The organism is Priestia sp. LL-8 (assembly GCF_036227845.1).
GTDB lineage: Bacteria > Bacillota > Bacilli > Bacillales > Bacillaceae_H > Priestia > Priestia zanthoxyli.
The window spans coordinates 4,027,806-4,258,491 of the sequence record NZ_JAZAQH010000001.1 but is presented as its reverse complement, the minus strand read 5'-3'; the positions used below and the strand labels follow the sequence as shown (position 1 = coordinate 4,258,491).

The 230,686-nt window shown below is 39.2% G+C and carries 236 protein-coding genes, 1 riboswitch and 1 other annotated feature (2 of these 238 only partly in view); of the genes, 211 read left to right on the top strand and 25 right to left on the bottom strand.

Annotated elements, in window-relative coordinates:
- From U9R83_RS22220 to spo0A, 7 genes are all read left to right on the top strand, one after another.
- Positions 1 to 385, top strand: partial view of a polyprenyl synthetase family protein gene (locus U9R83_RS22220; RefSeq protein WP_014458247.1) — the final stretch only. 512 nt of this gene lie to the left of the window's left edge; the window shows 385 of its 897 coding nt (coding positions 513–897); its start codon lies off the left edge, out of view; its stop codon occupies positions 383 to 385.
- A gap of 320 nt (positions 386 to 705) precedes the next feature.
- Positions 706 to 2,607 carry a 1-deoxy-D-xylulose-5-phosphate synthase gene (gene dxs / locus U9R83_RS22215; RefSeq protein WP_014458248.1) on the top strand — a complete coding sequence of 634 codons (1,902 nt, stop codon included), beginning with the start codon at positions 706 to 708 and terminating at the stop codon, positions 2,605 to 2,607.
- Positions 2,604 to 3,431 (top strand): TlyA family RNA methyltransferase, encoded by an 828-nt coding sequence (locus U9R83_RS22210; protein ID WP_014458249.1) that lies wholly within the window; start codon positions 2,604 to 2,606, stop codon positions 3,429 to 3,431. The genes dxs and U9R83_RS22210 overlap by 4 nt, the downstream gene beginning before the upstream one ends.
- A 161-nt stretch (positions 3,432 to 3,592) precedes the next feature.
- Positions 3,593 to 4,042, top strand: a complete 450-nt coding sequence (ahrC, locus tag U9R83_RS22205) for a transcriptional regulator AhrC/ArgR (protein ID WP_013059136.1) — start codon at positions 3,593 to 3,595, stop codon at positions 4,040 to 4,042.
- A gap of 16 nt (positions 4,043 to 4,058) precedes the next feature.
- Positions 4,059 to 5,786, top strand: coding sequence for a DNA repair protein RecN (gene recN / locus U9R83_RS22200; protein ID WP_014458250.1), 1,728 nt, complete (start codon positions 4,059 to 4,061; stop codon positions 5,784 to 5,786).
- A gap of 183 nt (positions 5,787 to 5,969) precedes the next feature.
- Positions 5,970 to 7,250: a SpoIVB peptidase gene (gene spoIVB, locus U9R83_RS22195; protein ID WP_028411587.1), complete on the top strand. Its 1,281-nt coding sequence runs from the start codon at positions 5,970 to 5,972 to the stop codon at positions 7,248 to 7,250.
- 227 nt (positions 7,251 to 7,477) lie between these two features.
- Entirely contained in the window at positions 7,478 to 8,266 is a 789-nt protein-coding gene (gene spo0A / locus U9R83_RS22190; protein WP_013084985.1) for a sporulation transcription factor Spo0A, read from the top strand.
- Positions 8,267 to 8,657: 391 nt separating this feature from the next.
- On the opposite strand, the gene U9R83_RS22185 is transcribed toward spo0A, so the two are convergent.
- Positions 8,658 to 9,989, bottom strand: a complete 1,332-nt coding sequence (locus U9R83_RS22185; protein ID WP_014458254.1) for a peptide MFS transporter — start codon at positions 9,987 to 9,989, stop codon at positions 8,658 to 8,660.
- A gap of 313 nt (positions 9,990 to 10,302) precedes the next feature.
- Positions 10,303 to 10,455: a YycC family protein gene (locus tag U9R83_RS22180; protein ID WP_080564743.1), complete on the bottom strand. Its 153-nt coding sequence runs from the start codon at positions 10,453 to 10,455 to the stop codon at positions 10,303 to 10,305.
- Positions 10,456 to 10,579: 124 nt separating this feature from the next.
- Between U9R83_RS22180 and U9R83_RS22175 the strand changes: the two genes are divergently transcribed.
- A complete protein-coding gene (locus U9R83_RS22175; protein ID WP_014458256.1) occupies positions 10,580 to 11,308 on the top strand; it encodes a glycerophosphodiester phosphodiesterase in 729 nt (242 codons plus the stop codon).
- Between the two features lie 12 nt (positions 11,309 to 11,320).
- Here U9R83_RS22175 and U9R83_RS22170 read toward each other — a convergent pair whose 3' ends face one another.
- The gene (locus U9R83_RS22170) at positions 11,321 to 11,572 is read right to left on the bottom strand and encodes a DUF2627 domain-containing protein (protein ID WP_013059128.1); all 252 of its coding nucleotides are present in this window, start codon (positions 11,570 to 11,572) and stop codon (positions 11,321 to 11,323) included.
- 176 nt (positions 11,573 to 11,748) lie between these two features.
- Here U9R83_RS22170 and U9R83_RS22165 point away from each other — a divergent pair, with 176 nt between their 5' ends.
- The 17 genes from U9R83_RS22165 to U9R83_RS22085 all read left to right on the top strand — a co-directional run bounded on the left by U9R83_RS22165 (position 11,749) and on the right by U9R83_RS22085 (position 32,210).
- Entirely contained in the window at positions 11,749 to 13,818 is a 2,070-nt protein-coding gene (locus U9R83_RS22165) for a sigma-54 interaction domain-containing protein (RefSeq protein ID WP_014458257.1), read from the top strand.
- A 166-nt stretch (positions 13,819 to 13,984) separates the two neighbouring features.
- Positions 13,985 to 14,968, top strand: coding sequence for a phosphate butyryltransferase (gene yqiS, locus U9R83_RS22160; RefSeq protein ID WP_226555545.1), 984 nt, complete (start codon positions 13,985 to 13,987; stop codon positions 14,966 to 14,968).
- A 12-nt stretch (positions 14,969 to 14,980) separates the two neighbouring features.
- Complete coding sequence (gene bcd / locus U9R83_RS22155) at positions 14,981 to 16,084, top strand: branched-chain amino acid dehydrogenase (protein ID WP_013059125.1); 1,104 nt, start codon at positions 14,981 to 14,983, stop codon at positions 16,082 to 16,084.
- Positions 16,085 to 16,180: 96 nt separating this feature from the next.
- Entirely contained in the window at positions 16,181 to 17,260 is a 1,080-nt protein-coding gene (gene buk, locus U9R83_RS22150; protein ID WP_014458259.1) for a butyrate kinase, read from the top strand.
- Between the two features lie 28 nt (positions 17,261 to 17,288).
- A complete protein-coding gene (lpdA, locus tag U9R83_RS22145) occupies positions 17,289 to 18,710 on the top strand; it encodes a dihydrolipoyl dehydrogenase (RefSeq protein ID WP_014458260.1) in 1,422 nt (473 codons plus the stop codon).
- A gap of 20 nt (positions 18,711 to 18,730) precedes the next feature.
- Positions 18,731 to 19,723, top strand: coding sequence for a thiamine pyrophosphate-dependent dehydrogenase E1 component subunit alpha (locus U9R83_RS22140; protein ID WP_014458261.1), 993 nt, complete (start codon positions 18,731 to 18,733; stop codon positions 19,721 to 19,723).
- Between the two features lie 12 nt (positions 19,724 to 19,735).
- On the top strand, positions 19,736 to 20,719 hold the full coding sequence (locus tag U9R83_RS22135; protein ID WP_013084975.1) for an alpha-ketoacid dehydrogenase subunit beta: 984 nt from the start codon (positions 19,736 to 19,738) through the stop codon (positions 20,717 to 20,719).
- Positions 20,720 to 20,734: 15 nt separating this feature from the next.
- Positions 20,735 to 22,006, top strand: coding sequence for a dihydrolipoamide acetyltransferase family protein (locus tag U9R83_RS22130; RefSeq protein WP_116742568.1), 1,272 nt, complete (start codon positions 20,735 to 20,737; stop codon positions 22,004 to 22,006).
- A 157-nt stretch (positions 22,007 to 22,163) separates the two neighbouring features.
- Positions 22,164 to 24,200 (top strand): methylmalonyl-CoA mutase family protein, encoded by a 2,037-nt coding sequence (locus tag U9R83_RS22125; RefSeq protein WP_014458264.1) that lies wholly within the window; start codon positions 22,164 to 22,166, stop codon positions 24,198 to 24,200.
- Entirely contained in the window at positions 24,193 to 26,343 is a 2,151-nt protein-coding gene (scpA, locus tag U9R83_RS22120; protein WP_014458265.1) for a methylmalonyl-CoA mutase, read from the top strand. Before U9R83_RS22125 ends, scpA begins: the two co-directional genes overlap by 8 nt.
- Positions 26,344 to 26,359: 16 nt before the next feature.
- Positions 26,360 to 27,355: a methylmalonyl Co-A mutase-associated GTPase MeaB gene (gene meaB, locus U9R83_RS22115; RefSeq protein WP_042991893.1), complete on the top strand. Its 996-nt coding sequence runs from the start codon at positions 26,360 to 26,362 to the stop codon at positions 27,353 to 27,355.
- A 192-nt stretch (positions 27,356 to 27,547) separates the two neighbouring features.
- On the top strand, positions 27,548 to 27,985 hold the full coding sequence (locus tag U9R83_RS22110) for a BrxA/BrxB family bacilliredoxin (RefSeq protein WP_013084970.1): 438 nt from the start codon (positions 27,548 to 27,550) through the stop codon (positions 27,983 to 27,985).
- 282 nt (positions 27,986 to 28,267) lie between these two features.
- A complete protein-coding gene (locus U9R83_RS22105; protein ID WP_371906159.1) occupies positions 28,268 to 29,071 on the top strand; it encodes a transporter substrate-binding domain-containing protein in 804 nt (267 codons plus the stop codon).
- A gap of 31 nt (positions 29,072 to 29,102) precedes the next feature.
- Positions 29,103 to 29,762: an amino acid ABC transporter permease gene (locus tag U9R83_RS22100; protein WP_013059114.1), complete on the top strand. Its 660-nt coding sequence runs from the start codon at positions 29,103 to 29,105 to the stop codon at positions 29,760 to 29,762.
- Positions 29,755 to 30,477, top strand: coding sequence for an amino acid ABC transporter ATP-binding protein (locus tag U9R83_RS22095; RefSeq protein ID WP_042991894.1), 723 nt, complete (start codon positions 29,755 to 29,757; stop codon positions 30,475 to 30,477). The genes U9R83_RS22100 and U9R83_RS22095 overlap by 8 nt, the downstream gene beginning before the upstream one ends.
- Before the next feature lie 159 nt (positions 30,478 to 30,636).
- Entirely contained in the window at positions 30,637 to 31,587 is a 951-nt protein-coding gene (locus tag U9R83_RS22090) for an aromatic acid exporter family protein (protein WP_014458268.1), read from the top strand.
- Positions 31,588 to 31,685: 98 nt separating this feature from the next.
- The gene (locus U9R83_RS22085; protein ID WP_328575419.1) at positions 31,686 to 32,210 is read left to right on the top strand and encodes a L,D-transpeptidase; all 525 of its coding nucleotides are present in this window, start codon (positions 31,686 to 31,688) and stop codon (positions 32,208 to 32,210) included.
- A gap of 74 nt (positions 32,211 to 32,284) precedes the next feature.
- On the opposite strand, the gene prli42 is transcribed toward U9R83_RS22085, so the two are convergent.
- Positions 32,285 to 32,380, bottom strand: coding sequence for a stressosome-associated protein Prli42 (gene prli42 / locus U9R83_RS22080; RefSeq protein WP_149917156.1), 96 nt, complete (start codon positions 32,378 to 32,380; stop codon positions 32,285 to 32,287).
- A gap of 148 nt (positions 32,381 to 32,528) precedes the next feature.
- Here prli42 and mce point away from each other — a divergent pair, with 148 nt between their 5' ends.
- The 12 genes from mce to rnz all read left to right on the top strand — a co-directional run bounded on the left by mce (position 32,529) and on the right by rnz (position 46,697).
- Positions 32,529 to 32,954: a methylmalonyl-CoA epimerase gene (gene mce, locus U9R83_RS22075; RefSeq protein WP_080564787.1), complete on the top strand. Its 426-nt coding sequence runs from the start codon at positions 32,529 to 32,531 to the stop codon at positions 32,952 to 32,954.
- Positions 32,947 to 34,497 (top strand): acyl-CoA carboxylase subunit beta, encoded by a 1,551-nt coding sequence (locus U9R83_RS22070; RefSeq protein ID WP_328575418.1) that lies wholly within the window; start codon positions 32,947 to 32,949, stop codon positions 34,495 to 34,497. Before mce ends, U9R83_RS22070 begins: the two co-directional genes overlap by 8 nt.
- Before the next feature lie 25 nt (positions 34,498 to 34,522).
- Positions 34,523 to 35,641 (top strand): tripeptidase T, encoded by a 1,119-nt coding sequence (locus U9R83_RS22065; RefSeq protein WP_013084962.1) that lies wholly within the window; start codon positions 34,523 to 34,525, stop codon positions 35,639 to 35,641.
- Positions 35,642 to 35,866: 225 nt separating this feature from the next.
- Positions 35,867 to 37,228, top strand: a complete 1,362-nt coding sequence (locus tag U9R83_RS22060) for an NAD(P)-dependent oxidoreductase (protein WP_014458273.1) — start codon at positions 35,867 to 35,869, stop codon at positions 37,226 to 37,228.
- Between the two features lie 21 nt (positions 37,229 to 37,249).
- The gene (gene preA, locus U9R83_RS22055; RefSeq protein ID WP_013084960.1) at positions 37,250 to 38,530 is read left to right on the top strand and encodes an NAD-dependent dihydropyrimidine dehydrogenase subunit PreA; all 1,281 of its coding nucleotides are present in this window, start codon (positions 37,250 to 37,252) and stop codon (positions 38,528 to 38,530) included.
- 18 nt (positions 38,531 to 38,548) lie between these two features.
- Complete coding sequence (gene hydA / locus U9R83_RS22050) at positions 38,549 to 39,967, top strand: dihydropyrimidinase (protein ID WP_042991896.1); 1,419 nt, start codon at positions 38,549 to 38,551, stop codon at positions 39,965 to 39,967.
- A 33-nt stretch (positions 39,968 to 40,000) separates the two neighbouring features.
- Positions 40,001 to 40,213, top strand: coding sequence for a hypothetical protein (locus U9R83_RS22045; protein ID WP_014458274.1), 213 nt, complete (start codon positions 40,001 to 40,003; stop codon positions 40,211 to 40,213).
- Positions 40,214 to 40,608: 395 nt separating this feature from the next.
- Positions 40,609 to 40,800 carry a hypothetical protein gene (locus U9R83_RS22040; RefSeq protein WP_013059103.1) on the top strand — a complete coding sequence of 64 codons (192 nt, stop codon included), beginning with the start codon at positions 40,609 to 40,611 and terminating at the stop codon, positions 40,798 to 40,800.
- Between the two features lie 139 nt (positions 40,801 to 40,939).
- Positions 40,940 to 42,571, top strand: a complete 1,632-nt coding sequence (locus U9R83_RS22035; protein WP_014458275.1) for a PucR family transcriptional regulator — start codon at positions 40,940 to 40,942, stop codon at positions 42,569 to 42,571.
- Positions 42,572 to 42,778: 207 nt separating this feature from the next.
- Positions 42,779 to 44,248, top strand: a complete 1,470-nt coding sequence (locus U9R83_RS22030) for a CoA-acylating methylmalonate-semialdehyde dehydrogenase (RefSeq protein ID WP_014458276.1) — start codon at positions 42,779 to 42,781, stop codon at positions 44,246 to 44,248.
- A 92-nt stretch (positions 44,249 to 44,340) separates the two neighbouring features.
- The gene (locus U9R83_RS22025; RefSeq protein WP_042991897.1) at positions 44,341 to 45,699 is read left to right on the top strand and encodes an aspartate aminotransferase family protein; all 1,359 of its coding nucleotides are present in this window, start codon (positions 44,341 to 44,343) and stop codon (positions 45,697 to 45,699) included.
- A 68-nt stretch (positions 45,700 to 45,767) separates the two neighbouring features.
- On the top strand, positions 45,768 to 46,697 hold the full coding sequence (gene rnz, locus U9R83_RS22020; protein ID WP_328575417.1) for a ribonuclease Z: 930 nt from the start codon (positions 45,768 to 45,770) through the stop codon (positions 46,695 to 46,697).
- Between the two features lie 28 nt (positions 46,698 to 46,725).
- Here rnz and namA read toward each other — a convergent pair whose 3' ends face one another.
- A complete protein-coding gene (gene namA / locus U9R83_RS22015; protein WP_328575416.1) occupies positions 46,726 to 47,742 on the bottom strand; it encodes an NADPH dehydrogenase NamA in 1,017 nt (338 codons plus the stop codon).
- Positions 47,743 to 47,879: 137 nt separating this feature from the next.
- A complete protein-coding gene (gene proI / locus U9R83_RS22010; RefSeq protein ID WP_182420440.1) occupies positions 47,880 to 48,728 on the bottom strand; it encodes a pyrroline-5-carboxylate reductase ProI in 849 nt (282 codons plus the stop codon).
- Positions 48,729 to 48,996: 268 nt separating this feature from the next.
- Between proI and U9R83_RS22005 the strand changes: the two genes are divergently transcribed.
- Both U9R83_RS22005 and U9R83_RS22000 read left to right on the top strand, forming a co-directional pair.
- A complete protein-coding gene (locus U9R83_RS22005; RefSeq protein WP_115654895.1) occupies positions 48,997 to 49,953 on the top strand; it encodes an MBL fold metallo-hydrolase in 957 nt (318 codons plus the stop codon).
- Between the two features lie 23 nt (positions 49,954 to 49,976).
- On the top strand, positions 49,977 to 50,771 hold the full coding sequence (locus tag U9R83_RS22000) for an SDR family NAD(P)-dependent oxidoreductase (protein ID WP_115654894.1): 795 nt from the start codon (positions 49,977 to 49,979) through the stop codon (positions 50,769 to 50,771).
- A 71-nt stretch (positions 50,772 to 50,842) separates the two neighbouring features.
- Here the strand turns inward: U9R83_RS22000 and U9R83_RS21995 are convergent, their stop codons facing one another.
- Positions 50,843 to 51,058 (bottom strand): CDGSH iron-sulfur domain-containing protein, encoded by a 216-nt coding sequence (locus U9R83_RS21995; RefSeq protein WP_013059094.1) that lies wholly within the window; start codon positions 51,056 to 51,058, stop codon positions 50,843 to 50,845.
- Between the two features lie 130 nt (positions 51,059 to 51,188).
- Between U9R83_RS21995 and U9R83_RS21990 the strand changes: the two genes are divergently transcribed.
- Positions 51,189 to 51,527, top strand: a complete 339-nt coding sequence (locus U9R83_RS21990) for an iron-sulfur cluster biosynthesis family protein (protein ID WP_115654893.1) — start codon at positions 51,189 to 51,191, stop codon at positions 51,525 to 51,527.
- Here the strand turns inward: U9R83_RS21990 and U9R83_RS21985 are convergent.
- A complete protein-coding gene (locus U9R83_RS21985; RefSeq protein WP_115654892.1) occupies positions 51,524 to 52,435 on the bottom strand; it encodes an alpha/beta hydrolase in 912 nt (303 codons plus the stop codon). The genes U9R83_RS21990 and U9R83_RS21985 overlap by 4 nt on opposite strands.
- Positions 52,436 to 52,503: 68 nt before the next feature.
- Entirely contained in the window at positions 52,504 to 53,400 is an 897-nt protein-coding gene (locus U9R83_RS21980; RefSeq protein ID WP_328575415.1) for a hydroxymethylglutaryl-CoA lyase, read from the bottom strand.
- A gap of 177 nt (positions 53,401 to 53,577) precedes the next feature.
- Here U9R83_RS21980 and U9R83_RS21975 point away from each other — a divergent pair, with 177 nt between their 5' ends.
- From U9R83_RS21975 to U9R83_RS21960, 4 genes are all read left to right on the top strand, one after another.
- Entirely contained in the window at positions 53,578 to 54,765 is a 1,188-nt protein-coding gene (locus tag U9R83_RS21975) for an acetyl-CoA C-acetyltransferase (RefSeq protein ID WP_043976310.1), read from the top strand.
- A gap of 235 nt (positions 54,766 to 55,000) precedes the next feature.
- A complete protein-coding gene (locus tag U9R83_RS21970) occupies positions 55,001 to 55,690 on the top strand; it encodes a CoA transferase subunit A (protein WP_025750456.1) in 690 nt (229 codons plus the stop codon).
- A gap of 20 nt (positions 55,691 to 55,710) precedes the next feature.
- Positions 55,711 to 56,379, top strand: a complete 669-nt coding sequence (locus U9R83_RS21965; RefSeq protein WP_014458288.1) for a CoA transferase subunit B — start codon at positions 55,711 to 55,713, stop codon at positions 56,377 to 56,379.
- Between the two features lie 64 nt (positions 56,380 to 56,443).
- Positions 56,444 to 56,692: a YqkE family protein gene (locus tag U9R83_RS21960; protein ID WP_033579729.1), complete on the top strand. Its 249-nt coding sequence runs from the start codon at positions 56,444 to 56,446 to the stop codon at positions 56,690 to 56,692.
- 27 nt (positions 56,693 to 56,719) lie between these two features.
- Here the strand turns inward: U9R83_RS21960 and U9R83_RS21955 are convergent, their stop codons facing one another.
- Positions 56,720 to 57,637, bottom strand: coding sequence for an aldo/keto reductase (locus U9R83_RS21955; protein WP_115654888.1), 918 nt, complete (start codon positions 57,635 to 57,637; stop codon positions 56,720 to 56,722).
- Positions 57,638 to 57,730: 93 nt separating this feature from the next.
- The gene (gene mciZ, locus U9R83_RS21950) at positions 57,731 to 57,895 is read right to left on the bottom strand and encodes a Z-ring formation inhibitor MciZ (RefSeq protein WP_014458291.1); all 165 of its coding nucleotides are present in this window, start codon (positions 57,893 to 57,895) and stop codon (positions 57,731 to 57,733) included.
- A 71-nt stretch (positions 57,896 to 57,966) separates the two neighbouring features.
- Here mciZ and U9R83_RS21945 point away from each other — a divergent pair, with 71 nt between their 5' ends.
- From U9R83_RS21945 to lysA, 19 genes are all read left to right on the top strand, one after another.
- The gene (locus tag U9R83_RS21945; RefSeq protein WP_014458292.1) at positions 57,967 to 58,518 is read left to right on the top strand and encodes an NUDIX hydrolase; all 552 of its coding nucleotides are present in this window, start codon (positions 57,967 to 57,969) and stop codon (positions 58,516 to 58,518) included.
- A gap of 366 nt (positions 58,519 to 58,884) precedes the next feature.
- On the top strand, positions 58,885 to 59,529 hold the full coding sequence (spoIIM, locus tag U9R83_RS21940; protein WP_014458293.1) for a stage II sporulation protein M: 645 nt from the start codon (positions 58,885 to 58,887) through the stop codon (positions 59,527 to 59,529).
- 112 nt (positions 59,530 to 59,641) lie between these two features.
- A complete protein-coding gene (fur, locus tag U9R83_RS21935) occupies positions 59,642 to 60,094 on the top strand; it encodes a ferric iron uptake transcriptional regulator (protein ID WP_013059082.1) in 453 nt (150 codons plus the stop codon).
- Between the two features lie 195 nt (positions 60,095 to 60,289).
- Entirely contained in the window at positions 60,290 to 60,517 is a 228-nt protein-coding gene (locus U9R83_RS21930) for a YqzK family protein (protein WP_013059081.1), read from the top strand.
- A 6-nt stretch (positions 60,518 to 60,523) separates the two neighbouring features.
- Positions 60,524 to 61,417, top strand: a complete 894-nt coding sequence (gene xerD, locus U9R83_RS21925) for a site-specific tyrosine recombinase XerD (protein WP_014458295.1) — start codon at positions 60,524 to 60,526, stop codon at positions 61,415 to 61,417.
- 197 nt (positions 61,418 to 61,614) lie between these two features.
- On the top strand, positions 61,615 to 62,796 hold the full coding sequence (deoB, locus tag U9R83_RS21920; protein WP_014458296.1) for a phosphopentomutase: 1,182 nt from the start codon (positions 61,615 to 61,617) through the stop codon (positions 62,794 to 62,796).
- A gap of 16 nt (positions 62,797 to 62,812) precedes the next feature.
- Positions 62,813 to 63,643 (top strand): purine-nucleoside phosphorylase, encoded by an 831-nt coding sequence (locus tag U9R83_RS21915; RefSeq protein WP_115654887.1) that lies wholly within the window; start codon positions 62,813 to 62,815, stop codon positions 63,641 to 63,643.
- 116 nt (positions 63,644 to 63,759) lie between these two features.
- Positions 63,760 to 64,926 carry a D-alanyl-D-alanine carboxypeptidase family protein gene (locus U9R83_RS21910; protein WP_042991899.1) on the top strand — a complete coding sequence of 389 codons (1,167 nt, stop codon included), beginning with the start codon at positions 63,760 to 63,762 and terminating at the stop codon, positions 64,924 to 64,926.
- A 102-nt stretch (positions 64,927 to 65,028) separates the two neighbouring features.
- Entirely contained in the window at positions 65,029 to 65,379 is a 351-nt protein-coding gene (gene spoIIAA, locus U9R83_RS21905; RefSeq protein ID WP_014458299.1) for an anti-sigma F factor antagonist, read from the top strand.
- Positions 65,379 to 65,822 (top strand): anti-sigma F factor, encoded by a 444-nt coding sequence (spoIIAB, locus tag U9R83_RS21900; RefSeq protein WP_013084935.1) that lies wholly within the window; start codon positions 65,379 to 65,381, stop codon positions 65,820 to 65,822. Before spoIIAA ends, spoIIAB begins: the two co-directional genes overlap by 1 nt.
- Before the next feature lie 12 nt (positions 65,823 to 65,834).
- Positions 65,835 to 66,596, top strand: a complete 762-nt coding sequence (gene sigF, locus U9R83_RS21895; protein WP_013059074.1) for an RNA polymerase sporulation sigma factor SigF — start codon at positions 65,835 to 65,837, stop codon at positions 66,594 to 66,596.
- A 161-nt stretch (positions 66,597 to 66,757) separates the two neighbouring features.
- On the top strand, positions 66,758 to 67,378 hold the full coding sequence (locus U9R83_RS21890; RefSeq protein WP_014458300.1) for a stage V sporulation protein AA: 621 nt from the start codon (positions 66,758 to 66,760) through the stop codon (positions 67,376 to 67,378).
- A complete protein-coding gene (locus U9R83_RS21885; protein ID WP_014458301.1) occupies positions 67,368 to 67,790 on the top strand; it encodes a stage V sporulation protein AB in 423 nt (140 codons plus the stop codon). The genes U9R83_RS21890 and U9R83_RS21885 overlap by 11 nt, the downstream gene beginning before the upstream one ends.
- A gap of 18 nt (positions 67,791 to 67,808) precedes the next feature.
- Positions 67,809 to 68,270: a stage V sporulation protein AC gene (gene spoVAC, locus U9R83_RS21880; RefSeq protein ID WP_014458302.1), complete on the top strand. Its 462-nt coding sequence runs from the start codon at positions 67,809 to 67,811 to the stop codon at positions 68,268 to 68,270.
- A 13-nt stretch (positions 68,271 to 68,283) separates the two neighbouring features.
- Entirely contained in the window at positions 68,284 to 69,315 is a 1,032-nt protein-coding gene (gene spoVAD, locus U9R83_RS21875) for a stage V sporulation protein AD (RefSeq protein ID WP_013084932.1), read from the top strand.
- Positions 69,303 to 69,653: a stage V sporulation protein AE gene (gene spoVAE, locus U9R83_RS21870; protein WP_013059069.1), complete on the top strand. Its 351-nt coding sequence runs from the start codon at positions 69,303 to 69,305 to the stop codon at positions 69,651 to 69,653. The genes spoVAD and spoVAE overlap by 13 nt, the downstream gene beginning before the upstream one ends.
- Before the next feature lie 6 nt (positions 69,654 to 69,659).
- The gene (locus U9R83_RS21865; RefSeq protein ID WP_014458304.1) at positions 69,660 to 70,226 is read left to right on the top strand and encodes a stage V sporulation protein AE; all 567 of its coding nucleotides are present in this window, start codon (positions 69,660 to 69,662) and stop codon (positions 70,224 to 70,226) included.
- Entirely contained in the window at positions 70,219 to 71,700 is a 1,482-nt protein-coding gene (locus U9R83_RS21860; RefSeq protein WP_014458305.1) for a spore germination protein, read from the top strand. The genes U9R83_RS21865 and U9R83_RS21860 overlap by 8 nt, the downstream gene beginning before the upstream one ends.
- Positions 71,701 to 71,838: 138 nt before the next feature.
- On the top strand, positions 71,839 to 73,158 hold the full coding sequence (gene lysA / locus U9R83_RS21855) for a diaminopimelate decarboxylase (RefSeq protein WP_243549927.1): 1,320 nt from the start codon (positions 71,839 to 71,841) through the stop codon (positions 73,156 to 73,158).
- Positions 73,159 to 73,209: 51 nt separating this feature from the next.
- Here lysA and U9R83_RS21850 read toward each other — a convergent pair whose 3' ends face one another.
- A complete protein-coding gene (locus tag U9R83_RS21850; RefSeq protein WP_014458307.1) occupies positions 73,210 to 74,085 on the bottom strand; it encodes a DUF1002 domain-containing protein in 876 nt (291 codons plus the stop codon).
- A gap of 389 nt (positions 74,086 to 74,474) precedes the next feature.
- Here U9R83_RS21850 and U9R83_RS21845 point away from each other — a divergent pair, with 389 nt between their 5' ends.
- Both U9R83_RS21845 and U9R83_RS21840 read left to right on the top strand, forming a co-directional pair.
- Positions 74,475 to 74,909, top strand: a complete 435-nt coding sequence (locus U9R83_RS21845; protein WP_013059064.1) for a peptidylprolyl isomerase — start codon at positions 74,475 to 74,477, stop codon at positions 74,907 to 74,909.
- Between the two features lie 244 nt (positions 74,910 to 75,153).
- Complete coding sequence (locus U9R83_RS21840; RefSeq protein WP_115654886.1) at positions 75,154 to 75,507, top strand: GNAT family N-acetyltransferase; 354 nt, start codon at positions 75,154 to 75,156, stop codon at positions 75,505 to 75,507.
- Between the two features lie 75 nt (positions 75,508 to 75,582).
- On the opposite strand, the gene U9R83_RS21835 is transcribed toward U9R83_RS21840, so the two are convergent.
- A complete protein-coding gene (locus U9R83_RS21835) occupies positions 75,583 to 76,104 on the bottom strand; it encodes a DUF309 domain-containing protein (RefSeq protein ID WP_014458309.1) in 522 nt (173 codons plus the stop codon).
- Between the two features lie 131 nt (positions 76,105 to 76,235).
- A complete protein-coding gene (locus U9R83_RS21830) occupies positions 76,236 to 76,334 on the bottom strand; it encodes a YjcZ family sporulation protein (RefSeq protein ID WP_170836726.1) in 99 nt (32 codons plus the stop codon).
- Positions 76,335 to 76,532: 198 nt separating this feature from the next.
- On the opposite strand from U9R83_RS21830, the gene U9R83_RS21825 reads away from it, so the two are divergent.
- From U9R83_RS21825 to U9R83_RS21765, 13 genes are all read left to right on the top strand, one after another.
- A complete protein-coding gene (locus U9R83_RS21825; protein WP_243549925.1) occupies positions 76,533 to 77,288 on the top strand; it encodes a segregation/condensation protein A in 756 nt (251 codons plus the stop codon).
- Positions 77,285 to 77,857, top strand: a complete 573-nt coding sequence (gene scpB / locus U9R83_RS21820; RefSeq protein WP_013059059.1) for an SMC-Scp complex subunit ScpB — start codon at positions 77,285 to 77,287, stop codon at positions 77,855 to 77,857. Before U9R83_RS21825 ends, scpB begins: the two co-directional genes overlap by 4 nt.
- A 118-nt stretch (positions 77,858 to 77,975) precedes the next feature.
- Complete coding sequence (locus tag U9R83_RS21815) at positions 77,976 to 79,124, top strand: D-alanyl-D-alanine carboxypeptidase family protein (RefSeq protein WP_115654883.1); 1,149 nt, start codon at positions 77,976 to 77,978, stop codon at positions 79,122 to 79,124.
- Positions 79,117 to 79,716, top strand: coding sequence for a nucleoside recognition domain-containing protein (locus U9R83_RS21810; protein WP_013059057.1), 600 nt, complete (start codon positions 79,117 to 79,119; stop codon positions 79,714 to 79,716). Before U9R83_RS21815 ends, U9R83_RS21810 begins: the two co-directional genes overlap by 8 nt.
- The gene (locus tag U9R83_RS21805) at positions 79,713 to 80,246 is read left to right on the top strand and encodes a spore maturation protein (protein WP_013084923.1); all 534 of its coding nucleotides are present in this window, start codon (positions 79,713 to 79,715) and stop codon (positions 80,244 to 80,246) included. The genes U9R83_RS21810 and U9R83_RS21805 overlap by 4 nt, the downstream gene beginning before the upstream one ends.
- Positions 80,247 to 80,332: 86 nt before the next feature.
- On the top strand, positions 80,333 to 81,058 hold the full coding sequence (locus U9R83_RS21800) for a pseudouridine synthase (RefSeq protein WP_013059055.1): 726 nt from the start codon (positions 80,333 to 80,335) through the stop codon (positions 81,056 to 81,058).
- A gap of 197 nt (positions 81,059 to 81,255) precedes the next feature.
- On the top strand, positions 81,256 to 81,777 hold the full coding sequence (gene resA / locus U9R83_RS21795) for a thiol-disulfide oxidoreductase ResA (RefSeq protein WP_014458314.1): 522 nt from the start codon (positions 81,256 to 81,258) through the stop codon (positions 81,775 to 81,777).
- A gap of 12 nt (positions 81,778 to 81,789) precedes the next feature.
- Positions 81,790 to 83,412: a cytochrome c biogenesis protein ResB gene (locus tag U9R83_RS21790; protein ID WP_243549923.1), complete on the top strand. Its 1,623-nt coding sequence runs from the start codon at positions 81,790 to 81,792 to the stop codon at positions 83,410 to 83,412.
- Between the two features lie 11 nt (positions 83,413 to 83,423).
- On the top strand, positions 83,424 to 84,602 hold the full coding sequence (gene ccsB, locus U9R83_RS21785; protein WP_140451724.1) for a c-type cytochrome biogenesis protein CcsB: 1,179 nt from the start codon (positions 83,424 to 83,426) through the stop codon (positions 84,600 to 84,602).
- 150 nt (positions 84,603 to 84,752) lie between these two features.
- The gene (locus U9R83_RS21780) at positions 84,753 to 84,890 is read left to right on the top strand and encodes a hypothetical protein (RefSeq protein WP_226554914.1); all 138 of its coding nucleotides are present in this window, start codon (positions 84,753 to 84,755) and stop codon (positions 84,888 to 84,890) included.
- Positions 84,891 to 85,081: 191 nt separating this feature from the next.
- Positions 85,082 to 85,798, top strand: coding sequence for a response regulator transcription factor (locus U9R83_RS21775; RefSeq protein WP_013059051.1), 717 nt, complete (start codon positions 85,082 to 85,084; stop codon positions 85,796 to 85,798).
- Positions 85,798 to 87,570 (top strand): ATP-binding protein, encoded by a 1,773-nt coding sequence (locus U9R83_RS21770; RefSeq protein WP_014458318.1) that lies wholly within the window; start codon positions 85,798 to 85,800, stop codon positions 87,568 to 87,570. Before U9R83_RS21775 ends, U9R83_RS21770 begins: the two co-directional genes overlap by 1 nt.
- Before the next feature lie 171 nt (positions 87,571 to 87,741).
- Positions 87,742 to 88,431 carry a peptidoglycan DD-metalloendopeptidase family protein gene (locus U9R83_RS21765; protein WP_115654880.1) on the top strand — a complete coding sequence of 230 codons (690 nt, stop codon included), beginning with the start codon at positions 87,742 to 87,744 and terminating at the stop codon, positions 88,429 to 88,431.
- 33 nt (positions 88,432 to 88,464) lie between these two features.
- On the opposite strand, the gene serA is transcribed toward U9R83_RS21765, so the two are convergent.
- On the bottom strand, positions 88,465 to 90,039 hold the full coding sequence (gene serA / locus U9R83_RS21760) for a phosphoglycerate dehydrogenase (RefSeq protein ID WP_014458320.1): 1,575 nt from the start codon (positions 90,037 to 90,039) through the stop codon (positions 88,465 to 88,467).
- Positions 90,040 to 90,337: 298 nt separating this feature from the next.
- A riboswitch (FMN riboswitch) is annotated at positions 90,338 to 90,480 on the top strand.
- A gap of 154 nt (positions 90,481 to 90,634) precedes the next feature.
- Here serA and U9R83_RS21755 point away from each other — a divergent pair.
- Complete coding sequence (locus U9R83_RS21755; protein WP_014458322.1) at positions 90,635 to 91,210, top strand: ECF transporter S component; 576 nt, start codon at positions 90,635 to 90,637, stop codon at positions 91,208 to 91,210.
- Between the two features lie 78 nt (positions 91,211 to 91,288).
- Here U9R83_RS21755 and U9R83_RS21750 read toward each other — a convergent pair whose 3' ends face one another.
- Positions 91,289 to 91,537 (bottom strand): ferredoxin, encoded by a 249-nt coding sequence (locus U9R83_RS21750; RefSeq protein ID WP_013059046.1) that lies wholly within the window; start codon positions 91,535 to 91,537, stop codon positions 91,289 to 91,291.
- A 257-nt stretch (positions 91,538 to 91,794) separates the two neighbouring features.
- Between U9R83_RS21750 and U9R83_RS21745 the strand changes: the two genes are divergently transcribed.
- The 10 genes from U9R83_RS21745 (at position 91,795) to U9R83_RS21700 (ending at position 101,219) form a co-directional block, all read left to right on the top strand.
- Positions 91,795 to 92,844 carry a helix-turn-helix domain-containing protein gene (locus U9R83_RS21745; protein ID WP_042991902.1) on the top strand — a complete coding sequence of 350 codons (1,050 nt, stop codon included), beginning with the start codon at positions 91,795 to 91,797 and terminating at the stop codon, positions 92,842 to 92,844.
- 23 nt (positions 92,845 to 92,867) lie between these two features.
- Positions 92,868 to 94,385: a RecQ family ATP-dependent DNA helicase gene (locus U9R83_RS21740; protein WP_115654879.1), complete on the top strand. Its 1,518-nt coding sequence runs from the start codon at positions 92,868 to 92,870 to the stop codon at positions 94,383 to 94,385.
- Positions 94,385 to 94,990: a CPBP family intramembrane glutamic endopeptidase gene (locus U9R83_RS21735; RefSeq protein WP_014458325.1), complete on the top strand. Its 606-nt coding sequence runs from the start codon at positions 94,385 to 94,387 to the stop codon at positions 94,988 to 94,990. Before U9R83_RS21740 ends, U9R83_RS21735 begins: the two co-directional genes overlap by 1 nt.
- 91 nt (positions 94,991 to 95,081) lie before the next feature.
- Positions 95,082 to 95,534: a DUF2663 family protein gene (locus U9R83_RS21730; RefSeq protein ID WP_243549920.1), complete on the top strand. Its 453-nt coding sequence runs from the start codon at positions 95,082 to 95,084 to the stop codon at positions 95,532 to 95,534.
- Between the two features lie 54 nt (positions 95,535 to 95,588).
- Complete coding sequence (locus U9R83_RS21725) at positions 95,589 to 95,963, top strand: hypothetical protein (protein ID WP_115654877.1); 375 nt, start codon at positions 95,589 to 95,591, stop codon at positions 95,961 to 95,963.
- Between the two features lie 20 nt (positions 95,964 to 95,983).
- Positions 95,984 to 96,751: a metallophosphoesterase gene (locus U9R83_RS21720; RefSeq protein WP_140451722.1), complete on the top strand. Its 768-nt coding sequence runs from the start codon at positions 95,984 to 95,986 to the stop codon at positions 96,749 to 96,751.
- A gap of 107 nt (positions 96,752 to 96,858) precedes the next feature.
- Entirely contained in the window at positions 96,859 to 97,770 is a 912-nt protein-coding gene (locus tag U9R83_RS21715) for a MerR family transcriptional regulator (RefSeq protein ID WP_060747016.1), read from the top strand.
- Positions 97,771 to 97,897: 127 nt separating this feature from the next.
- The gene (locus U9R83_RS21710; protein WP_013084906.1) at positions 97,898 to 98,500 is read left to right on the top strand and encodes a genetic competence negative regulator; all 603 of its coding nucleotides are present in this window, start codon (positions 97,898 to 97,900) and stop codon (positions 98,498 to 98,500) included.
- A 357-nt stretch (positions 98,501 to 98,857) separates the two neighbouring features.
- The gene (locus U9R83_RS21705) at positions 98,858 to 100,123 is read left to right on the top strand and encodes a Glu/Leu/Phe/Val family dehydrogenase (RefSeq protein ID WP_370506064.1); all 1,266 of its coding nucleotides are present in this window, start codon (positions 98,858 to 98,860) and stop codon (positions 100,121 to 100,123) included.
- Positions 100,124 to 100,247: 124 nt separating this feature from the next.
- The gene (locus U9R83_RS21700; protein ID WP_014458330.1) at positions 100,248 to 101,219 is read left to right on the top strand and encodes a YpdA family putative bacillithiol disulfide reductase; all 972 of its coding nucleotides are present in this window, start codon (positions 100,248 to 100,250) and stop codon (positions 101,217 to 101,219) included.
- Between the two features lie 19 nt (positions 101,220 to 101,238).
- Here U9R83_RS21700 and U9R83_RS21695 read toward each other — a convergent pair whose 3' ends face one another.
- Positions 101,239 to 102,210, bottom strand: a complete 972-nt coding sequence (locus tag U9R83_RS21695; RefSeq protein WP_115654875.1) for an asparaginase — start codon at positions 102,208 to 102,210, stop codon at positions 101,239 to 101,241.
- 198 nt (positions 102,211 to 102,408) lie between these two features.
- Between U9R83_RS21695 and prsW the strand changes: the two genes are divergently transcribed.
- From prsW to U9R83_RS21645, 10 genes are all read left to right on the top strand, one after another.
- Positions 102,409 to 103,059 carry a glutamic-type intramembrane protease PrsW gene (gene prsW / locus U9R83_RS21690; protein WP_013059034.1) on the top strand — a complete coding sequence of 217 codons (651 nt, stop codon included), beginning with the start codon at positions 102,409 to 102,411 and terminating at the stop codon, positions 103,057 to 103,059.
- Positions 103,060 to 103,205: 146 nt separating this feature from the next.
- Positions 103,206 to 104,138, top strand: coding sequence for a spore cortex-lytic enzyme (sleB, locus tag U9R83_RS21685; RefSeq protein WP_115654874.1), 933 nt, complete (start codon positions 103,206 to 103,208; stop codon positions 104,136 to 104,138).
- Positions 104,139 to 104,155: 17 nt separating this feature from the next.
- Positions 104,156 to 105,505, top strand: a complete 1,350-nt coding sequence (ypeB, locus tag U9R83_RS21680; RefSeq protein ID WP_328575414.1) for a germination protein YpeB — start codon at positions 104,156 to 104,158, stop codon at positions 105,503 to 105,505.
- Positions 105,506 to 105,660: 155 nt separating this feature from the next.
- Positions 105,661 to 106,326, top strand: coding sequence for a flagellar brake protein (locus U9R83_RS21675; RefSeq protein ID WP_209367814.1), 666 nt, complete (start codon positions 105,661 to 105,663; stop codon positions 106,324 to 106,326).
- A 69-nt stretch (positions 106,327 to 106,395) separates the two neighbouring features.
- A complete protein-coding gene (locus U9R83_RS21670; RefSeq protein WP_013059030.1) occupies positions 106,396 to 106,572 on the top strand; it encodes a YpfB family protein in 177 nt (58 codons plus the stop codon).
- Between the two features lie 162 nt (positions 106,573 to 106,734).
- Positions 106,735 to 107,409 (top strand): (d)CMP kinase, encoded by a 675-nt coding sequence (gene cmk, locus U9R83_RS21665; protein ID WP_243549918.1) that lies wholly within the window; start codon positions 106,735 to 106,737, stop codon positions 107,407 to 107,409.
- The gene (locus U9R83_RS21660; RefSeq protein ID WP_014458335.1) at positions 107,406 to 107,993 is read left to right on the top strand and encodes a lysophospholipid acyltransferase family protein; all 588 of its coding nucleotides are present in this window, start codon (positions 107,406 to 107,408) and stop codon (positions 107,991 to 107,993) included. The genes cmk and U9R83_RS21660 overlap by 4 nt, the downstream gene beginning before the upstream one ends.
- A gap of 162 nt (positions 107,994 to 108,155) precedes the next feature.
- Positions 108,156 to 109,292: a 30S ribosomal protein S1 gene (gene rpsA, locus U9R83_RS21655; protein ID WP_042991905.1), complete on the top strand. Its 1,137-nt coding sequence runs from the start codon at positions 108,156 to 108,158 to the stop codon at positions 109,290 to 109,292.
- 16 nt (positions 109,293 to 109,308) lie between these two features.
- Positions 109,309 to 110,361 carry a type 2 isopentenyl-diphosphate Delta-isomerase gene (gene fni / locus U9R83_RS21650; RefSeq protein ID WP_014458337.1) on the top strand — a complete coding sequence of 351 codons (1,053 nt, stop codon included), beginning with the start codon at positions 109,309 to 109,311 and terminating at the stop codon, positions 110,359 to 110,361.
- Positions 110,362 to 110,538: 177 nt separating this feature from the next.
- Positions 110,539 to 111,753: an MFS transporter gene (locus U9R83_RS21645; RefSeq protein WP_209367810.1), complete on the top strand. Its 1,215-nt coding sequence runs from the start codon at positions 110,539 to 110,541 to the stop codon at positions 111,751 to 111,753.
- A 30-nt stretch (positions 111,754 to 111,783) separates the two neighbouring features.
- Here the strand turns inward: U9R83_RS21645 and U9R83_RS21640 are convergent, their stop codons facing one another.
- Positions 111,784 to 111,921 carry a YpzI family protein gene (locus tag U9R83_RS21640; protein WP_013059024.1) on the bottom strand — a complete coding sequence of 46 codons (138 nt, stop codon included), beginning with the start codon at positions 111,919 to 111,921 and terminating at the stop codon, positions 111,784 to 111,786.
- 120 nt (positions 111,922 to 112,041) lie between these two features.
- Here U9R83_RS21640 and U9R83_RS21635 point away from each other — a divergent pair, with 120 nt between their 5' ends.
- From U9R83_RS21635 to U9R83_RS21460, 36 genes are all read left to right on the top strand, one after another.
- Positions 112,042 to 112,647, top strand: coding sequence for a YphA family membrane protein (locus U9R83_RS21635; RefSeq protein ID WP_226554920.1), 606 nt, complete (start codon positions 112,042 to 112,044; stop codon positions 112,645 to 112,647).
- Between the two features lie 297 nt (positions 112,648 to 112,944).
- The gene (gene der, locus U9R83_RS21630; RefSeq protein ID WP_014458340.1) at positions 112,945 to 114,255 is read left to right on the top strand and encodes a ribosome biogenesis GTPase Der; all 1,311 of its coding nucleotides are present in this window, start codon (positions 112,945 to 112,947) and stop codon (positions 114,253 to 114,255) included.
- A 17-nt stretch (positions 114,256 to 114,272) separates the two neighbouring features.
- A complete protein-coding gene (locus tag U9R83_RS21625; RefSeq protein ID WP_115654870.1) occupies positions 114,273 to 115,304 on the top strand; it encodes an NAD(P)H-dependent glycerol-3-phosphate dehydrogenase in 1,032 nt (343 codons plus the stop codon).
- A gap of 314 nt (positions 115,305 to 115,618) precedes the next feature.
- Positions 115,619 to 115,822, top strand: coding sequence for a DUF2768 domain-containing protein (locus tag U9R83_RS21620; RefSeq protein ID WP_195695946.1), 204 nt, complete (start codon positions 115,619 to 115,621; stop codon positions 115,820 to 115,822).
- Positions 115,823 to 115,846: 24 nt separating this feature from the next.
- A complete protein-coding gene (locus tag U9R83_RS21615; protein ID WP_057243145.1) occupies positions 115,847 to 116,569 on the top strand; it encodes a hypothetical protein in 723 nt (240 codons plus the stop codon).
- A gap of 229 nt (positions 116,570 to 116,798) precedes the next feature.
- Complete coding sequence (gene spoIVA, locus U9R83_RS21610; protein WP_013059017.1) at positions 116,799 to 118,277, top strand: stage IV sporulation protein A; 1,479 nt, start codon at positions 116,799 to 116,801, stop codon at positions 118,275 to 118,277.
- Positions 118,278 to 118,650: 373 nt separating this feature from the next.
- The gene (locus tag U9R83_RS21605) at positions 118,651 to 118,923 is read left to right on the top strand and encodes an HU family DNA-binding protein (protein ID WP_013059016.1); all 273 of its coding nucleotides are present in this window, start codon (positions 118,651 to 118,653) and stop codon (positions 118,921 to 118,923) included.
- Positions 118,924 to 119,071: 148 nt separating this feature from the next.
- Positions 119,072 to 119,638: a GTP cyclohydrolase I FolE gene (gene folE / locus U9R83_RS21600; RefSeq protein WP_014458344.1), complete on the top strand. Its 567-nt coding sequence runs from the start codon at positions 119,072 to 119,074 to the stop codon at positions 119,636 to 119,638.
- 25 nt (positions 119,639 to 119,663) lie between these two features.
- A complete protein-coding gene (gene mtrB / locus U9R83_RS21595; protein ID WP_028411509.1) occupies positions 119,664 to 119,894 on the top strand; it encodes a trp RNA-binding attenuation protein MtrB in 231 nt (76 codons plus the stop codon).
- Positions 119,895 to 120,172: 278 nt separating this feature from the next.
- On the top strand, positions 120,173 to 120,967 hold the full coding sequence (locus U9R83_RS21590) for a heptaprenyl diphosphate synthase component 1 (RefSeq protein WP_014458346.1): 795 nt from the start codon (positions 120,173 to 120,175) through the stop codon (positions 120,965 to 120,967).
- Positions 120,968 to 120,971: 4 nt separating this feature from the next.
- The gene (locus U9R83_RS21585; RefSeq protein WP_013059012.1) at positions 120,972 to 121,676 is read left to right on the top strand and encodes a demethylmenaquinone methyltransferase; all 705 of its coding nucleotides are present in this window, start codon (positions 120,972 to 120,974) and stop codon (positions 121,674 to 121,676) included.
- An 81-nt stretch (positions 121,677 to 121,757) separates the two neighbouring features.
- A complete protein-coding gene (hepT, locus tag U9R83_RS21580; protein WP_013084891.1) occupies positions 121,758 to 122,723 on the top strand; it encodes a heptaprenyl diphosphate synthase component II in 966 nt (321 codons plus the stop codon).
- A 116-nt stretch (positions 122,724 to 122,839) separates the two neighbouring features.
- A complete protein-coding gene (gene ndk / locus U9R83_RS21575; RefSeq protein ID WP_013059010.1) occupies positions 122,840 to 123,289 on the top strand; it encodes a nucleoside-diphosphate kinase in 450 nt (149 codons plus the stop codon).
- Between the two features lie 211 nt (positions 123,290 to 123,500).
- Complete coding sequence (locus U9R83_RS21570; protein WP_014458348.1) at positions 123,501 to 124,283, top strand: CheR family methyltransferase; 783 nt, start codon at positions 123,501 to 123,503, stop codon at positions 124,281 to 124,283.
- A 134-nt stretch (positions 124,284 to 124,417) separates the two neighbouring features.
- Positions 124,418 to 125,590 carry a chorismate synthase gene (gene aroC, locus U9R83_RS21565; RefSeq protein ID WP_013059008.1) on the top strand — a complete coding sequence of 391 codons (1,173 nt, stop codon included), beginning with the start codon at positions 124,418 to 124,420 and terminating at the stop codon, positions 125,588 to 125,590.
- Positions 125,590 to 126,672: a 3-dehydroquinate synthase gene (gene aroB, locus U9R83_RS21560; protein ID WP_014458349.1), complete on the top strand. Its 1,083-nt coding sequence runs from the start codon at positions 125,590 to 125,592 to the stop codon at positions 126,670 to 126,672. The genes aroC and aroB overlap by 1 nt, the downstream gene beginning before the upstream one ends.
- A 283-nt stretch (positions 126,673 to 126,955) precedes the next feature.
- Positions 126,956 to 128,470 (top strand): anthranilate synthase component I, encoded by a 1,515-nt coding sequence (trpE, locus tag U9R83_RS21555; RefSeq protein ID WP_115654869.1) that lies wholly within the window; start codon positions 126,956 to 126,958, stop codon positions 128,468 to 128,470.
- Positions 128,463 to 129,488: an anthranilate phosphoribosyltransferase gene (trpD, locus tag U9R83_RS21550; RefSeq protein WP_116742604.1), complete on the top strand. Its 1,026-nt coding sequence runs from the start codon at positions 128,463 to 128,465 to the stop codon at positions 129,486 to 129,488. Before trpE ends, trpD begins: the two co-directional genes overlap by 8 nt.
- Positions 129,478 to 130,245 (top strand): indole-3-glycerol phosphate synthase TrpC, encoded by a 768-nt coding sequence (trpC, locus tag U9R83_RS21545; RefSeq protein ID WP_243549916.1) that lies wholly within the window; start codon positions 129,478 to 129,480, stop codon positions 130,243 to 130,245. Before trpD ends, trpC begins: the two co-directional genes overlap by 11 nt.
- Complete coding sequence (locus tag U9R83_RS21540) at positions 130,235 to 130,861, top strand: phosphoribosylanthranilate isomerase (protein WP_014458353.1); 627 nt, start codon at positions 130,235 to 130,237, stop codon at positions 130,859 to 130,861. Before trpC ends, U9R83_RS21540 begins: the two co-directional genes overlap by 11 nt.
- Positions 130,858 to 132,072: a tryptophan synthase subunit beta gene (trpB, locus tag U9R83_RS21535; RefSeq protein WP_013059002.1), complete on the top strand. Its 1,215-nt coding sequence runs from the start codon at positions 130,858 to 130,860 to the stop codon at positions 132,070 to 132,072. The genes U9R83_RS21540 and trpB overlap by 4 nt, the downstream gene beginning before the upstream one ends.
- Entirely contained in the window at positions 132,059 to 132,874 is an 816-nt protein-coding gene (gene trpA, locus U9R83_RS21530; protein WP_042991910.1) for a tryptophan synthase subunit alpha, read from the top strand. The genes trpB and trpA overlap by 14 nt, the downstream gene beginning before the upstream one ends.
- A gap of 4 nt (positions 132,875 to 132,878) precedes the next feature.
- Entirely contained in the window at positions 132,879 to 133,982 is a 1,104-nt protein-coding gene (gene hisC, locus U9R83_RS21525) for a histidinol-phosphate transaminase (protein ID WP_243549914.1), read from the top strand.
- Between the two features lie 72 nt (positions 133,983 to 134,054).
- The gene (locus U9R83_RS21520; protein WP_014458355.1) at positions 134,055 to 135,155 is read left to right on the top strand and encodes a prephenate dehydrogenase; all 1,101 of its coding nucleotides are present in this window, start codon (positions 134,055 to 134,057) and stop codon (positions 135,153 to 135,155) included.
- Between the two features lie 21 nt (positions 135,156 to 135,176).
- Complete coding sequence (gene aroA, locus U9R83_RS21515; RefSeq protein ID WP_115654868.1) at positions 135,177 to 136,466, top strand: 3-phosphoshikimate 1-carboxyvinyltransferase; 1,290 nt, start codon at positions 135,177 to 135,179, stop codon at positions 136,464 to 136,466.
- A 297-nt stretch (positions 136,467 to 136,763) separates the two neighbouring features.
- Positions 136,764 to 138,026, top strand: coding sequence for a tetratricopeptide repeat protein (locus U9R83_RS21510; protein WP_153255001.1), 1,263 nt, complete (start codon positions 136,764 to 136,766; stop codon positions 138,024 to 138,026).
- Between the two features lie 97 nt (positions 138,027 to 138,123).
- On the top strand, positions 138,124 to 138,669 hold the full coding sequence (locus U9R83_RS21505) for a ReoY family proteolytic degradation factor (protein ID WP_013058996.1): 546 nt from the start codon (positions 138,124 to 138,126) through the stop codon (positions 138,667 to 138,669).
- Positions 138,670 to 138,786: 117 nt separating this feature from the next.
- Complete coding sequence (locus U9R83_RS21500; RefSeq protein WP_042991911.1) at positions 138,787 to 139,245, top strand: YpiF family protein; 459 nt, start codon at positions 138,787 to 138,789, stop codon at positions 139,243 to 139,245.
- Between the two features lie 204 nt (positions 139,246 to 139,449).
- On the top strand, positions 139,450 to 139,950 hold the full coding sequence (locus U9R83_RS21495) for a QcrA and Rieske domain-containing protein (RefSeq protein ID WP_013058993.1): 501 nt from the start codon (positions 139,450 to 139,452) through the stop codon (positions 139,948 to 139,950).
- 3 nt (positions 139,951 to 139,953) lie between these two features.
- The gene (gene qcrB, locus U9R83_RS21490; RefSeq protein ID WP_013058992.1) at positions 139,954 to 140,628 is read left to right on the top strand and encodes a menaquinol-cytochrome c reductase cytochrome b subunit; all 675 of its coding nucleotides are present in this window, start codon (positions 139,954 to 139,956) and stop codon (positions 140,626 to 140,628) included.
- Between the two features lie 110 nt (positions 140,629 to 140,738).
- Positions 140,739 to 141,506 (top strand): menaquinol-cytochrome c reductase cytochrome b/c subunit, encoded by a 768-nt coding sequence (locus U9R83_RS21485; protein ID WP_013058991.1) that lies wholly within the window; start codon positions 140,739 to 140,741, stop codon positions 141,504 to 141,506.
- A gap of 135 nt (positions 141,507 to 141,641) precedes the next feature.
- Positions 141,642 to 142,229 (top strand): DUF1405 domain-containing protein, encoded by a 588-nt coding sequence (locus tag U9R83_RS21480; protein ID WP_013084876.1) that lies wholly within the window; start codon positions 141,642 to 141,644, stop codon positions 142,227 to 142,229.
- Between the two features lie 82 nt (positions 142,230 to 142,311).
- The gene (locus tag U9R83_RS21475) at positions 142,312 to 142,722 is read left to right on the top strand and encodes a YlbD family protein (protein ID WP_013058989.1); all 411 of its coding nucleotides are present in this window, start codon (positions 142,312 to 142,314) and stop codon (positions 142,720 to 142,722) included.
- 5 nt (positions 142,723 to 142,727) lie between these two features.
- Positions 142,728 to 142,964 carry a YlbE-like family protein gene (locus tag U9R83_RS21470; protein ID WP_013058988.1) on the top strand — a complete coding sequence of 79 codons (237 nt, stop codon included), beginning with the start codon at positions 142,728 to 142,730 and terminating at the stop codon, positions 142,962 to 142,964.
- A 99-nt stretch (positions 142,965 to 143,063) separates the two neighbouring features.
- Positions 143,064 to 143,450 carry a hypothetical protein gene (locus U9R83_RS21465; RefSeq protein ID WP_014458359.1) on the top strand — a complete coding sequence of 129 codons (387 nt, stop codon included), beginning with the start codon at positions 143,064 to 143,066 and terminating at the stop codon, positions 143,448 to 143,450.
- Between the two features lie 100 nt (positions 143,451 to 143,550).
- A complete protein-coding gene (locus tag U9R83_RS21460; RefSeq protein WP_014458360.1) occupies positions 143,551 to 143,997 on the top strand; it encodes a YlbF family regulator in 447 nt (148 codons plus the stop codon).
- Positions 143,998 to 144,002: 5 nt separating this feature from the next.
- Here U9R83_RS21460 and U9R83_RS21455 read toward each other — a convergent pair whose 3' ends face one another.
- Positions 144,003 to 144,317 carry a hypothetical protein gene (locus U9R83_RS21455; RefSeq protein ID WP_115654867.1) on the bottom strand — a complete coding sequence of 105 codons (315 nt, stop codon included), beginning with the start codon at positions 144,315 to 144,317 and terminating at the stop codon, positions 144,003 to 144,005.
- Positions 144,318 to 144,394: 77 nt separating this feature from the next.
- Between U9R83_RS21455 and U9R83_RS21450 the strand changes: the two genes are divergently transcribed.
- A complete protein-coding gene (locus U9R83_RS21450; RefSeq protein WP_013058985.1) occupies positions 144,395 to 144,670 on the top strand; it encodes a YlbG family protein in 276 nt (91 codons plus the stop codon).
- A gap of 74 nt (positions 144,671 to 144,744) precedes the next feature.
- On the opposite strand, the gene U9R83_RS21445 is transcribed toward U9R83_RS21450, so the two are convergent.
- Positions 144,745 to 145,131 carry a DUF7147 family protein gene (locus U9R83_RS21445; RefSeq protein ID WP_014458362.1) on the bottom strand — a complete coding sequence of 129 codons (387 nt, stop codon included), beginning with the start codon at positions 145,129 to 145,131 and terminating at the stop codon, positions 144,745 to 144,747.
- A gap of 612 nt (positions 145,132 to 145,743) precedes the next feature.
- Between U9R83_RS21445 and rsmD the strand changes: the two genes are divergently transcribed.
- Together rsmD and coaD are read left to right on the top strand one after the other, a co-directional pair.
- Positions 145,744 to 146,313 carry a 16S rRNA (guanine(966)-N(2))-methyltransferase RsmD gene (rsmD, locus tag U9R83_RS21440; RefSeq protein WP_013084870.1) on the top strand — a complete coding sequence of 190 codons (570 nt, stop codon included), beginning with the start codon at positions 145,744 to 145,746 and terminating at the stop codon, positions 146,311 to 146,313.
- A gap of 35 nt (positions 146,314 to 146,348) precedes the next feature.
- A complete protein-coding gene (coaD, locus tag U9R83_RS21435) occupies positions 146,349 to 146,843 on the top strand; it encodes a pantetheine-phosphate adenylyltransferase (RefSeq protein ID WP_013058982.1) in 495 nt (164 codons plus the stop codon).
- Between the two features lie 58 nt (positions 146,844 to 146,901).
- Here coaD and ylbJ read toward each other — a convergent pair whose 3' ends face one another.
- Entirely contained in the window at positions 146,902 to 148,110 is a 1,209-nt protein-coding gene (gene ylbJ, locus U9R83_RS21430) for a sporulation integral membrane protein YlbJ (protein WP_014458363.1), read from the bottom strand.
- Positions 148,111 to 148,576: 466 nt separating this feature from the next.
- Between ylbJ and U9R83_RS21425 the strand changes: the two genes are divergently transcribed.
- A complete protein-coding gene (locus U9R83_RS21425) occupies positions 148,577 to 149,374 on the top strand; it encodes a patatin-like phospholipase family protein (protein WP_115654866.1) in 798 nt (265 codons plus the stop codon).
- Positions 149,364 to 150,380: a SepM family pheromone-processing serine protease gene (locus U9R83_RS21420; protein ID WP_279400967.1), complete on the top strand. Its 1,017-nt coding sequence runs from the start codon at positions 149,364 to 149,366 to the stop codon at positions 150,378 to 150,380. The genes U9R83_RS21425 and U9R83_RS21420 overlap by 11 nt, the downstream gene beginning before the upstream one ends.
- Positions 150,381 to 150,407: 27 nt before the next feature.
- Here the strand turns inward: U9R83_RS21420 and U9R83_RS21415 are convergent, their stop codons facing one another.
- Positions 150,408 to 151,607: a nucleotidyltransferase gene (locus tag U9R83_RS21415; protein ID WP_115654865.1), complete on the bottom strand. Its 1,200-nt coding sequence runs from the start codon at positions 151,605 to 151,607 to the stop codon at positions 150,408 to 150,410.
- A gap of 179 nt (positions 151,608 to 151,786) precedes the next feature.
- Here U9R83_RS21415 and U9R83_RS21410 point away from each other — a divergent pair, with 179 nt between their 5' ends.
- From U9R83_RS21410 to U9R83_RS21395, 4 genes are all read left to right on the top strand, one after another.
- On the top strand, positions 151,787 to 152,305 hold the full coding sequence (locus U9R83_RS21410) for a YceD family protein (protein WP_014458367.1): 519 nt from the start codon (positions 151,787 to 151,789) through the stop codon (positions 152,303 to 152,305).
- A 65-nt stretch (positions 152,306 to 152,370) separates the two neighbouring features.
- The gene (gene rpmF, locus U9R83_RS21405; protein ID WP_013058976.1) at positions 152,371 to 152,544 is read left to right on the top strand and encodes a 50S ribosomal protein L32; all 174 of its coding nucleotides are present in this window, start codon (positions 152,371 to 152,373) and stop codon (positions 152,542 to 152,544) included.
- Between the two features lie 169 nt (positions 152,545 to 152,713).
- Complete coding sequence (locus tag U9R83_RS21400) at positions 152,714 to 153,481, top strand: enoyl-CoA hydratase/isomerase family protein (RefSeq protein ID WP_115654864.1); 768 nt, start codon at positions 152,714 to 152,716, stop codon at positions 153,479 to 153,481.
- A gap of 178 nt (positions 153,482 to 153,659) precedes the next feature.
- Positions 153,660 to 154,262, top strand: coding sequence for an RsfA family transcriptional regulator (locus U9R83_RS21395; RefSeq protein ID WP_013058974.1), 603 nt, complete (start codon positions 153,660 to 153,662; stop codon positions 154,260 to 154,262).
- An 81-nt stretch (positions 154,263 to 154,343) separates the two neighbouring features.
- On the opposite strand, the gene U9R83_RS21390 is transcribed toward U9R83_RS21395, so the two are convergent.
- A complete protein-coding gene (locus U9R83_RS21390) occupies positions 154,344 to 154,814 on the bottom strand; it encodes an N-acetyltransferase (RefSeq protein ID WP_014458368.1) in 471 nt (156 codons plus the stop codon).
- A 313-nt stretch (positions 154,815 to 155,127) separates the two neighbouring features.
- Between U9R83_RS21390 and U9R83_RS21385 the strand changes: the two genes are divergently transcribed.
- The 42 genes from U9R83_RS21385 to pyrE all read left to right on the top strand — a co-directional run bounded on the left by U9R83_RS21385 (position 155,128) and on the right by pyrE (position 201,917).
- Positions 155,128 to 156,480, top strand: a complete 1,353-nt coding sequence (locus U9R83_RS21385) for an acetyl-CoA carboxylase biotin carboxylase subunit (protein WP_328575413.1) — start codon at positions 155,128 to 155,130, stop codon at positions 156,478 to 156,480.
- Entirely contained in the window at positions 156,477 to 156,689 is a 213-nt protein-coding gene (locus U9R83_RS21380; RefSeq protein ID WP_033579761.1) for a biotin/lipoyl-containing protein, read from the top strand. The genes U9R83_RS21385 and U9R83_RS21380 overlap by 4 nt, the downstream gene beginning before the upstream one ends.
- Before the next feature lie 19 nt (positions 156,690 to 156,708).
- Positions 156,709 to 158,250 carry an acyl-CoA carboxylase subunit beta gene (locus U9R83_RS21375; protein ID WP_049166164.1) on the top strand — a complete coding sequence of 514 codons (1,542 nt, stop codon included), beginning with the start codon at positions 156,709 to 156,711 and terminating at the stop codon, positions 158,248 to 158,250.
- A gap of 158 nt (positions 158,251 to 158,408) precedes the next feature.
- On the top strand, positions 158,409 to 159,290 hold the full coding sequence (locus tag U9R83_RS21370) for a 2-dehydropantoate 2-reductase (RefSeq protein WP_014458370.1): 882 nt from the start codon (positions 158,409 to 158,411) through the stop codon (positions 159,288 to 159,290).
- A gap of 1 nt (position 159,291) precedes the next feature.
- Positions 159,292 to 159,675, top strand: coding sequence for a DUF3397 domain-containing protein (locus U9R83_RS21365; protein ID WP_013058968.1), 384 nt, complete (start codon positions 159,292 to 159,294; stop codon positions 159,673 to 159,675).
- 90 nt (positions 159,676 to 159,765) lie between these two features.
- Positions 159,766 to 161,391 (top strand): bacillithiol biosynthesis cysteine-adding enzyme BshC, encoded by a 1,626-nt coding sequence (gene bshC / locus U9R83_RS21360; RefSeq protein ID WP_182420423.1) that lies wholly within the window; start codon positions 159,766 to 159,768, stop codon positions 161,389 to 161,391.
- A gap of 334 nt (positions 161,392 to 161,725) precedes the next feature.
- Positions 161,726 to 162,661 carry a 16S rRNA (cytosine(1402)-N(4))-methyltransferase RsmH gene (gene rsmH, locus U9R83_RS21355; protein WP_013058966.1) on the top strand — a complete coding sequence of 312 codons (936 nt, stop codon included), beginning with the start codon at positions 161,726 to 161,728 and terminating at the stop codon, positions 162,659 to 162,661.
- A gap of 33 nt (positions 162,662 to 162,694) precedes the next feature.
- Complete coding sequence (gene ftsL / locus U9R83_RS21350) at positions 162,695 to 163,054, top strand: cell division protein FtsL (RefSeq protein WP_013058965.1); 360 nt, start codon at positions 162,695 to 162,697, stop codon at positions 163,052 to 163,054.
- A gap of 5 nt (positions 163,055 to 163,059) precedes the next feature.
- On the top strand, positions 163,060 to 165,306 hold the full coding sequence (locus U9R83_RS21345) for a penicillin-binding protein (protein ID WP_140451719.1): 2,247 nt from the start codon (positions 163,060 to 163,062) through the stop codon (positions 165,304 to 165,306).
- Positions 165,307 to 165,375: 69 nt separating this feature from the next.
- Complete coding sequence (locus tag U9R83_RS21340) at positions 165,376 to 167,292, top strand: stage V sporulation protein D (RefSeq protein WP_013084856.1); 1,917 nt, start codon at positions 165,376 to 165,378, stop codon at positions 167,290 to 167,292.
- Positions 167,293 to 167,503: 211 nt separating this feature from the next.
- The gene (locus U9R83_RS21335) at positions 167,504 to 168,967 is read left to right on the top strand and encodes a UDP-N-acetylmuramoyl-L-alanyl-D-glutamate--2,6-diaminopimelate ligase (protein WP_243549911.1); all 1,464 of its coding nucleotides are present in this window, start codon (positions 167,504 to 167,506) and stop codon (positions 168,965 to 168,967) included.
- Positions 168,968 to 169,028: 61 nt separating this feature from the next.
- Entirely contained in the window at positions 169,029 to 170,003 is a 975-nt protein-coding gene (gene mraY / locus U9R83_RS21330) for a phospho-N-acetylmuramoyl-pentapeptide-transferase (RefSeq protein WP_013058961.1), read from the top strand.
- Complete coding sequence (gene murD / locus U9R83_RS21325; RefSeq protein WP_014458374.1) at positions 170,004 to 171,353, top strand: UDP-N-acetylmuramoyl-L-alanine--D-glutamate ligase; 1,350 nt, start codon at positions 170,004 to 170,006, stop codon at positions 171,351 to 171,353.
- A 61-nt stretch (positions 171,354 to 171,414) separates the two neighbouring features.
- Positions 171,415 to 172,515, top strand: coding sequence for a stage V sporulation protein E (gene spoVE / locus U9R83_RS21320; RefSeq protein ID WP_013058959.1), 1,101 nt, complete (start codon positions 171,415 to 171,417; stop codon positions 172,513 to 172,515).
- Positions 172,516 to 173,055: 540 nt separating this feature from the next.
- Positions 173,056 to 173,961: a UDP-N-acetylmuramate dehydrogenase gene (gene murB / locus U9R83_RS21315; protein ID WP_013058958.1), complete on the top strand. Its 906-nt coding sequence runs from the start codon at positions 173,056 to 173,058 to the stop codon at positions 173,959 to 173,961.
- A 153-nt stretch (positions 173,962 to 174,114) separates the two neighbouring features.
- On the top strand, positions 174,115 to 174,873 hold the full coding sequence (locus U9R83_RS21310) for a cell division protein FtsQ/DivIB (protein WP_016765445.1): 759 nt from the start codon (positions 174,115 to 174,117) through the stop codon (positions 174,871 to 174,873).
- A 425-nt stretch (positions 174,874 to 175,298) separates the two neighbouring features.
- Positions 175,299 to 176,594: a cell division protein FtsA gene (ftsA, locus tag U9R83_RS21305; RefSeq protein ID WP_013058956.1), complete on the top strand. Its 1,296-nt coding sequence runs from the start codon at positions 175,299 to 175,301 to the stop codon at positions 176,592 to 176,594.
- Between the two features lie 41 nt (positions 176,595 to 176,635).
- On the top strand, positions 176,636 to 177,793 hold the full coding sequence (ftsZ, locus tag U9R83_RS21300) for a cell division protein FtsZ (RefSeq protein ID WP_013058955.1): 1,158 nt from the start codon (positions 176,636 to 176,638) through the stop codon (positions 177,791 to 177,793).
- Between the two features lie 276 nt (positions 177,794 to 178,069).
- Positions 178,070 to 178,993, top strand: a complete 924-nt coding sequence (spoIIGA, locus tag U9R83_RS21295) for a sigma-E processing peptidase SpoIIGA (RefSeq protein ID WP_014458377.1) — start codon at positions 178,070 to 178,072, stop codon at positions 178,991 to 178,993.
- Positions 178,994 to 179,023: 30 nt separating this feature from the next.
- On the top strand, positions 179,024 to 179,743 hold the full coding sequence (gene sigE / locus U9R83_RS21290; protein ID WP_013058953.1) for an RNA polymerase sporulation sigma factor SigE: 720 nt from the start codon (positions 179,024 to 179,026) through the stop codon (positions 179,741 to 179,743).
- 148 nt (positions 179,744 to 179,891) lie between these two features.
- Positions 179,892 to 180,671 (top strand): RNA polymerase sporulation sigma factor SigG, encoded by a 780-nt coding sequence (sigG, locus tag U9R83_RS21285; RefSeq protein WP_013058952.1) that lies wholly within the window; start codon positions 179,892 to 179,894, stop codon positions 180,669 to 180,671.
- Positions 180,672 to 181,016: 345 nt separating this feature from the next.
- Positions 181,017 to 181,271, top strand: coding sequence for a YlmC/YmxH family sporulation protein (locus U9R83_RS21280; protein ID WP_013058951.1), 255 nt, complete (start codon positions 181,017 to 181,019; stop codon positions 181,269 to 181,271).
- Between the two features lie 74 nt (positions 181,272 to 181,345).
- Positions 181,346 to 182,167, top strand: a complete 822-nt coding sequence (gene pgeF / locus U9R83_RS21275) for a peptidoglycan editing factor PgeF (protein WP_208732900.1) — start codon at positions 181,346 to 181,348, stop codon at positions 182,165 to 182,167.
- Positions 182,168 to 182,174: 7 nt separating this feature from the next.
- On the top strand, positions 182,175 to 182,858 hold the full coding sequence (locus U9R83_RS21270) for a YggS family pyridoxal phosphate-dependent enzyme (RefSeq protein ID WP_014458380.1): 684 nt from the start codon (positions 182,175 to 182,177) through the stop codon (positions 182,856 to 182,858).
- 16 nt (positions 182,859 to 182,874) lie between these two features.
- Positions 182,875 to 183,342, top strand: coding sequence for a cell division protein SepF (locus tag U9R83_RS21265; RefSeq protein WP_014458381.1), 468 nt, complete (start codon positions 182,875 to 182,877; stop codon positions 183,340 to 183,342).
- A 3-nt stretch (positions 183,343 to 183,345) separates the two neighbouring features.
- On the top strand, positions 183,346 to 183,615 hold the full coding sequence (locus U9R83_RS21260; protein WP_014458382.1) for a YggT family protein: 270 nt from the start codon (positions 183,346 to 183,348) through the stop codon (positions 183,613 to 183,615).
- Between the two features lie 50 nt (positions 183,616 to 183,665).
- On the top strand, positions 183,666 to 184,439 hold the full coding sequence (locus U9R83_RS21255) for a YlmH family RNA-binding protein (protein ID WP_226554923.1): 774 nt from the start codon (positions 183,666 to 183,668) through the stop codon (positions 184,437 to 184,439).
- Between the two features lie 84 nt (positions 184,440 to 184,523).
- On the top strand, positions 184,524 to 185,018 hold the full coding sequence (locus U9R83_RS21250; RefSeq protein WP_013058945.1) for a DivIVA domain-containing protein: 495 nt from the start codon (positions 184,524 to 184,526) through the stop codon (positions 185,016 to 185,018).
- Between the two features lie 69 nt (positions 185,019 to 185,087).
- Positions 185,088 to 185,308, top strand: a binding site (T-box leader).
- Positions 185,309 to 185,378: 70 nt separating this feature from the next.
- Complete coding sequence (gene ileS, locus U9R83_RS21245; RefSeq protein WP_226554924.1) at positions 185,379 to 188,144, top strand: isoleucine--tRNA ligase; 2,766 nt, start codon at positions 185,379 to 185,381, stop codon at positions 188,142 to 188,144.
- Between the two features lie 170 nt (positions 188,145 to 188,314).
- Entirely contained in the window at positions 188,315 to 188,602 is a 288-nt protein-coding gene (locus U9R83_RS21240; protein WP_013058943.1) for a conjugal transfer protein TraR, read from the top strand.
- Between the two features lie 80 nt (positions 188,603 to 188,682).
- On the top strand, positions 188,683 to 189,150 hold the full coding sequence (lspA, locus tag U9R83_RS21235; RefSeq protein ID WP_013084844.1) for a signal peptidase II: 468 nt from the start codon (positions 188,683 to 188,685) through the stop codon (positions 189,148 to 189,150).
- Positions 189,147 to 190,061: an RluA family pseudouridine synthase gene (locus U9R83_RS21230; protein WP_014458386.1), complete on the top strand. Its 915-nt coding sequence runs from the start codon at positions 189,147 to 189,149 to the stop codon at positions 190,059 to 190,061. The genes lspA and U9R83_RS21230 overlap by 4 nt, the downstream gene beginning before the upstream one ends.
- Before the next feature lie 191 nt (positions 190,062 to 190,252).
- Complete coding sequence (gene pyrR, locus U9R83_RS21225) at positions 190,253 to 190,795, top strand: bifunctional pyr operon transcriptional regulator/uracil phosphoribosyltransferase PyrR (RefSeq protein WP_013058940.1); 543 nt, start codon at positions 190,253 to 190,255, stop codon at positions 190,793 to 190,795.
- A gap of 156 nt (positions 190,796 to 190,951) precedes the next feature.
- Positions 190,952 to 192,259, top strand: coding sequence for a uracil-xanthine permease family protein (locus U9R83_RS21220; protein WP_014458388.1), 1,308 nt, complete (start codon positions 190,952 to 190,954; stop codon positions 192,257 to 192,259).
- 148 nt (positions 192,260 to 192,407) lie between these two features.
- On the top strand, positions 192,408 to 193,346 hold the full coding sequence (locus U9R83_RS21215; RefSeq protein WP_243549908.1) for an aspartate carbamoyltransferase catalytic subunit: 939 nt from the start codon (positions 192,408 to 192,410) through the stop codon (positions 193,344 to 193,346).
- Positions 193,309 to 194,598 (top strand): dihydroorotase, encoded by a 1,290-nt coding sequence (locus tag U9R83_RS21210; RefSeq protein ID WP_014458389.1) that lies wholly within the window; start codon positions 193,309 to 193,311, stop codon positions 194,596 to 194,598. The genes U9R83_RS21215 and U9R83_RS21210 overlap by 38 nt, the downstream gene beginning before the upstream one ends.
- A complete protein-coding gene (locus tag U9R83_RS21205) occupies positions 194,583 to 195,668 on the top strand; it encodes a carbamoyl phosphate synthase small subunit (protein WP_013084840.1) in 1,086 nt (361 codons plus the stop codon). The genes U9R83_RS21210 and U9R83_RS21205 overlap by 16 nt, the downstream gene beginning before the upstream one ends.
- Positions 195,668 to 198,880 carry a carbamoyl-phosphate synthase large subunit gene (gene carB, locus U9R83_RS21200; RefSeq protein ID WP_014458390.1) on the top strand — a complete coding sequence of 1,071 codons (3,213 nt, stop codon included), beginning with the start codon at positions 195,668 to 195,670 and terminating at the stop codon, positions 198,878 to 198,880. Before U9R83_RS21205 ends, carB begins: the two co-directional genes overlap by 1 nt.
- On the top strand, positions 198,877 to 199,650 hold the full coding sequence (locus U9R83_RS21195) for a dihydroorotate dehydrogenase electron transfer subunit (RefSeq protein ID WP_014458391.1): 774 nt from the start codon (positions 198,877 to 198,879) through the stop codon (positions 199,648 to 199,650). The genes carB and U9R83_RS21195 overlap by 4 nt, the downstream gene beginning before the upstream one ends.
- Positions 199,647 to 200,588, top strand: coding sequence for a dihydroorotate dehydrogenase (locus U9R83_RS21190; protein WP_014458392.1), 942 nt, complete (start codon positions 199,647 to 199,649; stop codon positions 200,586 to 200,588). Before U9R83_RS21195 ends, U9R83_RS21190 begins: the two co-directional genes overlap by 4 nt.
- Positions 200,560 to 201,282: an orotidine-5'-phosphate decarboxylase gene (gene pyrF / locus U9R83_RS21185; protein WP_042991914.1), complete on the top strand. Its 723-nt coding sequence runs from the start codon at positions 200,560 to 200,562 to the stop codon at positions 201,280 to 201,282. Before U9R83_RS21190 ends, pyrF begins: the two co-directional genes overlap by 29 nt.
- Positions 201,279 to 201,917 carry an orotate phosphoribosyltransferase gene (pyrE, locus tag U9R83_RS21180; protein ID WP_013058931.1) on the top strand — a complete coding sequence of 213 codons (639 nt, stop codon included), beginning with the start codon at positions 201,279 to 201,281 and terminating at the stop codon, positions 201,915 to 201,917. Before pyrF ends, pyrE begins: the two co-directional genes overlap by 4 nt.
- Before the next feature lie 49 nt (positions 201,918 to 201,966).
- Here pyrE and U9R83_RS21175 read toward each other — a convergent pair whose 3' ends face one another.
- The gene (locus tag U9R83_RS21175; protein ID WP_226554931.1) at positions 201,967 to 203,679 is read right to left on the bottom strand and encodes an Rqc2 family fibronectin-binding protein; all 1,713 of its coding nucleotides are present in this window, start codon (positions 203,677 to 203,679) and stop codon (positions 201,967 to 201,969) included.
- Positions 203,680 to 203,820: 141 nt separating this feature from the next.
- On the opposite strand from U9R83_RS21175, the gene U9R83_RS21170 reads away from it, so the two are divergent.
- The 17 genes from U9R83_RS21170 (at position 203,821) to spoVM (ending at position 221,693) form a co-directional block, all read left to right on the top strand.
- Positions 203,821 to 206,499, top strand: coding sequence for a cation-translocating P-type ATPase (locus U9R83_RS21170; protein WP_116742391.1), 2,679 nt, complete (start codon positions 203,821 to 203,823; stop codon positions 206,497 to 206,499).
- Between the two features lie 153 nt (positions 206,500 to 206,652).
- A complete protein-coding gene (locus U9R83_RS21165; RefSeq protein ID WP_115654850.1) occupies positions 206,653 to 207,528 on the top strand; it encodes a YicC/YloC family endoribonuclease in 876 nt (291 codons plus the stop codon).
- A 46-nt stretch (positions 207,529 to 207,574) separates the two neighbouring features.
- Complete coding sequence (locus tag U9R83_RS21160) at positions 207,575 to 207,835, top strand: DUF370 domain-containing protein (protein ID WP_013084831.1); 261 nt, start codon at positions 207,575 to 207,577, stop codon at positions 207,833 to 207,835.
- 13 nt (positions 207,836 to 207,848) lie between these two features.
- A complete protein-coding gene (gene gmk / locus U9R83_RS21155) occupies positions 207,849 to 208,463 on the top strand; it encodes a guanylate kinase (protein ID WP_013058927.1) in 615 nt (204 codons plus the stop codon).
- A gap of 2 nt (positions 208,464 to 208,465) precedes the next feature.
- Positions 208,466 to 208,687, top strand: coding sequence for a DNA-directed RNA polymerase subunit omega (gene rpoZ / locus U9R83_RS21150; protein WP_013058926.1), 222 nt, complete (start codon positions 208,466 to 208,468; stop codon positions 208,685 to 208,687).
- 180 nt (positions 208,688 to 208,867) lie between these two features.
- Positions 208,868 to 210,085 carry a bifunctional phosphopantothenoylcysteine decarboxylase/phosphopantothenate--cysteine ligase CoaBC gene (gene coaBC / locus U9R83_RS21145; protein WP_115654849.1) on the top strand — a complete coding sequence of 406 codons (1,218 nt, stop codon included), beginning with the start codon at positions 208,868 to 208,870 and terminating at the stop codon, positions 210,083 to 210,085.
- On the top strand, positions 210,082 to 212,496 hold the full coding sequence (gene priA, locus U9R83_RS21140) for a primosomal protein N' (protein ID WP_221779319.1): 2,415 nt from the start codon (positions 210,082 to 210,084) through the stop codon (positions 212,494 to 212,496). The genes coaBC and priA overlap by 4 nt, the downstream gene beginning before the upstream one ends.
- Before the next feature lie 70 nt (positions 212,497 to 212,566).
- Positions 212,567 to 213,040, top strand: a complete 474-nt coding sequence (def, locus tag U9R83_RS21135) for a peptide deformylase (protein ID WP_013084828.1) — start codon at positions 212,567 to 212,569, stop codon at positions 213,038 to 213,040.
- 10 nt (positions 213,041 to 213,050) lie between these two features.
- Positions 213,051 to 213,989, top strand: a complete 939-nt coding sequence (gene fmt, locus U9R83_RS21130) for a methionyl-tRNA formyltransferase (protein WP_042991916.1) — start codon at positions 213,051 to 213,053, stop codon at positions 213,987 to 213,989.
- Positions 213,982 to 215,322, top strand: coding sequence for a 16S rRNA (cytosine(967)-C(5))-methyltransferase RsmB (rsmB, locus tag U9R83_RS21125; protein ID WP_115654846.1), 1,341 nt, complete (start codon positions 213,982 to 213,984; stop codon positions 215,320 to 215,322). Before fmt ends, rsmB begins: the two co-directional genes overlap by 8 nt.
- 2 nt (positions 215,323 to 215,324) lie before the next feature.
- Positions 215,325 to 216,416, top strand: a complete 1,092-nt coding sequence (rlmN, locus tag U9R83_RS21120) for a 23S rRNA (adenine(2503)-C(2))-methyltransferase RlmN (RefSeq protein WP_014458400.1) — start codon at positions 215,325 to 215,327, stop codon at positions 216,414 to 216,416.
- 4 nt (positions 216,417 to 216,420) lie between these two features.
- Positions 216,421 to 217,164 carry a Stp1/IreP family PP2C-type Ser/Thr phosphatase gene (locus tag U9R83_RS21115; RefSeq protein WP_328575412.1) on the top strand — a complete coding sequence of 248 codons (744 nt, stop codon included), beginning with the start codon at positions 216,421 to 216,423 and terminating at the stop codon, positions 217,162 to 217,164.
- Positions 217,165 to 217,169: 5 nt separating this feature from the next.
- On the top strand, positions 217,170 to 219,215 hold the full coding sequence (pknB, locus tag U9R83_RS21110) for a Stk1 family PASTA domain-containing Ser/Thr kinase (protein WP_328575460.1): 2,046 nt from the start codon (positions 217,170 to 217,172) through the stop codon (positions 219,213 to 219,215).
- Between the two features lie 13 nt (positions 219,216 to 219,228).
- Positions 219,229 to 220,110, top strand: coding sequence for a ribosome small subunit-dependent GTPase A (gene rsgA / locus U9R83_RS21105; RefSeq protein ID WP_013058917.1), 882 nt, complete (start codon positions 219,229 to 219,231; stop codon positions 220,108 to 220,110).
- A gap of 2 nt (positions 220,111 to 220,112) precedes the next feature.
- Positions 220,113 to 220,769: a ribulose-phosphate 3-epimerase gene (gene rpe, locus U9R83_RS21100; RefSeq protein ID WP_140451713.1), complete on the top strand. Its 657-nt coding sequence runs from the start codon at positions 220,113 to 220,115 to the stop codon at positions 220,767 to 220,769.
- A 116-nt stretch (positions 220,770 to 220,885) separates the two neighbouring features.
- On the top strand, positions 220,886 to 221,533 hold the full coding sequence (locus U9R83_RS21095) for a thiamine diphosphokinase (protein ID WP_098999581.1): 648 nt from the start codon (positions 220,886 to 220,888) through the stop codon (positions 221,531 to 221,533).
- 79 nt (positions 221,534 to 221,612) lie between these two features.
- The gene (gene spoVM, locus U9R83_RS21090; RefSeq protein ID WP_016765421.1) at positions 221,613 to 221,693 is read left to right on the top strand and encodes a stage V sporulation protein SpoVM; all 81 of its coding nucleotides are present in this window, start codon (positions 221,613 to 221,615) and stop codon (positions 221,691 to 221,693) included.
- Positions 221,694 to 221,750: 57 nt separating this feature from the next.
- On the opposite strand, the gene rpmB is transcribed toward spoVM, so the two are convergent.
- The gene (gene rpmB / locus U9R83_RS21085; RefSeq protein WP_013058914.1) at positions 221,751 to 221,939 is read right to left on the bottom strand and encodes a 50S ribosomal protein L28; all 189 of its coding nucleotides are present in this window, start codon (positions 221,937 to 221,939) and stop codon (positions 221,751 to 221,753) included.
- Between the two features lie 314 nt (positions 221,940 to 222,253).
- Here rpmB and U9R83_RS21080 point away from each other — a divergent pair, with 314 nt between their 5' ends.
- From U9R83_RS21080 to plsX, 8 genes are all read left to right on the top strand, one after another.
- A complete protein-coding gene (locus U9R83_RS21080; RefSeq protein WP_013058913.1) occupies positions 222,254 to 222,616 on the top strand; it encodes an Asp23/Gls24 family envelope stress response protein in 363 nt (120 codons plus the stop codon).
- Between the two features lie 16 nt (positions 222,617 to 222,632).
- Positions 222,633 to 224,300: a DAK2 domain-containing protein gene (locus U9R83_RS21075; protein ID WP_154973138.1), complete on the top strand. Its 1,668-nt coding sequence runs from the start codon at positions 222,633 to 222,635 to the stop codon at positions 224,298 to 224,300.
- Positions 224,301 to 224,496: 196 nt separating this feature from the next.
- Positions 224,497 to 225,525 (top strand): PTS sugar transporter subunit IIC, encoded by a 1,029-nt coding sequence (locus U9R83_RS21070; protein ID WP_016765419.1) that lies wholly within the window; start codon positions 224,497 to 224,499, stop codon positions 225,523 to 225,525.
- Positions 225,526 to 225,737: 212 nt separating this feature from the next.
- Complete coding sequence (gene sdaAB / locus U9R83_RS21065; protein ID WP_014458409.1) at positions 225,738 to 226,400, top strand: L-serine ammonia-lyase, iron-sulfur-dependent subunit beta; 663 nt, start codon at positions 225,738 to 225,740, stop codon at positions 226,398 to 226,400.
- Positions 226,401 to 226,498: 98 nt separating this feature from the next.
- A complete protein-coding gene (gene sdaAA / locus U9R83_RS21060) occupies positions 226,499 to 227,386 on the top strand; it encodes an L-serine ammonia-lyase, iron-sulfur-dependent, subunit alpha (RefSeq protein WP_014458410.1) in 888 nt (295 codons plus the stop codon).
- The gene (recG, locus tag U9R83_RS21055) at positions 227,379 to 229,427 is read left to right on the top strand and encodes an ATP-dependent DNA helicase RecG (RefSeq protein WP_014458411.1); all 2,049 of its coding nucleotides are present in this window, start codon (positions 227,379 to 227,381) and stop codon (positions 229,425 to 229,427) included. Before sdaAA ends, recG begins: the two co-directional genes overlap by 8 nt.
- Before the next feature lie 263 nt (positions 229,428 to 229,690).
- Positions 229,691 to 230,254, top strand: a complete 564-nt coding sequence (gene fapR / locus U9R83_RS21050; RefSeq protein WP_014458412.1) for a transcription factor FapR — start codon at positions 229,691 to 229,693, stop codon at positions 230,252 to 230,254.
- A 20-nt stretch (positions 230,255 to 230,274) separates the two neighbouring features.
- Positions 230,275 to 230,686: the 5' end (the start) of a phosphate acyltransferase PlsX gene (gene plsX / locus U9R83_RS21045; RefSeq protein ID WP_208732908.1), read on the top strand. 593 nt of this gene lie beyond the right edge of the window; the window shows 412 of its 1,005 coding nt (coding positions 1–412); the start codon lies at positions 230,275 to 230,277; the stop codon falls past the right edge of the window.

Below are 230,686 nucleotides of genomic sequence, written 5' to 3'. Positions count from 1 at the left end.
GCTCACGCTAGACGAGCTTGAATATATTCACCTTCATAAAACGGGGAAGCTGCTAGGGTTTTGTGTAAAAGCAGGAGCTATTCTTGCAAAAGCTACGCCTCTACAGCAAAAATTATTAGAAGAATTCAGTAAGCATGTAGGGTTAGCATTTCAAATTCAAGATGATATCTTGGATGTGGAAGGGTCTGAAGAAAAATTAGGAAAGCCAATTGGCAGTGATACAGAAAATGAAAAAACGACATATCCTTCTTTGTTAGGTATGGAAGCGGCCAAAGAAAAGTTACAGTATCATGTTGAACAAGCACTTCTCTCGTTACGTCAAGCTCAAATTAAGCACGGATTACTAGAAGAAATTTGTTTATATATAGCAAAGCGTGATAGTTAATGACGATTTCTGTCAGGTTTTTTGAGTGATACAGTAAAATAAGATTGAGTCCCAATAGGGGCTATGCTATAATGATTTTACTACTGTATAAAAGCGTAGTGCATAGGTTTGAAAGACATATACAATATCTTGGTGGCCGTTATCACATTTGTGTTAGCGGCTATTTTTTCACTATTTTCCTTTGAATATCACTGGTTTACTGATAGAATATCAAAGGTATTGTAAGTAATAAGGAAATACTAAAAATTGACTATACGTATAAAACAATAGACAATGTATTAAGGTAACTTTATAACAAGTACGAAAGTGAGTGATCCACCTTGGATCTTACAACGATAAAAAATCCTGAGTTTTTAAAGAAAATGTCAGTAACACAATTAGAAGAACTAAGTGAAGAGATTCGTCGTTTTTTAATTACAAAGCTTTCTGCAACTGGTGGTCATATAGGGCCAAATTTGGGGGTTGTTGAGTTAACGCTTGCACTCCATAAAGTGTTCGACAGCCCAAAAGATAAATTTTTATGGGACGTCGGGCATCAGTCGTATGTCCATAAAATTTTAACAGGACGAGCGGGAGAGTTTGATACAATCCGTCAATATAAAGGATTATGCGGTTTTCCAAAGCGAGATGAAAGTGAGCATGATGTATGGGAAACGGGACATAGTTCTACATCACTTTCAGCCGCAATGGGAATGGCTGCAGCAAGAGATTTGCAAAAAACAAAAGCTCACATTGTTCCTATCATTGGTGACGGAGCTTTAACAGGTGGTATGGCTCTTGAAGCGCTTAACCACATCGGGCACGAGCAAACGGATATGACCGTTATTTTAAATGACAATGAAATGTCTATCGCTCCTAACGTGGGGGCTGTACACAGCATTCTAGGGCGTTTGCGCACGGCAGGCAAATACAACTGGGTAAAAGATGAGCTTGAAGTCTTGCTGAAAAAAGTGCCTGCAGTAGGCGGTAAGCTTGCGGCAACGGCAGAACGGGTAAAAGATGGCCTAAAGTACATGGTTGTGTCAGGCATGTTCTTTGAAGATCTTGGCTTTACGTATTTAGGGCCGGTTGACGGCCATAGCTATGATGATTTATTGGAAACGTTACAATATGCAAAGAAAACAAAAGGACCGGTACTGATTCACGTGATTACGAAAAAAGGGAAAGGGTACTTGCCGGCAGAAAGCGATAAAAGCGGAGCGTGGCATGGTACAGGCCCTTACAAAATTGAGTCCGGTGACTTTATTAAAGACAAAAATGTTCCGATTGCTTGGAGTAAATTAGTAAGCGATACGGTATTGAAAATGGCTAGGGAAGATGAGCGTATCGTAGCCGTAACGCCAGCAATGCCTGTAGGCTCAAAACTTGAAGCGTTTCAAAAAGAGTTTCCGCATCGCATGTTTGATGTTGGGATTGCAGAGCAGCATGCAACAACAATGGCAGCGGGTCTTGCAACTCAAAATATGAAGCCCTTTTTAGCTATTTATTCTACGTTTTTACAGCGCGCATACGATCAAGTAGTTCATGATATTTGCCGTCAGAAGCTAAATGTATTTATTGGCATTGATCGCGCTGGACTAGTAGGTGCTGATGGTGAAACGCACCAAGGCGTATTTGATATTGCGTTCTTACGTCATTTGCCTAACCTTGTTATTATGATGCCAAAAGACGAGAATGAAGGTCAGCACATGGTTCATACTGCTTTGACTTATGAAGAAGGTCCGATTGCCATGCGCTATGCGAGAGGAAACGGATTAGGTGTTGAACTCGATTCAGAACTGAAAAACATTCCGATCGGTACATGGGACGTATTAAAAGAAGGTTCAGATACAACCATTTTAACGTTTGGTACAACGATTTCAATGGCGATGGATGCAGCAGCAGAACTTGAGAAGCAAGGAATCAGCGTAAAAGTGGTCAATGCTCGTTTTATTAAACCGCTGGATGAAAAAATGCTTCATGAGATTTTCCAAACTAGTAAGCCTGTGATTACGGTTGAAGAAGCGGTACTTCAAGGCGGTTTTGGAAGCGCGGTGTTAGAGTTTGCATCAGAGCATGGCTATTATGATACGCGCGTTGAACGTATGGGTATTCCTGATCGCTTTATCGAGCACGGCAGCGTAACAAAACTTTTAGAAGAAATTGGCTTAACCAAAGAAGAGATTATAAATCGAGTTAAAAAACTCGTAACACCAACACAAAAGAGGCTTGAAGTTAAGTGACAAAAAAAGAACGAGTAGATGTATTATTAGTAGAACGAGGTTTGATTGAAACAAGAGAAAAAGCAAAGCGTACAGTGATGGCAGGACTTGTTTATGCGAATGAAGTCCGTTTGGATAAGCCGGGAGAGAAAATTGAACGGGATACGCCGCTGACAATTAAAGGTGCAGTGATGCCTTATGTCAGCAGAGGCGGCTTTAAGCTTGAAAAAGCGATTAAAGAATTTAATGTCCATGTAGCGGATAAAATCATGATTGATATTGGTTCTTCTACTGGAGGCTTTACTGATTGTGCGCTTCAAAATGGAGCGAAGATGTCCTATGCGCTAGACGTAGGCTATAATCAGCTAGCTTGGAAGCTTCGTCAAGATGAGCGAGTAGAAGTAATGGAACGAACAAATTTCCGTTATGTGACACCGGCTGATTTATCAAGAGGCTTGCCTGAATTCGCTTCTATTGATGTATCATTTATTTCCTTAAGACTCATTCTTCCTGTGTTAAAAACACTTCTTGTTCCACACAGCGATGTTGTTGCGCTCGTTAAGCCACAATTTGAGGCTGGAAGAGAGCAAGTTGGGAAAAAAGGAATCGTGCGTGATTCAAAAGTGCATGAAGAAGTCCTCCAAGGCATGGTAGATTTCTCGCTTCGTCAAGGATACGATGTATATAACATGTCGTATTCACCGATAACAGGAGGAGATGGAAATATCGAATTTCTTCTCCACCTGCGCTGGAAAGGCGAGCGTGAACTTGGTGAAAATCAAGCTCCGCTTACTGTGCATGAAGTAGTCGAAGAAGCACATAAGACGTTAAAAGAGAAAAAGTAATAATGGCCAATGTTAAGTAAAGACTTAGCATTGGCGATTTGATTATGACTCTTTATACAAAAGGTGCATAATCAAGTTGAACACATTATGATACTTAATTAGTGAAAGACTTATAAACAACAAAACAAAAAGAAGATTACATATTAATGTGAGGTGCCAACATGAATAAAGGGCAAAGACATATTAAAATTCGTGATATTATCACGAATAATGATATTGAAACACAGGATGAATTAGTAGATATTTTAAAAAACCAAGGTTTTAATGTAACACAGGCAACAATCTCTCGTGATATTAAAGAACTGCACTTAGTCAAAGTGCCTTTGATGGACGGGCGATACAAATACAGCTTGCCTGCAGATCAGCGTTTTAATCCCTTACAAAAGTTAAAGCGCTCTCTTATGGACGCATTTGTAAAAATTGATTCAGCCGGACATATGCTGGTGATGAAAACATTGCCGGGAAACGCAAATGCGATTGGCGCATTAATTGATCATTTGGACTGGGATGAAATATTAGGAACAATTTGTGGAGACGATACATGTTTGATTATTTGCCGTACTCCTGAAGATACGCAAATTATATCAGACCGATTCTTAGAAATGTTATAAAGGTGAGTGAAGCAGGTTGTTAGCTGAATTATCCATTAAAAACTTTGCGATTATTGATGAACTTTCTGTTTCATTTGAAAAAGGCTTAACGGTATTAACAGGCGAAACAGGAGCGGGAAAATCGATTATTATTGATGCCATTTCATTGTTAGTAGGTGGAAGAGGCTCTTCGGAGTTTGTTCGCCATGGAACAGACAGAGCCGAAATTGAAGGGCTTTTCTTATTTGATGAAGAACAGCATCCGAGTCACGAAAAAGCCAAACAAGTCGGTTTGGAAGTGGAAGATGGAATGATTGTGCTTCGCCGAGATATCACTACAAATGGGAAAAGTATTTGCCGTATCAATGGGAAGCTCGTAACGTTAGCTATCCTACGTGAAGTCGGACAGACGTTAATTGATATACATGGACAGCACGAGCACCAAGATTTAATGAATCAAGATCGTCACTTAACTCTTCTTGATCAATATGGAGGAGAAAAAGTAGAAGAGGCTTTGACGGAGTATCGAGAGGTATTTTCTAGATATACATCATTAAAAAAGCAGTTGGATCAATTAACTGAAAATGAGCAGCAGATGGCACATCGCCTCGATCTTATTCAATTTCAATTAGATGAAATCAAAGCGGCAAATTTGCAACTCAATGAAGACGAGGAACTAAATGAAGAGCGTTTGAAGATTTCCAACTTTGAAAAGATCTATACGTCGCTAAACGATGCGTACAATGCGCTGCACGGTGAACATCAAGGTTTGGATTGGGTAGGCGTAGCAATGAATCATACGGAGGATATTTCGTCACTGGAAAAAAACTATGCCGAAATTTCGGAGATTATTTCATCGAGCTTCTATCAGTTAGAAGACGCATCTTATAAAATTCGTCAGCAGCTGGATTTATTAGAATTTGATCCGAAACGCTTAGATTTTATTGAAGCGCGTTTAAATGAAATTAATCATTTAAAGCGTAAATACGGTCAAAGTGTAGATGAAATTCTAGAATATGCAGCGCAAATTGAAGATGAAATTGATCGTATTGAAAATCGAGATACGCACGTGAGCAAAATCAAAGAACAGTTAAACAGCGTAGCACAGGATTTATTAGTAGAAGCTAACAACGTTTCAGCTATTCGAAAAAAACTTGCTCAGGAGTTAACGGACAGCATCCATCATGAACTTCAAGAGCTGTATATGGCCAAAACCGTATTTCAAATTAAATTTTCTGTTGTGAATGCAGGAAAAAATGATGTTGAAGTAAATGGAGAGAGAATCAAATTCACTAAAGATGGTATTGATAACGTAGCGTTTTATATTTCTACCAACCCTGGTGAACCGTTAAAGCCTCTTGCAAAAGTAGCATCGGGAGGAGAACTGTCAAGGATTATGCTGGCGTTAAAAAGCATCTTCTCTAAACATCAAGGTGTGACGTCCATTATCTTTGATGAAGTTGATACAGGCGTAAGTGGAAGAGTAGCTCAATCGATCGGTGAAAAAATACATGCCATTTCCGTTGATTCACAGGTTCTCTGTATATCTCATCTGCCGCAAGTAGCAGCTATGGCAGATACTCATCTCTTTATTGCTAAAGAGATAAAAGGTGATCGTACAACCACGTCTGTTCTTCCATTAACTCTTGATGAAAAAGTAAAAGAAATTGGTCGAATGATTGCAGGAGCTGAAATTACAAGCTTAACGAAAGAACATGCCAAAGAGCTTTTAGATTTAGCGGATAAGATGAAGCAGACCATTTAAAAAAAACACCTTTTAACACGTAACAGTATGTGTTAAAGGTGTTTTTTTATACAAAATGGAGGAACTGAAAATGTTTCCTTGCACTTCTTTTCATTTTTCTCTGAACTTCTGTTATAAATGCGCTCTAAGAAGGCTAAATTAAATGTGTAGCCATTTAGGCGAGGAAGCGAGGAGAGTGAAAACATGCAAAATCGATACAGACATATAATTGGTGCGATTCTCCTTGTTTCGTTCATTTTTGTAGGATTTATTCCAGTTGTGCAACAATATATACACATTCCAAAACAAATCGTCTTATTTGAACAGCAAAAAGAAAAAATTAATACGACACTACCGCTTAGCGTAGAAGCTTCATCACCTGTTTACGATGTAACAAGTAACAAGGCGAAGCTGACCGTAGCAGGCAAACAGGTAGGCAAAGAAGAGTTGATGCTTCATTTGGCCGGTATTCCTGTAAAGCGTGTAGACGTGCAGGTATTATCTGATTTTAAAGTCATTCCAGGTGGACAATCAATCGGTGTGAAATTAAATTCAAAAGGTGTTCTTGTTGTAGGCTATCATCAGGTAGATACAGCAAAAGGTAAAAAATCTCCTGGAGAAATTGCCGGTATTCAAGTTGGAGATATGATTACGAAGATTAATGGTAAAACCATTGAAAAAATGAGTGATATTACACCGTTTATTCAGCAGGCAGGAAAAACGGGTGAACCATTAAATCTGCATATTTTAAGAGAAAAAAAGCAGTTTGACACTAAGCTATATCCGTTAAAAGATAAGCAAGATTATGCTTACAGAATCGGTTTATACATTCGTGATTCAGCTGCAGGAATCGGTACAATGACTTTTTATGATCCGAAATCTAAAAAATACGGCGCTTTAGGCCATGTTATTTCAGATATGGATACAAAAAAGCCAATCGTAGTAGAAGATGGCCAAATTGTCCGTTCGACCGTCACATCGATCGAGAAAGGTTCTAACGGCGTTCCAGGCGAAAAGTTAGCAAGGTTTTCTGAAGATAGACAAATCATTGGAAATATTACACGAAATAGTCCTTTTGGTATTTTTGGAAAATTGTCTTCAACAATGGAAAACGGAATAATGGATAAAGCAATGCCAATTGCTCTATCTCATCAAGTAAAAGAAGGACCGGCTAAAATTCTAACGGTAGTAGATGATGATCAAGTGGAAGAATTTGATATTGAAATTATGAGTACTATACCTCAAAAGTTTCCAGCTACTAAAGGAATGGTTATTAAAATTACAGATCCTAAATTGCTAAAGAAAACAGGTGGAATTGTTCAAGGAATGAGCGGGAGTCCGATTATTCAAAACGGTAAAGTCGTTGGAGCGGTTACCCATGTTTTTGTAAATGATCCTACCTCGGGTTACGGTGTCCACATTGAATGGATGCTTAACGAAGCAGGAATCGATATTTATAAAAATAATCGAAAAAAAGCGAGCTAATGTTGTCATTAGTTCGCTTTTTTTGATAAAAATTATTGTCGTAAATGTACGAGAAAAACGTCGAAAAACAAAGAAAATAAGAGAAAATCGAATAAATTCCATTTAAAAGACTTTTTTCTAAAAAAATAAAGGAAATAATGTTGCATTGTCGAATTTGTCCTTTAGAATAAAGAATAGAGACACGTAGGAAACGACGTATAACATAAAGGACTGAGGAGGAAGCTGCATTGAAAAAAATTAAAGTATGCTTGGTTGATGATAATCGGGAACTAATTGGTTTGCTTGAAGATTATATTTCAGAGCAAGAAGACATGGAAGTAATCGGAGTAGCTTACAATGGACAAGAGTGTTTATCCATTTTAAAAGATAAAGATCCGGATGTTCTTGTATTAGACATTATTATGCCGCATCTAGATGGATTAGCAGTTTTAGGTCAGTTGAAAGAAATGAAAAAAGAAAATTATCCAAATGTCATTATGCTAACAGCATTTGGGCAAGAAGACGTAACGAAAAAAGCGGTCGATTTAGGAGCTGCTTATTTTATTCTAAAGCCGTTTGATATGGAAAACTTAGTGAATCATATTCGTCAAGTTAGCGGACAAACATCTTCATTTATGCAACGTTCATCTTCTTCTATGCGTTCACATCGCGACAGCAAACCAGCAAATTTAGATGCCAGCATTACGAGCATCATTCACGAAATTGGTGTGCCTGCTCATATTAAAGGCTATTTATATTTGAGAGAAGCCATTTCAATGGTATATAAGGATATTGAGCTGCTTGGGTCGATTACAAAAGTACTGTATCCTGATATTGCAAAAAAATATAATACAACAGCAAGCCGCGTTGAGCGCGCCATTCGTCATGCTATTGAAGTAGCATGGAGCCGAGGAAACATTGATTCCATTTCTTCATTATTCGGATATACTGTCAGCATGTCAAAAGCGAAGCCGACAAATAGTGAATTTATCGCCATGGTGGCGGATAAATTACGCCTTGAACATAAAGCGAGTTGAAAGGGATAGGACTGCTGGAATTACGGGGTTTTGAGTGAGCTGATACCTTTTGTAATACAGAGTACATGCCGATAAACTTTTGGAATTTACACTAGATAGTAAACTGAAAACCAATAAACTTTTTACTGCAGGGCCGATGAATTTTAAGAATTCATTGGTCCTTTTATTTTGTTTTAAGAGGTGAAAATATTGAGGTTAACGGAACGTGCATCTTGTTTTTCTTCATATCCATAGTGGTATATTTTATTGAAATAATTTATTTAATTGTTATGAGGGTTTTGTACTTGAAAGAAGATTTAGAAGATGCATTAAAAAATTTATCTGCGTATTTTAAATGTGATATGGATAAGTAAATGATAAAAAAAGCAGCCTTCAGAAAAGGCTGCTTTTTTTAATCCATTAATTTAGCAATCGGTTTTGAAAGGAACAGAACAATAATTCCAAGTACAATTGTCACAGCTCCGATTAAACTGAAAATGTCAAAATAACCTAACGACTGTGTATAAGATGCAAGAACACCCGCTAGCTTATTAGCAACAGCAGAGCTTGCCATCCATACGCCCATTAACAGAGAAGCAAGTTTTAATGGAGCCAGTCTACTTACCATAGACAACCCTACTGGTGAAATCATAAGCTCAGCTAGCGTGTGCAGGAAGTAAGTGAAAATCATAAACAGGATATTTACTTTTAAAGCTGGGTCATTACCAGTATACATAACGGCTGGAATTAAAATTAAGAATCCTAATCCGACTGTTACAAGTCCCATACCCATTTTTGTTGGTGTTTTAAAATCACCGCGTTTTGAATTTCCTAGCTTGTACCAAACAAGTGACATAATTGGTGCTAAAATCATGATAAACAGTGGATTCAATGATTGGAACCACTCTGTTGGAACCGTAAAACTACCGATTTGACGATCAATTTGATCTTGAGCATATAGCGTTAAAGAACTTCCAGCCTGTTCAAAAGCTGTCCAGAAAGCAATAACAACGAAAGCTAGAATAACGATAGCAACCGTTCTTTTCTTTTCTCGTGCTGTCAGCGGAGCAGTTGATGTTTGAGATGCTGCTGCATGAACTTTTCCTGTAGGCTCTTTCCCAATATCACCTAAATAGCGATTAGCCAGTAGGTTAAATAAAATTTGTCCAACAACCATTCCAATAGCTGCTGTTAAGAATCCGTATTTGTAACTCATTAATCCAACAACTAACGGTGCGAAAAATGCACCAAAGTTAATACCCATATAAAAAATAGTAAAAGCACCGTCACGACGAGGATCATTTTCTTCATACAGATCTCCGACTAATGTGGAGATATTTGGTTTGAAAAATCCGTTTCCGATAATTAGTAAAGCAAGTCCGATATACAAAGCGGCTACGCTTTGATGAATGAAGATGGAAAAATTCCCAAGTGCCATAATCACACCACCGATAGTGATGGCTAGTCTTCTTCCGAGGAAGCGGTCTGTTAAATATCCGCCAATCATCGGCGTAATGTAAACAGCACTAGTGAATGTTCCATATAAGCTCAGTGCAGTTGCTTTATCTACACCAAGACCACCTTGAGCAGCGGTAGCAGTTAAATAAAGAACCAGAATGGCTCTCATTCCATAATAACTAAATCTTTCCCATGCCTCAGTAGCGAATAATAAGTACAGTCCAGGAGGGTGTTTTTTCCTAGACTCATTTGGCTGCTGATTTTCGTGTTGTACAGCTGCTTGCATAATGAAGTCCCCCTAAAATTTTTCTCATACTATTTAATTCTTTTGTTTGAATTAATCAAAAAATCAGAATATAAGTACTGGAATAAATATAATGTATTTTTATTTTAGTAGAAAAACAATAATTTCGTCAATGAAATTATATGGAAAAATCAAAAAATAATTAAATATACACAAAAAAGTATTAAATTACTTATTTAAAAGCATTTCTAAAAATACATTTATATTATTAAATATTCTAATATATGTTATAGGGAATGAATCGAGAAGGTAATACTATTTTTGGAAATGAAAATTCGAAATAAAAAAGGATCTGTTATTCAGATCCTTTTTTATCTTCGTCCGCATTTAATTCAGCAAGTTTCTGCAGCAAAATATGCTGAGGCATATGCATTAATTGCTCGAGGGGGATATTTAATTGTTCCGCTAATTTTACGGCTGTATCCGGTGAAATTTGCAGTGGTCTCATACACAACGACCTCCTTTTGCATATAAAGTAATGAAAGTGAAAAAGTATAAACAGTAAATTCGTGCTTTCACTATTAAGTAATGCTAAAGTTAATAATAAGTGATAATAGAGGAGTTGAGCAAGTATGTTTGTAATAGGTCATCGCGGCGCAGCTGGAACGTTTCCTGAAAATACGATGATTTCCTTCAAAGAAGCAGCGAGAGTTGGCGCACACGGAATTGAGCTTGATGTGCATATGACAAAGGATGGGGAACTTGCTGTAATTCATGATGAAAAAGTAGATCGAACGACGAATGGAAAAGGGTATGTAAAAGATTTTACGTATCAAGATTTACAAAAATTAGATGCGAGCTATAAGTTCAAAAAAAAGTATGGGGTATGTAAAATCCCCATGTTAAATGAAGTAATGGAGTGGGCTTCAAGTGAAGGAATTAGTGTAAATATTGAGTTGAAAAACAATATATTTGACTATCCATACTTAGAAATGAAAGTTTTAGACTTAATTTATTTATACAAGATGAAGGATCGAACGATGATTTCATCTTTTAATCATAACAGCTTAGCCCGAATTGGTTCTTTGGATTCTACGATTGAAACAGCTATTTTATATTCTTATCCGATGTATGAGCCTTGGGTATATGCGCAGCATCTTGGCGCAAAAGCTCTTCACCCTAATCAGCGTACCGTGAATGAAGTAAATGTAGCCGCTTCGAAAGATTGTCAAATTCCAGTGCGACCTTACACAGTAAATGATGTAAAAGTAGCTGAGCAGCTTCGGAAATATGGATGTGAATCCATTATTACTGATTATCCTGAAAAAATGGTGAAGCAATTTGGGGGACGCTTTTCGTAAAAAAACATCGCATTAATGCGATGTTTTTTTATCTTTTTGAAATCTGTTTTGAACTTTGTTTCGCTTGCGGTCTCTGTGCAGAATAAAGCCAGCAACAAATCCAAGGCCGATTAAAAATAACAAAAGACCGACTGAAAATTGCAAAAATAAAGAAGGGAACGGGGATTGCAGGATGCCAAAAATCATATCTCTCATAAGTTTAATGCCATATCCAGCGAGTATACCAGGAATAAGTAAGATTAGCAGGGCAATAATTCGAACCATAGCTTCTCCTTTCGCTTCTCTTTTTTTAAAATGAATGCGTTTACATTGTGAAACCGTTATACTTGAATCATAAAAGAACTAAATAAATTGTCAAGAGGGTTTCTTTTTTTATATGATAGGTATATGCAATATTTTGCACGGAATATGTACATATTAAGTAGAAAAGGTGAAAAAATATGCAAAACGTGTTGATTGTTGGAGGAGGAAAAGGCGGATTAGCTATTCTGAAAATCTTGTTGGAAACCGAATTTATGAAAGTGATTGGTGTAGTAGACGTTCGAGCTAATGCGCCGGCTGTTTTGCATGCGCAAGAACAAGATATTTCAACCGGAATGAATTGGGAGCCTTATATGACAAAGCAGCTCGATGTCATTGTTGAAACAACAGGTAAACAAGGTGTCTTTCAACAATTGCAGAGAAGCAAACCTGCTGATGCACTGGTAGTGCCGGGATTGGTTGCTGAAATTATGGCCAATCTGATGGAGGAAAAAGAAGAGTTAATTCAGCGGTTAAAGCAAGAATCGTATAAATATGATCTTATTTTTAACGCGGCTCATGATGCGATGGTCGTGATTGATAGGAATGGATATATTACGCTATTTAATCAAAGTGCCGAGCGTTTGACGAACTTTTCATACAGAGATGTAATTGGTAAGCATCTTCATGAAGTCATTCCAAATAGTAAACTTGTCGATGTTCTTCATACAAAAACGATTGATCAAAATAGTGAATTTGTGTTAGATAGCGGACACAAGGTAATTACGACTAGAATACCAATACTCGACGAGAATGGAGAGCTGTTTGGGGCTTTTTCGATTTTTAAAGATATTACGGACGTTGTCGGATTGGCAGAAGAAGTTACGAACTTAAAAGAAGTACAAACGATGCTTCAAGCTATTATTCAATCTTCTGAAGAAGCTATTTCGGTTGTCGATGAAGAAGGAAGAGGGATTTTAATTAATCCTGCTTATACGAGAATTACGGGTTTAAAAAAGACGGATATTATTGGTCAGCCCGCGACTGCCGATATCTCTGAAGGAGACAGTATGCACATGAAGGTGCTGCAAACAAGGCGTCCTGTTCGAGGTGTAAGAATGAGGCTCGGTCCGAGTAAAAGAGACGTAGTTGTGAATGTTGCACCCGTTATTGTTGATGGAAAATTAAAAGGCAGCGTTGGCGTTATCCATGATATGTCTGAAATTCAAGAGCTTACAAATGAACTCAAAAGAGCGCGTCAAATTATCCGAACGCTTGAAGCTAAATATTCATTTGCTGATATCATTGGTCAATCTGAAGAGTTTCAGTTAGCAATTGAGCAGGCTAGACTTGCTGCTAAAACACCAGCCACTGTTTTGCTTAGAGGTGAATCTGGTACGGGTAAAGAGTTGTTTGCACATGCGATTCATAATGCGAGCAGCCGAAAGTTTAATAAATTCGTCCGGATTAACTGTGCTGCGCTTTCTGAGTCTTTGCTTGAAAGCGAACTTTTTGGGTATGAAGAAGGAGCTTTTTCCGGGGCAAAACGAGGCGGAAAACGAGGCGTTTTTGAAGAAGCCAATAACGGTAGCATCTTTTTAGATGAAATTGGGGAGCTTTCAGCTCATATGCAGGCTAAGCTGCTTCGGGTGCTTCAAGAAAAAGAGCTTATTCGCGTTGGAGGAACGACTCCTATTCCGGTGAATGTTCGCGTTATTGCAGCTACGAATGTGAATTTAGAAAAAGGAATGGCTGATGGAAGCATCAGACAGGACTTGTATTATCGGCTAAACAAAATTCCGATTCACATACCTCCTCTTCGGAAGAGAAAAGAGGATATTGGAGCGCTTGTTACACACTTAATTACAAAAATTAATCAAGATTACGGCCGGAACGTTGAAGGGGTAACAGAGGGGGCTTTACAATCATTAAGATCATACGACTGGCCAGGAAACGTCAGAGAGCTTGAAAACATATTAGGCCGAGCCATTATTTATATGCACTATACGGAAACAATGATTGATTCTGTTCATCTTCCTTCACTTGAAGGCAAGGGCAAAAAAGAAAAAAATCAGGTGAATGAAGAGGTAGTGTTCGAAGGGAAGACTTTAGCGCACATGATGGAAAATTATGAAGCGGAACTTATTCAAAAAGTGCTGCTTGCAAACGAGTATAACCGAACGAAAACAGCAAAACAGCTCAATATTTCCCTGCGTTCTCTGTATTATAAGTTGGAAAAATACAATCTTGCAAATAACAGCATGCAATAAAGTGCATGGTGTGCAATTTATTGCATATAAATAGAGAGGTATTCTTTTTTTCTGTTTGTCGTTAGAATCAATAAAAAAAATTTTTTGTGCGTAAGAACGGATATAAGCAGCTATATTATGTAATATATGCAGGGGATGGCACAAATCTTGCATGTATTTTAGGTGACTGTATAAATGCGCAGTATGCTCTTTAAAAAAGGACAAAAGAAAGAATGAAAAAGGAGAGGTCGAACATTCCATGACTCTTGCTACCATCTTATCTCGGGTTGCTAAGCAGTCTTCTTTGACTGTTGCTGTTGCTGCAGCTGAAGACTTAGAAACAATTGAGGCAGTGTATGAAGCTGTGTCAAGGGAAGTTTCTGAATTTATTTTGTTTGGCAACGAAACGACAATTAATGAATTATTCAGGCAGTACCGCCCATCCTTACTCAATCATAAGGCTGTGACGGTCGTACATACGGAGTCTGTTTTAGAAGCAGCTCAATTGGCTGTGCGTTCAGTTCAGCAAGGTCAAGCTCATATCGTAATGAAAGGGAATTTATCCACATCGCTTATTTTAAAAGCTGTGTTAAATAAAGAACATGGTTTGCGTACGGGAAATGTTTTATCACATGTAGCTGTGTTCGACGTTCCTCACTATGACAGTCCGATTCTTGTAACAGATGCAGCTATGAATATTACGCCATCTCTGGAAGAGAAAGTTCAAATCATTCAAAATGCGGTGAACGTTGCTCACTCGATTGGGATAGAGGTACCAAAGGTAGCTCCTATTGCGGCGGTTGAAGTTGTGAACCCTTTGATGCCTGCAACAGTAGAGGCTGCACTTCTTACCCAGATGAACCGCAGAGGACAAATTAAAGGCTGCGTTATTGATGGACCTTTAGCACTCGACAATGCCATTAACATAGAAGCAGCCAAGCAAAAAGGCATTCAAAGTGAAGTTGCCGGTCAAGCAGATATATTACTCGTTCCTGCAATTGAAACAGGGAACGTCCTATATAAATCCCTTATTTATTTTGCTAAAGCAAAAGTTGGAGCTGTTCTAGCGGGGGCTAAAGCTCCGGTCGTCTTAACATCAAGAGCAGATTCAGCAGAAAGCAAATTATACTCACTGGCGCTTGCTATTAGCGTCGCTCAACAGAATTCTTAGGAGGCACTAACAATGAAAATTTTTGACTATATGGAAACATACGATTATGAGCAGTTATTATTTTGCCAAGATAAAGATTCAGGCTTAAAAGCCATTATTGCGATTCACGATACAACAATTGGACCAGCTCTAGGTGGTACGAGAATGTGGACATATGAATCAGAAGAGGCTGCAATTGAAGATGCTCTTCGTCTATCACGCGGAATGACTTATAAAAATGCAGCAGCAGGCTTGAACTTAGGAGGAGGGAAAACGGTTATTATCGGAGATCCTCGCAAAGACAAAAATGAAGCGATGTTCCGTGCATTTGGCCGCTTTATTCAAGGGTTAAATGGTCGATATATTACAGCAGAAGATGTGGGCACAACGGTAGAGGATATGGATATTGTATATGAGGAAACGGATTATGTAACGGGTGTATCTCCTGCTTTTGGTTCATCAGGCAATCCATCACCAGTCACAGCTTACGGTGTATACCGAGGAATTAAAGCAGCAGCAAAAGAAGCATTTGGAACAGATATGCTTGAAGGAAAAGTAGTAGCTGTTCAAGGTGTAGGAAACGTAGCATACAATTTATGCCGCCACCTTCACGAAGAAGGAGCGAAACTTATTGTAACGGATATTAATAAAGAAGCTGTTCAGCGTGCGGTAGAAGAATTTGGTGCGCAAGCAGTAGACCCGAATGATATTTATGGTGTAGAATGTGATATCTATGCTCCTTGTGCACTCGGAGCAACGATTAACGATGAAACGATCCCTCAAATAAAAGCAAAAGTTATTGCAGGGGCAGCTAATAATCAATTGAAAGAAACGCGTCATGGTGATTTAATTCATGAATTAGGCATTGTATATGCACCGGACTATGTTATTAACGCAGGAGGCGTTATTAACGTAGCTGATGAGCTAGTTGGATATAACCGTGAGCGTGCGCTGAAAAAAGTTGAAGGTATTTATGATAATATTGAAAAGGTAGTTGAAATCTCGAAGAGAGATGGTATTCCAACCTATCTAGCAGCAGATCGCTTAGCTGAAGAAAGAATTGAAAAGCTGCGTCGTTCACGCAGTCAATTTTTACAAAATGGACAGCATATTTTAAGTAGACGTCATACGCGCTAATGTTTGAGCTGAAGGCTAGGCAAAAGGAATAAATGAAATCCTTTCGACCTAGCCTTCGTTTATGAGAATGATAAGGTAGGAGGACATGTGTTGGATATGCACGAATATCGAATGCTGATAATAAATCCGGGTTCAACGTCCACAAAAATTGGCGTGTTTCACAACGATAAACCAATTTTTGATCGAACAATCCGCTACGATTCACAGCAAATGAATCAGTTTGAGACGATATATGCACAGTATGAGTTCCGTAAAAACTCGATTTTAGAGGCACTTGATGAAGAAGGGATTAATTTATCTAAATTAAGTGCAGTATGTGGAAGAGGAGGGCTTTTACGCCCGATTGAAGGCGGCACATACGAAGTAAATCAAGCCATGCTCAAAGATTTAAAAGACGGTTATGCCGGCCATCATGCTTCAAATTTAGGCGGAATTTTAGCGTTTGAGATTGCGTCTGGACTAAATATTCCAGCGTACATTGTTGACCCAGTGGTGGTAGATGAGCTAAGTGACATCGCTCGTATCTCAGGAACGCCTTTTATGGAAAGGAAAAGCATCTTTCACGCGCTGAATCAAAAATCGGTTGCTCGAAAAGTAGCTAAAGAAATGAATAGCACATATGAACAAATGAACGTTATTGTTACCCATATGGGTGGAGGCATTACAGTTGGAGTTCACAAATGCGGAAAAGTAATTGATGTGAACAATGGCCTGCACGGCGACGGTCCTTTTAGTCCAGAGCGCGCTGGCGGTGTACCGGTTGGTGAATTAGTTCGTCTTTGCTTTTCAGGTCAGTATTACCGCGAGGAGATTATGAAAATGCTTGTCGGAAAAGGCGGGCTTGTCGGTTATTTGGGCACATCTGACGTGCAGAAAGTCGAAGCGCTAGTGAAAAATGGAAACGAAAAAGCGAAGCTTATCTACGAAGCAATGGCTTATCAAATTTCGAAGGAAATTGGAGCTGCCGGTACGGTATTGCATGGAAAAGTAGATGCCATTATTTTAACGGGAGGCATTGCTTATTCAAAAGCCTTTGTTGAGCTGATTATTAATCATGTAAAGTGGATTGCAGATGTCATTGTTTATCCTGGAGAAAATGAGCTTCAAGCGCTAGCTGAAGGGGCTCTCCGAGTGCTTACAGGTGAAGAAGAAGTGAAGGAATATAAAGGCGCTTAATAGCGTTTGCAGAAAGGTGTGAAGCAGTGTGGCAAAAGAATATGATTTGGTCATTCTCGGTGGTGGAACCGGAGGGTACGTAGCAGCTATTCGTGCCTCTCAGTTAGGTCTATCGGTAGCGGTTGTGGAAAAAAATAAGTTAGGCGGCACATGCCTGCACGCAGGGTGTATCCCAAGCAAAGCTTTACTAAGAAGTGCAGAAGTCTATCAAACGGCTAAGAAAAGCAGTGAATTTGGCGTAGAAACGTCCAATGTACTATTGAACTATGCACGTGTGCAAGAACGAAAGTCAGAAATTGTTTCACAGTTACATAATGGTGTCAAGCAGCTAATGAAAAAAGGTAAAATTGACGTATATGAAGGAATCGGCCGTATTTTAGGACCTTCTATTTTTTCTCCTATGCCAGGAACCATCTCCGTCGAATTAAAAAGCGGTGAAGAAAACGAAATGTTAATTCCAAAAAATGTAATTGTTGCAACGGGGTCTCGTCCTAGAACATTACCTGGTTTAACGATTGACGGAGAGAAAGTAATCACTTCAGATGAAGCATTAAAGATGGAAACACTTCCTGCTTCTATTATTATTGTGGGAGGCGGAGTCATTGGAATTGAATGGGCGTCAATGCTCACAGATTTTGATGTTGATGTAACGGTTATTGAATACAGCGATCGAATTTTACCAACAGAAGATCAGGATATCTCCCGTGAAATGACGAAGCTTTTAAAAGCAAAAGGAGTGACCATTGTTACTTCTGCTAAAGTAATGGCTGATACACTGTCTATTGGTGGTCAGGTGAAAATTTCGGCTCAAGTAGGAGACGATATGCAAGAATATAAAGCAGAAAAGCTGCTTGTATCTGTAGGGCGTCAAGCGAATGTCGAAGGAATTGGTCTCGAGAATACCGATATTGTAGTAGAAAACGGTGTGATTGCCACGAATGATTTTTATCAAACGAAAGAATCTCATATCTACGCAATTGGAGATGTGATTGGTGGACTGCAGCTTGCACATGTAGCTTCTCACGAAGGAATTGTAGCTGTTGAGCATTTACATGGTGAAAAGCCTTTGAAGATTGATTACACAACAATCTCTAAATGCGTATACAGCAGCCCGGAGGCAGCAAGTGTAGGATTAACAGAACAAGAAGCAAAACAGCAAGGATTTCAGCTGAAGGTTGGAAAGTTTCCGTTTAAGGCCGTTGGAAAAGCTCTTGTATATGGAGAGGCAGAGGGATTTGTTAAAATTATTGCCGATGCCGACACAAATGATGTTCTTGGTGTGCATATGATTGGACCTCACGTGACGGATATGATTTCTGAAGCGGGTCTTGCAAAGGTATTGGATGCTACACCATGGGAAATTGCTCATACCATTCATCCTCATCCTAGCCTTTCAGAAGCGATGGGAGAAGCTTCATTAGCTGTAGATGGAAAAGCGATTCATTTTTGATGATTAAAGGAGGTTTAAACATGACAAAAAACCGTCATGAATCATTAGGATTAACTGATGAACAAGTACTTGAAATGTACCGCACTATGCTGCTTGCACGAAAAATTGATGAGCGTATGTGGCTATTAAACCGTGCAGGGAAGGTGCCTTTTGTTATTTCATGTCAAGGTCAAGAAGCCGCTCAAGTTGGCGCAGCTTTTGCCTTAAACAGAGAGAATGATTACATATTACCTTATTACCGCGATCTGGGTGTTGTGCTGGCATTTGGAATGACCGCGCGCGATTTAATGCTTTCTGGGTTTGCTAAAGCAGAAGATCCAAACTCAGGAGGTCGTCAAATGCCAGGTCACTTTGGCCATAAAGAAAAGCGAATTGTAACAGGATCTTCTCCAGTTACAACACAGGTGCCTCATGCAGTAGGAATCGCTTTAGCAGGACGGTTGGAGAAAAAAGACTTAGTCACGTTTGTCACGTTTGGAGAAGGATCTTCTAACCAAGGAGATTTCCATGAAGGCGCGAACTTTGCAGGTGTTCATAAGCTTCCTGTTATCTTTATGTGTGAAAATAACAAGTATGCGATTTCTGTTCCGGTTGAAAAGCAGCTAGGATGCGCAAAAGTATCTGATCGTGCGATTGGATATGGTATGCCAGGCTACACAATTGATGGAAATGACGTCCTTGAAGTATACCGAGTGGTAAAAGAAGCAAGAGATCGTGCATCCAGAGGAGAAGGGCCTACTCTTATTGAAACTGTTTCAGAGCGTTTGACGGCCCATTCAAGTGATGACGATGATCGTGCATATCGCGGCGCAGAAGAATTGTCTGAAGCTAAAAAGAGTGATCCGCTTGCGTACTTTGCGGCTTATTTAAAAGAGGTTAACGTGTTAACCGATGAACGAGAAAAACAAATGCTTGATGATATTATGAACATCGTTAATGATGCAACAGATTATGCTGAAAACGCTCCTTATGCAGAAGCGGAATCGGCTTTAAAATACGTGTACGGTGAGTAAGGAGGAGAACATATGCCGGTTATTTCATATATTGATGCAGTAACAATGGCCATTCGTGAAGAAATGGAAAGAGATTCCCGCGTGTTTGTATTAGGAGAAGACGTAGGGAAAAAAGGCGGCGTATTTAAAGCAACCAACGGACTGTACGAACAGTTCGGAGAAGAAAGAGTTATTGACACACCTCTTGCAGAGTCCGCTATTGCAGGCGTAGGAATCGGAGCGGCAATGTACGGCATGCGTCCGATTGCTGAAATGCAGTTTGCTGATTTTATTATGCCTGCAGTCAATCAAATTGTGTCAGAAGCAGCAAAAATTCGCTATCGTTCTAATAATGATTGGAGTTGTCCAATTACAATTCGAGCTCCTTACGGCGGCGGAGTTCACGGTGCTCTTTATCATTCTCAATCTGTTGAAGCACTATTTGCCAATACGCCAGGGTTAAAGATTGTGATGCCTTCTACGCCTTATGATGTAAAAGGATTATTAAAAGCAGCTATTCGTGATGATGATCCAGTTCTTTTCTTTGAGCATAAGCGTGCGTACCGTTTGATTAAAGGAGAAGTCCCTGAAGATGATTATGTACTTCCGATTGGCAAAGCAGATGTAAAGAGAGAAGGAGACGACATCACGGTTATTACATATGGTCTTTGTGTACACTTTGCTCTTCAAGCTGCTGAAAAACTGGAAGCAGACGGTATTTCAGCACACATCTTAGATTTAAGAACGGTCTATCCGCTTGATAAAGAAGCTATCATTGAAGCAGCATCTAAAACAGGTAAGGTCCTGCTTTTAACGGAAGACAACAAAGAAGGCAGCATTATGAGCGAAGTAGCAGCTATTATTGCTGAACACTGCTTATTCGATTTAGATGCGCCAATTCAGCGCCTTGCTGGCCCTGATGTTCCAGCTATGCCGTATGCACCAACAATGGAAAAATATTTTATGGTGAATCCAGATAAAGTAGAAAAAGCAATGAGAGAATTAGCTCAATTTTAAAAGGAGTTGTATCAATTGGCTATTGAAAAAATTACGATGCCGCAGCTCGGTGAAAGTGTAACAGAGGGTACAATTAGCAAATGGCTCGTTTCTGTTGGAGATCACGTAAATAAGTACGACCCATTAGCTGAAGTCATGACGGATAAAGTAAATGCTGAAGTGCCTTCTTCTTTTAGCGGAACAATTAAAGAGTTAATTGCAGGTGAAGATGATACTTTGCCTGTAGGAGAAGTGATTTGTTTAATTGAAGTAGAAGGAACTGTACCTCAAAAAGAACAGAAAACGTCTGATAAGACTGTAGAAGAATCAGCGCCAAAAACAGCGGACAGTCAATCCAATAAAAGCCGATACTCTCCAGCTGTTATGCGTCTGTCACAAGAGCATAATATTAATTTAGATACCGTGGCAGGAACAGGTGCGGGCGGCCGCATTACAAGAAAAGATATTTTAGCAGTTATCGAAAAAGGTGGAGCTGCTGAAGCGAAAGAAACGCCTGCACCAACAGTTCAAACAGAGGCACCTGTAGCAGAATCTGCTCCAAAAGCTGTTTCAAAAGCGCAGCAGCCTGCGCCTGTTGTATCTGCAGCAGGAGATCAAGAAATTCCTGTTACAGGTGTGCGTAAAGCTATTGCGGCAAATATGCTTCGCAGCAAGCATGAAATTCCGCATGCATGGACAATGGTTGAAGTTGATGTAACGAACTTAGTTTCTTATCGTGATTCATTAAAGGCGGAGTTTAAACAAAAAGAAGGTTTTAACTTAACGTATTTTGCGTTCTTCGTAAAAGCAGTGGCTCAGGCTTTAAAAGAATTCCCTCAAATGAATTCAATGTGGGCAGGAGACCGTATTGTCCAGAAAAAAGATATTAATGTATCCATTGCTGTTGCAACAGACGATGCTTTATTTGTGCCGGTTATTAAACAAGCCGATGAAAAGACAATCAAAGGCATTGCGCGTGAAATTACAGAACTCGCGCAAAAAGTTCGTACGGGTTCATTGAAGTCTGAAGACATGCAGGGCGGAACGTTTACTGTTAACAATACAGGCTCATTTGGTTCCGTGCAATCAATGGGGATTATTAATTACCCGCAAGCGGCTATTTTACAAGTAGAATCTATTGTAAAACGTCCGGTTATTATTGATAACATGATTGCTGTTCGAGATATGGTTAACTTATGTTTATCACTTGATCACCGCGTGTTAGACGGCTTGGTGTGCGGCAGATTCTTGGCAAGAGTTAAAGAGATTTTAGAATCAACGTCTAAAGAGAATACGTCCGTCTATTAAAAAAAGCAAATGGAGCTTTCTCCATTTGCTTTTTTATTTTGAAGCAATGATTGAACAATTTGTAAAAGATGTATTAAAATAAAAGAAGAATCATCAAACTTCAAAGTGTAATCATCTAGGTCTAGCAGGCAGCTATTAACTGTAAAGGGGCATGGAAATGAAAACAAATACATTATCATTTCATGAATTTACACGTACACCTAAAGAAGATTGGGCACAGGAAGTTAGCAAAAACACCGCGCTCCGCTCAAAAGAAACGTTAGAAAACATCTTTTTGAAACCGCTTTATTTTGAAAGTGATACGGCACATTTAGACTACTTGCAGCAGAGTCCGGCGGGAATAGATTGTTTAAGAGGAGCCGGTAAAGAATCATACATACTAGGGGAATGGGAAATCACCCAAAAAATCGACTTACCTTCTATTAAAGAAAGCAATAAACTTCTTTTACACAGTTTGAGAAATGGACAAAATACGGCCGCTTTTACGTGCAGTGAAGCAATGAGGCAAGGAAAAGACGTTGATGAAGCAACTGAAGCTGAAGTAGCCTCAGGCGCTACAATTTCTACTTTAGAGGATGTTGCTCAGTTGTTTCAGCATGTAGCTCTTGAAGCTGTGCCTTTATTTTTAAATACGGGATGTACATCCGTTCCACTTCTTTCGTTTCTAAAAGCATACTGTGTTGATCATAACTTTGAGATTAGACAGCTAACAGGTACGGTTGGAATGGATCCACTCGGCACCCTTGCTGAATATGGAAGAGTTCCACTTTCTACTCGAGATTTATACGATCATTTAGCTTACGCAACGCGTTTGGCTCACAGCAATGTTCCAGAGCTTAAAACGATCATTGTATCGAGCATTCCTTACCATAACAGCGGTGCAAACGCTGTGCAAGAACTAGCTTACATGCTTGCTACAGGAGTGCAGTATATTGATGAATGCATGAAACGCGGTTTGTCCTTACATCAAGTTTTACCTCACATGACCTTTTCTTTTTCAGTTAGCTCACATTTATTTATGGAAATATCAAAACTTCGTGCTTTTCGCATGCTTTGGGCAAATGTGGTTCGTGCTTTTGATGACACGGCCGTTTCAGTGCCGTTTATCCATACGGAAACGTCACGTCTTACACAGTCTAAAGAAGACATGTATACAAATGCATTAAGGAGCACGGTTCAAGCATTTGCTTCTATTGTAGGAGGAGCGGATAGTCTGCATATTGAACCGTATGATTCCGTCACATCCTCATCTTCTCAGTTTGCTCATCGCCTTGCCCGTAACACTCACTTAATTTTGCAGCACGAAACACATATATCAAAAGTAATGGATCCTGCTGGAGGCTCTTGGTACGTTGAAGCTTACACACATGAATTAATGACAAAAGCTTGGGAGTTATTTGGCAACATTGAAGACTACGGAGGAATGGAAGAAGCTTTAAAACAAGGGCGAATTCAAGATGAAGTTGAACAAATGAAAGTAAAAAGACAAGAAGATATAGAGTGTCGAATTGAGCGCTTGATCGGAGTCACACATTATGCTCCTAAGCAACAGGATGTATCTCAAGAGATAAAAAGCACACCGTTTAAAAAAGAAGAAATAAAAACGGATAAATACAGTGATCAGAACGCTTCGGAATTTCTTTCAAATCTTTCGCTAGAGGACTATACAAAGCTAGCATCTAAAGGGGTAACAGCAGGGTGGATGCTAAAACAAATGGCGAAGCAGACACAGCCTGACAGCATTGTGCCGCTCACTAAGTGGAGAGCAGCAGAGAAGTTTGAAAAAATACGGGTTTATACAAAGGGGATGAGCATTGGCATTATGGAGCTCACCGATCCTAGCAGCCGTAAAAAAGCTGAGATCGCCCGGTCTTTATTTGAAAGCGGAGGCTTTACGTGTGAAACAATTAAAAACATAGATTCCTATGTCGAGATAGCAGATTGGATGAATGAACAAAAGCACGAAGCATATGTGCTCTGTGGAAGTGATGAACTCGTGGAAAAGCTCTTAACAAAAGCGATGACTTATTTTGAGGAAGATTCCGTTTATGTGTACGTAGTAGGAGAAGAACATGTATCACGCAAAACGCAGTGGCAGCAAAAAGGTGTAATGAGCGTCATACATCCTAAGACAAATGTTATTCAATGCGTTAAGAAGTTATTATGTGCTTTGGAGGTAGAAGTTCATGTATAAAAAGCCTTCTTTTTCTAATATTCCATTATCGTTTTCAAAGCAGCAAAGGGAAGATGACGTGATTCAAAGCTCCTTCACTTCTTTTCAAACAAATGAACAAATTGAATTAAAATCATTATATACAAAAAAAGACAGAGATGACCTCGACTTTATTCACTTTGCACCTGGTGTCCCACCGTTTGTGAGAGGACCGTATGCAACGATGTATGTGAATCGGCCTTGGACTATTAGACAGTATGCAGGATACTCAACGGCGGAGGAAAGCAATGCCTTTTACCGCCGAAACCTAGCTGCTGGACAGAAAGGGCTGTCTGTTGCTTTTGACCTCGCTACCCACCGCGGCTATGACTCTGATCATCCAAGAGTTGTTGGAGATGTAGGGAAAGCAGGCGTGGCAATTGATTCAATGATTGATATGAAGCAGCTGTTTGAAGGGATTCCGCTTGATCAAATGTCCGTGTCGATGACGATGAACGGGGCGGTGCTTCCTATTTTAGCTTTCTACATCGTAACAGCTGAAGAACAAGGCGTAAAAAAAGAAAAGCTGGCTGGAACGATTCAAAACGATATTTTAAAAGAATATATGGTGCGCAATACGTATATTTATCCTCCTGAAATGTCAATGCAAATCATTGCGGATATTTTTAAATATACAGCGGAGTACATGCCGAAATTTAACAGTATCAGTATATCAGGCTATCATATGCAAGAAGCAGGCGCTCCAGCAGACTTAGAGCTTGCTTATACGCTTGCAGACGGACTTGAATATGTACGAACCGGCTTGAAAGCGGGAATTACAATTGACGCATTTGCTCCGAGACTATCCTTTTTCTGGGCAATTGGAATGAACTACTTTATGGAAGTAGCGAAAATGAGAGCGGGGAGGCTGCTGTGGGCAAAACTAATGAAGCAGTTTGAGCCGGATAATCCTAAATCACTCGCTCTTAGAACGCATTCTCAAACGTCCGGATGGAGCTTAACAGAGCAGGATCCATTTAATAATGTTATTAGAACATGCGTCGAAGCTCTAGCTGCAGTATCAGGTCATACGCAGTCGCTTCATACAAACGCACTGGATGAAGCGATTGCTCTTCCGACTGATTTTTCAGCTAGAATTGCTCGAAATACGCAGCTTTATTTGCAAAACGAAACGGAGATTTGTTCCGTTATTGATCCTTGGGGAGGCTCTTATTATGTGGAATCATTAACGAATGAATTAATGATAAAAGCGTGGAAGCACCTTGAAGAAATAGAGAAGCTAGGCGGAATGACAAAAGCAATAGAAGCAGGCGTACCTAAAATGAAGATAGAAGAAGCTGCTGCCCGTAGACAAGCAAGAATAGACTCAGAGGCAGAAATTATTGTAGGGGTTAACCAGTTCCAGCCAGAGCAAGAAGAACCGCTTGATATTCTTGATATTGATAACACAGCAGTTCGAATGAAACAGCTGGAAAAGTTAAAGAAAATACGCAGTGAACGTAACGAACAAGCGGTAATCGAAGCGCTTAATCGGCTGACCACTTGTGCCAAAACAGGTGAAGGGAATCTCCTTGCTTTTGCGGTTGAGGCTGCCAGAGCAAGAGCTACACTAGGTGAAATTTCAGAAGCTATTGAGAAAGTGGCTGGAAGACATCAGGCTACTTCTAAGTCAGTCAGCGGGGTATACAGTGCGGAGTTTGCGCATCGAGATCAAATCGAAGAAGTTCGAAAGCTCACGGCTGAATTTTTAGAGGAAGAAGGAAGACGCCCAAGAATTTTAGTCGCGAAAATGGGGCAAGACGGTCATGACAGAGGATCGAAAGTGATTTCAACAGCCTTTGCTGACCTTGGATTTGATGTGGATATTGGTCCTTTATTTCAAACGCCTGAAGAGACAGCAAGGCAAGCTGTAGAAAACGACGTACATGTGATTGGCATAAGCTCTTTGGCAGCCGGGCATAAAACGTTACTGCCGCAGCTTGTTGATGAGTTAAAGAAATTAGAGCGCGACGATATCGTTGTTATTGTCGGAGGCGTTATTCCTAAACAAGACTACTCATTTCTTTTAGAGCACGGTGCTTCTGCTATCTTTGGACCTGGAACAGTAATCCCAAAAGCAGCCGTTTCCGTCTTACATGAAATAAAGAAACGGTTAGAAGAATAGTTGGTGAAGACAATTGGTGAAATTAAAAACGGTACAAGATTATAAACAAGGGCTGCTTGAAGGGAAAAGAACAGCGTTAGCTCAAGCCATTACTTTAATTGAAAGTAAAGCGCCGAAGCATAAAGTAATAGCACAACAGCTGATTAAAGAAATCTATCCTCATACGGGGCATTCAGTACGCATTGGTTTTACAGGCGTACCCGGAGCAGGAAAAAGTACGCTGATTGACAAATTTGGATCGTACCTATGCAAAAATGGCCATTCCGTTGCAGTTTTGGCCGTCGATCCAAGTAGTACCTTGTCTGGAGGAAGTATTTTAGGAGATAAAACAAGAATGGAGCTGCTTGCCAAACAAGAGAACGCTTTTGTCCGTCCTTCACCTTCTCAAGGAACGCTTGGAGGTGTTCATCTTAAAACGAGAGAAGCCATTTTTCTTTGTGAAGCGGCTGGATATAACATCATATTCGTCGAAACGATGGGTGTTGGCCAAGGCGAAATGATTGTAAAAGAGATGGTAGACTTCTTTGTTATGCTTGCTTTAACCGGAGCAGGAGATGATTTGCAAGGAATTAAAAAAGGACTGCTTGAATGGGTTAATTTGATTTGTGTAAATAAAGCAGACGGGGATAACCGGTTAAAAGCAGAAGTGACTGCAAAAGAATACAAAAGTGTCATTGGTTTTCTTCACGGTCATTCCGGAGGATGGAAACCACAGGTCATCACAACTTCTGCTTATGAAGAAGCGTCGTTTCAACATTTATGGAAGATAATTTGTGACTATAAGGAATGGATGAATAAAAATGATCTGTTTTATGCAGTAAGACAAAAGCAAATGAAGGCATGGTTACAGGCAAGTGTTAATGAATATTTACAAGAATCATTTTATGAACATCCTTTAGTTAAGCAAACATTAGGGGATGTTGAAAAACAAATGATGACCGGAGATGCCACAATGGCTGAAGCTCTCGAACACTTGATTAAAATCTATCAGCAGGCGATGAAAGAAATGTAAAAAGGATCCTGCATTTTATGCGGATCCTTCTACACTAGGGAGTTAAGAGTAAGGTTTTCTAGCTGTAAAAATAGTATCACCATTTCTTTTCTTATTTAATCTTGATTACCAAGAAAAAATGAGTCAAAGCAATCGCCTTTTTAGTTTTCGTTTGCTATGATAAAGAATAGATAGCAAAAGGGAGGTATGAAAATGAATATCGATTTTAACTTGTTTATGAACGACGTTGTTCGTCAAGCCCGTAAAGAAATTACAGCTGCTGGTTATACAGAATTAACGACGGCTGAAGCGGTAGATGAAACGTTTAAACAGCCTGGTACAACGCTTGTAATGGTGAATTCAGTTTGCGGTTGTGCAGGAGGTATTGCAAGACCTGCTGCAGCGCACGCTGTACATTATGATAAACGTCCAACAAACTTGGTTACAGTATTTGCTGGGCAAGATAAAGAAGCAACTGCGCGTGCACGCGAATACTTTGAAGGTTATCCACCTTCATCTCCATCTTTCGCTTTATTAAAAGACGGAAAAATTATCACAATGGTAGAGCGTCACGAAATTGAAGGCCACGAGCCAATGTCAGTTGTGATGAAGCTGCAAGAAGCATTCGAACAGCATTGTGAAGAAGTGTAAGAGAGAAGCCGTTTTGAACGGCTTCTTTTTTTTATACCTTTTTTTACCTATCTGTATGCAGGCTTTCTAACGAGTGGAAAATGTTGAGAAAAGGTATTTTCAAATAGTGAAACTTATATTTAAAAAAGATATTGCATATTTATAATGTTGTGTTAAAATACATTTATATGAATATATATTTAAATTTCGACATTTACTTGCAATAGTAAAAAACTTATTTCATAATATTATTAATTTTTAAAAAATAATGTAAGGAATAAACTAGGGGGAACGAAGATGAAATTGAAGAAGTGGTTATCGGTAACGGCAATTGGTCTCTTAACAGCAGGCGTTTTAGCTGCATGCGGAGCAGGAGAAGGAACGTCTAATGGCGGAGCAGGCAGCGACGACAAAGATAAAAAAGTACTAGTAATGGGAACATCAGCAGATTACCCACCATTTGAATATATTGATACGGCAAAAGGTGATAGTGAAGCAATTGGATTTGACGTAGATTTAGCAAAAGCAATCGGTAAAAAGTTAGGCTATGACGTACAGGTGAAGGATATGGAATTTGGCGGATTAATTCCAGCTTTACAATCTAATAAAGTCGATTTAGTTTTAGCTGGTATGACGCCAACTGAAAAGCGTAAAAAGAACGTGGACTTCTCAGACGTATACTATGAAGCAAAAAACATGATTGTATCGAAGAAAGATGCGCCAATTAAAAATGCGGAAGAACTAAAAGGAAAAACAGTCGGTGTACAAACTTCTTCTATTCAAGCAGACGAAGCAAAAGAAATTGCAAAAGAAGTTGACGGAGTAAATGTAACAACGCGTGACCGTATTCCAGAACTAATTCAAGAAATGAAATCAAATCGTATTGATGCGGCGATTATTGAAGATACAGTAGCTAAAGGATATGTGAACAAAGACAAAAGCTTGCAAATGTCTGATACAGGACGTCCCGATTCAAGTAAAGGATCAGCAATCGCATTTCCTAAAGACAGTAAGTTAACGGATGACTTTAACCGTGAATTAAAGAAAATGAAAGAAAACGGTGAATTAGATAAATTAATCGTTAAGTGGTTTGACGATCAAAAATAAGAATGATAGTTAGAGAGGAATGGAACTAGGCATGAATTTGGATTTTTCACAAATCGTGCCTTCTATGCCTTATATTTTAAAAGGTATAGGGGTAACGATACAGATAGTCCTAGCTTCAGCAATCTTAGGGTTTGTGCTGGGAGTTATTTTATCTTTATGTAAAATCAGCCGCAATAAACCTCTTCAATGGTTTGCGGATGCATATACGTCCGTGTTTCGCGGAACACCGCTTGTACTGCAATTATTATTAATATACTTTGGATTACCTCAGCTGCTCGGGTTTGATATTGCCCCGTTTCCAGCGGCTGTGGCTGCGTTTGGACTAAACTCCGCAGCATATATATCTGAAATTATTCGCGCTGGTATTTTAGCTGTTGATAAAGGACAGCGTGAAGCGGCATTAGCGTTAGGAATTCCTTATCGCCGCATGATGGGACAAATTATTTTGCCACAGGCACTTAAAAATATTTTACCTGCTTTAATGAATGAGTTCATTACATTAACAAAAGAATCAGCTATCGTTACAGTTATTGGAGCACTTGATATTATGCGCCGTGCTTACATTGTAGGTGGAGAAAAATTCGCCTACCTTGAACCGTTAATTTTTGCAGGGTTGATTTATTATGTAATGGTAATGGGCTTAACGCTCCTTGGTAAAGCAGTCGAGAGGAGAATGAGAAAAGGTGATTAACGTTGAAAATTTACACAAATCATTTGGTAAAAATGAAGTTTTAAAAGGTATTTCAACTACGATTAACGAAAAGGAAGTCGTGGCTGTTATTGGCCCTTCTGGTTCTGGTAAATCTACTTTTTTACGCTGTATGAACCTGCTTGAAGAACCGACGAGCGGATTAGTTTCCATTAATGGTCAAGTGATTACAGATAAAAAAACAAACATTATGCGTGTGCGTGAAAATGTAGGAATGGTATTTCAGCATTTTCATTTGTTTCCACATATGACCGTGCTTGAAAATTTGACGTATGCTCCGATGACGGTAAAAGGCGTGTCAAGAGAAACGGCTGTTGCTAAAGGCAAAGAATTACTCCAAAAAGTTGGACTTGCTCAAAAAGCCAACGAGTTTCCAAGTCGCTTATCGGGCGGTCAAAAGCAGCGTGTAGCTATTGCAAGAGCATTGGCAATGGAGCCGAAAGTGATGCTGTTTGACGAACCAACATCAGCATTGGATCCAGAGATGGTAAAAGAAGTACTAGATGTAATGAAGTCGCTAACAGAAACAGGAATGACGATGGTCATTGTAACGCATGAAATGGGATTTGCACGAGAAGTAGCAGATCGCGTGCTGTTTTTAGACGGCGGTGTGCTTGTTGAAGATGCGCCTCCGGCTGAATTTTTTTCAGCGCCTAAAAGCAAGCGTGCTAAAGATTTCTTAGAAAAGATTTTATAATAAAAAAGTGCAGGAAGAGTACGATCTTTTCTGCACTTTTTTTATTGAAATTTATACGGTACAACAAGATTTAAGGTTGTGTTATTTTTCTATTCGTGTTAATAAAGAATAGAGTATTTTATCACACTAAAAAGAAACCAACATGTAGGAGTCTAGAAAATGAAATTTAAAATTGGGTACCGGACAATTAAAACAGCCGTCGGTACATCACTGGCTATTATTATAGCTCAGTTCTTTCACCTCGAGTTTTTTGTATCAGCTGGAATTATCACCATTTTGTGCATTCAAAATTCAAAGAAAAAATCGTTGCGAAGTGCAAGCGATCGTTTTATTGCTTGTTCTTTATCCATTCTGTTTTCGTTTATATTCTTTGAAGGGATTGCTTATCATCCACTTGTTATAGGACTGATGCTGCTTTTGTTTATCCCGGTTACGGTTATATTCAAAGTTAATGCAGGCATTGTTACAAGCTCCGTTATTTTGCTTCATATTTACTCCAAAGGCAATATGACATGGGGAATCGTCTTTAATGAACTTGGCTTAATTGTAATTGGGATAGGTGTTGCCCTGCTTGTGAATTTATATATGCCAAGTTTAGATCAAGAGCTTCGCACGTATCAGCAAGAAATTGAAGAAAATTTCCGGTCGATGTTAAAGGAAATCGCCCTGTATCTCAGAACCAATGACAGCAGTTGGGACGGTAAGGAAATTGCAGATACGGTAAAAATTTTAGAAAAAGCAAAAAGCCTTGCGTTTCGTGATGTAGAAAATCATTTTGTTCGTGGGGAAAATTATTATTACCGCTATTTTAAAATTCGTGAAAAACAGCTTGAAATTATTGAACGCACGCTTCCTCTCATTACCGCTATTGATCTGGTAGTAGAACAGCGCTACATGATTGCCGATTTCATTGAAGAATTAAGTCTATCCATCCACCCTGGTAATACAGCAAAATTATTTTTAGCCAAACTTCAGCATCTACGAGAAGCGTTTGCAGAGATGCCGCTTCCTAAAACGCGGGAAGAGTTTGAAGCGCGTGCCGATTTACTGCACGTAGTCAAAGAAATTGAACAATATTTGATTATTAAACAAACCTTAAAAATAAGTTAAATAGCATGCATGTTGTTTATCTTGCTTACGAACACTAAATAAGACAAGAGATATCTCTCTTGTCTTTTACTTAGGACTAACGTAAGGTGGTGGATTACGTGCGTGTGTTTGCTTTTATCCTTTTACTACTATCTCCGGTTTGGCCATTAGGAGAAAATCCGTTGCCAAATGATCCTTATATTATTATTAATAAACAAAGCAATGAGCTTGCTTATATTCAAAATAAAGAAATTAAACAAATTATTAAAGTAGCAACGGGGAAAACAGTTAATCTGACGCCCGAAGGAGAGTTCACGGTAACAGTAAAAGCTGTTAATCCTTATTATCGGAGAAGTAACATTGAAGGAGGCGCTCCTCAAAATCCTCTAGGTGTAAGGTGGATTGGATTTGATGCAAGAGAGACTGACGGACGTATTTATGGCATTCATGGTACAAATCAGCCGGATTCCATCGGTAAATATGTATCGAATGGCTGTATTCGCGTAGAAAATCGTGAAGTAAGCCATCTATATGATCAAGTCCCGTTAGGTACAAAAGTATGGATTGTATCTACAGATCAATCTTTTGAAGAGTTAGCCGCCCAAAAAGGGATTGTGAATATACAGCAAAAGACTGGTGACTAGTCACCAGTCTTTTTATATGTTTGCATTGCACACAGAAACAGCAGTGCAGCTATGTTTTTCGTCATCAGTCCCGATTAAAACCACATGGCAAGTCCCGCTAAAAGCGTGGATATTAACATGACAAGAAGCATTAAAAACACAATGGTTTTTTGGATTTTCTTATTAGACATACAACCAAAGTCCTCCTACACGTTTTTTTCTTATTTTACATGTCTTCCGCTGCTTAGACAAGCAACTTTCTGTAGATACGCGAGCAGGAGATTTCTTTTGTTTTCAAGAATATGTGTAAATGAAAACGCTTTTTTAAGAGGTGAGAAAGTGATAAAAGGAATTGACCACATAGGAATAGCTGTAAAATCAATTGAAGGCAGCCTCCCATTTTATGAAAAGGTATTAGGACTGTCTCTATTAAAAGTAGAAGAAATAGAAGAACAAGGAGTAAAAGTTGCTTTTATTCAGTGCGGCAACGTAAAAATTGAATTATTAGAGCCACTCTTTGAAGACAGTGCGGTCGGCGCGTTTATCAAAAAGAGAGGTGAAGGTCTTCATCATGTTGCTTTAGGTGTGCGCACGATTGAAGAACGGATTAACGAGTTAAAGGAAAAGGGTGTACAAATGATTGACGATGTTCCGCGAAAAGGCGCAGGGGAAGCATCCATTGCTTTTTTGCATCCAAAATCAGCAAACGGTGTTCTTTATGAGCTCTGTGAAAAAACACTAGAGGAGGAGAAGAAACATGGTTGACATTTATGATAAATTAAATGAATTGTACGATAAGCGTCGGAAGATCGAGTTAGGCGGTGGAGACGAAAAAATTGAAAAACAGCACCATAAAGGAAAGCTAACGGCGCGCGAACGAATTGAAATTCTTTTGGACGAACATACATTTGTGGAATTAAATCCGTTTATTGAACATCGGTGTGCGGATTTCAGTATGAATAATCAAGTAGGACCAGGAGACGGGGTAGTAACAGGTTACGGCAAGATAAACGGTCGCTCAGTCTACTTGTTTTCGCAAGATTTTACAGTATTCGGAGGCGCGTTAGGTGAAATGCATGCTAAAAAAATTGCGCACGTAATGGACTTAGCGGCTAAAACAGGCGTGCCTTTTATTGGCTTAAATGATTCAGGCGGGGCTCGTATTCAAGAGGGCGTCATGTCTCTTGATGGATACGGTCATATTTTTTATCGAAATGCCATTTATTCGGGTGTCATGCCTCAAATATCTGTTATTATGGGTCCTTGTGCAGGCGGAGCCGTGTACTCACCGGCGATTACGGACTTTGTTTTTATGGTAGAAGAAACAAGTCAAATGTTCATTACAGGACCAAAAGTAATTGAAACGGTAACGGGAGAAAGCATTTCCTCTGAAAATCTTGGAGGAGCAGCTGTTCATAACGAAATTAGCGGTAATGCCCATTTTAGAGGTGCAACAGAACAAGAGGTGCTAGAACAAGTACGAACGCTCTTAAGCTATCTTCCTCAGTCTAGTCAAGAGCAGCCTCCTTTAGCCTCAAAAGCAGAGTCTGATGATTATCGTCCGGATTTATTAGACGTTGTCCCGTTTGATGCCGTGCGCCCTTACGATGTGCGTCAAGTTATTCAGCAAGTAGTGGACGAGCGCTCATTTTTTGAAGTGCAAAAAGACTTTGCAAGAAATATTGTCATTGGTTTTGCTCGCATAGATGGAAAAGTTGTCGGACTTGTGTGTAACCAGCCTAAAGTAATGGCAGGCAGTTTAGATATTAACTCCTCAGATAAAGCAGCAAGGTTTATTCGATTTTGCGATTCATTTAATATCCCACTTATTACATTTGAAGATGTTACAGGTTTTTTCCCAGGTATCAAGCAGGAACATGGCGGAATTATACGTCATGGTGCTAAAATTTTATATGCATACTCCGAAGCTACCGTTCCGAAAATCACAGTGATTTTGCGAAAGGCGTACGGAGGTGCATACGTAGCTTTAAATAGTAAATCGATTGGAGCGGACCTTGTGTATTCGTGGCCGAATGCAGAAATCGCTGTTATGGGTCCTCAAGGTGCTGCAAATATTATCTTTGCAAACGACATTCGAGGCAGTGAAAACCCAGATGAAACAAGACATGAAAAAATTGAACAGTATCGCAAGAAATTTGCTAATCCTTACGTAGCAGCAAGCGCTGGAATGGTGGATGATGTTATTGATCCTCGGGAAACACGAATAAAATTAATACAAGCGCTTGAAATGTTGCACAATAAAAAGGAAGAGCGTCCAGCAAAAAAACATGGTAACATACCATTGTAGGTTATTTTTGGAGGGATTACATATTATGATTAATGAACAACGAATCGTTGATTTATTTATTGAATTAGTACAAGTAGACTCAGAAACAAAGCATGAAGAAAAAATTGCTGTTGTACTAAAAGAAAAATTTACTGCATTAGGCGTCGAAGTAGTAGAAGATGATGCCAAAGAAAAAACCGGACACGGAGCCAACAACTTAATCTGCACACTGCCAGCTACAAAAGAAGGAGTAGACACAATCTACTTTACTTCTCATATGGATACAGTCGTACCTGGAAACGGTATTAAACCGTCTATTGAAGATGGCTATATTAAAAGTGACGGCACGACAATTCTTGGAGCGGATGATAAAGCAGGCTTAGCAGCAATGCTAGAAGCCATTACCGTATTAAAAGAAGAAAATATCGCGCACGGCAAAATTGAATTTATTATTACAGTAGGAGAAGAATCTGGCTTAGTGGGCGCTAAAGCTCTTGATTCTAGTCTCGTAACGGCAAAATTCGGCTATGCTTTAGATAGCGATGGCAAAGTGGGAGACATTATTGTTGCTGCGCCGACGCAAGCAAAAGTAAATGCAACAATTTATGGAAAAACAGCTCATGCAGGTGTAGCTCCTGAACGAGGCGTTTCTGCTATTACGATTGCTTCGAGAGCCATTTCTAAAATGCCGCTTGGACGTATTGATGAAGAGACTACAGCGAATATTGGACGTTTTGAAGGTGGAACGCAAACCAATATCGTGTGTGACCGCGTCGATATTTTAGCAGAAGCTCGTTCATTAATTCCAGAAAAAATGGAAGCACAAGTAGCGAAAATGAAAGAAGCGTTTGAAACAGCTGCACAAGAGATGGGCGGACGTGCAGAAGTTGATATTAAAGTGATGTATCCAGGCTTTAAATTTGGCGATGGAGATCATGTTGTCGAAGTTGCTAAAAAAGCTGTGGCTAATATCGATCGTCCTTCACGCCTGCTTCAAAGCGGAGGCGGAAGCGATGCAAATGTAATCGCAGGCTTTGATATCCCAACAGTAAATTTAGCAGTTGGTTATGAAGACATTCATACAACCAATGAAAAAATTCCGGTAGAAGAACTGGTGAAGACATCTGAACTAGTAGTGTCGATTATTAAAGAAGTAGCAAAATAATAGTTGCAGCCTTGCTTTTATATAAAAGCAAGGCTTTTTACATAGTGAATAGTAAATAGTCTGAATTTTTTAACATAATGTATAATGAAGAAAAGACGGTCGTTTTGTACAATAAAGTTAGTAATACATTTTACCAAAGTAGAAGTTGAAAATAACGTATATAAAAAATATGTAAGCGCTTTCAATTTTGGTTTTATCAACAGATATCCTTGGGAGGTTGATGCAATGAGATCACAGGAAAGTTTGCAGTCCATCATTCAAAACTTTAATGAAGTAGAAAAAGGGTTGTCAAATAGAGAAGCAGTCGAAGAATCTAATCGATGTTTGTACTGTTATGATGCACCCTGTATTCAGGCATGCCCTACAGGAATTGACATCCCGACGTTTATTAAAAAAATTGCATCGGGCAATTTAAAGGGGTCTGCCGAAACGATTATGTCTTCTAATCCCGTAGGAGCAAGCTGTTCGAGAGTTTGTCCAACCGATGAACTATGTGAAGGAGCGTGTGTGCTTAACCACTCAACCAAACCAATTATGATTGGAGATTTGCAGCGCTACGCAACGGATTGGGCTATTCAAAATGAACAGGTGCTGTTTGAGAAAGGAAGAGCAAACGGCAAAAAGGTAGCAATTGTTGGTGGAGGTCCGGCGGGTCTCTCTGCAGCAAGAGAACTGGCGCGATTTGGGTATGATGTAACCATTTTTGAAGCGGAAAAACAAGCAGGAGGGTTAAATACATATGGAATCGTGTCGTTTCGTCTTCCTCAAGCGATTTCATTTTGGGAAGTTGAACAAGTAAAAAGCTTGGATGTAAAAATTAAAACAAACGTAAGAATTGGAGAAGATGTTCTTCCAAGCGAATTGCTGCAGTCATATGACGCGGTTGTATTAGCTATTGGTATGAGCAAGGTGCCTTCTCTACATGTTGAAGGTGAAGAGCTAGACGGTGTGTATGATGCGATTGATTTTGTGAAAAAAACGAAGTCAGAAGCGCTATCAACAGAATTTGTGGGTAAGCGTGTAGCCGTCATTGGAGCGGGAAATACTGCGATTGATGGTGCTACGTGTTCCGTGCGCTTGGGAGCTGAAAATGTTCAAATTTTATACCGTCGTACACGAGAAGAAATGACGGCCTATGATTTTGAATTTGAATTTGCGAAACAAGATGGTGTTGAATTCCGCTGGTTAACGGCGCCTATACGAATTATTGGAGATGAAAATGGTAAGGTGAGCGGGATTGAATGCGTAAAAATGACGTTAACAGATCCAGATGCAGACGGCCGCAGAAAGCCTGTTCCTGTTGAAGGTTCAACATTTACGATTCCAGTCGATGCTGTTGTTAAAGCAATTGGTCAAGAACGGTACCTGTCTTTGATTCAACAATTCCAGCTGCATCATGAAGACGGAGTTGTCTTAATCAATCAAGAGACGTTCCAAACATCAAATCCAAAAGTATTTGCTTGTGGAGACGTTATTTTTGGTAAAGGGCAAGGAGAAGCAATGGTTGTGACCGCTGCTCAGCAAGGAAAACAAACGGCGTTAAATATTCATATGCAGTTAACAAAAGAAACAATGGAAACAGCTTAAAATCAGGAGGAGGAGAAATCTATGGCAGATTTAACAACAAATTTAGCAGGTATTCAATCACCAAATCCGTTTTGGCTGGCATCCGCACCGCCAACCAATTCAGGTTATCAAGTGCAGCGTGCATTTGAAGCAGGATGGGGAGGCGCAGTTTGGAAAACGCTTGGTGATCCGATTTTAAATGTTTCCTCTCGATTTGCTGCCGTTGGCTTCAACGGTCAGCGCGTAGCCGGCTTTAATAATATTGAGTTAATCACCGATCGTCCGCTTGAAGTTAATTTGAAGGAAATCTATGAAACGAAAAAGAAGTTTCCTAACCACGCAATTATTGCCTCCCTTATGGTAGAGCCTCAGCAAGAAAAATGGCATGAGATTGTCAAAAAAGTAGAAGACGTAGGAGTGGATGGACTAGAGCTGAACTTTGGCTGTCCGCATGGAATGGCAGAACGAGGGATGGGTGCTGCCTCTGGGCAAGTCCCTGATTTGGTTGAAAAACAAACGTATTGGGCTAAAGAAGTTGCTCAAACACCGGTCATTGTTAAATTAACCCCAAATATCACAGATATCACCGTTACAGCAGAAGCAGCGGTTCGAGGCGGTGCTGACGCTGTGAGTATGATTAACACTATTAATAGTTTAGCAGGAGTAGACATTCATTCATGGAATACGATTCCACACGTAGCAGGAAAAGGCGCTCACGGAGGTTATTGCGGCCCGGCTGTTAAGCCGATTGCATTAAACATGGTTGCTGAATGTGCAAGAAGTCCGTTTATTAACGTTCCAATATCAGGTATGGGAGGCGTTTCGAACTGGCAGGAAGCCGTCGAATTTATGCTCATGGGTGCGACAGGTGTGCAAGTATGTACAGCTGCTATGCATCACGGGTTCCGCATCGTAGAGGATATGATTCAAGGTCTCAATTATTATTTGGATGAAAGAGGAATCGAAAAAGTAAGTGATATTGTAGGGAAAGCCGTTTCAAAATATTCCGACTGGGGCAACTTAGATCTCAATTATAAAGTAGTGGCTCGCATTGACCCGGATACGTGTATTAACTGCAATAAGTGTCATATTTCTTGTGAAGATACTTCTCACCAATGTATTGATATGCTGAAAGACCCTTCAGGGAAATCTTATTTAAAAGTAAGAGAAGAAGATTGTGTAGGCTGTAATTTATGTTCGATTGTATGTCCAGTGGACGGAGCTATATCCATGGTTGAATTACCGAATGAACAGCCTCCAATGACGTGGAATGAACGCCAAGCTGCTTTACAAGCGACGGCTGCACAGCGATTAGATGTATAAAGAAAAGGGGATGAAGAAATGAAGAAAATCGTTAAAAATGGTGTGGTAGTCACAGCAACAGATACGTATAAAGCCGATATTTTAATTGAAAATGGAGTTATTTCGGCAATTGGCTCGGGATTTGAAGAGCAGGGCTGTGAAGTGATTGATGCAAAAGGCAACTATGTATTTCCAGGAGGCATCGATCCTCATACTCATTTAGATATGCCGTTTGGAGGCACCGTTACAAAAGATGACTTTGAAACAGGTACAAGAGCAGCAGCTTTTGGAGGTACGACAACTGTTATTGATTTTTGCTTAACCAATAAAGGCGAACCGCTGCAAAAAGCGATCGGCACATGGCATGAAAAATCAAAAGGAAAAGCGGCTATCGATTATAGCTTTCATCTAATGATTGGCGAAATCACGGAAGATGTATTAAATGAGCTTCCTACGATTATTGAAAAAGAAGGAATTACTTCATTTAAAGTGTTCATGGCCTATAAAAATGTTTTTCAAGCAGACGATGCTACCCTTTATCAAACGCTAGTGCAAGCTAAAAAACTAGGTGCGCTTGTGATGGTACATGCTGAAAATGGAGATGTTATTGAGTATTTAACGGCAAAAGCACTAGAACAAGGACAAACCGATCCTATCTATCATGCACTGACTCGCCCTCCAGAAATAGAAGGAGAAGCTACGGGAAGAGCCGCGGTGCTAACGGAGTTGGCTGACTCACAGCTCTATGTTGTTCACGTGTCGTGCGCTGAAGCGGTTAAAAAGATTGCTGAAGCAAGGGAAAAAGGCGTAAATATCTGGGGTGAAACGTGTCCGCAGTATTTGACGCTTGACCAAACCTATTTAGAGAAACCGAATTTTGAAGGAGCAAAATACGTATGGTCGCCGCCTTTACGTGAAAAATGGAACCAAGATGTTTTGTGGAATGCTTTGCGTAATGGCGACTTGCAAACGATTGGATCAGATCAGTGTTCGTTTGATTTTAACGGTCAAAAAGATCTGGGAAAAGGAGATTTTACGAAGATTCCAAACGGAGGCCCTATTATTGAAGATCGCATGAGTATTTTATTTTCAGAAGGAGTAGTGAAGAACCGAATTAATATAAATCAGTTTGTTGATATAACATCAACAAAAATTGCTAAGCTGTTCGGACTGTACCCGAAAAAAGGAACAATAGCGGTGGGCGCAGACGCGGATCTGCTTATATTTGACCCTTCTGTTGAACGTACGATTTCAGCAAACACGCATCATATGGCAGTCGATTATAGCGCATTCGAGGGAATGAAAGTCACAGGTGAGCCGGTTTCAGTGCTTTGCCGCGGGGAATTTGTCGTAAAAGATAAGCAGTTTGTCGGTCAAAAAGGCTACGGACAATTTACAAAAAGAGCAAAGTTTAATGAGTTAAACACGGCTAACGAAGCTGAAAAATTAATGTTATAAAAACAGATGAAGAAATAGATCGGGGGCAGGGAAATGTCAAGTTACCATGAATATATGGCAGAGCGAGAAAAGATTGATTTTTTGCTGCAAAAAGGATTCAAAATAACGGCCGTAACAGAGAATCTAAGCGGGGCGTTTGTGACGTTTGAACGCACCGAAAATAACCAAATCGAACAAGAAACGCTTCATATATTGACGGCGGATGCTAGAAAATATTTTTCATCCGTACTGATTCAACAAGTATAAAAACAGAGGCTGGGACAAAATTATTTTAGCTGAAGGAAGATCCGAACGATGAATCGTTCGGATTTTTTTATTGGTAGGGTGAACGTAGGTTTCATGTATGTAGATGCTTCTAGATGTTGACTGAAGTAATTTAGTTATGTCTCAATCTCTTTCTTTGTTTACTAAGACCTATAAGTTTTTTACTATATTGGCTGACAAAAGTGATCCGTTTTTGTGTTTTTTTCGTTTTGGATGTGAAGCAAAATAACTAGATATTATCCATTCACTGTATTACAGTTGTTACATTTCGTTTACATCGAAAGAGAAAAGGTTTAGTTATCTAGTAAATTGTAGTAAATATTATAGTAGAACGTTTTCAAAAGAAATCTATTAAATACGAAAAGGGTGTGACACGGATGGATCAAGCTACGCAGTGTATGACACAAGAAGAAACAAAAATTATTGATAAATTAAAAATGGAAATGTTAAATGCAGTGTCACTACAAGATTTGCGTTTTTATAAAAAAGAAATTCACCGAATTAAAGAACAAGCGGTTAAACGCCACGGTTTTTTTAATAAATTACAGCAAACAGCTCAGAAGCTGTAACGATCCATTATCGTTACAGCTTTTTTCGTTTCTTTCATTAAATATTTTATTTCTTCTAAATATTTAATATAATGTAAGAAGATATAGCTTTTGTTCTACACATATGCGAAATACGCGTTAATGATCCAGGAGACATGATGTGAAATTCGCTAGGGGCGGTGTTGACTTGAAATCATATTTAACAGTAACAGAGATTTTAACAAGGAAACATTTTGTAAACTGTGAAGTAATAGCTGGAGAGAAAGGGCTTACTAATTCTGTGAAGTGGGTGCACGTGATGGAAGTGACGCGCATTAATGAGCTGCTAAAAGGAAACGAGCTCATTTTATCAACAGGGGTAGGCTGGGGAGAAGATCCTCAATCTTGTTTATCATTTCTTCAGCAATTAATTTCTTGTAAGGCATCAGGACTGTGTATTGAACTTGGCACTTATACTTCTAAGATTCCGCAAATTGTCATTGATAAAGCGAACGAATGTGATTTCCCGATTATTTTATTTCACGAGGAAGTTCCGTTCGTTGAAATTACGCAAGATGTTCACTCGCTCTTAATTAATCAGCACTATCAAATGATTTCCGATTTAGAACAGTATTCTCATAGGCTAAATCAGCTGCTGTTAACAGTTAATGACCCGGCCATCATCTTACAGTGTTTATATGAATCTACGGGGCTTCTTGTCGGCCTTAAAGTTTCAAATGAATTACTTAACTTTGCTCCGGAGATGGACTTGCTCAAACAGCAGCTTCTACTTCATTATATAAGTAGGGAAAATGAAAGTCCGCATTTTACTGAGCAGCCTATTCATTTATTAGGACAAGATTATGCTCAGCTATATGTCGCTTCTATAAATGAAGCCTTAACAGAACTTGAAGTGCTCACCGTTGACCGAACGGCGACTGCACTTGCTCAGCATTTTTTGAAGGATCTGTATGTCGAAGAGAAAAAAAGAGTAGATGAAACCGAATGGATGACGAAATGGATGAACGGAGAGTTAACTCTTGAACAAATAAAAGACTCTATGCACGAAGTGTGTTCAGATTCGCCTATTCGCGGAGGTGTCGTTGTTTGCTGTAAGTGGCAAAGGCGGGAGAAGTTTGATCGAACGTATTTTAAGCTTATCTTGCGAAGCATTTTTGAACAAGAAGGCTTTCACTTATTAGTCTCCGAGCGAAATCGTGAAGTATTATTTATTCTTTTGAACAAACGAATGGTTAGCACGTGGAGAGAGAGATTAGAAAACAGCCTTCATCGCTGGATGAATCAATATGAATCGGATGAAAATTCAAAGAGGAACGCCATTAGCTTTATCGGAATTGGCCAATACTGTGAACAGCTTGACTGCATGCATAAAAGCTATGAAACGGCTAAAGAAACGATTTCGATTCAAGAAATGCTGCAAAAACAAACAATTATTCATTTTTATGATGATTTGCATATGTACCGAATTATTTCGCTTTTACATCAGCATGAAGACTTACAGGAAGTGGTGTTTGAATATCTGCAGCCCGTTATTACATATGATGAAACGTATAATGCAAAACTCATGGAAACATTAAAAATTTATTTAGCATGCAACGGATCTAAACAAGAGACGGCTAAGCGTTTATACATTGTCCGGCAAACGCTGTATCACCGTATTGAAAAACTAGAAAAGCTGCTGGGTGAAGACTTTATGGAGCCCGAAAAACGACTGGCCATTGAGTTTATGATTATGGCATATGAATATTTGTTTATGATGAAAAAGTCGCGTGCGGAATTTATAAACGGATAAGTAAGCAGCTGGAAACAGCTGTTTTTTTATGTTGAGGGTGATTTTACTATATGTTCATTTTAGTCCATGCTTTCTCCGAGTTCACTGCGCAAAATGTGAAACGAGAATCTAGAGTTGTTTCACATTTTGTCTAATGCAACCACTATTTATTTATTCAATAATAAAGGTAGATTTGTCATTTCTTATTTTTTGAGGAGGCCAAGCGATATGTCAGTTGTGAATAATGATACGCAAGTTTTAAAAAATTACGTGGGCGGAAAATGGGTTGATACGGCAGGAAAAAAATTTGGAGAGGTAATTAATCCATCGACGGGCGAAGTAATTGCAAAAGTACCGCTTTCTACAAAAGAAGACGTAGCCAGTGCGGTGGAAACAGCTCAAAAAACATTTGAAACATGGCGTAACGTTCCTGCTCCAAAACGAGCAAGATTAATGTTTGCGTTTCAGCATTTACTAGTTAAGCACCATGAAGAGTTAGCTAAATTAGTTGTACAAGAAAACGGCAAGGCTTTCAAAGAAGCTTACGGTGAAGTACAGCGCGGTATTGAATGCGTGGAGTTTGCCGCGGGTGCTCCTACTTTATTAATGGGGGAATCATTAAATAACATAGCGGAAGAAATTGATTCTGAAATGTTCCGTTTTCCACTGGGTGTCGTTGGCGGCATCACACCTTTTAACTTTCCGATGATGGTACCGCTTTGGATGTTCCCTCTTGCCATTGTATGTGGAAATGCGTTTGTATTAAAACCGTCTGAGCGAACGCCGCTTTTAGCAACGCGACTTGCTGAACTTTTTACAGAAGCAGGAGCACCGGATGGATTATTAAATATTGTGCACGGGGCACACGATGTCGTGAACGGATTAATAGAGCATGAAAAAGTTAAAGCGATTTCATTCGTCGGATCGCAGCCGGTAGCAAAATATGTTTATGAACAAGCCGCTGCTCAAGGGAAACGAGTTCAGGCTTTATCTGGAGCTAAAAATCATCATGTTGTGATGCCAGACTGCGATATGGATAAAGCGGTATCACATATTATCAGCTCGGCTTATGGAAGTGCCGGCCAGCGATGCATGGCTTGCAGCGCCGTGGTCGTGGTTGGTGAAAAAGGCGATGAATTCGTCGCAAAATTAAAGCAAAAAGCAGATGAATTAATTATGGGAAGCGGCTTTGATGATGAAGTGCTTCTAACGCCTGTGATTCGAAAAGAGCACCGTGATAAAGTGCTGGATTATATTGAACTTGGCATGAAAGAAGGGGCGGAACTCATTCGTGATGGACGTAAAGAAATGGATGAGCATACGGAAGGCAACTTCTTAGGGGCAACAATTTTTGACCGCGTAACTCCTGATATGACCATTGCTAAAGAAGAGATTTTTGCACCTGTACTAAGCTTGCTTCGTGCTGACACATTAGATGAAGCACTTCGTTATATGGAAAAATCTCGTTTTGGAAATGGAGCAACGATTTATACAAAAGATGCAAAAGCGGTGCGTCAATTTAGAGAAGAAGCAGATGCCGGTATGCTCGGTATCAACGTAGGAGTACCTGCTACAATGGCCTTCTTCCCATTCTCCGGTTGGAAAGACTCTTTCTACGGAGATTTGCATGTTAACGGCAAAGACGGTTTGAACTTCTTTACACGTAAAAAGATGGTTACATCACGCTTTGACTTTTAACATATAGATGAATATAGCAAGTGGCTTCGGCATTTTGTCGAAGTCTTTTCATACAGAAAAAATACCGCGCTAGCGATTTGGGAGTGGATAAGATGGTACAGGTCAGTCAAAATGAAAAAGATCTGCGTGCAAAAGATGAGCAGTATGTATGGCATGGAATGAAACCATACAGTCCGGATGCAACGATGGTAGCTACAAAAGCAAAAGGTGCTTGGGTTACAGATGAACAAGGAAATCGCTATTTAGACGCAATGGCAGGGCTTTGGTGTGTAAATACTGGGTATGGACGGGATGAGTTAGCGCTTGCAGCCTATGAGCAGCTAAAAGAACTGGCTTATTTTCCCCTCACTCAATCTCACGTACCTGCTATCAAACTGGCAGAGAAGCTAAATGAAATGCTAGGTGATGACTATGTTATCTTCTTTTCAAATAGCGGATCTGAAGCAAATGAAACGGCTTTTAAAATTGTACGTCAGTATCATCAGCAAAAAGGAGAGCACTCCCGCTACAAGTTTATTTCACGTTACCGAGGGTATCACGGAAATTCAATGGGCGCACTAGCAGCAACGGGCCAAGCTCAGCGTAAATATAAATATGAACCGCTTGCTCCTGGCTTTATTCACGTTGCCCCGCCTGATTCATACCGAGGGCAAGATGACTACGATGCACCGAAAGAGAAGCTTCAATCTGTAAAAGATATTGACAATGTCATGACGTGGGAACTAAGTGACACAATTGCCGCTGTTATTATGGAGCCAATTATTACAGGTGGAGGAATTCTTTTACCGCCTCAAAATTATATGAAAGGCGTAAAAGAAACGTGTGAAAAACACGGTGCACTGTTAATTGTAGATGAAGTTATTTGCGGCTTTGGACGTACAGGAGAAGCCTTTGGTTTTATGAACTACGATGTAAAACCAGATATCATTACCATGGCAAAAGGAATTACAAGCGCATATCTTCCGCTCTCTGCAACTGCTGTTAAAAAAGAAATTTATGAAGCGTTCAAAGATAGCGATCAGTACGAGTATTTTCGCCATGTTAATACATTTGGAGGAAGCCCGGCTGCGTGTGCACTGGCATTAAAGAATTTAGAAATTATGGAAAGAGAAAATCTTTTTGGCCGTTCTAAACAGCTCGGGGCTTACGTATTAAGTGAGCTAACGCCGCTTATTGATAGCCACCCATACGTGGGAGACGTAAGAGGTAAGGGGCTTTTAATTGGAATTGAACTAGTAGCTGATAAGCAAACGAAAGAACCGTTAGACGTTAATCTTGTAAATGAAGTGATTGCTAAATGCAAAAGCAAAGGAGTCATTATTGGGAAAAATGGAGCAACGGTGGCCGGCTATAATAATGTTCTCACGCTCTCGCCGCCGCTCAACATTGAGGAAAGTGATATTGAGCTGTTATTAGCTACTATTACGTATGCGCTTGACAGCATCAAATAGGTAAGTTTGCAAAAAGCCTGTATAATATACTTACAGGCTTTTTGTGCGTGTGAAGGAGGAAGTAGAAAATGGAATTGTTATTTTTAGGAACGGGTGCAGGAGTACCGGCGAAACAGCGGAATGTTTCATCTCTTGCGCTCGAACTTTTGCAAGAAAGAGGGGCGGTGTGGCTTTTTGATTGCGGAGAAGCAACGCAGCATCAAATTTTACATACAACCGTTAAACCGAGGCGAATTGAGAAGATTTTTATTACGCACCTTCACGGTGATCATATTTACGGATTGCCTGGATTCCTTGGAAGCCGTTCGTTTCAAGGCGGAGAATCGCTGCTTACTGTATACGGGCCAAAAGGAATTAAAGAATTTATTGAAGTCACGCTGGCTGTAAGTCAAACTCACCTGCAATATCCTCTAGAGATTGTTGAAATAGAAGAGGAAAGTGAAAGTGGAACGATTTTTGAAGATGAAACTTTTTTAGTCGAATTTGGCAAGCTTGAACATGGCATTTTATCTTATGGATATCGAGTTGTTGAAAAAGATTTGCCAGGGTCACTGGACGTTCAGCGTTTAAAAGAGATGAACATTCCCCCAGGGCCTCATTATCAGCAGTTAAAAGAAGGGAAAGAAGTAGTGTTAAAAGATGGGCGCATTATTAATGGACAAGAGTTTGTAGGAGAGCCTAAAAAAGGGAAGGTTATCACGGTTTTAGGGGATACAAGAAAGTGCATGCAAAGTGTTCAGCTTGCTATGCATGCGAATGTGTTAATCCATGAAGCTACTTTTGCAGCGGGAGATGAGGAGCTTGCTTACAACTATTTTCATTCTACTGCAAAAGAAGCCGCTGAAATTGCTAAAACCGCATCGGTCGAGCGTCTTATTTTATCTCATATTAGTTCGCGTTACCAAGGAGACGCAGTCAGCCGATTAGTAGAAGGAGCAAAAGAAATTTTTCCGAATACCGATATAGCAGAAGACTTGAAAAGGTTTACGATTTCATAAAAAAAGACGAGGAAATCCTCGTCTTTTTTTACCATCCGCGTTCGTACTGAACGGGTGCTGAAATTGTTTCATTTAGTTCTTTTGCCGCTGTGCGCGGGAAGTACGGGTCACGCAGAAGCTCGCGCGCAACAAAAATTAAATCAGCGCGTTCACTTTGCAAAATCTCTTCTGCTTGTCGTCCAGTTGTAATTAATCCAACTGCGCCTGTATCAATATTTGCCTGCTGCTTGATTTTATCTGCAAACGGCACTTGATAGCCAGGGTATACGTTGATTGGAGCGTGTACAAGAGCACCAGAACTAACGTCAATTAAGTCGACGTCTTGTTCTTTCATCCATTTTGCAAATGCAACGTGATCATCGACTGTTAATCCGCCTTCTGTATAGTCACAAGCAGAAACACGGACAAATAAAGGACCGTCCCACTCTGTTTTCACAGCTTCAATAATTTCCTTTAAGAAACGATAGCGATTTTCTGCGCTGCCGCCATATTCGTCGCTGCGTTTATTGCTTAGCGGTGATAAAAATTGATGTACTAAATAGCCATGTGCCGCATGAAGTTCGATAATATCAAACCCAGCTTCTTTTGAGCGTCGAGCGCTTTCTTTAAAGGCAGAAATCGTTTCATGAATTTGTTCTGTGGTCATTTCCACAGGTTTTTTACTTTTATCATCAAAAGCAATAGCAGAAGGAGCATAAATATCGCCTTCAACAGTTGCTTTACGTCCTGCGTGTGCAAGTTGAATAGCTGTTTTTGCACCGTTTTCTTTTAGCTGTGTCACAAGTTTTGTTAATCCATCTCGTTGCTCATCATTCCAAATTCCTAGGTCCTGAGCTGAAATACGACCTTGTGGGACGACAGCTGAGGCTTCAACCATAATGAGACCTACTTGTCCAACCGCGCGAGTTGTGTAGTGAACCATATGAAAGTCGGTTACTACGCCGTCTTCTTTTTCGCATGAATACATGCACATTGGTGACATTACAATTCGGTTTTTTAATGTTACATCTTTCACTGTATAAGGTGAAAATAGTTTTGTTGTCATTCGGTTTAACCTCCAATTATTTCGATACTCTAAACAAAAGTTATTATATCACCGCCTTGAATTTTCTTTCACATAATCTGCTTATCCATTTTTAATCATAAAAAAACCTCTTTCTTTTTTAAGAAAGAGGTGAACCTCTACGAACGTTTACTCGAGATTTTTTCGTCAATCGTATCTCCTAAGTATTTGGAGCGGATCGTAGCTTGTTCGATACACTGCATCATGGCTTCTTGGAAGTTATGAGAAATAAGCTGCTCAATTCCTGCTTCTGTTGTGCCGCCGGGACTCATCACTTCTTTTCGCAGTACGGCTGGCGTTTTAGGTGACTGTTTCAGCATTTCTGCAGCACCGATAAGAGTTTGAAGAATTAGTTCATTTGACACTGACGTATCCAAGCCTTGTTTTTCAGCTGCTTTTTCCATTGCTTCTACTAGATAGTAAACATATGCGGGGCCGCTTCCAGATAGTCCTGTTACAGCGTGAAGCTGCTCTTCCTCTACAGTTGTAACTGTACCAATCGTTTCAAATAAAGCAGTAGTAACGCTCATATGCTCTGCTGTAGCAAACTTGCCGGGTGCAATGGCTGTAGCCGATAATCCAATAGAAGCAGATGTATTTGGCATAGCTCTTACAACCGCTACTTCTTGGTCAAACAAGTTTACAATTGTGCCAGTCGATACACCTGCTAAAACAGAGAGAACGAGGTGGTGCGGACGAATATAGGACTTAATCGTATCGATGCTTTCCGCTACGTCTTTTGGTTTAATAGCAAGCACGACGATATCGCTTTTTTCGATTAACAAGGCATGATTACGCGTAATGTTAATTTCATAGGCGTTTCGAAGTTCGTGAAGTCTTTTATCGTTGCTATGGTTTGTTACGGTGATTTGATTGGGGCGAAGCTTTTTATCTGACAGCAGCCCTGAGATCATGGCTTCAGCCATTGATCCAGCTCCAATAAAGGCGATGTTTAGATCCGTTTTCATTAAAAGTTCCTCCAGTCATTTGCTATCCAATGAAAACAGATACTGAGATTTCAGTATCTGTTAAAGGTTTGTGTTTGTGTATCTCTTCTTTATAAAATGCATAGTTATCTAAACATATGAATAAAACTTCACTATATTTCTGTCATTATGCAATGAAAAAGAGAGGGATGTCAATGTAATTTTCAGAAAACGAATGCAATTGTATAAATAACAGGAAAAATCGTGTAAACTTAAAAGAAAATGCGATGGTAAAGGAGCAAAAATACAGATGAATGAGCAATTATATAAAATTGTGCTGCCTACTCCTTTTGCGGTAGGAGATGTGAATGTTTTTGTTATAAAAGGTCAGACCGTTACGCTAATCGATGCTGGTATTAAAACGGAGGCAGCGTGGTCTGTATTTAAAGAAAAGCTTAATGAAATAGGATTAAAACCAGATGATATTAAGCAAGTTGTCCTAACTCATCACCATCCTGATCACGTAGGAATGCTTGATTTTTTTGATAAAGATATCGCCATAGTCGGTCATGCGAAAAATCAGCCTTGGATCTCCCAAAATCCAGATTTTTTTGAGTGGTACGATGCGTTTTTTGAAGGTCACTTTATGAAAGCGGGCGTAGATGAAAGGTTTCGCCCTTATTTAAAACGTTTAAAAGCATCAATGAAGTATTCGTGTCAACGTTCTCTTACAACTTCTGTGCAGGAAGGAGATTACATTCCGGGGCTAGAGAGTTGGAAAGTACTTGAAGTACCCGGACATGCTCAAAGCCATATTGCATTATACAATGAAAAAACAGCAGTTATGATTGGAGGAGATTTGCTGTTAAAGCATATTTCATCTAATCCGCTTATTGAACCTCCTATGAAACCAAGCGGCGAGCGACCTAAAACGCTTCTTCAATATAATCATTCATTAAGACGTCTGCTTGACTTAGAGATAAATTGTATCTATACAGGGCATGGAGATGAAGTGTTACATGTTCGCGAACTTGTACAAGAGAGGTTACAAAAGCAGAGCGACCGAGCGGATAAAGTGCTTAGCATGATCAAAGAACGTCCTCAAACAGCTTTTGATATTTGCAAACAGCTATTTCCTACTATTTATGAAAAAGAACTAGGGCTAACACTTTCTGAAACAATCGGTCAGCTTGATTTTCTAGAAGATGCAAATAAAATCAGTACACATGAAAAAGGAAATACGCTTATTTATTCTGTGTGCTCTTAACTTATAAAAAAGGTGTGTTAGATTTGAAATCCTCGTTAAAGAACCAACATGTTGTGATTACAGGCGCTTCAGGAGGCCTTGGAGAACATTTAGCTTATGAAGTGGCCAAAAGAGGGGGCGTGCCCGTTTTACTTGCACGTACAGAAGAAAAGCTGCAGCGAGTAGCCGAGCAAATTAGTCAAAAGTATGGGATTACCTCTTACATATATAAAGCCGACGTAGCGAACGTAGAGGAAGTCAAAAGAGTCGTTCAGAAAATGATGGCTGAAATTAAGCGTGTTGATGTGCTGATTAATAATGCGGGCTTTGGCGTATTTGAAGAAGTGAAAGAAGCCTCTATTTCGACAATTGCTTCAATGTTTCAAGTCAATGTTATTGGGCTGATTGCATGTACACAAGAAATTTTAGCGTATATGCTAAAACAGAACAAAGGACATATTATTAACATCGCTTCTCAAGCAGGCAAACTGGCAACGCCCAAATCCAGTGGCTATTCAGCTTCTAAACATGCCGTGTTAGGGTTTACCAATAGCCTGCGAATGGAATTAGCAAAAACGGATATCTATGTAACCGCAGTGAATCCAGGTCCTATTCAAACCAACTTCTTTTCAATAGCGGATCAATCAGGAAACTATGAAAAAAGTGTAGAAAAGTTTATGTTAACGCCTCAATACGTAGCTGAAAAAACGGTCAATATCATTGGAAAACCAAAACGAGAAGTCAACTTGCCTAAGTGGATGAACATGGGTTCAAAGGTGTATCAGCTTGCTCCAGGGCTTGTAGAAAAATTGGCAGGAGATGCGTTTAATAGAAAATAACCTGTGCTTTAAACACAGGTTACCAATTTTTCGTTAATGCTTTCGTTCAGGAAGGCTGTATTTCTACGAATCTACTGCTCGTCTAAAATTTTTGCAGCGCGCACACAAGAGTCGAATTTTCCTTTATGATTTCCGTCGCAAAAGGGCATCTTTTGCGACTGGCCACATCGGCATAGTGAAAACGTCGGTTTTGTTTCAAATTTGTTGCCGTCTGCATCAATTAATTCAACATCTCCAGTGACACGGAAAGAGCCGTTATCCATTACTTTAATTTGTACTTTTGACATAGAAAAACCTCCTTATTGTACACATCTATATGAAGCTCCACAGTTTAATGAAAGTGAGATGTGTATTATACTCATTATATAAGCAATTTTCGTTTGTTTATACAATTAGTTTAAAAGGAGTTAAAGGAAAATGAATATTACCTTTACTGATAAAGCGATAGCAAAAATACAAGAAAAGTACGGAAAAGCTTCTTCAACGCATTTAAAATTAAAATACGATACGGATGGATGCGGCTGTGTTGTGAGCGGTGTAACGACGCTATGGATTGTTGATGAAAAAGAGGATGATGATGTAACCATCGAGACGAATTTTGTTCCTGTTCTTGTCGAAAAAACAAAGCAAGTATTTTTAGATGATAATATGACGATCGACTACAGTGAAAGTGCATATACGTTTATGCTAAAATGTCCTTCTCAAATTTTAAATCCACGCATGTCATTTATCGATAAAACAAAAGAAGCGCTTTAAAGCGCTTCTTTTTGTATTTTTTCTAAAAATGCTTCAATAACTTGTTCATATTCCACTGGATTATCAGCATACGAGCGGGCATGAGTGCCTACAGGTGCCAAATACAGCCGCTTTGCTCCCATTTTTTTAGCATGCAGCTGCTCCGTCATTTTAGGAAGAATATAGTCGTCCTCTTTACTATGAATAAAAAGAACAGGGTGTTTGATTTGATCTACGACTGAAATGGGTGATACATCTTTAAATGAATAGCCTTCTCGCCATTTTAAAATCATATTAGCTGCTGGCATCACAAGCTGTTTTGGTAAGTGGAAATCTTGTTTTAAGCGATAGGCAAGAAGTTCTTCTAAGTCAGAAAAAGGGCAGTCGACAATATAAAAATCCGCTCCATCTTCCATTCCAGCATACAAAAGAGTGGTCGCAGCTCCCATAGACTCCCCGTGAATGCCAAGGGAAATAGTTGAACCGAATTGTTCTTTTACCCAGTGAACAACGGATTGAAGGTCCAGTTTTTCATAATAGCCGTAGCTCGTTGTTTTCCCTTCAGACTTGCCGTGGCGGCGATGATCATAAAGAACGACGTTCCATCCAAGCTTCAGAAAAAGCCGAGCATATTTCATAGAGTTTAGTGAATGAACTGTAACTCCGTGTGAAAGAATCATAAATCGGTTGTTATCATGTTGTTTAATAACGGTTCCAGCGATGTTATAGCCTAGAGAGGAAGGGAGTACAAATTCTTCTTTAGGAAGAGCGTTATAAATATTTTCATCATAAAAGCCATCTTCTGTATCGCGGTCAATAATGACTTTGTCGGTCTTTTTACGGATGTACATCATTTGATTTGTAAAAAAGACGCCAAGAGCGGCAAATGCTCCGAGAATACTTCCTACTAATAATAGCCATTTTTTCATGATTAGCGGCTCCTTTTGTTAATATAGCTATTATTTATTATAGCATCGCTCTCATAAAAACCTAATTTTTAACGCTGTGCAAATAAAGAGTATTGCTTGCTTTCAATCGGTCTTGAAATGTGAGGAGCGATAAAAGCGACCGCTTCGAGCAGCTTTTCTTCATTAATAGAAGTGGAAATACCCATTTCATGAAGCATAAAGACGAGATCTTCTGTAGCTACGTTTCCCGTTGCTCCCTTAGCGAATGGACATCCACCTAACCCCCCAGCGGAGGAATCGAACCTGTTAATACCGGCTTGCAGAGCTGCATAGATATTTGCAATGGCTAATCCTCTCGTATCGTGAAAGTGCGCAGCAAGTAGCGTGTGGGGAAAGTTTTGTTTTAATTTCGAGAAAAGTGAAAATACATCTTTAGGGTTTGCCATGCCAATTGTATCAGCAACGCTTAGCTCATTCACTCCAGCCTCCACAAATCTTTCGCAAAGGGCCAGCACGTCGCGTTCATGTATTTTTCCTTCATACGGGCAATAAAAGGCGGTGGAAATGCAAGTTCGAATAAAACATTCTTGTTGCTTGAGCTGTTGAATGAGAGGAAGCAGCGTTTGTACAGCTTCTTTGGTGTTTTTGTTAATATTTTTTTGATTAAAAGTATCGCTTACGCCAATAAACAGCGCAACGGAGCGGCAATTAGCTTGCAGTGCTTTTTCCAAGCCTTTTTGGTTTGGCACAAGTACAATGTTTCGGCATGTATCAGACTGAAATGTATTTGCAACAGTAGAAGCATCTTTCATTTGAGGAACCCATTTTGGAGAAACAAAGGATGTAATTTCGATTTCGGATAGTCCAGCTTCTTTTAATTTTTTGATAAAATTAATTTTTTTTTCAGTTGGAACAAAATTTTTTTCATTTTGAAGTCCATCTCGTGGACCAACTTCTATAATTGTTACTTTTTCAGGAAATCCCATAAACCGCTCTCCTCCCACATTGTAAACGCTTACTAATATTCATTTTAATTCTAAAAAATTAAAATTCAATAAAAATTATAAATTTTTACAAAAAAAGAGGAATTTCGCAAGCTATGTCGAAACTAATACAGGTGACAGTTAATCACAGTAATCAAACAGTAAGGAGAGGTTTTCGACATGGGTCAAACAGAAGTAGTCATTGTAAGCGCTGTACGTACAGCAATCGGCAGCTTTGGGGGAAGCTTACAAAATGTATCCGCAACAACTTTAGGTGGTACTGTAATTAAAGAAGCTTTAAACAAAGTAGGGGTATCAGCAAACGAAGTAGATGAAGTTATCATGGGAAATGTCCTACAAGCAGGTTTAGGACAAAATCCAGCACGACAAGCAACTTTAGCAGCAGGTTTACCTGAAACTGTTTCAGCATTAACCATCAATAAAGTATGCGGATCAGGACTAAAAGCAGTACATCTCGCTACACAAGCGATTCTTGCTGGGGATGCTGATGTGATTGTTGCTGGTGGAATGGAAAACATGAGCCAAGCACCATACTTATTAAAAAATGCACGCAACGGGTTTAAAATGGGCGACCAAAAAGTAGTTGACAGCATGATTCAAGATGGATTATGGTGTGCATTTAACGACTACCATATGGGCGTTACAGCTGAAAATCTGTGTGATAAATATGAAATTACTCGTGACGAACAAGATGCGTTTGCAGCTTCAAGTCAGCAAAAAGCAGAAGCAGCTATTCAATCTGGTCGTTTCAAAGATGAAATCGTGCCAGTAGAAGTGCCTGGAAGAAAAGGTCAAGTAACTATTTTTGAACAAGATGAGTTCCCACGTGCAGGCACAACGGCTGAAAGCTTAGGGAAATTACGTCCAGCCTTCAAAAAAGACGGTTCTGTAACAGCTGGTAATGCATCTGGTATCAATGACGGTGCAGCGGCAGTAGTGGTAATGAGCCGTAAAAAAGCAGACGAGTTAGGCCTAACACCATTAGTGTCAATTAAAGGTAATGCAACTGCTGGAGTAGACCCAAGCATTATGGGAATCGGTCCTGTAAGCGCAGTGAAAAAGGCGCTGGAAAAAGCTGCTGTTTCATTAGAAGATGTTCAATTAGTAGAAGCAAACGAAGCATTCGCTGCACAGTCAATCGCTGTGGATCGTGAACTTCAATTTAATCATGATATTTTAAATGTAAACGGTGGAGCAATTGCGCTTGGACATCCTATTGGTGCAAGTGGTGCACGTGTCCTAGTTTCACTTATTCATGAAATGCAAAAACGCGACGCAAAACTTGGGTTAGCAACGTTATGTATTGGCGGAGGCCAAGGCGTTGCAACAATCGTTGAACGTCCTTAATTTGATATAGTTTTAACAAACATTAAAGCTATATCACAACGCCACAGATTCCAAACATACAGCTTTGGAACTCGTGGCGTTTTTGTTTTTCCTTTAATTTGTCTAGTAATATAACTTTTTTGACAAAAAAATGATTAAATTATAATTTTCAGTTATATATATATTTAAAAAGAAATAAAAATCTTTTATAATGGATTAGAAAGCGTTTTCAAAAATAACGAAGGGGTGGTTATGTATGAAACAAGTACATACGTCGTTTAAAGAAGCGGTGAAAGATATTCACGATGGTGCTACGATTATGGTCGGTGGTTTTGGTTTATGTGGAATTCCGGAGAATTTGATTTTAGCGTTAGTTGAAACAGGGGTAAAAGATTTAACCGTAATTTCAAATAACTGCGGCGTAGACGACTGGGGACTTGGACTGCTTCTGAAAAACAAACAAATTAAAAAGATGATTGGTTCTTACGTGGGAGAAAATAAAGAGTTTGAAAGACAAGTATTGTCAGGAGAAATTGAAGTAGAATTGCTACCTCAAGGCACGCTAGCTGAAAAGATTCGCGCCGGCGGAGCGGGCATACCTGCATTTTATACACCAGCGGGAGTGGGAACACCCATTGCTGAAGGAAAAGAAGTTCGCGTGTTTGAAGGAAAAGAATATTTACTAGAAGAGGCGTTAAAAGCTGATTTTAGTTTGGTTAGAGCTTGGAAAGCCGATCATATGGGGAACTTAGTGTATAACAAGACAGCGCGCAATTTTAGCCCAATGATTGCAGCAGCAGGAAAAGTGACGATAGCAGAAGTGGAGGAACTTCATCCAACAGGCTCACTTGATCCAAATATTATCCACACACCTAGTGTATACGTTCAATCGTTAATTATTGGTGAACAAGAAAAACGTATTGAGCGTTTAACCGTTCAAAAATAACAAAAGGGGAGAGATTTTTCATGATTGAAAACGGCGTGAACGTGAGAGAGCGAATTGCAAAACGTGCTGAAAAAGAAATTTTGGACGGATTTTATGTAAACCTTGGAATTGGTATTCCAACGCTTGTGGCTAATCATATCTCAGATAATAAAACGGTGGTGCTTCAGTCCGAAAACGGTCTGTTAGGCATTGGACCATATCCGAAAGAGGGAGAAGTAGATCCTGATTTAATTAATGCAGGTAAAGAAACCGTAACGGCGACAAAAGGCGCCTCTTACTTCGATAGTGCTGAATCGTTTGGAATGATTCGCGGAGGGCACATTAATATTGCGATTTTAGGAGGAATGGAAGTCTCAAAAACTGGTGACTTGGCAAACTGGATGATTCCTGGAAAAATGATTAAAGGAATGGGCGGTGCAATGGATTTAGTTCACGGAGCGCAGCGCATCATTGTTATTATGGAACATGTGACGAGAAAAGATGAGCCTAAAATCTTAAATGAGTGCAGCCTTCCTCTGACAGGTAAAGGGGTAGTAGATCGTATTATTACAGATCGTGCGGTTATTGATATTACGGCAGAAGGTCTAAAGCTTGTTGAAGTAGCGAAAGGCTATACGGTAGAAGATATTCAGCAGTCGACAGAGCCAAATTTAATCATTGATGAACATGTAAAACTAGATGCGTTTTGATTTTTGGTAACAAAAGCAAGAATATGATACAATATCTCTCAATTAAAGTAGCGGGGGAATTGTGATGGCTAAAAAAAAGCAAAAACAATCAGCACAAAAACAAAATGATCAACTCAGTATCAAAGATCAGCTAAATGATAGCTTATTAAAACAGCTTCAAGCTAAAAAACAGGCGCTTTCTTTAAAAGAAGAAGAGCAGAAAGAAACAGAGCGTAAAGAAGCTGCTCGAATTCGAAAAGAAAAAGAAAAAAATAAGTCGTTTGAAGAACTGTTAAATGAAAGTGATATGAACTGGTCCGAATTTAAAAAATAAAAGCGCCGATAAAGGCGCTTTTATTTTTTAACGATGAGCTTCATATTGATTGGCTTTAAAGATCGAGTGCAGCTTGTTAACTTCAGTAGGCTGTAGCGGGGAGGTCTCGACAGCCTTTACGTTTTCACGAAGCTGTGAAGAAGAGCTCGCTCCTGCTACAACTGAGGCTACCGTAGGATTAGCTAAACAGTATTGAAGTGCAGTTGAATTCAGAGAGTGATTTGGTCGTACGTGACGAAATGCTTCTATCGTTTTTGCTAATTCCGTACCGCTATAGTCTAAGTATCCCTTACCTTCGAGTGCAGCCAGCTTTTGCTCTCCTTTTTCAGTTAGCAATCCTTTGGCTACTGGACCTCTGGCTACAACGCTAATGCCGTTATCATGCAAAAGGGGAAGTGCACTTTCTTCAGGCCGTCTGTCTAACAAGCTGTATTGCATCATGACGCTGACAATAGAAGAGTTTTGGACATACTCTCGAATCACATTCGGGCGGATAGATGAAATACCATAGTAGCGAATGACGCCTTCTTGTTTTAATTCTTCAAATGCTTCAATCGTTTCTTCAATATTGTCTTCAACGGTCCCTCCGTGCAGTTGGTATAAATCGATGTAATCCGTTTGAAGCCGGCGCAGGCTTTCTTTTACTTCATCTTTTATGTAAGCTTTAGACGGATCCCACGTCCAGCTGTCTTTTGCATCATTCCAGCGATTTCCTACTTTTGTGGCTAAAACAATATCATGTCTGCGGTTTTTTAGAGCTTGTCCCACAAACTCCTCGTTTAACCCAAAATCATATAAATCTGCTGTATCAAAATAATTAACTCCATATTCCAAAGCTTCATCAATCATATTAACAGCGTGTTTCTGTTCCGTTCCAAGAGACATGCATCCTAAACCTAATGTACTGACGAACAAATCTGAAGTACCTAAGCGTCTTTTTTCCATATATGTCACTCCTTATGTTTTACTTGTTTCTATCTATTGTAGCGCTATGATAGAGGGAAACTCAAATAAGAAGATTAAAAAACTGCAGCACATTTAGTGTCTGCAGTCTGCTTGTTTGTAAGAATTAAAATTTTGAGAGATAGCGTTCGTCCACTCATCAACATACTGAAATTGTTCGCTGTATTCTTTTAACTTTTGCTTGATTTCCCATGCTTTACCTACTAAAATGATTTGCTTCTCGTGAACATAAACTTTCATTTTTTCTACCTCCCAAGATTCGTATGATAGAATATATGTAAGAGTTAAAAAAATAGAACGAGGTGGAGAAAATGGATCATTTAACAGAAAAAATGCTGTCTTCTGAAAAGCTGTTTGGAGGAAGAGTTATCGATTTGTACTTAGAAGAAGTAGAGCTTCCGAACGGAAAAACGAGTACAAGAGAAGTAGTTAAGCATCCTGGAGCTGTCGCTGTCATTGCGTTAACAAGCGATCATAAAATAGTTATGGTCAAACAGTATCGCAGACCGATGGATCGTATTTTAGTTGAAATTCCAGCCGGAAAACTAGAAAAAGGAGAAGAGCCGATTGTGACGGCAAAACGTGAGTTAGAAGAAGAAACGGGCTATACAACGGATTCCCTTAGCCATATTATTTCTTTTTATACATCACCAGGTTTTGCGGATGAGTTGGTGCACCTGTATTTAGCGGAAGATTTAAAAGTGATGACCACCAAAGCGGAATTAGACGAAGATGAATTTGTTGAAGTGATGGAAGTTACTGTAGATGAGGCCCTTACTCTTATTCAAAACAAAGAAATTTACGATGCAAAAACAGCATATGCTGTGCAATATCTACAGTTGAAAAGCGGATTAGGCGAGTAACAGAGTTTTCTTTTACATATGGACGGTAATCTAGCAATTTAGAAGTTTATATTGAAACGTCATTTAATGTGAGGAAAAAAACAGGCATGCGTGTATCTCTAACTTAAAAAAATGTGTGGCAACCATATTTTAGTTGAAGGAAAATCCGAACGATGAATAGAGATTCTTGATGGAGAATCAGATTCGTTCGGATTTTTTTAAGGTGATGGTGAACGTAGATTTCATTTATATAGTTGGTTCTAGCGGTTGATTGGATTAATTTCATTATGTCTCATTCTCTTTTTTATTTGATAGATTCAAAAGATTCTTGGCATAGTTTTTGTACTCTATCATACACTCTATTAAGCGATTAATAGGAGGAAGACGATGAGAAAAAAACAATTGCCATTATCGTATGCAAGACATTTTCAAGAAAACAGTTCTATTTATTTGTTTGTGACCGTGCTGTTTTTAATGGGAATCATTTTTGGGGCTATTGTTGTAAATAGTTTGACGCTTGATCAAAAAGAAGACCTGTACTTCTATTTAAACCGGTTTTTCGGACAGGTAAAGAGTGGAGAAGTAGCAAGCAGCGTTGAAATGTTTCAGCAAAGTTTTTTTCACAATGTTAAATACTTGGGGCTCATTTGGATACTAGGAATTGCTATTATTGGTTTGCCTGTAGTGTTAATTCTGCTGTTTTTAAAAGGAATGGTGATTGGTTTTACCGTAGGCTTTTTAGTCAATCAAATGGGACTCTCTGGGTTTGCGCTATCTTTTGTATCTGTTATGCCGCAAAATATCTTTCTCATACCGGCATTTTTGATCTTGTCTGCAGCTTCAGTCGCCTTTTCTTTGAAGCTTGTGCGGCAGCAGTTCTTTAAAAAAGCAGCGGAGCCTATTTCCGCATCCTTTTTACGCTATAGCGGCACGATGATTGCAATGGTATGTTTGGTTGCCTGTGCGGCTACAGTTGAAGCCTATGTATCACCTACTTTAATGAAAAGTGTAATGGCTCTATTAAATAAGTAAGAATAAGTATTAAGTAAAAAGAATTCTTTTTTCTTATTAATAATAACTTTATTTTGACACCCTCGACACATCTGATATAATGGATTAGTGAATGGCGAGGGAGGGAATAATTATGGAAAGTCGAATTGAGCGAATTAAGCAGCAGTTGCACTCAGCTAGCTATAAATTGACACCTCAACGTGAGGCGACTGTAAGAGTACTTCTTGAACATGAAGAGGATCATTTAAGTGCCGAAGATGTATATCTCCTCGTCAAGGAAAAGTCTCCGGAAATTGGATTGGCAACTGTTTATCGTACGTTAGAATTGTTAACTGAACTTAAAATTGTTGATAAAATAAACTTTGGCGATGGCGTTTCTCGCTACGATTTAAGACAAGAAGGAGCCGCACACTTTCATCATCACCTTGTGTGTATGGAATGTGGATCTGTGGACGAAATTCAAGAAGATTTGCTTGAAGACGTTGAAGAAATTGTGGAAAAGCAATGGAATTTTAAAATTAAAGATCACCGCTTGACATTTCATGGCATTTGCCATCGCTGTCAGGATAAAGAAGACAAGCAGTAAAAGCCTTTTCCCTAATGGAGAAGGTTTTTTGTTGTACATAAATAAAAAAAATAACGAGGTTACAAGCTACATGGTTTTATAGAAAGAAAGGAAATGACCAGGAGAGAACTCAGCGTATAAAGGCAAGAAACATGTATAAAACCTGTCCCAATTGGCATATCTTCTAATAGAATCAAAAATTGGAGGAATTGTTTCATGAAATCATGGGCTGAAATGGTATATAATACATGTAAAGTATTTATCTTATTTACCGGGTTTACTCTTTTGTTTTATTTTGGAATGATCTGGGTATCTCAAGAGTATCAAAATTATAAACGTTATGATGAGCCGTCGGGTTCAGCAGTTAAGGTCATGCAAGCAAGTGTGAACAAAGATCAAACGTGGCTGGAGCGTTTATTTATGTTTTATCAAAACGGGGAGTAGAGGCTATTGAATGATCAAATTCAAGATTTTATTCATTATTTAGTAGTAGAGCGGGGACTGGCGAAAAATACGATTGATTCATATGAACGAGATTTAAAAAAGTATGCTCAATATTTAGAGCATGTAGAGCAGCTGAAATCATTTAATGAAGTAACAAGACTCCACATCGTTAATTTTCTGAAATATTTAAGTGATCAGCAAAAGTCATCTAAAACGATTGCGAGACATGTAGCTTCAACTAGATCTTTTCATCAATTCTTACTAAGAGAAAAAGCAGCGGATACAGATCCATCCGTTCATATTGATACTCCGCAGCTTGAGCGCAAGCTGCCAAAAGTGCTAAATGCAGAGGAAGTAGAGGCGCTGTTAAATGTGTTTGATACTTCGACGCCTTTTGGCATACGGGACAAAGCGATGCTTGAGTTGCTTTATGCTACTGGAATTCGTGTATCTGAACTCGTTAACTTAAATATTGATGATGCACATTTGACGATGGGATTTATTCGTTGTATCGGAAAAGGGAATAAAGAAAGAATTGTCCCCATCGGAAGGTTGGCAACGGAGGCGATTGAAGAGTATCTACAGCGTAGCCGGAGTGTTTTAACAAAGCAAAAGGAACAGGACAAAGCACTCTTTGTTAATCATCACGGAAGGCGTTTAACAAGGCAGGGGTTTTGGAAAATATTAAAAAAGTTAGCTTCTGAAGCAAAAATTGAAAAAGAATTAACTCCGCATACGTTACGACATTCGTTTGCTACTCATTTGTTAGAGAACGGCGCGGACTTGAGAGCCGTTCAAGAAATGCTCGGGCATGCGGATATTTCGACCACTCAAATTTATACACATGTCACAAAAGCACGTTTAAAAGATGTATACAATCAGTTTCATCCGCGAGCGTAGAAAGATTCCAATGTCCAGTGAGTTCATAGACATTGGTTTTTTTGATTGAAAACACTTTCATTCATGTGTACAAAAAAATAAAAAGCGTCTATACTAATAGAGAGGTCAGACTTCTGACCAATAAGAGAAGATGGTTAAATTATTTCCAAACGGGAATTTTATAGAGAATAAATAAATTGATATTTGGAGGGAATAAAATGGCGCATACATATAAACGCGTATTTTTGATTGTCATGGATTCAGTAGGTATCGGTGAATCACCGGATGCTGAAAAATACAATGATAAAGGTGCTGATACGTTTGGTCATATTGCAGAGCATTGTAACGGTCTTCATATGCCTAATATGGCTAAACTTGGCCTAAGCAATATCCGTGAAATTAAAGGAATCGATAAAGCCGAAAAACCGTTGGCTTACTATACAAAAATGCAGGAAGCTTCGGCAGGAAAAGATACAATGACAGGACACTGGGAAATTATGGGTCTTAATATTGATACGCCTTTTAATGTGTTTCCAGACGGATTTCCAGAAGAGCTGATTTCACAATTAGAAGAAAAAACAGGTCGAAAAATCATTGGGAACAAACCAGCGTCTGGTACAGAAATTTTGGATGAGCTAGGAAAACAGCATATGGAAACAGGTGACTTAATTGTCTATACATCAGCGGATTCTGTTTTGCAAATTGCTGCTCATGAAGAAATTGTTCCAATTGATGAATTGTACAAAATTTGTGAGATTGCTCGTGAATTAACGCTTGATGATCCGTATATGATTGGACGTGTTATCGCTCGCCCGTTCTTAGGTGAACCAGGTAACTTCACACGTACATCTAATCGTCATGATTATGCATTGAAGCCTTTTGGACGTACAGTAATGAATGAATTAAAAGACAATGACATCGATGTTATTGCTATCGGTAAAATTTCTGATATTTACGACGGAGAAGGGGTCACAAAATCTCTTCGTACCAAATCGAATATGGACGGCATGGATAAGCTAGTTGATACATTAAATATGGACTTCACTGGCTTAAGCTTCTTAAATTTAGTTGATTTTGATGCTCTCTATGGTCATCGTCGCGATCCCCAAGGATATGGGCAAGCGCTTGAAGAATATGATGCACGCTTGGAAGAAGTATTTGATTTATTAAAAGAAGAAGATTTATTGATTATTACAGCGGATCATGGAAATGACCCTGTTCATCATGGAACAGACCATACGCGTGAATACGTGCCGCTTCTTGTGTACAATAAAGGCATGCAAGAAGGAAAAGAACTTTCTATTCGTCAAACGTTTGCGGATATTGGCGCAACGGTAGCAGAAAATTTTGGCGTAGCAATGCCTAAGCATGGAAAAAGTTTTTTAAAAGAGCTGAATTAAGCAGGGGGAATGGAGTATGAAAAAAGAATATATTGAAAAAGCAGCAGAATATATTAAAAATCAATCAGCTGTTACACCAACAATTGGGCTTATTTTAGGTTCTGGACTAGGGGTATTAGCTGATGAAATTGAAGGCGCGGTAAAAATTCCGTATAACGACATTCCTGAGTTCCCCGTTTCAACAGTTGAAGGTCACGCTGGTCAATTGGTAATTGGTACCATTTGTGATGTACCGGTTGTAGCTATGCAAGGACGTTTTCACTTTTATGAAGGGTACGCCCTTGATAAAGTAACATTTCCAGTGCGCGTAATGAAAGAAATTGGTGTAGAAACGTTGATTGTAACGAATGCAGCGGGCGGAGTAAACGAATCCTTTAATCCAGGAGACTTAATGATTATTTCTGATCATATTAATAACTTTGGAACGAACCCTTTGATTGGACCTAATGACTCTGATTTTGGCGTAAGGTTCCCGGATATGTCAACTGCTTACTGCAAGGACCTTCGCCAATTAGCGAAGAAAGTAGGAACTGATTTAAATATCGCCTTACAAGAAGGTGTATATGTAGGAAATACAGGTCCAACATATGAAACGCCTGCTGAAGTACGCATGCTTCGCATTATCGGGGGAGACGCGGTCGGTATGTCTACAGTGCCAGAAGTTATTGTGGCACGCCATGCAGGTATGAAAGTGCTAGGTATTTCTTGTATTTCTAATATGGCAGCTGGTATTTTAGATCAGCCGTTAAATCATGAAGAAGTAATTGAAACGACTGAAAAAGTAAAACAACAGTTTTTATCGCTTGTAAAAGAAGTAGTAAAGCAGCTTCCAGCTTATCAAAAATAAGAAGAAAATATGACTTCAAGCATCGAGAATTTCTCGATGCTTTTTTTATTTCCCTTAGTATAAATCGATTATGCCTTGGAAAAAATAGGTTGTATAAAGAATGGAGGTTTGTGGAGATGAAGCGAACTATTGTAAAGTTACTCGTTGTCATATTTTTATTTCCACTTATGACGCAACCTGTTTTAGCCGCAGAAAAAAAGAGTTCTGAGCTTGCTGATAGTGCTAGGTCAGCTATTTTAATTGAACGGGATACAGGAAAAATTCTATACGAAAAAAATAGTAATCAAGAACTTCCCCCTGCTAGTATGACTAAAATTATGACAATGATTTTAATTATGGAGGCTTTGGATAAAGGGAAAATTACCTTAAAAGATAAAGTGCGAGCAAGTGAATATGCCGCTTCAATGGGAGGCTCACAAATCTTTTTAGAGCCCGGAGAAGAAATGACGGTAAATGATTTGCTAAAAGGGATTGCGATAGGTTCTGGTAACGATGCTTCTATGGCAATGGCTGAATATTTAGCTGGATCAGAAGAAAAATTTGTAGCAAAGATGAACCAAAAAGCGAAAGAGCTTGGTTTGACTCATACAAAATTTCAAAATCCGACAGGCCTGCCCGTAGAAAATCACTATAGTACAGCTCATGATATGGCCATGATGGGCAGAGAGCTGCTAAAGTATGAAAAAATTATTAACTATACAAGTAAATACGAAGCTTATTTGCGCACGGATACAGATAAGAAGTTTTGGTTAGTAAATACAAATCGCTTAGTGAAGTTTTATCCCGGCGTTGATGGACTCAAAACCGGATTTACGGGTCAAGCGAAGTATTGCCTAACAGCTACCGCTAAAAAGGGAAATATGCGTGTGTTAGCGGTTGTATTCGGTGCAAGCACGCCAAAAGATCGCAATAATCAAGTAACCAAAATGTTAGACTACGCATTCAGTCAATATACAACGAAGCCTTTATACAAAAAAGGAGACGTTATTACCAAGATAGATGTAAACAAGGGTAGCGAAGATCAGGTAACGGCTGTTACGTCCGAGCCTATTTCTGTTTTATTGAAAAAAGGAAATGCAGCCAAAGACGTTAAAACAGAAGTGAAAATGAACGAGAAGCTAAATGCGCCCATTCAAAAAGGCGACAAAATTGGAACGTTGACCATTAAGAAGGATAACAAAGTAGTTAATTCTTCACCGCTTCTGGCAAAAGAAGATATCGATGCTGCTTCTTGGTGGAAGCTATTTAAACGTACGTTCTCTATTTTCTCTCAAACATCTTAAACAGCTAAATGTGACGAAATAGAACTAGTTTTGTCGGTGAGAAGGATTCTATTCTGTCGGCAGCGAAAGACTGACTATAAGATTTCCGAGGAGGTTTGTATAGTGAGTCTTTCGATTGAATTGGAATTCAAACAAGATGTCTTGTTGGTTCGATTAACAGGAGAATTAGATCATCATACGGCAGAAGAGCTAAGAAGCAAAATCACCCAAGCGATAGAGAAGGAATCCATTAGCCATTTGATTTTAAATCTACAGCATTTAACCTTTATGGACAGCTCTGGCTTAGGGGTTATTTTAGGGAGATACAAACAGGTTCATAATAACGGTGGGGAAATGGTTGTATGCGCTATTTCTCCTGCCGTAGAACGTTTGTTTAATATGTCAGGTTTATTTAAAATTATTCGTTTTGAACCTAATGAAGAAAACGCGCTTCAAAAATTGGGGGTGGCATAATGAAAAATCAAATGAACCTCCAATTTTCCGCTCTTAGTCAAAATGAATCGTTTGCCCGCGTCACGGTAGCATCATTTATTACGCAGTTAGATCCAACAATGGATGAGTTAACAGAAATTAAAACAGTCGTATCTGAAGCAGTAACAAATGCTATTATTCACGGCTACGAAAGCAATCCGGATGGTGTGGTATATATTTCTGTGACGCTTCATGAAGACGGTGTAGTCGAGCTGATGATTCGTGATGAAGGAATTGGTATTGATAACGTGGATGAAGCCAAGCAGCCTTTATACACAACGAAACCAGATCTAGAACGTTCTGGAATGGGTTTCACCATAATGGAAAACTTTATGGATGAAATTCGAGTGGAGTCTACTGTATTAGAAGGTACGACCTTATATTTAAAAAAGCACTTAACAAATAGTAAAGCGCTATGTAATTAAGGAGACTTGCCAATGGATGTGGAGGTCAAAAAAAATAAAAACGAACCGTATTTAAAGGATCATGAAGTTAAAGACCTCATCAAGCGCAGTCAGCAAGGTGATCAAATTGCACGAGATACAATCGTCCAAAAAAATATGCGGCTCGTTTGGTCGGTTGTTCAACGTTTTATTAACCGTGGTTATGAGCCCGATGATTTATTTCAAATTGGATGTATAGGGCTATTAAAGTCCGTTGATAAATTTGACTTATCGTATGATGTTAAATTTTCAACATATGCTGTTCCAATGATTATTGGTGAAATTCAGCGATTTATTCGTGATGACGGCACGGTAAAGGTCAGCCGTTCTCTGAAAGAAATGAGCAATAAAATACGTAAAGCAAAAGACGAACTTTCCAAATTACTTGGACGCGTCCCTACAGTCGCTGAGGTTGCAGAACACTTGGATCTGACTCCTGAAGAAGTAGTGCTAGCTCAAGAAGCTAATCGTGCTCCTTCGTCTATTCACGAGACGGTCTATGAAAATGATGGGGATCCAATTACCCTTCTTGACCAAATTGCTGATCATACGGAAGCGAAGTGGTTTGATAAAATTGCCTTAAAAGAAGCAATTGAAGAACTTGATGAACGTGAAAAGCTCATTGTCTATTTGAGGTATTACAAAGATCAAACTCAATCCGAAGTGGCCGCAAGGCTGGGAATTTCTCAGGTTCAGGTATCGAGGCTTGAGAAGAAAATCTTAAAACAAATGAAGCTGCATATGAATGACACGTAATACGTAAGAAGCAATCCGTTTTGCTATTCAAAGAAGAATAGTGAAACGGATTGCTTTTTTTATTTGGTAATTAATGGTCTGTTCAGAAACGTGAATTAGAAAATTTAAGAAAATCCATACTACACGTACAGGGAGATAATGAATCGTAAGGTGTGATATGAATGGAAAACGTTCTTTATCTTAAAATGAGACATCGTATTCAAGTAAAACCTGATGAAGCTGTAAATATTGGACAATTAGCAATGGTTATAGCAGGAGATTCTGTTCAAAAGCAAATTGAAAAGCTAGTTGTATATCAAGTAAGTATGAGTGATCGAAATATTATCATTGTTGATTTAATGAAGGTAATTGAAAAAGTTGCCTCTCAGTATCCGCATTTAGACATTCAGACGATTGGACCCGCTCAAACGATTGTAGAGGTCGTGTATAAAAAGAAACAATATTCCTTTTTGTTTTTTCTAGCTGTTTGGTTTCTTCTCTTCATCGGAGCTGCTTTGGCAATTATGAACTTTCACGAAGATGTGAGTATGAGACAAGTACATCAAAAATTGTTCTATATGCTGACCGGTCTGAGAGATAAGCAGCCTTTGCTGATTCAAGTGCCTTACTCTATCGGTTTAGGCTTGGGAATGATTCTGTTTTTTAACCATGTCTTTAGAAAACGAATTAATGAAGAGCCTAGTCCTCTCGAAGTCGAAATGTTTAATTACCAGCAAGACTTAGATCAATACGTCATTATGCACGAGAATAAAGAAAGTATGAAAAAAATTGATGATCATTAACATTGTGATGACCATTGTAATTGGACTTGCGGGAGGACTGGCTGCAGGTGCTGGGTTTGTAGCATTTTTAACGGTGCTGGGCATTATTCCGCGTTTGATGCAGCTGACCAAAACCATGAAATATATTCAAGCATATGAATGGGGAGTGGTGGGTGGTGCTGTTACAGGCGGGTGGTGCAGTCTTCATCAATACACGTGGCAGTTTCCTGCGGTGCTGATTATGATCATAGGTCTAACGAGCGGTATTTTTATTGGGATGCTGGCAGCAGCGTTGACAGAAGTACTTAATGTATTGCCGACGTTAACGAAACGAATAGGAATGGAAGGGAAGCTTATTTTATTGTTAATGGCCATTGTACTAGGCAAAGTATGCGGATCATTATTTCATTGGATTTATTTTGTTAATCAATAAGAAAAGGATGTATGTAACATGGCAAATAATCAAAAATTAAAAGATAACTATCAAGAAAGCATTAAACCATTTCAGCCTAAACCTTCATATGTGGCAAATTGCCTAAAAGCCTTTTTGGTAGGGGGAATCATTTGTACATTAGGACAGGTAATTCAAAATTTCTATATTGCATTTTTTGACTTTAATGAAAAAAATGCAGGTAATCCTACCGTTGCAACCCTTATTTTAATATCTGCGCTCTTAACCGGGTTTGGCATATATGATCGTATTGGTCAATTCGCAGGTGCAGGTTCAGCCGTTCCTGTTACGGGTTTTGCCAATTCCATGACGAGTGCAGCGCTTGAACATCGAAGTGAAGGGATTGTTCTCGGAGTTGCGACGAACATGTTCAAACTGGCTGGAAACGTAATCGTATTTGGAACGGTTTCGGCTTACGTTGTAGGAATCATTCGCTACCTTTTTAAAACTTATTTGCTATGAAAAGAGGGGGATTATGAGAAAAACTGGGAAGCAAACGTGGGTTTATGAAAATCCTATTTATATTAACGCCACGGGAACAGCTGTAGGACCAAAAGAAGCAGATGGACCGTTAGGAGAAACATTTGACATTACACATAAAGATTTGCACTGTGAAGAAGACAACTGGGAGTTGGCTGAAAGAAGGCTGATGACGGAGTCCATTGATTCCTGCTTGCAAAAAATAAATTTATCCTATGAAGACGTTGATTTGTTTTTGGCTGGAGATTTATTAAATCAAAACGTAACGGCTAATTTTGTAGCCAGGCATAACCAAATTCCATTTCTATGCATGTTTGGCGCTTGTTCCACATCAATGGAAACGCTGGCAACAGGAGCAGCTCTTGTGGATGCGGGATTTGCTAATCGTGTTATTGCATCAGCGAGCAGTCATAACGCAACGGCTGAGCGCCAATTTCGAAATCCTACCGAGTACGGAGGACAAAAACCAGATACGGCAACGGCAACCATTACGGGAGCAGGGGCAGCGCTGGTCTCGAAAGAAAAAGGTATTGTGCGTCTCACGTCTGCAACGATTGGTCGGGTAATGGATTATGGGATTAAAAATGCAAACGATATGGGTTCTGCTATGGCACCAGCTGCTGCAGATACCATTCAAAGGCATTTGGAAGACTTAAACGTCGCTCCAAGCGAGTATGATCTTATTTTAACAGGAGATTTATCTGGTGTAGGAAGTCCAATCTTAAAACAGCTGCTCAAGGACGAAGGCTATGATATATCAACCAATCATAATGATTGCGGATTAATGGTATATCGCCCCGACCAAAATGTATTTGCAGGGGGAAGCGGCTGCGGCTGCTCGGCTATTGTCACGTATGGTCATATTTTAAATGAATTAAAATCAGGAAACTTAAAGAAAGTGTTTATGGTGGCAACAGGAGCTCTTTTAAGTCCAACGATGATTCAGCAAAAAGAGTCAATTCCAACAATTGCTCATGGCGTCGTCTTAGAACATATTGGGGAGGGGGATGATCAATGGAGTATGTAATAGCTTTTGCTGTAGGAGGAATCATTTGCGTTATTGGGCAGCTGCTCCTGGATCTTGCTAAACTTACTCCAGCGCATGTTATGAGTTCGTTTGTAGTTGCAGGAGCGATTTTAGATGGATTTGGTCTTTATGATAAGTTAATTGAATTTGCTGGCGCCGGAGCGACGGTTCCAATTACAAGCTTTGGTCATTCTTTGCTGCACGGAGCGATGAAGCAAGCAGATGACCATGGGTTTATCGGGATTGGGATTGGGATTTTTGAACTTACCTCGGCTGGAATTTCAGCAGCTATTTTATTTGCTTTTATTATCGCGTTAATCTTTAAACCGAAAGGATAAAAGATTATGAAAAAAAGAAGGATCATTATTGTAACCGATGGGGATGAATATGCGCGCAAAGCAATTGAGCATGTAGCTAAATCGGTTGGTGGCAGATGCATTTCGAGGTCATATGGAAACCCTACTACGTTAACAGGTAGTCAAACGGTAGATTTAATTCTTCAAGCACCATATGATCCCGTCTTTGTGATGTTCGACGATAGCGGTTTCTTAGAGGAAGGACCCGGGGAAATTGCTTTGCTGCATGTAGCAAAACATCCTCAAGTAGAAGTTCTTGGAGTGATTGCTGTTGCATCACGTACTCATCAAAGCGAATGGACAAGAGTGGATGTGACCATTGATCGTTTTGGAGAAATATCGCATTACGGCGTGGATAAAAGCGGAATTCAAGAGTTAGAAGTCGGACGAATTAATGGAGATACAGTTTACTGCTTGGATCAGCTCGATATTCCCTTAGTTGTAGGAATAGGGGATATCGGCAAGATGGCTAGGATGGATGATGTTAAACTGGGATGTCCTATTACAGAAAAAGCAGCAAGACTTATTTTAGAAAGGAGCGGTTCGTTTGGATAAGCTAGCAGAGCAGAAAACAGCTATTTTTTCGAAAGTACAAAAAAACGATCAGTGGTTCAAAGAAAACGCTAGTATGAACACAAGCTTTGATGTGGGCGTGCGTAAACTACTTATTTTGGATCGAGAAGTTCATGTTTACTATGTAACAGGACTGTGCGATAGTTCATTTATTATTGAAATTACAAAAGTGCTCGTTCAAATTAATGATAATGAAGTTGAACGAGCAAAGCTAAAGGATATTGTTGAAAATCGTCTTATTCACCAGCAAGTCAAGCCTTTAAAGACGCTGGATGATGGAATGGTGTCGGTTTTATCAGGACTGCTATTCGTTTTAATTGACGGTGAAGAAGTTGGCTTTGAAGTCGATGTGCGTACATATCCTGGCAGATCCCCTGAAGAAGCGGATACAGAGAAAGTAATTCGCGGAGCAAGAGATGGATACACTGAAAACATCATTATCAATACAGCGTTAACAAGAAGACGAATTCGTGACGGAAGATTTCGGTTTGAAATTATGAAGGTAGGCGAACGATCAAAACTGGATGTAGCGATTGGGTACATAAATGGCGTAGCTGATCCAGGGCTGGTTAAATTGATAAAAGATGAACTGGAAGCAATTGATATAGATGGTTTGCCGATGGCTGACAAATCAATTGAAGAGTTTTTAGTCAAACAAGGAATTAATCCTTTTCCAATGGTACGCTATACAGAACGTCCCGACACAGCAGCAGCTCATGTACTAGAAGGTCATGTGATCATTATTACCGATACGTCTCCAAGCGTTATTATTACGCCAACTACGCTGTTTCATCACGTGCAGCATGCAGAAGAATACAGGCAGTCTCCTTCTGTCGGTACGTTTATCCGCTGGATACGATTTTTAGGAATTCTTGCTTCTCTTTTCTTATTACCGTTATGGCTGTTATTTGTACTTGAACCAGATCTGTTGCCGGCAAAATTGCAATTTATTGGACCGAACGAAGAAACAAATATTCCAACTGTTGTTCAAATTTTCCTAGCTGATTTTGGGATTGAGTTTCTGAGGATGGCGGCCATTCATACGCCGACGCCGCTTGCCACGGCGATGGGCTTGATTGCCGCTGCGCTTATTGGGCAAATTGCTATTGATGTAGGTCTCTTTGTTCCCGAGGTTATTTTGTATGTGGCTATTGCAGCAATTGGTTCATTCGCAACGCCAAGCTATGAGTTAGCAGTAGCAAATAAAATGCTGCGATTGTTTCTGTTAATTTTTGTGGCGGCCTTTCATACTCCAGGGTTTCTTATTGCAACAACGTGTATCATTCTCTACATGGCGCGACTAAAATCGTTGAATACGCCTTATTTGTGGCCATTTCTTCCATTCAACCCGCAGGCTTTATGGCAGATTATCATTCGCACACCGGTTCCTGGAGCAAATCCGCGTCCTAGTATTGTACATCCGCAGGACAAAGACCGCCAACCTGCAAAACCTTAAACGAAATATGTGGTTGAAACCTGTATGAAGATGTGATAGATTTGTTTTAAATATGGAAAATAATAAATATTTAGACAGTTAGCAGCGAATTGCCGTTAACTGTCTTTTTTACACTATACACAGGAACGGGGTCTAAACATGTTTTTACACGGAACAAGTTGCATAAATAAGCAGGGTCATCTTGAAATTGGTGGAGTTGATACGGTTGAATTAGCATCAAGTTTTGGGACACCCCTTTACGTATACGATGTATCTTTAATTCGGCAGCGTGCTAGAGGATTTAAAGAAACCTTTGAAAAGCATGGGGTAAAAGCACAGGTCGCTTATGCAAGCAAAGCTTTTTCTACAATCGCCATGGTTCAAGTTGTTCACGAAGAAGGTCTTTCGTTAGACGTCGTTTCGGGAGGGGAACTATATACGGCTTTAGCAGCTGACTTTCCGAAAGAACGTATTCATTTTCATGGAAACAATAAAAGCCGAGCGGAACTAGAAATGGCCATTAAAGAAGATGTAGGGTGCATTGTAGTTGATAATTTTTATGAAATTACGCTGCTGCAAGAATTAACAGAACAGTATCAGAAAAAAATGCCCGTGCTTCTCAGGTTAACACCCGGAATTGAGGCACACACACATGATTATATCTTGACAGGACAGGAAGACTCTAAGTTCGGATTTGATCTTCAAAACGGTCAAGCAGACGAAGCGGTTCGTCTTGTACAGGAGAGCAAAGGGCTAGAACTTTTAGGTATCCACTGTCATATAGGGTCGCAAATTTTTGAAACAACGGGATTTATTATGGCGACCCAAAAGCTTTTTGCGAAAATGAAAGAGTGGAAACAAAATATAGAATTTGTTCCGCAAGTATTAAATTTAGGCGGGGGCTTCGGTATTCGTTATACGGAAGAAGATCAGCCTATTACTGTTTCGCAGTATGTGGAAGTTATTATAGAAGAGGTCAAAAAGCAGTCCAAACAGTTAGAGGTAGAAATTCCTGAAATTTGGATTGAACCCGGCCGCTCTCTTGTAGGAGATGCTGGAACGACCCTGTATTCAATTGGTTCTCGTAAACATGTACCTAATGTACGTGAATATGTAGCGATTGATGGAGGAATGAACGACAATATCCGTCCGGCGCTGTATCAAGCGAAATATGAAGCGGTCATTGCCAATCGAATGAATGATGAGAGTGATGAGCTCGTGTCCATCGCGGGTAAGTGCTGCGAATCGGGGGATATGCTGATGTGGGATGTACATCTTCCAAAAGCAAACCCAGATGATTTATTAGCGATGTTTTGTACGGGCGCATACGGCTATTCTATGGCAAGCCACTATAACCGTTTGCCAAAGCCGGCTGTCGTGTTTGTAGAAGATGGAGAAGCACAGCTAGTCGTAAAACGCGAAACATATGAAGACATTGTAAAAAATGACGTGAAATACAAAGTGACGGTAAAAAAGTAACGAGTGATTAACGTAAAAAAAAGAGCCTCCTGTTCAGGAGGCTCTTTTTTTTTATGAGAATAACGATTTAATAGCATCAATAATATCAACAAAGAATTGCTTTAATTTATCAAGAAATGATTGGCCTTCTTCTGACTGAAGAAATGTTGTTACTTTTTCTTTTGTCGCAGAAAGCTGGTCTTTTACTTGATTCCAATCGATGTTCATATCTTTTAAACGATTAAAAAAGTCAACAAGTGTATTAAGCTCTGAATCTGTTAATTTAATACCTAAATCATCAGCCACTCGCTGAATTAACGTGCGTAAATCGTCCTTTGTTTGAGGATTTTCTTTGGCAATTTCTTCTTTAATCGTTGCCATAAACTGCGCTGCTTTTTCTTTACCGATTTTTTCACCAAGTTCAGATGTCTGTACCATCTCTTCATTGGCTGCTTTTTTTACTTCTTCTGGGATTTTTTGATCTGTTTGAACTTCATATGCTTTCATAATACCTGTTAAAGCAGCTGTACCAGATACTTCGAATGGAGCGGTAATCTGGATTTTTGCATCTTTAACGCCGGCAGTCATCAAAGCATTAATATACATGTCGTCTGTAATACCATTAATATTTTGAGTTGATACGCTTAGACCAGAATCTTTTGAACCAAGGGTAATACTAGAAGATGAAATAGCACGAGATCCAATAGTAGCCTTTGGAATAAAGTCACCTAAATATTCATGCTCTTCTTGGTTTGTCACGGTTACTGTTTGAGCATTGCTTGGTGCATCAAGGTCATTTAATACCTGTTGCTTCTGAGAGCTGGTTAAGTCCTGACCTAATGTAATAATAACATCGCCTGGAGCAGCATCTGCAAAACTTTTTAAGGGTGCTGTTAGGAATAGAAGAAGACCTAATGTCACCATCATTGCTTTTATCGTTAATTTCAAACCTTTTTCCTCCTTTAATCCCATACTTGCCCTATTATAATACGGGCAGGTCTGAAGTAACAGAGTCAATTCATCATTTTCCCATAAATCAGTCTAGAGGCGTAGATTTCTATATAAAATGAAATCTATATATCTCCATCACTGTATTAGACGGATGATACTATAAAAAGTTTCATCTCACAACTACTATTTTTTATTTAAAGCTACATGAAAAGAAAGTGAATAAGTGCATTCGTTGAATTCATGAGCTTGTTTGTAGTAGAATAGAGTGAGTTTATAGTTGTAAAGGTTCTACCCCTAGGTGGCATTTACAACTTTTACATGTTGCCGCTTTGACGGGGAAAACAGAGCCTATAGCGGTACTAATACATATATTGGAGGTCATTTATATGAAAAAGGCAAGTATTTTAATGGAAAATGGCGAAAAAATTCTAATCGATTTATTTCCGAACGAAGCACCAGGAACAGTAGAAAACTTTGAAAAGTTAGCAAATGAAGGATTCTACAACGGCGTAACGTTCCACCGCGTTATCCCTGGATTTGTTTCTCAAGGAGGAGACCCAACTGGTACAGGTGCTGGCGGTCCTGGCTATTCAATCAAATGTGAAACAGAAGGAAACCCTCACAAACACGAAGCGGGTTCTTTATCAATGGCGCATGCTGGTAAAGACACAGGCGGCAGTCAGTTCTTTCTTGTTCATGAGCCACAGCCTCATTTGAACGGTGTTCACACTGTATTTGGAAAAGTAACAGAAGGACTTGATACAGTGTTAAAAATGAAAAATGGCGACGTAATGAAAGAAGTAAAAGTCTGGGAAGAATAAGAGCATACTGCTATAAATGGATATTAGCTAATAAAACGTCATAACAACCTTTTACAGGGGGTTACGGCGTTTTTTCTTCGCGCAACAGCTCAAAAAGCGTAATAGATTAGGTTTCTCATACACGCATGACATAGGACAAGCTTTTGTGTAATATTGCTATTTACTTATAAATTTTGTATGATAAAAGCAGTAAAAAACGCAGCGCATTAATTTGTAGGAAAGTTTGAGGACGAGGGAGAATCGTATGCTTATTCGCTATAAACGAAACTATGAAAAAATTGCCATGGGTCTTCTATCGTTTGTACCTACGGAAAAAGATTTAAAAAAACTTCAACAAACGATGAAAGAATATGAGCAAAACGAACATTGGCAGCTGTATCTTTGGAAGCAAGAAGAAGATATTATTGGGATTGTTGGCATTTCCATGATCGATAAAAGTTTGATTGAGGTTCAACACGTCAGTGTAAACCCTTCACACCGCCAGCAGGGCATTGGCAAAAAAATGATTAAAGCTCTTAAAGAAATGTATACGACTGCACAAATTAAGCCGAGTGAAATCATCGCTCCGTTTTATGAAAAGTGTCAGGCTGATGAATAAAGAAAAGCATGATTAGTTGAGGTGCGAAAGCTTCTTTCACATCTTAGTCATCATAAAACAACAGGTAGCTTCTAGCTACCTGTTGTTTTGTTTTGCCAATAAGTTCGCTTGTCTTTCCGCAATCACATCTGAGCGATCTCGCGTGCTGTGACGATGAACAATTGCGTCATTTTGCAGATTAGAAGCTGATAACCAGACAAGCTGTTTATCAGTGCTTCTTTGTTTGCAAGCCCGTAATAATGCTGGATCTTCAATAGGCAAGTTAATACTTTTATATGGCTGATACGTATCGATTAAAGCTAATTGTTTGCGAAGAAGTTTAAGCAGTGAAGGATAATTAAGTCCAAGCTGTGCAATATTTTCTTCTTCTTTCGTTAAAATTGCCAGCGCCTTTTGCATCGTTCTTTTGGCTCCAGCGAAATTTTGGCGTCGATGATGATAGAGTGAAACAGCAATTTGAATAAGGCCAACCCAAATAATATTGCGGTGTCCTCTTTCGTCTTTTTTCCAGTGTTCTTCTAGCAGTTCATGACACTCAAAATAATCCCGATCGCCATGAAAATGAACTAAATAATCAATATAGGCTTGTGAATACAATCTTGTTCCCTCCTGGTAAGACTCTATATGTAGTGTATCACAAAAATTAGCTGTTCATCAGCGGAGTGCTTTAAAGAGACAAACGTGCTCAAGGTATGGCGAACACGTTTGTTTTTATTCTATATGTGTGGTTAGAAGCGTAAGCAAGAACAACCAACAATAATTAATAAAATAAACAGTACAACAATTAAAGCGAAACCGCTACCGTATCCACAAGATTTTTCACCCATGCGAGTTCCTCCTTCAGTCATTTCAAAATGTTATTACCTTGACATCATATGTATGTTTAATCTTTTTGTATGGGCAAATGACCTATTTTTACGTTAATTTGTATTGGACATGTGTCTATAATCCTCTATACTAATGGTAGTAACGTTATGTAAAGCAGCAGAAATGATAAGCAATTGAAAAGTGTTGGTGAGAAAAAAGTGGAGTATAGTGTAAAAGTAGATGCGTTTGAAGGACCTTTAGATCTTCTTCTGCATTTAATTAATCGGTATGAAATTGATATTTACGATATCCCAGTAGCAACAATTACTGAGCAATATATGATGTTTATCCATACAATGAATGAGCTTCAGCTAGACGTTGCCAGTGAGTATCTAGTCATGGCAGCAACTTTGCTTCAAATTAAAAGTAAAATGCTTCTGCCTACGTATGAAGAAGATATGGATGAGATTGAAATGGTTGATGAAGAAGATCCGCGTGAAGAATTAATGCAGCGCTTAATTGAATATCGAAAGTTTAAAGAAGCGGCAGTAGAGCTTCAAAAGCTGGAGGAAGACCAAAGTCATGTGTATACAAAACCTCCAAGTAATGTGCAGATAAATGCAGAAGAACGTACGCAGCCTCAGGATGAAGGGCTTGATATATCTTTGTATGATATGCTAAGCGCTTTTCAAAAGTTGATGAAACGAAAGCAAAACACAAAGCCTATGCAGACGAAAATAGCAAGACAAGATATTCCAATTGACAAGCGTATGAGTGAGATTGTGAACGAATTAAAAGCCTTTAAAGGGAAAAAAAGTTTTTATCAGCTGTTTCCTTATCAAGAGCGTGATCATATCGTCGTAACGTTTTTAGCTGTGCTGGAATTAATGAAAGAAAATGAAATCGTTGTGGAACAGCAGCACAATCTAGACGAGCTTTATGTATCGTATCGAGAAAGGAATGAAGAGGAATGACAACGAATAATCTACAGGCTATTATTGAAAGCTTACTTTTTGTTTCTGGTGATGAAGGTCTATCCATTAGCCGGTTAGCTGAGATTATAGAAAAGCCTCATGAAGACATTCAAGGTGCTTTGGAGAGCTTAGAGCAAGAGTGTAAGTTCAGAGGAGTTACACTCGTTGAAATAGGAGGGGCCTATCAGCTTGTCACAAAAAAAGAGTATGCACCATATATTGAGAAGCTCGTAGAAGCTCCCGCTAATCAATCATTATCACAAGCAGCGCTTGAAACGTTAGCTATTGTAGCGTACAAGCAGCCAATTACAAGAGCTGAAATCGAAGAGATTCGAGGAGTGAAAACGGAAAGACCTCTTCAAACTTTAATTGGAAAGGTTTTATTAAAAGAAGTGGGACGAGCGGAAGGCGCAGGCAGGGCTATCCTATACGGAACGACAAAAGAATTTTTAGGCTATTTTGGCCTTAAAAGTATCGAAGAGCTGCCGCCCCTTCCAGAAGATTTATTACAAGAAGGAACCGATCAAGAAGCAGATTTGTTTTTTCAATCGTTTCAAGAAATGAAGTGAAAATGTAAAAGAACATAGAGTTTTTTCTATGTTCTTTTTTGTATGGACAAATCTTTTCATTCATAACCAAAAAAGACGAGCATAAACTTGTACAAACAGGTAGAGGGACGGGGATGACATGAAAAGAAGCAAAAAAAGTATCATCTATCTATTTATTGTATTGCTATGTCTCAGCGGTTGGCCTTCCACATCATCTGCAGCAGGGAGCGTAAGTGCTCATAGTGCTATTTTGATGGAACAGAAATCAGGGAGAGTGTTATATGCTAAAAATGCAGATCAAGTTAGCCGAATTGCTAGCATTACAAAAATTATGACAGCAATACTGGCGATTGAATCTGGCAAAATAAATAAAACAGTTACCGTTAGTCACAACGCAGTTGGTGTTGAAGGTTCTTCTGTGTATTTAGTTGAAGGTGAAAAAATAAAATTAAAAGATTTAGTATATGGTTTGATGCTTCGTTCAGGTAATGATGCTGCTGTAGCTATTGCAGAAGCCGTTGGAGGAAGCGAAGATGGATTTGTTTATTTAATGAATAAAAAAGCAGAAGAAATTGGCATGACCAATACAACATTTCAAAATCCGCATGGATTAGACGATCATGAAAATCATCGCTCAACAGCGCACGATATGGCTCTGCTCATGCGCTATGCAATGAATAATAAAATTTTCAAAGAGATTTCAGGAACAAAAGTCTATCGAATGAAGCATCCTGAAGAGAAATGGGATCGGGTGTGGAAAAACAAAAATAAACTGCTGACAACACTATATGCATACTGTACTGGCGGAAAAACAGGGTATACAAAATTAGCAAAACGAACGCTTGTGACAACTGCTACAAAAGATGGAATGGATTTAATCGCCGTAACGATAAATGCCCCAGATGATTGGAACGATCACATTTCCATGTATGAAAATGCATTTGATAAATATGATATGACCAGTTTAGCTGCAAAAGGCGAGTTGGCAGATATAAAGGATTCTTTTTATAAAGATCAGCTGTATATTAAACGAAATGTCGTCTATCCGCTCACAAAGAAAGAACAAAGCTCTGTAGAAGTGAAAACAACGCTAATTCAGCCTAAAAAGCAGTGGAAAGAAACAGGGGAAGTTCCAAATGTGGTAGGAAAGCTCGATATTTATAGAAGTGGAGAGACGATTGACAGTGTTCCTATTTATTTCGAAAAGCAGTCCGAGCAGCAAAAAGGTTTCTTTGATAGAGTGAAGCGATTAATGTTTATTCAGTCTGGAGCCAAAACAGATGGTTAATATTATTTGGATGCTGCTGACCATTATTGGAATTGTTTTTGCGATTATAAATGGGAAAATTGGTGATGTAAACAAAGCAATTTTTCAAGGAGCAGGCGAAGCAGTGACCATCAGCATAGGGTTAATCAGCGTGCTGGTCTTTTGGTTAGGGATGATGAATATTGCTCAAAGTGCAGGGCTTCTCGACAAGTTAGCGAAATTATTTCGACCCATTATTACAAGACTTTTCCCTGATGTTCCAAAAGATCATCCGGCCTTGGGGTACATATTGTCCAATATGATGGCGAATATGTTTGGACTCGGGAATGCGGCAACTCCTCTTGGCATTAAAGCGATGGAACAGCTTAAAAAGCTAAACGGCGATAGAGACGAAGCAAGCCGCTCTATGATCACACTTTTAGCACTTAACACAACCAGTTTAACACTTATACCAACTACAGTTATTGCAATTCGAATTACGTATAACTCGGCTAATCCTACTGAAATTGTCGGTACCACGCTTTTAGCAACTGTTGTAGCTACGATAGGAGCCATCATTATTGATCGCTTCTTTTATTATCGACGTACACGAAAAGGAGGAAAACGAAAATGACTATGCTTAATCAAGTATCATTGATGTTTATTCCTCTTATCGTAGGCTGTATTTTACTTTATGGAACCTATAAAAAAATTCCTACGTATGAAAAGTTTGTAGAGGGAGGGAAGGACGGATTACAAATTGCCTTTTCCATCATTCCTTACCTAGTCGGCATGTTAGTGAGCATCTCTATTTTTCGAGCTTCAGGAGCACTTGATTTTTTCTTATCTGTTTTAAAACCTATGCTGCAAGCAGTCGGCGTTCCGGCTGAAATTGTACCTTTAGCTCTTATCAAACCGATATCTGGAACGGCTGCTCTTGGTATCACGACGGATCTAATTTCTACATACGGACCTGATTCTTTTATCGGTCGTTTGGCATCGACCATGCAGGGAAGTACAGATACCACGTTTTACATTTTAACGGTTTATTTTGGAGCGGTTGGTATTAAAAAAATGGGAGATGCGCTGAAGGTTGGTTTACTGGCAGATTTGGTAGGGATTATTGCCTCAGTTGTCATTGTAATCCTTGTGTTTGGCCGGTAAGAAATCGAAAATTCTACCTCTGAGTGGCAAATACACTTGTGTATTACTTCGTAAACAAGTAAGATGTTACAAGAGGTGAAGTGTTAATGGAACGATTACAAAAAGTCATTGCTCACGCAGGTGTAGCATCAAGACGTAAAGCTGAAGAATTAATCGGCCAAGGCCGAGTGAAAGTAAATGGAAAAGTTGTAAGAGAATTGGGCACGAAAGTAGGTCCTAACGATAAAATTGAAGTAGACGAAGTGCCGGTAGAAAGCGAAGCGCCCGTTTATTTTATGTTATACAAACCAAGAGGCGTCATTTCAGCTGCTAACGACGACAAGGGAAGAAAAACAGTTGTTGACTTCTTTCCACATGTAGAAGAAAGAATTTATCCCATTGGACGTCTGGACTATGATACGTCGGGTTTACTTCTTTTGACAAACGACGGTGAATTTGCTAATCAGCTAATGCACCCTAAATTTGAAGTGGACAAAGTGTATGTGGCTAAAATTAAAGGAATTCCAAGTCGTGAAAAAATCAGACAGCTGCAGCGCGGTGTGATGCTTGAGGACGGAAAAACAGCCCCAGCTCGTGCAAAAGTTCTTTCTATTGATAAAAGCAAGCAGACGGCGATTGTGGAATTGACGATTCACGAAGGGAAAAATCGTCAAGTACGTCGCATGTTCGATGCAATCGGACATTCTGTATTAAAATTAAAACGTGAGCGCTACGGACCTTTAGATTTACGCGGATTAAATGCAGGAGAAGCTCGTGAGCTTACAGCGCATGAAGTCAAACAATTATATTCAATGTCTCAAACAGGTAAGTAATTTTCACTTACCTGTTTTTTTTATGAAAAATGTCGTGAATTAGAAAAACAAGCAAGGTTTTTTGAAAAAATGTCGAACTTGTAGAATGAGAGGAAGACTTCACAGAAACGTCGAAATATTATTGGAAAGCCACTACCACAAAAATGATATAATGGTAGAAAAAAGCGTATTGAAAGCGGTTAAAAGGAGTTCGTGCCATGAAAAAAAAGCGCTTGATTATTCGAACAGTTATATTGGCAGTTTTGCTGTGCGCGGTTGGATATACCCTTTATGCTCAATTTTTTGCTGATAAACAAAAGGTATCAGTAGGAGATAAGGCACCTGACTTTATATTAAGAGATGTTAATGGAGAAACTCATCAGCTATCAGATTACAAAGGCAAAGGAGTTTTTTTGAATTTTTGGGGAACGTGGTGCAAGCCCTGTAAACAAGAGATGCCGGCTATGGAAAAGCAGTATGCCTCATATAAAAAGCAAGGTGTTGAAATTCTAGCTGTTAACGTTGCAGAAACGAATATAGCAGTAGAGCAGTTTGCTAAACAGTATGGGCTATCTTTTCCGATTTTGATGGATAAAGATTCACAAGTTTTGGGTGCATACGGAATAGATCCTCTGCCGACTACATTTTTAATTGATAAAAACGGAAAGATTGTAGACAGTTTTATCGGGGGATTGGAAGAGTCTAAAATAAAAGAATATATGGAAGAAATTAAACCATAGGGAGTGTTGACAATGAAACACGTGAAATGTGAGTGTGGACACGTTAACCCGCATGGTACGATTTTGTGTGAAGCCTGTGGTAAGCCGATTGCAGAAGAAACAACTGATAAATTAGTGGATATGCGTTATGAAGGAAGCGCAAGGCGATCGCAAACGTACAATAAAACAGTTATCGATAAAATATGGAATTTTTTCTCTTCTGTAAAAGTAGGTATTTGGATCATTATTGTGACGCTTGTTGCGTCTGCAGTCGGAACCATTTATCCTCAAGAAGCTTACATACCTCCTAATGTGACAGCAGATGAGTATTACCAAAAGGAATATGGATGGACAGGAGAGCTTTATTATAAGTTAGGTTTTCATCATCTCTACGAATCGTGGTGGTACTTGCTTTTAATTGCTGCTTTAGGAATGTCGTTAGTCATTTGCAGTTTAGATCGAGTAGTGCCTTTGTACCGAGCTCTAAAAAAGCAGAGTGTAACAAAACATCCAAATTTCTTAAAAAGACAGCGTTTATACAGCACTTCATCATCATGGACCGATCAAGAATATGAACATGTAAAAAGCATGCTTAAAAAAAGAAGATACTCTATTCGTGAAGAAAACGGGAATCTGCTGGCTGAAAAAGGACGCTTCTCAAGGTGGGGTCCATACGTTAATCATATCGGTCTCATTATCTTTTTACTAGGTGCTATGCTTAGATTTGTACCAGGTATGTATATAGATGAAGTTCTTTGGATCCGTGAAGGTGAAACAAAAGTTATTCCTGGGACGAACGGAGAGTATTTTTTGAAAAACCATCGTTTTACTGTTGAAACATATGATAAAGATAGCGAAAGCGCCGTGTTTCAAGAAGCAATTGATCGTGCAGGGAATAATAAAGTAGCCAAAAAATATGAAGCGGATGTTAGTTTGTATAAGCGCGAAGGAAAGCTTATACCGGGAGCAGATCCAAAGTTAAAGAAAATAAAAGATTCAGAGATTCGTGTGAATCAGCCGCTTAAGTTTGAAGGATATGCCATGTACCAAGTGGATTTCAAGTTGAATGAGTTTAGCTCTATGTCTTTCCATTTAACAGATAAAAATGCAAATAGAAACGTTGGTTCACTTACAGTAGATTTACATAATCCAAAAGAAACATATGATTTAAAAAACGGATATAAAGTCAAGCTCATGAGTTACTTTCCAGACTTTTTCTTTGATGATGAAGGAAATCCAAATACAAAGACCAGAGTACCTAACAATCCGGCTTTTGTATTTAAAATGATCACGCCTCAGCATAAAAAAGGTGAAGTTGCTTTTGTTGGAATTAGAGAGAACTTGGAGCCGCTAGGAAATAACGATTATAAAATAACCTTTGCTGGTGTGGAAACGAAAAATGTAACGGGATTAACCGTTCGCAGAGACTATACGCTTTGGTTTTTAGGAGTTGGCGGAGCCATCTTTATGATTGGTGTAATTCAAGGGATGTATTGGAATCATCGCCGCATGTGGATTCAAAAAGTCAATAATGAAATATGGTTGGCCGCACATACAAATAAAAACTGGTATGGGCTTAAAAAAGAACTAAATGGTTTATTAGAATCAACATCTCTTACACAGCTGAAGGACCAAAATGATAAAGAAACAAAATAGGAGGAAAAAGCATGGATTACGCGAGTATAAGTAGTAATTTACTGTATGTGGCGTTTATTGCTTATTTAGTTGCAACCTTTTTTTTCGGAGGAGCTATTCGAGATAAGCGAGCAGCTCAAAAGAAAACAAAGTGGGCAACGTTTGGAATTGCGGTTACCATCATCGGCTTTATTGCACAGATTGGCTACTTTATTACAAGATGGATTGCATCAGGCCACGCTCCTGTTAGTAATTTATTTGAATTTACGACGTTTTTTGGCATGATGCTTGTTGGTGCATTTATTGTTATTTACTTTATTTATCGTCTTAGCATGCTTGGACTTTTTGCATTGCCGGTGGCTCTTTTAATCATTGCTTATGCAAGCATGTTTCCAACTGAAATTACGCCGCTGATACCCGCTCTCCAAACGAATTGGCTGCATATTCACGTTACAACCGCAGCTACGGGTGAAGCCGTACTTTCCATTAGCTTTGTTGCAGGATTGATTTATTTAATCAAAACGATTGACCAATCCAAGCGAAATAAAAAAGCATTTTGGCTGGAATTCATCCTGTATACGCTTATTAGTACGCTTGGGTTTGTAGTGGTGACGCTGACTTTTAATGCGGCTCACTACGAGTCATCATTTAATTGGGTTAATAAAAGTGGAGAACAAGAGCAAGTCGTATATCATATGGTTCCGCTAGTGGGGCCTCATCAAAGTGAGTGGACAGACGGGAACGACATACAGCCGTTTGTTGATATGCCGGCTATTATCAATGCTAAAAAATTAAATACGGTTATTTGGTCGTTAGGCGGTGGCTTCGTCTTATATTGGCTGATTCGCCTTATTTTACGGAAGCGAATTGGCGCCGCACTGCAGCCGCTTGTGAAGCAGGTAAACAGCGACTTGCTTGATGAAGTAAGCTACAGAGCAGTGGCAATTGGATTTCCTATTTTTACACTAGGAGCACTTATTTTCGCTATGATTTGGGCTCAGATGGCCTGGACGCGCTTTTGGGGGTGGGACCCTAAAGAGGTGTGGGCGCTGATCACCTTTTTATTTTACGCCGCTTTTCTTCATCTTCGGCTGTCTAAAGGATGGCACGGTGAAAAATCAGCTTGGCTGGCAGTTGGCGGGTTTGCCATCATTATGTTCAACTTAGTGGCTGTGAACCTAATTATTGCAGGTTTACATTCATATGCTTAACCTTTAAAAATAGAATAGAGGCTGGAACAAAGATATTTTAGTTGAAGGAAGATCCGAACGAATGAGATTCTTGATGGAGAATCTCATTCGTTCGGATTTTTTCATTGGTATGGTGAACGGAGGCTTCATATATGTAGGTGCTTCTAGCTGTTGATTGGAGGGCAAGGCGAAGACTCCTGCGGGAAAAGCGGAAAAGGTGAGACACCGCAGGAGCGGAAGCGACGAGGAGGCTCAGCGGCCGCCCGCGGAAAGCAAAGTCTTGCACGGAAATCAACAGCGATGGAATAAGCGATCCCTACTAGCTCCTGTATTTTATTTGTTCGTCTTTAGATTGAATGGATTTCGTTGCGTCTCAGCCTCTTTTTGGTAAAAAAAGCTGTTTTTCCTAAAGGTGTTCACGAATTGTCACATTGTTTGGGTATCATAAGTAGAACTCGCCGGTTTTTTTTTGTACACTAAGACTAGGAGGTTGAAAATACATGCAAAACGAACAAAGATTACTGCTAGTAGACGATGAAGATCGCATTAGACGATTGTTAAAAATGTACTTAGAAAAAGAAGGATACATCATTGAAGAAGCAGCCGATGGGCATGAAGCAATCGAAAAAGCGTTACACATAGATTATGATTTGATTGTATTAGATTTAATGATGCCTGGCATAGACGGTATTGAGGTTTGTAAACAAATTCGGGAGAAAAAAGCAACTCCTATTATCATGCTTACAGCTAAAGGGGAAGAAGTAAACAGAGTCCAAGGGTTTGAAGTAGGTACAGATGATTATATCGTTAAGCCGTTTAGCCCAAGAGAAGTGGTTCTTCGCGTAAAAGCACTGCTTCGACGTTCTTCTCAAGCAACGTTTATTCAACCAGAAACGAGCGTGAAAAATCTTATTGTCTTTGATCACTTAACGATTGATAATGACGCACATCGCGTTACAGCAGACGGAAAAGAAGTTAACTTAACTCCAAAAGAATATGAATTATTATGCTACCTTGCAAAAACGCCAGATAAAGTATATGACAGAGAACAGCTGCTGCGTGAAGTATGGCATTATGATTTCTTTGGAGATCTTCGTACGGTAGATACACACGTCAAGCGTTTGCGTGAAAAGTTAAACCGCGTATCGTCACAAGCGGCGAAAATGATTGTAACCGTTTGGGGAGTAGGGTATAAATTTGAGGTTGAAAATAACTGATGTTTTGGAGAAGTGTAGTTGGTAAACTATGGTTTACTATCCTATTGCTCGTCACGCTTGTTTTATTTATTTTGACCATTTTACTGCTTCAGTTTTTTGAAAATTATCATGTTGTAGATGCGGAAAACCGTTTAACTAAAACGGCTGCTAAAATCTCTACCATTGTGCAGGAAACAGAGGATGAAAAGCTAGGACTATCCATTGCTCGTGAACTTGCAGATCAAGCAAGTGTAGTTATTGTTCAAGATGAAGATTTCTATTGGCATTCCACACATCCTGATAAAGAAAATAAGAAAGCTATTTCGGCCATTGTTAAACAAAACAATCAGCTAAATCAAGTGGTTGAAAAAGGTAAAGTAGTACGGGAAAAAATGTACATGACCACAAAAAAAGACACGAGTGATGAGCCTTTAATGTTTGTTGTCGGTGTACCTTTAATGAAAGATAACAAACCGACAGGCGGCGTTTATCTGTATCAATCTCTTTCTGAAATTGAAGAGCCCGCTCAATATACGACTAAGTTCATTTTATTGGCTGCAGGTATTGCTATTATTTTAACTACTATCTTTGCTTTTTTCTTATCCACTCGAATTACAGCACCTCTTAGAAAAATGAGGCAGGCGGCATTTGAAGTAACAAAAGGGAACTTTGATACAAAAGTACCTATTTTAACTCACGACGAAATTGGAGAGTTAGCGATTGCTTTTAATCAAATGGGCAGGCAGTTAAAGTTTAATCTCAATGCGCTCAATCAGGAAAAAGAACAGCTTTCAAGTATTTTAAGCAGTATGGCAGACGGTGTTATTACGTTTAGTAGAGACGGATCGATTTTAATTACCAATCCCCCAGCGGAGCATTTTCTTCAGACTTGGTATTACGAGCAGGATGTTAACAATCAGCAGGTGCCTGAGCTTCCAGCAAACGTTGTGCATTTGTTTCAAACGGTAGTAGAGACTGAAACGGAGCGAAGTGCAGAGTTGAAAATTCAAGGGAAAACGTGGGTCATTTTAATGTCACCGCTCTATAATCAAACGAAAATCCGCGGTGCTGTAGCTGTACTACGAGATATGTCTGAAGAGCGTAAACTTGATAAATCGAGAAAAGATTTTATTGCAAACGTGTCTCATGAATTGCGCACACCTATTTCTATGCTTCAAGGTTATAGTGAAGCTATTATTGACGATATTGCAAGTACGGATGAAGAAAAGAAAGAAATTGCACAGGTGATTTATGATGAATCACTCCGTATGGGCCGGCTTGTAAATGAACTTTTAGATTTGGCGCGAATGGAAGCGGGACATGTGCAGCTTCACTTAGAATCTGTAGCAATGGTTGAATTTACAGAACGTGTTTTGCGTAAGTTTCAGGGGTTAGCTAAAGAGAAATATATTAAACTGTCTCTTAATGGAAAAGTAGAAGATGAATTTGAAGCGATGATTGATTCAGACCGTATGGAACAAGTGCTGACAAACTTAATTGATAATGCCATTCGTCATACGGATGACTACGGAGAAGTAAAGCTGCATCTTGATAAAAGTCAATCCGAAATCCATCTTTCTGTTCAAGATACAGGAGCAGGCATTCCGAAAGAAGACCTTCCATTTGTATTTGAACGATTTTATAAAGCGGATAAAGCCAGAACGAGAGGGAAGTCAGGAACTGGTCTTGGGCTTGCGATCGCCAAAAATATCGTGGAGGCACATCAAGGGATCATTGCGGTTGAAAGTGAATTAAATGAAGGAACAACTTTCTTTATCAAACTGCCAAAGTAAACACATGCTAAATAACAGTTTTTCTTCGGCTGAAATAATGAGAATAGCAAAGAGATGTGATTCAGTAGAGAATCACATCTCTTTATTTTTTCTATAAACAAGTCTAAAAGAGAAGGAATTGGCATATAGTATGTTTTGTGTGCAATGATCTACATAGGAGGTTCTTTCTTCATGATTGACGTGTTAAGAAGAATATTGGTTGTATTAGTAATGGGATTGTGTATCGGTCTGTTATTTTTGGGCGGACAAATGGTAAAGGCAGAAGAGAAGCAGTGGGAGTGGCCAGTTGAAGGAGTCTTAACTGATATATTTGGTTCTCGTCACGCCAAACACTTTGGAATTGACATAGCAGCACCTGTGGGTACACAGGTGTATGCTGTTGCAAAAGGAGTGGTGAGCCGCTCTTATTATTCAAATACATACGGACAGGTTGTTTTTATCAAACAAACGAACGGATACGAAACGGTCTATGCTCATCTAGAGGAACGTTTTGTTGCAGAAGGAAATTCTGTAGCCGCAGGTCAAAACATTGGACGGGTTGGCAATACAGGACGATCTTCAGGTGCACATTTGCATTTTGAAGTTCATCAAGGAAGTTGGAATCCGGATAAAACCAATGCAGTAAACCCACTTGCCAAATTGGACAAGCAAAAACTATCGGCATACGTAAAAAGCGATTTAGCTGCCACGGTTTTTCAGCAGTTACATCAGGCTTCTGATAACTGTATTCTTATCCATCAAGGAGATACATTATCTGAACTTGCGGCCAAATATGAAGTAGATGTGGAGCAGCTAAGAAAGTGGAATCATTTAGAGAACACCGCTTTAAATGCAGGACAAGTGTTAAAAATAAGTCCATAAAAAAGAGCCGCTAAGGCTCTTTTTTTTTCAATGTCACAATTCAATGCGCTGTATGGTCACAATCTCGCTTGTTTGTTTTAATGAAGTGATGACAGAATCCTCTAAAAGTTTATCAAACGTGAGCATCATAATGGCTTCGCCGCCTTTTTGCTTACGTCCCACTTGCATGGTAGCAATGTTAATACGTAAATCTCCAAGTACTTTCCCTACATTTCCAATCACTCCGGGCTGATCACTGTGACGGATATAAAGAAGATGTCCTTCTGGATAAAAATCAATATCAAACGAATCGATATTAACAATTCGAGGGCCATATCCTGCTATATAGGTACCTGTAATGGTAAACGTACGCTGTTCGCCCGTTACTGTAACGTCAATCATATTGGAATATCCTTGCGTATCTTCCGACGTTTTTTCACCAAATGTAATGCCTCGTTCTTTGGCAATCATAGAAGCATTGACTTCATTAACAGGTGAGTCGATACGATGGGTTAAAAAGCCTGATAACAAGCTCCGTGTAATATAAGTGGTTTCTAAATCCGTCACTGTACCTCCGTAGGAGATAGAGATATGCTGAACAGGTTCTCGCATGCATTGAGATAAAATAGCTCCCATTTGTTTAGTAAGGCTCGTAAACGGCTGGATTTTTTCAAAAACTTCTTTAGAAAGCGTCGGTAAATTAATGGATGAGCTTACAGGATTGCCTTCTAGAAAACGCAAAACGTCATGTGCCACGTCTTCAGCAACGTTAAGCTGGGCTTCTTTTGTAGAAGCGCCTAAGTGAGGAGTTGTAATAACTTGATCAAAATGTAACAAAGGGTTATCAATCGGCGGCTCAACTTCAAATACGTCAATAGCTGCACCTTGAACATGGCCAATTTCTAAATAATGAACTAAGGCTTTTTCATCAATGATCCCGCCGCGTGCGCAGTTTAATAAAAACACGCCCTTCTTTGTTTTGGCTAACGTGTCATGATTGAGCAATCCCTTTGTTTCTTTCGTAAGCGGAGTGTGCACGGTAATAACATCCGCTGCTGCTAGTAATTCATCCAGGGATAATAGTTCTACCCCTAGCTTTTCAGCTCGGGAAGAGGTTAAAAAAGGATCGTAAACGTGAACGCTCATATTGAAGGCTTTTGCGCGTTTAGCAAGCTCTGAGCCAATTCGTCCAAATCCGATAATGCCCAGGTGTTTGCGATTAAGCTCTGTTCCAACAAATGCTGAGCGGTTCCATTCGCGCGCTTTGACTGAAGCATTTCCTTGGGGGATATGCCGAAACAAGCTAGCCATCATAGCAAATGTATGCTCCGCCGTTGAAATGGTATTTCCGTTCGGCGCGTTAATAACGACAACCCCTCGTTTGGTTGAGGCTTCAATATCAATATTATCGACACCTACTCCAGCGCGAGCAACAATTTTTAAATTCGGCATTTTTGCCAGCAAATCCTCTGTAACCGTCGTAGCACTTCGTACTAAAAGCGCATCGTACGTATGCAAATCATTCTCAACTTCTTCAACTTTTTTTCGCGTAAGATTCACATGAGGAGCTTCAAGTAGTGGAGCAAGACCTTCATTGCTAATTGAATCAGCTACTAATACGTTATACATGACGTGAACATCTCCCTTGGATTTTACTATCATCAAATATTTGATAATTTACCATGTTTAAAAAATTCTGTCAATTATATTTTTTAAACTTTACAATTAGTTATCAAATACACAATTGTAAACGTAAAATTGAAACTATAAATATGTCATAATGCTGTTGGTTATGCACTTATTTCCTTATTTTACATATAAAACAGTAATGAAGTTTATAAAAGACATCAATTTAATAGGAATTAAAAAACTTCTTTATTTACTTTTAATTCGAGATAACATATAATAAATTCATAATTAAATATTGGTCTATCTTCGGGGCAGGGTGAAATTCCCGACCGGCGGTAAAAAACAAATTGTTTTGAGCCCGCGAGCTTATATGTAATACATACGAGCAGATTTGGTGAAATTCCAAAGCCGACAGTACAGTCTGGATGGGAGAAGGTGGAGGTTCAGCGTTCAAAGCCTAATGTGATGAACGTTTATTAAATATGCCTGCCATGTCTCCTCTCAACGAATCATTTGTTGGGAGGTTTTTGCGTGGGGATATAAAGTTGAACCTTTCTTCTTTGAAGAGTGGATCACAAAGAAGGAGAGAGGCAAGATGCAACAAAGTAAGAAAACTCAAAAGCTGGTCATACTAGGAATGTTAAGTAGTATTGCTTATATTTTAATGATGATTAATTTTCCAATTCCTGGATTACCTCCGTTTTTAACAATTGATTTTAGTGAAATTCCTGCACTCGTAGCAGCACTTGTATTTGGACCGATGGCTGCTGTTATAGTAGAAGGAATAAAAAATTTATTGAATTATTTAATTCAAGGAAGTGCTACAGGGGTTCCGGTTGGCCAGGTTGCGAACTTTGTGGCTGGTTTACTGTTCGTTCTTCCTGTATCATACATGTTCCGTCGATTTAAAACAGCTAAAGGCGTAACGATAGGTTTGGTTACGGGTACGGTTGTAATGACGATACTCATGGCTGTCTTAAATTATTATGTCTTTTTACCGGCGTATACAATCTTCTTACAATCGCCAGAAATGTCTAGTGAACAAGCGCGTCAATATATCGTTGCAGGTATTTTGCCGTTTAACTTAATAAAAGGAGCAGCAACAGGGGTTATTTTTGTCTTATTGTTTTCAAAAATGAAGCAATGGATTACGCGCCGCGTTGCTGTTTAATTCAATCGCTCTCCCGGGGAGAGCGATTTTTATATATAAAAAAACCTGCAGCATGTACACTACAGGTTTGTTCAATACTTATTCGAATTTATTAGCATCGCCTTCGAATTTTTCATCCGCTACGCGAATTGAATCCGTAGGGCAACCTTCCATTGCATCCATCATATCATCTTCTAGATCTTCTGGAATTTCTACTACACCTTGGTTATCATCTAATGTTACGAATGCAATACCTTCATCATCATAATCATAAATGTCTGGTGCTGCAGCTCCGCAAGCGCCGCATGCGATGCAAGTATCTTTATCAACAATTGTATATTTTGGCATAACAAGACCTCCTGTAAAGTGTTCGAAAATTTCTCATTATATAATCTCTTCGCGAATCAAGAGTGAAATTTCTCCTTATTCATTGTAAAATGATTTATAAAACTTTTCAATAGAAAAGTCACTGAGAATGCTTATCAAATCAAGGTTTCTTCACTTATCCAAACGTTTTGATACATAAAGGAAAGAACTGAAAAGCCTTTACCTCACATGCTATTGGTCACTTTTGGTACAATGAATGAGAAAGGAAGTTGACACCTTTGAATTATATTCAAGTTAGCATTTTATTTTGTATAAAACAGTTAAAAGGTGAGAGAACCGCCTATGGTATTTATCATTTATTAACAGGTAAAAAGTCAGCTCAAACGATTCAAGACGGAAAAATTTTTGGAATTTCGTTTCTTTTTCAGTCATTTGTTTACTTAGATAAACGGTCTTTTGAAACCTGCGTTGCATATCTGAAAGAACAGCAGTATATTGAAGAAACTGAAAATCAAAAGTATGTGATGACAGATAAGGGACAAGCACGCCTTGAAGATGAACTGACGGCTCGACCTTTTCATCCAGCTTTAGACGGATGGAAATTCGCAAGCAGTACTCAATTATTTTTAGCAAGAATCACTTTGTTCATTCAGACCTTATCAAACCTACAGTATTTTCAAAAAGGGTTTTTACCCATTTCCAAAAATGCTGAGGTCATTCAATGGGTCAAAACGTATATTATGTCTCAAAAGCAAACGCGTCAAGAGTTAGCCGCTCAGCTGTTCAAAGAGCTCCGAACGTGCTTGAAAGGTTGTGCGGAACGAGATGCGTCTCTTTTTGTTTTGCAACTGACTGGATACCAAAGAGTAGGCTTTACAAAAAATCAGTTAGCATATCAATATGAACTCGATGAGCATTATGTTCATATTCAACTTTTAGGGGTTATTCATCATATCATTGAAAAAGTGAGTAAAAATAATGAAAGCTTTCATGTACTTTCTTCTTTTTTACATGATCTATATTTAGAATTGCCTTTGACGAGCTCGACGTTAAAAACGTATAGCTGGCTTCAAAAAGGCAAGACGCTTGAAGAGATTGCTTATATAAGGCGTTTAAAAGAAAGTACAATTGAAGATCATATTGCAGAATTAGCTCTGTTTGTTCCATCTTTTTCAATCGATGCATACGTATCGCCTAAGCAGCAGGAAGAAATCATCTCAGCTTTTGAAGGTTTGCGTACAAATAAATTAAAGGTGATAAAGGAAGAAGTAAAAGACGACGTTACCTATTTTCAGATTCGTCTCGTATTAGCAAAACATTTTACCTGATACTAAAAAAAGTGGTGTTTGATGTGAAGATAGAACAACTTCTACAAAAACAATTTGGCTATAGCCAATTTCGACTAGGACAAAAAGAGATTATTCAAGATATTTTAACAGGTCATAATGTGTTAGCGGTTCTTCCTACAGGAACAGGGAAATCATTGTGCTATCAGCTCCCCGCTTATTTGTTGAACCGACCGGTGCTGATTGTATCTCCTTTAATTTCACTGATGGAAGATCAAGTTCAGCAGCTAAAGGCAAGCGGAGAAAAGCGAGTTATTGCCTTAAATAGTTTCTTACAACAAGAAGAAAAACGACGAGCGCTAAAAAATTTAGCTTTTTATCGTTTTATTTATGCATCTCCTGAAATTTTGCAAAATGCTGTTGTAGTAGAAGCATTAAAGCAGGCAAAGGTAGGCCTTTTCGTTGTGGACGAGGCGCACTGTATTTCTCAGTGGGGACACGATTTCCGTTTGGATTATCTTCAGTTAGGAGATATATGGAAGGAACTTGGCAGTCCGCTATGTCTGGCACTAACGGGAACTGCGACGAGGGAAGTAGTGGAAGATATTAAGCGCTACTTATCGCTGCCTGCTGTCAATGAGCACATCTATTCCATGAATCGAAGTAATATTGCGATGAAAGTTGATTTTGTTGCAAGTATTGAAGAGAAAAAAGAGAAGTTACTGATGTACGTTAGCGAACTGCAAAGTCCGGGAATTATCTATTGTTCCAGCCGATCTTGGACAGAAGCATTAACACAGCTTCTCAAGGAAAATGGGATACAGCGAGTGCAGTATTACCATGGGGGAATGGAACCGAATGAAAGAATGCTTGTTCAACAGCAATTTTTAGAAAATCAGCTTGATATCATTTGCTGCACAAGTGCATTTGGAATGGGGGTTAACAAATCGAATGTTCGCTTTGTTATTCATTTTCATACACCTACGCAGCTAGAAGCATACGTACAGGAAATTGGAAGAAGTGGACGCGATCAGCAAAACAGTATTGCGATTTTGCTTTATGCTGAAGGAGACGATGATTTTGCTCATTCTTTACTTGAAATTGAACTTCCTTCTTCAGATATCATCTTATACTGCTTGTCGTATTTACGAAATCATGATCAGGCCATTCCTTTAAAACAAGTAGAGTCTCATTTTCTTTATACAGTGGGTATTCAAGAAACACATTGGCGATTTATTCGTTATTATTTGTACAGAGAAAATGTAGTGAAAAATGAACATGTTGAACCTTGGAAAATTGCTGAATCGCTCCATGAAACGATTATTGCAGCTGTAAATAAACGTCTTCGGAACAAACATGACAAGTACCGTGCGATGAAGGGGTTTATTGAGACAAAAGAATGCCGTCGTCACGTGCTGCTTGGCTATTTTAATGAGCGGGGAAAATCAGAGCTTGAGAATTGTTGCGATTGCTGCGGCTTGGATTTAGAAAACTATAAAAAAACAAATGGTGAGCAAGAGCAATGGACCTTTCAAGGCTGGGAATTAGAATTAGCTCGTTTGCTTCGTCAAGGAGAGATATAATGGCAAAATCACAGCAAGAGCTTATTTCATCCATGACAGATGCAGAGCTAGTTAAAAATTTATATGTAACACAGCTGCTCATCTGCTTCATTGCTTTAGGCATCGGGTTTTTTACATTCGATTCATGGAATTCCTTTTTGCAGTTTTTTCAGCTGGATTGGTCTTCTATTTTATTGTACGGGGGAGGAACAGCTCTCTTAGTAGTAGGAGGAGATATATTTCTAATGAAATGCGTACCTGAGCATTTATACGATGACGGAGGGATTAATGAACGTTTATTTGCTAACCGTTCTGTTCCTCATCTAGCCCTTATTTGCCTCATCGTTGCATGTTCAGAAGAAATATTATTTCGAGGGGTTATACAAGTTCAGTTTGGCCTGTTTTGGGCGAGTATCGTATTTGCACTCGTTCACATTCGATATTTAAAAAAGTGGTTTCTTTTTATTTCGGTTGTGGTTTTAAGCTTTTTAATAGGGTTACTTTTTTGGTGGACTGAAAATTTGTATGTCACGATTTTTACTCATTTTCTCATTGATTTTTTATTAGGTCTGCAGATAAGAAAATCAAAAGGGAAATCTGCACAGCGAGAAGAACTAATGCAGTAAAGGTTAAGGAAACAGCCATTATTTTCAGTGCTACCCACATAATCTTTTATGTTCCCTCATATGTTGTACTAGCATACGAGGGGGTGGAATGATGGAAAACGAAGTGATAGACTTTGAAAGCGATGAAACACTTCAATATATATTAGTGAGCGTTATTAAAAGAAAAGAGACAGTTAATAAGCTGAAAGCTAAAGAGAAAAAATGGAAGATTTTGTTTTTAGCCAGTGTAACGACTGTTATTAGCTACTTTTTTTTCATATTTCAAAGCGGTTTTTTTACGACGTTTAGCGAATTTTTTTCATTTTTGTTAGGCAACATGGGGCATTTGATGTTTTTATTGCTTACCGTCTCACTTTATTTTTATACTGTGCAGCTGCAGAAAAAAGGCGAGAAAGCAGAAAAGACTTTTCAAGATTTGCGCTGTGAGATTATTAAAAGAAGCAAAGAGCTATGGGCGACGCCTGAAACATGGGAGCACCGAAAAGAAACGTTTCGCTGGATGCAGTCAACCTATGGAATTAATTTATATCATGAAAACAAATAGAATCGCATGAAAAAGCCTCTTTTTACATAGAAGTTTAGTGAAGGGGGTTTTTTTGTGAGGGATTGGTTTAACTTGCTAGCTGCGTGGTTATGCAGTTATTATATCAGCAGTTTAACGGCTGTAGGTTCAAAAGCTTCGTTAACCTATTTACTTATTCAAATGATTTTACATCCGTTAGATGTGTTTAGTGTTATAATCTTATTTTTCACGGCTCTTTTTTGTCTGTCGGCAGCAGTTCGTAAAGTGTTTCTGCAAAGTCGGTCGTTTCTAAAAGGCTATAAGGTAAAATGGCATGAATACCTTGTTTCATGTCTATGTGTGATAGGAATTTTATCGTTAAGTGCAGTTGCGCTTTATCAAGTAGTAGGTTTGTTAACAATTGCGATAATTTATGCCCTTTCTTCTTTAACAGAAACAAACCGGGTATAAAATGAAAAGAAGGAGAATATATGGTTATTCTTTTAATAATTTTAGCGTTAGGCGTAGGCTTGCTGATTTTTATGTTTTCAGAAGCTCATCGTACATATGTCGAAGAAAGAACGATTCATTTATCAAGATTTCCTGAAAACCAGCAGCCTTTGCGCCTGTTTTTTATATCAGATATACATAAGCGAACAGTTTCGTCGAAGCTGTTGGAAAAAATACCGGGCGAAGTAGATTTTGTAATTATAGGCGGTGATTTACTAGAAGGAGGAGTCCCTTTATTGCGTGCTCGTCAAAATATTCAAAAGCTTAAAACGCTAGGACCCGTCTATTTTGTGTGGGGAAATAATGATTACGAAGTAGATCAAATGCAATTGAAGCAGGTGCTTAAAGATGAAGGAGTTATTGCCCTTAAAAACGAGCATGTCTTTGCCGTTTCTAAAGATGGTACTACATGCCATTTTGCGGGGGTAGATGATTTATCAGAAGGTCAGATGAATCTAAAGAGAGCTGTTTCTTCCATTGAACCTGAACAGCTTACCATTCTTCTAAGCCACAATCCTGATGTTATCTATTATGTAGATGAAGAATCAAAAGTAGATTTGATTTTGAGTGGACATACACACGGAGGACAGATACGCTTATTTAATTTTGGTATGTATGAATTAGGAGGGCTGAAAGAAAAAAGAAAGATTCCTCTTTTTGTCAGTAACGGATATGGTACAACCTCTTTGCCTCTCCGTTTACAAGCTAGAGCTCAAACGCATTATATCACTTTAAAAAGGAAAGAATAGCCTTGAACAAACTCTTTACATAGCATATACAAATTTTACACACAGGATAACTTATCCTATAATTCAATTAATAGATACAGTTCACGAAGAGTAGTTGGAGGTTACGTATGGCTCACGAAGGGAAGTATAATATTAAAGCCATCTCAAATATGGTCGGAATCCAGCCGGGAACTTTGCGTGCATGGGAACGACGCTATCAAATTTTAAATCCTGTCCGCAATGAATCCGGGCATCGGTTATATACAGAGGAAGACTTGCGGAAATTAAAATGGCTCACGGAAAAAGTGAGCGGAGGTTTTACTATAAGTCAAGCGGTTTCGTTATTAGAAACGGAAAGCAGTACAGTAGGAACGTTTGAAGAAGAAGGAGAAGTAGATTCCCCTCAAAAAATTAGGGATGAGCTGTTAACGATGCTTTTATCTTTTGAAGAAGGAAAAGCACAGGATTTAATTAATCATGCTTTTAGCCTGTATTCGGTAGAAAAAGTGGTTATTGATATTTTGGGTTCTCTACTCGTGACGGTTGGAGATATGTGGGAAAAAGGGCAAATTACAAGTGCTCACGAGCATTATACGACTCAAGTATTAAAAACGCGTATCAGCATGATTTTTTATTCGCTGCCTTCAAATGGCTTATTGCCTAAAGCGATTGCTGTATGCGGACCTAATGAGACACATGAAGTGGGACTCCTAGTCTTTACGCTATTTTTACGCCGTAAAGGGTTTGAGGTTATTTATTTAGGAAGTAGCATTGAAGATAAAGATGTTGAGTTAATTGTTAAAGAAGTAGACCCAACGTTTTTATTTATGTCATGCACAATGATGGAAAATGCCGAGAAAACACTAAATTTGACGAACCAAATGATAAAGAAGTTCCCGCATCTCAAAGTAGGATTAGGCGGTTATGTGTTTGATGGTTTAGATAGCAAAAGAAAAGGCGAGGCTCAGCCGTTTATTTTAGGAAATACAAAAGAAGAGTGGAACAGCTGGCTAACAAAAAAATTAGCAGAAATTGATTGAGAATAGCTTGTCTTTCCTATCATAAACCTGTAAACTCGTAAGTAAACATCACGAACCGTTTTCCAAAAAATACATATACTGCATTATCGAACCATGTGGTTATGAGTGCAAGCGGGGAGGGACGCTAATGAGGCTTGAACGATTAAACTATAATAAGCTAAAAGTTTTTTTGACCTACGATGATTTAAAAGAAAGAGGGTTAACAAAAGAAGATCTATGGACAGATACATTCAAAGTAAAGCAGCTTTTTCGTGAGATGATAGAGCAAGCTTCTCAAGAACTGAACTTTGAACCTACAAATTCTCTTTCGGTAGAAGTTTTTTCACTTCAAGCACAGGGAATGGTTGTATTTGTGACAAAGCAGTATGAAGAAGAAACCAGCTACGGTGAGTTCGATGAAGACGAGTTCGAGGACTTCATTGAAATGCAGGTCATGTTAGATGAAAGCGAAGACATGTTTTTTGAGTTTGATTCATTTGAAGATGTCATTCAGCTGACCAAACGCATGTCAAACTTTTACGATACGGATAGCGTGCTCTATTCATTTGAAAAACGTTTTTACGTGCTGTTGGATTATCACATGCTGTCACCAGCTGAAGTTGGGAATATGATTGCGGTTTTGGCGGAGTATGGAAATCCCTCTACAATTACAAAGCACCGCGTAAATGAATATGGAAAAATGTTAGTAGAAAAGAGAGCTTTGGAGTATATTAACTCTGTCTTTTCTTAACTGTTTAATTGAAATAATTACACCCGTGAAGGATAAAGCACTTTTATTAAAATAAGAGTGGCTGCACTTTCAGCTTGTACAAAGTTGTTGAAAGTGCTCTTTATCAGCGGGTGTTTTTTATTTTTTTTAGACGATTAAAGCATACTAGAAAAGAGGCAGACTTAAAACATTGTAGCATACCTTGTAAAGTTATTGGAAGCGTTTTCTTAGAAGAACACAAAAAATACTAAAAGTTCGATATTTTCCTTTGCAATGTAAAACTAAGGGTGTATACTATGTCATGAAAGAAGCACCATTCAATTAAAAACGAATAATTTTCGATACATTTTAGGAGGTTTACAGATGGTAGCCGACAAGATGCAAGACAGTAAAAATAGTCAAGAAGAGAAGCATGATGTTTTAAAATCTACACAAACAGTGATACATAAAGCGTTAGAAAAACTAGGCTATCCTGATGAAGTGTATGAACTATTAAAAGAGCCATTACGAATGATGACAGTGAAAATTCCTGTTCGTATGGATGACGGATCAGTTAAGATTTTTACAGGTCACCGAGCGCAGCATAACGATGCAGTTGGTCCTACGAAAGGCGGAATTCGTTTTCACCCAAACGTAACTGAAAAAGAAGTAAAAGCTCTATCTATATGGATGAGTTTAAAATGTGGAATCGTTGACCTTCCTTACGGTGGAGGAAAAGGTGGAATTGTTTGTGATCCTCGAAATATGTCTTTTGGAGAATTAGAGCGTTTAAGCCGCGGATATGTTCGTGCGATTAGCCAAATTGTTGGACCAACAAAGGATATTCCAGCGCCGGATGTGTTTACAAATTCACAAATTATGGCTTGGATGATGGATGAATACAGCCGGATTGATGAATTTAACTCACCGGGCTTTATTACTGGAAAGCCCCTTGTCTTAGGTGGTTCACACGGCCGTGAAACAGCGACTGCAAAAGGAGTAACTATTTGTATTCGTGAAGCAGCGAAAAAACGAGGCATTGAATTACAAGGTGCACGGGTAGTAGTACAAGGGTTTGGAAATGCAGGAAGCTTTTTAGCTAAGTTCATGCACGACGCTGGCGCTAAAATTGTAGGGATATCCGATGCGTACGGAGCGCTGCATGACCCTAACGGTTTAGACATTGATTATTTATTAGATCGACGCGATAGCTTTGGTACAGTAACGAAATTATTCAATAATACAATCAGCAATAAAGAGCTGCTTGAACTTGACTGTGATATCCTAGTTCCAGCTGCGATTGAAAATCAAATTACAGAAGAAAATGCCCATAACATTCAAGCGAGTATTGTAGTAGAAGCAGCAAATGGACCAACAACTCTTGAAGCAACGCGCATCTTGTCAGAGAGAGGAATTTTATTAGTTCCAGACGTTTTGGCAAGTGCCGGCGGTGTAACAGTCTCTTATTTTGAATGGGTGCAAAATAACCAAGGTTATTATTGGACGGAAGAAGAAGTAGAAGAAAAGCTTGAAAAAGTAATGGTTAAATCATTTAATAACATCTACGAAACCTCTACAACTCGAAAAGTCGACATGCGTCTAGCTGCTTATATGATAGGCGTAAGAAAAATGGCAGAAGGCTCTCGTTTCAGAGGCTGGATTTAAAAACAGAACAGCAGAACAATTGCGTAAATAGAAAAAATCTCCTATCATTAATGAGGAGATTTTTTTGTTTTACACTGCGTTAAAATAAAAAAAAGGTGCGTTTACAACTGAAGGAGTGACAGGCATGAAGAAAGAAAAAGTAATTATTGTTGGCGGAGGACCATGCGGCCTTTCAGCAGCTATTGAGCTTCAACATACAGGTATTGATGCCCTTGTAATTGAAAAAGGGAATATTGTGAATGCAATTTATAACTATCCCACCCACCAAACGTTTTTTAGTTCGAGTGAAAAACTAGAAATTGGGAATGTCCCTTTTATTACGGAAAATCGTAAGCCTGTGCGTAACCAAGCTCTTGCTTACTACCGAGAAGTGGTGAAGCGCAAGCAAGTTCGAATTCAGCCGTTTGAACGTGTCTTGCAAGTAGACAAACAAGCGGAAAACCAATTTATTGTCACAACATCTAAAGAGACATATGAAGCGGAGAATGTCATTATAGCTACGGGCTATTATGATCATCCTAATTATATGAATGTTCCTGGTGAAGATTTATCAAAGGTATTTCATTATTTCAAAGAAGCGCATCCGTACTTTGATAAAGATGTAGTCGTTATAGGCGGAAAAAACTCTAGCGTCGATGCAGCTCTGGAATTGGTGAAGTGTGATGCAAGGGTGACAGTTATTTATCGTGGCTCAGATTACTCCCCTAGCGTAAAACCTTGGATATTGCCTGAATTTGAGGCGCTGGTTCGAAATGGAACAATTGGGATGCATTTTAATGCTCATGTAACGAAGATAACGGATGAAACGGTAACATATGAGCAGGAAGGGAAAGAATCTACGATTTGTAACGATTTCGTTTTTGCGATGACTGGCTATCATCCTGATCATTCGTTCTTAACAAAAATGGGTGTGGAATTAGATGCTGAAACAGGCCGCCCTTCTTTTAACGAAGAAACGATGGAAACAAACGTGGAAGGAATTTATATCGCTGGTGTGATTGCTGCAGGAAACAATGCTAATGAGATTTTTATCGAAAATGGACGTTTTCATGGAAAATCCATTGCTTCTCATATTATCAACAAAAACAACGCATAGGCTTCTATGCGTTGTTTTACTAATGATTAAATAGCTGCTGCAGTTCATCATGATTCGTTGTTACTTGGAGAGCCACTAACAGTTTAATGCGTGCTTTAGGACCATTTAAGCCATTTGAAAAAATAACGCCCATCTCTTTCAACTGCTTGCCACCGCCTTCATATCCATATACATCTTGAGCAATTCCATTAAAACAGCGAGAAACGAGCACGATGGGTATCTTTCGTTTTAAAAGCAATTGAATTCCTGGAATTGTGAGAGGAGGTAGATTTCCTTGACCGAGGGCTTCAATTACAAGTCCATCAACATTCATTGAAGCCACTGCTTGAAATAAATGGTCGTCCATTCCTGCATAAGCTTTTAATAAAGTGATTTGTTTATCTATCTGATTAACAGGATAAAATTCATGTTCTGTAGGCATATGGTGAAAAGATACGCCACGTTTTGTGATTAATCCTATTGGCCCGTACTGAGGGCTTTGAAATGTCGCCACGTTGCTTGTATGGGTCTTGGTCACATTTTCAGCGGTATGAATTTCATCGTTCATCACAACTAAGACACCTTTTCCTTTTGCACCGTCACTAATAGCCACCCGAACCGCAGATATAAAATTATAAGGACCGTCTGAACCAATTTCATTGCTTGATCTCATGGCTCCAGTTAAGACAATTGGAATATCTGTATGCACTGTTAAATCTAAAAAATAAGCGGTTTCTTCCAGCGTGTCCGTACCGTGGGTTAACACGACTGCATCAATTTTGCCTTCATTAATTTTATCGCGTATTTTTTTTGAAAGTATAAGCATTTCCTTAGGAGTAATGTGAGGAGAAGGCAGATGAAATGCTTCTTCTACGATTACATCGGCCATACCTGAAACTGATGATGTGGAGCGGTGAAGCGGATTTTGAGTATCTGGTGTTACCGATCCAGTTGCCATGTCTTCTTTCATAGAGATTGTGCCGCCGGTGTGAAGAATATAAACAGTTTTCATAGAGAGCTCCTTTCAATTTTTCATATAAGTATGATACATTTTTTGGTATACTTGTTTAAGGTCTTTGTTAGGCTTTGTAAATCGACAGCAAGTTATGTGAGCATTTACATATAAAGATAAGGACATTATAGACGGAGATTTTCATCCTAAAGATAACATGTTACTATTAAAAAAAATAGAGGAGATGAGGCGCTATTTATGTTGGCGATTGTATCTGCAGGCATTGCGCCAGGATTGGCATTGTTAAGTTTTTTTTATTTGAAAGATGAATATGAAACTGAGCCTATTTCAATGGTATTAAAAACATTTATTTTTGGAGCAATGCTTGTTTTGCCAATTATGTTTATTCAATATGTATTTGGGGAAGAACACGTTTTTCAATCACCTTTTCTTCAAGCATTTTTTACGACAAGCTTTTTAGAAGAATTTTTCAAATGGTTCATTTTATATTTCACGATTTATCAGCATGTGGAATTTGATGAGCATTATGATGGAATTGTTTACGGGGCAGCTGTTTCATTAGGTTTTGCTACCGTTGAAAATATTTTATATTTATTTGCAAATGGTTTAGAATCAGCCCTAGGAAGAGCCTTTTTACCCGTATCTAGTCATGCTTTATTCGGCGTCATTATGGGGTATTATTTAGGGAAAGCAAAGTTTTCTGAAGGAAAGGAAAAAACGAAGTGGACGCTGTACTCCGTGTTTGCGCCGCTCATTTTACATGGAACATATGATTATATTTTAAAAACAATGGATCATTGGGTATTTATTATTATTCCATTTATGATTTATTTATGGTGGCTGGCGTTAAGAAAAGTAAAAAAGGCCAAGCAGCCATCGATTGTCTAGGCTCAGCTTGTAAATCTTTTTTGAGAGATTTACGAGCTGAGTTTTTTTCATTTCGGTAAATTTTGCGCATCTTGTATAAAAAAACAACCTTTACAAAAAATACTCCTATCATCTTATCAGTTACATACGATGTAGGAGGTTTTGTCATGTTATCATTTCGATGTTTTAAAAGGTATGCATGTCTCATATGCATATGTTCATTTATTGCAGCGTCCGTTGTGAGTCCAAAGGCCGCTCACGCGTTTTCAAATCAAGTCATTCAACACGGAGCAGTTGGAGATGACGTTATTGAGCTGCAGTCGAGACTTCAGTATTTAGGTTATTATAACGGGAAAATTGACGGTGTATTTGGATGGAGCACATACTGGGCACTGCGCAATTTTCAATATGAATTTGGCATTAAAAAGATTGACGGTTTAGCAGGCTGGCAAACAAAGATTAAATTAGCCAATGCAACAAAATATCACGAAAACTATGTGAAAAATCAAATTAGAAAAGGAAATAAGTTTACGCACTATGGCGGTCAGCCTCTTGATCAGCAGTCTAAAGGAAGCGGGAGCAGGGGAAAAAGCAGCGGGAACAATGCGCAGCAAAAAGCACAAAGCGGAGCTTCTCAAGCAAAAAAACCTGCCAGTCAGCCGCAGCGTAATACGTCTAAAGGAAATTCTGAACAACAGAAAGAAAAAGTACAAAAGCCAACAGCGGTGAATGTACCAAGCGGTTTTTCACAAAATGATATTCAGCTCATGGCAAATGCCGTGCATGGTGAAGCACGGGGTGAACCCTATAATGGTCAAGTAGCCGTAGCGGCCGTTATTTTGAACCGAGTTAACAGTCCGTCATTTCCAAATACCGTCGCTGGAGTTATTTTTGAACCGCGTGCATTTACTGCCGTAGCAGATGGGCAAATTTGGCTTGAACCCAATCCAACATCTAAAAAAGCGGTTATGGATGCGATTAACGGATGGGATCCTACTGGGAATGCTATTTATTACTTTAATCCGGATACAGCAACAAGCGCATGGATTTGGTCACGTCCTCAAATTAAGCAAATCGGGAAACACATTTTCTGTAGATAAAGAGAGGTGAAGGAAACATGATTCGAACAATTTTAATTGTATTATTAGCTATTGGTGTTGTAGGTGTAGGGTATTGGGGGTACAGCGAACATCAAGAAAAAGATGCAGTGCTGCTTCAAGCGGAGAATACGTATCAACGAGCATTTCATGATTTGTCATATCAGCTAGATTTATTAAATGATAAAATCGGTGGCACGCTCGCCATGAGTTCGAGAGATCAGCTTTCGCCCGCGCTTGCAGAAGTATGGCGTTTAACTTCTGAAGCTCATAACAATGTAGGACAGCTGCCTTTATCGCTTTTACCGTTCAATAAAACAGAAGAGTTTCTTTCAGATGTTGGTGACTTTACGTATAAAGTGGCGGTAAGGGATTTAAGCAAATCCCCCTTAACAGATAAAGAGTATAAAACGTTAAATTCGCTTTATGATCAGTCAGGCGAAATTCAAAATGAAATGCGCCAAGTACAGCATCTAGTCATTGATAATAACTTGCGCTGGATGGATGTTGAGTTAGCCTTAGCCACAAAAGAAAAGCAAGGGGACAATACGATTATCGACGGATTAAAAACCGTTGAAAAAAGTATAGATTCTTTTGCCGAAACAGATTTAGGCGTTATGAATGCAACGAATGAGCAGGAAAAAAACGCTTTTCATCAATTAAAAGGTAGAGAAGTTAGTGAAGATGTTGCAAAACAAGTGGCGCGTTCATTTTTGAATTTAAAAGGAAATGAACAAATTCATATTGTAAAGAGCGGAAAAGATGCCGATTATGAGGTGTACAGCTTAACCATTACAGATCCAAAGACGAAACAAGAGACGTATATGGATATTACCCAAAAAGGTGGATATCCGCTTTGGGTGCTTGAAGATCGAGATATTAAAAAGCAAAATATTAGTTTAAACGATGCTATGAACAAAGCGACTAAGTTTTTAAAAGATCATCGTTTTGAAAGCCTAGTGATGGCTGAAAGCGCTCAATATGATAACATGGGAGTCTTTACATTCGTAGAGCAAACGGAAAGTGGAGTTCGGATTTATCCGGATTCAGTTAAAATGAAAATGTCTTTAGAAGATGGATCTGTGATTGGTTTCTCAGCTAAAGATTTCTTATTAAAACATCGTACAAGAGATATTCCAAAACCTAAAATTTCGAAAGAACAGGCAAAAACCAAGCTGAACTCGAATGTAAAAGTGATGGAAGACCGCTTGGCAATTATTACGAATGATTTAAACGAAGAAGTGCTATGCTATGAGTTTTTAGGGACAATAAAAAATGATACGTATCGTATTTTCATCAATGCCGATACGGGTTTTGAAGAAAAAGTCGAAAAACTGCAAAACTCAGAACCTTTATATAATGAAGTGTAAAGTTGATAAAAACCGGTGTCTATAGACACCGGTTTTTGTATTTTGTAATATTTTATTGAGTCTAAATAACTAATTTATATTTACAAAATAAACATATTTGACTATGTTTGAATAAAGGGAAAAAGTGTATATAGTGGAACTGAAGGAGAGAGAAGATGATAAAAGCGGGAATGAGGTTGACGTTAGAGAGCGGACACAGAGAGTCTACATTACAACAAACATATCGATGTAAAGTAGTTGAGTTTACGGAAGACGTGATTTATATTAGCTATCCGCTAAATGAAGAAACGCAGCGAAGTGCTTTTTTACTAAAAGGTACAAAATTGCTTGCTACGTTTATTGGATATGATCAAAATGTATATACCTTTCCAACTGAAGTAACAGGGCGTGAAATAAAAGGCATGCCTGTTGTGAAGCTCTTTTATCCGGGCGATAAAAAGTTAAAATCCATCCAAAGAAGGAATTTTTTCCGTGTGCCGCTTACAGTAAAGGCGGTGATAGAAAGTGAACAAGAACAGCAGGAAGTAATGGAAATTATGACTAAAAACATTAGTGCAGGTGGAATAGCCGGCTCCTTCCATCACTCGCTGCTTTTTAATGAGAAAGATTCGGTTGTTGTACGATTAAGTCTTCCTAATCGTGAGGGAGCTTTGCAGCATCTTGAATTAAAAGGGGAAGTTGTACGAATTACCGCCCCGACTTCTTGTAAAGTAGGTCAGCTATCTATTAAATTTATGGATATGGAAAAACAAACGAAAGAAATGATGATTCGTTATACCTTAAAGCGTCAGCTCGACCTAAGAAGAAAAGGTCTTCTTTAGCGTATAAAAAAAACTTCTCTTTCCTAAACTGTAAGCAAAGGTATTACTTCTTACAAAAGGAGAAAAAAGGTGAATCGAATAGAACGAATTTTAATTAAATTAGTGGTTATTCAATTTGTGTTTTTAATAATTGCCCAATGTATTTTACTATCTAGCAGTCACAGTACATATTTCTCAAAGGTTATTCAGTATGAGGGAGTTAGCAAAAATAATTTTAATAAAATTATTGAAACATTCGACCAGTAGTCGGACGTATGGTAGAATAACTAGGAAAGAAACATGCAGTGAACACCAGGCAGGAGAAGACCCCCTGCTCTTTTTTTCGTTTATAAACGCTTCATATAAAATGGCTCTTTGTATAAAAGATGAAAGTGGTTTGTTCCTGTTTTGAAATTAAGGGAGGCACTTATGAAAAAACAAATTTCAATCGCGATTGACGGTCCTGCAGCTGCTGGGAAAAGTACAGTGGCAAAGATTATAGCAGAAGCCTTATCATATATTTATGTTGATACAGGAGCCATGTATCGTGCTCTAACGTATCAAGCGCAGAAAAACCAGGTAGATTTGCAAAATGAAGAAGAACTGTTGCATTTGCTTAACGAAACAGTAATCGATTTAAAACCGTCTGAATCTGGACAGGTAGTCATCTTAAATGGACAGAATGTTACAAGTGAAATTCGTTCCGCAGAAGTAACTAACTCTGTATCCATCGTAGCGAAACATCGTGCAGTTCGTGAAGAGATGGTAGCGAGACAGCAGGGCCTTGCTAAAGATGGAGGCGTTGTAATGGATGGACGTGATATCGGTACACACGTGCTTCCTCACGCAGAAGTTAAAATCTTTTTATTAGCGTCTGTGGATGAAAGAGCACAGCGACGCCATGACGAAAACATAAAAAAAGGTTTTGAATCAAATTTAGAGCGTTTAAAAGAAGAAATTGCCCGCAGAGACAAGCTGGATTCTGAGCGAGAAGTAGCACCTCTTAAAAAAGCTGAAGATGCAATTGAAATCGATACAACTTCCTTATCGATTGAAGGAGTTGTAGAAAAAATACTTTCTATTACAAAAGAAAGGATTGGATGATTTTGAGCTTTTATATGTTTGCACGTGCCATTGTAAAAGGCATTTTAACACCAGTTTATCGTTATGAAGTAATCGGTACAGAAAATATCCCTTCAGAAGGCGGAGTTTTGCTTTGTTCAAATCATATTGACAACTTAGATCCGCCTACTGTAGGTGTGACATGTCCAAGGCCTATTTCGTTTATGGCAAAAGCAGAGCTGTTTAACGCACCTTTTCTGAAGACGGTCCTGCCAAAGTTAGAAACATTCCCTGTAAAGCGCGGGATGGCAGATCGTGAAGCTTTGCGCCAAGGGTTAAAGATTTTAAAAGAAGGAAAAGTGCTTGGATTATTTCCAGAAGGAACAAGAAGTAAAGATGGAAAATTAGGAAAAGGGATGGCTGGAGTAGGCTTTTTTGCTTTGCGTTCAAAAGCAGCTGTTGTGCCTTGCGCTGTTATTGGTCCATATAAGCGTTTTGCAAGGTTAAAAGTAGTGTACGGACCGCCAATTCAGATGGATGAGCTTCGCGAACGAAAAGCATCAGCCGACGAAGTAACGGAAGTTATTATGAAAAGCATTGGTGAATTAATTGAAAAATATCAATAGTTTGTAACCTTATGACTTGACAAAAGATTCTATTTATTAGAAGTTAGTAACAAAGAGAGTTTTTTCTATACAGAGCTATATACAATAATGATGAGCTAAAAGAGTGAAGAACTCTTACAAGGGAATACATATTGTAGATGGATATTGGAGGAGGAAAAGACGATGACAGAAGATATGAATCAAGTAGAGGTAACGTCATTAGAAGTAGGAGAAACAGTAAAGGGTACTATTACAAAAGTAGAAGAAAAGCAAGTGTATGTAGATGTACCGAACAGCAAACTAGATGGTATTATTCCAATCAGTGAATTAGCGAGCTTACATATTGAAAAAGCAGGCGATGTAATCCAAGAAGGTGCCGAAGTTGAAGCGAAAGTAATTAAAGTGGAAGACGATTTGCTTGTGTTATCTAAACGGGCTGTAGATGCTGAAAAAGCATGGGATGGTTTAGAAGCAAAACTTTCTTCAGGTGAAGTGTTTGAAGCGGTAGTCAAAGAAATTGTAAAAGGCGGATTAGTTGTAGATATTGGTGTAAGAGGATTCATTCCAGCTTCTCTTGTTGAAACTCATTTCGTTGATGATTTCGCAGAGTATCAAGATCAAACTCTTACAGTCAAAGTAGTGGAATTAGATAAAGAAAAAAATCGCGTCATCCTTTCGCATCGTGCAGTTGTAGAAGAAGAGCTTGTACAACAAAAAGAAAATGTTCTTGAGTCATTAAAAGAAGGTCAGGTTTTAGAAGGAACCGTTCAGCGCTTAACAGACTTTGGAGCGTTTGTAGATGTAGGCGGAGTAGATGGGTTAGTGCACATTTCTCAGCTTTCACATACGCGTGTAGAAAAACCTTCAGACGTAGTAGCTGAGGGAGATACTGTGAAAGTCAGAGTATTGTCTGTTGACAAATCTACGGGGCGTGTTTCATTATCTATTAAGGATACGTTAGAAGGTCCATGGTCCAACATTTCTACGAAGCTTCGCCAAGGTGATGTAGTAGATGGAACCGTTAAAAGACTTGTATCTTTTGGAGCTTTTGTGGAAGTTCTACCTGGAGTAGAGGGACTTGTACACATTTCTCAAATTTCCCATAAGCATATCGGGACACCGCATGAAGTGCTTTCTGAAGGCGAAAAAGTGACGGTAAAAGTACTTGATGTGAATGAACAAGAACGACGCGTTTCGTTAAGCATTCGTGATCTTGAGGAAGAAGAACAAGAAGATTATGGTGACTATGAATTACAAGAAGAGTCAAAAGGTTTCCAATTAGGTGATATGATTGGGGATCAATTAAAAAAATTAAGATAAGTAATGGTGATGATTTGTGAGCAGAGCAAAACGTAAAATTGATCACATTCATCATGCGATTCAAACGGGACAGCATCGGCTGCACGGGCTAGATGATATTCGCTTCGTTCATAATAGCTTACCAAATACAGGCGTGCACGATGTTCATATTGATACAAAAATTGGCGAACTTTTGTTAAGTTCGCCAATTTTTATAAATGCTATGACGGGTGGAGGCGGACAAGAAACGGAACGTATTAACCGTTCGTTTGCTCAAATTGCTCATCATGGTCAATTAGCAATGGCCGTTGGATCGCAGATGGCTGCGATTAAAGATGAAAAGGAAGAACAATCATACAGAGTAGTGCGTCAAGAAAACCCTAACGGAATTATTTTTGCTAACCTAGGCAGTGAAGCTACAGTTGAACAAGCTAAAAAAGCGGTTGATATGCTTGAAGCAAATGGACTTCAAATTCATTTAAATGTTATACAAGAACTGGTCATGCCAGAGGGAGATCGTGATTTTACCGATGCATTGCGTCGTATTGAACGCATTGTCCGAGAAGTAACCGTTCCTGTAATTGTTAAAGAAGTAGGTTTTGGAATGAGCGCTCCAGCAGTGCAAAAACTTAAAGATGTTGGTGTTGAAATCGTTGATATTGGTGGGTACGGTGGTACCAATTTTTCGAAAATCGAAAATGAAAGACGAGCCAAACATTTTCACTTCTTTAATGATTGGGGAATTTCCACAGCAGCTTCTTTAGCGGAAGTATCTCAGCACGTAGAAGGTATGTCCATTATTGGTTCAGGAGGTATTCAAACCTCTATGGACATTGCTAAGTCTATTGCATTAGGAGCTTCTGCAACAGGAATGGCAGGATATTTCTTATCCATTTTAATGAAGTCTGGTTTAGAAGCAGTTGTAGAAGAGATAGCCGAGCTGCATGAGGAGTTAACGTTCATCATGGCTGCGTTAGGAGCAACTTCTATTGCTAAGCTTCAGCAAATGCCTCTAGTTATTACAGGGGAGACCCATAGCTGGCTGACTCAGCGAAATGTATCTATAGAAACATTTAATAACAGATCATAAAAAAAGCATGCAGTTAACTGCATGCTTTTTTATTTCTTTAGAAAATGAATGATCGCGTTTTTATTTTAAAAAACAAAAAATGTTGGCAGAAGAAGTGACAAAAAGCATGAAATCCCAAACGCTAGCTCCTTATAATAAGTTAAATGAACAGAAAAATCAGAAAAAAGAGGTGGCGTAATGAAAAAGGGACATCCTATATTTACAATTTTTCTTTTCTTTTTAGGCTGGGTTTTCATGTATGCAGATCGTAATATTTTATCTCCGGTTATGGGAGATATCGGTGTGCAGTGGGGCCTTAATAAAGCGGAACTTGGCCTAATGTCTACCGTATTTTTTGCAGCGTATGCAGCTATGCAGATTCCAACGGGTTTTTTGGCAGATCGATTTGGTCGCGTTAAGATCTTAGTAGCTGGATACATCTTGTTTGGAGTTGCCACATTTTTTACAGGACTTACAACTACTTTCGGTATGTTCTTACTCATGCGGGCACTGACAGGGCTTGGAGAAGGAACTTATTATGGTTCACAATACGGAATTTCTTCAAGCATCACGTCCGAACGATACCGAGGTCTAGTGTCTGCGCTCATCAATAGTGGAATGGCTTTTGGTATATCGCTTGGTTTTATCGGTTCTACCTACATTACATATACGTTAGAAAAAGACTGGCAGTTTACTTTTTACTTATTTGCTATTCCGACTATAGTAATAGCTATTTTAATAGCTTTCTTTGTAAAAGATAAGCAAAGGGATCAAGAAAAAAATTCGCTAAATAAAGAAACAAAGCAGTCGCTAAAAGTATTATTTACAAAAAATCATATTTTCGTATACATTTTAATCTTCTGCTCTCTTTACGGATTTTTTGGGATGCTGACGTGGCTTCCTTATTATTTGCAGCACTCGCGAGGCTTAGAAGGGTCTCAGACAGGCATCATAGCATCTTTAGTACCTTGGGCGTCTATTCCAGGAGCAATCTTCTTTGGATATATATCTGATCGAATTGCAAATAAAAAAGCATTAATTGTAAGTTTGTCAGTAGCGGGCGCTTTATGTCAATTTTTTATTCCCTATACAGAGAGTTATTCTTGGCTATTAATCGGCTTAAGTGTGTACGGTCTGATAGGGAAATTAGCATTAGATCCCATTTTGATTTCGTATATGGCGGATATTACTCCATCGTCCATGTACTCTAAAGTGTACGGTTTTTTCAACTTCAGCGGCATGCTGTCATCGATCTTTGCGCCTTACATTACCGGATATTTTGCAGATAAACTTGGAAGTATGGAATTCGGATTTTATTTGTCAGGAGCACTATTGTTAGTGGGAGGAGTTCTCTTTTTGTTTACAGGAAAGAAAGAACGTTCCTATCCTGTTTCACACCCAGTTTTAAAATAAAAAATGCGCTGACTTAGTCAGCGCATTTTTTTATTTATGCTCATTTAACTCGCGCGCTTCTTCAGGACTTTGCAAGCTGGTTGCTCCCGGGTAGTGAAGTCCTTGATCACGGTCAGATTCAACTCGTTTTGATTCCTTTAATTTTTTTTCTTGACGATCTTTTCCCATTTTATATTCCCTCCTTTTTTCTGATAGGTTGTCCAAAATCGGGGGTTCTATTCTAAAACTCCGATTAAGTTTTCCAAAATTGATACATACTGATTACAGGTAGAGGAGGTGCCATATTCAGTGGACGGAATTTTCTTTTATTGGCTTTCGTGGATGGGATGGATTGTTGCGACTTTTCTTATGCCCAAAACACCTAGGCGTTGGAAGGTAGCAGCCATTATATTAATCAGTATACTCTTAAGTGAAATGAACATGCATATGGCTCAGTTTTCATGTAGCTACACCGCTTTGTTTTTAGTGGGGGTAGCGTGTGTTTATGCTTCAGGCTACAGTAGGTTTCAGCAGTTATATTATGTTATTGTATGCGGCATTATAATAATTGCCTATGCTGGTTTTTGTTTACTTGAGCTCTATGATCCTGTGTGGATTTTTATTGATCGTAAGTGGATTTTGACTGGACTTATCTTATATATTTGCTTTATGGTAATTAAAGATGCTGAAAAAAGATTCGCAGCGATCATTTTAGGTGTAGTTGGAGGAGATTTTTTATACGCAGTTGTCATTCGAGATATTGCATCTTATGAAGTAGGGTCTCTTCGAACACTCGATGTTTTAGCAACAGCAGTAGGAGCTATGTTTATTTGGGAGATGTTGGTTTATTTCTCTGCTTATTTAGATTTGTACGTGCTGAAGTCTCACAGGCAAAAGCAAAGTACTTACAAATAGAAGAAGAGATTTCGTAAAATTATATTGTTGTTACCGGTGATTTTTGATAAAATTGTTTGATTGAAAGAGTAATGCTTATTCAGCGGATAGGCAGTTAATCAGCTTGGTGTAAAATATAGCTGATAAAAAGCCTGCTTTATCGCTTATGATCGATTAGTAGAGGTCATGCCACGCTGCATGGCCTCAATTTTTGAAAAAAGAATGATCTTATTTATTTGTACATGTAGATAAATACCTTTAGTCGATTAAAGACTGGTTGCCTATACATAAAAAAGATCAAGGAAAGGGAAGAATCGTATGCCAAAACCAATTATTGCGATTGTTGGTCGTCCCAACGTAGGAAAATCAACAATTTTCAACCGAATTGTAGGAGAGCGAGTATCTATTGTCGAAGATATTCCGGGTGTAACTCGTGATCGTATCTATAGTTCAGGTGAGTGGCTGAATTTGGACTTTAACATTATTGATACTGGCGGTATTGATATTGGAGATGAGCCGTTTTTAGAACAGATCAAACAGCAGGCAGAAATTGCAATTGATGAAGCGGACGTAATCATTTTTCTAGTGAATGGACGCGATGGAATTACTGCAGCTGATGAAGAAGTGGCGAAAATTTTATATAAATCCAAAAAGCCCGTTGTCCTAGCTGTTAATAAAGTAGATAATCCTGAAATGAGAGAATTAATCTATGATTTCTACGCACTAGGATATGGAGAACCGTTCCCAATCTCAGGAACGCATGGTTTAGGTTTAGGTGACCTGCTAGACGAGGCAGCTAAGCACTTTCCAAAAGAAAAAGACGAAGATTACGGAGAAGAAGTCATTAAATTTTCATTGATTGGTCGTCCTAACGTAGGAAAATCTTCATTAGTTAATGCTCTTCTAGGTGAAGACCGTGTTATTGTCAGTGATCTTGCCGGCACGACACGCGATGCCATTGATACAAAGTTTACAAAAGAAGATCAAGAATATGTTGTTATTGATACAGCTGGAATGAGAAAACGTGGAAAAGTGTACGAGAGTACGGAAAAATACAGCGTACTGCGCGCATTAAAGGCAATTGAACGCTCAGATGTTGTCTTAATTGTATTAAATGCTGAAGAGGGTATTATTGAACAAGATAAGAAAATTGCTGGTTATGCCCAAGAAGCTGGAAAAGCTGTTGTCATCGTTGTGAACAAATGGGATACAGTAGAAAAAGATGAGAAAACAATGAAAAAATTTGAAGAAAATATACGTGAGCATTTTCAGTTCTTAACATATGCTCCAATTGTATTCCTTTCAGCTAAAACGAAAAAACGTACGCATACGCTATTGCCAATGATTGATCTTGCAAGCGAAAGCCATGCGGTGCGTGTAGAAACAAGCATCTTAAACGATGTGATTATGGATGCAGTAGCAATGAACCCTACGCCTACTCACAACGGCAACCGCTTAAAAATCTATTACACAACTCAAGTAGCAATCAAACCGCCAACTTTTGTTGTGTTTGTAAATGATCCTGAGCTAATGCATTTTTCATATAAACGTTTCTTAGAAAATAAGCTTCGTGAAGCTTTTGGATTCGAAGGAACTCCAATTAAAATTATTGCAAGACCAAGAAAATAACAGAGGATGTGATCGGCGTGGAAAGAATAGCTGTACTAGGAGCAGGGAGCTGGGGAACTGCATTAGCTTTCGTATTGGCAGAAAATGGACACGATGTTCGCATTTGGGGACATAGACAACAAGTCATTGATCAAATTAACGAGACGCATCAGAATGAAAAATATTTGCCTGGTGTAGAGCTTCCTCATCAGATTGAAGGTTTTACGTCATTAGAAAAGGCAATAGAGGGTGTTGAAACCCTTATTTTAGCTGTTCCAACGAAGGCCATTCGTGAAGTGTTGCAGCAGCTAAAATCCCTTACCGATGAACTGTTTACAATTGTTCATGTAAGTAAAGGAATTGAACCGGATTCTCTTTTACGTATATCTCAAATGATTCAAGAAGAAATTGATACAAAAGACATCGTTGTCTTATCAGGTCCGAGTCATGCTGAAGAAGTAAGTAGAAGGCAGCCGACAACCGTGACGTCAGCTTCAACAAATATACAAGCAGCAGAAAAAGTGCAGGATTTATTTAATAATCAACAGTACTTTCGTGTTTATACAAATCCTGACGTGATTGGTGTGGAAATTGGGGGAGCGTTAAAAAATATTATTGCTCTTGCTGCTGGTATCACGGATGGACTTGGCTATGGTGACAATGCGAAGGCTGCTCTTATGACTCGTGGCTTAGCTGAAATCGCTCGTTTAGGTACTGTGCTTGGTGCCAATCCTCTGACGTTCTCAGGTTTAACCGGGATTGGAGACTTAATTGTAACATGTACAAGCGTTCATTCTCGAAATTGGCGCGCTGGTAATCTTCTTGGAAAAGGCAAAAATTTAGACGAAGTATTAGAAAATATGGGAATGGTTGTAGAAGGTGTACGCACGACGAAAGCAGCTTACCAGCTATCTCAAAAATATGATGTAAAAATGCCGATTGCTGATGCTTTATATAATGTACTGTTTAATGATGTGAAGGCAAAAGATGCAGTAGACGCCCTTATGTCTCGTACTAAAACACATGAAATGGAAGATTTAGCGAATGTTTTAGGAGAAAAATTAAATTAAGTGCAAAGAAATATGAAAAAATAGGCAATTGGTGATACCCAAAATCATTTACTTGCATAAAATAACGTGTAAATAAAGATGAGTAGAACTGTTAGTATGGGAATATTTAGTTATGGTCGAAGCGAAGAGCCCCCTTCGCTTCGATTTTTTTATGTGAAAAAGCAGGAATTTGTCAATTTAATAGGAAAGTAATTACTATAGAGCTTGAATCACTGGACGATAAATAAATAGTGAATTTAGAAAGTTCTATCAATATCCATCTTAACTATAAGTCCTTATGTTATAATAACGGTGAAAAAAGGAGTGGATGCAATTTGTCGCCAGGTTTGTTAAAGATGTGGATTTCATTGGGTTCCATTGTATTTATGTTTATTTCGGTATTTTCTATTTACTTTAGTCGTTATAAAATTACGAACCGCATTGGTAAAATTGTACTCGCTTTCATTGCCTATTCGCTTATGATTGTAGCAGGTCTTATTATGGTAATTGTTGTATTAAGCGGGCCGACAGATGCTTAATGTACATATGGTAGGGTGAGGGAAATGAAAAAATTCATGCTAACGTCTATTGTTGGGTTAACCATTTTTGTATTATCCGGTTGTTTGTACCCGGCGGAAAGAATGTCTCAAAATCAAGTTCCTTATAAAGATCAAGTTGCTTCCGTGCAAACGGCGGTTGATCAATTTAAACAAGAAAGCGGAGGCTTATTGCCAATAAAAACGAAAGATATGGACACGCCAATTTATCAAAAATATCCGATTGACTTTACGAAAATTGTTCCTAGATACATGCAAGACGCACCCGGGAATTCGTATGAAAGCGGAGGGATATTTGCGTACGTACTTGTGGATGCAGAAACAAAGCCCACGGTTAAATTATTAGACTTACGGATGGCGGATACGATTCAAGATGTTAACGTACATTTGAATATATACCGTCAAAACCATAAAGGGTACGTACCGTTTAAAGACGTCATCGCTCCCGGCGTATTCTCTATTAATTATAAAAAATTGAATATGAAAGAGCCTCCTGTCGTTACTAGCCCATATACAGGGAATAGTCTTTCTTTAATTGTTAATGGACAGGGAGATGTATTTGTAGATTATCGTCCTGATTTGTATGACGCCATTCAAAAGCATAAAAGCTCCTATAAACCTGGTGAAGATATACGAAAGCTCCTTGTGGAAAACAGTGATTTTGTACCTGCTTACTCTCTTCCTTATACAGTCAACGATAAGAATGAACCAATATTTTTTAAAAAATAAGTCATGAACCCCTTCTCCTTGAATAATATTCAGAGAGAAGGGGTTTTCTCTTTCTTGTACACCAATAATGATAATCAGAATGACTAAGTCAGCATGTGCATGAAAAAAATCATAAATTTTTCTATCAAAAGTCATATTTTAATAGGACAACGTCATAACTATATAGTGTCCTAATTTACTCTCGCAATGGATGTCATATTCCATGAACTCATAGATCGGAGGGGATCTTTTGGAAAAGGTGGATGTATTTAAAGATATCGCTGAACGTACAGGAGGCGATATATATTTAGGTGTGGTGGGAGCAGTTCGAACAGGAAAATCTACATTTATTAAAAAATTTATGGAGCTGGTGGTCCTGCCTCACATCGAGAACGAGGCAGAAAGAGCTCGCACACAAGATGAACTACCACAAAGTGCAGCTGGAAAAACGATTATGACAACTGAGCCGAAATTCGTACCGAATCAAGCAGTTAATGTTTTGGTAGATGACGGGCTAGAAGTTAACATACGGTTAGTAGATTGTGTAGGATATACGGTGCCTGGCGCTAAAGGGTACGAAGATGAAAACGGACCTCGAATGATTAATACACCTTGGTATGAAGAACCAATTCCATTTCACGAAGCAGCTGAAATTGGAACGAGAAAGGTAATTCAAGAACACTCAACGATTGGTGTCGTCATTACAACAGATGGCTCAATTGGAGATATACCTCGTCAAGATTACGTAGAAGCAGAAGAGCGCGTCATTAATGAGCTAAAAGAAGTAGGCAAACCATTTATCATGGTTATTAATACCGTACAGCCATATCATCCTGATACAGAAAAGCTTCGTGCAAAGCTTAATGAAAAATATGATATTCCAGTATTAGCGATGAGTGTGGAAAGCATGCGCGATACTGATGTGATGAACGTATTAAGAGAAGCACTCTACGAGTTCCCTGTATTAGAAGTCAACGTTAATCTACCAAGCTGGGTAATGGTTTTAAAAGATAAACATTGGCTGCGTGAAAGCTATCAAGAAGCCGTTAAAGAAACGGTAAAAGATATTAAGAGGCTGAGAGACGTTGAACGGGTAGTAGAGCAATTTAGCCAGTTTGAGTTTATCGATCAGGCTCGATTAGCCGGAATTGAAATGGGGCAGGGGATTGCCGAAATTGACTTATACGCTCCAGATGACTTATATGATCAGATTTTGAAAGAAATCGTGGGAGTAGAAATTCGCGGAAGAGATCATTTGCTGCAGTTAATGCAAGATTTTGTGCATGCAAAAACGGAGTATGATCAAGTCTCTGATGCCCTTCGTATGGTTAAACAAACGGGTTATGGTGTAGCTGCACCTTCGCTTTCGGATATGAGCCTTGATGAACCTGAAATTATTCGCCAAGGATCGCGTTTTGGAGTTCGTTTAAAAGCAGTGGCACCTTCTATACACATGATTAAAGTGGATGTAGAATCAGAATTTGCGCCGATTATCGGAACGGAGAAGCAAAGCGAAGAATTAGTTCGTTATTTGATGCAAGACTTTGAAGATGATCCGCTTTCAATTTGGAATTCAGATATATTTGGCCGCTCTCTAAGTTCAATCGTAAGAGAAGGGATTCAAGGAAAGCTGTCGCTGATGCCTGAAAATGCGCGATATAAGTTAAAAGAAACGCTAGAACGGATTATTAATGAAGGATCTGGAGGTTTAATCGCGATTATTTTATAAGAATATAACGTTAGGCTCCTCATAAAGGAGCCTCTTCTTTTTGGATAGATCATACAAAACTTTACATATATTGTGATAGATCGCGTGGTTATCCTATTCCTGCGTTATTTTCTGCTTGCTATGCCTTGTTCAATATGTTAATCTTTTAACAGAAATCGATCGATCATACTGTTTTCACTACATACATACGGCAGATGAATGAAAAACATTGAATTATTTAGTTCAATCGTTTATGATTAGGCTTGTCGATACATAGGTTATGTATAATATCCATTTGTTTTGTTAAAGAATGAGATATAACGAATTACTAGATTCCTTTTCTAACAAGGTTTTTAGTTATTATATGATCCGATTTTGGGAGGAGGTGAATGGCATGAACAAGACAGAATTAATTAATGCTGTTGCAGAAGCAAGTGAGCTTTCAAAAAAGGATGCTACAAAAGCAGTTGATGCTGTTTTCGATACAATTTTAGAAGCTTTAAAAGCTGAGGACAAAGTTCAACTTATCGGTTTTGGTAACTTCGAAGTACGTGAACGTGCTGCTCGTAAAGGACGCAATCCACAAACTGGCGAAGAAATCGAAATTCCTGCTAGCAAAGTTCCTGCATTCAAACCAGGTAAAGCTCTTAAAGATGCTGTAAAATAATATCTACATAAAATGGCTTTGTTCATAGCCGTTGATGAAGAGCTTTGAAAGGTCGCACATTTGCGACCTTTCTTTTTTGCCTTTGGTATATACATATGCTAGAATTTTTTTCATAAAGTCGTAATGCAACGAATTGGAGGGCAACAACATGTCATCTGTAAATAAACCACAGATTGAACAAGCTGTGAGACTAATTTTAGAAGCAATTGGCGAAGATCCAAACCGTGAAGGATTATTAGATACACCAAAGCGAGTAGCTAAAATGTATGAGGAAGTCTTTTCCGGGTTGAATGAAGATCCAAAAGAGCATTTCAAAACAGTTTTTGGAGAAGATCATGAAGAGCTAGTGCTTGTAAAAGATATTCCTTTTTACTCTATGTGTGAACACCACTTAGTGCCTTTTTACGGAAAAGCTCATGTTGCGTATATTCCAAAAGGCGGACGAGTAACCGGTTTAAGTAAGCTGGCAAGAGCGGTAGAAGCTGTTGCGAAACGTCCTCAGCTTCAGGAGAGGATTACATCTACAGTGGCGGATTCTATCGTAGAAACATTAGAGCCGCACGGGGTAATGGTAGTAGTGGAAGCAGAGCACATGTGTATGACCATGCGAGGCATTAAAAAGCCTGGGGCTATGACAATCACTTCTGCTGTGCGTGGAGTGTTAGAACAAGATGCAAGTTCTAGAGCTGAAGTTTTATCATTGATTAAATCATAATGTGGATGATGAAGGAGAAGAGAATATGACACAAAAAGGAACGCCGGAGTATATTGTCATTAAAGCGGTCGAAGATGGAGTTAACGTAATTGGTTTAACACGAGGAGCAGATACGCGATTTCATCATTCAGAAAAACTAGATAAAGGCGAAGTGATGATTGCGCAGTTTACTGAGCATACATCCGCAATTAAAATTCGTGGCAAAGCCGTCGTTCAGACTGTTCACGGAGAAATTGAATCCGATACGAAAAAATAAGCAGGGATTTTCCTGCTTTTATTTATATTTAAAATAAATGAATAAGAACAGGAAAAACATGGTGAAACTAAAAGCAATATCTTAAATGACTGTCTAAGAAATCCAGATGGTATTTAGATGAACGGTGTTCAAGCGGATGAGCAGCTAAAGGATTTAAACCGTGAAAAAGCTTCAAAAGAATTTAAAGGATATTTTATAATGTAATTATGTTATAATTGACACTATCGATTTGGAGTTAAGAGAACTTTAAACAAATAGTGATGGAAAGGGAGACAAGGATGATGAGCGTAAAAACCATCTATGATATTGTGGCCAACATGAAAGAACAGCTTCATGTTGAATTAAGTCATCCATATGTAAAAAAATATATTCATCATCCGCGTATTGATGAAAATAGATTACTGTACATGTGTTCGTTCTTAGATACTCTTTCAATGGAAGAAGAAAAAAAGAACAGCTCTGTGCTATCTGTGATGCTCGTTCAAACCGCACTTGATACCCACGATCTAGTCTCCACTCAAAATGTTAGCGGAAATGAAGGAAAGCTGCATGAGCGGCAGCTGGTAGTTTTGGCCGGAGATTATTACAGCGGCCTGTACTATTACTATTTAGCTCAAAGCAACCAGCTGAATTTAATGAAAGTTATAGCATCTGCTATTAAAGAAATTAATATCGCTAAGATACATATTTATAACAATCGCTCTACTAATCCACACGACGTTATGAATAGTTTTTTAGCAGCAGAATCATCGTTTGTAAGATGCTTATGTGACTATTTTGAACGTGAAGAGTGGAAAGAACTTTTAAAACATGCAGCGTATTTGAACGGGATATTAAAGCAATTAAAGTCATTACAGCATAAAGAGCCTACTCTCTTGCTAAACTATTGCAAACAAATTGGCATGAATCAAGAACAAATAAAAGAATACCTTTATTCGTATACTCAACAGTCTGTAAATATTGTTAGGGGATACTTACGAAGTGAATTTGTGATGAATGAGTTTTTAAGAGAGCACTTAGATGAACTTACATCTAGCTTAGAAGTGCTGAAAAATGTCGTAGGAGAAGGATAGAGATATGCAGCAATCAAAAGAACAGCGTGTCCATGGCGTATTTGAAAAAATATACAAAAATTATGATCAAATGAATTCGGTTATTAGTTTTCAGCGTCATAAGGCATGGCGCAAAGATACGATGAAGCGAATGAATGTTCAAAAAGGAACAAAGGCTTTAGATGTTTGTTGCGGAACTGCGGATTGGACGCTAGCTATGGCTGAAGCAGTTGGAGAAACAGGAGAGGCAGTTGGCTTGGATTTTAGTCAGAATATGCTAAAGATTGGTGAAGAGAAAGTAAAAAACTCACCTTTTTCAAATATTACCTTACTACATGGCAATGCAATGGAGCTTCCTTTTGAAGATAATTCATTTGACTATGTAACGATTGGATTCGGACTGCGCAACGTGCCCGATTACCTTCAAGTGTTAAAGGAAATGCAGCGCGTCGTAAAACCTGGCGGAAAAGTGGTTTGCCTTGAAACGTCTCAGCCCACGATGATTGGCTACCGACAAATGTACTTGCTTTATTTTAAGTATATTATGCCTGCGCTTGGAAAGATGGTCGCTAAAAGCTACGATGAATATTCATGGCTTCAAGAGTCAGCTAGGGACTTTCCAGGTCAAAAGCAATTGGCTGATATGTTCCGTGAAGCCGGTTTGACAGATGTTGAAGTGAAATCTTACACAGGTGGAGTAGCAGCGATGCATCTAGGGTACAAACGATAAAAGAGAAAAAGCTTGTCCTACAGGTGCAACAGCCTGTAGGATAAGGAGTAAAGAATGAATATATAATGCAAGGTGAGTCCAATGAAACTAAAAATGATGTACGCTTTTTTGAATACGGATATTACCCTTATTGAGAAAGAACTTGAACAAACTGTTCATACCGATGAAACACTTATCACAGATGCTTCTCTTCACCTTTTACAAGCAGGGGGGAAACGAATTCGCCCTGTATTTGTTTTGTTGGCAGCTAAATTTGGGCATTACAACATCGACCAAATCAAACATGTGGCAGTAGCGCTTGAGCTGATTCATATGGCGTCTCTTGTTCATGATGATGTTATTGATGACGCTGATAAGCGACGCGGAAAACCAACAATTAAGGCAAAATGGGACAATCGTATTGCTATGTATACAGGTGATTACATCTTTGCCCGTGCGCTTGAAGTTATGAGTGAGGTTAAAGATGTGGAAGCACATAAAATTTTATCTAATACGATGGTGGAATTAACGCTCGGTGAAATTGAACAGATTAAGGACAAATACAACCTAAACCAAAACTTACGCGTGTATCTGCGTAGAATTAAACGTAAAACGGCACTGCTAATTGCTGCAAGCTGTCAGTTAGGTGCAATTGCAGCGGGAGCTCCTGAAGATATACATAAACGTTTATTTTGGTTTGGATATTACGTGGGAATGTCATTTCAAATTACCGATGACATTTTAGATTTTATCTCATCAGAAGAACAGCTTGGGAAACCAGTTGGCAGCGACTTACTGCAAGGAAATATTACGCTGCCAGTTTTGTATGCCATTGAAAATGCTGAGTTTCGAGATAAAGTAGAACAGCTTTTCGAGAGGGAATATGAGCAAGAGCTGATCAATGAAATTATTTCTGATATTAAATCTTCTAACGCCATTGAACGTTCATTTGAGATGAGCGATCGTTATCTGCAAAAAGCGATGAGCATTTTAGAAGAACTGCCGCCAAACAAGGCGAAAAAAACGCTGCATCAAATTGCGAAGTACATTGGAAAACGGAAATTTTGATTTTATTTACTTTCATAAGTTGTAAACTGCTCGAAACAATGTTAATATCTTCATGAGGTGTGATTGCGCTTTCAAAACTTGTTTACATATCATGAACTTCAGGGGTGGAGAGTAAAATGATACAAAAAACGTTTTTAATGGTCAAACCAGATGGGGTACAAAGAAGCATTATTGGTGAGGTTATTTCTCGCTTTGAGAAAAAAGGTTTTCAATTAGTTGGAGCTAAGCTTATGCATATTTCGCAGGAATTAGCTGAAACACACTACGGTGAACATAAAGAGAAACCTTTCTTCGGTGAGTTAGTGAAATTTATCACATCAGGTCCAGTTTTTGCTATGGTATGGGAAGGTGAAAACGTGATTTCAGTATCACGTCAAATGGTAGGGAAAACTAACCCTCAAGAAGCGCTTCCTGGAACTATTCGAGGTGATTATGGACTGATTGTGGATAAGAATATTATTCACGGCTCAGATTCACCAGAAAGTGCGGAGCGTGAAATCAGCTTATTCTTTGAAAGTGAAGAGCTGACTTTCTATAAAAAAGACGCAGACGCTTGGATTTACTAATTTAGATAGCGCAAAAAGACGAATGAATTTTCATTCGTCTTTTTTAATGTGTTTATAAATAGGCTTCTAGGCTATTAAGTGCAAAGATTTCCCTACATAAACATTTTCATAATGTATTCCGATATATTAATAAGAAGATAAGCGTATATAAAGGTTTTATTTCTTTATACGTCTAACATAAACGTATAGGAATGAGAAAGGAGAGTCAAAAATGATAGATGAATACGACGCGTTTGTGGAGAAAATAAAAATAAAAACAGGCATTGATTTATCACTATATAAGCAGTCTCAAATGCACCGCCGCCTCACCTCGCTGTATGAAAAAAAAGGTTTTTCTAGTTTTTTTGAATATTATCGAGCAATGAACAGTAACAACGAACTGCTTGAGGAGTTTTTAGATCGGATGACGATTAACGTGTCAGAGTTTTATCGCAACTATCAGCGGTGGGACATATTGGAGCAAAAAATTTTACCGACTCTTGTAAAAGGAAAAACAGATCTGAAAGTGTGGAGCGCTGCCTGTTCAACAGGAGAAGAGCCATATACACTAGCGATGGTTTTATCAACATTTTTTCCGCTTTCGCGTATTTCTATATTGGCGACCGATTTGGATGAAAAAGTGATAAAAAAAGCAAAAATAGGCTTTTATGATGAACGTTCACTTCAGGAAATGCCTGTTTCGATGAAAAATAAGTACTTTCAACAAAGAGGAACCGGGTACTTATTAGATGAAAAAATCAAAAAAACAGTTACTTTTCAAAAACATAACCTACTGTCAGACTCTTTTCCTAAAAACGTTGACTTGATTGTTTGTCGAAATGTGCTTATTTATTTTACAGATGAAGCAAAGCATGCTTTATATGAAAAATTCAGCAGAGCTTTAGCACCTGGCGGCATCTTATTTGTAGGGAGCACAGAGCAGGTTTTTACTCCGCAAAAGTATGGATTTGAAACGGCTGATACGTTTTTTTACAGAAAAGTAAAGACCATTTAATTGAGATAACCTGAAGCGATTTCTTACAAGCTGAGGTGAAACTTTTTATATATTCTTATGTTATAGTATGGTATAGTCATATTTAAAAATGGAAAAATTCTGACGAATAATACATATTAAGCGGAGGTACGATTATGCGATATTTAACAGCAGGAGAATCACATGGTCCACAGTTGACTACTATTTTAGAGGGTGTTCCGGCAGGGCTTCCTTTAACAGCCGAAGACATCAATACAGATTTAGCGCGAAGACAAAAAGGTCATGGTCGCGGAAGACGTATGCAAATTGAAAAAGATCAAGCGGAAATTTTAAGCGGCGTCCGCCACGGCTATACGCTAGGATCTCCTATTACGTTAGCGGTAGAAAATAACGACTGGAAACACTGGACAAAAATTATGGGCATCGAGCCAATTTCTGAAGAAGAATCAGAAGAAGTAAAGCGTAAAATCTCAAGACCAAGACCAGGGCATGCCGATTTAAACGGCGCTATTAAATATGGTCATCGCGATATGAGAAATGTATTAGAACGTTCTTCAGCTCGTGAAACAACTGTAAGGGTAGCAGCAGGTGCTGTGGCTCGTCAAATCCTTGCTCAGTTCGGGATTTCTGTAGCTGGACATGTATTAGAAATTGGCGGGGTACAGGCAAATCCGCCTCAATACAAAAGCTTAGAGGAACTTCAAGAAGTCACTGAAGCTTCTCCAGTAAGATGTTTTGACTCAGCTGTTGAGAAAGACATGATGCAAGCAATCGATGATGCTAAGAAAAACGGCGACTCTATCGGAGGCGTAGTAGAAGTTATTATTGAAGGCGTGCCAGCAGGAGTAGGCAGCTATGTTCATTACGATCGTAAATTAGATGCGAAGATTGCTGCAGCTGTTATGAGCATCAATGCATTTAAAGGCGTTGAATTTGGGATTGGATTTGAAGCGGCTCGCAGACCAGGAAGCGAAGTTCATGACGAAATTCTATGGGATGAAAAGAATGGATATACTCGTAAAACAAACAACTTAGGCGGCTTTGAAGGCGGTATGACAACAGGTATGCCAATTGTAGTACGAGGTGTAATGAAACCTATTCCAACGCTTTACAAGCCGTTAAAAAGTGTTGATATTGAAACAAAAGAAGCCTTCGAGGCAAGCATCGAACGATCAGACAGCTGCGCTGTGCCGGCAGCAAGCGTTGTAGCAGAAGCCGTTGTAGCTTGGGAATTGGCTGATGCGCTAATCGAACAGTTTGGACAAGATCGAATTGATTTAATTGCTGAAAATATTGAGAAAATGCGTGCACATGCGAGGGAGTTTTAATGTTGCAAATTGATATTCAAACTTTATCCAAAACATATCCTCTTTATTTAGGAAATGGATTAATTGAAAAGCTGCCTTCTATTATTGAGAGTGTAAAACCTAATCTGTCGTCCGTGTTAATCATCACTGATTCAGCTGTAGATTCATATTATGGAGAAGTGGTTGTAAAAGCGATTGAGACGCAGTTTAAAGTGGCTAAATACGTAGTACCAAGCGGTGAACATGCAAAGTCATTTCAACATTACTACGATTGTCAGACATTTGCACTCGAGCAGCAGCTTGACCGCAATGCGCTCGTTATTGCTTTCGGCGGAGGGGTAGTTGGCGATTTAGCTGGATTTGTAGCCGCTACATACATGAGAGGGGTTTCGTTTATTCAAGTGCCAACGACGCTTCTTGCTCACGACAGTGCTGTAGGTGGTAAAGTAGCCATTAATCATGAGCTTGGAAAAAATATGATTGGCGCTTTTTATCAGCCTGAAGCGGTTGTTTATGACATTGATCTTCTTAAAACGCTTCCTGAAAGAGAGTGGCGTTCCGGTTTTGCAGAAGTGATTAAACACGCTTTTATTCACGATGAAGCATTTTATGAATGGCTTCAGCAAAATATACAATCGCTGACTGATTTACAAGGTGAAAAATTAATTTATGCTATTCAAAGCGGTATTTTAGTCAAAGCATCTGTTGTAAAAGAAGATGAGACAGAAGCTGGCGTTCGCGCTCACCTGAACTTTGGACATACGTTAGGTCATGCGATCGAAGCAGAGTGCGGCTATGGACAAATCAGTCATGGAGAAGGCGTAGCCATTGGGATGCTATTTGCTATGAAAGTCAGCAATACGCTTGGGAAAAGCGAGTTCCCTGTAGCTGAAATTGCGAAATGGTTTGAAAAATTTGGCTATGAGACGTCTGTTCCAAACCACCTTTCAGCTGAAAAGCTGCTCGTGAGAATGAAAGCAGACAAGAAGTCCAAATCAAGCAATGTTCATATGGTACTGCTTGAAGGCATAGGAAAACCTTTTGTTCAACAAGTAGAAGATGAAGTGATTCTTAAGCTGCTGAATGAAGAGCTTCAAGCGTAGTTTCTTCAAAAGCCAAGTAGATAGTAGTTGACAAATGAATTTGAAACGTACTACAATTGGTAACAAGTTAGTTTAGAGATTTTAGTTATGAGAAAACAATAGACAGTTTAGTTGAGATTAGGGTAGACGAGAATGAGACAGTTGAGCAGAGTTTAGTTGAGTGAATTTTACCATTCGTATACCCAAAGGCCCATTTTTGATGTGTCTTTGGGTTTATTTATTATATCCTCTTTTATATAACCTCATCTATTCTCATTCTCCATGAAATGGAGGATTGAAAGATATGACGAACACGTATACTTCTTTTTTAGAAGACTCTACAAAGTATTTAACCATTCCAATCATAAAAAAAATATTTATCGATAGCATGACACCTGTTGATCTTTTTCAGCAAGTAAAAGATGAAGCCGTATATTTGCTTGAAAGTAATGATGAATCATCACCATGGTCCAATTATTCTTTTATTGGCTTAAATCCATTTTTGTATGTAGAAGAAGAGAACGGAACCTATCTAGCAAAAAACAAGCAGCTTCAGCCTATGCTGCAAGGAGACAGCTTTAAAGAGGTGTTTTGTAAAATTCAGCAAGAGCTGAAAGTGAAAGTACCAGACCTTGCACTTCCTTTTAAAGGGGGGGCAGTAGGGTTTATCAGCTACGACGCAGTATCGCAAATTGAAAAAGTAAACGTACATGCCCAAAACGATTTGAACATGCCTACTTTTCACTTTATCTATTGTCAAACGATGCTCGCTTATAATCACCAAACAAAAGAGCTTATGGTGATTCATTACATTCAGCTTGATGAGCAAGATAAAGAACAGCAGAAAAAAGAAAAACATGATGAAGCTCTAGCAGAAATCAATAGATATGTTGAAAGAATAGCGCAGACGGTGAAAGAAAAGCCAATGATGTTTGAAAGTGAGCAGCGCGAAGTTAGCTTTGAAGGCGTGACATCGTCATACCAAAAAGATAAATTTGTGCAAGATGTGGAAAAAATTAAGGAATACATTAAAAGCGGAGATGTTTTTCAAGCCGTATTGTCGCAGAGATTTCAAATTGATACGACCGTAGCTGGATTTGATATTTACAGAGTATTGCGATTAGTTAATCCGTCTCCTTATTTATTTTACGTGAAAGTAAAGGGAGTGGAGTTGATCGGAAGTTCCCCTGAGCGATTGATTCAAATTGAAAACGGCCATTTAGAAATTCATCCAATTGCAGGAACGAGAAGACGCGGCAGAGATGCAGAAGAAGATGCGCGCTTGTATGAAGACTTAATTAACGATGAAAAAGAGCGGGCAGAACACTATATGCTCGTGGACTTAGCAAGAAATGACATCGGCCGAGTTGCACAGTATGGAAGTGTCCAAACGCCAGTATTAATGCAGCAGGTTAACTTTTCGCACGTCATGCACTTGATTTCTAAAGTGACAGGACGCCTTGACGAAAAAGTACATCCCATTGATGCGCTGCTTTCTGCATTTCCAGCGGGTACCGTATCTGGCGCTCCAAAAGTGCGAGCGATGCAAATCTTAAATGAAATTGAACCAGTTGCGCGAAATGTATATGCAGGAACCGTAGCATATCTCGGATTTGATGGAAACATTGATTCGTGCATTGCGATTCGTACCATTCTTTTGAAAGACCAAACCGCTTATATCCAGGCCGGAGCGGGAGTGGTTGCTGACTCAAAACCGGAGCTTGAGTGGAAAGAAACCCGCAATAAAGCTAGCGCTTTAATCAAAACAATTCAATTAGCCCAAGACATCTACGATAAAAAGGAGGATGTATATGTTTAAAGAATTGTTAAAAAAGTGTTTGCGCGGTGAGTCACTTTCAGCGGAAGAAGCAGAAAAAATTATGAATGATATTATGAACGGCAAAGTCCCGGCAGCTCAAATTGCTAGCGTGCTAACCATCTTAACGTACCGAGGAGAAACCGTCGATGAAATTGTTGGTTTTGTCCGAGGTATGAAAAATAATATGAATGCTATTTCTCTAGAAGAATTAAACGTAGTAGATACATGCGGTACGGGAGGAGACGGGGCCTCTACGTTTAATATCTCGACGGCTAGTGCGATTGTGGCATCTGCTGCGGGAGTAAAGGTTGCGAAACACGGAAATCGCGCCGTATCTTCTAAAAGCGGAAGTGCAGACGTGTTAGAACATCTGGATATATGGATTCAAGGAAATGAAAAAGAAGTGAAAAATGCGGTGGCTGACCTCAACATGTCCTTTTTATTTGCGCCGCTTTATCACCCTGCTATGAAACACGTTGCTGCTACTCGAAAGGAATTAGGGTTTAGAACCGTTTTTAATGCATTAGGTCCATTAGCAAACCCTACTAACTGTACAAAGCAAGTAATTGGCGTTTATTCCATTGAGCTTGCACGAAAATTAGCAGAAGCGCTTGTTGTACTGGGAGCTAACCACGTCCTTCTGGTTGCAGGCAGGGACGGTTTAGATGAAATCAGTGCCACGGATGTAACGGATGTTGTAGAAGTACAGGGCAATGTCATTACAGAATATACGCTTGCACCAGAGGATGTACGCTTACAGAGAGGGAAGCTTGAAGACTTGGTGGTAGAAGATGCGAAATCGAGTGCCGAGCTTATTGAATCGCTATTTTTAAATAAAAGTAATGTAACTGCTAAAAACGCAGTCGTGTTGAACTCTGCTGCAGCTATTTACGTTAGCGGAAACGTTTCTACTTTTGAAGAAGGAGTAGCTGTAGCTTTAGAAACAATTGAATCAGGTGCTGCATACACGCAATTACAACGATTGAAATCGAAAAAGGTGGTTGAACATGCTCAATAAAATTATTGAAACAAAAAAAGAAGAAATTCAAAACCTACAGTTGCCCGAACAGCAAAATGTTGCAAAACGATCATTTTTAGACGCTTTATCAAACCCAAATCGCGAGTTGGCTCTTATTGCAGAAGTGAAAAAAGCCTCGCCTTCTAAAGGATTAATAAAAGAGAATTTTCAGCCTGTGGAAATTGCTAAAGCCTACGAGAAAGGGAAAGCAGATGCTTTGTCTGTGTTAACAGATCAGCACTATTTTCAAGGACATCGAACGTTTTTAAGTGACATTAAACAGCATGTCTCTATCCCTGTGCTTCGCAAGGATTTCATCATTGATTCCATTCAAGTGGAAGAAAGTGCAAGAATCGGTGCTGATGCTATTTTACTCATTGGAGAAGCACTTGAACCATTAAAATTGCAAGAGCTTTATCTTCAAGCTGCTGAAAAAGAGTTAGATTGTTTAGTAGAAGTGCATTCTTTAGAAACGCTTGAAAAGCTGCTAGCTGTATTTATCCCGAAGATTATTGGCATTAATAATCGAAATCTTCATACGTTTGAAACCAGCTTGCAGCAGACCAAAGAAATCGCTAAACATGTTCCGAAAGATCAGCTGTTAGTGAGTGAAAGCGGCATTTACTTATACGAGGATGTTTCCTACGTAAAAGAAGCGGGAGCAAAAGCTATTTTAGTAGGGGAATCGCTTATGAGACAGGATAATCAAACCAAAGCGATTGAAAAGCTGTTTGGGGAAAGTGAATATGCTTATTAAGTATTGTGGGATTCGCTCAAAACAAGATATAGCTTTAATCGAAAAGTCGGCTGCTACTCACATTGGCTTTATTTTCTACCCAAAAAGTAAACGATATGTAAAGCCTGAACGAGTAAATGAGTTTGTAACGGATGAAATAAAAAAACAAGTCTCACTAGTAGGGGTATTTGTGAATACGCCGGTAGATCAAATACTTGAAATTGCCTTCGTAACAAATTTAGATGTAATTCAGTGCCACGGGCAAGAAACAGCTGCGGAGGTACGTCAGTTAAAGCAGCGTGGATATGAAGTGTGGAAAGCTCTCCCTCACAATAAAGAAACGCTGCAGCAAATGCATGTATATGAAGAAGCTGACGGGTATGTAATTGATAGCAAGGTTAAAGAACAATTTGGAGGAACGGGCGTCGCTTTTGATTGGAGCTTCGTTCCTCAGTATGAATCAGCTGCCCAAAGGTTAGGTAAAAAATGCTTTATTGCTGGAGGAATCAATGCTTGTAACATTGAGAACTTGTTACCCTATAAGCCTGGGGCGATTGATATTTCTGGCGGTATTGAAACAAATGGAACGAAGGACTATACAAAAATTATAGAGATTGAAAGGAAGATCATACTATGACATACAATCATCCTGATGAATTTGGCCGCTTTGGTGAATTTGGCGGAAAATACGTACCTGAAACATTAATGAAACCACTTGAAGAAGTAGAAGCAGCTTTGAATCAAGCAATGAAAGATCCGGCATTTAAAGATGAGTATCTATCTTTACTTGTTAACTACTCTGGGCGACCAACGGCTTTAACATATGCTGATAATATTACCGAAACGCTCGGCGGGGCAAAAATTTATTTAAAACGTGAAGACTTAAACCATACGGGTGCTCACAAAATCAATAATGCCATTGGACAGATTTTACTTGCTAAACGAATGGGCAAAACAAAAATTATTGCTGAAACAGGAGCGGGTCAGCACGGGGTAGCCACAGCTACAGTAGCTGCAAAGTTCGGAATGGAATGCAAAGTATTCATGGGAGAAGAAGATATTGAACGTCAGGCGTTGAACGTTTTTCGCATGAAGCTTCTAGGAGCGGAAGTCATTCCTGCAACTTCTGGAACAAAAACGCTAAAAGATGCAACAAATGAAGCAATTCGCTACTGGGTTCAACATTGTGAAGATCATTTTTACTTAATTGGTTCGGCCATTGGACCGCACCCTTATCCTAAAATGGTTCGAGATTTCCAAAAAATTATTGGAGAAGAAGCAAAAGAACAGTTTACAGCGGTAGAAGGAAAACTTCCGAATGCTGTCGTGGCATGCGTCGGAGGCGGCAGTAATGCAATCGGTATGTTCTATGATTTTATTAAAGAAGAGAATGTACGCTTGATTGGGGTAGAAGCAGGGGGGAAAGGACTAAATACAGCTCTTCATGCTGCTAAAATGGCTAAAGGCACAAAAGGTGTTATCCACGGAACGCTCACGTATTTACTTCAAGATGAAAATGGTCAAATTACAGAGCCTTATTCTATTTCAGCAGGTTTGGATTATCCAGGTATCGGTCCAGAGCATTCTCACCTTTCATCTATTGGACGAGTAGAATATGAAAGTGTAACGGATGATGAGTCAATTGAAGCTCTTCAGCTGCTGGCGAAAACAGAGGGAATCATTCCGGCTATTGAGTCCGCCCATGCGCTGGCAAAAGCATTTGAACTGGCTAAAAGCATGACGAAAGAAGAAACAATTTTAATTTGCTTGTCAGGTCGAGGAGATAAGGACGTTCATACATTAGTAAACTTGCTAGAAGGGAAGGAAGAAGAACATGAATACGTTTGAAGCGAGACTACCTAAACATGAAACATTGTTTATTCCATTTATTACAGCAGGAGATCCTCATGAAGATGCAACGGTGGATATTGCTTTGGCTTTGCAAAAGCAAGGTGCTTCTATTTTAGAGCTGGGCGTACCATATTCCGACCCTTTAGCAGATGGTCCAATTATTCAAGAGGCGTCCAAAAGAGCTTTATCTGGCGGTATGTCTATTTCAAAAGCCATTAAGCTTGTATCGGTGATGAGAAAAAAAGGTGTGAAAATACCGGTAATTCTCTTTACCTATTTTAATCCTGTGTTACAATTAGGTTTAGAATCCTTTTTCGCGTTAATGCGAGAAAATGAAATAGATGGAGTGCTAATTCCGGATTTACCGTACGAAGAGAGTGGCCGTATCCGGGAGCTTGCCGCTGAAAATAAAGTTGCGTACATTTCAATGGTTGCTCCTACATCTAAAGAGCGTATTCAAAAAATCGCTGCAGATGCAACGGGCTTCTTATACTGCGTGTCGTCTTTAGGCGTTACTGGGGTTCGCTCTACGTTGCCAGCTGATATTGGCACCTTTTTAGAAGATGTGAAAGCAGCAGCTTCTATACCGGTTGCCGTCGGCTTTGGAATTTCAACAAGTGAACAAGTAGAGGTGTTAAAAGAACATAGCGACGGCATTGTAATTGGAAGTGCAATTGTTAATAAAATTGGCCAGCTTGAACAAGTTCTTTTAAATAAGGATACACGCCGAGACGGATTAAATCAAATTGAGGAGTATGTTGCATCCATCGTTTCGCCTATACAAAAATGCGAGGTGTAACACGTTGAAGGTAAAAGAACAATTACTAACTTTATCTCCATATAAACCAGGTAAGCCAATTGAAGAAGTAAAGCGTGAATTTAATTTAGATCGCGTCGTAAAATTAGCGTCTAATGAAAATCCTTACGGCAGTTCTGCTTTAGTAAAAGAGGCGATTGCTGCAGAAATCGAAAATATGGCGCTTTATCCAGACGGCTATGCAGCTGAACTGCGTGCAGCAGTAGCAAAGCACGTAGACGTAGAGCAAGATCAGCTGATTTTTGGAAATGGGTCTGATGAAGTCATTCAAATTATTTGCCGAGCTTTGCTATCGGCTGATACAAATACTGTCATGCCGACGCCGTCATTTCCTCAATATAAGCACAATGCCGTAATTGAAGGTGCAGAAATCCGTGAAGTACCGCTGCGCGGCGGAGATCATGATTTAGATGCTATGCTTCGTGCAATTGATGAAAATACGACAATTGTGTGGGTATGCAGCCCTAATAACCCAACGGGAACGTATGTGAAGGGCGATGAGTTAATTTCTTTTATGAAACAAGTTCCTAAGCATACATTAATCGTTATGGATGAAGCCTATTTTGAGTATGCAGCAGATCAAGCCGACTATCCGAATACGATAGAGTTTTTGAATGAATACGAAAACTTAATTGTACTTCGCACATTTTCAAAAGCATACGGCTTAGCTTCTTTGCGCATTGGTTACGGTATTGCAAACGAATCATTGCTACAAAAAATTGAGCCGGCTCGTGAACCTTTTAATACAAGCCGCATGGCTCAAAAAGCAGCAATCGTTGCTCTTGAAGACCAAGCGTTCATTGAAGAGTGTAAAAAGAAAAATGAAGAAGGTTTGCAGCAGTACTATGCTTTCTGTGATAAGAATGGCTTAAACTATTATCCGTCTTTCACTAATTTTGTTCTAATTGATTTTGGTCGTCAAGGCGATGAAGTGTTTCAATTTTTATTGGAGCGCGGATTTATCGTTCGTTCAGGGAATGCACTAGGCTTCCCAACTTCCGTTCGTATTACGGTGGGAACAAAAGAACAAAATGAACAAATCATTGAATTGCTTCAGCAGTTTGTTAACCAAGAAACGGCGAAAGCTTAATATCTAATATAGTAAAAGATGAGAGTGTGATTTCACACTCTCATCTTCATATGTACAATGAGGTGAAGGAAAGTGAAAGAAAATGTTTTTGTTATAGGCCTGGGATTAATTGGAGGATCTCTTGCACTTAATATAAAAAAGACGCATCATCATCTTGATGTAATAGGTTTTGACATTAATCAAGAGCAGCTGGAGCTCGCTAAAACTCTAGGCGTAATTGACCAAGCGGCTTCTTCTTTGCAACAAGGCGCTGAGCAAGCGGATTATATTGTTATTGCCATTCCGGTCACCCAAGCAGCGGAAGTACTAAAACAGTTCGAACATTTTACGCTCAAACAGTCTGTCATCGTAACAGACGTAGGAAGTACAAAAGAAGAAGTAGTGAAGACAGCCGAGGTTCTTATTTCTAAAGGCATTGAGTTTATCGGCGGTCATCCAATGGCGGGGTCTCATAAAAGCGGAGTAGCTGCTTCTAAAGCTCATTTATTTGAAAATGCAATGTATGTATTAACACCTTCATCTTCTACTTCTTCGGAGGCTTTAAACAGCTTAAAGGAATTGCTAAGTGGTACAAAAGCTAAAATTATTGTGATGTCACCAAAAGAACATGATAAATTAGCAGGTGTCATTAGCCATTTTCCACATATTATTGCTGCAAGCCTTGTTCATCAAGCAGAATATTACCAACAAGACAATCAGCTAGTTTCGCAGCTTGCAGCTGGAGGGTTTCGTGATATTACACGTATTGCTTCAAGCAGTCCAGCGATGTGGAGAGATATTTTGCTTCATAACCAGGATGCGCTTCTTTCAATGTTTGACCACTGGCTTGAAGAAATGAACGACGTGCGAAATATGATCGAACGAAAAGATGCGAACGATATCTATACATATTTTTCACAAGCAAAACAATTTAGAGATCAGCTTCCCGTACGAACCAAAGGAGCGATTCCATCCTTTTATGATCTCTATGTGGATGTTCCTGACTATCCGGGGATTATTTCAGAAGTAACCGGTTATCTAGCAGAAGATGAAATCAGTATTACAAACATTCGAATTTTAGAAACACGAGAAGACATCTACGGAGTATTACGCTTGAGCTTTCAAACAGAGGAAGATAGAAAACGGGCAAGAGCGTGTCTCCATCAGCATCAATATCAGACGTTTATTTCTTAATGTACGAAAGGTGTGAATGAAATGAGTGCAAAACAATTAAAAACGAATCTTTCATCTTTCCAAGGAGAAATTTCTATTCCTGGAGATAAGTCGATTTCTCACAGAGCTGTGATGTTCGGAGCGATGGCAGAAGGGAAAACAACGATTAATCATTTTTTAGCAGGGGAAGATTGCTTAAGTACGATTTCGTGTTTTGAAAAGATGGGCGTATCGATTAAAAGAGAAGGCGAATATGTCGAAGTAGAAGGTAAAGGTATCGAAGGGTTAAGTGAACCTACTTCCATCTTAGATGTAGGGAATTCAGGAACGACTACTCGTTTAATGCTTGGGATTCTTGCAGGTGTGCCATTTCATACGTCTCTAATTGGAGATGAGTCGATTGCCAAGCGTCCCATGAGCCGCGTTACGGTGCCCCTGCGCTCTATGGGTGCAAAGATTGATGGGCGTGAGCACGGCCAATATACGCCTTTATCCACTCGAGGAGGAGCTTTAAAAGCAATTCATTACCATTCTCCTGTAGCAAGTGCACAAGTAAAATCAGCGATTTTACTAGCGGGACTTCATGCGGAAGGCACAACAAAAGTAACCGAGCCTTTTACATCACGGGACCATACAGAGCGTATGCTTCGCGCCTTTGGAGTAGACGTAGAGGTAGATGGAACGACTGTAAGCGTTGAAGGAGGACAATCTCTGCGCGGAACGGATGTATACGTACCTGGTGACATTTCTTCAGCCGCGTTCTTTCTTGTTGCAGGAGCCATTGTTCCAAACAGCCGAATCGTTTTGAAAAACGTCGGACTCAATCCTACAAGAACAGGTATTATTGATGTGCTTCAGCAAATGGGTGCACACCTTACAATTTCTAATGAACGTATTCAAAATGGAGAGCCTATTGGCGATTTGACGATTGAAACGTCTCAGTTGAAAGGGATTGAAATTGGGGGGGATTTAATTCCTCGTTTAATTGATGAAATTCCAGTGATCGCTCTTTTGGCGACTCAGGCGAATGGGAAAACAGTTATTAAAGATGCCGAAGAATTAAAAGTAAAAGAAACGAACCGTATCGATACGGTTGCAACGGAGCTAAGCAAGCTCGGTGCCTCTGTTACTCCAACAGCTGATGGCCTCATCATTGAAGGCAAGACGGCCCTGCGAACCGGTGAAGTAGACAGCTATGGAGATCATCGAATTGGAATGATGCTTGCGGTAGCAGCAGCCATTGCAACGGGAGAGGTAACACTAATGAGAAGTGAAGCTATTCACGTATCCTATCCTACTTTCTTTGAAGATCTTGATAAACTAAGCGAATAAGAAAGAGACTGGGACAAACGTATTTTGGTTGAAGGGAAATCCGAACGACGAATTGATATTCTTGATAGAGAATCCAACTCGTTCGGATTTTTTATTGATAGGGTGAACGTAATTTTCATGTCTCAATCTCGTTTTTATCTAAAAAATGTAAGCGTATTCAAATTGATTTGTTGAACAAACGCTCAAACTATTTTATCATGGTGTATAGAAGCATGTGTTCTTGCTTCCGTTTAGAAAAAATAGAAAATTAATTCGTTTTATTTTTATATAAAAAGTGAATGTAATAATAAAGGAGAATTGTGTGTGAAAGAACTAGACCGCGCGATAGGTTACGTAGAATCCAATGAAATTGAAAAAGGTCTTGCCCTTATTCATGAATTGAAAGATAAAGCTACAGACGAAGAAAAATTTTTAATGGCTGAACAGCTTCAGGAGTGGGGACTGGTGAATGATGCGCTTCCTTTAATAGACGAGCTCATCGCTAAATACCCAGAAGAAGGCGAGCTGTATTTATTAAAAGCTGAAATGCTTATTGATTTAGAAGAAGAAGAAGAAGCAATTCATATTTTAAATCAAATTAGCAGCGAAGATGATAACTACGTGCCAGCTCTGCTTCTTGTAGCTGACCTATATCAAATGCAAGGCCTTAGTGAAGTAAGTGAGCAAAAGTTAATGGAAGCGAAAAAAATGCTTCCAAATGAACCCGTTATAGATTTTGGGCTCGGTGAATTTTACAGCAGTCAAGGAATTTATCAAAAGGCGATTCCTTTTTATCAAACGCTGCTAAAAACAGAAAAAGAATTTAACGGCACGGATCTTCGTCAGCGATTAGCTGAAAGTTTAGCAGGTATCGGCCAGTTCGAAGAAGCGCTTCCTTACTTTGATCAAGCGCTAAAAGATAAGCTTGAGATTAACACACTATTTGAATATGCGATTTCAGCGTATCAAGCAGGTCATTATCAGACCGCTATTGAAAAGTTCACAGAACTAAAAGAGTTAGACCGTGAGTACCATTCTCTTTATTTATATTTAGCAAAATCATATGAACATGAAGAGATGCTAGAAGAGGCTGCGGTGGCTGTCAACGAAGGTATTGCGCAGGATGAATTTCAAAAAGAACTTTACTTTTTTAAAGGTAAAATAGCATTAAAGCGCGGTCTAGAAGAAGAGGCTGAATCGGCATTTCAACAAGCGATTGCACTAGATCCAGGATATATTGAAGCTATTTTAACTCTCTCTAAACTTTATATGAGTCAAGAGAGGTATGAAGATGTAGTAGAGAATATCGAGCACGCCAAAGAATATAATGAGCATGACCCTCATTTTGAATGGGATTTAGCAAAAGCTCATCAGGAATTAGAAAATTATGAAGAAGCGCTAAAATACTACGAATCTGCATATACTGTTTTTAAAGAAGAGTATGCGTTTTTAGAAGAGTATGGTTACTTCTTATTAGAAGAAGGACAGCGCTCGAAAGCGAAGGGGATTTTCCAAGCTTTATTAGCAATGGATCCAACAGTAGATGAAATTCAAGACATATTATTTCAATTAGAAGAATAAATAATAGTTCAGAGGATTTTATTGCTGCCGTGTGGAATAAATAACTGTAAAAGGTGTTTTAACTGAGAGTTTAAACACAGAGGAGGGAAGTGAGAATATGACGACCCCTGTTACTGTCAACGAGAAAAAAGAATTTGTTCGCTGGTTTTTAACGAATTATCAGCTGAAGCGCAGAGAATGTGTATGGATTTTAAATTATTTGATGAGCCATGATCAATTGATGAAACGAGTTCACTTCGTTGAGCAAGCACAGTTTTGTCCTCGCGGGATGGTGATGTCTACGCACTGTGTGGAAGACCCTCCATTTCGTTTTTATAAAGAAAATATCATGACAACCGATGCAGAAAAATCATTTCATGATATTCGTTTGAATCGAGAAGAAGACATTTATATTCAATTAAACTTCCGATCGTTGTATTCATCGCCTCAATATGTGGCTGTACTGGAAGACAATCCGTATATGCCAAAAGCTAATCAAACAAATGAAAAAGACAGAGTATTAGCTGAGCAAATATTGGAAGAATCTATTCAGAAGTTTCAACGATCAAAAATCATGGAACTAATTGATAAAGCGTTAGATGAAAACGATAAAGAGGAATTTCAGCGCTTAAGCGAATATTTAAATAACCATTATGTACAGTAGATAAACGAGGGATTGGCTAGCTTCTTAGAAAAAGGTCAATCTCTTTTTTTATCTTCTTATTCATTTTGAAAAATAAATAAGACAAGCTTTAGCGAGCTTGCTGAGAGGAGAAGGAAGTTGAAGCTTCAGGCCAAGGAAATGGATGTGTATCTACAATCCAAAAGTTATGTTGATACCGTATTAGTTCCACTCATTCCAATTGATTTTGGAGAAGATTTAAAGCTTACTGCATCTATGAGTGAATATACGACTGCTCTTACTGAAGAGTTAGAGAGACAATTTAAAGGAAGAGTGATTTTAACACCTAGTTTTACATACTTAAAAAAAGATGGAGTAGCTGCTGTTTATGAAACATTACTTCGTTGGAATGAGCATATAAATGACAATGAAGTCAAACATCTTTTTGTGCTTACTAGCGACCGAGACTGGCTGCAGTATGAAAAAGAAATAGGAGCGTACTGCATTTGGATACCCGCTTTACCGCTTGAGCATATAGATGAGTCGCATAAGTATACGCTCATACATGAACAAGTTCAACAGCTTCTGCCGATTTTTGTAGAGAAATGGAGTATATGAAAAGGCTATAAAATAAGTAATGGAAGCGCAAACAAAATAATAACGAAAAATTTAGAAAAATAAAGATTATTTCCATGTTTTAGGTTTTTATTGTATTGACCTTCCAGAAATATTAATATATCATGATTATGTCCTAGTTTAATAGAATGGTCCATCATGTGTCCAAAATTCTCTGGACTGAACTTTTTTAAAGGGGGGAAAAGCATGGGTGATCGGGTATCAAGACGACAGTTTTTAAACTATACGCTCACTGGTGTAGGAGGATTTATGGCTGCTGGAATGTTAATGCCAATGGTGCGCTTTGCAGTAGACCCAATTTTGGAAAAAGAAGCGGGTCAGGATTTAGTAGCTGTAGCGCAGGTTAAAGACATTACAAAAGAGCCGAAACGTGTCGATTTTAAAATCAAGCAAGTGGATGCGTGGCATAAATCAGAAGAACCAAGATCGGCTTGGGTGTACAAAACTGATAAAGGTGAAATCGTCGCGCTGTCACCAATTTGTAAGCATTTAGGCTGTACGGTTAACTGGGCTGGTGACAAAAACTATCCACATCGTTTCTACTGCCCTTGTCATGGGGGAATGTATGAAAAAAGCGGTAAAAATGTACCTGGGACACCACCGATGGGACCGTTAGATGTATACGTTCAAAAGGTAAAAGGCGGTACGTTATATCTAGGAAAAGCCAAACCACAAGGAGGGGCATAGAAAATGTTGAATAAAATCTATGACTGGGTGGATGAACGGCTAGATATTACTCCTTTATGGCGAGATGTGGCCGATCATGAAGTGCCAGAACACGTAAATCCTGCACATCACTTTTCAGCATTTGTGTATTGTTTTGGTGGATTAACGTTTTTTGTTACCGTTATTCAAATTTTATCAGGTATGTTTTTAACCATGTATTATGTACCAGATATAAAAAATGCATGGGAATCCGTTTATTATCTGCAAAATGAAGTCGCTTTCGGACAAATTGTTCGAGGTATGCATCACTGGGGAGCAAGTTTGGTTATCGTCATGATGTTTTTACATACACTTCGTGTTTTCTTCCAAGGAGCATACAAAAAACCCCGCGAGTTAAACTGGATTGTGGGTGTGTTAATTTTCTTTGTTATGTTAGGTTTAGGTTTTACAGGTTATTTGTTGCCGTGGGATATGAAAGCGCTATTTGCAACGAAAGTAGGTTTGCAAATTGCTGAATCCACACCGATTATAGGCCAGCAAGTGAAGACATTACTCTCAGGACATCCAGACATCGTTGGTGCTCAAACACTAACTCGCTTTTTCGCCATTCACGTATTCTTTTTACCCGGAGCCCTACTTGGCTTAATGGGTGCCCACTTCTTAATGATTCGCAAACAAGGAATTTCAGGACCACTATAAAATTTTATACGCTTTATTCAATTAGTCAATCACACTAGTCATCATATGCATCAAGCACATACTCCGTTGTTCGTACTTTCACTAGAACAGTGAGAAAAAGGAGGGAGAACATGCATCGTGGTAAAGGGATGAAGTTTGTTGGAGATTCACGTGTTCCTGCAGAACGAAAACCCAATATTCCAAAAGATTACTCTGAATTTCCAGGGAAAACAGAAGCATTCTGGCCAAACTTTTTATTGAAAGAATGGATGGTAGGGGCAGTTTTTTTAATCGGTTATCTATGTTTAACCATCGCTCACCCATCTCCTCTTGAACGTATTGCCGATCCGACTGATACGGGGTACTTGCCTCTTCCTGACTGGTATTTTTTGTTTCTATATCAATTGCTTAAATATTCATTTGCTTCTGGTCCATATAATATTATAGGTGCATTTATTATTCCAGGGATTGCATTTGGCGCATTAATGCTTGCTCCGTTCATTGATCGAGGACCAGAAAGAAGACCGGCTAAGAGGCCGTTTGCAACAGGATTCATGCTTTTGGCTATAGCAGCAGTCTTTTTCCTAACGTGGCAGTCAGCGACACAGGTGGATTGGAAAGCGCGTGAAGAGCAAGGGAAAATTAGAGAAGAAGTAGCGATTGACAAAAATTCAGAAGGCTACAAAATCATGCAAGAGCAAACGTGCTTGACCTGCCATGGTGATAACTTACAGGGAGGCCCTGCGGCTCCAGCTTTAACAGGAATTGATCTATCTCCTGAAGAAATCGCCAATATCGCAAAAAATGGTAAAGGCAATATGCCAAAAGGTGTTTTCAAAGGTTCAGATAAAGAATTGAAAACGCTCTCGGAATTTGTCGGAAACTTAGGGAAAGAATAGTGAAAATCAGCCAAGGGGCTGGTTTTTTTTTGAATTTATTTAATGCTGTGTTTTACATCAATGAGATAGGTGCTTGCTATTGTTCAAAAACTGTACATAATAAAGAAGAGATCAAATGTAAAGGAGACTTTCTAAATGGCTTGGTTATGGTATACCTTAAAAGATAAGCGTTTTTTAACGCTTTTGCTGATTGTGAATATATTAGGAACAATCTACGGATATATTTGGTATGGAAGTCAATTAGCGGAAACACCTAAGAAGTTTTTATTATTTGTGCCTGATAGTCCAACGGCAAGTTTGTTTTTTGTTATTGTACTTATCGGTCTTTTACTTGGAAAGCATTTTTCACTGTTTGAAGCTTTAGCAATGATCACGCTGTTTAAATACGGGATTTGGGCCGTCGTAATGAATGTATTGGTCTATGTGTTGACAGGATACATTGATTGGATGATGCTTATGTTAATGGCTTCTCATGCAGCAATGGCTTTTCAAGGGCTTTTATACGTACCGTTTTACCGGATTAAATTATGGCATTTAGCTGTTGCCGCTGTATGGGCTGTACATAATGATATCATTGATTACGTTTTTTCTATGATGCCAAGATACAGCATGCTTAATGCGTATATGTCTGAAATTGGTTATTTTACATTTTGGCTAAGCATTTTATCTATCTTCATTACATACTGGTTCACAGTTCGTGCTTCTTCAAAAAAACAGCTATAAAAAATTTTTGAAATAGACGCACGAAACGAGCTCTCTTTTTCTAAGATATAGTAGGCTATATTTAAGTATGAGGTGAGTGACTGTGAAGGAAACCAAACGAGAGCTTCATCCGTCCGTTGTGGAATTTAAGCAATTTGTAAAATCACATCCAAAATTAGTGGAACAGGTTCGAAAGCAGCAAAAAACGTGGAAAGAGCTTTATGAAGATTGGTATTTATTCGGTGCAGAAGATCCAATGTGGGAGGCATATCGTTCAGAAGAAAGTGCGAAGGCTGAACCGGCTGCTGCCACAGAGGAGAAAAAAGATATTATGGGTACAATTGTATCCTCGCTGAAAAACATGGACTTGAATCAAATGCAAAATCATATCACGAATGTAAATTCAGCGATTTCGAATATTCAACAAGTACTGCAGCAATTTCAACCATCTAAGCCATCAGGTGGAGGAGCAGCTTCCGGGCCAGGGAATCCATTTGGCTTTAGGAAAGATTAAACGAAATGAGAAAAGATATATACGAATATATGCAGTCTCGTCCTAAGCTTAACGACTTCGTTCGTGAACAGCCAATGTGGTACCGGCGCTTATCTAGAAATCCTGAAGAACTGGAGAAGTTTGAATTAGAATCCAAACACTACTATAAACAAACCATTCCTCATAAAGTTGAAAAATTTTCGAATTCAATTCAAATGGCAAACATGATGTTTCATATGTTTCAGTCCATGAAAAATCAATGATCTCTGCATACATAGTGATGCAGAGATTTTTGCATATCATGAGTAAAAACAAAGAGTTTGTAAACACTATGGAGAAACGAATGATAAAGGAATGGTATTATGCGCTTACTATTAACGACGGCCTTATGTGTAGTTTCTCTGCTAGGATGCAACCATGATAAACCAAAACCTGAGACTAAAACTTCCTCTCAACCGCGGGCAGCTGAAACGTTTGGTGCAATGAATGCAAAACCTTCACTGATGGTACATCAGCATGTGAAAGGGCAGAACGTGTACGTTGAATGTATTCTAAGCGGGTTTTCATTTTCAACAGAGAGTGGATTTCTTCAAATCACAGTAGATGGAAAACCATTTAAAGAAATGAAGCAAGCAGCCTTTGTTTTAAGTGATCTTCCAAAAGGATCTCATACGGTTACGATTGAACTGATGAAATCTAAAGAAGAAAGTTATCAAGTGAGGAATACCTTTACGGTTGAAATTATATAGTTAAAAAGTAGAACTTGTAGTAAATCAGTGTAAGCTGTTTTAGCAAGTTCTTTTTCTTTAGATCCAAAACGTGATAAGATAAAAGCGGAGGTGCACAGCTATGCTGACAACAATGAGAACTGTTGAATTGCTCGATGAGTCTGATCATGTAGCTAACATGGTGTTACAATCAGACGTAGCCGAGAACTATCGTCAATGTTTATATAGATTAAAAAAAGATTCACATGCACAGGCATTAATTGCTGAATTTGTGAAAATAAAGGAACAGTATGAGGATGTTCAGCGATTTGGAAAATATCATCCTGATTATAAAACCATTACGAGACAAGTACGTGATGTAAAGCGTCAAGTTGATTTACACGCGACAATCGCTGCGTTCAAAAAAGCAGAAAATGAATTACAAAAGCTGCTTGATGAAATTAGCGTTATCCTTGGTCAAGCTGTTTCCGAGCATGTTAAAGTACCAACGGGAAATCCGTTTTTTGATACGGGAAGCAGCTGCGGCGGTGGATGCGGATCTGGTGGAAGCTGTGGGTGCAGCGCATAAGCCGTTCACTGTATAAATCGAATGCAATCAGCACAGGAATTTCCGCAGCAGGCCATTTTACGCTGTGGAACGTAAAACCTATGCTGATAGACATAAGTAAGATGCTGACTTCTGACAAAAGTCGAGCGCCACGTAGCATTCGTATTGGATGTAGCAAAAATAGATGAAGCTTCTAGAAGCTCATCTATTTTTCTACGCTCAATTGATGTGTTTATATACAAGAAGGGTATATTTGTGATTTTTTTGAAAATGACTTGTTCAATAGCTGTGTGCTCGTTAAAATGAGTAAGAAAGAGCATCCAAATATCATCTAAATTCATACATAAAGCACCTACTTCATATAAAAGAATTTATGATAAAGAAAACCAATATAACGTATGCAAAAGGGGAACTAAATATGTTTGTTGAACGTCAAGGAATTGTGGCGTATGTGCATTCTGTTAAGCAAGCAAAAGCATTGCGCAAGTACGGAAATGTACATTACGTATCGAAAGAATTAAAGTATGTTGTCTTATATTGCAACCAAGATGGCATTGAAAAAACAATCCATAAACTTCAGTCTCTACCTTTTGTGAAGAAAGTAGATCCTTCTTATCGGCCGTTTTTAAAAACAGAATTCGAAAATTCGAAGCCTGATAAAGCAAAGGAATATGACTATAAGATAGGAATTTAAACAAAAAAGGAATGTGATGTACATTCCTTTTTTTATTTTACTCCCCTTTAGCAAACGAATAGGCAGGGATGAGATTACTGCATCGGCGGAATAAAGCGGTTCATTCGCAAAATGCCAATCAGATGCTGATAGTATAGCGCTGTTTCTGGAAAGGTAGTAGATGGTTTGACATCGAGTACCACAATTTCTTTCCCTGCTTCCTCAGCAGCTTGTTTAAATAACTCAACGCGCTTGCTGTCGTTTTGTTTTAAAACAATTCCTTCTCGGCAAACGTAAAGCGGTTGGAAATTTCCTTCAGCTGTTGGATGCAAGACAGCGACAAAAGAAGCTACTTGTCGATCTTCTTTTACTGTCCGCAGCATAATAAGATGAGCAAGACGATGTTTGTTGCTTTTGACAATCTCTAACAGCTCATAAATATCTGAATACCCTTCTCCGAGCTCAATAAAACGCTGAATCATATGTATTTCCCCCTTTATGTATTAAAAAAGCAAACTCACGTAGTTTAATGTATCACTGAATATTTTAAGAGTAAATAAAAAAATCCCTACAACTACTCATTGTAGGGCCCTTCAATAAAGGGGTGTAATCACCTCTGCGATTACAAGCACCTTGATGAAGGCAAAGGGAGAGGAGAAACCGGAGGAAGAACTTATGGGGAAACGTAAGTCTTCTCCGCGGTTGGCAACAACATCGGTTAGATGATGTTGTTACTAGTCAGTATGTCCGTTTTAAACGTTCATATACCTGTCTTGTGAAATTCAATTTTTAAAACATAAAAGACTGATAACATGACAGAGAAAAAGGGTAAATTTACGTTTATTATGACATATTAAAGTAAAGGAAATCTTCTATGAACGAAATGCGGAATGATCTTCATAGTTGTATCTTTTAGAAAAGAATCAGTATATCTAAGGAGACGGTCGTAAAAGTCCAGCATAAAAGCAAGCTGCTGGGTTATTGCACAGAATGTATCCAGCATTGAATAAATTGAGGATTTTTGCTAGTCTTTGTAATTCAAAATATGTTAGGATAATGAAGAATAAGGAAGTAAAAGTAAGGTAGTGATAAGGATGAGAGTAGTAGCAGGTTTATATAAAGGCCATGCGTTAAAGGCGGTTCCAGGATACTCAACCCGCCCTACAACAGATAAGGTGAAAGAAGCTATTTTTAATATGATTGGACCGTTTTTTGAAGGTGGAACAGCTCTTGATTTGTTCGGTGGAAGCGGTGGCTTGGGAATTGAAGCTCTAAGCCGAGGAATAGATAAAGTCATTTTTGTGGATCGGGATGGCAAAGCGATTCAGACGATTAAAGCAAACTTAGCATCCTGCCGGTTAGAAGACCGCGCTGAAGTGTATCGAAATGATGCAGAACGTGCACTGAAAGCGATAAAGAAAAGGGAGCTGACTGTCGATTTACTTTTGCTTGATCCACCGTATAAAGCACAAAAGTTGAAAGCGCTTATCGAAACCGTAAGTGAAGAAAACCTTCTAGCAAAAACAGGAATTATTGTAGCAGAGCATTCTCATGATGTACATTTAGATAATGAGATTGGTTTATTTGAAAAAATAAAAAGCGAAACGTACGGTATCATTGGTGTTTCTATTTATACATACAAAAAAGAAGAATCAGTTGAATAAATCAATGAGCTGTTAGATGTAGAAAGGGGATACGTATGGGCAGTATAGCTGTTTGTCCAGGAAGCTTTGATCCAGTTACAAATGGACATTTTGATATTATTAAACGAGGCGCAAATGTATTTGATACGATTTATGTAGTTGTTTTAAATAACTCTTCAAAAAGTCCTCTATTTACAGGGGAAGAGCGAGTAGCTTTGCTGAAAGAAGTAACAAAATCACTTCCTAATGTAGTAGTAGAGTCGTACAGCGGATTATTAATGGAATATGCAAAAGAAAAGCAGGCAAAGACCATTTTAAGAGGTTTGCGTGCAGTATCGGATTTTGAGTACGAAATGCAAATCACATCTGTAAATCGCGTATTAGATAAAGAAATCGAAACGTTATTTATGATGACAAATAATCAATATTCGTTTTTAAGTTCTAGTATTGTAAAAGAAGTAGCTAAATATGGCGGGAATATCTCTGAATTAGTTCCTCCCCCTGTTAGAGAAGCGCTTGCGGAAAAATTTGAGCAGCTGTCTCAAAAATAAGATAAAAAAGAACGTGATGTTTTCTTTGCCGATAAGAAAACGTCACGTTCTTTTTTTACTAGGAACGATGAAGAAACGTTCGTTTTGAATATATATAAATATAGCAGCACAGCGTAAAAATCGTTAAGAGCGGACCGTACACGTTTAGCCACTGCGATAGAATCGTAACGGACTCCAAGTGAGAAAAAACCGGCAGTGCTCCTTCAGATGCTTGAAAAGTAGTAATGGATTCTCGAAGAGGACCCCATAGAAAGATAGTGAATACTACCGCAAAACAGCCGTGAAAAATGCGTGCAATAAAAAACGGGAAAAATCGAATATCTGTTTCGGCGAGTATGCTAGCTACTTGTGCTTGAACGGAGAAACCGCTGAAGCCTAGTACAAAGCTAACGATGATAATTTGATGAAACAGCAGCGTGTCTGGTGCTTCACTTGCTAGACGGCTTCCTAGCGTGATCTCAAAAAGCCCTGAAATAAAGGGAAGGCTGAGTTCAGTCCCTATATGACACAGGGAAAATAAATAAGCTAGACCGCTGCTTAAAACGGCCGTGATATGAGTAACATATAAAAGTTTGTTTAATACAGAAAATAAAATGATAAAACCGCCAATCATTAAGAGAGATTGAACAGCAGAAGTAACTGCATCTCCTAGAAGCTTCCCGATAGGACGCTTATCTTTTAAACGCGTTTTATGCATTTCATGAAAAGCTAACGATAAAGAAGGTTTTTGAGTTACTTGCCCTTTCGGTTTTGCTGATCCATAAAAACGCATCACCAGTCCTACACAAATATTCCCTATGTAATGAGAGAGAGCTAATATGATACCGACAGCTGGATTGTGAAAAAAGCCAACTGCCACAGCCCCAAAAATAAAAATAGGGTTAGATGAGTTAGTAAATGATACGAGTCTTTCAGCTTCGATAGCTGTTAGCTGCTTTTCTTGACGCAGCCGGGAAGTGATTTTTGCACCTGAAGGAAACCCAGAAGCCATGCCCATTGCTAAAGCAAAACCCCCTACTCCAGGTACTCGGAATAAAGGCCTCATAAACGGCTCTAATAAGATTCCAATGAACTTCACTACGCCAAACCCAATAAGCATTTCTGAAACAATAAAAAAGGGCAGCAGAGAAGGAAAGACGACCTTCCACCATGTGTTGAGACCTCTTACTGAACCTTCTAGCGCTTCTTTTGGATATACAATAAGCGCAATAGCGAGAAGCGTTACGCTCGTCCCGAGCAGAAGTGTTTTCACCATCGATTTATTCAACGAACGATTCATCTCCTTTTCTAAGCTCACGTCATTTTGATACGAATGAAATGAGGAGTTTTAGGCAAATGTACAAGTTCTTCTATATATCAATATACGAAGCTATGCATCGACTTTATGCCTATGAGTAAGGAGAAAATAAATTCATACTGAATAAAAAGGCGTCTTGTCACATTTGGAAATACAATTCATATACATAAATCAATGCACTTCTAGGATAGTCAAGGAGTAAAAAAACGTATGCGCAGCAAGCGAAGAGTAAGAATTTCTTAAAACAACCTTCAGTATAGTATAATGCTTAATAACCACCGTGGATTGAGCAAAACATATCTTTAGCTTCATACTAAATGAACAAATAGAAAATGAAGAATAGTCCTACCGAAGACAGGGCAACAATGATAGAGAAGCTCATCAAATGTTTTTACATTTTTAGAAGTCTATAAGGTAAAACGAGGGGGCAGGTAAAGTGGAAAGCCCAAAAATAGGAGTTGCGTTAGGCTCAGGTGGAGCTAGAGGTTTTGCACATTTAGGAGTAATCAAAACGCTAACAGAAAATAACATTCCTATTGATTTTCTAGCTGGCAGCAGCATGGGAGCTTTAGTTGGTGCACTATATGCGTCGGGTATTGAACTGACAACTCTTTATAAAATGGCGCTAACGTTCAAACGAAAGTATTATTTGGATTTTACCGTGCCCAAAATGGGATTTATTACAGGCAACAGAGTAAAATCGTTGGTTCGCACCTTTACGCAAAATAGAACCATTGAACAGCTATCTATACCGTTTGCCATTGTAGCGACAGATTTGAAAACAGGAGAGAAAGTGGTGTTTAAAAAAGGACCTATCGCTGAAGCGGTGAGAGCAAGTATTTCAATTCCAGGAATCTTTGCTCCCGAAGTAATTGATGGACGATTGCTTGTAGACGGCGGGGTAGTGGATCGTATTCCTGTATCGGTTGTAAAAGAAATGGGATCTGATATTGTTATTGGAGTCGATGTATCAAAAGCGAAAGTGAATGCAGAAATCAGCTCCATTTTCGATGTCATTATGCAAAGTTTAGATATTTTGCAAGATGAGCTAGTAGCTCATCGGACCATTGCTTCAGACATTATGATTCGTCCTAATCTCGATACTTTTAGTTCCCGAGCGTTTACAAACATTCAAGAAATGATTTCAATTGGTGAACAAGCAGCACATGAGCAGTTGCCTTCTATCCTACAAGCAATTGATCATTGGAAGGAGAACAAAAAAAGTGAAATCTAGAATTAGAATTTTGGTATATTTGGCTGTTATTGCAGTGGTGGCAATGCTTTGTTTTTATCCTTTGCCGTACTACATTACAAAGCCTGGAATGGCAGAAGAACTTGCGCCTATCATTAAGGTAGAAGATGGATACCATGAAAAAGGGACGTTTATGCTTACAACTGTAAGAATGGGCAGAGCAACTCCTCTTTCATATGGTCTTGCGAAAATACAGGACTTTCATGAAATTTTCCCTACAAAGCAAATTTTGCAGCAAGGTGAAAGCGATGAAGATTACTCGACAAGGCAATTACATATGATGGATACGTCAAAAAATGCCGCTATTTCAGTAGCATACGAAGCAGCTGGAAAGACCGTTTCCTATCTCAATAAAGGCGTATATGTTACATATGTTGTAGAAAATATGCCTGCACATGGAAAACTTCATGTTGGAGATGTAGTGACGAAAGTAGACGAGAAAAAAATTCAAACTGCTGAGGACTTAATCAACTACGTATCGACTAAAAAAGCAGGAGATTCAGTATCAATTTATGTAAAAAGAGATGGCAAAGAAAGCAAACATACTCTAAAAGTTAAAGCATTTCCTGACGAGCCGAAACGAGTAGGCCTAGGAATTGCCTTAGAAACAAACCAAGAATTAAAAGTTAAGCCCGATATACATATTGATACTGAAAAAATAGGAGGGCCTTCAGCAGGGCTGATGTTCTCGCTTGAAATTTATAATCAGCTTGTTAAAGAGGACATGACAAAAGGCCACCGAGTCGCAGGTACAGGGACTATCAATGATAAAGGAGAGGTAGGACCAATCGGAGGTATTTCGCAAAAAATTGTAGCGGCAGATAAAGAAGGAGCAGAGATTTTCTTTGCACCAAATGAAAAAGGGGCTGCGGGCTCTAACTACCGAGAAGCAGTGAAGACAGCTAAAAAAATAAACAGTGATATGAAAATTGTACCCGTGGATTCATTTTCGGATGCCGTAACCTATTTAGAAAAGCTGAAACCATAAAAAAATCGTCTCTTGTAGACGATTTTTTTATGGCCAAATAATAGGAGGCTGCGTATATTCTTGTTTCATAAACTGAGAGCGCAGAGGCTCCTGAAACGGCATACTATAAACATGTGTCGCTTTAATGTCGGTATCAATTTCTTTTAGTTTACATTGCGAGACAGTGGATACAATAGGAAGGGACAGCTTTTTCTTAATTGTTTTTAAATAGCCTTGTCCTGTCTTTGACATTCCCAATAAGCGAATATAAGGATCAGCTTGTTGCATCTCACTTTTTGTTGTATTGGTTAAAAGATGAACGCACATGCGCTGTAGACGGGTTCTCGTATATCGCTTCGTTTTAACATTTGTTAAAAAATCTTCAAATGAAGTAGATGAAGAAATATAAGATAGCAGCCGATGTTCAATACCTTCTTCTATTTCATAAATACGCTGTAAGTCATAAAGCGAAGTAGTTAATAATTTGTATTTTAAAAATGGGAAATAGTGCTCCCAATGATGAAACTGTCCGTTTGCTTGTTTGTAAGCTGCTAATTCGTTTGCTGTACTAACTGGCATATGCTTGCTCAGGTCCCCATGGCTGCTGGTGTCAAAAATAGCTTTACGTATGCTTGTAGCGCTTGAAATAAAAGAGGAAGACAGTGAATCATCGTGATAATGTGATTGAATTCGAGTGATTGTATATGGTTTAATAGATGCATGCTGTTTTTTAATGGCAGCTACATAGCTCATTCCAAGCACATTATTTGGCTGAGATAGATCAATAGGAGCCTCCGTGAAAAGCTGTAAGAAAGCATTGGAAGCGGCTTTTGGATAACTGTTTCCTTTTTTCATCTCTTGTTGAATTAAAGCGGATAGTTCTGATTCATGAGTTTCGAGCAAATCAGCGGTGCGGGTAAATGAGTCAATATGGCCATTTTCGCTGCCAAAGCATACAAAGTCAGCGTGAAGAGATTCTAAAATAGAAATAGCGCCGCTTGCGAATGTTTCAGCTTTTTGAGTAGAAAAAGCATAGGGTAATTCAACGACTAAGTCTGCACCAGCAGCTAAAGCCATTCTTGTGCGGGACCATTTCGATACAAGAGCAGGCTCTCCGCGCTGCAAAAAGTGCCCGCTCATCACAGCAATCACACAATCTGCTCCGGTTTGTTGTTTCGCTTGCTGCAAATGATAAGCGTGTCCGTTATGAAAAGGATTATATTCGACAATTATTCCAACTGCTTGCATAATGTCTCCTTTTAATTTATTATTTTTAGTCTAGTTCTTTGTTTTAAAAACATTTTTTTATGAAAGTAAGAAATTTTTACAAAAAAGCATATTTAAGTACATTATAGTGTAAAGAAAAAATATTGACAAATAATCTTGTGAAAGCTATAATAACCTTTGTTGCCTTGAGGTGATTAACAATGAAATGGACAATACATCAATTGTATCAGTTGCAAAATAAAGGTCTAACATTTGACGAAGTGATTGACGGCAAAGAGTTTATGAATGCTGATCCTCAAATTCGTAGAATGTCAGATGTAAACGTGAAAGGAAGAGCCGACATTAGCTCTTCGAAAGTAACGTTTCACCTTAAAATTTCAGGAGAAATGACGTTGCCTTGTGCTCGTACATTAGTCGACGTTCCGTATCCATTTGAAATTAACGCAACTGAAACGTTTTTATTGAATGTGAATGCTGATTATGAAGAAGATGCTGAAGTACGCATTGTAGAGGGAGAAACGGTTGATTTACAACCTTTGATTCAAGAGTTAATTATTGTTGAAATTCCTCTGCAGGTATTTAGTGAAAATCAGCAAGCGGCAGGAGCAGCTCCACAGTCAGGAAAAGACTGGGAAGTTGTTACCGAAGAAGAACAGCAGGAAAAAGTAGATCCCCGCTTAGCCGTACTCGAAAATTTCTTTAAAGACAAAAAGAAATAAAAATGCGAAGATCCGGCTTTCGGGCCTTCATATGATTTTAAAATTCTTTTAAGGAGGTGGGAATAATGGCTGTACCTTTTAGAAGAACATCTAAAATGAAGAAAAGAACGCGTCGTACGCACTTTAAATTACAAGTTCCTGGTATGGTAGAGTGCCCAAATTGTGGTGAAATGAAACTATCACACCGCGTATGTAAAGCTTGTGGTACTTACAAAGGAAATGACGTAGTAAGCAAATAATTGCTTATTTAAATAAAAGACCCTTTTAAAGGGTCTTTTATTTTTTTTGCCTTTTTTCCTTCTCTGCCCTTTGGAAGAGAAGGATTTTTCTTATAGAACAAGAACTCTTTTTAAATAAACAATTACTGTTGTAAAAGGATTCATACCTTGTCTATAAGGAGGAAAAAGCATGAAAAAAAGCGAGCTGTTTACTACAAGCCAAGGCATTGCTACGTTTGTGATTAATCGTCCTGAAAAGCGTAATGCTATTGATTATGATGTGATGAATGAACTGCAGCAAGCTGTAGATTATGTGAAACATGATCAGTTAGTAAAAGCTTTTGTAATTACAGGTGCTGGTTCAGATGCATTTTGCAGTGGAGGAGATTTAAGCGTATTTCATGAGCTAAAGACTTCGAAAGAGGCGTCTCAAATGTTAACGAAAATGGGAAAAATTCTTTATGAGATTTTAACAATCCCAAAACCAACAGTTGCCCTTTTGAATGGAACATCGGTTGGAGGGGGATGTGAGCTTGCGATTGCATGTGACTTCCGTATAAGTGCAACACATAGCGAAATGGGCTTTATTCAAGGGAATTTAGGAATTACAACAGGCTGGGGAGGAGGGACCATTCTTCTTGAAAAGCTGCGTTATCAAGAAGCCATGGAAATGATCTACAGTGCTCAGCTGTATGGAGTAGAACGAGCAAAGCAGATTGGATTTCTTTCCTATGTCACGTCGTTTAAAGAGCTAACTATGAGGTGTGAGGAATGGTTAGCGCCTATCACTCATAAACCGACCCAGGTATTGCAAGCTTACAAAGAAATCGCTATTGAGAAATGGGAGCAAAGCCGGGTTTGGAATCGGATGGAACAAGAAATTCATCGCTGCTCGATATTGTGGGAGTCGCCTGAGCATGAAGAAGCGGTTCAAAAGGTCATCGTTAAAAAAACATAGTTATGAACTGCATTTCCATAGCAATATAGTTAATAAGCGAAAGATGAAAGAATCACGGGTTTCCCATTTTGCTTCAAAGTATATGAAAGATTTTCTTGATTGAGAAGAGGAACAATAGTCTATCTTATCTAGTAGGTGCATATTCATTTAATAAGTACGGATAAGGAGGGATAGAAAAATGACTTCTTCTCGTCAAGATGCATGGACTCATGATGAAGATTTATTACTCGCAGAAATTGTACTGCGTCATATACGTGAAGGTGGCACTCAGCTAGCTGCATTTGAAGAAGTGGGGAAGAAACTTACACGAACATCAGCAGCTTGTGGCTTCCGCTGGAATTCTTTTGTGCGCAAACAATACAAGACTGGTATTGATCTTGCGAAAAAACAGAGAAAAGAATTAAAAGCAAGAACTGTTTCAAAAGATGACGAGCAGCCTGCACGCTTATCATATATGGAAGCAGAGAAACATATTTCGCTTAATGAGGTAATTAAATATTTAGAAAATGTAGATCAAGGGCAAAGACACTCGTCAGAGCTTCTCGAAGCTAATGAAGAACTGCAGCAAAAGATTGAACGTTTACAAGAGAAAGTAACGATTTTGGAAAAAGAAAAAAAAGCTTTGCAAAACAACTTGTTAATTGTGGAAGATGACTATAAAGCTCTTATCGAAATTATGGAGAGGGCTCGTAAAATGGTTGTATTAAAAGAGGATGAAAAAAGTAGAAAAGTAAAATTTCAAGTGGATAAAAATTTAAATTTAGAAAAAGTTCAAAAGTAAAGCGATAGTTTGAATGCTCCCTACTTCATGTTGATCATATATACCACATAGATATAAAATAAACAGCTGGAAATCAGCTGTTTATTTTTGTTCGCTTACACCGTTTGGTAGCCAAATAAGAGGGTTTTCTCCCAAATCACGATCGATATCATACGTTACAGGTGCGAATCCCATTTTTGACCAAAAATCACTCGATTTTACTCGTGGGCTTGTTTTGATAGGTAATTGAAAGGATTTGGCATATTCAACGAGCGTTTGACCTAATCCTTTGCGCTGAAAATCGCTGAGCACTTCAAGTTTCCACACTTCAATATACGTTTGAGGCGGCTCGAAATATTGATCGTACTGTTTGTTTCGCTTATAGAGACTCATGCGAGCCACTAAGCTATTTCCAAAATAAATGCCGTAAAACGGAGAATTTATTTCATTATCGGAAATCTTAGCATGTAAGTCTTCTAGCATTGAAAGTTCTTGAATGCCATATTCTTTGAATTTCTTGAACTCTTCTAGCGTTTTAAAATTAATTTTTAAATGCTTCACTTCGTAATTCATCCCATATCCCCCTTGTTATGTCTCTTTGCTAGACGAACGAACTGGCTTGGTTCGTTCGTCTAATATTATATAACAAAAATACAAAATATTCTGTTTTCGTGATTGTTGAATGATTATTCAATGCGCATAAGGAAAAATGAATTCTTTCAGTTAAATACGAAGAATACATTACTATAAGCATCACTTTTTAGAAAGAAAGCAAAAGGAAAGGGAAATTCAAATAGAAAGCGTTTTCAAAAATTGTAGAGGAGTTTTAAAATTATTGTAGAATTATATGGGGGAAAGTAGAAATTTGAGGAAAGGGGAGAGAAAGGTGAAAAAAATATTGATTGCAAATCGAGGAGAAATTGCTCTTCGTATTATTCATACATGCAAACAAATGGGCATTGAAACGGTGGCTGTCTATTCCGATGCAGATGCAGAACTTCCTTATGTTCAAGCGGCTACAAAAGCACGTCGAATTGGAGAGCCTCCTGTGCAAAAGTCATATTTGAATGTGGAAGAGCTGCTGCGAATTAGTCGTGAAGAAAAAGTAGACGCCATTCATCCTGGATATGGATTTTTATCGGAAAATAGTGCATTTGCTAAAAGAGCGATTGATGAAGGTTTTTGTTTTATCGGTCCTTCTCCCGAAATCATTTCGATGATGGGTGACAAAATCGCTGCCCGCGCTGCGATGAAAGAAGCGGGTGTACCTGTTGTCTCCGGCAGCGAAGGCGATGTGACGTCAGTTGAAGAGGCTTGTAAAGTAGCGGGGGTAATTGGATATCCCGTTATGTTAAAAGCAAGCGGAGGCGGCGGAGGAATTGGGATGGTGCGCTGCGATAACGAAGAAGCAGTAAAACAAGTATATGCCTCAACAAAAGCAAGAGCAAAAGCATATTTTGGTCATGAAGGAATGTTTATTGAAAAGCTTATCACAAACGCAAAACATATCGAGGTACAGGTGTTTGGAGATAAGCATGGTAATGTCGTTCATCTTTTTGAACGCGATTGTTCTGTACAAAGAAGAAATCAAAAAGTGATTGAAGAAGCCCCTGCGCTTTCTTTAAAAGAAAGTACGCGACAAGCCATGCAAAACCAAGCCGTTCAAGCGGCTAAAGCGATCGGCTATTATAATGCGGGTACGGTGGAGTTTATCGTGGATGAAGACGAAAATTTTTATTTTCTTGAAATGAACACGCGGCTGCAAGTTGAGCATCCGATCACCGAGCAAATTGCAGGGGTCGATTTAGTTAAGTGGCAGATCTTAGCTGCGCGCGGTGAAAAGCTTCCACGTGTGCAAGAGGAAATAGCAGCAAATAACTACGCCATTGAATTTCGTATTTATGCAGAAGATCCGTTTACTTTCTTACCGGCTCCGGGAAAAATTACGGGTTATCACTTGCCCGAGCGAACCTATGCGCGCGTAGATAGCGGCTACAGTAATATGAATGCGGTTACACCTTTTTATGATCCAATGATTGCAAAAGTTATTATTACTGGTCGTACGCGTTCAAATGCAATTGAACTAGCTAAATCATATTTTACAGAAGCTGTCATAGAGGGAATCAAAACGAATATTCCTCTATTTAAGCAGTTGTTAAATGAAGAATTATATGAAAAAGGAACCTATAACACATCGTTATTATCAACAGTATTAAATAAAGGAGGAGCACCACAATGAGTGAAATCAAAGCGACAATGGCAGGCATGGTATTTAATGTGTTTGTTCAGCAAGGTGCAAGTGTAACTAAAGGAGAAGTTGTTGTTGTATTAGAATCTATGAAAATGGAAATTCCTATTGAAAGCGATCAAGCTGGTATTGCAGAGACTGTCCATATAGCCGTGGGGGATTTTGTGAACGAAGGCGACGTTTTGGTGACTATTTCATAACTCATAAAGGAGAGATATCATGATACATACAGGTGAATCTCAGAAAAAATATGATGAAAATCGTCAAAAAGTAGAGCGTGGCAACGCCGAGAAGTATAAAGAGAAACTTGCAAAACAACAGAAGCTTTTTGTAAGAGATCGTTTAGCCCTTTTGTTCGATGACGGGAAATATGAAGAAGACGGCATGTTTGCAAATAATAAAGCCGAAGGGTTGCCGGCAGACGGTGTTGTAACTGCGATTGGAAAAGTAAACGGTGAAACGGTTTGTGTAATGGCTAATGATTCTACTGTAAAAGCAGGGTCTTGGGGAGCTAGAACAGTAGAAAAAATTATTCGGATTCAAGAAGTAGCAGAAAAACTGCATGTGCCTTTACTGTACTTGGTGGATTCCGCGGGAGCTCGTATTACGGATCAATTAGATATGTTTCCAAACCGCCGAGGAGCTGGAAGGATCTTTCACAATCAAGTAAAACTTTCCGGCGTCATTCCTCAAATTTGTTTGCTTTTCGGTCCGTCAGCAGCTGGAGGAGCTTATATCCCTGCATTTTGTGATATTGTTGTGATGGTAGATGGGAACGCTTCTATGTACTTAGGGTCGCCGCGTATGGCCGAAGCCGTTATTGGAGAAAAGGTTACGCTAGAAGAAATGGGAGGAGCGCATATGCACTGCAGCGTTAGCGGGTGCGGTGATGTGCTGGCTTATTCTGAAGAAGAAGCTATTTCGTATGCCAAATCTTATTTAACGTACTTTCCACAAAACTATCAAGAGAAGCCTAAAGTACAAAAAGCTAAAGAGCCTAAGCAGACAAAAGATTTAATAGAACTAATTCCGGAGAATCAAAATGTTCCATTTGATATCTATGAAGCAATTGATACCCTTATTGACGAGGGGAGCTTTTTTGAAATAAAAAAACTGTTTGCCGCCGAATTGGTAACAGGGCTTGCACGAATAGATGGAAAAGTAGTAGGGATTGTTGCTAATCAGCCAAAAGTTAAAGGGGGAGTGCTGTTTGTAGATTCAGCAGATAAAGGCGCAAAATTTATTCAATTGTGCGATGCATTCCATATTCCTTTGCTGTTTTTAGCTGACGTGCCTGGATTTATGATTGGAACCAAAGTAGAAAGAGCTGGCATCATTAGACATGGAGCCAAATTAATTGCAGCAATGAGTTCAGCTACAGTTCCTAAAATTTCCGTAGTCATGCGTAAAGCTTATGGTGCAGGACTTTATGCTATGGCTGGCCCAGCTTTTGAACCGGATTGCTGCATTGCATTGCCTACTGCTCAAATTGCCGTAATGGGTCCTGAAGCTGCTGTAAATGCTGTTTACTCTAATAAAATCAATGAAATTGAGGATCCGAAAGAGCGGTTTATGTTTGTAAAACAGAAACAGCAGGAGTATAAAGAACACATCGATATCTACACGCTGGCTTCTGAACTGATTATTGACGACATCGTTCCTGCTAACGAACTGCGTCGAACTTTAATTGACCGCTTTCGATTATATGAAACAAAGAATGTGACCTTTAGCCGTCGTAAACATCCGGTGTATCCCGTATAATAGAAAAAAACGGGATCATTCTAAATAATTTACAATAAGCCCGGTGATTTTTAATCACACGGGCTATATGAATAGGTAAAATTTAAAGAATGCATTTAATTCAAAGCATTTTTTTGCTAAAATGAAACTCAATAATAGAAAGAGGAACAAAAAATACGATGAAAACTATAGGTATTATTGGAGGCGGATCATTAGGTCTGTTGTTTAGCGCGTATTTATCAGATGATTATGATGTAACCTTGTACACGAAAACACAAACTCAAGCAAAGTGTATTAACGAAAATGGAATTACCTTACATAGACAAGGGGAACATCACACGAAAAAAGTCAGTGCTATTCCTCTAGAAAAAAACATAAAAGAAGCAGATTTAATCATTATTACTGTAAAACAGTATCATTTAAAAGAGATTATTCCTTTTATCAAAACCCTTACTATACATACTCCCCTTTTGTTTATCCAAAACGGTATGAGCCATATTGAAATTCTCAAAAATCTCCCGCAGCGCACTCTCTATTTGGGTACAGTTGAACACGGGGCAATGCGTACAAATATGGATAACGTCCATCATACAGGAATAGGAACAACCCGTATTGCTTCGTACAGAGGAGAAATGGAGTCTATCTTGCCAATTGTGAATTTTCCTTGGGTGATTGAAACAGATTGGTATGCGATGCTGGTGAAAAAATTAGTTGTAAATGCGCTCATCAATCCTCTTACGGCGCTGTATCGGGTAAAAAATGGGCAGCTGATTCACAACAGCTACTTTTATAAAACGATGCGTCTATTGTATGAAGAGATTGCGGCTGTGTTAAAACTGGATTCAGCTTTTAATTATTGGGAAAATGCGCTGGGGGTTTGTTCGCGCACGAGTACAAATCAATCTTCTATGCTAAAGGATATACAGGAGGGGCGGCAGACAGAAATTGATGCTATTTTAGGCTATATTCAAACACAAGCTGCTGAAAAAAGAACGTCGACGCCTATTGTTGACTTTTTATATGGGTCAATAAAAGGAATCGAAGAAGAAAAGGGTGATTAACATGGGAAGTTTTATTGCTGGAGTTTTTGCGACGTTTGTCACTCTGCCGCTCGTTGGTTTTTTTATTCTATACATGCTTTTACGCAAACTGACGAAAAATAAAAGGAAATCTGTCCACATAGCAACGTACATTACTACGGTTTTTCTTATTTTGTCCGTGCATTATGCAGCTGTAGAAATTTTCGGGCACTCTTTTTTGTGGTTGATTGCGCTAGTCCTTTTAGTTGTAGCAATGATTATGATGTTTGTACATTGGAAAGTCAAACATGACTTAGAAATGAAGCTTATTGCGAAAGGGTTCTTTCGGATGAATTTTGTTTTGTTTCTTATTGCACATATTGTATTAAATATAGGTGGAATCGCTTTTCGTATTTCCTCTCTGTAAAGCATGTTACTAGACGTGAGCAGTTACATTATGGATAATGAAGCTATATGTAGAGAATATAAGTATTAGGAAAAGAAAGGAAGTTCTTTCATGGAGATTACAGACGTCTCTTTAAAGGCGGGAAACAAACTAACGAACGATTACATAAAAGGTGAAAAGCAAGCACTTTCCTTTTTTCATTATAATATACACGAAAAAGACGTATATGAAAAACGTTTAGCGGATGTTCAAAAGCAGTCTTATCCAAGAGAACAGCTTGCTGAGTATCTGTTTGATTTTAATAAGCGTTACGGAGCATCTTCTAAGACGATTGAAAATATTGAAAAGCTAAAAGATCCTAACAGCGTAGTGGTCGTTGGAGGTCAGCAAGCGGGGTTGCTTACGGGCCCTTTGTACACCATTCATAAAGTGATTTCAATTGTACTCCTAGCTAAACAACAAGAGGAAGCTTTAAACGTGCCCGTGCTTCCGGTATTTTGGATTGCTGGAGAAGATCATGATTTTGCTGAGATCAACCATGTATACACAGAGCATAAAAACCAGCTTTTAAAGAAAACTTTAAAGCATTCTTTAAAGAAAAAGCAAATGGTTTCTCAAATCGAACTAGACCATGAAGCCTGTAGAAGCTGGGTTCGTGATGTATTTCAAACGTTTAACGAAACGGCGCATACAAACCAGGTATTACACTTTGTTTTAGAGGCGTTAGATAAATCACGTACCTATGTCGATTTCTTTGCTCATTTGGTTACCACAATGTTCGCAGAGTCAGGTCTTATTTTAATGGATGCAGCTTCTAAAGAAGTACGCAGCATTGAATCTTCTTTCTTTGTGACGTTAATTGAACAAAATGACAAATTATCGTCAGCGGTTATGGAACAGCAAAAAGAGATTCAAAAACAATACGGACGAATGATTGAAGTGGGAGAAGAAACGGCTCATCTCTTTTATTCACACAACGAAAACAGAGTACTTTTAGAAAGAGATGCAGAACAAAAGCAGTTTGTTGGAAAGCAAAATGAACTCGTGCTGTCTAAAGAAGAGCTGGTTCAAATTGCTAAACAAACGCCTGAGCTTCTTAGTAACAACGTTGTGACTCGACCCCTTATGCAGGAGTACTTGCTTCCTACCCTTGCGTTTATTGCAGGTCCAGGGGAAGTAGCGTATTGGGCAGAGCTTGAAAAAGCATTTTCTTTATTTAGCTTTAAAATGCCTCCCGTGGTCCCTAGGTTATCCTATGCAATCGTAGAAAGACATATCGAGAAGTATATGGATGAACTTCAGTTAGACCTTTCGAACGTAGTGAACGAAGGCGTAGATGCAGAGAGGGAGCACTGGCTTAAGACAGAAGTTCACAACCCATACGAAATGTATTTTGAAAAAGCGAAAGAAGATTTCGAAAAAATTCATAAAACTCTTCGTGAAAATATTCAAAAAGAAGACAAAACATTTGATGAAGTCATGCTTAAAAATCGAGGGATTATTCAAAAGCAGTTTGAAACTATTCAAAAGATTGTCGAATCCAAACAGCTAATTAAGCACGATGTGAAGCATTCAAAATATGCTCAAGTTGAACTTGCTCTTCGTCCCTACAACGCTCCACAAGAACGTATGTGGAATATTATGTATTATTTAAACAGTTATGGTATGCAATTTGTGTCAGATTTACTAAGTGCTGAAGTCGAATTAAATCACCAGTTAAAAGTCTGTTATGTCTAATAAAATCCTGCTGAAAAGCAGGATTTTTATTTTGGAAAAGAGAAAAAGTCTACAAGGTGAATGTTAACCAATTGAATCCTTATAAGGTATATATTTCTAAATGTGCAAAAAAACCTTATATTCCTTACATTTTATTCTACGAATATGTCCTACTTTTAACAAAATGACACTATTTGTGACAAAAAGACAAAATTCTACTTAATTCTTATATAAATAGCTGAAATAATGTTGAACTTTGATATATAATATAAACGTGTATATATATCAAAGAAAAACACCGTTTTTTGCTTTTTGTATACATAACTAAGTAGTTTAGAAAGAAGTAGGTGTCATAATGTTTAATCACACAACTGTTTTGCTTAAAGAAGCAGCGGAAGGCTTAAATATTAAGCCGGATGGAGTATATGTCGACTGCACGCTTGGCGGAGCAGGTCATAGTGAATATATCGTAAAACAGCTATCAGAAAAAGGGAAATTAATTGCGTTTGATCAAGACGATGTCGCTCTTGCAAATGCAAAAGAGAAATTGGCCCCGTATCTAGACAGAGTTATTCTAATCAAAAGTAATTTTCGCTATTTAAAAGAGCAGCTAATGAAACACGGAATTGAAGAAGTAGATGGAGTATTATTCGACCTAGGCGTCTCGTCTCCTCAGTTGGATACACCAGAGCGAGGGTTCAGCTTTCATCATGATGCCCCGCTTGATATGCGCATGGATCAAAACTCAATGTTTTCTGCGTATAACGTAGTAAATGAATGGCCTTATGAAAAACTTGTGAAAATCTTTTTCCAATACGGAGAAGAAAAGTTTTCGAAACAAATTGCCCGCAAAATTGAAGCATATCGAGAGTCTAAACCAATTGAAACAACGCTAGAGCTGGTTGATCTTATTAAAGATGGTATTCCAGCGCCAGCTAGACGAACGGGTGGACATCCGGCAAAACGAATTTTCCAGGCTATTCGAATTGCTGTAAATGATGAGCTTCAAGTATTTGAAGATGCAATTGAACAGGCTATGGATGTGATCAAAAAAGGTGGGCGTGTAAGTGTTATTACCTTCCACTCACTTGAAGACCGAATTTGTAAAGTTGCGTTTAAAAATGCAAGCACGGTTCCGCAGCTTCCACATGGACTGCCGATTATTCCAGAAGAATTTAAACCTAAAATGAAAGTTATTACAAGAAAACCTATTTTACCTTCAGAAGAAGAGATAGAAGAAAATAAGCGCGCGCGTTCGGCAAAGCTTCGAATTGTTGAGAAATTAGTGTAATTAAAGGGTTTAATCAAAGAGGAGGGGACGAGAATGAACAATGTAGCATACAAAGTAAGAGAGCAAGATCAGCAGCAGAAGCAGCAAAAGACGGTACGTCAAGTTGTTCGGAAGACAAAAAGAAAAATCACGGTTGGTGAAAAAATTGTGTATTCCGGATTTGTCGCACTCATGCTGTTTGGATCTGTGCAAATCATTTCAAATCAATCTTCGCTTTATAGCATCAGTGAAGAAGTGCAATCACTCGATGGAAAGATTGACAAGCAAGAAGCAAAAAACAATGAGTTAAAATTACAGGTAACAGAGTTAAGTGCATACGATCGTATTTGGACAAAAGCAAAAGAACTTGGACTAAAATTGAATGAAAATAACGTAAAAGTCGTTAACGATTAATTGCGATGACTACGCCAAGAAAAAATAGCAATATTAGTACAGGAGCAGCAATATTAATTTTAATATTTGCATTGCTCTTTTTTGTATTAGCCATCAGGTTCTTTTACATCCAAGCGACAGGCAAAGCAGACGGAGAAGCTTTAGCCGAAATTGCACAAAAACAGCATACGCGAACGTCTAATATTGAAGGACAGCGCGGTACGATTTACGATCGAAACGGAGAAGCAATCGCCCAAGATACGGGTGCTTATACGGTTGTGGCGATTTTAGATAAAAAACAAACAAAAGACAAAGATCACCCGCAGCACGTAGTAGACCCTGAAAAAACGGCTGAAAAATTAGCCCCATTGTTGAAGATGGATGAGTCTAAACTTGAAAAAATGATGTCTAAAGACGTCTTCCAAGTCGAACTTGGCCCAGGCGGACGTGACATTGATAACGTGCTAAAGCAAAAAATTGAGAAACTAAATCTCCCAGGCATCACGTTTTTACGCGATTCGAAGCGTTTCTATCCAAACGGTGTATTCGCCTCAAGTATTTTAGGATACGCACAAAAAGATGATACGGGTAAAATCGTAGGGAAAATGGGAATTGAAAAAGTATTTGATAAGCAGCTTTCTGAAGAAGATGGATATGTAAAATACGAAGCTGCTAAAAATGGAATTAAGCTTCCGGATCCAAAAGAGTCAATTGTAGCTCCGAAAAATGGAGACAGCGTCACGCTTACGATTGATGAAAAAATTCAAACGTTTTTAGAGGATGCAATGACAGCTGCTGCTAAAGAATATAAACCAGAAGAGCTAATGGCAACGGTAGTGAATCCGAAAACCGGTGAAATTTTGGCGATGTCAAACCGCCCTTCATTTGACCCAAATATTCGTGATATCACTTCTTATCGTAATCCGTTTGTTGAAAACAGCTATGAACTTGGTTCAACAATGAAAATCTTTACGTTAGCAGCCGCGATTGATGCAGGCGTCTATAACGGCGAAGATCGCTATCAGTCGGGATCTTATAAAGTAACGAAAAACAGCGTTCCGATTAACGATCACAACGGTGGAGTCGGCTGGGGAGCTATTACATTTAATGAAGGAATTCAAAGGTCTTCAAATGTAGCGGTTGCCATTTTAGCCAACGAAAAATTAGGTACCGACCGTTTGTATAAATACTTGGACAAGTTTGGCTTTATGGATAAAACGGGAATTGACTTGCCGAACGAAGCTTCTAGCAAGTTAGTGACGAAGTACCCGAGAGACCGAGTAACTACTGCGTTTGGACAGGCGTCTGCTTTTACGCCTATTCAAGAAATTCAAGCGGCTACTGCCATTGCAAATGACGGGAAAATGATGAAACCTTACGTGATTAAACAAGTAGTCGATGAAACAAATAAGAAAACGATTAAGAAAACGAAACCTACCGTAGTAGGACAACCTATTTCTAAAAAAGCAGCGAACGAAACGCTAGATATTTTAGAAACCGTTGTTTCTTCTGATGACGGAACAGGGAAACCTTACGCGATTGAAGGATACGACGTCGCTGGAAAGACGGGAACAGCTCAAATTCCTGGTCCTAGCGGAGGCTACTTGCATGGACACGGAAAAAATTTCATTTCCTTTATGGGCTTTGCACCTGCTAAAGATCCAAAGCTGCTTGTCTATGTAGCCGTTAAAAATCCAACTCTCACGCCTCAAGAGACGGGTACTGCGCCGCTTACAGCCGTATTTAATCCGGTGATGAAAAACAGCCTGCAGTACTTAGGAGTGGAGCCTGAAAAAACAGACGAAGACGGAAAGAAAACAGAAGAGAAAAAGGTAGATTCAGAAATTACGCTTAAATCTTACGTTAACGAATCAGTTGATAGTACCGTGAAAGACTTAAAACAAAAAGGACTTGTTCCTGTTGTAATAGGTAAAGGAGATACGGTAGAAAGCCAATCACCTACTTCTGATACCATTGTCACTGGTCAACGCGTGTTCATTAAGACAAATGGAAAAGCCACAATGCCTGATTTAACAGGTTTTTCACATCGTGACGTTATTCGCTTTAGTGAATTTGTCAACGTTCGACCTAGCGCACTTGAAAATGGTTATGTTGTAAGTCAAAGTATTAAAGCAGGCGATCCGCTAAAAGCAGGCACGTACCTGAAAGTGGAACTTGAAACGCCTAAAGAATTTTCAAGCACGTTAAATAAGTTAAAAGAAACGGAAAAAAGTGAATCTGATAGTAAAAAAGACGATAAGCAACTTGACTAGAAAATAAGTTCTAGTGAATCCTGTACAAGCATATATTGGAACGAGCCGATTCAGAGGAGGTTCTAATATATGCGGGTATCAGGAGTCACAGTTCGTAAAAGGCTAGCCATTGTTTTGTTTGTCGGTTTTATTGTGTTTTTGATTATTGATACAAGGCTTGGATATGTACAGTTGCTGACTGGGGATACGCTAACTGAAAAAGCCAAAGATTTATGGAGTCGGAATATTCCTTTTGAACCGGAAAGAGGAAAGATACTAGATCGCAATGATGTGGCACTTGCTACAAATAAAAGTGCACCGACCGTTTTAGTTATGCCAAGACAAGTTGAAAATCCAGCTGTTACGGCTGAAAAGTTAGCAAAAGTGCTGGGGGCATCAAAAGAAAAAGTATATGAACAAATAACAAAAGCTTCTTCTAGCGTATATTTGCGTCCTGAAGGAAGAAAAATTTCACATGCGAAAGCAAATGAAGTGCGAAATTTAAATTTAAAAGGCGTATATATAGCTGAGGATTCGAAGCGGTACTATCCGTTTGGAAGTTATTTGTCGCATGTATTAGGCTTTGCGGGAGTAGATAATCAAGGGTTAACAGGCCTTGAATTATATTATGATAAAGAGCTAAAAGGACAAAAAGGTTCAGTTAAATTGTATTCTGATGCTAAAGGTAAAAAGATGCCCAATATAGCCGATGACTACACAGCGCCGGTGGACGGGCTGGATTTGAGATTGACCATTGATTCACGTGTGCAAACAATCATGGAGCGTGAGTTGGATAATGCTCAGACAGCTTATAATCCAGATGGTATGATTGCCATTGCCATGAACCCTAAAAATGGTGAAATTTTAGGTATGTCAAGTCGTCCGGGCTTTGATCCAACGGATTTTAAAAATGTGAAGCCTGAGGTGTATAATCGCAATCTTCCAATCTGGAGCGTATATGAGCCTGGATCAACGTTTAAGATTATTACACTGGCAGCTGCTCTTGAAGAAAAGAAAGTGGATTTACTAAAAGATCAATTTTACGACGATGGAGCCGCGGAAGTTGGAGGAGCGAGACTTCGCTGCTGGAAAAAAGGCGGACATGGACAGCAGTCTTTTTTAGAAGTTGTACAGAACTCATGTAACCCTGGTTTTGTGGAGCTTGGGGAACGTTTGGGAAAAGAGAAATTGTTCAAATACATTAAAGAATTTGGCTTTGGTCAAAAAACAGGTATTGATTTACAGGGGGAAGCAAAAGGAATTTTGTTCCCGCTTGAGCGCGTAGGGCCGGTTGAACAAGCTACAACAGCTTTTGGGCAAGGTGTTGCTGTTACGCCTATTCAACAAGTAGCTGCTGTTTCAGCAGCCGTAAATGGTGGAACGCTTTATGAACCTTATATTGCAAAAGAGTGGGTGGATCCAACTACCGGAAAAGTTGTAAGCAGTCATAAGCCGGTTGCTAAGCGAAAAGTTATTTCCGAGGAAACGTCTAAGCAAGTGCGTTTTGCGCTTGAAAGTGTAGTAGCACAAGGAAGCGGAAAAGGAGCTTTTGTGGAAGGGTACCGCGTTGGAGGAAAGACGGGTACTGCGCAGAAAGCTCAAAATGGAAAGTATTTAAAAAATAATCACATCGTTTCTTTTATCGGTGTTGCACCAGCAGATAACCCTGAAATTGTCGTGTATGTTGCGGTTGATAATCCAAAAGGCACCATTCAGTTTGGTGGAGTTGTAGCAGCTCCGATTGTAGGTAAAATGATTGAAGACAGTTTGCGTGTGATGGACGTTAAACCGCGTAAAGGACAAATTGAAAAAGAGTTAACGTGGCTGGACACACCAATGATAAAAGTACCAAATGTCGTAGGAATGTCAAAAAAAGAGTTACAAGAACAGCTACTTAATTTAAAATTAGATGTGAGTGGCGAAGGAGATAAAGTGGTCAAGCAGTCTCCTGCAGCCGGAACGAAAGTTAAAGAAGGCGAAACGGTTAGAATTTATATGGGGAAATAAAAATCTCTATAAACCATTATTCTTCCTTGCATGATAATCAGCAGGTTACTCTGCGTGTGAACATGAAATCAACAAATAAGCCTTGGGGGTGTTCCCTCCGGGCTTCTTTTTCTGTAAAATGTAATAGGTTAGATGCTAGAAAAAGAAGAATAGTTGCCATAGCGTCTTATAACAAACGTTTCACTTTACAAATAGAGAGGACATGGTAGGAATGGATTTACGAGAACTACTAACACATTTACATGATTTTGTTCAGCTTCCTGAACAGAATATTGATATTACGTCAATTGAAATGGATTCAAGAGAAGTTAAGCCCGGAGCATTGTTCATTTGTATAGATGGCTATACAGTTGATGGTCATAGCTTTGCACAGATGGCTGTGGAAAAAGGAGCAGTAGCAATCTTAGCAGAAAAGCCCGTGGATGTAGAAGTGCCTGTTGTACGCGTGAAGAGTACAAAACGAGCAATGGCAGTACTAGCGGATGCTTTCTACAATCAGCCCACACAAAAAATGCATTTAATTGGTGTAACAGGCACAAATGGAAAAACAACGATTACACATTTAATTGAGCATATCTTTAAATCACAACATAAAAAGACGGGTCTAATTGGAACGATTGAAATTCGTATTGGTGATACGTCTTATGATGTGAAAAACACCACGCCTGAATCGCTGACGCTCCAAAAAACATTTCACCAAATGGTGGAGGAGAATGTAGAAGTAGCGATGATGGAAGTATCATCTCACGCGCTTGACTTAGGACGCGTACACGGGTGCGACTTTGACGTGGCGGTATTTAGTAACTTAACGCAAGATCATCTGGACTATCATCATACAATGGAAGATTATCGTCGTGCGAAAGGGTTGCTATTTGCACAGTTAGGAAACGCTTATAACCATAATCGTCCTAAATTTGCCGTTCTGAATGCTGATGATGCGGCAACTGAGGAATATATTAAGAACACGGCTGCTACAGTGATTACCTATGGCATTGACCGTGACAGTGATATTCGTGCAACAAATATTCAAATTACAAACAGCGGCACAACGTTCGACTTGACAACACCGACAGAAACGGTTCGTGTAGAAATGAAGCTTATTGGGAAATTCAGCGTCTACAACGTATTAGCGGCTACGGCTTCATGTTTAGTATCAGGTATTCCTCTGTCAGTTATTGTCGATGAAATAAAAGTGTTAGAAGGCGTGTCTGGGCGTTTTGAAGTGGTTGATGCGGAGCAAGATTTTACGGTTATCGTTGATTATGCCCACACGCCGGACAGCTTAGAGAACGTGTTAAAAACTGTAAAAGAATTCGCAAAACGCAATATATATGTTATTGTTGGTTGTGGCGGAGATCGAGATCGTACAAAACGACCAATCATGGCTCGGATTGCAGCTGAATACAGTACACAAGCTATTTTGACATCTGATAATCCACGAAGTGAAGATCCATTGGCTATTTTAAAAGATATGGAAGAAGGTTTGGATACAGATAACTATGTGACGATTGCTGATCGTGCAGAAGCTATTCGCTATGCAGTGGAAACAGCGCATTCAGATGATGTTATTGTCATTGCTGGAAAAGGGCACGAGACCTATCAAATTATTGGTAAGAAAGTATTCGATTTTGACGATCGAGAAGTAGCACGCAAAATGATTGAGGAGCGAAAGTAGTAATGAAATGGGTAGAGAACAAAATGAGTCGGAATGAGTTGGAAGTTAAGGAGGGGACATCGTGCTAGAACAATCAATTTTATTGACAATCGGCGTAGCCTTTTTGATTACGGTTGTATTGTCGCCGATTTTTATTCCCTTCTTAAGAAGATTAAAGTTTGGTCAAAGTATTCGTGATGAAGGCCCGAAATCTCACCAGAAAAAATCAGGTACACCTACAATGGGCGGTATCATGATTTTATTATCTATTATTGTGGCAACTCTTATTATGGTCAATCAATATGCAGAACTTACATATAAGACGTTTCTATTATTATTTGTCACAATCGGATTTGGTTTGTTAGGATTTTTAGATGATTTTATAAAAGTAGTGTTAAAGCGTAACCTTGGATTAACATCTAAACAAAAGTTTTTAGGTCAGGTTGTCATTTCAATTATTTTTTACTTTATTGCAAGACAGTTTGAGTTTTCAACTGAAGTGACGATTCCTGGAATTAAAGACCCAATCGATTTAGGTTGGTTTTATGTTGTTTTCCTCATCATCTGGCTTGTTGGTTTTTCAAACGCGGTTAACTTAACGGATGGATTAGATGGACTTGTATCTGGTACAAGTGCGATTGCTTTTGGTGCATTTGCAGTTCTTGCTTGGAATGCAGAACAGTTTGAACTATCTATTTTCTCAGTTGCTGTAGTAGGAGCTGTGTTAGGATTTTTAGTTTTTAATGCCCATCCTGCAAAAGTATTTATGGGAGATACGGGTTCTTTAGCGCTAGGAGGAGCTATCGCTACGGTGGCTGTCTTAATGAAAATGGAATTCTTGCTTGTTATTATCGGTGGTGTGTTTGTTATTGAAACACTATCTGTTATTATTCAAGTCGCATCTTTCAAAACAACAGGAAAACGTGTGTTTAAAATGAGCCCGCTTCATCACCATTACGAGCTAAGCGGCTGGTCGGAATGGCGCGTAGTTATGACTTTTTGGGCTGTAGGACTATTATTTGCAATGCTTGGAATTTATATCGAGGTGTGGATTTAAATGAAATCAGTCAATACGTATCAAGGTAAACAAGTACTTATTTTAGGATTAGCCAAGAGCGGTTTAGCAGCCGCTCAGTTAGTTAAACAGCTTGGTGCTAAAGTAGTCGTTAATGATCAAAAACCGTACGAAGAGAACGTAGCAGCACAGGAATTAGAAAAAACGGGCATTGAAGTTGTCTGTGGACATCATCCGCTTGAGCTTTTAGACAAAGCGGATGTTATTGTAAAAAACCCTGGGATTCCGTATTCAAATGTTCTATTGCAAGAAGCATTAAAGCGAAGTATTCCGATTTTAACAGAGGTAGAATTGGCTTATGAAATTAGCGAAGCTCCTTTTATCGGAATTACGGGAAGCAATGGGAAGACAACAACAACAACGCTAATTTATAAAATGTTAGAAGAAGATCAAAAGCAGCCGTTGATTGCTGGAAATATTGGAACAGTAGCTTGTGAAGTGGCGCAAAAAGCAACAAAGGACAATGTAATTGTAACGGAGCTTTCTTCTTTTCAGCTGATGGGAATTGAAAAATTCCGTCCGAAAATCTCTTTATTATTGAATTTGTTTGATGCTCACTTAGACTATCATGGTACAAAAGAGGAATATATCAAAGCGAAAGCAAATCTCTTTAACAATCAAACAAGTGAAGACTTTGCCGTTATTAATGCGGATGATGAGCTAGTGATGAAAGCTAGTGCAAACGTTAAAGCGACAAAAGTACCTTTTTCTGTTACAGCTCAAACGACAGAAGGAGCGTATATTAAAAACGAAACGATTTTCTTTAAAGATGAAGAAGTGATGTCCTTAAAAGATGTGGTGCTGCCAGGCAGACATAATCAAGAAAACATTTTAGCAGCTGTATCCGTTGTGAAGCTGTACGGCTGTTCAAATGAAGCTATCTACCGCGTGCTCACAACGTTTGCTGGTGTTAAACATCGCGTTCAATATGTCACGACAATCAACAAACGTAAGTTTTATAATGACTCTAAAGCTACGAATATGCTTGCTACAAAAGTAGCTCTTTCCGCTTTTTCGCAGCCGACGATTCTACTTGCAGGTGGACTCGATCGCGGCAATGAGTTTGATGATTTAAAAGAAGAGTTTAAAAATGTGAAAGCTGTTATTACGTTTGGTGAAACGGCTCCTAAAATTGAACGCGTAGCAAAAGAAGCGGGAATACAAATTGTAAAACGTGTCGATAATGTTAAACAAGCAGTTTCAGAAGCATATGCTTGTTCAGATGAAGAAGATGTTATTTTATTATCTCCTGCTTGTGCAAGCTGGGATCAATTTAAAACTTTTGAAGAACGTGGTGACATCTTTATTGAATCTGTGCATAAACTGAAATAAGGGCTTGTCTAAACACCTAGAAAATACACTAGCCCTAATCTATTTTTAGAGGTGTGTGACAGTGTCGACAAAAAGGTCTACCCCAGATTTTTTTCTCATAATCGTTACGCTTTCCTTGCTAACCATCGGCCTTATCATGGTATACAGCGCAAGTGCGGTATGGGCTACATACAAGTTTAATGATTCTTTTTTCTTTGCTAAACGCCAGCTCTTATTTGCAGGGCTTGGAGTATGCGCGATGTTTGTCATCATGAATATTGATTATTGGATGTGGCGTACGTGGGCAAAGCCAATTGTAATCATTTGCTTTGTTATGCTGGTACTTGTATTGATTCCGGGAGTAGGGCTAGTACGGAATGGGTCGCAAAGTTGGATAGGAGTTGGAGCGTTTTCGATTCAACCTTCAGAATTTATGAAGTTTGCTATGATTATATTTTTAGCGAAATATTTATCAGAAAACCAGAAGAAAATTACATCCTTTAGAAAAGGAATGTTACCGGCATTATTACTGGTTTTCTTACCGTTTGGCATTATTATGATGCAGCCGGATTTAGGAACCGGAACGGTGCTTGTTGGAACTTGTTTAGTTATGATTTTTGTTTCAGGAGCCAAAGTCAGTCACTTTGCAGGGCTTGGATTACTTGGCGTTGCCGGTTTTGTAGGGCTTGTTTTATCGGCTCCTTATCGGATTAAACGCATCACCTCGTTTTTAAATCCTTGGGAAGATCCGCTTGGAAGCGGGTTTCAAATCATTCAATCTCTTTATGCAATTGGGCCGGGGGGATTGCTTGGATTAGGGTTAGGGCAAAGTAGACAAAAGTTCTTTTATCTGCCGGAACCTCAAACTGATTTTATTTTTGCTATTCTAGCAGAAGAGCTTGGTTTCATCGGAGGAACACTTGTTCTGCTTTTGTTTAGCTTATTGCTTTGGAGAGGAATTAAAGTAGCGCTCGGAGCACCTGATCTTTACGGAACGTTTTTAGCCTTGGGAATTATTTCAATGGTTGCGATTCAAGTCATGATTAATATAGGCGTGGTAACAGGTCTTATGCCTGTTACGGGAATTACGCTTCCATTTTTAAGTTATGGCGGATCATCGCTGACGCTCATGTTGGCAGCAGTTGGAGTTTTGTTAAATGTTAGTAGATATTCTCGCTATTAATTGAAAAAAATTGTATAATGTCAAGTAGGCAATGGTCTACTGAAGTAAACCGTCATCTTAAATCCAAGTGCACGCCGGATTTTGTTGGCGGTTTATTTTCGATTTTTTACAGGTAGATGATATTTTTGTATGAAATGTTTTTAAAATGTAATGTTGTGATAACCAATTTTGGGTCCAACTATGGTATGATGTGTAAGGTTAAATGTTTTATCTTAGTGAGTAAGTGAACGTATGTGCACTTATGAGCGTAGCGTTTTTTTATGACTGTCAGCATGTGTTTAACTTCTAAATGAAAAACGATAAAAAAACAATCAAAATTACTTTATATAGCAGATGAACGTACATTCTATGGGTGAATGTCATACGATAAATAAAAATGATGAAATTGACAACAGAATAGAGTGCCTTCGTAGAAAAAAAGTATCTTACAAGGTGCTGCTGCTTAGTTATGAATCTGTTCTTATTATTCTTATGCATTAGAAGTAAGGGCGCATTGACATGAAAGTTTTATAACAGCAAAGAGGGTTTTAGGAGGTTCTTATGGAAGCGTTAGTAAAAGAGTTAGTCGAAGCGAATATTGGAAAGGTTCGTGAAAATGAACCGCTAGCAAAACATACAACAATGAAAATTGGTGGTCCAGCAGATGTGCTTGTAGAACCTGATTCTGTTGATCACTTAAAAGTTACAATGGATATTATTAAAAAACATGGCGTGAAATGGAGAGCGATTGGTCGAGGATCTAATCTTCTTGTTTCTGATAAGGGAATTGAAGGTGTGGTCATTAAGCTCGGAGCCGGATTAGATGATTTAACAGTAGATGGAGAGACGGTTACTGTAGGTGGGGGATACCCTAGCATCAAGCTTGCAACAGTTATTACAAAACAAGGTCTGTCTGGACTGGAGTTTTCAAGTGGAATTCCTGGATCTGTGGGAGGCGCTGTTTATATGAATGCAGGTGCCCATGGTTCTGATATGTCTCATGTAGTCGAAAAAGCGCTGATTTTATTTGAAGATGGCACTCTTGAGTGGCTGACAAATGAAGAGCTTCAATTTTCGTATCGTCATTCAATTCTACAAAAAGACCGTCCTGGAGTATGTGTAGAAGCCGTGCTGCGTTTGAAAAAGGGAACGAAAGATGATATTGTGGCGGTCATGCAGAAAAATAAAGACTATCGCCGCGAAACACAGCCTTGGAATTTCCCTTGTGCAGGAAGTATCTTTAGAAATCCGCTACCAAATTATGCAGGAGACTTAATTGAAAAGTCCAACTTAAAAGGTTTTTCAGTAGGTGGTGCGCAAATTAGTGAGCAGCATGCGAACTTCATTGTCAATACAGGAGATGCAACGGCTTCAGACGTGCTGAATTTAATTGCTCATGTTAAGAAAACAATTAAAGAGAAATTCGATATTGATATTCATACAGAAGTTGAGATTATCGGCCGCTAATTACTCAGCCCGTCGCTGTATGGTTATGCGTGAAAAGGTAGCTTTTATGTGTTTATTCTATGCTATAATGGGGATATTCTCATGAAGCAAAGATTGGAAATAAATAGATGGTAATTCTTCGTTTATTTTCTCAAATGGATAAGGGTGAAAAAAATGGAAAAAGGTAAGTTAATTGTTTTAGAAGATCGGGTACCGAAGCTCCAAGAACAGCGAAAGCAAAAAGCAAATAGACGGCTTATTTTGTATTTATCACTCTTTTTCATCCTTATTTTATTTATTGTATATTCTCAATCTTCTCTGAGTAATGTTTCTAACATTGAAGTACAAGGGAATAAACATGTAAGTGATAAGGATATTGTCAAAGCGAGTGGTCTGTCCAAAAAAACCAGCTACTGGAAAGCTGATGCTGATCAAATTCAAGAAAAAGTCGAAAAAAACCCTGAGGTAAAGGAAGCTGTCATTCACAAAACATTTCCTAATAAGGTCGTAATCGACGTAAAAGAGTACGCAAGAATTGCATATGTAACCTCGGGGAATAAATATTTCCCTGTGAATGAAAATGGAAAAGTTTTAAAAGAAGTAAGTGCTAAGAAAGTGTCATCCGACGCTCCGTTGCTAATTGACTGGAAAGACGGAGACGCTATACAAAGCATGGTTCAAGAATTAGCTAAAACGCCTAAGAGCATAAAAGGGGCTATTTCTGAGATTTACTATGCGCCGACAAAATCAGAACCTCTTCACATCGAGGTGTTTATGAATGATACGCGTGAAGTAAGCGGGAAAATTAGCAACTTCTCTGATAAAATTGTTCATTACCCAGCTATTGCAAGTAAATTGAGTGATGATCAAAAAGGTATTATTGATTTAGAAGAAGGATATGCATTTAAACCTTATAAAAAGAGCAAGCAGTAATTATTTTTTATAAGTGTTAATTAAAGGAAATAGATGAGTTGAGACTGGCAAACTAGCCCTTGTACATTGTATAATCACATGCAAGTATTCTGCATACATATGATTTTCTTCTCCGGTGCTGTGAAATGGAAATGTAATATTTGTTCTAGGTAAGTTTCGCTTTTCTCAGTGTACATCTTAGTGTAGACTTGTAGTTAAATAGCTTTTTTCAGTGAATTTTAGGCTTAAATCTAAAAAAAAGTCAAAACCAGAACGTTTTGTTCTTTGAAAGAGATAAAGTCTGTGAAAAACTTGAAAAAAATTGATTTTACAAAAGGGAAACAGATGTATTTGTTGAATATTTTCATATAATAAAAAATTAATATTGTTGTTCTTCTTAATTTATTAAGATGACATGTGCAGAAAGAAAAAGGAGGTGCCAAAGAATGAACAGCAATGAAATATACGTTAGTTTAGACATCGGTACATCCAGTGTGAAAGTAATCATCGGAGAGATGAGTAACGATTCATTGAATATCATTGGTGTAGGGAATGTTAAATCACACGGACTAAAAAAAGGTTCTATCGTTGATATAGATGCAACAGTTCAATCTATTAGAAAAGCAGTAGAACAAGCTGAACGAATGGTAGGCATTACAATTAAAAAGGTTGTAGTGGGCATAAGCGGAAATCATGTATTTTTACAGGATTGTCACGGAGTAGTAGCCGTGTCAAGCGAAAATCGTGAAATTACAAACGAAGATATTCATCGAGTAATTGATGCTGCTCAAGTCATGTCTATCCCGCCAGATCGTGAAATCATTGATGTTATTCCAAAGCAATTTATTGTAGATGGCTTAGAAGGTATTAACGATCCTAGAGGTATGATTGGGGTACGTTTAGAAATGGAAGGCACAATCATAACGGGATCTAGAACGGTTTTACATAACTTATTACGCTGTGTAGAAAGAGCTGGTTTAGAAATCAGTGATATTTGTTTACAGCCTCTAGCCGCTGGTTCAATTGCATTATCTCGTGATGAAAAAAACTTAGGTGTCGCACTGGTAGATATCGGTGGGGGTTCAACAACGGTTGCGATCTTTGACCAAGGACATTTGAAAGTAACAAATGTACTAGCTGTTGGCGGAGAGCACATTACCAAAGATTTATCGATTGGCCTTCGCACATCGACTGAAGATGCGGAAAATATTAAGATAAAGCATGGACATGCTTTCTACGATCATGCTTCTGAAGAAGAAGTATTTAGTGTACCGATCATTGGAAGCGATCAGCATCAGCAGTTTAATCAGCTCGAAATCTCTGATATTATTGAAGCTAGATTAGAAGAGATTTTAGATATGATTACGCAGGAGGTAAATCGCCTAGGATACAAAGATATTCCAGGAGGATTTGTTTTAACAGGCGGAGTAGTAGCGATGCCTGGTATTCTTGAGCTAGCTCAAGTAATTTTAAAGAATAACGTGCGCATAGCAGTGCCTGATTATATTGGAGTACGTGAGCCGCATTATACAACAGGCGTAGGATTAATAAAATTTGCATACAAAAATGCTAAAATACAAGGCCGGGAAATTGGAGCGCCAGTTGTGGAAGAAGAGCCGATTGAGCAAGAAATGATCAAACCTAGCCCGAAACCACAGCAGCCGCAACAATCAGCTGAGCAGCCGAAAAAGAAAAATGACCAAAATTTAATGAAGAAGTTTTTTGGATACTTCTTTGATTAACGTTACGGATTGGTAATTTCGAAGAATTAGGAGGAACTATCATGTTGGAGTTTGATACAAGTGTAGACCAATTAGCGACGATTAAAGTAATCGGTGTCGGAGGCGGCGGTAACAACGCGGTTAACCGAATGATTGAACATGGCGTCCAAGGTGTAGAATTTATTGCAGTTAATACAGATGCACAAGCATTAAATTTATCAAAAGCTGAAACAAAAATGCAAATCGGCGCTAAATTAACAAGAGGATTAGGTGCAGGTGCTAATCCGGAAGTTGGTAAAAAAGCTGCTGAAGAAAGTAAGGAACAAATCCAAGAAGCGCTAAAAGGTGCAGACATGGTTTTCGTAACAGCTGGTATGGGTGGAGGAACTGGAACTGGTGCAGCTCCAGTCATTGCCCAAATTGCTCGTGAGCTAGGAGCACTAACGGTAGGTGTTGTTACTCGTCCGTTTACGTTTGAAGGCCGTAAGCGTTCTACTCAAGCGGCAGGCGGTATTGCGTCAATGAAAGAAGCAGTGGATACGCTGATTGTTATTCCAAATGATCGCTTATTAGAAATCGTTGATAAAAACACGCCAATGCTAGAAGCGTTCCGTGAAGCGGATAACGTATTACGACAAGGTGTGCAAGGTATTTCAGATTTAATCGCAGTTCCTGGATTAATTAACTTAGACTTCGCTGACGTGAAAACAATTATGTCTAACAAAGGATCTGCACTTATGGGTATCGGTATTGCGACTGGTGAAAACCGCGCTGCTGAAGCAGCTAAAAAAGCTATTTCAAGTCCACTTCTTGAAACATCTATCGATGGAGCTCAAGGTGTGTTAATGAATATCACAGGCGGTACAAACCTAAGTCTTTACGAAGTACAAGAAGCTGCAGATATCGTTGCTTCGGCTTCTGACCAAGAAGTGAACATGATCTTTGGATCTGTTATTAACGAAAACCTAAAAGACGAGATTGTTGTTACAGTTATTGCAACTGGCTTTAGTGACCAAGATTTATCACAGCCAAAACCAGGTCGCCCTTCGTTATCGGCGAATCGCATGCAGCAATCGACACAGCAACCGGCTCCACAGCCGAAGCGTGAAGTAAAGCGTGAAGAACCTGTACAGCAAGAATATACGCGTCCATCTCAGCCACAGTCTGAAGATGCGCTAGATATTCCAACATTCTTACGAAACCGTAATCGTAGACGCTAAGAAAATAAAAAGCCAAGACCTCTGTTTTATACAGAGGTCTTTTTTTATGCAATGAATCTAGAAAACTCAAAAAGAGTATAAAAAACATTCGACATGGTCAATATGACGCCTTCAAAGGGTTTGTGTTTTCTTTCTAAAAATGGTGTGACAAATATCGAATGATTTCCTCAAAAATACTGCTTGTTTCTCGGCATGAACTGACAGACTTTCTAATAGGATGTACTATATACTAATTTTTAACAGAAAAATTCAGAAAGAATGGAGAGGTTATAAACATTGCCAATCTATTTAGATTTAATATGGATGCTGAATTTTGGGTTAGATACGATCCTACTAATGTTATGTGCTGTTGTACTTAAACGGAATTACAAGTGGTGGCGGCTTTTGCTTGGCGGCTTTATCGGTTCATTGATTGTCCTTCTTATGTTTACACCTTTTTCTCATCTTATGGTTCATCCTGCTATTAAAATTTTATTCTCGTTTTTTATGGTATTGATGGCGTTTGGTTATAAACGACTGCGCTTTTTCTTTGAGAATTTATTAACGTTTTATTTTGCAACCTTTGTTGTGGGTGGAGGGTTAATGGGCGTTCACTTTTTATTTCAAGATCAGTTCCTTGTTCTTAATCAAATGGTTGATACGAAATCTCCACAGTTTGGTGATCCTATTAGCTGGATATTTGTTCTTATTGGTTTTCCGCTATTATCTTATTTTTCAAAAGCACGAGTTGATGATTTGCGAATGAAAAATATTACATTTGATCAGCTGGTAGATGTAGAAGTTATTTTAAACGAACAGACGCTGTCGATGAAAGGACTTATTGATAGTGGGAATCAGCTTGTGGATCCGCTGACGAAAACCCCGGTTATGATTGTTACAGCAGATTCTTTAAAAGAAATATTGCCTGAAGGCTTAATGGAATTAAGCAAAAATGTCCAATCCTTTTCACACAGCGAAGATATTGATCAAGAGTGGTATTCAAAAGTCCGCTTTGTCCCTTATCGAAGCGTAGGCCAAGCCAATCAGCTGCTGCTTGCTCTAAAGCCAGATATGGTAAGGCTGGTACATCAGTCCAACACGATTGAAGTCACTAAAGTATTAGTAGGTATTAGTCATACAACGCTTTCAGTGGAGAAGCAATATGAATGTATTGTTCATCCGAAGCTTATCGTTATTGGAGAAGTAAGTTCCGCATCGTAAAAGGTGTGAACAAATAAAGGAGGATACAGAATGGCTACATATCGAATTCGATTTCAATTATGGTGGTACAAATTATTAATTAAACTTAAGCTAAAAACAGATGAAGTGTACTATATAGGAGGAAGTGAAGCTCTTCCACCGCCGCTGACAAAAGATGAAGAAGAAGTGCTCTTGAAAAAACTTCCATCAGGAGATGAAGCAGCACGTTCACTGTTGATTGAGCGTAATTTGCGACTTGTTGTTTATATTGCCCGCAAGTTTGAAAATACGGGAATCAATATTGAGGATTTAATTAGCATTGGTACCATCGGTTTAATTAAAGCAGTAAACACGTTTAATCCTGAAAAGAAAATTAAGCTAGCGACGTACGCCTCTCGCTGTATTGAAAATGAAATTTTAATGTATTTGCGCCGCAACAATAAAATTCGATCTGAAGTTTCATTTGATGAGCCGTTAAATATTGATTGGGATGGAAACGAACTGTTATTATCTGACGTGATGGGAACCGAAGAAGATATCATCACAAAAGACCTAGAAGCGAATGTAGATCGAAAACTTTTGCTGAAAGCACTGCACCAATTAAATGATCGGGAAAAGCAAATTATGGAGCTGCGCTTTGGGCTAGCCGGCGGAGAAGAAAAAACGCAAAAAGATGTAGCAGATATGCTAGGCATTTCTCAGTCTTATATTTCAAGGCTCGAAAAACGAATTATTAAACGGCTGCGAAAAGAATTTAATAAAATGGTTTAAGTAAAAAAGCTGATTGTATAAGGGCTGAGAAGCATCTTATACAATCAGCTTTTTTAGCGTGGAATTGTCAGAATTGTAAAAGTGCATATTTTTTCCTTCTGAGGAGATACTGAATTCAGAACATCATCTCCTGTTAGGAGGGAAAGAGTTGACAAGAAATAAAGTAGAAATTTGTGGAGTAGATACTTCGAAACTTCCCGTATTAAAAAATGAAGAAATGCGAAAGTTGTTTAAACAAATGCAGGCTGGAGATGGAACAGCAAGAGAAAAGCTAGTAAGCGGAAATTTACGTCTCGTACTCAGCGTGATCCAACGTTTTAACAATCGTGGAGAATTTGTTGACGACTTATTTCAGGTTGGATGTATTGGATTAATGAAATCCATTGACAATTTTGATTTAAGTCAAAACGTGAAGTTTTCTACATATGCTGTCCCAATGATTATAGGGGAAATTCGCCGCTATTTACGTGACAATAATCCAATCCGTGTTTCTCGTTCCCTTCGTGATATTGCTTATAAAGCTCTTCAAGTTCGTGAAAGGCTTATGAGTGAAACATCCAAGGAACCTACAGCTGAGGAAATTTCAAAAGTCCTAGAAGTACCGCATGAAGAAATTGTGTTTGCTTTAGATGCTATCCAAGATCCGGTTTCTCTATTTGAACCTATTTACAATGATGGTGGAGACCCAATCTATGTCATGGATCAGCTAAGCGATGAACGCAACCGTGATTCAACTTGGATTGAAGAAATTGCTTTGCAAGAAGGTATGAGAAGATTGAACGAGCGAGAAAAACTAATTTTACGAAAGCGCTTCTTCCAAGGTAAAACACAGATGGAAGTTGCTGAAGAAATTGGGATTTCTCAAGCGCAGGTTTCTCGTTTAGAAAAAGCTGCTATTAAACAGATGAATAAAAATATTCAAAGTTAACAAAAGCTCTCTAAACTGGCAGCTGCTCGTGTTCATACAATCAATACCATTCACTTTATTTGATGTTCAACTTAATAAGCATCGTGTCTATAAAAACGGACACGGTGCTTATTTTGTATGTATAAATGAATACATGATCAAAAGATATTTATATCAGATTTCCTATTGCTGTGAGGAATTCTAGCTACTCGTTGAGAATGTCTCTTGATGAAAAGATGTGTAATTAGTGAACAAAATGCCTATAGAACGAGAATGGCAGAGAAAAAATAAGCTTTTCCTTCATGAAATGAAAATTTGAAAATATATATAGGCTAAGGAATAAAGTTGGCTATAGGAGGAGAGATCATGTTAAAGATTTCAGAATTTCAGCTGAAAGATGTAGTGAATGTAGCTGATGGAAAAAAACTTGGAAATGTAGGGGATATTGATATTGACTTAACAACGGGAAAAATACAGGCCGTCATTATCGGAGGCTCTCGTGTATTAGGTTTCTTTGGAAAAGATGATGAAATTGTGATTCCGTGGAAAAATATTGTGAAAATTGGTTCTGATGTCATTTTAGTACGTTATAAAGACGCATTTCAGCCTGAAGAGAATTAGTTTTTTGTCAACAGCACCTAGCAATCTGTGGTACAATATGTGAGAACAAATGAAACAAGGGATGTGTCACATACATGAATCCTGAGCCATTAAAAAAAAGCCATCACGAGTCGTTTATGTGGCTGAGCCCTTGGGTAGAAAAGAATGATATGCTTGTTGTTGGTTTCACCACAAAAAATGGTGGCGTGAGTAAACCTCCATTTGCTTCTTTTAACCTAGGGCTTCACGTAAACGATAACGTAGAAGATGTTATTGCAAATAGAAAGATTTTAGCAGCCGAACTAGACATGTCTTTTGAAAGCTTTGTATGTGCTGAACAAGTACATGAAGCAACTGTTCAAAAAGTAACAAAAGCCGACTGTGCAAAAGGACTCTACAAGTATGAAGAGGGCATAAAAGCAACGGATGGCATTTATACAAATGAATCTGATATTTTGTTAGCTTTATGTTATGCAGATTGTGTTCCGCTGTACTTCTATGCGCCTGATCACCATTTAGTTGGTCTAGCTCATGCCGGATGGAAGGGAACAGTGAAAGATATTGCAGGAAATATGATTCGACATTGGGTAGAACAAGAAAATGTTCCGGTTGAAGATATTTACGTGGCGATTGGCCCTTCGATTGAAGATTGCTGTTATGTTGTCGATAACCGCGTCATTACACAAGTAAACGAAGTAGTGGGCCAAAATGGATATCAAGAAGTAAGCCCTGGACAATACGCGCTTAATTTAAAAAAAGTCAATAAGCTGCTGATTCAAAACGCAGGCGTATTGCCGGAACGAATTTTAACATCGTCGTATTGTACAAGCTGTGAAGATGACCTGTTCTTCTCACATCGCCGCGACCAAGGGAAAACAGGACGCATGTTTAACTTCATAGGCTTTAAGGAGGAGTAATTACATAGTGACAGCTAGCGTAAGTGAAAATCTAGAAGCAGTTCAACAAACAATTGCTGAAGCGTGTAAAAAAGTTAATCGAAATCGAGAAGATGTAGAGCTGATTGCTGTAACAAAATACGTTTCCACAAAACGAGCAGCAGAAGCAGTGGATGCGGGCATTTTACATCTCGGAGAAAACAGGGATGAAGGTCTTCTAGAAAAGTATGAATCAATTGGTGAGAAAGCGACCTGGCATTTTATCGGAAGCTTACAAACAAGAAAAGTAAAAAATGTGATTGATAAAGTTGACTATATTCATTCACTAGACCGATTATCTTTAGCAAAAGAAATTGATAAACGTGCAGGACATCGTATAAAATGTTTTGTACAAGTTAATGTTGCCGAAGAACAATCCAAGCATGGCCTTGCTGTAGAAGACGTAATTCCATTTATTAAATCCCTTGAAGAATTTACAAATATTCAAGTGGTTGGATTAATGACCATGGCTCCTCACACAGATGATGAGCCCGCTCTTCGCAGCTGTTTTCAAGGTCTAAAAAAATTGCAGAGTCGTATACAAGAACTAAATTTGCCATATGCACCGTGTACGGAGCTATCAATGGGAATGTCAAACGATTATGCAATTGCAATTGAAGAAGGAGCAACATTCATTCGACTAGGAACCACGTTAGTTGGGAATGAACGTTAAGGAGGTGTAATTCAAGATGAGTATGAAAAATCGCTTTAGAAGTTTCTTTGCTCTTGATGACGATACTGAATATGTAGAAGAACATTACGAACAAGAAGAGTCGGTAGAAGAGCCTGTACAGCAGTCGAGACCAGCAGTGAAAGCTAGTCAGCAGCCGAATCAGCAGCAAAATGTGATTAGCTTGCAAAGCGTTCAAAAATCATCAAAAATGATGCTTTGCGAACCGCGCGTCTATGCCGAAGCACAAGAAATTACGGATCATTTAAAAAATCGTAAAGTCGTAGTTGTTAATTTACAGCGCATTCAACGAGATCAAGCAGTGAGAATTGTCGACTTTTTAAGTGGTACAGTTTATGCTTTAGGCGGGGACATTCAAAAAATTGGAACCGACATCTTTTTATGTACACCTGATAATGTAGACGTAAGCGGAAGCATTTCAGATATGATGGGAGAACACGATACAACAAACGTAAAGAGGTGGTAGTTTTTGGACATCGTTTTTGGGATTCTTGGGCAATTGATTGGTCTTTACTCATGGGCACTGATTATTTACATTTTGATGTCTTGGGTACCCGATGTAAGGGCATCTAAGTTTGGTCAGCTGCTTGGCAGTATTTGTGAGCCTTACTTAGAGCCTTTTCGTAAAATCATTCCGCCGATTGGCATGATTGATATTTCACCTCTTGTTGCAATCTTTTTACTACGATTTGCGCAAGCAGGGGTACGTTCACTTCACAGTATGGTTGGATTTATTTAAAAAGGAATCGCTGGATTCCTTTTTTACATACCAATAGTAGGAGTAATAATATGTCTATTTATGAACATTTTAGGCAAGAAGAACATGGATTTATTGACCAGGTTCTTCAGTGGAAAGAAGATGTCCTACATCAATACAGCCCAAAATTAACGGACTTTTTAGATCCAAGAGAACAGCAGATTGTGACGGCTATTATCGGGACTGAAGGAGAGGTTCAAGTTTCATTTGATGGTGGACAACCGTTTGCTGAACGCAAGCGTGCGCTGCTATATCCCGATTACTATGTACCTCAAAGCGAAGATTTTCAGTTGTGTATGTACGAGCTCAATTATCCTAAAAAGTTTGTGACAATTGAACATCCTCAAGTTCTTGGTTCGGCGATGTCTTTAGGACTGCGCCGTTCAAAATTTGGAGATATTTTGGTCGCGGGAGACGATATTCAGCTTGTAGTTGCAGAGGAAATTTCTTCCTATATCGAGATGAATTTAACATCAATTGGAAAAGCCAAAGTTTCACTTTCTTCTATTCAAAGAGAGCAGCTGCATGTGGTAAAAGAAGAGCTGATTGAACACGTTTATACAGTTTCTTCAATGAGGCTTGATGTTTTGCTGTCGACTATTCACAATTTATCAAGACAAAAAGTCCAGCCGTTTATTGCAAATGGAGCGGTAAAAGTAAATTTTAAAGTCATTGAACAGCCGTCTTTTGAATGTCATGAAGGTGATATTTTGTCGCTTCGTGGCCACGGCAGAAGTCGTATCGTTTCACTTGAAGGCAAAACTAAAAAAGAAAAATGGCGAATTGTTGTAGGAAAGCAGAAATAAAGAAATCTACTAGCAGGAAATTTTAAAAATATGTCGAATAAACCATTACTAATGATGTAATGAGACAACACGGAGGTGGCCTAGATGCCTTTAACCCCTTTGGATATTCATAACAAAGAGTTTAATCGCGGGTTTCGCGGATATGATGAAGATGAAGTAAATGAGTTTCTTGACCAAGTAATTAAAGACTATGAGCTGGTAATGCGTGATAAAAAGGAGTTAGAAGGAAGAGTATCTGAATTAACAGATCGTCTTGGACATTTTACTAACATCGAAGAAACGTTAAATAAATCAATTTTAATTGCTCAAGAAGCAGCGGAAGATGTGAAGCGAAACGCTGAAAAAGAAGCGAAGCTCATTATAAAAGAAGCAGAAAAAAATGCGGACCGTATTATTAATGAAGCACTGTCTAAGTCTCGTAAAATTGCGATGGACATTGAGGAGACGAAAAAGCAGTCTAAAGTATTTAGAACTCGTTTCAAAATGTTAATCGAAGCACAGCTTGAAATGTTAAACAGCGATGACTGGGATCAGTTGATGGATTATGAGATGCCAGCGCTAGAAGAAAAAATTGACTAGTCGAGACATCATCTTGACTTCTCACGTTTTGTTGTCATATAATTTGGTAACAGATGAAATTTCATATCAAACAGTACGGAGACAGGGAGAGTAGCTTTTTTAGTTTGTCAAAGCGAATCGAGGATGGTGCGAGCTCGATAACAAACAAAAAAGTGAAAATCACCCTAGAGTACCATTGCTGAAATGATGATAGTAAGCAGTGGCGGTTTATTCACGTTACGAATGCAAAGAGGATTTGCGTGCAGCAAATCTACTAGGGTGGTACCGCGGGAGACCTTCTCGTCCCTTTTTGGGATGAGGAGGTCTTTTTGTTATGGTACAAAAAGATATGAAATTTACGTTTTTTTTGGAGGGTAAAACATGGAATATAAAGATACATTATTGATGCCAAAAACTGAATTTCCGATGCGTGGAAATTTACCGAACCGCGAGCCTAAAATGCAAGAACAGTGGGCTGAAATGAATATTTATGAAAAAGTGCAAAAACGTACGGAAGGTCGTCCGCTATTTGTCCTGCATGACGGACCTCCATATGCGAATGGCGATATTCACATGGGACATGCCTTAAATAAAATTTTAAAAGATTTTATCGTTCGCTATAAGTCGATGTCAGGCTTCTGCGCACCTTATGTACCAGGCTGGGATACACACGGCTTGCCAATTGAAACAGCTTTAACAAAAAATAAAAAAGTAAACCGCAAAGAAATGACGGTAGCTGAGTTCCGTAAGCTTTGCGAACAGTATGCTTGGGAACAAGTAAACGGCCAGCGTGAGCAGTTCAAGCGTTTAGGCGTACGCGGAGATTGGGATAATCCATATGTAACGCTTCAGCCGCAGTACGAAGCGCAGCAAATCAAAGTGTTTGGTGACATGGCGAAAAAAGGCTACATCTACAAAGGGTTAAAACCTGTGTACTGGTCCCCTTCAAGTGAATCTGCTTTAGCAGAAGCGGAAATTGAATACTATGACAAGCGTTCAGCTTCTATTTACGTAGCGTTTAACGTAAAAGATGGTAAAGGTGTGCTTGACCAAGATGAAAAATTCATCATTTGGACGACAACACCATGGACAATGCCAGCTAACCAAGGGATTGCTGTCAATCCTGAGCTTCAGTACAGCGTAGTTGAAGCAGACGGAGCAAAATATGTAGTGGCAACTGAACTGATTGAAACAGTTGCTAAAGAAATTGAATGGGCTGACTATAAGACACTTCGTACAGTAAAAGGTTCAGAACTTGAACGCGTGGTAGCTGAACATCCAATCTACAAGCGCGATTCTTTAGTTGTTCTTGGCGATCACGTAACAACGGATGCTGGTACTGGATGTGTTCATACAGCACCGGGACACGGGGAAGACGACTTTATCGTTGGTCAAAAATACGGTTTGGAAGTTCTTTGCCCAGTCGACAGTAAGGGTCATATGACGAATGAAGCACCAGGATTTGAAGGGTTATTCTATGATAAAGCGAATAAGCCGATTACAGACAAACTAGAAGAAGAAGGCGCGCTGTTAAAATTAAGTTTCATTACCCACTCATACCCACATGACTGGCGTACAAAGAAACCAACAATTTTCCGTGCAACGGCACAGTGGTTTGCGTCTATTAAAGATTTCCGTGAAGATTTATTAAAAGCAGTAGAAAAAACAAAATGGGTGCCTACTTGGGGTGAAACGCGACTTTATAACATGGTGCGTGACCGCGGAGACTGGTGTATTTCTCGCCAACGTGCATGGGGCGTGCCGATTCCGGTATTTTATGCTGAAAATGATGAGCCAATCATTACGGACGAAACAATTGAACACGTATCAAATCTATTTAGAGAACATGGATCAAACGTATGGTTTGAGCGTGAAGCAAAAGACTTGCTTCCAGAAGGCTTTACTCATGAAGGAAGCCCAAATGGCCTCTTCACAAAAGAAACAGACATCATGGACGTATGGTTTGACTCTGGTTCTTCACATCAAGCTGTTCTTGAAGAGCGTGAAGACTTACAGCGTCCGGCTGATTTGTATTTAGAAGGTTCTGACCAATACCGAGGCTGGTTTAATTCAAGTCTTTCTACAAGTGTAGCTGTAACGGGTGAAGCACCTTATAAAGGGGTACTTAGCCACGGATTTGCTTTAGACGGTGAAGGTCGCAAAATGAGTAAGTCATTAGGAAACGTTGTAATTCCAGAAAAAGTAATGAAACAACTAGGTGCAGATATTTTACGTTTATGGGTAGCTTCTGTAGATTACCAAGCTGATGTTCGTGTATCTGATAACATTTTAAAACAAGTAGCAGAAGTATATCGTAAAATCCGCAACACGTTCCGTTTCTTACTAGGAAACTTAGCGGACTTTAATCCAACAACTGACGCTGTAGCCGTTGAAGACCTTCGTGAAGTAGACCGCTACATGCTTGTGAAGCTGAACAAATTAATTGATAAAGTGCAAAAATCTTATGATTCATATGAATTCTCAAGCATTTATCACGCAGTGCATAATTTCTGTACAATTGATATGAGTTCATTCTACTTAGACTTCGCAAAAGATGTATTGTACATCGAAGCAGAAAATAATGTAGAGCGTCGCAGCATTCAAACGGTCCTTTATGAAACGTTATTATCGTTAACGAAATTAGTGTCTCCAATTCTTTCTCATACAGCAGACGAAGTATGGGTTCACATTCCAAATGTAAAGGAAGAAAGCGTGCAGCTAGTTGATATGCCAGAGGTTCAAGAAATTGAAGGAGCAGATCAATTAGTAGAGAAATGGGATGCGTTCATGGAGCTTCGTGATGAAGTATTAAAAGCGCTAGAACAGGCTCGTAATGAAAAAGTAATCGGTAAGTCTTTAGAAGCGAAATTAACGCTGTATCCAACAGCAGATACAAAAGAGCTGTTAGCATCTATTTCTGAAAATGTAGGTCAACTCTTCATCGTTTCAGATCTTGAAGTAGCAGAAGGTGAAGCACCTGCTGAAGCACAAAAATTCAGCTATGCTTCAATTGTTGTAAGTAAAGCAGAAGGTGAGAAGTGTGAGCGCTGCTGGGTTGTATCACCAACAGTTGGCGAAGATCAAGATCACCCGACTTTATGTACACGCTGTGCGGATGTTGTGAAAAATCACTACGTTCAGCAGTAATGAACAAAAACACGTCCTTTTTGGGCGTGTTTTTTGCTGTACGAAATTCCCAAATACAATGGTATAAAGCATTTAAAGCCTTAGGAAAAACTTGTGTTGTAGATTCGATGGAAAACTCGGTAAACCTAACATCATTAATACTTCATCTTATCAGCACAGGAGGCGTTTGCATGTATGAAAATTATCTTTCCATTGGACAGGAATTAGCTCTTATTAAAGAAGAATTACAAGATCGCCTAGTGAGATATGCTACAGAACAATCTGGTTATATAGATGAAAAGGAACGTTATGTAATAGAAATGATTAAAGCAGATTTAAAAGATGTAGAACACGCGTTAGCAAAGCTTGACGTTGGTGCGTTCGGAATTGATGAACTAACTGGCGAAGTGATGTCTATTCATAAATTAAAAGTAATGCCGACGGCCCGCACAAACGAAGATTTATTTGTTTTATGGTGAGAAGCGAGAAAAAAAATGAATTATGTGCTAAAATGCTTTAGTATGGATTCGTTTGATTTTATTGCGGGAGGAAAACGTTTGTGTTTTATTATCTTATCGCTTTAGCTGTTATACTTATTGATCAGGTAACAAAATGGATGATTGTAAAAGAAATGTATTATGGACAAAGCATCACCGTGATTGAAAACTTTCTTTACATTACCTCTCATCGTAACAGAGGAGCCGCGTGGGGGATTTTACAAGGACAGATGTGGTTCTTTTATCTCATTACGGTGGTTGTGGTAGTCGGTTTAATAATTTATATTCAAAAGCTCAAAAAACAAGATAAATGGTTCGGTATTGCGCTAGCATTAATGTTAGGCGGCGCCATTGGAAACTTTATTGATCGAGTGGTCCGTAAAGAAGTAGTTGATTTCGTAAATACATACATCTTTACGTATGATTTTCCGATTTTTAACGTAGCTGATTCGGCACTTGTCGTCGGAGTAATCATCATGTTTATTATGACGCTGTTTGAAGGGAAAATGAAGAAGGAGCACAAAGAATGAATGTAATTGAAACAGTTATAAATGAAGAACAAGCGGGAGAACGTATTGATAAAGTACTTTCGACTGTAAATGCAGAATGGTCACGTTCACAAGTGCAGCAGTGGATTAAAGAAGGTCACGCAAAAGTGAACGATAAAACCGTTAAAGGAAACTATAAATGTAAAACAGGAGACGCTGTTATTATTGAAGTGCCGGAACTAGAAGAGCTTGATGTGGTAGCGGAAGAAATGGATTTAGATATTTATTATGAAGATCAAGATGTGCTTGTTGTAAATAAACCTCGCGGCATGGTTGTACATCCAGCTCCTGGTCATCATAGCGGCACGCTTGTAAACGGCCTAATGGCTCACTGTAAAGATTTATCCGGTATTAACGGCGTTATGCGCCCTGGTATCGTTCATCGAATTGATAAAGATACATCTGGTTTACTTATGGTTGCAAAAAATGATTTAGCTCATGAATCACTAGTTAGTCAGCTTGTAGCTAAAACAGTGACGCGTCGCTACAAAGCTATCGTTCACGGAGTAATTGCGCACGATCACGGTACAATTGATGCGCCAATCGGCCGAGATAAGCAAGATCGTCAAAGCATGACGGTCACTGATGAAAACAGTCGTGATGCAGTGACACATTTTACTGTATTACAGCGTTTTAAAGATTTTTCACTTGTTGAATGTAAGCTAGAAACGGGACGAACACACCAAATTCGCGTTCATATGAAGTATATTGGTTTTCCGCTTGCTGGAGATCCGAAATATGGACCGAAAAAAACGCTTCCGATTGACGGACAAGCGCTTCATGCAGGTGTATTAGGCTTTATTCACCCTCGTACAAATGAATATATGGAATTTGAAGCGCCGGCTCCAAAAGAGTTTAATGAGATGCTAGAGCTTATTGAAAAAAGAAGTTGACAACTGCCATAAGTGATGGCATACTTGTATTAACTTAATAAGAACCTTTAAGAACAGTCCAGAGAGGCTGAGAAGGAAACGGTGCAGAAAAGGCATACTTATAGCCTTTTTGAAGAAATATGTCTAAAACCAAATCCTCTTGCCTCAAGGCAAGAGGATTTTTTTATGTCAACAACTTGAGGTGAAAAACAGTGAACGTAAAAGCTACCGTACTTGACGAGCAGGCTATTCGCCGCGCTTTAACTCGAATTGCACATGAGATTATTGAAAAGAATAAAGGAATCGAAAATTGTGTGCTAGTGGGGATTAAAACGCGAGGTATTTATATCGCAAAACGTTTAGCAGAACGAATTGCACAAATTGAAGGAAATACACTGCCAGTCGGAGAACTCGACATCACGCTTTACCGAGATGATTTATCAAAAGTGACAAGCAATGATGAGCCTCTCGTAAAAGGATCAGATATTCCGACAGATATTGCAAATAAGAACGTCATCTTAGTAGATGATGTGTTATATACGGGCCGTACGGTTCGAGCAGCACTTGATGCACTAATTGATATCGGCCGACCTGAACTCATTCAGCTGGCTGTTTTAGTGGATAGAGGGCACCGCGAGCTGCCGATTCGAGCAGACTATGTTGGCAAAAACGTACCGACAGCTAAAAGTGAAAAAATTGCGGTGCATTTAATGGAAGTAGATGAAAAAGACCACGTGTCTATTTACGAAAAATAAATTATATACCCTTTTAAATGGTAGTCCCGTGAGGCTGCAAAAGGGGGGTCACTATACAAGGAAAACTATACTGCGGTATAGCGTCTTCCCTGTATGCTGAAAACCTCTTTGCCTCTGCGTAAAGAGGTTTTTTAATAGTGATAGGAGGAAAAGCATATGAGTCAACAACGAGATTTTGTACTTGATATACATGATAAACCAAAAGCAGTAAATTGGTTAACATTGAGTCTGCAGCATTTGTTTGCAATGTTTGGGTCGACGGTGTTAGTGCCGTTCCTAGTCGGGTTCAGCCCGGCAATTGCTTTGATTTCAAGCGGGGTAGGAACACTTGCTTTCCTGCTCATTACAAGAGGTCAAATTCCTTCTTATCTTGGTTCATCGTTCGCGTTCATCACGCCAATCATTTTTGCAAAAGCTTCGTTTGGACCTGAAGAAACGATGGTTGGCTGTTTCTTAGCCGGACTTGTTTATGGAATCGTTGCTTTGATTATAAAAGGAACAGGAATCAATTGGATTATGAAGCTGCTTCCTCCGGTTGTAGTAGGACCAGTTATTATGGTTATAGGCTTAGGACTAGCTAATACAGCAGTAGGCATGGCTATGAACGATGCAAAAGGAAATTACAGCTTAACTTACCTGATGGTTGCGCTTGTGACACTAGCGATAACAGTTGCTTGCTCAATCTTCTTTAAAAACATTATCAGCCTGATTCCGGTACTGATGGGAATTATCGGCGGATACATCTTCGCTTATACACAAGGATTAGTAGACTTTTCAAAGGTAGTGAAAGCAGAGTGGATTGAAGTACCTCATTTCTACGTGCCGTTTGTCACATACACGCCGTCCATTTCACTGGGGATTGTGCTTATCATGGTACCTGTAGCAGTCGTCACACTTTCAGAACATATCGGACACATTCTTGTCTTAAATAAGATTGTGGATCGAAACTATATTGAAAAGCCAGGGCTGCACAGATCGATTTTAGGAGACGGAGTAGCAACTATGCTTGCTGCGCTGATCGGCGGACCGCCAAATACAACATACGGTGAGAACATCGGAGTGTTAGCCATCACAAAGGTGCTTAGCGTATTTGTGATAGCAGGAGCAGCAGTCTTCGCAATTTTGTTCGGGTTTGTCGGCAAAATCAACGCTCTTATTTCAAGTATACCAACGCCGGTCATGGGCGGGATTTCAATTCTCTTATTCGGAATCATTGCTTCATCAGGCTTGCGCATGATGGTGGATGCAAAGGTAGACCTTGGATCAAAACGAAACTTAATGATTGCTTCGATTATCTTAGTGTTAGGAATCGGAGGAGCACACTTAGATATCTCAGAACATGTAAAGATTGATAGCATGGCACTGTCTGCTATCATGGGAGTTCTGCTGAATCTAGTTCTGCCGAAAGAGAAGATAAAAGAAGTAGAAAACGTTCAACAAACGTCAGCACGAAAAATTTCATAGAACGCCTTTTAATTGAAATCCAGAGAGGTTTCTAAGGGTGTGTGAAAAGCGCGTTATAGACGAAGCTTGTTTTCTTACACCCTTTCTAAGTTAGAAAGGGTGTTTTTTATAAAGAAATGCGAGGAAAGCAAAAATGGAGGGAATCGATATGAAACATTTAGTGACAGTCTCAACACTAGAAACAAATGAAATTCTAGAGATTTTAGACAGCGCTGAAAACTATCGAACGAATAAACAAGGATGGAAACCGGAAGAGAAAATGTTTGTTGCCAACTTATTTTTTGAAGCGAGCACGCGTACTCGATGTAGCTTTGAAATGGCAGAACAGCAGCTAGGATTAACAACAATTCCGTTTGAAGTAACAACTTCAAGCGTCCAAAAAGGAGAAACGCTTTATGACACGATTGAAACATTAGCTTCAATCGGCGTTCAGTCAGTTGTTATTCGCCACCCGCAAGATCGCTATTATGAAGCACTGCAGGAAAAAGTATCGATTCCCATCATTAATGCAGGAGACGGATGCGGTCAGCATCCAACTCAGTGTCTGCTTGATCTACTGACGATTCGCCAAGAGTTCGGCTCGTTTAAAGGATTAAAAGTCGCAATAGTCGGAGATTTGCGACATAGCCGCGTAGCGAGATCGAATGCTGAAATGCTGACGAAGCTAGGGGCGACCGTATATTTTGCGGGACCTGAAGAATGGAAAGATGAAGAGAACAGACACGGTACATATCTTGATATCGATGAAGCAATCGAAACGGTCGATGTTGTGATGCTGCTGCGTATTCAATTTGAAAGGCATGAAGAGAACGCTTCAGAGCTTGCAAAGAACTACCATAGCCGCTTCGGATTAACCGTTGAACGAGAGCGGAAAATGAAATCACATAGCATTATCCTTCATCCAGCTCCTGTAAACAGAGGAGTCGAAATTGCAGATGAGCTCGTTGAATGTGAACGCTCAAGAATTTTTAAACAAATGCAAAATGGCGTGTACATTCGCATGGCAGTATTAGCAAGAGCGCTACAACCAATTGAAAGGGGACTTAATAATGACAACAATTATCAAAAATGCTACATGGTTAAATGAAGGAAAAATTGAAAAAGTCGAACTGAAAATTGAAAATGGTGTAATTGCTGAAATAGCTTCACACATCGACGTACAGAATGAAGAAGTCATTGATGCAGGCGGGAACTTCTTATCACCGGGTTTAATCGATGTCCACGTTCACTTACGCGAGCCAGGGGGAGAAAAGAAAGAAACAATTGAAACAGGTACTCTAGCAGCTGCAAAGGGCGGTTTTACAGCCATTGCTGCCATGCCGAACACGCGTCCAGTGCCTGATACTGTGGAACAAATGGAGTGGGTAAACAAGCGCATTGAAGAAACAGCACATGTGCGCGTATTGCCATACGCATCGATTACTACTCGTCAATTGGGAAAAGAATTAACGGACTTTGAAGGCTTAAAAGAAGCGGGAGCATTTGCTTTTACAGATGATGGAGTAGGGGTTCAGTCAACAGGAATGATGCTGGAAGCGATGAAAAAAGCCGCTTCATTAAACAAAGCAATCGTGGCTCACTGTGAAGATAATGATTTAATTAACAAAGGCTGCGTACACGACGGGAAATTCGCAAAAGAACATGGACTAAACGGTATCCCTTCTATCTGCGAAGCCGTTCAAATTGCACGAGATGTCCTGCTTGCTGAAGCAGCAAACTGTCACTACCATGTGTGTCACGTAAGTACAAAAGAATCCATTCGCGCCATTCGTGATGCGAAAAAAGCAGGCATTCGCGTAACTGCAGAAGTAACGCCTCACCATCTGTTACTAAATGAAGAAGATATCCCGGGACTTGATTCGAATTTTAAAATGAATCCGCCGCTTCGAGGAAAAGATGATCAACAGGCATTGATTGAAGCTTTATTAGACGGAACGCTTGATTTTATCGCCACTGATCATGCACCGCATACAGCAGACGAAAAAGCAGAAGGCATGGAGCTTGCGCCGTTTGGAATTGTGGGACTTGAAACAGCTTTCCCACTTCTTTATACAAACTTAGTATTAAAAGAGGTAATGACGCTAGAGCAGCTAGTATCGTATTTAACAAACAAGCCCGCTGAAACGTTCAATCTTCCTTATGGCACGATTGAAGTAGGAAAACCAGCAGATTTAACCATCATTGATCTTGAAACAGAAAAAGCAATTAATCCAGAAGAATTTGTATCAAAAGGTAAAAACACGCCGTTTGCTAACTGGGTATGCAAAGGTTGGCCGGTAATGACATTAGTAGAAGGTAAACGAGTATGGGAGGATGTTAAAGCATGCAACGTCAACTAATTTTAGAAGATGGAACAGTATTTATCGGAAAAGGATTCGGCAGCGACAAAGAAATGACAGGAGAAGTGGTTTTCAACACTGGAATGACAGGATATCAAGAAATTCTATCTGACCCATCATACTGTGCACAAATTGTGACATTAACATATCCTTTAATCGGAAACTACGGTATTAACCGCGATGACTTTGAGTCCATTGAACCAGCTGTCCACGGTTTAATTGTAAAAGAAATTTGTGATGCTCCTTCAAACTTCAGAAGCGAACTATCAGTAGATGAATTTTTAAAACAAAAAGACATTCCAGGATTAGCTGGAATCGACACGAGAAAATTAACGCGGAAAATTCGTCAGCACGGTGCGCTTCGCGGACGCGTATGCAACATGGAAGTCAATGTAGAAGAAGTGGTAGCACAGCTTCAAAATCATGAACTTCCGACTGATTCAGTTAAAAAAGTATCAACAGTGAAGCCTTACCCAAGCCCAGGCAGAGGTAAAAAAGTGGTACTCGTTGACTTTGGAATGAAACACGGAATTTTACGCGAATTAACAGCTCGTCAATGCGACGTGATTGTGGTTCCTTATAACGTAACTGCGCAAGAAATTCTTCAATTAAATCCAGATGGCATCATGTTAAGCAACGGACCTGGAGACCCAAAAGACGTACCTGAAGCAATCGAGATGATTCAAGGGGTTTTAGGAAAGGTTCCGCTGTTCGGAATTTGTTTAGGACATCAGCTGTTTGCGCTAGCATGCGGAGCAGATACAGAAAAAATGAAATTTGGTCATCGTGGATCCAACCATCCTGTAAAGGATCTAAAAACCAATAAAGTAGCTCTTACATCTCAAAACCACGGCTATACAGTATGTGAGCCATCTCTTGTCAACACGCCATTAGAAGTGACGCACGTTGCGCTTAACGATGGAACAGTTGAAGGAGTAAAGCATAAAGAATATCCGGCATTTACGGTTCAATATCACCCTGAAGCATCACCGGGACCTGAAGATGCAAACGGATTGTTCAACGAATTTATGGATCTTATGAAAAACAATCAGAAAGTAGGTAATTGCTAATGCCAAAACGTCAAGATATTAACACAATTCTCGTAATCGGATCAGGACCAATCGTCATCGGACAGGCGGCAGAGTTTGACTATGCAGGAGCGCAAGCATGTATTGCGCTAAAAGAAGAAGGATACAAAGTTATTCTTGTGAACTCCAATCCTGCAACAATCATGACAGACTCAGAAATGGCAGATAAAGTATATATTGAACCTCTAACGGTTGAATTTGTAAGCTCAATTATTCGTAAAGAACGCCCGGATGCACTGCTTCCAACGCTTGGCGGTCAAACGGGACTGAACCTAGCGGTAGAATTACACGAAACGGGTATTTTAGAAGAATTTAATGTAGAAATTCTCGGGACAAAATTATCGGCGATTGAACAAGCTGAAGACCGTGAGCAGTTCCGTTCATTAATGAACGAACTAAATCAGCCTGTCCCAGCAAGTGAAATCATTCATTCGCTAGACGAAGCGTATGCGTTTGTTGAACAAGTAAACTATCCGGTAATCGTGCGTCCTGCTTATACACTTGGCGGTACGGGAGGCGGAATTTGTAATAACGAGCAAGAGTTGATTGAAATTGTAACAAGTGGATTAAAACACAGTCCTGTAACACAATGCTTACTTGAGAAAAGCATTGCAGGCTTTAAAGAAATTGAATATGAAGTAATGCGCGATGCAAACGATAATGCGATCGTAGTATGTAATATGGAAAACTTTGATCCGGTCGGTATTCATACGGGAGATTCAATTGTTGTAGCACCAAGCCAAACGCTAAGCGACCGTGAGTATCAGTTGCTTAGAAATGCGTCACTCACAATTATCCGAGCGCTTAAAATCGAAGGCGGATGTAACGTTCAGCTAGCACTAGACCCAGAAAGCTTCCAGTATTACGTAATTGAAGTAAACCCTCGTGTAAGCCGCTCATCGGCTTTAGCATCAAAAGCAACAGGGTATCCAATTGCAAAATTAGCAGCAAAAATTGCGGTAGGGCTAACATTAGATGAAATGATGAACCCGGTAACTGGGAAGACATACGCATGTTTCGAACCGGCACTAGATTACATCGTATCTAAAATTCCACGCTGGCCGTTTGATAAATTTGAATCAGCTAATCGTAAACTAGGTACACAGATGAAAGCAACAGGGGAAGTAATGGCAATTGGCCGCACGTTCGAAGAGTCAATTTTAAAAGCCGTACGCTCACTAGAGTCAAACGTTCATCACTTAGAGCTGAAAGATGCGCATGAATTTGATGATGCCATTATTGAAAAACGTATTCGCAAGGCTGGCGATGAGCGATTATTCTACGTCGCAGAAGCCATTCGCCGCGGCGTAACGATTCAGCAAATTCACGAGTGGAGCAAAATCGATCTTTTCTTCTTAGTAAAACTTGAAAAAGTGATTGCTTTTGAAAATGTGTTAAAAGAAGAGATTCATAACGTAGAAGTTTTACAGGAAGCAAAAGAAATGGGATTTGCAGACTGCACGATTGCTAAGCTATGGAATCAAACAGAGCGTGAAGTATACGACTTCCGCAAACAAAATGGCGTGATGCCAGTATACAAAACGGTAGATACATGTGCAGCAGAATTTGAATCGACAACGCCATATTTCTACGGTACGTTTGAAGATGAAAATGAATCGATTGTTACAGATCGTAAAAGCGTTGTAGTGTTAGGGTCAGGTCCGATCCGTATCGGGCAAGGAATTGAGTTTGACTATGCAACGGTTCACTCCGTGTGGGCGATTAAAGAAGCCGGATACGAAGCGATTATTGTCAATAACAATCCAGAAACAGTATCAACTGACTTCAGTATTTCAGATAAATTATACTTCGAGCCGCTGACGATTGAAGATGTGATGCATATCATCGATTTAGAAAAACCAGAAGGTGTGGTTGTACAGTTCGGTGGTCAAACAGCAATCAACTTAGCAGATGAGCTAGAAGCAAGAGGGGTCAAGATTTTAGGAACGTCGCTTGAAAGCTTAGATGCAGCGGAAGATCGTAAAAAATTCGAAGCGACGCTAGCACGTTTAGAAGTACCTCAGCCGCTTGGAAAGACGGTTACATCCGTAGAAGAAGCAGTGGTTGTGGCAAAAGAAATTGGTTATCCGGTGCTTGTACGTCCTTCATATGTACTAGGCGGACGCGCAATGGAAATTGTGTATAAAGAAGAAGAACTGCTTCACTATATGAAACACGCGGTAAAAGTACACGCTGATCATCCTGTATTAATCGACCGCTACTTAACGGGAAAAGAAATTGAAGTCGATGCCATTTCAGACGGTGAAACAGTGGTTATTCCAGGGATCATGGAACATGTAGAGCGCGCGGGTGTACACTCAGGTGACTCCATCGCTGTATATCCACCGCAAACTCTGTCACAGGACGTAAAAGATACAATCATTGATTACACAACACGTATTGCAAAAGGCTTAAACATTATTGGACTGCTTAACATTCAGTTCGTCTTATCAAAAGGAGAAGTGTTTGTTCTTGAAGTAAATCCTCGTTCAAGCCGTACGGTGCCGTTCTTAAGTAAAATCACGCGTATTCCGATGGCGAATGTGGCAACAAAAGTTATTTTAGGAACAAGTTTAAAAGATCTTGGCTATGAATCAGGCATGCACCCTGAAGAAGAGGGCGTGTACGTAAAAGTGCCGGTCTTCTCATTTGCAAAACTACGCCGCGTAGATATTACGCTTGGACCTGAAATGAAATCTACTGGAGAAGTAATGGGGCAAGATTCAACGTACGAAAAAGCGTTATATAAAGGACTAATTGCGTCAGGTATGTCCATTAAGCCGTACGGTTCAGTACTTATGACAGTAGCGGATAAAGATAAAGAAGAGGCAACAGCGCTGGCGAAGCGTTTTGCTAACATCGGCTATCAGGTAATTGCAACGGAAGGAACAGCTTCAACGTTTACAAAAGAAGACATTCGCGTAAAAATAGTAAATAAAATTCATCATGAAGATCACAATCTTTTAGATGTGATACGAAAAGGTGAAGCGCAGCTTGTCATCAACACGCTAACAAAAGGAAAACAGCCTGCGCGTGACGGATTTAAAATTCGCCGTGAAGCAGTTGAAAATGGCGTACCTTGCTTAACATCACTTGATACAGCAGAAGCGATTTTACGAGTGCTTGAAACGATCAGCTTCCATACAACGCCAATGAAAAAAGTTCGTCCAACTAAAGAGGTGACAACCGTATGATCAAACATGAAATGATGCAAGTCGTCAGTCAGCGACCGTTAACACACAATGTATATGAATTAACCCTTCAAGGCGAGCTTGTTCGTTTCATGAATGAGCCGGGGCAGTTTGTGCATATCCGCGTTAACAACGACTATTTGCCACTGCTTCGCAGACCAATAAGTATTGCAGAAATTGATCAAACGCACGAACAATTTACGATGATTTACCGTGCAGAAGGGGCGGGAACATCACTGCTGGCCGAAAAACAAGCCGGACAGTCGATTGACGTGTTAGGTCCGCTTGGCCACGGTTTTCCATTAGATGCGATAGAGTCAGGTCAAACGGCTTTATTAGTAGGGGGAGGCATTGGAGTGCCTCCGCTCTATGAGCTTTCAAAAAGACTTCGTGAAAAAGGTGTGCAGGTGATCCATGTCTTAGGGTTTCAATCGAAAGCAGACGTATTTTACGAGCGAGAGTTTTTAGCTTTAGGAGAAACATATATTGCAACGGTAGACGGCTCTTACGGAACAAAAGGTTTTGTTACAACGGTGATTGACGAGCAGCAGTTTTCATATGACGTTATGTTTTCATGCGGTCCAACTCCGATGTTAAAAGCACTAGAAAATAATTATACAAACAAGCCGCTTTACATTTCTTTAGAAGAAAGAATGGGCTGTGGAATCGGCGCTTGTTTTGCATGTGTATGTAGGGAAAGTGAAAATTCTACGGCATATAAAAAAATCTGCAGCGACGGTCCCGTCTTTCAAGCAGGGGAGGTGCTTCTATGAGTATGCTAAAAACGACATTGCCAGGATTAGATTTGAAAAATCCAATTATGCCAGCATCCGGCTGTTTTGGGTTTGGGCGTGAGTATGCTCAATTTTATTCACTTGATGCACTTGGAGCCATTATGATTAAAGCGACGACTGCTGAAACTCGTTTTGGCAATCCAACTCCTCGGGTAGCGGAAACATCTGCGGGAATGCTAAATGCGATTGGATTACAAAATCCTGGGTTAGAAAAAGTAATGAACGAAGAGCTCGTTTGGCTGCAGCAATATGATGTGCCGATTATCGCAAACGTAGCCGGCGCTTCGGTTGAAGAGTATGTGCACGTAGCAAAAGAAATTTCAACCGTGTCTAATGTGAAAGCACTTGAACTGAATATTTCATGCCCAAATGTAAAAGAAGGCGGAATTGCGTTTGGCGTTGATCCTGTTATCGCTGCTCGTCTAACAAAAGCGGTAAAAGATGTTTCAAATGTTCCAGTTTATGTTAAACTATCACCAAACGTATCCAATATTGTAGACATGGCACTGGCTGTTGAAGGAGCTGGCGCGGATGGCTTAACGATGATCAATACGCTTCTCGGGATGCGTCTGGATTTGAAAACAGCTCAGCCGGTTTTAGCGAACGGCACAGGCGGACTGTCAGGCCCATCAATCAAGCCGGTAGCGATTCGAATGGTACATGAAGTCAGTCAAAAAGTGAACATTCCGATCATTGGTATGGGCGGAGTTACGACTGCTGAAGACGTACTTGAATTTCTGTATGCAGGTGCAAGCGCAGTAGCCGTTGGTACAGCAAACTTTGTCGATCCGTATGTGTGCCCAACCATCATTGACGAACTTCCAAGGCTATTAACATCATTGGGGTACGAACATGTTTCAGAATGTATCGGAAGGAGCTGGAAAAAGCGTGAAGCAACCGTTAATCATTGCTCTTGACTTTTCATCAATTAACGATGTACAGCAGTTTTTAATGCCTTTTCAACAAGAGTCATTATTTGTGAAAGTAGGAATGGAACTGTTTTATAAAGAAGGGCTATCCATTATTTCTGCATTAAAAGAGCAAAACCATCAAATCTTTTTAGACTTAAAGCTTCATGATATTCCAAACACGGTAAAGCAAGGGATGAAGTCTTTAGCTTCTCTTGAAGTAGATTTGGTTAACGTTCACGCTGCCGGCGGAACGAACATGATGCAAGCAGCCGTTGAAGGACTTGACTTAGGAACAGCTGCCGGCAAAAAGCGCCCGGATTGTATTGCGGTTACTCAGCTAACGAGTACATCTGATGAAATGCTAAAAGAGCAGCAGCTCATTACACACTCGATGCAAGAAGTGGTTACGCATTATGCAGCGCTTGCTAAAAAAAGTGGACTTGACGGCGTTGTATGTTCTACTCATGAGGTGCCTTCGATTCGAAAAGCAGCAGGAGAGGACTTTTTAACCGTAACGCCGGGTATTCGTATGGGCACAGATTCAGTAGATGACCAAGTCCGTGTGGCAACACCTCAGCTAGCGAGAGAATATGGCTCAAGCGCCATTGTCGTTGGACGTTCTATTACTAAAGCAAAAGACCCGCTTAAAGCATATTATGAGATGTTACAGCAGTGGAAAGGGGAGCGTATTACGCGATGACAAAACTACGAAAAGAAATTGCAAAACAATTAATTGATATTGAGGCAGTAAGCCTTCAACCAAACGAGCCGTTTACGTGGGCCTCTGGAATTAAGTCACCTATCTATTGTGACAACCGTCTAACGCTTAGCTACCCGAAAGTGCGAAAAGAAATTGCAAAAGGTCTGCAGCATTTAATTAAAACGTATTTTGCCAATGCAGAAGTGATTGCTGGTACCGCTACAGCTGGTATTCCTCATGCAGCATGGGTAAGTGAAGCACTAGAGCTTCCAATGTGCTATGTGCGAAGCAAAGCAAAAGAACATGGCCAAGGAAATCAAATCGAAGGAAAAGTAACAAAAGGTCAAAAAGTAGTTGTGATTGAAGATTTGATTTCAACTGGCGGAAGTGTGTTTACTGCAGTCGATGCATTAAAAGCGCAGGGGTGTGAAGTGCTGGGAGTTGTATCTATCTTTACATATGAGCTGGAAAAAGCGCGTCAGCTGTTTAAAGAAAAAGAACTTCAAGTTTATTCGCTAACAGACTACTCTACGCTAGTAGAAGCGGCAAACGAAGCGGGATACATTGAAGAAGAAGCAATGGACAAGCTATTTAAATGGCGTGAAAATCCTTCAGACCCTTCATGGATGAACTAAACTAGATCTATATAATAAAACCCCCTTTCTATATAGAAAGGGGGTTTTATTATGACTGACGCAGTTTCAGTACAAGTTCTTCGCTAGGCGTTACGTAGACGGTTTGCTGGTTATCGTACGTCACAAAACCAGGTTTAGCACCGCTTGGTTTTTTGACGTGGCGAATTTTTGTATAGTCCACGGGTACCGAACTTGAATTTTTGGCTTTACTAAAGTAAGCAGCAAGGTGAGCCGCTTCTAAAATTGTTTTTTCTGAAGGCTCTTGGCTGCGGATCACAACGTGAGAACCGGGTATATCTTTTGTATGAAACCAAACGTCATCACGAGCAGCAAGGCGATTGGTTAAATACTCATTTTGCTTATTGTTTTTTCCAACTAAAATCGTCGTGCCGTCGCTTGAAACGTATTGTTCAAGTGTAGGCGTGGTGTTTTTTTGTTTTTTCGCTTGTTTTTGCTGACGGTTGCGCAAATATCCTTCCTCCACAAGCTCTTCACGAATCTCCGCAATGTCTTTGTGAGTAGCAGTATCCATTTGCTGAATAAGTGATTCAAAATACTGTACTTCTTCGTTTGCTTTTTCAATCTGTTCGATTACAATCGAAACGGAATTTTTCGCTTTTTGATACTTTGTAAAATAGCTTTGAGCATTTTGAGACGGTGATTTTTGCGGATCTAATGAAATCGTAAGTGTACCGCTATTTTCATCGTAATAATTAATAACATCCACTTTCGCATCTCCTTTTTTGACAAGGTGTAAATTTGCCGTAAGGAGTTCACCGGCTAGCTGATAATCAGATGCTTTTTCTGCATTTTGCAGCGTTTGCTCAAGTTTTTTTATTTTTTTCTCATTTTTCTTTTTCTCGGTGGAAATAAACTGGACTAAATCATGCGCTTGCTGCTTTACGCGATCTCGCTCTGCTTTCCCGTAGTAATAGCGGTCAAGAAGCTCGCTGATAGTTGCATACGTTTTTTTCGTACCCTCTAAATGCGTTAATTCGAGTAAATAAAAATAGTCTTTTTGATTAACGGTTGTCAGAGTCGGTGTAAACTGACCTTCTTTGATCAGCGTCATCGTTTCGACGAATGATTTTGGAAGCGTAGAACGATTCGCTAAGCCAGAGCGGAAAACCACTTCATTTGCAATTAAAGGAGAAAGCCCTGAGAAGGTTTGCACTAGCTGGTTGGCTAGCTTTCCGCTATTAAAATCAATTTTTTTAACTACGGTTTCTTCATCGGCTTCAAATGGGTGAAGCTTATCTTGGCTAGGAGGCAGTACGTAAGGAGCTCCGGGTAGAAGCGTACGGTGCCTGTTCAAGGCCATTGGAACATGCTTAATACTGTCGATAATCGTTTGTTTTTCTTTATCTACAAGTACCACATTACTATGCCTTCCCATGATTTCAATAATAAGCTGCTTGTACGTCACGTCGCCAATTTCATTTCGTCCTTTTGTTTCAATGACTAAAATGCGGTCTAATCCAAGCTGATACACTTGTTCAATAATGCTTCCTTCTAAATGTTTGCGAAGAAGCATACAAAACATAGGAGGTTCAGATGGATTTTCATAGGGCTCATTTGTAAAATGAACGCGTGAATAGTTAGGGTGAGCTGAGATTAAAAGTTTGCGGTTTTCACCTTTAGCGCGTACTTGTAAAATCAACTCGTTTGGAAACGGCTGATATATTTTTGAAATTCGTCCTGAAACCAAGGTCTCAGATAATTCTTGTAAAATGCCATATGTAAAAATACCATCAAATGACATAGTGCTCACATCCTTAAGTAATTGAAAATTGTCCTATAGAAAAGTATAGCATTTTTTAGGACGAGTCTGAATAAGCATACGATATAAGATTGTAACAATCTAATAGGTGCATTTACAAATAAAAGGGTGTGAAAAGATGCAATGAAATGGTATGAATTAGGTGAAAAAGCAATAGTAGAAGTAACAAAAACAGACAGGCAGCATGGTCTTACACACAAAGAAGTAAAAGCACGTCAGCAGCAACAAGGGTTTAATGAATTGACTGAAGGAGAGAAAAAACCAGCCATTCTTGTGTTTCTAGAGCAGTTTAAAGATTTTATGGTACTGGTTTTACTAGCTGCCACGCTTATTTCAGGGCTTTTAGGAGAATACATCGATGCGATTGCTATTATTGCCATTGTAATAATTAATGGATTTCTAGGGTTCTTCCAAGAAAGAAAAGCAGAGAAATCTCTTCATGCATTAAAAGAGCTTTCTGCTCCTCAAGTAGCAGCCATGCGTGAAGGGAAATGGGTTAAGTTACCATCTAAAGAGCTGGTAGTAGGAGACGTTGTAAAGTTTTCGAGCGGAGACCGTATCGGAGCTGACCTTCGGATTATGGAAGCCAAAAGCCTAGAAATTGAAGAATCAGCGCTTACGGGAGAGTCTTTGCCTGTTGCCAAGCAAATAAAAGCATTGTCAGGAGATGAAGTGCCGCTTGGAGATCAGGACAATATGGCGTTTATGGGTACCCTTGTAACGCGAGGAAGCGGAACAGGTATCGTTGTAGGGATTGGAATGAAGACAGCAATGGGACAAATTGCTGATTTACTTCAAAATGCCGAAGCCATGATTACTCCTCTTCAACGGAAGTTAGAGCAATTAGGCAAAATTTTAATCGTTGTGGCTCTTGCACTTACTGTATTAGTTGTTGGGATTGGTGTGCTACAAGGCCATGACTTATACAGTATGTTCTTAGCGGGAGTTTCCTTGGCTGTTGCTGCCATACCCGAAGGTCTTCCTGCCATCGTAACCGTGGCGCTATCTCTCGGGGTACAGCGCATGATTAAGCAAAGATCTATTGTTCGCAAACTTCCTGCTGTTGAGACACTAGGGTGCGCATCAGTCATTTGCTCAGACAAAACGGGCACATTAACGCAAAATAAAATGACGGTTACTCACCTCTGGTCAGGAGGAATGACGTGGAGAGTATCAGGGACAGGGTATGAACCTACGGGCGTATTTTCGCGAGAGGAAAGAGAAGTTGATACACGAAGTGAAAAACCGCTTCAGCAGCTTTTGGTGTTTGGTCTGCTTTGCAATCAAACGTCCATTTCGAGAAAAGATAAAGAATATGTCATCGACGGGGATCCTACTGAAGCGGCTTTGCTTGTTGCAGCGATGAAAGCTGGACTGACAAAAGAAAACATTCAAAAGCAGTTTAAGATTATTGAAGAGTTTCCATTTGATTCAACGCGTAAAATGATGAGTGTAGTCATTGAAGACGCATCTCATAAGCGCTATGTCATAACAAAAGGTGCTCCGGATGTGCTGCTTATAAACAGCAAAAATGTTTTGTGGGAAAGCAGACAACAAACGCTGTCGGTAACGGTTCATAATGAAGTAAAAGGAGCGATTGATCAGTTAGCTAGCCAAGCGCTTCGAACCATTGCTATTGCTTATCGGCCGTTAGGAGACCATGAGAGCGTTCATACAGAGAAGGAAGCGGAAAAAGACCTGACTTTCCTCGGGCTTCAAGGAATGATTGACCCGCCAAGACCAGAAGTCAAGCAAGCGGTCAAAGAATGCCGAGACGCAGGCATCAAAACCGTTATGATTACAGGTGACCACGTCATTACAGCACAGGCGATTGCAAAACAGCTGGGAATATTACCGAAAAACGGTCAAGTCTTGGAAGGAACGGATTTATCCAAAATGACGCAGGAAGAGCTAGAAGAAGTAGTAGATGATGTTTACGTATATGCGAGGGTATCACCTGAGCATAAGCTTAAAATTGTTAAAGCTCTTCAAGCAAAAGATCACATTGTAGCCATGACGGGCGACGGCGTAAATGATGCACCTGCTATTAAAGCAGCAGACATAGGCATTGCGATGGGCATCACCGGAACAGACGTAGCAAAAGAAGCGTCTTCACTCGTTTTGCTTGATGATAATTTTGCTACTATTAAATCAGCAATCAAAGAAGGACGAAACATCTATGAAAATATTCGAAAGTTTATCCGTTACTTGCTTGCATCAAATGTAGGAGAAATCTTAGTTATGCTCTTTGCGATGATTTTAGCACTTCCGCTACCGCTAGTACCCATTCAAATACTATGGGTAAACTTAGTAACAGACGGTTTGCCTGCGATGGCTCTTGGCTTAGACCAGCCAGAGGATAACGTGATGAAGCGCCATCCGAGGCATCCACGCGAAGGTATCTTTGCAAGAGGATTAGGGTGGAAAGTAGTCAGCCGCGGATTTTTAATTGGAGCTGCTACACTTGCTGCGTTCATGATTGTCTACGACAATGACCCAGATCGGTTGCAGTATGCTCAGACGATTGCATTTGCCACGCTTGTCATGGCACAGCTTATTCACGTATTTGACTGCCGAAGTGAAAAATCAATTTTTGATCGGAATCCATTTCAGAACTTATATCTTGTAGGAGCTGTTATTTCATCTATTATCCTTATGCTGGTGGCTATCTACTATCCGCCCCTGCAGCCTATTTTCCATACAATGGCCATTGCACCGCGTGAATGGCTCGTTATTTTAGGACTTGCAAGCCTTCCAACTTTTTTACTTGCTGGTTCACTTTTAACAAGAAAACCTTCATAAATTGTGCTATACTTTAATACAGGCTGTCCCAAATGAGAAAACTCATGAAGGCAGCCTTTACAGGTTGAATAAAGAAGAGAGATTTCTTTTTTTTGCTAACACTTTCTTTTATGATACTTTTTATGTAAGATGTACATAGTGGATGTGATGATAATGATAAAAAGTATGACTGGTTTTGGCCGCGGAAAAGCGGAAGTGGAAAATCGATCAGTAACAGTGGAAATGAAGTCTGTTAATCATCGTTTTTGTGAAATTGTTATCCGTATGCCAAGACAATTAATTGAAATTGAAGATAAAATAAAAAAAATCGTTCAAACATACATAAAACGTGGTAGAGTAGAAGTATTTGTTACTATTTCAGGTGAAGAAATGGCAAAAAAGAAACTGCAGACGGATTGGCAGCTGCTTGATGAATACATGAATGCGTTGCAGCAAGTAAAAGAAAAGCACGGGCTATCACAATCTGTTCAAATTCAAGACATTTTACACATGCCTGAAGTGATGACAACTTATGAAGAAGAAGCTGATCAGACGAGTATTCATGGTGTAATCTTTGAAGCTGTTGAAGCTGCTGTTCATCAGTTAGTGGATATGCGGAAACGAGAGGGATCAGAGCTGTATCACGATTTAATGGGATACTTACAGGACATTCAAGACATTCGCGAAAAAATTACACAGCTTGCTCCTGAAGTTGCTGAACAATATCGCGAGCGTATTAAAAGAAAGCTGAGCGACTATTTAGAAGGTACTTTCGATGAGCAGCGAGTGCTGACTGAAGTAGCTATTTTTGCTGAAAAAGCAGATATTAGCGAAGAACTTACGCGAATTCAAAGTCATGTTTCACAATTTATTCAAGCATTAAATACACCTGATTCAGTAGGACGCAAGCTGGATTTTCTTGTTCAAGAGCTGAATCGTGAAATGAATACAATCGGTGCGAAGGCAAATAATGGTACTATTGCTCAGTATGTTATTAGTATGAAAGCACAATTAGAACGCATAAAAGAGCAGGTTCAAAATATTGAATAGCCTTCGTGTAAGATAAAGATTATATTGGTATAGCAGGAGGCTTCTTATGAGCGGTAAATTAGTGAACGTTGGATTTGGAAATTTTATTTCTTCTAATCGTATAATCTCTGTCGTTCATCCTGAATCAGCTCCAATCAAACGCATTATTCAAGATGCAAAAGATCGAGGCTCTTTAATAGATGCAACGCAAGGACGTAAAACACGATCTGTTATTGTTATGGATAGCGATCATGTTATTTTAGCTCCTGTACAGCCAGAAACTGTGTCGCAGCGACTTATAAACAAAGAAGAATTATTAGAAGGGTAGGTCACTTGAACCGATGATTGAAAGAGGTTTATTAATTGTTCTTTCCGGACCATCAGGTGTTGGAAAAGGAACGGTACGAAAAGCATTGTTTGAGCAAGAAGACATTAAATTGCAGTATTCTATCTCTGCAACAACAAGAAAGCCCCGCGAAGGTGAAGTAGATGGCGTTGACTATTTCTTCAAACCACGCGAAGAGTTTGAGCGCATGATTGAAAACAAGAAATTATTAGAGTGGGCTGAATACGTAGGCAACTACTACGGCACCCCGGTTGATTATGTAGAACAAACGTTATCTGAAGGAAAAGACGTATTTCTAGAAATTGAAGTGCAAGGTGCTCTTCAAGTGAAAGAAGCATTTCCAGAAGGTTTGTTCATCTTCTTGGCACCGCCTAGTTTATCAGAGCTTAAAAGTCGTATCGTAAACCGCGGTACTGAAACAGAAGACTTAATCAATAACCGTATGCGCGTGGCAAAAGAAGAAATTGAACTTATGGACGCCTACGATTATGTTGTAGAAAATGACAAAGTAGAAAATGCTTGTGCTCGCATCCGTGCTATCGTAACGGCTGAACACTGCCGTCGTGATCGTATTTCTGCGCGCTATAAAAGAATGCTGGAGGTAGAATAAACATGCTTTATCCATCAATTGATTCCCTAATGGAAAAATTAGATTCTAAGTACACGCTTGTGACAGTAGCTGCAAAACGTGCTCGTCAATTACAGCTTCACAATGATACGCCGATTGAAAAGCCGGTTTCTTATAAATTTGTAGGCTGTGCTTTAGAAGAAATTAATGCTGAACAATTAAGCTATAAGCAAGGTGTAGCAGAAGAAGATTCTAAACATCAGTAAGTGAAAAAATAACAACCTACTTTATAGGTTGTTATTTTTTTGATGCTTTTGTTTGTATTCAAGCAGGATAGTGAATGTCTCACTACAAAAATGGTATAATAATTGAATTGAAAAGCTTTAGATAGTTACCCGAGTAAACAAGCGGATGCTGGTTGAGCGGGATAAATAGATGGGGGCATAATGATGAAGGGAAAACGAATTTTATTATGTGTTAGCGGCGGGATCGCCGTATATAAAGCCGCAGCTTTAACAAGTAAATTAGTACAAGCGGGAGCGGAAGTTAAAGTAATGATGACTGCTTCAGCACGCGAGTTCGTAACGCCGCTTACGTTTCAAGCTCTGTCTCGAAACCCAGTTTATACAGATACGTTTGATGAAAAAGATCCATCTGTGATTGCACATATTGATTTAGCAGATTGGCCTGATTTAATTTTAGTAGCTCCTGCTACGGCTAACATGATAGGAAAAATAGCAAATGGTCTTGCAGATGATATGATTTCCACAACGCTATTGGCTGCTACTGCACCTGTGTGGATTGCGCCTGCGATGAATGTTCATATGTACGATCATCCCGCTGTTAAAAAAAATATGAGCACTCTTTCATCATTTGGTTACTCTTTTGTAGAACCAGGAGAAGGGTATTTGGCATGCGGTTATGTAGGAAAAGGCCGTCTTGAAGAGCCAGAAACAATTGTTTCACTAATCGGATCTTATTTTTCACAAACATCAGATACACAAAAGATCCTTGAAGGTGTGAATGTATTGGTTACAGCAGGACCTACGGTAGAACGCATTGATCCCGTCCGATTTTTTACCAATCGTTCTACCGGGAAAATGGGCTATGCTCTTGCAGAACAAGCTGCTAAGTTAGGCGCATCGGTAACACTTGTCACAGGACCGACGAATTTAGAGTATCCAAAAGGAGTGCAGGTTGTTCAAATTGAAAGTGCGCAGCAGATGCTTGAAGCTGTTATGCAGCGCTATCATGAAGCAGATGTTGTCATTAAATCAGCCGCAGTGGCAGATTACCGACCAAAGCATGTGTTTGATCAAAAGATGAAAAAGCAGCCTGGTGAAGCAGTATTAGAGCTAGAGAGAACAACAGATATTTTACGCACGCTTGGAGAGCGAAAAGAACATCAGCTTTTAGTCGGCTTTGCAGCAGAAACAGAACAAGTGGATGAATATGCACAAAAGAAACTTGCATCTAAAAACTTGGATATGATTGTAGCTAATAACGTGACGACAGAAGGAGCAGGTTTTGGGACGGACACAAATATTGTGACGCTCTATAAGCGAAGTGGAGAGTCTAGGGAACTTCCCATTCTTTCAAAACACGAGGTAGCTACCGAGGTGTTAAAAGAAGTGAAGGAAATGTTAGAAGGGCTAACAAAATGAGTGTAGCTAGTGTAATTGTGGACGTGGCTGCTAAACAAACAGATCGAGCTTTTGACTACGCTATTCCTGACAAATGGAAAGGAATTATTGTTCCGGGTATGCGAGTTATCGTTCCGTTTGGTCCAAGAAAAGTTCAGGGGTTTGTGGTGGCTCTTAAAGAAGAGGCTGAAGTTAAGCGTGTTAAACCAATCGCTGACCTGCTTGATTTAACGCCGGTTCTGACTCCTGAACTGTTAGAGATTGGACACTGGCTAACAGAAAAAACACTTTGTTTTATGATATCGGCTTTTCAAGTCATGCTGCCTGCGGCGATGAAAGCAAAATATGATAAAGAACTGTCACTCCTTTCAAAAGAGGCATACGAACAGCTTCATGAGCAAGTAAAGCCGTTTTTTCAGTCAAGATCCTCACTGAAGTGGAGTGAAGTAGAAAAAACAGTCGCTGCTCCTGCTTTTCACCGTGATATTCAAAAAGGTCTAATTGAGGTCGTCTACGTGGTGAAAAACAAAGGAAACAAAAAAACGGCAAAGGGCGTAAAACTGAATCAAAGCCTTGAAGACATTCAACAGTTTATGAGCGAGTTAAATAAGCAGGCAGAAAAGCAAAAGCAAGTGCTGTCTTTTATGCTGAATCGAAATGAAGAAGTAGCCATAAAAGAAATAGCGGAAGATTTGCAGATTACCTCCGCTCCTATAAAAGCGCTGATTAACAAAGGACTCTTAGCGGAGACGGAAATTGAAATATACCGTGATCCTTATCAAGACCGATACTTTACACCATCAAAGCCTTTTCAATTGACGGATGAACAAGCTGAGGCAATCGCACCGATTCTGCATGACATCGAAGCAAATCTTCACGATGTGTTTTTAATGTACGGAGTAACCGGAAGCGGAAAAACGGAAGTGTATCTCCAATCAATTGATCAAGTGCTAAAAAAAGGGAAAGAAGCGATTATGCTTGTTCCGGAGATTTCACTTACCCCTCAGATGGTCAAGCGTTTTAAAGAGCGATTCGGCTCAAAAGTTGCTGTGCTTCATAGCGGCTTGTCTACTGGAGAAAAATACGATGAATGGCGAAAAATTCAGCGAAAAGAAGTATCCGTTGTAGTAGGAGCCCGCTCTGCTGTATTTGCTCCATTTGAAAATTTGGGCCTTCTTATTATCGATGAAGAACATGAGACGAGTTATAAACAAGAAGAAAACCCCCGTTATCATGCCAGAGATGTAGCTATTTACCGAGGGCAGCATCATCAGTGTCCAGTCATTTTAGGAAGTGCAACGCCAACGCTTGAGTCCTTTGCAAGAGCGCAAAAAGGTGTGTATAAGCTACTGACGTTAAAGCAAAGAATGAATAAGTCATCAATGCCGTCGGTGGATATTGTTGATATGAGAGAGGAGCTTCGCAGCGGCAATCGCTCTATGTTTTCAACTATGCTGTTTGAAAAGATGAAAGATCGTTTAGAAAAAGGAGAGCAAATCGTTTTATTTTTAAATAAAAGAGGCCATTCTTCTTTTGTTATGTGCAGGGACTGCGGTTACGTTCCGACATGTGAGCACTGTGAAATTTCACTAACGTATCATCGCTATCAAAATAAATTAAAATGCCATTACTGTGGACACGAAGAGCATGTGCACACTGAGTGCCCAGAATGCCACAGCGAACATATCCGCTTTTTTGGATCTGGTACACAAAAAGTGGAAGAAGAATTAACAAAAGTGCTGCCTGAGGCTAGAGTCGTTCGAATGGATGTTGATACGACAAGCCGAAAAGGCGCGCATGAAAAGCTCCTGAACAAGTTTGCAAGTGGAGAAGCGCAAATTTTACTAGGGACGCAGATGATTGCCAAAGGGCTGGACTTTCCAAACGTCACGCTTGTAGGCGTTTTAACAGCAGATACGATGCTCAATTTACCTGACTTTCGTGCATCTGAAAAAACGTTTCAGCTTTTAACACAAGTAAGCGGAAGAGCAGGACGCCACAAACTTCCAGGAGAAGTAGTGATTCAAACGTACACGCCTGAACACTACAGCATTCAACTTGCGAGTCAGCATGATTATGATGCGTTTTATAAGCAGGAGATGGAAATTCGTAAAATGCATAAATATCCTCCTTTCTTTTACTTGGCGCTTGTAACGGTATCTCATGAAAATATTGCAAAAGTGGTGTCTGTTACAGACAAAATTTCGCAGTATCTGCGTCAGAAACTTTCGCCGCAAACAACGATCTTAGGGCCAGTCGCATCTCCGATTGCTAAGATAAAAGATAGATATCGCTATCAATGCATGTTAAAATACAAGCTGGAACCAAGCCTGATTCCGCTGTTGAAATATATATTAGAACGTTATCAAGCGGAAATGCAGAAGGAAAATTTAACGATTACAATTGATTTGAATCCATACTCGATGATGTAACTAGTCGTCTTGATGGCGTTAAAGAAGAAGCTTTTTGGATATAAATAGAAAGAATAAAGGAGGTGCCTATTTGGCTAAGCTTAAGCTTGTTTACCATCCTAATGAAGTACTTGAACAAGAGTGTGAAGTCGTTAAAAACTTTGATAATAAATTAGCGAAATTACTAAATGGCATGTATGATTTAATGCTTGAAGCAGACGGTGTGGGTCTAGCTGCTCCTCAAGTAGGAGTTCTGCAGCAAGTGGCAGTGGTAGACGTGGACGACCGACACGGTAAAATTGAGTTAATTAATCCGGTAATTATTGAGCAACGAGGCGAACAAATCGGTCCAGAAGGCTGCCTAAGTTTTCCGGGCCTTTTTGGTGACGTGGCTCGAGCTGATTATGTGAAAGTACGTGCGCAAAATCGTAAAGGAAAACCTTATTTTATAGAAGCAAAAGGTTTTTTAGCACGAGCAATTCAACATGAAATTGATCATTTACACGGTGTATTGTTCACGGAAAAAGTAACAAAGTATTACGAAGAGGATGAACTAGAAGGGTAGGTTTTACACGATGAAAGTCGTATTTATGGGAACGCCGGATTTTTCAGTGCCGGTTTTACAAACATTACTTAAAGATGGATATGAAGTGGTCGCAGTGGTTACACAGCCGGACCGACCAAAAGGACGCAAGCGCGTATTAACACCTCCTCCTGTAAAAGTTGAGGCGTTAAAGCATGAAATACCTGTACTGCAGCCAGAAAAGATTCGTTTAGAAGAAGAATATCAGCAAGTGTTAGCGTATGAGCCTGACCTAATTGTAACAGCGGCTTTTGGTCAAATTTTACCAACTCCTATTTTAGAAGCGCCTAAATACGGCTGTATTAACGTGCATGCTTCTCTGTTACCTGAACTGCGCGGAGGCGCGCCGATTCATTATTCAATTCTACAAGGTAAGCCGAAAACTGGTGTTACAATTATGTATATGGTAGAAAAATTAGATGCAGGTGATATCTTAACACAGGTAGAAGTTCCGATTGAAGAACGTGATCACGTTGGCACGCTTCATGATAAACTCAGCGCTGCTGGTGCAAAATTGCTTTCAGAAACTATTCCTTCTCTTGTAAAAGGTGAAATTACGCCGGTGAAACAAAACGATGAGGAAGCGACATTTGCTTCTAACATTAAGCGGGAACAAGAGAAAATTGATTGGGCCCGTACAGGAGAAGAAATTTATAACCATATCCGCGGACTTCATCCTTGGCCCGTTGCTTATACAACAGCAGACGGTCAGGTCATGAAAATTTGGTGGGGAGAGAAAGTATCTGCATCAGGCAAACCGGGTACCGTTTTATCACTTGAAGAGGATGGCTTTATAGTAGCAACTGGAAATGAAACAGCTATTAAAGTGACGGAACTTCAGCCGGCTGGAAAAAAACGTATGGATGCAGCACAGTATTTACGAGGTACATCCGTTGAAGTCGGAACAGTATTAGGGGATGTCAATGAGTAAGTACAACGTTCGAGACATAGCTTTAGATATTTTACTAGCTATTGAAAAAAATCAGGCATTCAGCAACCTATTGTTAAATAACAGCATACAAAAACGTGGTATTCAAGGAAAAGATGCAGGGCTATTAACGGAAATTGTGTATGGAACGATTCAAAGACGCGATACGTTAGATTACGGGTTAGCGCCTTTCTTGAAAAATCCAAAAAAGCTTCAGCCTTGGGTGCGAGTGCTGCTTCGTTTATCTCTTTACCAAATGGTGTATTTAGACCGGGTGCCTGACCGGGCAATCCTTCATGAAGCAGTAGAAATTGCCAAAAAACGCGGTCATAAAGGAATTGCCTCAATGGTAAACGGCGTTTTACGAAATATTCAGCGCAGCGGCACGCCTTCTTTAGAAGAAATACAAAACCCTGTGGAGCGATTGGCGATTGAAACCAGTCACCCATTGTGGCTTGTAAAGCGCTGGGTGGAACAATATGGATTGGACAAAACACGCGGAATCTGTTTAGCTAATTTAATGGCCCCTAAACAAACAGTCCGAGTAAACAGTGCACGCTTTACGCAAAATGAAGTAAAAGAAGCGCTTGAAAAAGAAGGTATTGTTGTAGAACCAGGCCATTTTGTAGAAGAAGCGCTAGAAGTTCAAAAAGGAAATGCAGCTCATACACAAGCATTTCGTGAAGGTATGTTTACCGTTCAAGATGAAAGCTCTATGTTAGTTGCTCATGCGCTCGGTGCAGAGGCAGAAGAGCTAATTTTAGATAGCTGTGCTGCACCGGGAGGAAAATCAACTCATATTGCAGAGCAGCTTAAAAACAGTGGTAAAGTTATTTCCTTGGACATTCATGACCATAAAGTAAAGCTGATTGCCCAGCAGGCAGAGCGTCTGCATCTTACCAATATTGAGCCGACGGTTCAAGACAGCCGCAAAGCAGGCGAACGGTTTGATAAAGAAGTGTTTGACCGCATCTTAGTGGATGCTCCGTGCTCAGGTTTTGGTGTAATGAGACGTAAACCTGATTTGAAATATACAAAAACTGAGCAAGATGTAAAGCAGCTGGCGCGTATTCAACAAGATATTTTAAATGCGGTTGCGCCTTTATTAAAAAAAGGCGGGACCCTTGTATATAGTACATGTACAATTGACCGGGATGAAAATGGGGATGTTGTAGCAGCATTTTTAGCAGATCATGCTGATTTTCAAAAAGATGAAACCCTCGCTGCACGCATGCCGCAAAAGCTTAAACAAAACGTAAAACATGGTGAAATTCAATTGCTGCCAGATGCACAAAGCGATGGGTTTTATATTGCATGTTTACAGAAGAAGGTGTAAAAATGGAAGAAGTAGCTAAAAGAAAAGTAAAAGCAGAAGAAAAAGCGCAAAAACCATCTATTTATTCATTAGAAATGCACGACCTAGAAAATTGGTTAGTAGAACACGGAGATAAGAAGTTCCGTGCTAAACAAATTTTTGACTGGTTATATGTTAAACGCGTAACGGACTTTGACGATATGTCAAACTTATCTAAAGGATTACGCGAACAATTAAAAGACAAATTTGCATTAACGACATTAAAAACAGTTGTTCAGCAAACGTCTGGGGACGGCACGATGAAGTTTTTATTCGAACTCCATGACGGTTATACGATTGAAACGGTGCTTATGCGTCATGAATACGGAAATTCTGTCTGTGTAACAACTCAAGTTGGCTGTCGCATCGGCTGTACATTCTGTGCGTCTACTCTTGGAGGTTTAAAGCGTAACTTAGAAGCTGGAGAAATCGTAGCACAAGTAGTAAAAGTACAAAAAGCGCTAGATGAACAAGGAGAACGCGTGAGCTCTGTCGTAATTATGGGTATTGGGGAGCCATTTGATAACTATGATGAAATGATGCGCTTCTTAAAAACAATTAACAGTGATGATGGATTAAATATTGGTGCACGTCATATCACAGTATCGACAAGTGGGATCATTCCGAAAATCTATAAGTTTGCTGATGAAAAAATGCAAATCAATTTTGCGATTTCACTTCACGCTCCAAACAATGACATCCGCTCACGCTTAATGCCGATTAACCGTGCGTACAAACTTCCTGATTTGATGGAAGCCATTAAATATTATACGGATAAAACGGGAAGACGTATTAGCTTTGAGTATGGTCTATTCGGAGGAGTAAACGATCAAGTAGAGCATGCTGAGGAATTAGCGGATTTGATTAAAGACGTTAAATGTCACGTGAACTTGATTCCGGTAAACTATGTGCCTGAGCGTGATTATGTTCGTACACCGCGTGAACAGATTTTTGCATTTGAACGTACGCTTAAAAAGCGTGGCGTTAACGTGACTATTCGACGTGAGCAAGGTCATGATATTGATGCAGCTTGTGGCCAATTACGTGCGAAGGAGCGTAAAGAAGAGACGAGGTGATTGTATGGTAACTGTCTTCATGACAGACCGTGGGAGAGTTAGACAACACAATGAAGATAACGGAGGGGTATTTTTGAACCAACACAATCAGCTGCTTGCAATTGTGGCTGATGGTATGGGAGGTCATCGAGCTGGCGACGTCGCCAGTGAGATGGCGGTTCAAAAATTGCAAATAGCGTGGGAAGAAGCGGACAAAGTAACGTCTCCTGATGAGGCGACGCAGTGGATTCGTACGCATGTTTCGCAAATTAATCAAGATATTTATCAGTATGCTCAGGAGCATGAAGAGTGTAAAGGGATGGGTACAACAGTTGTACTGGCTTTATGCGCCGATACGTTTTGTGCGATTGGTAATATAGGAGACAGCAGATGCTATATTTCAAATGAATATGGATTTCAACAAGTAACAGAAGATCATTCTCTTGTGAATGAACTCGTAAAAAATGGTCAAATCACAAAAGAAGATGCTGAGCATCATCCACGAAAAAATATCTTATTGCGAGCACTAGGTACCGAAGAAAATGTTAGTTTAGATGTAAAAACAATTGAAGTGGAAAAAGAAGATCGATTATTATTATGTTCAGATGGACTGACAAATAAGGTAACGGAACAAAAGCTGAACGAAACGTTATCAACAAGTTCATCACTTCACGAAAAGGGTACGAGCCTGATTCAATTAGCAAATGAGCTTGGTGGAGAAGACAATATTACACTTGCAATTGTGGACTTTACATCTGAAAGTGGGTGAGAGTGTTGCTAATAGGTAGACGGCTAAACGACCGTTATAAGGTATTGCAAGTAATTGGTGGAGGCGGAATGGCAAACGTCTATTTAGGTCGCGACATGATTTTAGATCGTGATGTGGCAATTAAAGTGCTTCGTTTAGACTTTGCAAGTGACGACGCGTTTATAAAGCGTTTCCATCGAGAAGCACAATCTGCTACGAGTATTGCTCATCCTAATATTGTCAGTATTTATGATGTTGGAGAAGAAGAAGATATTTACTATATCATCATGGAATATGTACCGGGTATGACATTAAAACAATACATTCTGCAAGAATCACCACTATCTCTTGATAAAGCCATACATATTATGACGCAGATTACATCAGCTATTGCCCATGCTCATCAGTACGGAATTATTCACCGGGATATTAAGCCTCAAAATATTTTAATTGATCATGATGATACCATTAAAGTTACTGACTTCGGCATTGCCGTAGCACTAAGTTCTACAACCATTACCCATACTAATTCTGTTTTGGGCTCTGTTCATTATTTATCTCCTGAACAGGCAAGGGGAGGGCTTGCGAATAAGCGTTCTGATATTTATTCGCTTGGCATCGTCCTATTTGAATTGCTAACGGGTCGAGTCCCTTTTTCTGGGGAATCGGCTGTGTCAATTGCATTAAAACATTTACAGACAGAAACACCTTCTCCAAAAAGGTGGAATCCATCTATCCCTCAAAGCGTGGAGAATGTTGTATTAAAAGCAACAACTAAAGATCCATTTTACCGATACAGTTCCGTCGAAGAACTCGAAGCGGATTTACAGTCTGCTGTTCATCCAAATCGTTATAATGAACAAAGGTTTACGGTGCCTGATGATGAAGAAGTGACAAAAGCCATTCCAGTTATTAAAGAGGATTTTGTTGAAACTGAAGAAACGCACGTATCTGTGAGAAAACCACCTCACTTAGAGCGCGAAGAACAAGAGGAAGAAGAGTTAAAGCCGAAGAAAAAAAAGAAGAAAAAGAAAAAAGGTAAAAGCAAGCTGATTGTAACGCTTGTTTTAATTTTTTTGCTGCTGGCAGCTGCTAGCGTAGCCGCCGTTACATTTATTCCGGCTTTATTACTGCCAAAAGACGTAAAGGTTCCTGATTTACATAATCAAGATTATGAATCAGCAGTAACCGATTTAGTTTCTTTAGGCTTTAAAGTGAAGAATCCTAAAGATATATCCGATAACGAGGTGGAAGAAGGCGACGTGGTTAAAACGATGCCAGAAGCAGGAGACGTGATCAAAGAAGGATCTAATGTCATTATTTATCGAAGTACAGGAAAGAAAAAAGAAGCATTTAACAGGTACATTGGAAGAAGCTTTACGGAAGTAAAAAGTCTGTTAGAAAAGCAGAATTATAAAGACATTCAATCTATCGAAGTCGAAAGCACTGAACCAAAAGGCAATATTACAGATCAGACGCCTAAAGAAACAGAACAAGTCGTGCCGGAAGATACAACAGTTACGCTTTGGGTAAGTAAAGGTCCGCCGAAGATTGCATTAAAGGATTTCTCCGGGTGGACGGAAAAAAGCGTAAAAGATTATGCATCAGATGAAGATATTGAAGTGGATGTAAAAACAGCGTATTCCGATACTGTTGAAAAAGGTCTTGTGATGTCTCAAAAGCCGGCAGCGGAGCAGAGTATCGAGCAAGGTGATAAGCTTACCATTACGGTCTCGATGGGCAAAGAGCCAAAGGCTCCTCAAACGGTAGCAGTGGATGTGACTATCCCGTATAAAGAAGAGACTGACACCGAAGCAAGCACGGAACAAGGCGACGCAACGGAAACAGGCGATGCCACTGAAACAGAAGAGGAAAAGCCAAAGCCGCAAAAAGTACAAATTTATATCGAAGATGCAGATAACGATATGTCGGTTCCTGCTAAAGAACTAACGATTACTGAAACAACAAAAGAATCATTCGATGTTTTAGTTGATGAAAATGAAAAAGCGTCTTATAAAATTGTCCGAGACGGGGAAGTTATTGAAGAAAAAGACGTTGAATATCCAGAGTGATAGGAGTGAGGTTATGCCAGAAGGAAGAATTATTAAATCCCTTAGCGGATTTTATTATGTTCTTCATGACGGACAAGTAACGCAATGTCGAGGACGAGGTGTTTTTCGTAAAAAGAAGGTAACGCCTTTAGTCGGTGACAATGTAGTATTTCAGGCCGAAAATAAGCTTGAAGGATATATACTTGAAATTAAAGAACGTAAAAATGAATTAGTTCGTCCCCCAATTTCAAATGTTGATCAGGCGCTGCTTGTTTTTTCAGCGATTGAACCTGATTTTAGTACAATGCTTCTTGACCGATTTTTAGTGTTAGTGGAGTCTAATCATATTGAACCTATTATTTGTATTTCAAAAGTAGATCTTTTATCACAGCAGCAAAAGCAAGAAATCGAGCAATATGCCGAAGAATATCGTAAAATAGGATATGAGGTCATTTTAACGTCGACAGTCACAGAAAAAGGCATGGAACAAATTCAGCCGTTATTTGAAGATCGCGTAACGGTTATTGCTGGACAGTCAGGTGTAGGTAAATCTTCACTGCTAAATACGCTTAAACCAGAGCTTGAGTTAAAGACAAATGATATTTCAATGTCACTTGGAAGAGGAAAGCATACAACACGTCATGTAGAACTGATTTCGTTTGGTGAAGGTTTAGTAGCTGATACGCCAGGCTTTAGCTCACTGGAATTTTTAACGTTAGAAGTAGAAGAGTTGACCGATTGTTTTCCTGAAATGTCGCGTTTGAGTGAACAGTGTAAATTTCGAGGTTGTTTGCATGTGAAAGAACCAAAATGTGCGGTGAAAGAAGCATACGAACAAAAAGAAATTCCGAGTTATCGCTACGAACATTACTTGCAATTTATTGAGGAAATTAAGCAAAGAAAGCCGAGGTATTAAAAATGACAAAAATCGCACCTTCCATTTTATCTGCCAATTTTTCAAAGCTTGCTGAAGAAATTCGTGAAGTTGAAGCAGGTGGAGCAGACTACATCCATATAGACGTCATGGATGGCCATTTTGTTCCTAATATTACAATTGGACCGCTTATCGTTGAGGCTGTACGCCCTGTCACAGCACTGCCATTAGATGTGCATTTAATGATTGAAAACCCAGATCAATACGTTCCAATGTTTGCAAAGGCAGGTGCCGATATTTTAACGGTACATGCTGAAGCGTGTACTCATTTGCACCGCACCATTCAATTAATCAAAGAGCACGGCATGAAAGCAGGCGTTGCTTTAAATCCTGCAACGCCAATTGACGTGGTAAAGCATATCTTAGAAGATATCGATCTTATTTTATTAATGACGGTGAACCCAGGCTTTGGAGGACAAAACTTCATTCCAAGTGTACTGCCGAAAATTGAGCAAATCTCTCAGCTTATTGAAATCCGTCACCTTTCTATTGAAGTAGAGGTTGATGGAGGAATTAATGAAGAAACAGCAAGAAAATGTGTAGAAGCAGGAGCAAATGTCTTAGTGGCTGGCTCAGCTATTTATAATCAAGAAGATCGAGCTGGCGCAATCAGCCAAATTCGCACAACTGTTCAAGCGTAAGTAATAAAAGCTGCTGTGTACAACGGGTAGAACTTGTACACAGCAGCTTTTTCTTTTAGGATAAAGAAAACATATTTATTTCGTTCATTTTTTAATAGAAAAGGAGCATATACATAATGAAAATTCATATTCTAGCAGGGGGACCGGATGAACATATGCCACTTTTGCACCAATCAAATGATGTAAAGTGGGTAGGAGTAGACCGCGGCGTATTCCTGCTTCTTCAACAAGACATTTTGCCCGTGAAAGCATTCGGAGATTTTGATTCCATTACAAATGCGCAGCTTAAGCTAGTGAGAGAAGCATTACAAGATGTTGAACTGTATCCTGCGGAAAAAGATGCAACTGATTTGGAACTTGCTTTTGAGTGGGCAATAGAGCAAAAACCGGACAGTATTTGTATCTTTGGAGCAACAGGTGGAAGACTTGACCACATGTTTGGAAGCATTCAGCTCCTGTACAAAGGCTTAAAAAAGAAAGCGAATGTACAAATGATTGACAATCAAAATATCATTCAATTGTTTGAACCAGGCACTTATCATGTTGATCGTTTAAAGGAGTTTCACTATATTTCATTCGTTCCTTTTGCAGGCGGTGTAAAAGAGCTTACGCTAGAAGGTTTCAAATATCCGCTCAATAAGCATGAAGTAGAACTCGGCTCAACTTTATGTATTAGCAATGAACTTATTCAACAAAGAGGTACTTTTTCATTTACAAAAGGCATATTAATGATGGTAAGAAGCAATGATAAACGTTGCTTGTGATGAAGTATGGAAAATGAGAGCAGGACATAGGGCTTTCTTTAAAAGGAGATAAAGTGTGGAGACGGTTAGGAGGGACAGTATGAAATTCTATACAATCAAACTTCCAAAGTTTTTAGGTGGGATCGTAAAGGTCATGCTTAATTCGTTTAAAAAAGATTAACAACGCCGGAATAATAAAAGAAGCACCATAAAATATGGTGCTTTTTCATTATAAAGATTAAACGCGTTGAACTTTACCAGACTTAAGGGCTCTAGCTGAAACGTACACACGTTTTGGTTTACCGTTCACTAAGATACGTACTTTTTGAACGTTAGCACCCCATTTACGCTTAGTAGCGTTCATTGCGTGAGAACGTGCGTTACCTGAACGAGCTTTTCTACCAGTTACTACACATTTGCGTGCCATGATTTTCCCTCCTAACACCAAAAAAACTACTCAATTCTGTTTTGAGAAATACTATATTAATTTATCACAGCCTTACAGAGAATGCAATAGTTCTGGAGAAAAGCTTTCAAGAAATTTTCCTTGACATATAAAATGAATCTATGTTCAATAATATAGAGAGTAGAAATAGGTATAACTTGGGCTATTACTTATTTTAAGACAAGTTGATACCTAATACTGTCATCTTTAAAAGGGACAAGCTGGACGCCTCTTTTAAAACGAGATTGATTATAGTAGAATATTTATAACCTATGAAAGTAGAAAGGGGAACGAGTATGTCCATCGAAATGAAAACGAAGTATGGTCAAATTGATATCTCTACAGATGTAATTGCAACAATTGCTGGAGGAGCAGCTGTTGATTGTTACGGGATTGTCGGAATGGCTTCAAAAAATCAGCTTAAAGATGGTCTTACAGAAATTCTTCGCAAAGAAAACTTTACACGAGGTATTGTAGTAAGACAAGAAGAGGATGACGTACATATCGACATGTACATTATCGTAAGCTATGGAACAAAAATTTCTGAAATTGCTCATAATGTGCAAACAAAAGTAAAATACACGCTGGAACAAACGGTTGGTTTAACGGTTGATTCAGTAAATATTTATGTGCAGGGTGTTCGTGTAACGAACGTTTAATTAAGGAGGAAGATTCGTGTCAATGACAACGTTGGACGGAAAGCGGTTTAGAGAAATGGTGCTTCAAGGAGCCCAGCATCTATCTAACAATGCAGACTATGTAGATGCACTGAACGTTTTTCCTGTGCCAGATGGCGATACTGGAACAAATATGAACTTATCAATTACGTCTGGTGCTAAAGAAGTAAAAAATAAACTATCTGATCACATCGGCCAAGTGAGTCAAGCTTTGTCTAAGGGCTTATTGATGGGCGCGCGCGGTAATTCAGGAGTTATTTTATCTCAATTATTCCGCGGTTTTGCGAAATCGGTTGAGCAAAAGTCAGCGATTACAACAGTTGAGTTTGCTGAAGCTCTTGAGCTTGGTGTAGAAACTGCTTATAAAGCTGTTATGAAACCAATCGAAGGAACCATTTTAACAGTAGCTAAGGATACTGCTAAAAAAGCAGCAGCTGCTGCTAAAAAGCAATCTGATATGATTCTGTTCATGGAAGAAGTACTTAAGGAAGCTAATGCTTCGTTAAATCGCACGCCAGATCTTTTACCCGTGTTAAAAGAAGTAGGCGTAGTGGATAGCGGAGGTCAAGGGCTTGTTTTAATTTATGAAGGGTTTTTAGCTGAATTAAAAGGTGAAAAACTTCCGGGTGTACCCATGTCAGCTCCTTCGATGAATGAACTCGTAAATGCTGAGCATCATAAGCATGCGCAAAGCCATATGAATACAGAAGATATTGAATTTGGCTATTGTACAGAATTTATGGTAAGGCTGGAAGAGGATAAGCCTGCAGCTAAAACATTTTCTGAAGAAACGTTTCGTCAAGACTTAAGTAAATGGGGCGACTCATTGCTTGTAGTATCTGATGATGAAATCGTGAAAGTTCATATTCACGCCGAGCATCCTGGAGAAGTGTTAAACTACGGGCAGCAATATGGAAGTTTAATTAAAATGAAGATTGAAAACATGAGAGAACAGCATAGCAGCATTGTTTCAGATGAAGAAAAGCCTGCAGTAAAAAAGGCTGAAAAACAGCCCTTTGGCATTGTTACTGTATCAATGGGAAAAGGAATTGCTGAATTGTTCAAGAGCCTTGGGGCAACGGTTGTCATTGAAGGCGGACAAACAATGAATCCAAGTACGGAGGATATTGTCAAAGCGATTGAAGAAACAAATGCAGAACAGGTACTTATTTTACCTAATAACGGAAATATTGTAATGGCTGCTAACCAAGCGGCTGCTGTTGCGGGCAGTCACGTTTCGGTTGTCCCGTCTAAAACGGTTCCTCAAGGAATGACAGCGCTGCTATCATTTAATCCTCAGCAAAGCTTAAAAGAAAACGAGGAAGCAATGACAGAAGCTCTGCAGCACGTAAAAACAGGGCAAGTAACGTATGCAGTTCGCGATACAAATATTGATGGCCTTGAATTAGCTAAAGGCGATTTTATGGGTATTGCCGAAAAGAAAATCGTCGTAAAAGATTCAGAGAAATTAGAAGCAGCGAAAAAGCTATTGACTTATATGATTGATGACGAAGCGGAAATCCTTACGATTCTTCAAGGAGAGGATGTCTCAGACGATGAAGCTGAAGCGCTAACATCGTTTGTAGAAGAAACGTTTGAAGAAGTTGAGGTAGAGCTTCATAAAGGAGATCAACCTTTATATTCTTACATTTTTGCAATTGAATAATAAAAAAAGAAGCATCCCTCCCGAGGGGCGCTTCTTTTTTGTGTTTTTTTGAGTTAAATACGAACTATTTTATTTTTTTATGTTGTAATCGTTCGTTATATTAGGTATATTAGTTGAAAAGAACCCGTTTGTATGGTAATTTTGAAAACTGATTAAGTCAAATGTGAAAGAAAACAGCACGAGAGGAGAGACAACAGTGGATATTTTAAAAGGAACAGGTTTATTGTTATTAGTTTTATTTTTATTTTGGTTGTTTAGCAACAAGGCGCCTTATGGCATGAAAGCAATGGGGGCTCTGGCAAGCGGAGCGGTAGCTGCGTTTCTCGTAGAGGCCTTTCAGTCATATGTAGGAGGAGATTTACTAGGCATTTCATTCTTAGGTGAAGTTGGAAAGGCTGCAGGAGGAATGGGAGGAGTTGCAGCAGCTGCACTAGTTGCTTTGGCGTTAGGAGTATCTCCTGTATATGCTCTTATGATGGGCGTGGTGTGTTCAGGACTAGGCTTGCTCCCTGGATTTTTTGCGGGATACCTCATGGCATTTGTCGTGAAATTTATTGAGAAAAAGGCACCTGCTGGTCTAGACTTATTAGGCAACATCTTAATTGCAGCACCTTTAACAAGATTAATTGGTAATGCATTCTCACCTATTGTAGATGCGACTCTTTTAAATATTGGAGGAATTATCAAAGACACAACAAGTGCTAGCCCTATTTTGATGGGAATTATTTTAGGGGGAGTTATTACAGTAGTAGCAACGGCTCCGCTTAGCTCAATGGCTTTAACGGCTATGCTAGGGTTAACGGGATTGCCTATGGCGATTGGAGCTCTTGCTGTGTTTGGTTCTTCTTTCATGAACTATGTGCTGTTTGATCGATTAAAAATTGGGGATCGTCGTACAACCATTTCCGTTGCAGTTGAACCTTTAACACAAGCGAATATTATTTCAGCCAATCCAATTCCTATTTACATTACCAACTTTGTTGGAGGGGCACTAGCGGGTGTAGTTGTGGCTCTATTCGGATTAGTAAATGATGCTGCAGGCACGGCAACGCCAATCGCAGGACTTGCAGTGATGTTTGGGTTTAATGACCCTATGAAGGTCACAATTTGTGCAGTACTTTGTGCACTAGCGGGAGCATTAGCTGGGTTTATAGGTTCAGTTGTTTTTAAAAACTTTAAAATTAAAACAGTAGACGATGTAGCTTCAGAGCAAGAAGCAGCGTAAGTAATTCATCTTTTCCTGCATAACATAGCAAAAAAAGCGGTGTGCTTATCCTATTTTTATGGATAAATACACCGCTTTTTTTGTGCGTGAATCCCTAATAAAAATGAGAATTTTTAAATTTTTCAAGAGCGTGAAACAAAGCTTCCAAAAAGTCAAAAGCTCAAGTAACATATAAGTAATAACAATGTCTAAATAGCAGGGGGAAAATCCTTATGAAATATAAATCTGTCTTTGATATTATTGGTCCGGTAATGATTGGACCATCTAGCTCGCATACAGCTGGTGCAGCGCGTATTGGACGCGTTGCCCGAACACTCTTTGGTAAGCAGCCCACAAAAGTTGTGGTTTCATTGTACGGTTCTTTTGCTCAAACGTATAAAGGGCATGGAACAGACGTAGCGTTGATTGGCGGTATTCTAGATTTTGATACATTCGATCAGCGTATTCCGCAATCTTTGGACTTAGCTAAAAAGGAAGGAATCGACGTCACATTTGTTGAGGAAGCGGCAATCACAGATCATCCGAATACTGCTCGCATCAAAATGAGCGACGGATTAAAGGAAATTGAAGTTGTTGGAATTTCAATTGGCGGAGGGAAAATTCAAATTACGGAGCTGAACGGATTTGAATTAAATTTATCAGGCATGAATCCAGCTATTCTCGTTGTGCATAATGATCGATTTGGTGCCATTGCGACCGTTACAAATATTTTGATGAAACATTCAATTAATATTGGACATATGGAAGTATCTCGTAAAGAGCGCGGAGAAGTAGCGCTCATGGCAATTGAAATGGATACGAATATTGAAGATGATGTAATTGAAGAGTTAAAAACATTGCCTCACATTATTCAAGTAACAAGAATGGTTGAGTAGGATAGAGCGAATAGGAACGGCTTGAAAGAATAACTCGAGCCGAGTGATTATAGATGATTCTAAAATGAAAATAAGACAGAATAATAGCGGAGGTTACTATGTTTCGAAACGTAGCAGAACTAGTAGAATTAGCAGAAAGTCAAAACGTAAAAATTGCAGAGATTATGATTCAACAGGAAATAGATATCACGGGAGTTACTCGTGAAGAAATCATGGAAAAAATGGACCGGAACTTAACGGTTATGGAAGAAGCGGTTGAACGCGGTTTAAAAGGGGTACAGTCTGTTACAGGTTTAACAGGCGGAGATGCAGTGCTGCTTCAAAACTATATTCAAAGTGGAAAATCTTTATCTGGAAATTTAATTTTAGATGCAGTCAGCAAAGCTGTAGCGACAAACGAAGTAAATGCGGCGATGGGGACAATCTGTGCAACGCCTACTGCTGGATCTGCCGGGGTAGTGCCAGGAACGCTATTTGCAGTGCAAAATAAGCTAAACCCAACTCGTAAAGAAATGATTGAATTTTTATTTACATCAGGTGCTTTTGGGTTTGTTGTAGCCAATAATGCGTCTATTTCAGGAGCAGCAGGCGGATGTCAAGCAGAAGTTGGTTCAGCTTCAGGTATGGCAGCTGCAGCGATTGTTGAAATGGCAGGAGGTACACCGAGTCAGGCAGCTGAAGCAATGGCAATTACTCTCAAAAATATGCTAGGATTAGTATGTGACCCAGTAGCGGGGCTAGTAGAAGTTCCATGTGTGAAACGAAACGCAATGGGAGCGGCGAATGCAATGATTGCAGCAGATATGGCCTTAGCAGGCATTACAAGTCGTATTCCATGTGATGAAGTCATTGATGCTATGTATAAAATTGGTCAAACAATGCCGGTTGCATTACGAGAAACTGCACAAGGAGGCTTAGCGGCAACACCAACAGGTCGCGAGCTTGAAGCGAAGATCTTTGGTATTGCATTAAATAAAAGTGAATGAACTAACAACTATTTCAATTAAAACCATTAAAGGTATTGGAGATGAAACAGCACAAGCATTAGAGGATATGCATATTCACAGTGTGCATGACTTGTTAGAACATTTCCCATACCGCTATGAAGATTATGAGTTAAAAGATTTGGCTGAAGCAAAGCACGACGAAAAGGTCACCGTAGAAGGAAAGGTTCACAGCGTCCCCTCGCTTACGTATTACGGAAAAAAACGTTCGCGCCTTACGTTTCGGCTGCTAGTAAACCGCTATTTGATTACGGTTACTTGTTTTAATCGCCCTTACTATAAATCGAAGTTAGAAATCGATCAAACTGTTACGGTTACGGGGAAATGGGATCAGCATCGGCAAACGATTAACTTGCAGGAGCTTCAATTTTCTCCGTTTGTTAAAAATCAAACGATTGAGCCTGTTTACTCAGTTAAAGGCAGCTTAACGGTCAAAGGAATGCGGAAATTCGTCTCTCTTGCGTTGAAGAATTATGGCAGTAGCATTCAGGATATGCTTCCGGACTCTATTCGTTCTAGGTACAAACTAGTAACGCGTGAAGAAGCGGTTAGAAGTATTCACTTGCCTCGTGATCATGAAGATTTAAAACAAGCAAGACGTCGGTTTGTTTATGAAGAATTTCTACTTTTTCAATTAAAAATGCAGGCGCTTAGAAAGCGCGAAAGAGAAGAAACGCCTGGAATGAAGCAAGCATTTGATTCAACTGAGCTGGTAAACTTCACGAACTTGCTGCCGTTTCCGTTAACAAACGCTCAAAAACGTGTAGTAAACGAAATTACGCACGATATGAAATCGCCTTATCGCATGAATCGCTTGCTGCAAGGTGATGTAGGGTCTGGTAAAACGGTCGTAGCAGCGGTTGCTTTATACGCGACTGTTTTAGCAGGGCACCAAGGTGCTTTAATGGTACCGACTGAGATTTTAGCTGAACAGCATGCTGAGTCATTGACTGCGATGCTTGAAAAGGTAGGCATCAGTGTAGGCTTGCTAACAGGGTCTGTTAAAGGAAAAGCAAGAAGAGAGCTGCTTCAGCGAGTGAAAGACGGAGATGTTCATGTATTAGTAGGTACACATGCCTTAATTCAAGACGAAGTTATATATAGTAGTTTAGGGCTCGTCATTACGGATGAACAGCACCGCTTTGGAGTTGGACAGCGCCGGGTTTTACGTGAAAAAGGAGAAAGTCCGGATGTACTATTTATGACGGCGACTCCTATTCCAAGAACCCTTGCTATTACGGTGTTTGGAGAAATGGATGTGTCCATTATTGATGAAATGCCAGCAGGGCGTAAGGCAATTGAAACATACTGGGTAAAACATGATATGCTTGAACGTATTTTACATTTCGTTGAAAAAGAAATACATGACGGCAGACAGGCTTACGTTATTTGTCCGTTGATTGAAGAATCGGACAAGCTGGATGTCCAAAATGCAATTGATGTACATGCAACACTCACTCACTATTTTAATGGAAAAGCAAGCGTTGGTCTCATGCACGGAAGATTGTCACCTGATGAAAAAGAAGAAGTGATGAAACAGTTTAGCGTAAATGACGTGCAGATTTTAGTATCCACAACGGTTGTAGAAGTAGGAGTGAACGTTCCGAATGCAACCGTGATGGTCATTTATGATGCAGAGCGCTTTGGGTTATCTCAGCTTCATCAGCTAAGAGGACGCGTAGGACGAGGAGATGCACAGTCGTATTGTATTCTGCTCGCGGATCCCAAATCAGAAGTTGGAAAAGAACGAATGACCATCATGACGGAAACAAACGATGGATTTGTATTATCAGAAAGAGACCTAGAGCTTCGTGGGCCTGGTGATTTCTTTGGTAGAAAACAAAGCGGGATGCCTGAGTTTAAAGTAGCTGATATGGTGCACGATTACCGTGCGCTTGAAGTAGCTCGAGAAGATGCTGCTAAGCTTGTAAATTCCGACAGCTTTTGGACAGAAGATCAGTTTGCACTGCTGAGAATACAATTAGAAGCAACGGGCGTATTAACTGGAGAAAAATTTGATTAGTAAAAGAAGCTGAAAGTAGTTTAGTTGAAGGGAAATCCGAACGATGAATCGAGATTCTTGATGAAGAATCCAACTCGTTCGGATTTTTTCATTGGTATGGTGAACGCAGGTTTCATGTATGTAGATGTTTTTAGCGACTGTTAATAGTCATGGATATCCATAGTGCGATGCAAGGAATACAGCATGTGAAAAATGTTGCAATTAGAAGATAATGATTATATACTGCTATTAGTACCTAGTATTAAAAGTTCGGATGGTGGACAATGAAGCGCAGTAAAAGAGAAAGACAGCAGCTATTAAAAACGACAATTGAAGAAAACCCATTTATTACGGATGAAGAACTAGCAGACCGTTTTTCAGTGAGCGTTCAAACAATTCGATTAGACCGCCTAGAGTTGTCGATTCCTGAACTGCGAGAACGTATTAAGCATGTAGCTTCAAAACAACTAGACGAGGAAGTGCGTTCGCTTCCGATTGAAGAAGTAATTGGAGAAGTTATCGACATTGAACTAGATCAATCAGCGATATCTATTTTTGATGTGAAAACAGAGCATGTGTTTCAGCGTAATCAAATTGCTCGTGGTCACCACCTTTTTGCGCAAGCTAATTCGTTAGCTGTCGCTGTTATTAACAACGAACTAGCGCTCACAGCAGATGCGTCGATCCGTTATCATCGCCCTGTGAAGCTTCATGAGCGAGTAATAGCAAAAGCGAAAGTTCTGTCAACTAGTGAAGTGCGAACCACCGTTGAAGTAAACAGCTATGTAGGGCAAGAGCAAGTGTTCTCTGGCACTTTTAAAATGTATCGTTCTACAAAGGATAAATAATAAAAAGGATGAGACGCAACATGAAACTAGCTATTGATGCAATGGGCGGAGATCATGCACCGAAAGCCATTATTGAAGGTGTAGAAAAAGCTACTGCTCAATTTAAAGAATTACATATTACGTTAATTGGAAACGAATCAGAAATAAAAAAGTATTTGACGAATTCAGATCGTATTTCAATTATTCATACAGAAGAAACCATTGATGCAACTGATGAGCCAGTGCGAGCTGTGCGCCGTAAAAAACAAGCATCTATGGTATTAATGGCAAATGAAGTAGCCGAAGGTCGTGCGGATGCTTGTATTTCAGCAGGAAACACAGGTGCGTTAATGACAGCGGGACTTTTTATTGTAGGGCGCATCAAAGGCATTGAACGTCCAGCACTTGCTCCGACGCTTCCGACACTAGATGGAAAAGGCTTTTTAATGCTAG

Bases quoted from the DNA above. Each gene is read 5' to 3' on its own strand.
- ahrC (WP_013059136.1), top strand. From the start codon at position 3,593: ATGAATAAAGGGCAAAGACATATTAAAATTCGTGATATTATCACGAAT.
- spoIVB (WP_028411587.1), top strand. From the start codon at position 5,970: ATGCAAAATCGATACAGACATATAATTGGTGCGATTCTCCTTGTTTCG.
- U9R83_RS22185 (WP_014458254.1), bottom strand. From the start codon at position 9,989: ATGCAAGCAGCTGTACAACACGAAAATCAGCAGCCAAATGAGTCTAGG.
- U9R83_RS22180 (WP_080564743.1), bottom strand. From the start codon at position 10,455: ATGAGACCACTGCAAATTTCACCGGATACAGCCGTAAAATTAGCGGAA.
- U9R83_RS22175 (WP_014458256.1), top strand. From the start codon at position 10,580: ATGTTTGTAATAGGTCATCGCGGCGCAGCTGGAACGTTTCCTGAAAAT.
- U9R83_RS22170 (WP_013059128.1), bottom strand. From the start codon at position 11,572: ATGGTTCGAATTATTGCCCTGCTAATCTTACTTATTCCTGGTATACTC.
- U9R83_RS22165 (WP_014458257.1), top strand. From the start codon at position 11,749: ATGCAAAACGTGTTGATTGTTGGAGGAGGAAAAGGCGGATTAGCTATT.
- bcd (WP_013059125.1), top strand. From the start codon at position 14,981: ATGAAAATTTTTGACTATATGGAAACATACGATTATGAGCAGTTATTA.
- buk (WP_014458259.1), top strand. From the start codon at position 16,181: ATGCACGAATATCGAATGCTGATAATAAATCCGGGTTCAACGTCCACA.
- U9R83_RS22140 (WP_014458261.1), top strand. From the start codon at position 18,731: ATGACAAAAAACCGTCATGAATCATTAGGATTAACTGATGAACAAGTA.
- U9R83_RS22135 (WP_013084975.1), top strand. From the start codon at position 19,736: ATGCCGGTTATTTCATATATTGATGCAGTAACAATGGCCATTCGTGAA.
- U9R83_RS22125 (WP_014458264.1), top strand. From the start codon at position 22,164: ATGAAAACAAATACATTATCATTTCATGAATTTACACGTACACCTAAA.
- scpA (WP_014458265.1), top strand. From the start codon at position 24,193: ATGTATAAAAAGCCTTCTTTTTCTAATATTCCATTATCGTTTTCAAAG.
- U9R83_RS22110 (WP_013084970.1), top strand. From the start codon at position 27,548: ATGAATATCGATTTTAACTTGTTTATGAACGACGTTGTTCGTCAAGCC.
- U9R83_RS22100 (WP_013059114.1), top strand. From the start codon at position 29,103: ATGAATTTGGATTTTTCACAAATCGTGCCTTCTATGCCTTATATTTTA.
- U9R83_RS22090 (WP_014458268.1), top strand. From the start codon at position 30,637: ATGAAATTTAAAATTGGGTACCGGACAATTAAAACAGCCGTCGGTACA.
- prli42 (WP_149917156.1), bottom strand. From the start codon at position 32,380: ATGTCTAATAAGAAAATCCAAAAAACCATTGTGTTTTTAATGCTTCTT.
- U9R83_RS22070 (WP_328575418.1), top strand. From the start codon at position 32,947: ATGGTTGACATTTATGATAAATTAAATGAATTGTACGATAAGCGTCGG.
- U9R83_RS22065 (WP_013084962.1), top strand. From the start codon at position 34,523: ATGATTAATGAACAACGAATCGTTGATTTATTTATTGAATTAGTACAA.
- U9R83_RS22060 (WP_014458273.1), top strand. From the start codon at position 35,867: ATGAGATCACAGGAAAGTTTGCAGTCCATCATTCAAAACTTTAATGAA.
- preA (WP_013084960.1), top strand. From the start codon at position 37,250: ATGGCAGATTTAACAACAAATTTAGCAGGTATTCAATCACCAAATCCG.
- hydA (WP_042991896.1), top strand. From the start codon at position 38,549: ATGAAGAAAATCGTTAAAAATGGTGTGGTAGTCACAGCAACAGATACG.
- U9R83_RS22045 (WP_014458274.1), top strand. From the start codon at position 40,001: ATGTCAAGTTACCATGAATATATGGCAGAGCGAGAAAAGATTGATTTT.
- U9R83_RS22040 (WP_013059103.1), top strand. From the start codon at position 40,609: ATGGATCAAGCTACGCAGTGTATGACACAAGAAGAAACAAAAATTATT.
- U9R83_RS22030 (WP_014458276.1), top strand. From the start codon at position 42,779: ATGTCAGTTGTGAATAATGATACGCAAGTTTTAAAAAATTACGTGGGC.
- U9R83_RS22025 (WP_042991897.1), top strand. From the start codon at position 44,341: ATGGTACAGGTCAGTCAAAATGAAAAAGATCTGCGTGCAAAAGATGAG.
- rnz (WP_328575417.1), top strand. From the start codon at position 45,768: ATGGAATTGTTATTTTTAGGAACGGGTGCAGGAGTACCGGCGAAACAG.
- namA (WP_328575416.1), bottom strand. From the start codon at position 47,742: ATGACAACAAAACTATTTTCACCTTATACAGTGAAAGATGTAACATTA.
- proI (WP_182420440.1), bottom strand. From the start codon at position 48,728: ATGAAAACGGATCTAAACATCGCCTTTATTGGAGCTGGATCAATGGCT.
- U9R83_RS22005 (WP_115654895.1), top strand. From the start codon at position 48,997: ATGAATGAGCAATTATATAAAATTGTGCTGCCTACTCCTTTTGCGGTA.
- U9R83_RS21995 (WP_013059094.1), bottom strand. From the start codon at position 51,058: ATGTCAAAAGTACAAATTAAAGTAATGGATAACGGCTCTTTCCGTGTC.
- U9R83_RS21990 (WP_115654893.1), top strand. From the start codon at position 51,189: ATGAATATTACCTTTACTGATAAAGCGATAGCAAAAATACAAGAAAAG.
- U9R83_RS21985 (WP_115654892.1), bottom strand. From the start codon at position 52,435: ATGAAAAAATGGCTATTATTAGTAGGAAGTATTCTCGGAGCATTTGCC.
- U9R83_RS21980 (WP_328575415.1), bottom strand. From the start codon at position 53,400: ATGGGATTTCCTGAAAAAGTAACAATTATAGAAGTTGGTCCACGAGAT.
- U9R83_RS21975 (WP_043976310.1), top strand. From the start codon at position 53,578: ATGGGTCAAACAGAAGTAGTCATTGTAAGCGCTGTACGTACAGCAATC.
- U9R83_RS21970 (WP_025750456.1), top strand. From the start codon at position 55,001: ATGAAACAAGTACATACGTCGTTTAAAGAAGCGGTGAAAGATATTCAC.
- U9R83_RS21965 (WP_014458288.1), top strand. From the start codon at position 55,711: ATGATTGAAAACGGCGTGAACGTGAGAGAGCGAATTGCAAAACGTGCT.
- U9R83_RS21960 (WP_033579729.1), top strand. From the start codon at position 56,444: ATGGCTAAAAAAAAGCAAAAACAATCAGCACAAAAACAAAATGATCAA.
- U9R83_RS21955 (WP_115654888.1), bottom strand. From the start codon at position 57,637: ATGGAAAAAAGACGCTTAGGTACTTCAGATTTGTTCGTCAGTACATTA.
- mciZ (WP_014458291.1), bottom strand. From the start codon at position 57,895: ATGAAAGTTTATGTTCACGAGAAGCAAATCATTTTAGTAGGTAAAGCA.
- U9R83_RS21945 (WP_014458292.1), top strand. From the start codon at position 57,967: ATGGATCATTTAACAGAAAAAATGCTGTCTTCTGAAAAGCTGTTTGGA.
- spoIIM (WP_014458293.1), top strand. From the start codon at position 58,885: ATGAGAAAAAAACAATTGCCATTATCGTATGCAAGACATTTTCAAGAA.
- fur (WP_013059082.1), top strand. From the start codon at position 59,642: ATGGAAAGTCGAATTGAGCGAATTAAGCAGCAGTTGCACTCAGCTAGC.
- U9R83_RS21930 (WP_013059081.1), top strand. From the start codon at position 60,290: ATGAAATCATGGGCTGAAATGGTATATAATACATGTAAAGTATTTATC.
- deoB (WP_014458296.1), top strand. From the start codon at position 61,615: ATGGCGCATACATATAAACGCGTATTTTTGATTGTCATGGATTCAGTA.
- U9R83_RS21915 (WP_115654887.1), top strand. From the start codon at position 62,813: ATGAAAAAAGAATATATTGAAAAAGCAGCAGAATATATTAAAAATCAA.
- U9R83_RS21910 (WP_042991899.1), top strand. From the start codon at position 63,760: ATGAAGCGAACTATTGTAAAGTTACTCGTTGTCATATTTTTATTTCCA.
- spoIIAB (WP_013084935.1), top strand. From the start codon at position 65,379: ATGAAAAATCAAATGAACCTCCAATTTTCCGCTCTTAGTCAAAATGAA.
- sigF (WP_013059074.1), top strand. From the start codon at position 65,835: ATGGATGTGGAGGTCAAAAAAAATAAAAACGAACCGTATTTAAAGGAT.
- U9R83_RS21890 (WP_014458300.1), top strand. From the start codon at position 66,758: ATGGAAAACGTTCTTTATCTTAAAATGAGACATCGTATTCAAGTAAAA.
- U9R83_RS21885 (WP_014458301.1), top strand. From the start codon at position 67,368: ATGATCATTAACATTGTGATGACCATTGTAATTGGACTTGCGGGAGGA.
- spoVAC (WP_014458302.1), top strand. From the start codon at position 67,809: ATGGCAAATAATCAAAAATTAAAAGATAACTATCAAGAAAGCATTAAA.
- spoVAD (WP_013084932.1), top strand. From the start codon at position 68,284: ATGAGAAAAACTGGGAAGCAAACGTGGGTTTATGAAAATCCTATTTAT.
- spoVAE (WP_013059069.1), top strand. From the start codon at position 69,303: ATGGAGTATGTAATAGCTTTTGCTGTAGGAGGAATCATTTGCGTTATT.
- U9R83_RS21865 (WP_014458304.1), top strand. From the start codon at position 69,660: ATGAAAAAAAGAAGGATCATTATTGTAACCGATGGGGATGAATATGCG.
- lysA (WP_243549927.1), top strand. From the start codon at position 71,839: ATGTTTTTACACGGAACAAGTTGCATAAATAAGCAGGGTCATCTTGAA.
- U9R83_RS21845 (WP_013059064.1), top strand. From the start codon at position 74,475: ATGAAAAAGGCAAGTATTTTAATGGAAAATGGCGAAAAAATTCTAATC.
- U9R83_RS21840 (WP_115654886.1), top strand. From the start codon at position 75,154: ATGCTTATTCGCTATAAACGAAACTATGAAAAAATTGCCATGGGTCTT.
- U9R83_RS21830 (WP_170836726.1), bottom strand. From the start codon at position 76,334: ATGGGTGAAAAATCTTGTGGATACGGTAGCGGTTTCGCTTTAATTGTT.
- scpB (WP_013059059.1), top strand. From the start codon at position 77,285: ATGACAACGAATAATCTACAGGCTATTATTGAAAGCTTACTTTTTGTT.
- U9R83_RS21815 (WP_115654883.1), top strand. From the start codon at position 77,976: ATGAAAAGAAGCAAAAAAAGTATCATCTATCTATTTATTGTATTGCTA.
- U9R83_RS21810 (WP_013059057.1), top strand. From the start codon at position 79,117: ATGGTTAATATTATTTGGATGCTGCTGACCATTATTGGAATTGTTTTT.
- U9R83_RS21805 (WP_013084923.1), top strand. From the start codon at position 79,713: ATGACTATGCTTAATCAAGTATCATTGATGTTTATTCCTCTTATCGTA.
- U9R83_RS21800 (WP_013059055.1), top strand. From the start codon at position 80,333: ATGGAACGATTACAAAAAGTCATTGCTCACGCAGGTGTAGCATCAAGA.
- resA (WP_014458314.1), top strand. From the start codon at position 81,256: ATGAAAAAAAAGCGCTTGATTATTCGAACAGTTATATTGGCAGTTTTG.
- U9R83_RS21790 (WP_243549923.1), top strand. From the start codon at position 81,790: ATGAAACACGTGAAATGTGAGTGTGGACACGTTAACCCGCATGGTACG.
- ccsB (WP_140451724.1), top strand. From the start codon at position 83,424: ATGGATTACGCGAGTATAAGTAGTAATTTACTGTATGTGGCGTTTATT.
- U9R83_RS21775 (WP_013059051.1), top strand. From the start codon at position 85,082: ATGCAAAACGAACAAAGATTACTGCTAGTAGACGATGAAGATCGCATT.
- U9R83_RS21770 (WP_014458318.1), top strand. From the start codon at position 85,798: ATGTTTTGGAGAAGTGTAGTTGGTAAACTATGGTTTACTATCCTATTG.
- U9R83_RS21765 (WP_115654880.1), top strand. From the start codon at position 87,742: ATGATTGACGTGTTAAGAAGAATATTGGTTGTATTAGTAATGGGATTG.
- serA (WP_014458320.1), bottom strand. From the start codon at position 90,039: ATGTATAACGTATTAGTAGCTGATTCAATTAGCAATGAAGGTCTTGCT.
- U9R83_RS21755 (WP_014458322.1), top strand. From the start codon at position 90,635: ATGCAACAAAGTAAGAAAACTCAAAAGCTGGTCATACTAGGAATGTTA.
- U9R83_RS21750 (WP_013059046.1), bottom strand. From the start codon at position 91,537: ATGCCAAAATATACAATTGTTGATAAAGATACTTGCATCGCATGCGGC.
- U9R83_RS21735 (WP_014458325.1), top strand. From the start codon at position 94,385: ATGGCAAAATCACAGCAAGAGCTTATTTCATCCATGACAGATGCAGAG.
- U9R83_RS21730 (WP_243549920.1), top strand. From the start codon at position 95,082: ATGGAAAACGAAGTGATAGACTTTGAAAGCGATGAAACACTTCAATAT.
- U9R83_RS21720 (WP_140451722.1), top strand. From the start codon at position 95,984: ATGGTTATTCTTTTAATAATTTTAGCGTTAGGCGTAGGCTTGCTGATT.
- U9R83_RS21715 (WP_060747016.1), top strand. From the start codon at position 96,859: ATGGCTCACGAAGGGAAGTATAATATTAAAGCCATCTCAAATATGGTC.
- U9R83_RS21710 (WP_013084906.1), top strand. From the start codon at position 97,898: ATGAGGCTTGAACGATTAAACTATAATAAGCTAAAAGTTTTTTTGACC.
- U9R83_RS21705 (WP_370506064.1), top strand. From the start codon at position 98,858: ATGCAAGACAGTAAAAATAGTCAAGAAGAGAAGCATGATGTTTTAAAA.
- U9R83_RS21700 (WP_014458330.1), top strand. From the start codon at position 100,248: ATGAAGAAAGAAAAAGTAATTATTGTTGGCGGAGGACCATGCGGCCTT.
- U9R83_RS21695 (WP_115654875.1), bottom strand. From the start codon at position 102,210: ATGAAAACTGTTTATATTCTTCACACCGGCGGCACAATCTCTATGAAA.
- prsW (WP_013059034.1), top strand. From the start codon at position 102,409: ATGTTGGCGATTGTATCTGCAGGCATTGCGCCAGGATTGGCATTGTTA.
- sleB (WP_115654874.1), top strand. From the start codon at position 103,206: ATGTTATCATTTCGATGTTTTAAAAGGTATGCATGTCTCATATGCATA.
- ypeB (WP_328575414.1), top strand. From the start codon at position 104,156: ATGATTCGAACAATTTTAATTGTATTATTAGCTATTGGTGTTGTAGGT.
- U9R83_RS21675 (WP_209367814.1), top strand. From the start codon at position 105,661: ATGATAAAAGCGGGAATGAGGTTGACGTTAGAGAGCGGACACAGAGAG.
- cmk (WP_243549918.1), top strand. From the start codon at position 106,735: ATGAAAAAACAAATTTCAATCGCGATTGACGGTCCTGCAGCTGCTGGG.
- U9R83_RS21660 (WP_014458335.1), top strand. From the start codon at position 107,406: ATGATTTTGAGCTTTTATATGTTTGCACGTGCCATTGTAAAAGGCATT.
- rpsA (WP_042991905.1), top strand. From the start codon at position 108,156: ATGACAGAAGATATGAATCAAGTAGAGGTAACGTCATTAGAAGTAGGA.
- U9R83_RS21645 (WP_209367810.1), top strand. From the start codon at position 110,539: ATGAAAAAGGGACATCCTATATTTACAATTTTTCTTTTCTTTTTAGGC.
- U9R83_RS21640 (WP_013059024.1), bottom strand. From the start codon at position 111,921: ATGGGAAAAGATCGTCAAGAAAAAAAATTAAAGGAATCAAAACGAGTT.
- der (WP_014458340.1), top strand. From the start codon at position 112,945: ATGCCAAAACCAATTATTGCGATTGTTGGTCGTCCCAACGTAGGAAAA.
- U9R83_RS21615 (WP_057243145.1), top strand. From the start codon at position 115,847: ATGAAAAAATTCATGCTAACGTCTATTGTTGGGTTAACCATTTTTGTA.
- U9R83_RS21605 (WP_013059016.1), top strand. From the start codon at position 118,651: ATGAACAAGACAGAATTAATTAATGCTGTTGCAGAAGCAAGTGAGCTT.
- folE (WP_014458344.1), top strand. From the start codon at position 119,072: ATGTCATCTGTAAATAAACCACAGATTGAACAAGCTGTGAGACTAATT.
- mtrB (WP_028411509.1), top strand. From the start codon at position 119,664: ATGACACAAAAAGGAACGCCGGAGTATATTGTCATTAAAGCGGTCGAA.
- U9R83_RS21590 (WP_014458346.1), top strand. From the start codon at position 120,173: ATGATGAGCGTAAAAACCATCTATGATATTGTGGCCAACATGAAAGAA.
- U9R83_RS21585 (WP_013059012.1), top strand. From the start codon at position 120,972: ATGCAGCAATCAAAAGAACAGCGTGTCCATGGCGTATTTGAAAAAATA.
- hepT (WP_013084891.1), top strand. From the start codon at position 121,758: ATGAAACTAAAAATGATGTACGCTTTTTTGAATACGGATATTACCCTT.
- ndk (WP_013059010.1), top strand. From the start codon at position 122,840: ATGATACAAAAAACGTTTTTAATGGTCAAACCAGATGGGGTACAAAGA.
- U9R83_RS21570 (WP_014458348.1), top strand. From the start codon at position 123,501: ATGATAGATGAATACGACGCGTTTGTGGAGAAAATAAAAATAAAAACA.
- aroC (WP_013059008.1), top strand. From the start codon at position 124,418: ATGCGATATTTAACAGCAGGAGAATCACATGGTCCACAGTTGACTACT.
- aroB (WP_014458349.1), top strand. From the start codon at position 125,590: ATGTTGCAAATTGATATTCAAACTTTATCCAAAACATATCCTCTTTAT.
- trpE (WP_115654869.1), top strand. From the start codon at position 126,956: ATGACGAACACGTATACTTCTTTTTTAGAAGACTCTACAAAGTATTTA.
- trpD (WP_116742604.1), top strand. From the start codon at position 128,463: ATGTTTAAAGAATTGTTAAAAAAGTGTTTGCGCGGTGAGTCACTTTCA.
- trpC (WP_243549916.1), top strand. From the start codon at position 129,478: ATGCTCAATAAAATTATTGAAACAAAAAAAGAAGAAATTCAAAACCTA.
- U9R83_RS21540 (WP_014458353.1), top strand. From the start codon at position 130,235: ATGCTTATTAAGTATTGTGGGATTCGCTCAAAACAAGATATAGCTTTA.
- trpB (WP_013059002.1), top strand. From the start codon at position 130,858: ATGACATACAATCATCCTGATGAATTTGGCCGCTTTGGTGAATTTGGC.
- trpA (WP_042991910.1), top strand. From the start codon at position 132,059: ATGAATACGTTTGAAGCGAGACTACCTAAACATGAAACATTGTTTATT.
- aroA (WP_115654868.1), top strand. From the start codon at position 135,177: ATGAGTGCAAAACAATTAAAAACGAATCTTTCATCTTTCCAAGGAGAA.
- U9R83_RS21505 (WP_013058996.1), top strand. From the start codon at position 138,124: ATGACGACCCCTGTTACTGTCAACGAGAAAAAAGAATTTGTTCGCTGG.
- U9R83_RS21495 (WP_013058993.1), top strand. From the start codon at position 139,450: ATGGGTGATCGGGTATCAAGACGACAGTTTTTAAACTATACGCTCACT.
- qcrB (WP_013058992.1), top strand. From the start codon at position 139,954: ATGTTGAATAAAATCTATGACTGGGTGGATGAACGGCTAGATATTACT.
- U9R83_RS21485 (WP_013058991.1), top strand. From the start codon at position 140,739: ATGCATCGTGGTAAAGGGATGAAGTTTGTTGGAGATTCACGTGTTCCT.
- U9R83_RS21480 (WP_013084876.1), top strand. From the start codon at position 141,642: ATGGCTTGGTTATGGTATACCTTAAAAGATAAGCGTTTTTTAACGCTT.
- U9R83_RS21470 (WP_013058988.1), top strand. From the start codon at position 142,728: ATGAGAAAAGATATATACGAATATATGCAGTCTCGTCCTAAGCTTAAC.
- U9R83_RS21465 (WP_014458359.1), top strand. From the start codon at position 143,064: ATGCGCTTACTATTAACGACGGCCTTATGTGTAGTTTCTCTGCTAGGA.
- U9R83_RS21460 (WP_014458360.1), top strand. From the start codon at position 143,551: ATGCTGACAACAATGAGAACTGTTGAATTGCTCGATGAGTCTGATCAT.
- U9R83_RS21455 (WP_115654867.1), bottom strand. From the start codon at position 144,317: ATGAATTTAGATGATATTTGGATGCTCTTTCTTACTCATTTTAACGAG.
- U9R83_RS21450 (WP_013058985.1), top strand. From the start codon at position 144,395: ATGTTTGTTGAACGTCAAGGAATTGTGGCGTATGTGCATTCTGTTAAG.
- U9R83_RS21445 (WP_014458362.1), bottom strand. From the start codon at position 145,131: ATGATTCAGCGTTTTATTGAGCTCGGAGAAGGGTATTCAGATATTTAT.
- rsmD (WP_013084870.1), top strand. From the start codon at position 145,744: ATGAGAGTAGTAGCAGGTTTATATAAAGGCCATGCGTTAAAGGCGGTT.
- coaD (WP_013058982.1), top strand. From the start codon at position 146,349: ATGGGCAGTATAGCTGTTTGTCCAGGAAGCTTTGATCCAGTTACAAAT.
- U9R83_RS21415 (WP_115654865.1), bottom strand. From the start codon at position 151,607: ATGCAAGCAGTTGGAATAATTGTCGAATATAATCCTTTTCATAACGGA.
- U9R83_RS21410 (WP_014458367.1), top strand. From the start codon at position 151,787: ATGAAATGGACAATACATCAATTGTATCAGTTGCAAAATAAAGGTCTA.
- rpmF (WP_013058976.1), top strand. From the start codon at position 152,371: ATGGCTGTACCTTTTAGAAGAACATCTAAAATGAAGAAAAGAACGCGT.
- U9R83_RS21400 (WP_115654864.1), top strand. From the start codon at position 152,714: ATGAAAAAAAGCGAGCTGTTTACTACAAGCCAAGGCATTGCTACGTTT.
- U9R83_RS21395 (WP_013058974.1), top strand. From the start codon at position 153,660: ATGACTTCTTCTCGTCAAGATGCATGGACTCATGATGAAGATTTATTA.
- U9R83_RS21390 (WP_014458368.1), bottom strand. From the start codon at position 154,814: ATGAATTACGAAGTGAAGCATTTAAAAATTAATTTTAAAACGCTAGAA.
- U9R83_RS21380 (WP_033579761.1), top strand. From the start codon at position 156,477: ATGAGTGAAATCAAAGCGACAATGGCAGGCATGGTATTTAATGTGTTT.
- U9R83_RS21375 (WP_049166164.1), top strand. From the start codon at position 156,709: ATGATACATACAGGTGAATCTCAGAAAAAATATGATGAAAATCGTCAA.
- U9R83_RS21370 (WP_014458370.1), top strand. From the start codon at position 158,409: ATGAAAACTATAGGTATTATTGGAGGCGGATCATTAGGTCTGTTGTTT.
- U9R83_RS21365 (WP_013058968.1), top strand. From the start codon at position 159,292: ATGGGAAGTTTTATTGCTGGAGTTTTTGCGACGTTTGTCACTCTGCCG.
- bshC (WP_182420423.1), top strand. From the start codon at position 159,766: ATGGAGATTACAGACGTCTCTTTAAAGGCGGGAAACAAACTAACGAAC.
- rsmH (WP_013058966.1), top strand. From the start codon at position 161,726: ATGTTTAATCACACAACTGTTTTGCTTAAAGAAGCAGCGGAAGGCTTA.
- ftsL (WP_013058965.1), top strand. From the start codon at position 162,695: ATGAACAATGTAGCATACAAAGTAAGAGAGCAAGATCAGCAGCAGAAG.
- U9R83_RS21345 (WP_140451719.1), top strand. From the start codon at position 163,060: ATGACTACGCCAAGAAAAAATAGCAATATTAGTACAGGAGCAGCAATA.
- U9R83_RS21340 (WP_013084856.1), top strand. From the start codon at position 165,376: ATGCGGGTATCAGGAGTCACAGTTCGTAAAAGGCTAGCCATTGTTTTG.
- U9R83_RS21335 (WP_243549911.1), top strand. From the start codon at position 167,504: ATGGATTTACGAGAACTACTAACACATTTACATGATTTTGTTCAGCTT.
- murD (WP_014458374.1), top strand. From the start codon at position 170,004: ATGAAATCAGTCAATACGTATCAAGGTAAACAAGTACTTATTTTAGGA.
- murB (WP_013058958.1), top strand. From the start codon at position 173,056: ATGGAAGCGTTAGTAAAAGAGTTAGTCGAAGCGAATATTGGAAAGGTT.
- U9R83_RS21310 (WP_016765445.1), top strand. From the start codon at position 174,115: ATGGAAAAAGGTAAGTTAATTGTTTTAGAAGATCGGGTACCGAAGCTC.
- ftsA (WP_013058956.1), top strand. From the start codon at position 175,299: ATGAACAGCAATGAAATATACGTTAGTTTAGACATCGGTACATCCAGT.
- ftsZ (WP_013058955.1), top strand. From the start codon at position 176,636: ATGTTGGAGTTTGATACAAGTGTAGACCAATTAGCGACGATTAAAGTA.
- sigE (WP_013058953.1), top strand. From the start codon at position 179,024: ATGGCTACATATCGAATTCGATTTCAATTATGGTGGTACAAATTATTA.
- U9R83_RS21280 (WP_013058951.1), top strand. From the start codon at position 181,017: ATGTTAAAGATTTCAGAATTTCAGCTGAAAGATGTAGTGAATGTAGCT.
- pgeF (WP_208732900.1), top strand. From the start codon at position 181,346: ATGAATCCTGAGCCATTAAAAAAAAGCCATCACGAGTCGTTTATGTGG.
- U9R83_RS21265 (WP_014458381.1), top strand. From the start codon at position 182,875: ATGAGTATGAAAAATCGCTTTAGAAGTTTCTTTGCTCTTGATGACGAT.
- U9R83_RS21255 (WP_226554923.1), top strand. From the start codon at position 183,666: ATGTCTATTTATGAACATTTTAGGCAAGAAGAACATGGATTTATTGAC.
- U9R83_RS21250 (WP_013058945.1), top strand. From the start codon at position 184,524: ATGCCTTTAACCCCTTTGGATATTCATAACAAAGAGTTTAATCGCGGG.
- ileS (WP_226554924.1), top strand. From the start codon at position 185,379: ATGGAATATAAAGATACATTATTGATGCCAAAAACTGAATTTCCGATG.
- U9R83_RS21240 (WP_013058943.1), top strand. From the start codon at position 188,315: ATGTATGAAAATTATCTTTCCATTGGACAGGAATTAGCTCTTATTAAA.
- U9R83_RS21230 (WP_014458386.1), top strand. From the start codon at position 189,147: ATGAATGTAATTGAAACAGTTATAAATGAAGAACAAGCGGGAGAACGT.
- U9R83_RS21220 (WP_014458388.1), top strand. From the start codon at position 190,952: ATGAGTCAACAACGAGATTTTGTACTTGATATACATGATAAACCAAAA.
- U9R83_RS21215 (WP_243549908.1), top strand. From the start codon at position 192,408: ATGAAACATTTAGTGACAGTCTCAACACTAGAAACAAATGAAATTCTA.
- U9R83_RS21210 (WP_014458389.1), top strand. From the start codon at position 193,309: ATGACAACAATTATCAAAAATGCTACATGGTTAAATGAAGGAAAAATT.
- U9R83_RS21205 (WP_013084840.1), top strand. From the start codon at position 194,583: ATGCAACGTCAACTAATTTTAGAAGATGGAACAGTATTTATCGGAAAA.
- carB (WP_014458390.1), top strand. From the start codon at position 195,668: ATGCCAAAACGTCAAGATATTAACACAATTCTCGTAATCGGATCAGGA.
- U9R83_RS21195 (WP_014458391.1), top strand. From the start codon at position 198,877: ATGATCAAACATGAAATGATGCAAGTCGTCAGTCAGCGACCGTTAACA.
- U9R83_RS21190 (WP_014458392.1), top strand. From the start codon at position 199,647: ATGAGTATGCTAAAAACGACATTGCCAGGATTAGATTTGAAAAATCCA.
- pyrE (WP_013058931.1), top strand. From the start codon at position 201,279: ATGACAAAACTACGAAAAGAAATTGCAAAACAATTAATTGATATTGAG.
- U9R83_RS21175 (WP_226554931.1), bottom strand. From the start codon at position 203,679: ATGTCATTTGATGGTATTTTTACATATGGCATTTTACAAGAATTATCT.
- U9R83_RS21170 (WP_116742391.1), top strand. From the start codon at position 203,821: ATGAAATGGTATGAATTAGGTGAAAAAGCAATAGTAGAAGTAACAAAA.
- U9R83_RS21165 (WP_115654850.1), top strand. From the start codon at position 206,653: ATGATAAAAAGTATGACTGGTTTTGGCCGCGGAAAAGCGGAAGTGGAA.
- U9R83_RS21160 (WP_013084831.1), top strand. From the start codon at position 207,575: ATGAGCGGTAAATTAGTGAACGTTGGATTTGGAAATTTTATTTCTTCT.
- gmk (WP_013058927.1), top strand. From the start codon at position 207,849: ATGATTGAAAGAGGTTTATTAATTGTTCTTTCCGGACCATCAGGTGTT.
- rpoZ (WP_013058926.1), top strand. From the start codon at position 208,466: ATGCTTTATCCATCAATTGATTCCCTAATGGAAAAATTAGATTCTAAG.
- coaBC (WP_115654849.1), top strand. From the start codon at position 208,868: ATGATGAAGGGAAAACGAATTTTATTATGTGTTAGCGGCGGGATCGCC.
- priA (WP_221779319.1), top strand. From the start codon at position 210,082: ATGAGTGTAGCTAGTGTAATTGTGGACGTGGCTGCTAAACAAACAGAT.
- fmt (WP_042991916.1), top strand. From the start codon at position 213,051: ATGAAAGTCGTATTTATGGGAACGCCGGATTTTTCAGTGCCGGTTTTA.
- rsmB (WP_115654846.1), top strand. From the start codon at position 213,982: ATGAGTAAGTACAACGTTCGAGACATAGCTTTAGATATTTTACTAGCT.
- rlmN (WP_014458400.1), top strand. From the start codon at position 215,325: ATGGAAGAAGTAGCTAAAAGAAAAGTAAAAGCAGAAGAAAAAGCGCAA.
- U9R83_RS21115 (WP_328575412.1), top strand. From the start codon at position 216,421: ATGGTAACTGTCTTCATGACAGACCGTGGGAGAGTTAGACAACACAAT.
- rsgA (WP_013058917.1), top strand. From the start codon at position 219,229: ATGCCAGAAGGAAGAATTATTAAATCCCTTAGCGGATTTTATTATGTT.
- rpe (WP_140451713.1), top strand. From the start codon at position 220,113: ATGACAAAAATCGCACCTTCCATTTTATCTGCCAATTTTTCAAAGCTT.
- U9R83_RS21095 (WP_098999581.1), top strand. From the start codon at position 220,886: ATGAAAATTCATATTCTAGCAGGGGGACCGGATGAACATATGCCACTT.
- spoVM (WP_016765421.1), top strand. From the start codon at position 221,613: ATGAAATTCTATACAATCAAACTTCCAAAGTTTTTAGGTGGGATCGTA.
- rpmB (WP_013058914.1), bottom strand. From the start codon at position 221,939: ATGGCACGCAAATGTGTAGTAACTGGTAGAAAAGCTCGTTCAGGTAAC.
- U9R83_RS21080 (WP_013058913.1), top strand. From the start codon at position 222,254: ATGTCCATCGAAATGAAAACGAAGTATGGTCAAATTGATATCTCTACA.
- sdaAB (WP_014458409.1), top strand. From the start codon at position 225,738: ATGAAATATAAATCTGTCTTTGATATTATTGGTCCGGTAATGATTGGA.
- sdaAA (WP_014458410.1), top strand. From the start codon at position 226,499: ATGTTTCGAAACGTAGCAGAACTAGTAGAATTAGCAGAAAGTCAAAAC.
- fapR (WP_014458412.1), top strand. From the start codon at position 229,691: ATGAAGCGCAGTAAAAGAGAAAGACAGCAGCTATTAAAAACGACAATT.